220 protein-coding genes and 4 tRNA genes (2 of these 224 running past the window's edge) are annotated in these 220,298 nt (G+C 67.4%); 113 read left to right on the forward strand and 111 right to left on the reverse strand.

All coding sequences use genetic code 11. The features are described 5' to 3' along the window. On the forward strand, positions 1-27 hold the 3' end of the coding sequence (locus ACW171_RS03775; RefSeq protein WP_492095762.1) for a DUF3089 domain-containing protein. It extends 1,080 nt beyond the left edge of the window; 27 of the gene's 1,107 nt are visible here — the last part of the coding sequence; its start codon lies off the left edge, out of view; it ends in the stop codon at positions 25-27. Here the strand turns inward: ACW171_RS03775 and recG are convergent. Then, positions 24-2,114: an ATP-dependent DNA helicase RecG gene (gene recG / locus ACW171_RS03780; protein ID WP_492095763.1), complete on the reverse strand. Its 2,091-nt coding sequence runs from the start codon at positions 2,112-2,114 to the stop codon at positions 24-26. The genes ACW171_RS03775 and recG overlap by 4 nt on opposite strands. A 43-nt stretch (positions 2,115-2,157) precedes the next feature. Here recG and ACW171_RS03785 point away from each other — a divergent pair, with 43 nt between their 5' ends. From ACW171_RS03785 to ACW171_RS03795, 3 genes are read left to right on the forward strand one after another with little or no spacing between them, the layout of a single operon-like run. Then, positions 2,158-2,532: an FAD assembly factor SdhE gene (locus ACW171_RS03785; protein WP_492095764.1), complete on the forward strand. Its 375-nt coding sequence runs from the start codon at positions 2,158-2,160 to the stop codon at positions 2,530-2,532. After that, positions 2,532-5,978, forward strand: coding sequence for a transcription-repair coupling factor (gene mfd / locus ACW171_RS03790; RefSeq protein ID WP_492095765.1), 3,447 nt, complete (start codon positions 2,532-2,534; stop codon positions 5,976-5,978). Before ACW171_RS03785 ends, mfd begins: the two co-directional genes overlap by 1 nt. After that, complete coding sequence (locus tag ACW171_RS03795) at positions 5,975-6,466, forward strand: GNAT family N-acetyltransferase (RefSeq protein ID WP_492095766.1); 492 nt, start codon at positions 5,975-5,977, stop codon at positions 6,464-6,466. The genes mfd and ACW171_RS03795 overlap by 4 nt, the downstream gene beginning before the upstream one ends. Before the next feature lie 13 nt (positions 6,467-6,479). On the opposite strand, the gene ACW171_RS03800 is transcribed toward ACW171_RS03795, so the two are convergent. Next, on the reverse strand, positions 6,480-7,790 hold the full coding sequence (locus ACW171_RS03800) for a diguanylate cyclase domain-containing protein (RefSeq protein ID WP_492095767.1): 1,311 nt from the start codon (positions 7,788-7,790) through the stop codon (positions 6,480-6,482). Positions 7,791-8,008: 218 nt separating this feature from the next. On the opposite strand from ACW171_RS03800, the gene ACW171_RS03805 reads away from it, so the two are divergent. Beyond that, complete coding sequence (locus ACW171_RS03805) at positions 8,009-8,911, forward strand: YihY/virulence factor BrkB family protein (RefSeq protein WP_492095768.1); 903 nt, start codon at positions 8,009-8,011, stop codon at positions 8,909-8,911. Here ACW171_RS03805 and ACW171_RS03810 read toward each other — a convergent pair. Together ACW171_RS03810 and ACW171_RS03815 are read right to left on the reverse strand one after the other, a co-directional pair. Next, a complete protein-coding gene (locus tag ACW171_RS03810; RefSeq protein WP_492095769.1) occupies positions 8,877-9,113 on the reverse strand; it encodes a sulfurtransferase TusA family protein in 237 nt (78 codons plus the stop codon). The genes ACW171_RS03805 and ACW171_RS03810 overlap by 35 nt on opposite strands. Continuing rightward, entirely contained in the window at positions 9,110-9,604 is a 495-nt protein-coding gene (locus tag ACW171_RS03815; protein WP_492095770.1) for a CinA family protein, read from the reverse strand. The genes ACW171_RS03810 and ACW171_RS03815 overlap by 4 nt, the downstream gene beginning before the upstream one ends. An 88-nt stretch (positions 9,605-9,692) precedes the next feature. Between ACW171_RS03815 and ACW171_RS03820 the strand changes: the two genes are divergently transcribed. Then, entirely contained in the window at positions 9,693-11,987 is a 2,295-nt protein-coding gene (locus ACW171_RS03820; RefSeq protein ID WP_492095771.1) for a fused MFS/spermidine synthase, read from the forward strand. 14 nt (positions 11,988-12,001) lie between these two features. On the opposite strand, the gene ACW171_RS03825 is transcribed toward ACW171_RS03820, so the two are convergent. Further along, positions 12,002-13,150 carry a bifunctional 2-C-methyl-D-erythritol 4-phosphate cytidylyltransferase/2-C-methyl-D-erythritol 2,4-cyclodiphosphate synthase gene (locus ACW171_RS03825; RefSeq protein ID WP_492095772.1) on the reverse strand — a complete coding sequence of 383 codons (1,149 nt, stop codon included), beginning with the start codon at positions 13,148-13,150 and terminating at the stop codon, positions 12,002-12,004. A 64-nt stretch (positions 13,151-13,214) separates the two neighbouring features. Here ACW171_RS03825 and dusB point away from each other — a divergent pair, with 64 nt between their 5' ends. The 11 genes from dusB (at position 13,215) to ACW171_RS03880 (ending at position 27,609) form a co-directional block, all read left to right on the forward strand. Further along, entirely contained in the window at positions 13,215-14,276 is a 1,062-nt protein-coding gene (gene dusB, locus ACW171_RS03830; protein ID WP_492095773.1) for a tRNA dihydrouridine synthase DusB, read from the forward strand. Then, complete coding sequence (locus ACW171_RS03835) at positions 14,273-16,528, forward strand: sensor histidine kinase NtrY-like (RefSeq protein WP_492095774.1); 2,256 nt, start codon at positions 14,273-14,275, stop codon at positions 16,526-16,528. Before dusB ends, ACW171_RS03835 begins: the two co-directional genes overlap by 4 nt. A 12-nt stretch (positions 16,529-16,540) precedes the next feature. Then, on the forward strand, positions 16,541-17,947 hold the full coding sequence (gene ntrX, locus ACW171_RS03840; RefSeq protein WP_492095775.1) for a nitrogen assimilation response regulator NtrX: 1,407 nt from the start codon (positions 16,541-16,543) through the stop codon (positions 17,945-17,947). Further along, the gene (locus ACW171_RS03845) at positions 17,947-18,810 is read left to right on the forward strand and encodes a D-amino-acid transaminase (RefSeq protein WP_492095777.1); all 864 of its coding nucleotides are present in this window, start codon (positions 17,947-17,949) and stop codon (positions 18,808-18,810) included. The genes ntrX and ACW171_RS03845 overlap by 1 nt, the downstream gene beginning before the upstream one ends. A gap of 318 nt (positions 18,811-19,128) precedes the next feature. Next, positions 19,129-19,374 carry an RNA chaperone Hfq gene (gene hfq, locus ACW171_RS03850; protein ID WP_013269198.1) on the forward strand — a complete coding sequence of 82 codons (246 nt, stop codon included), beginning with the start codon at positions 19,129-19,131 and terminating at the stop codon, positions 19,372-19,374. Between the two features lie 199 nt (positions 19,375-19,573). Beyond that, entirely contained in the window at positions 19,574-20,890 is a 1,317-nt protein-coding gene (hflX, locus tag ACW171_RS03855; RefSeq protein ID WP_492095778.1) for a GTPase HflX, read from the forward strand. After that, positions 20,891-22,528 carry a Na+/H+ antiporter gene (locus ACW171_RS03860; protein WP_492095779.1) on the forward strand — a complete coding sequence of 546 codons (1,638 nt, stop codon included), beginning with the start codon at positions 20,891-20,893 and terminating at the stop codon, positions 22,526-22,528. Positions 22,529-22,621: 93 nt separating this feature from the next. Next, positions 22,622-24,124, forward strand: coding sequence for a DUF1800 domain-containing protein (locus tag ACW171_RS03865; RefSeq protein WP_492095780.1), 1,503 nt, complete (start codon positions 22,622-22,624; stop codon positions 24,122-24,124). Continuing rightward, positions 24,121-25,311 (forward strand): DUF1501 domain-containing protein, encoded by a 1,191-nt coding sequence (locus ACW171_RS03870; RefSeq protein ID WP_492095781.1) that lies wholly within the window; start codon positions 24,121-24,123, stop codon positions 25,309-25,311. Before ACW171_RS03865 ends, ACW171_RS03870 begins: the two co-directional genes overlap by 4 nt. A 118-nt stretch (positions 25,312-25,429) precedes the next feature. Beyond that, entirely contained in the window at positions 25,430-27,094 is a 1,665-nt protein-coding gene (locus ACW171_RS03875) for an FAD/NAD(P)-binding protein (protein ID WP_492095782.1), read from the forward strand. A gap of 11 nt (positions 27,095-27,105) precedes the next feature. Further along, entirely contained in the window at positions 27,106-27,609 is a 504-nt protein-coding gene (locus ACW171_RS03880) for a DUF1543 domain-containing protein (protein ID WP_492095783.1), read from the forward strand. Between the two features lie 214 nt (positions 27,610-27,823). On the opposite strand, the gene ACW171_RS03885 is transcribed toward ACW171_RS03880, so the two are convergent. The 3 genes from ACW171_RS03885 to ACW171_RS03895 are packed head-to-tail and all read right to left on the reverse strand — an operon-like array spanning position 27,824 to position 29,798. Further along, positions 27,824-29,020 (reverse strand): RNA polymerase sigma factor, encoded by a 1,197-nt coding sequence (locus ACW171_RS03885; protein ID WP_492095784.1) that lies wholly within the window; start codon positions 29,018-29,020, stop codon positions 27,824-27,826. After that, positions 29,020-29,388 carry a YciI family protein gene (locus ACW171_RS03890; RefSeq protein WP_492095785.1) on the reverse strand — a complete coding sequence of 123 codons (369 nt, stop codon included), beginning with the start codon at positions 29,386-29,388 and terminating at the stop codon, positions 29,020-29,022. The genes ACW171_RS03885 and ACW171_RS03890 overlap by 1 nt, the downstream gene beginning before the upstream one ends. Before the next feature lie 38 nt (positions 29,389-29,426). Next, the gene (locus ACW171_RS03895) at positions 29,427-29,798 is read right to left on the reverse strand and encodes a YciI family protein (protein WP_492095786.1); all 372 of its coding nucleotides are present in this window, start codon (positions 29,796-29,798) and stop codon (positions 29,427-29,429) included. A 266-nt stretch (positions 29,799-30,064) separates the two neighbouring features. Between ACW171_RS03895 and ACW171_RS03900 the strand changes: the two genes are divergently transcribed. Then, a complete protein-coding gene (locus tag ACW171_RS03900) occupies positions 30,065-30,613 on the forward strand; it encodes a hypothetical protein (RefSeq protein ID WP_492095787.1) in 549 nt (182 codons plus the stop codon). Between the two features lie 3 nt (positions 30,614-30,616). Here the strand turns inward: ACW171_RS03900 and ACW171_RS03905 are convergent, their stop codons facing one another. Genes ACW171_RS03905 through ACW171_RS03915 form a run of 3 tightly spaced genes read right to left on the reverse strand, consistent with a single transcriptional unit; the run spans position 30,617 to position 33,293 of the window. Further along, positions 30,617-31,165: a DUF1643 domain-containing protein gene (locus ACW171_RS03905; protein ID WP_492095788.1), complete on the reverse strand. Its 549-nt coding sequence runs from the start codon at positions 31,163-31,165 to the stop codon at positions 30,617-30,619. Next, a complete protein-coding gene (gene mazG / locus ACW171_RS03910; RefSeq protein ID WP_492095789.1) occupies positions 31,162-31,947 on the reverse strand; it encodes a nucleoside triphosphate pyrophosphohydrolase in 786 nt (261 codons plus the stop codon). Before mazG ends, ACW171_RS03905 begins: the two co-directional genes overlap by 4 nt. After that, positions 31,944-33,293, reverse strand: a complete 1,350-nt coding sequence (locus ACW171_RS03915; RefSeq protein ID WP_492095790.1) for an MFS transporter — start codon at positions 33,291-33,293, stop codon at positions 31,944-31,946. The genes mazG and ACW171_RS03915 overlap by 4 nt, the downstream gene beginning before the upstream one ends. 123 nt (positions 33,294-33,416) lie before the next feature. On the opposite strand from ACW171_RS03915, the gene ACW171_RS03920 reads away from it, so the two are divergent. The 4 genes from ACW171_RS03920 to ygiD all read left to right on the forward strand — a co-directional run bounded on the left by ACW171_RS03920 (position 33,417) and on the right by ygiD (position 36,160). Next, positions 33,417-34,268 (forward strand): D-alanyl-D-alanine carboxypeptidase family protein, encoded by an 852-nt coding sequence (locus ACW171_RS03920; RefSeq protein ID WP_492095791.1) that lies wholly within the window; start codon positions 33,417-33,419, stop codon positions 34,266-34,268. Further along, on the forward strand, positions 34,265-34,732 hold the full coding sequence (locus ACW171_RS03925) for a hypothetical protein (RefSeq protein ID WP_492095792.1): 468 nt from the start codon (positions 34,265-34,267) through the stop codon (positions 34,730-34,732). The genes ACW171_RS03920 and ACW171_RS03925 overlap by 4 nt, the downstream gene beginning before the upstream one ends. A 64-nt stretch (positions 34,733-34,796) precedes the next feature. Continuing rightward, on the forward strand, positions 34,797-35,399 hold the full coding sequence (gene wrbA / locus ACW171_RS03930; protein ID WP_492095793.1) for an NAD(P)H:quinone oxidoreductase: 603 nt from the start codon (positions 34,797-34,799) through the stop codon (positions 35,397-35,399). A 5-nt stretch (positions 35,400-35,404) separates the two neighbouring features. Further along, positions 35,405-36,160, forward strand: coding sequence for a 4,5-DOPA-extradiol-dioxygenase (gene ygiD / locus ACW171_RS03935; RefSeq protein WP_492095795.1), 756 nt, complete (start codon positions 35,405-35,407; stop codon positions 36,158-36,160). 310 nt (positions 36,161-36,470) lie between these two features. Here the strand turns inward: ygiD and ACW171_RS03940 are convergent, their stop codons facing one another. Beyond that, positions 36,471-38,027, reverse strand: coding sequence for an AMP-binding protein (locus ACW171_RS03940; RefSeq protein WP_492095796.1), 1,557 nt, complete (start codon positions 38,025-38,027; stop codon positions 36,471-36,473). A 302-nt stretch (positions 38,028-38,329) separates the two neighbouring features. Here ACW171_RS03940 and ACW171_RS03945 point away from each other — a divergent pair, with 302 nt between their 5' ends. The 19 genes from ACW171_RS03945 (at position 38,330) to ACW171_RS04035 (ending at position 53,263) form a co-directional block, all read left to right on the forward strand. Then, entirely contained in the window at positions 38,330-38,692 is a 363-nt protein-coding gene (locus tag ACW171_RS03945) for a hypothetical protein (protein ID WP_492095797.1), read from the forward strand. Positions 38,693-38,825: 133 nt separating this feature from the next. After that, the gene (gene lipA, locus ACW171_RS03950) at positions 38,826-39,788 is read left to right on the forward strand and encodes a lipoyl synthase (protein WP_492095798.1); all 963 of its coding nucleotides are present in this window, start codon (positions 38,826-38,828) and stop codon (positions 39,786-39,788) included. Between the two features lie 223 nt (positions 39,789-40,011). Beyond that, positions 40,012-40,467, forward strand: coding sequence for a type II toxin-antitoxin system RatA family toxin (locus ACW171_RS03955; RefSeq protein ID WP_492095799.1), 456 nt, complete (start codon positions 40,012-40,014; stop codon positions 40,465-40,467). After that, positions 40,464-41,576 carry an NAD(P)/FAD-dependent oxidoreductase gene (locus ACW171_RS03960; protein WP_492095800.1) on the forward strand — a complete coding sequence of 371 codons (1,113 nt, stop codon included), beginning with the start codon at positions 40,464-40,466 and terminating at the stop codon, positions 41,574-41,576. The genes ACW171_RS03955 and ACW171_RS03960 overlap by 4 nt, the downstream gene beginning before the upstream one ends. Next, a complete protein-coding gene (locus ACW171_RS03965) occupies positions 41,569-42,099 on the forward strand; it encodes a GNAT family N-acetyltransferase (protein WP_492095801.1) in 531 nt (176 codons plus the stop codon). The genes ACW171_RS03960 and ACW171_RS03965 overlap by 8 nt, the downstream gene beginning before the upstream one ends. A 50-nt stretch (positions 42,100-42,149) precedes the next feature. Further along, on the forward strand, positions 42,150-42,683 hold the full coding sequence (locus tag ACW171_RS03970) for a GNAT family N-acetyltransferase (protein WP_492095802.1): 534 nt from the start codon (positions 42,150-42,152) through the stop codon (positions 42,681-42,683). A gap of 120 nt (positions 42,684-42,803) precedes the next feature. Then, on the forward strand, positions 42,804-42,986 hold the full coding sequence (rpmF, locus tag ACW171_RS03975) for a 50S ribosomal protein L32 (protein ID WP_492095803.1): 183 nt from the start codon (positions 42,804-42,806) through the stop codon (positions 42,984-42,986). A gap of 122 nt (positions 42,987-43,108) precedes the next feature. Continuing rightward, complete coding sequence (locus tag ACW171_RS03980; RefSeq protein WP_492095804.1) at positions 43,109-43,729, forward strand: hypothetical protein; 621 nt, start codon at positions 43,109-43,111, stop codon at positions 43,727-43,729. 79 nt (positions 43,730-43,808) lie between these two features. Beyond that, entirely contained in the window at positions 43,809-45,086 is a 1,278-nt protein-coding gene (gene eno / locus ACW171_RS03985; RefSeq protein ID WP_492095805.1) for a phosphopyruvate hydratase, read from the forward strand. 147 nt (positions 45,087-45,233) lie between these two features. Beyond that, positions 45,234-45,551 carry an FtsB family cell division protein gene (locus ACW171_RS03990; RefSeq protein WP_492096582.1) on the forward strand — a complete coding sequence of 106 codons (318 nt, stop codon included), beginning with the start codon at positions 45,234-45,236 and terminating at the stop codon, positions 45,549-45,551. Between the two features lie 124 nt (positions 45,552-45,675). After that, the gene (gene pdhA / locus ACW171_RS03995; RefSeq protein ID WP_492095807.1) at positions 45,676-46,710 is read left to right on the forward strand and encodes a pyruvate dehydrogenase (acetyl-transferring) E1 component subunit alpha; all 1,035 of its coding nucleotides are present in this window, start codon (positions 45,676-45,678) and stop codon (positions 46,708-46,710) included. Beyond that, entirely contained in the window at positions 46,707-48,092 is a 1,386-nt protein-coding gene (locus ACW171_RS04000) for a pyruvate dehydrogenase complex E1 component subunit beta (protein ID WP_492095808.1), read from the forward strand. The genes pdhA and ACW171_RS04000 overlap by 4 nt, the downstream gene beginning before the upstream one ends. Beyond that, positions 48,089-48,385 carry a DUF5076 domain-containing protein gene (locus ACW171_RS04005; RefSeq protein WP_492095809.1) on the forward strand — a complete coding sequence of 99 codons (297 nt, stop codon included), beginning with the start codon at positions 48,089-48,091 and terminating at the stop codon, positions 48,383-48,385. Before ACW171_RS04000 ends, ACW171_RS04005 begins: the two co-directional genes overlap by 4 nt. After that, positions 48,382-48,690 carry a DUF5076 domain-containing protein gene (locus ACW171_RS04010; protein ID WP_492095810.1) on the forward strand — a complete coding sequence of 103 codons (309 nt, stop codon included), beginning with the start codon at positions 48,382-48,384 and terminating at the stop codon, positions 48,688-48,690. The genes ACW171_RS04005 and ACW171_RS04010 overlap by 4 nt, the downstream gene beginning before the upstream one ends. Further along, the gene (locus tag ACW171_RS04015) at positions 48,687-49,973 is read left to right on the forward strand and encodes a pyruvate dehydrogenase complex dihydrolipoamide acetyltransferase (RefSeq protein ID WP_492095811.1); all 1,287 of its coding nucleotides are present in this window, start codon (positions 48,687-48,689) and stop codon (positions 49,971-49,973) included. Before ACW171_RS04010 ends, ACW171_RS04015 begins: the two co-directional genes overlap by 4 nt. 4 nt (positions 49,974-49,977) lie before the next feature. Further along, positions 49,978-50,460 (forward strand): glutathione peroxidase, encoded by a 483-nt coding sequence (locus tag ACW171_RS04020; protein ID WP_492095812.1) that lies wholly within the window; start codon positions 49,978-49,980, stop codon positions 50,458-50,460. Positions 50,461-50,582: 122 nt separating this feature from the next. Further along, positions 50,583-51,398, forward strand: coding sequence for a DUF3667 domain-containing protein (locus tag ACW171_RS04025; protein WP_492096583.1), 816 nt, complete (start codon positions 50,583-50,585; stop codon positions 51,396-51,398). Positions 51,399-51,489: 91 nt separating this feature from the next. Then, complete coding sequence (lpdA, locus tag ACW171_RS04030; protein WP_492095813.1) at positions 51,490-52,893, forward strand: dihydrolipoyl dehydrogenase; 1,404 nt, start codon at positions 51,490-51,492, stop codon at positions 52,891-52,893. A gap of 1 nt (position 52,894) precedes the next feature. Further along, positions 52,895-53,263 carry a DUF1622 domain-containing protein gene (locus tag ACW171_RS04035; RefSeq protein ID WP_492095814.1) on the forward strand — a complete coding sequence of 123 codons (369 nt, stop codon included), beginning with the start codon at positions 52,895-52,897 and terminating at the stop codon, positions 53,261-53,263. A 2-nt stretch (positions 53,264-53,265) separates the two neighbouring features. Here the strand turns inward: ACW171_RS04035 and ACW171_RS04040 are convergent, their stop codons facing one another. Further along, positions 53,266-53,448: a DUF3606 domain-containing protein gene (locus ACW171_RS04040; RefSeq protein WP_013269402.1), complete on the reverse strand. Its 183-nt coding sequence runs from the start codon at positions 53,446-53,448 to the stop codon at positions 53,266-53,268. A gap of 152 nt (positions 53,449-53,600) precedes the next feature. Here ACW171_RS04040 and ACW171_RS04045 point away from each other — a divergent pair, with 152 nt between their 5' ends. Continuing rightward, on the forward strand, positions 53,601-54,305 hold the full coding sequence (locus ACW171_RS04045) for a hypothetical protein (protein ID WP_492095815.1): 705 nt from the start codon (positions 53,601-53,603) through the stop codon (positions 54,303-54,305). An 11-nt stretch (positions 54,306-54,316) separates the two neighbouring features. On the opposite strand, the gene ACW171_RS04050 is transcribed toward ACW171_RS04045, so the two are convergent. The 5 genes from ACW171_RS04050 to ACW171_RS04070 are packed head-to-tail and all read right to left on the reverse strand — an operon-like array spanning position 54,317 to position 58,406. Beyond that, a complete protein-coding gene (locus ACW171_RS04050) occupies positions 54,317-55,129 on the reverse strand; it encodes an MBL fold metallo-hydrolase (protein ID WP_492095816.1) in 813 nt (270 codons plus the stop codon). Next, on the reverse strand, positions 55,126-55,905 hold the full coding sequence (locus ACW171_RS04055; RefSeq protein ID WP_492095817.1) for a TatD family hydrolase: 780 nt from the start codon (positions 55,903-55,905) through the stop codon (positions 55,126-55,128). Before ACW171_RS04055 ends, ACW171_RS04050 begins: the two co-directional genes overlap by 4 nt. Next, complete coding sequence (locus tag ACW171_RS04060; RefSeq protein ID WP_492095818.1) at positions 55,905-56,885, reverse strand: DNA polymerase III subunit delta'; 981 nt, start codon at positions 56,883-56,885, stop codon at positions 55,905-55,907. The genes ACW171_RS04055 and ACW171_RS04060 overlap by 1 nt, the downstream gene beginning before the upstream one ends. Continuing rightward, entirely contained in the window at positions 56,882-57,508 is a 627-nt protein-coding gene (gene tmk / locus ACW171_RS04065; protein ID WP_492095819.1) for a dTMP kinase, read from the reverse strand. Before tmk ends, ACW171_RS04060 begins: the two co-directional genes overlap by 4 nt. Positions 57,509-57,557: 49 nt before the next feature. Further along, the gene (locus ACW171_RS04070; protein ID WP_492095820.1) at positions 57,558-58,406 is read right to left on the reverse strand and encodes a septal ring lytic transglycosylase RlpA family protein; all 849 of its coding nucleotides are present in this window, start codon (positions 58,404-58,406) and stop codon (positions 57,558-57,560) included. A 131-nt stretch (positions 58,407-58,537) separates the two neighbouring features. Here ACW171_RS04070 and ACW171_RS04075 point away from each other — a divergent pair. The 4 genes from ACW171_RS04075 (at position 58,538) to ACW171_RS04090 (ending at position 60,578) form a co-directional block, all read left to right on the forward strand. After that, a tRNA-Ser gene (locus tag ACW171_RS04075) sits at positions 58,538-58,627 on the forward strand. A 79-nt stretch (positions 58,628-58,706) separates the two neighbouring features. After that, complete coding sequence (locus ACW171_RS04080; RefSeq protein ID WP_492095821.1) at positions 58,707-59,015, forward strand: hypothetical protein; 309 nt, start codon at positions 58,707-58,709, stop codon at positions 59,013-59,015. 10 nt (positions 59,016-59,025) lie between these two features. Then, positions 59,026-59,520 (forward strand): hypothetical protein, encoded by a 495-nt coding sequence (locus ACW171_RS04085; RefSeq protein ID WP_492095822.1) that lies wholly within the window; start codon positions 59,026-59,028, stop codon positions 59,518-59,520. A gap of 44 nt (positions 59,521-59,564) precedes the next feature. Continuing rightward, positions 59,565-60,578 carry a DUF5677 domain-containing protein gene (locus tag ACW171_RS04090; RefSeq protein WP_492095823.1) on the forward strand — a complete coding sequence of 338 codons (1,014 nt, stop codon included), beginning with the start codon at positions 59,565-59,567 and terminating at the stop codon, positions 60,576-60,578. Between the two features lie 136 nt (positions 60,579-60,714). Here ACW171_RS04090 and pyrG read toward each other — a convergent pair whose 3' ends face one another. From pyrG to tpiA, 3 genes are all read right to left on the reverse strand, one after another. Next, positions 60,715-62,364: a CTP synthase gene (gene pyrG, locus ACW171_RS04095; RefSeq protein ID WP_492095824.1), complete on the reverse strand. Its 1,650-nt coding sequence runs from the start codon at positions 62,362-62,364 to the stop codon at positions 60,715-60,717. A gap of 140 nt (positions 62,365-62,504) precedes the next feature. After that, the gene (gene secG, locus ACW171_RS04100) at positions 62,505-62,918 is read right to left on the reverse strand and encodes a preprotein translocase subunit SecG (protein WP_492095825.1); all 414 of its coding nucleotides are present in this window, start codon (positions 62,916-62,918) and stop codon (positions 62,505-62,507) included. A gap of 146 nt (positions 62,919-63,064) precedes the next feature. After that, entirely contained in the window at positions 63,065-63,814 is a 750-nt protein-coding gene (gene tpiA, locus ACW171_RS04105) for a triose-phosphate isomerase (protein WP_492095826.1), read from the reverse strand. Positions 63,815-63,941: 127 nt separating this feature from the next. On the opposite strand from tpiA, the gene ACW171_RS04110 reads away from it, so the two are divergent. Together ACW171_RS04110 and trpE are read left to right on the forward strand one after the other, a co-directional pair. After that, entirely contained in the window at positions 63,942-65,876 is a 1,935-nt protein-coding gene (locus tag ACW171_RS04110; protein ID WP_492095827.1) for a peptidylprolyl isomerase, read from the forward strand. Continuing rightward, on the forward strand, positions 65,873-67,405 hold the full coding sequence (gene trpE, locus ACW171_RS04115) for an anthranilate synthase component I (RefSeq protein WP_492095828.1): 1,533 nt from the start codon (positions 65,873-65,875) through the stop codon (positions 67,403-67,405). The genes ACW171_RS04110 and trpE overlap by 4 nt, the downstream gene beginning before the upstream one ends. Here the strand turns inward: trpE and ACW171_RS04120 are convergent. Further along, positions 67,402-67,593, reverse strand: a complete 192-nt coding sequence (locus ACW171_RS04120; RefSeq protein ID WP_492095829.1) for a peptidoglycan-binding protein — start codon at positions 67,591-67,593, stop codon at positions 67,402-67,404. The two genes, trpE and ACW171_RS04120, sit on opposite strands and share 4 nt — an antisense overlap. A gap of 108 nt (positions 67,594-67,701) precedes the next feature. Here ACW171_RS04120 and ACW171_RS04125 point away from each other — a divergent pair, with 108 nt between their 5' ends. The 4 genes from ACW171_RS04125 to lexA all read left to right on the forward strand — a co-directional run bounded on the left by ACW171_RS04125 (position 67,702) and on the right by lexA (position 71,072). Continuing rightward, entirely contained in the window at positions 67,702-68,292 is a 591-nt protein-coding gene (locus ACW171_RS04125; protein ID WP_492095830.1) for an anthranilate synthase component II, read from the forward strand. Positions 68,293-68,296: 4 nt separating this feature from the next. Then, positions 68,297-69,337 carry an anthranilate phosphoribosyltransferase gene (trpD, locus tag ACW171_RS04130; RefSeq protein ID WP_492095831.1) on the forward strand — a complete coding sequence of 347 codons (1,041 nt, stop codon included), beginning with the start codon at positions 68,297-68,299 and terminating at the stop codon, positions 69,335-69,337. Continuing rightward, on the forward strand, positions 69,334-70,122 hold the full coding sequence (gene trpC / locus ACW171_RS04135; protein WP_492095833.1) for an indole-3-glycerol phosphate synthase TrpC: 789 nt from the start codon (positions 69,334-69,336) through the stop codon (positions 70,120-70,122). The genes trpD and trpC overlap by 4 nt, the downstream gene beginning before the upstream one ends. A 257-nt stretch (positions 70,123-70,379) precedes the next feature. Next, positions 70,380-71,072 (forward strand): transcriptional repressor LexA, encoded by a 693-nt coding sequence (gene lexA / locus ACW171_RS04140; RefSeq protein WP_492095834.1) that lies wholly within the window; start codon positions 70,380-70,382, stop codon positions 71,070-71,072. Between the two features lie 38 nt (positions 71,073-71,110). On the opposite strand, the gene ACW171_RS04145 is transcribed toward lexA, so the two are convergent. After that, positions 71,111-73,279 (reverse strand): ComEC/Rec2 family competence protein, encoded by a 2,169-nt coding sequence (locus tag ACW171_RS04145; protein ID WP_492095835.1) that lies wholly within the window; start codon positions 73,277-73,279, stop codon positions 71,111-71,113. Between ACW171_RS04145 and gltX (ACW171_RS04150) the strand changes: the two genes are divergently transcribed. From gltX (ACW171_RS04150) to lepB, 3 genes are all read left to right on the forward strand, one after another. Continuing rightward, on the forward strand, positions 73,278-74,696 hold the full coding sequence (gltX, locus tag ACW171_RS04150; protein ID WP_492095836.1) for a glutamate--tRNA ligase: 1,419 nt from the start codon (positions 73,278-73,280) through the stop codon (positions 74,694-74,696). The two genes, ACW171_RS04145 and gltX (ACW171_RS04150), sit on opposite strands and share 2 nt — an antisense overlap. Before the next feature lie 61 nt (positions 74,697-74,757). Then, on the forward strand, positions 74,758-76,059 hold the full coding sequence (gene gltA, locus ACW171_RS04155; RefSeq protein WP_492095837.1) for a citrate synthase: 1,302 nt from the start codon (positions 74,758-74,760) through the stop codon (positions 76,057-76,059). 124 nt (positions 76,060-76,183) lie between these two features. Beyond that, positions 76,184-76,960 carry a signal peptidase I gene (gene lepB / locus ACW171_RS04160; protein ID WP_492095838.1) on the forward strand — a complete coding sequence of 259 codons (777 nt, stop codon included), beginning with the start codon at positions 76,184-76,186 and terminating at the stop codon, positions 76,958-76,960. On the opposite strand, the gene ACW171_RS04165 is transcribed toward lepB, so the two are convergent. The 20 genes from ACW171_RS04165 to ACW171_RS04260 form a co-directional block, all read right to left on the reverse strand. After that, complete coding sequence (locus ACW171_RS04165; RefSeq protein WP_492095839.1) at positions 76,957-77,283, reverse strand: EF-hand domain-containing protein; 327 nt, start codon at positions 77,281-77,283, stop codon at positions 76,957-76,959. The two genes, lepB and ACW171_RS04165, sit on opposite strands and share 4 nt — an antisense overlap. A gap of 20 nt (positions 77,284-77,303) precedes the next feature. Further along, positions 77,304-78,488 (reverse strand): lipid-A-disaccharide synthase, encoded by a 1,185-nt coding sequence (gene lpxB / locus ACW171_RS04170; protein ID WP_492095840.1) that lies wholly within the window; start codon positions 78,486-78,488, stop codon positions 77,304-77,306. Continuing rightward, complete coding sequence (lpxI, locus tag ACW171_RS04175; protein ID WP_492095841.1) at positions 78,485-79,324, reverse strand: UDP-2,3-diacylglucosamine diphosphatase; 840 nt, start codon at positions 79,322-79,324, stop codon at positions 78,485-78,487. The genes lpxB and lpxI overlap by 4 nt, the downstream gene beginning before the upstream one ends. A gap of 106 nt (positions 79,325-79,430) precedes the next feature. After that, positions 79,431-80,216 carry an acyl-ACP--UDP-N-acetylglucosamine O-acyltransferase gene (lpxA, locus tag ACW171_RS04180; protein WP_492095842.1) on the reverse strand — a complete coding sequence of 262 codons (786 nt, stop codon included), beginning with the start codon at positions 80,214-80,216 and terminating at the stop codon, positions 79,431-79,433. Further along, on the reverse strand, positions 80,213-80,692 hold the full coding sequence (gene fabZ, locus ACW171_RS04185) for a 3-hydroxyacyl-ACP dehydratase FabZ (RefSeq protein ID WP_492095843.1): 480 nt from the start codon (positions 80,690-80,692) through the stop codon (positions 80,213-80,215). The genes lpxA and fabZ overlap by 4 nt, the downstream gene beginning before the upstream one ends. Continuing rightward, entirely contained in the window at positions 80,685-81,698 is a 1,014-nt protein-coding gene (gene lpxD, locus ACW171_RS04190) for a UDP-3-O-(3-hydroxymyristoyl)glucosamine N-acyltransferase (protein WP_492095844.1), read from the reverse strand. The genes fabZ and lpxD overlap by 8 nt, the downstream gene beginning before the upstream one ends. Positions 81,699-81,712: 14 nt before the next feature. Then, positions 81,713-82,291 carry an OmpH/Skp family outer membrane protein gene (locus ACW171_RS04195; RefSeq protein ID WP_492095845.1) on the reverse strand — a complete coding sequence of 193 codons (579 nt, stop codon included), beginning with the start codon at positions 82,289-82,291 and terminating at the stop codon, positions 81,713-81,715. A 30-nt stretch (positions 82,292-82,321) separates the two neighbouring features. Then, positions 82,322-84,751: an outer membrane protein assembly factor BamA gene (bamA, locus tag ACW171_RS04200; RefSeq protein ID WP_492095846.1), complete on the reverse strand. Its 2,430-nt coding sequence runs from the start codon at positions 84,749-84,751 to the stop codon at positions 82,322-82,324. 29 nt (positions 84,752-84,780) lie between these two features. After that, complete coding sequence (locus ACW171_RS04205; protein WP_492095847.1) at positions 84,781-85,998, reverse strand: M50 family metallopeptidase; 1,218 nt, start codon at positions 85,996-85,998, stop codon at positions 84,781-84,783. Between the two features lie 30 nt (positions 85,999-86,028). Further along, entirely contained in the window at positions 86,029-87,225 is a 1,197-nt protein-coding gene (gene dxr / locus ACW171_RS04210) for a 1-deoxy-D-xylulose-5-phosphate reductoisomerase (RefSeq protein ID WP_492095848.1), read from the reverse strand. Then, positions 87,222-88,040: a phosphatidate cytidylyltransferase gene (locus tag ACW171_RS04215; RefSeq protein ID WP_492095849.1), complete on the reverse strand. Its 819-nt coding sequence runs from the start codon at positions 88,038-88,040 to the stop codon at positions 87,222-87,224. Before ACW171_RS04215 ends, dxr begins: the two co-directional genes overlap by 4 nt. Further along, entirely contained in the window at positions 88,040-88,795 is a 756-nt protein-coding gene (gene uppS / locus ACW171_RS04220; RefSeq protein WP_492095850.1) for a polyprenyl diphosphate synthase, read from the reverse strand. Before uppS ends, ACW171_RS04215 begins: the two co-directional genes overlap by 1 nt. A gap of 35 nt (positions 88,796-88,830) precedes the next feature. Further along, positions 88,831-89,388 (reverse strand): ribosome recycling factor, encoded by a 558-nt coding sequence (frr, locus tag ACW171_RS04225; protein WP_492095851.1) that lies wholly within the window; start codon positions 89,386-89,388, stop codon positions 88,831-88,833. A 29-nt stretch (positions 89,389-89,417) separates the two neighbouring features. Beyond that, entirely contained in the window at positions 89,418-90,158 is a 741-nt protein-coding gene (pyrH, locus tag ACW171_RS04230) for a UMP kinase (RefSeq protein ID WP_492095852.1), read from the reverse strand. Positions 90,159-90,258: 100 nt separating this feature from the next. Further along, positions 90,259-91,203 (reverse strand): translation elongation factor Ts, encoded by a 945-nt coding sequence (gene tsf / locus ACW171_RS04235; protein ID WP_492095853.1) that lies wholly within the window; start codon positions 91,201-91,203, stop codon positions 90,259-90,261. Between the two features lie 100 nt (positions 91,204-91,303). Further along, on the reverse strand, positions 91,304-92,182 hold the full coding sequence (gene rpsB, locus ACW171_RS04240; RefSeq protein ID WP_492095854.1) for a 30S ribosomal protein S2: 879 nt from the start codon (positions 92,180-92,182) through the stop codon (positions 91,304-91,306). Positions 92,183-92,400: 218 nt separating this feature from the next. Then, positions 92,401-92,991 carry a DUF4142 domain-containing protein gene (locus ACW171_RS04245; RefSeq protein WP_492095855.1) on the reverse strand — a complete coding sequence of 197 codons (591 nt, stop codon included), beginning with the start codon at positions 92,989-92,991 and terminating at the stop codon, positions 92,401-92,403. Positions 92,992-93,093: 102 nt separating this feature from the next. Continuing rightward, entirely contained in the window at positions 93,094-94,569 is a 1,476-nt protein-coding gene (gene dacB / locus ACW171_RS04250) for a D-alanyl-D-alanine carboxypeptidase/D-alanyl-D-alanine endopeptidase (protein ID WP_492095856.1), read from the reverse strand. 101 nt (positions 94,570-94,670) lie between these two features. Further along, entirely contained in the window at positions 94,671-98,132 is a 3,462-nt protein-coding gene (gene dnaE / locus ACW171_RS04255; RefSeq protein WP_492095857.1) for a DNA polymerase III subunit alpha, read from the reverse strand. A gap of 26 nt (positions 98,133-98,158) precedes the next feature. After that, positions 98,159-98,248, reverse strand: coding sequence for a hypothetical protein (locus ACW171_RS04260; protein ID WP_492095858.1), 90 nt, complete (start codon positions 98,246-98,248; stop codon positions 98,159-98,161). Positions 98,249-98,372: 124 nt separating this feature from the next. On the opposite strand from ACW171_RS04260, the gene ACW171_RS04265 reads away from it, so the two are divergent. Then, on the forward strand, positions 98,373-99,452 hold the full coding sequence (locus ACW171_RS04265; RefSeq protein WP_492095859.1) for a pentapeptide repeat-containing protein: 1,080 nt from the start codon (positions 98,373-98,375) through the stop codon (positions 99,450-99,452). A gap of 68 nt (positions 99,453-99,520) precedes the next feature. Continuing rightward, entirely contained in the window at positions 99,521-99,637 is a 117-nt protein-coding gene (locus ACW171_RS04270) for a hypothetical protein (RefSeq protein WP_492095860.1), read from the forward strand. A 3-nt stretch (positions 99,638-99,640) separates the two neighbouring features. Here the strand turns inward: ACW171_RS04270 and ACW171_RS04275 are convergent, their stop codons facing one another. The 4 genes from ACW171_RS04275 to folK form a co-directional block, all read right to left on the reverse strand. Then, on the reverse strand, positions 99,641-101,824 hold the full coding sequence (locus ACW171_RS04275; protein ID WP_492095861.1) for a RelA/SpoT family protein: 2,184 nt from the start codon (positions 101,822-101,824) through the stop codon (positions 99,641-99,643). A gap of 116 nt (positions 101,825-101,940) precedes the next feature. Beyond that, entirely contained in the window at positions 101,941-102,300 is a 360-nt protein-coding gene (rpoZ, locus tag ACW171_RS04280) for a DNA-directed RNA polymerase subunit omega (protein ID WP_492095862.1), read from the reverse strand. A gap of 110 nt (positions 102,301-102,410) precedes the next feature. Continuing rightward, positions 102,411-102,830, reverse strand: a complete 420-nt coding sequence (locus ACW171_RS04285) for a cupin domain-containing protein (RefSeq protein ID WP_492095863.1) — start codon at positions 102,828-102,830, stop codon at positions 102,411-102,413. Positions 102,831-102,877: 47 nt separating this feature from the next. Then, positions 102,878-103,588 (reverse strand): 2-amino-4-hydroxy-6-hydroxymethyldihydropteridine diphosphokinase, encoded by a 711-nt coding sequence (gene folK, locus ACW171_RS04290; RefSeq protein ID WP_492095864.1) that lies wholly within the window; start codon positions 103,586-103,588, stop codon positions 102,878-102,880. Between folK and ACW171_RS04295 the strand changes: the two genes are divergently transcribed. Both ACW171_RS04295 and ACW171_RS04300 read left to right on the forward strand, forming a co-directional pair. Next, the gene (locus ACW171_RS04295; RefSeq protein ID WP_492096584.1) at positions 103,517-103,876 is read left to right on the forward strand and encodes a hypothetical protein; all 360 of its coding nucleotides are present in this window, start codon (positions 103,517-103,519) and stop codon (positions 103,874-103,876) included. The two genes, folK and ACW171_RS04295, sit on opposite strands and share 72 nt — an antisense overlap. Next, entirely contained in the window at positions 103,804-104,016 is a 213-nt protein-coding gene (locus ACW171_RS04300; protein WP_492095865.1) for a hypothetical protein, read from the forward strand. Before ACW171_RS04295 ends, ACW171_RS04300 begins: the two co-directional genes overlap by 73 nt. A 188-nt stretch (positions 104,017-104,204) precedes the next feature. Here ACW171_RS04300 and smpB read toward each other — a convergent pair whose 3' ends face one another. Continuing rightward, positions 104,205-104,708, reverse strand: a complete 504-nt coding sequence (smpB, locus tag ACW171_RS04305) for an SsrA-binding protein SmpB (RefSeq protein ID WP_492095866.1) — start codon at positions 104,706-104,708, stop codon at positions 104,205-104,207. Next, positions 104,709-105,599: a 4-hydroxy-tetrahydrodipicolinate synthase gene (gene dapA, locus ACW171_RS04310; protein WP_492095867.1), complete on the reverse strand. Its 891-nt coding sequence runs from the start codon at positions 105,597-105,599 to the stop codon at positions 104,709-104,711. 114 nt (positions 105,600-105,713) lie between these two features. Between dapA and ACW171_RS04315 the strand changes: the two genes are divergently transcribed. After that, positions 105,714-107,789, forward strand: coding sequence for a lytic transglycosylase domain-containing protein (locus ACW171_RS04315; RefSeq protein ID WP_492095868.1), 2,076 nt, complete (start codon positions 105,714-105,716; stop codon positions 107,787-107,789). 7 nt (positions 107,790-107,796) lie between these two features. Here ACW171_RS04315 and ACW171_RS04320 read toward each other — a convergent pair whose 3' ends face one another. Continuing rightward, positions 107,797-108,432, reverse strand: coding sequence for a TetR/AcrR family transcriptional regulator (locus ACW171_RS04320; RefSeq protein ID WP_492095869.1), 636 nt, complete (start codon positions 108,430-108,432; stop codon positions 107,797-107,799). Positions 108,433-108,553: 121 nt separating this feature from the next. On the opposite strand from ACW171_RS04320, the gene ACW171_RS04325 reads away from it, so the two are divergent. From ACW171_RS04325 to ACW171_RS04335, 3 genes are read left to right on the forward strand one after another with little or no spacing between them, the layout of a single operon-like run. After that, a complete protein-coding gene (locus ACW171_RS04325) occupies positions 108,554-109,969 on the forward strand; it encodes a glycosyltransferase family 2 protein (RefSeq protein WP_492095870.1) in 1,416 nt (471 codons plus the stop codon). 17 nt (positions 109,970-109,986) lie between these two features. Beyond that, positions 109,987-110,895, forward strand: coding sequence for an RsmD family RNA methyltransferase (locus tag ACW171_RS04330; RefSeq protein ID WP_492095871.1), 909 nt, complete (start codon positions 109,987-109,989; stop codon positions 110,893-110,895). Beyond that, positions 110,892-111,689 (forward strand): TrmH family RNA methyltransferase, encoded by a 798-nt coding sequence (locus ACW171_RS04335; protein WP_492095872.1) that lies wholly within the window; start codon positions 110,892-110,894, stop codon positions 111,687-111,689. The genes ACW171_RS04330 and ACW171_RS04335 overlap by 4 nt, the downstream gene beginning before the upstream one ends. Before the next feature lie 58 nt (positions 111,690-111,747). On the opposite strand, the gene ACW171_RS04340 is transcribed toward ACW171_RS04335, so the two are convergent. Continuing rightward, positions 111,748-113,049, reverse strand: coding sequence for an MFS transporter (locus ACW171_RS04340; RefSeq protein WP_492095873.1), 1,302 nt, complete (start codon positions 113,047-113,049; stop codon positions 111,748-111,750). Positions 113,050-113,110: 61 nt separating this feature from the next. Further along, positions 113,111-115,540 carry an ATP-dependent helicase HrpB gene (gene hrpB, locus ACW171_RS04345; protein ID WP_492095874.1) on the reverse strand — a complete coding sequence of 810 codons (2,430 nt, stop codon included), beginning with the start codon at positions 115,538-115,540 and terminating at the stop codon, positions 113,111-113,113. A 200-nt stretch (positions 115,541-115,740) separates the two neighbouring features. Between hrpB and ACW171_RS04350 the strand changes: the two genes are divergently transcribed. Continuing rightward, entirely contained in the window at positions 115,741-117,399 is a 1,659-nt protein-coding gene (locus ACW171_RS04350) for an amino acid permease (RefSeq protein ID WP_492095875.1), read from the forward strand. Between the two features lie 256 nt (positions 117,400-117,655). On the opposite strand, the gene ACW171_RS04355 is transcribed toward ACW171_RS04350, so the two are convergent. After that, positions 117,656-117,740 (reverse strand) — tRNA-Leu (locus ACW171_RS04355). 131 nt (positions 117,741-117,871) lie between these two features. Here ACW171_RS04355 and ACW171_RS04360 point away from each other — a divergent pair. The 3 genes from ACW171_RS04360 to ACW171_RS04370 all read left to right on the forward strand — a co-directional run bounded on the left by ACW171_RS04360 (position 117,872) and on the right by ACW171_RS04370 (position 120,361). Beyond that, on the forward strand, positions 117,872-118,438 hold the full coding sequence (locus tag ACW171_RS04360) for a manganese efflux pump MntP (protein WP_492095876.1): 567 nt from the start codon (positions 117,872-117,874) through the stop codon (positions 118,436-118,438). A gap of 73 nt (positions 118,439-118,511) precedes the next feature. After that, a complete protein-coding gene (locus ACW171_RS04365; protein ID WP_492095877.1) occupies positions 118,512-119,414 on the forward strand; it encodes a flagellar motor protein MotB in 903 nt (300 codons plus the stop codon). Between the two features lie 212 nt (positions 119,415-119,626). After that, the gene (locus ACW171_RS04370; RefSeq protein WP_492095878.1) at positions 119,627-120,361 is read left to right on the forward strand and encodes an arginyltransferase; all 735 of its coding nucleotides are present in this window, start codon (positions 119,627-119,629) and stop codon (positions 120,359-120,361) included. A 26-nt stretch (positions 120,362-120,387) separates the two neighbouring features. On the opposite strand, the gene ACW171_RS04375 is transcribed toward ACW171_RS04370, so the two are convergent. The 3 genes from ACW171_RS04375 to ACW171_RS04385 all read right to left on the reverse strand — a co-directional run bounded on the left by ACW171_RS04375 (position 120,388) and on the right by ACW171_RS04385 (position 123,475). Next, positions 120,388-121,413, reverse strand: coding sequence for a M48 family metallopeptidase (locus tag ACW171_RS04375; protein ID WP_492095879.1), 1,026 nt, complete (start codon positions 121,411-121,413; stop codon positions 120,388-120,390). A 6-nt stretch (positions 121,414-121,419) separates the two neighbouring features. Then, a complete protein-coding gene (locus tag ACW171_RS04380) occupies positions 121,420-121,989 on the reverse strand; it encodes a LemA family protein (RefSeq protein ID WP_492095880.1) in 570 nt (189 codons plus the stop codon). 97 nt (positions 121,990-122,086) lie between these two features. Continuing rightward, complete coding sequence (locus ACW171_RS04385; protein WP_492095881.1) at positions 122,087-123,475, reverse strand: alpha/beta hydrolase family protein; 1,389 nt, start codon at positions 123,473-123,475, stop codon at positions 122,087-122,089. Between the two features lie 142 nt (positions 123,476-123,617). Between ACW171_RS04385 and ACW171_RS04390 the strand changes: the two genes are divergently transcribed. From ACW171_RS04390 to ACW171_RS04400, 3 genes are all read left to right on the forward strand, one after another. Further along, positions 123,618-124,394 carry a LytTR family DNA-binding domain-containing protein gene (locus tag ACW171_RS04390; protein WP_492095882.1) on the forward strand — a complete coding sequence of 259 codons (777 nt, stop codon included), beginning with the start codon at positions 123,618-123,620 and terminating at the stop codon, positions 124,392-124,394. Between the two features lie 92 nt (positions 124,395-124,486). Further along, on the forward strand, positions 124,487-125,563 hold the full coding sequence (locus tag ACW171_RS04395) for a PA0069 family radical SAM protein (protein WP_492095883.1): 1,077 nt from the start codon (positions 124,487-124,489) through the stop codon (positions 125,561-125,563). Between the two features lie 425 nt (positions 125,564-125,988). Then, positions 125,989-127,134 (forward strand): DNA cytosine methyltransferase, encoded by a 1,146-nt coding sequence (locus ACW171_RS04400; RefSeq protein ID WP_492095884.1) that lies wholly within the window; start codon positions 125,989-125,991, stop codon positions 127,132-127,134. Here ACW171_RS04400 and ACW171_RS04405 read toward each other — a convergent pair. Further along, a complete protein-coding gene (locus ACW171_RS04405; RefSeq protein WP_492095885.1) occupies positions 127,131-128,375 on the reverse strand; it encodes a class I SAM-dependent RNA methyltransferase in 1,245 nt (414 codons plus the stop codon). The two genes, ACW171_RS04400 and ACW171_RS04405, sit on opposite strands and share 4 nt — an antisense overlap. Before the next feature lie 197 nt (positions 128,376-128,572). On the opposite strand from ACW171_RS04405, the gene ACW171_RS04410 reads away from it, so the two are divergent. After that, entirely contained in the window at positions 128,573-129,133 is a 561-nt protein-coding gene (locus ACW171_RS04410) for a glycine zipper 2TM domain-containing protein (protein WP_492095886.1), read from the forward strand. Positions 129,134-129,284: 151 nt separating this feature from the next. On the opposite strand, the gene ACW171_RS04415 is transcribed toward ACW171_RS04410, so the two are convergent. From ACW171_RS04415 to ACW171_RS04435, 5 genes are all read right to left on the reverse strand, one after another. Beyond that, complete coding sequence (locus ACW171_RS04415; RefSeq protein ID WP_492096585.1) at positions 129,285-130,013, reverse strand: TlyA family RNA methyltransferase; 729 nt, start codon at positions 130,011-130,013, stop codon at positions 129,285-129,287. Positions 130,014-130,026: 13 nt separating this feature from the next. Beyond that, positions 130,027-132,744, reverse strand: a complete 2,718-nt coding sequence (locus ACW171_RS04420; RefSeq protein WP_492095887.1) for a valine--tRNA ligase — start codon at positions 132,742-132,744, stop codon at positions 130,027-130,029. 77 nt (positions 132,745-132,821) lie between these two features. Then, complete coding sequence (locus tag ACW171_RS04425) at positions 132,822-133,430, reverse strand: DUF2497 domain-containing protein (RefSeq protein WP_492095888.1); 609 nt, start codon at positions 133,428-133,430, stop codon at positions 132,822-132,824. A gap of 174 nt (positions 133,431-133,604) precedes the next feature. Next, complete coding sequence (locus ACW171_RS04430; RefSeq protein ID WP_492095889.1) at positions 133,605-135,137, reverse strand: TolC family outer membrane protein; 1,533 nt, start codon at positions 135,135-135,137, stop codon at positions 133,605-133,607. Positions 135,138-135,266: 129 nt separating this feature from the next. Further along, complete coding sequence (locus ACW171_RS04435; RefSeq protein WP_492095890.1) at positions 135,267-135,896, reverse strand: protein-L-isoaspartate O-methyltransferase family protein; 630 nt, start codon at positions 135,894-135,896, stop codon at positions 135,267-135,269. A 156-nt stretch (positions 135,897-136,052) separates the two neighbouring features. Here ACW171_RS04435 and ACW171_RS04440 point away from each other — a divergent pair. Next, positions 136,053-136,126 (forward strand) — tRNA-Cys (locus ACW171_RS04440). 236 nt (positions 136,127-136,362) lie between these two features. Here the strand turns inward: ACW171_RS04440 and ACW171_RS04445 are convergent. Continuing rightward, positions 136,363-137,181, reverse strand: coding sequence for a TrmH family RNA methyltransferase (locus tag ACW171_RS04445; RefSeq protein WP_492095891.1), 819 nt, complete (start codon positions 137,179-137,181; stop codon positions 136,363-136,365). Between the two features lie 56 nt (positions 137,182-137,237). Here ACW171_RS04445 and ACW171_RS04450 point away from each other — a divergent pair. The 3 genes from ACW171_RS04450 (at position 137,238) to ACW171_RS04460 (ending at position 139,975) form a co-directional block, all read left to right on the forward strand. Beyond that, positions 137,238-137,312: transfer RNA gene (locus ACW171_RS04450), tRNA-Asn, on the forward strand. A 111-nt stretch (positions 137,313-137,423) separates the two neighbouring features. Next, positions 137,424-138,737: an Hsp70 family protein gene (locus ACW171_RS04455; protein ID WP_492095892.1), complete on the forward strand. Its 1,314-nt coding sequence runs from the start codon at positions 137,424-137,426 to the stop codon at positions 138,735-138,737. Between the two features lie 38 nt (positions 138,738-138,775). Continuing rightward, positions 138,776-139,975 carry a winged helix-turn-helix domain-containing protein gene (locus ACW171_RS04460; RefSeq protein WP_492095893.1) on the forward strand — a complete coding sequence of 400 codons (1,200 nt, stop codon included), beginning with the start codon at positions 138,776-138,778 and terminating at the stop codon, positions 139,973-139,975. 91 nt (positions 139,976-140,066) lie between these two features. Here the strand turns inward: ACW171_RS04460 and ACW171_RS04465 are convergent, their stop codons facing one another. Beyond that, positions 140,067-140,804: a carboxypeptidase-like regulatory domain-containing protein gene (locus ACW171_RS04465; protein WP_492095894.1), complete on the reverse strand. Its 738-nt coding sequence runs from the start codon at positions 140,802-140,804 to the stop codon at positions 140,067-140,069. Between the two features lie 87 nt (positions 140,805-140,891). On the opposite strand from ACW171_RS04465, the gene ACW171_RS04470 reads away from it, so the two are divergent. Continuing rightward, entirely contained in the window at positions 140,892-141,497 is a 606-nt protein-coding gene (locus ACW171_RS04470) for an LOG family protein (protein ID WP_492095895.1), read from the forward strand. 131 nt (positions 141,498-141,628) lie between these two features. Continuing rightward, complete coding sequence (locus ACW171_RS04475; protein WP_492095896.1) at positions 141,629-141,931, forward strand: DUF8200 family protein; 303 nt, start codon at positions 141,629-141,631, stop codon at positions 141,929-141,931. A gap of 60 nt (positions 141,932-141,991) precedes the next feature. Here ACW171_RS04475 and gltX (ACW171_RS04480) read toward each other — a convergent pair whose 3' ends face one another. Further along, positions 141,992-143,341 (reverse strand): glutamate--tRNA ligase, encoded by a 1,350-nt coding sequence (gene gltX, locus ACW171_RS04480; protein WP_492095897.1) that lies wholly within the window; start codon positions 143,339-143,341, stop codon positions 141,992-141,994. Between the two features lie 129 nt (positions 143,342-143,470). Between gltX (ACW171_RS04480) and alr the strand changes: the two genes are divergently transcribed. Continuing rightward, positions 143,471-144,514, forward strand: a complete 1,044-nt coding sequence (alr, locus tag ACW171_RS04485) for an alanine racemase (RefSeq protein WP_492095898.1) — start codon at positions 143,471-143,473, stop codon at positions 144,512-144,514. On the opposite strand, the gene ACW171_RS04490 is transcribed toward alr, so the two are convergent. Then, positions 144,505-145,167: a hypothetical protein gene (locus ACW171_RS04490; RefSeq protein WP_492095899.1), complete on the reverse strand. Its 663-nt coding sequence runs from the start codon at positions 145,165-145,167 to the stop codon at positions 144,505-144,507. The genes alr and ACW171_RS04490 overlap by 10 nt on opposite strands. Before the next feature lie 150 nt (positions 145,168-145,317). On the opposite strand from ACW171_RS04490, the gene radA reads away from it, so the two are divergent. Genes radA through ACW171_RS04515 form a run of 5 tightly spaced genes read left to right on the forward strand, consistent with a single transcriptional unit; the run spans position 145,318 to position 149,999 of the window. Further along, complete coding sequence (gene radA, locus ACW171_RS04495) at positions 145,318-146,685, forward strand: DNA repair protein RadA (protein WP_492095900.1); 1,368 nt, start codon at positions 145,318-145,320, stop codon at positions 146,683-146,685. 25 nt (positions 146,686-146,710) lie between these two features. Next, positions 146,711-147,307: a CvpA family protein gene (locus ACW171_RS04500; protein ID WP_492095901.1), complete on the forward strand. Its 597-nt coding sequence runs from the start codon at positions 146,711-146,713 to the stop codon at positions 147,305-147,307. 28 nt (positions 147,308-147,335) lie between these two features. Then, complete coding sequence (gene purF / locus ACW171_RS04505; RefSeq protein WP_492095902.1) at positions 147,336-148,850, forward strand: amidophosphoribosyltransferase; 1,515 nt, start codon at positions 147,336-147,338, stop codon at positions 148,848-148,850. Between the two features lie 6 nt (positions 148,851-148,856). Next, positions 148,857-149,204, forward strand: coding sequence for a VOC family protein (locus ACW171_RS04510; RefSeq protein WP_492095903.1), 348 nt, complete (start codon positions 148,857-148,859; stop codon positions 149,202-149,204). A gap of 39 nt (positions 149,205-149,243) precedes the next feature. Beyond that, complete coding sequence (locus tag ACW171_RS04515) at positions 149,244-149,999, forward strand: SDR family NAD(P)-dependent oxidoreductase (RefSeq protein WP_492095904.1); 756 nt, start codon at positions 149,244-149,246, stop codon at positions 149,997-149,999. A gap of 19 nt (positions 150,000-150,018) precedes the next feature. Here the strand turns inward: ACW171_RS04515 and ACW171_RS04520 are convergent, their stop codons facing one another. From ACW171_RS04520 to ACW171_RS04555, 8 genes are all read right to left on the reverse strand, one after another. Continuing rightward, positions 150,019-150,843, reverse strand: coding sequence for an alpha/beta fold hydrolase (locus tag ACW171_RS04520; protein WP_492095905.1), 825 nt, complete (start codon positions 150,841-150,843; stop codon positions 150,019-150,021). A 108-nt stretch (positions 150,844-150,951) separates the two neighbouring features. Next, positions 150,952-152,565 (reverse strand): ribosome biogenesis GTPase Der, encoded by a 1,614-nt coding sequence (gene der / locus ACW171_RS04525; protein WP_492095906.1) that lies wholly within the window; start codon positions 152,563-152,565, stop codon positions 150,952-150,954. 32 nt (positions 152,566-152,597) lie between these two features. Beyond that, positions 152,598-154,049: a PQQ-like beta-propeller repeat protein gene (locus ACW171_RS04530; RefSeq protein WP_492095907.1), complete on the reverse strand. Its 1,452-nt coding sequence runs from the start codon at positions 154,047-154,049 to the stop codon at positions 152,598-152,600. Between the two features lie 29 nt (positions 154,050-154,078). Continuing rightward, positions 154,079-154,849, reverse strand: coding sequence for a tetratricopeptide repeat protein (locus ACW171_RS04535; RefSeq protein WP_492095908.1), 771 nt, complete (start codon positions 154,847-154,849; stop codon positions 154,079-154,081). Between the two features lie 99 nt (positions 154,850-154,948). Then, positions 154,949-155,785 carry a 3-methyl-2-oxobutanoate hydroxymethyltransferase gene (gene panB / locus ACW171_RS04540; RefSeq protein ID WP_492095909.1) on the reverse strand — a complete coding sequence of 279 codons (837 nt, stop codon included), beginning with the start codon at positions 155,783-155,785 and terminating at the stop codon, positions 154,949-154,951. A gap of 60 nt (positions 155,786-155,845) precedes the next feature. Continuing rightward, entirely contained in the window at positions 155,846-156,265 is a 420-nt protein-coding gene (locus ACW171_RS04545) for a hypothetical protein (RefSeq protein WP_492095910.1), read from the reverse strand. Next, positions 156,255-156,818: an RNA polymerase sigma factor gene (locus ACW171_RS04550; RefSeq protein ID WP_492095911.1), complete on the reverse strand. Its 564-nt coding sequence runs from the start codon at positions 156,816-156,818 to the stop codon at positions 156,255-156,257. The genes ACW171_RS04545 and ACW171_RS04550 overlap by 11 nt, the downstream gene beginning before the upstream one ends. A 27-nt stretch (positions 156,819-156,845) precedes the next feature. Further along, positions 156,846-157,256 (reverse strand): DUF6249 domain-containing protein, encoded by a 411-nt coding sequence (locus tag ACW171_RS04555; RefSeq protein ID WP_492095912.1) that lies wholly within the window; start codon positions 157,254-157,256, stop codon positions 156,846-156,848. Between the two features lie 202 nt (positions 157,257-157,458). Here ACW171_RS04555 and ACW171_RS04560 point away from each other — a divergent pair, with 202 nt between their 5' ends. Together ACW171_RS04560 and ACW171_RS04565 are read left to right on the forward strand one after the other, a co-directional pair. Further along, on the forward strand, positions 157,459-158,010 hold the full coding sequence (locus ACW171_RS04560; RefSeq protein ID WP_492095913.1) for a hypothetical protein: 552 nt from the start codon (positions 157,459-157,461) through the stop codon (positions 158,008-158,010). Between the two features lie 71 nt (positions 158,011-158,081). After that, the gene (locus tag ACW171_RS04565; protein ID WP_492095914.1) at positions 158,082-158,321 is read left to right on the forward strand and encodes a hypothetical protein; all 240 of its coding nucleotides are present in this window, start codon (positions 158,082-158,084) and stop codon (positions 158,319-158,321) included. A gap of 368 nt (positions 158,322-158,689) precedes the next feature. On the opposite strand, the gene ACW171_RS04570 is transcribed toward ACW171_RS04565, so the two are convergent. Genes ACW171_RS04570 through crcB form a run of 6 tightly spaced genes read right to left on the reverse strand, consistent with a single transcriptional unit; the run spans position 158,690 to position 164,160 of the window. Further along, positions 158,690-159,040, reverse strand: coding sequence for an arsenate reductase (locus ACW171_RS04570; RefSeq protein ID WP_492095915.1), 351 nt, complete (start codon positions 159,038-159,040; stop codon positions 158,690-158,692). After that, positions 159,037-161,238 (reverse strand): DNA topoisomerase IV subunit A, encoded by a 2,202-nt coding sequence (gene parC, locus ACW171_RS04575; protein WP_492095916.1) that lies wholly within the window; start codon positions 161,236-161,238, stop codon positions 159,037-159,039. The genes ACW171_RS04570 and parC overlap by 4 nt, the downstream gene beginning before the upstream one ends. Before the next feature lie 45 nt (positions 161,239-161,283). Next, a complete protein-coding gene (locus ACW171_RS04580) occupies positions 161,284-162,048 on the reverse strand; it encodes an ATP12 family chaperone protein (RefSeq protein WP_492095917.1) in 765 nt (254 codons plus the stop codon). Further along, entirely contained in the window at positions 162,045-162,719 is a 675-nt protein-coding gene (locus ACW171_RS04585; RefSeq protein WP_492095918.1) for an HAD-IA family hydrolase, read from the reverse strand. The genes ACW171_RS04580 and ACW171_RS04585 overlap by 4 nt, the downstream gene beginning before the upstream one ends. Next, positions 162,716-163,768 carry an RluA family pseudouridine synthase gene (locus ACW171_RS04590; protein ID WP_492095919.1) on the reverse strand — a complete coding sequence of 351 codons (1,053 nt, stop codon included), beginning with the start codon at positions 163,766-163,768 and terminating at the stop codon, positions 162,716-162,718. The genes ACW171_RS04585 and ACW171_RS04590 overlap by 4 nt, the downstream gene beginning before the upstream one ends. After that, positions 163,765-164,160, reverse strand: a complete 396-nt coding sequence (gene crcB, locus ACW171_RS04595) for a fluoride efflux transporter CrcB (RefSeq protein WP_492095920.1) — start codon at positions 164,158-164,160, stop codon at positions 163,765-163,767. The genes ACW171_RS04590 and crcB overlap by 4 nt, the downstream gene beginning before the upstream one ends. Before the next feature lie 173 nt (positions 164,161-164,333). Here crcB and ACW171_RS04600 point away from each other — a divergent pair, with 173 nt between their 5' ends. Continuing rightward, positions 164,334-165,497, forward strand: a complete 1,164-nt coding sequence (locus ACW171_RS04600) for a hypothetical protein (protein WP_492095921.1) — start codon at positions 164,334-164,336, stop codon at positions 165,495-165,497. On the opposite strand, the gene ACW171_RS04605 is transcribed toward ACW171_RS04600, so the two are convergent. Beyond that, a complete protein-coding gene (locus tag ACW171_RS04605; protein WP_492095922.1) occupies positions 165,481-165,981 on the reverse strand; it encodes a CC0125/CC1285 family lipoprotein in 501 nt (166 codons plus the stop codon). The genes ACW171_RS04600 and ACW171_RS04605 overlap by 17 nt on opposite strands. Positions 165,982-166,112: 131 nt before the next feature. On the opposite strand from ACW171_RS04605, the gene ACW171_RS04610 reads away from it, so the two are divergent. From ACW171_RS04610 to ACW171_RS04620, 3 genes are all read left to right on the forward strand, one after another. Further along, positions 166,113-167,294: a thiolase family protein gene (locus ACW171_RS04610; RefSeq protein WP_492095923.1), complete on the forward strand. Its 1,182-nt coding sequence runs from the start codon at positions 166,113-166,115 to the stop codon at positions 167,292-167,294. After that, positions 167,294-168,277: an alpha/beta hydrolase gene (locus ACW171_RS04615; protein ID WP_492095924.1), complete on the forward strand. Its 984-nt coding sequence runs from the start codon at positions 167,294-167,296 to the stop codon at positions 168,275-168,277. Before ACW171_RS04610 ends, ACW171_RS04615 begins: the two co-directional genes overlap by 1 nt. Positions 168,278-168,471: 194 nt before the next feature. Next, entirely contained in the window at positions 168,472-168,813 is a 342-nt protein-coding gene (locus tag ACW171_RS04620; protein WP_492095925.1) for a VOC family protein, read from the forward strand. Here the strand turns inward: ACW171_RS04620 and ACW171_RS04625 are convergent. The 3 genes from ACW171_RS04625 to thiE form a co-directional block, all read right to left on the reverse strand. Continuing rightward, positions 168,810-169,724: a hypothetical protein gene (locus tag ACW171_RS04625; RefSeq protein WP_492095926.1), complete on the reverse strand. Its 915-nt coding sequence runs from the start codon at positions 169,722-169,724 to the stop codon at positions 168,810-168,812. The genes ACW171_RS04620 and ACW171_RS04625 overlap by 4 nt on opposite strands. A gap of 38 nt (positions 169,725-169,762) precedes the next feature. Next, positions 169,763-171,433 carry a sensor histidine kinase gene (locus ACW171_RS04630; protein ID WP_492095927.1) on the reverse strand — a complete coding sequence of 557 codons (1,671 nt, stop codon included), beginning with the start codon at positions 171,431-171,433 and terminating at the stop codon, positions 169,763-169,765. An 84-nt stretch (positions 171,434-171,517) separates the two neighbouring features. After that, positions 171,518-172,156, reverse strand: coding sequence for a thiamine phosphate synthase (gene thiE, locus ACW171_RS04635; RefSeq protein ID WP_492095928.1), 639 nt, complete (start codon positions 172,154-172,156; stop codon positions 171,518-171,520). Positions 172,157-172,269: 113 nt separating this feature from the next. Here thiE and ACW171_RS04640 point away from each other — a divergent pair, with 113 nt between their 5' ends. Both ACW171_RS04640 and bfr read left to right on the forward strand, forming a co-directional pair. Further along, entirely contained in the window at positions 172,270-172,455 is a 186-nt protein-coding gene (locus tag ACW171_RS04640; RefSeq protein ID WP_492095929.1) for a (2Fe-2S)-binding protein, read from the forward strand. Between the two features lie 146 nt (positions 172,456-172,601). Further along, the gene (bfr, locus tag ACW171_RS04645; protein ID WP_492096586.1) at positions 172,602-173,102 is read left to right on the forward strand and encodes a bacterioferritin; all 501 of its coding nucleotides are present in this window, start codon (positions 172,602-172,604) and stop codon (positions 173,100-173,102) included. 3 nt (positions 173,103-173,105) lie between these two features. Here the strand turns inward: bfr and ACW171_RS04650 are convergent, their stop codons facing one another. Together ACW171_RS04650 and ACW171_RS04655 are read right to left on the reverse strand one after the other, a co-directional pair. Then, positions 173,106-173,831: an ABC transporter permease gene (locus ACW171_RS04650; RefSeq protein WP_492095930.1), complete on the reverse strand. Its 726-nt coding sequence runs from the start codon at positions 173,829-173,831 to the stop codon at positions 173,106-173,108. Next, complete coding sequence (locus ACW171_RS04655) at positions 173,831-174,772, reverse strand: ABC transporter ATP-binding protein (RefSeq protein WP_492095931.1); 942 nt, start codon at positions 174,770-174,772, stop codon at positions 173,831-173,833. The genes ACW171_RS04650 and ACW171_RS04655 overlap by 1 nt, the downstream gene beginning before the upstream one ends. Before the next feature lie 71 nt (positions 174,773-174,843). On the opposite strand from ACW171_RS04655, the gene ACW171_RS04660 reads away from it, so the two are divergent. The 6 genes from ACW171_RS04660 to ACW171_RS04685 all read left to right on the forward strand — a co-directional run bounded on the left by ACW171_RS04660 (position 174,844) and on the right by ACW171_RS04685 (position 178,878). Further along, on the forward strand, positions 174,844-175,368 hold the full coding sequence (locus tag ACW171_RS04660; RefSeq protein WP_492095932.1) for a DUF2975 domain-containing protein: 525 nt from the start codon (positions 174,844-174,846) through the stop codon (positions 175,366-175,368). Beyond that, entirely contained in the window at positions 175,368-175,607 is a 240-nt protein-coding gene (locus ACW171_RS04665) for a helix-turn-helix domain-containing protein (protein WP_492095933.1), read from the forward strand. Before ACW171_RS04660 ends, ACW171_RS04665 begins: the two co-directional genes overlap by 1 nt. Positions 175,608-175,659: 52 nt before the next feature. Further along, on the forward strand, positions 175,660-176,214 hold the full coding sequence (locus ACW171_RS04670) for a tryptophan-rich sensory protein (RefSeq protein ID WP_492095934.1): 555 nt from the start codon (positions 175,660-175,662) through the stop codon (positions 176,212-176,214). A gap of 126 nt (positions 176,215-176,340) precedes the next feature. After that, the gene (efp, locus tag ACW171_RS04675) at positions 176,341-176,910 is read left to right on the forward strand and encodes an elongation factor P (protein ID WP_492095935.1); all 570 of its coding nucleotides are present in this window, start codon (positions 176,341-176,343) and stop codon (positions 176,908-176,910) included. Between the two features lie 108 nt (positions 176,911-177,018). Next, positions 177,019-177,825: an inositol monophosphatase family protein gene (locus tag ACW171_RS04680; RefSeq protein WP_492095936.1), complete on the forward strand. Its 807-nt coding sequence runs from the start codon at positions 177,019-177,021 to the stop codon at positions 177,823-177,825. A gap of 42 nt (positions 177,826-177,867) precedes the next feature. Then, positions 177,868-178,878 carry a glycerophosphodiester phosphodiesterase gene (locus ACW171_RS04685; RefSeq protein WP_492095937.1) on the forward strand — a complete coding sequence of 337 codons (1,011 nt, stop codon included), beginning with the start codon at positions 177,868-177,870 and terminating at the stop codon, positions 178,876-178,878. Here the strand turns inward: ACW171_RS04685 and ACW171_RS04690 are convergent. Further along, positions 178,875-179,237 (reverse strand): hypothetical protein, encoded by a 363-nt coding sequence (locus tag ACW171_RS04690; RefSeq protein ID WP_492095938.1) that lies wholly within the window; start codon positions 179,235-179,237, stop codon positions 178,875-178,877. The genes ACW171_RS04685 and ACW171_RS04690 overlap by 4 nt on opposite strands. Before the next feature lie 30 nt (positions 179,238-179,267). Beyond that, the gene (locus ACW171_RS04695; RefSeq protein WP_492095939.1) at positions 179,268-181,124 is read right to left on the reverse strand and encodes an ABC transporter transmembrane domain-containing protein; all 1,857 of its coding nucleotides are present in this window, start codon (positions 181,122-181,124) and stop codon (positions 179,268-179,270) included. 133 nt (positions 181,125-181,257) lie between these two features. Here ACW171_RS04695 and rpmE point away from each other — a divergent pair, with 133 nt between their 5' ends. Both rpmE and ACW171_RS04705 read left to right on the forward strand, forming a co-directional pair. After that, a complete protein-coding gene (rpmE, locus tag ACW171_RS04700; RefSeq protein ID WP_298161530.1) occupies positions 181,258-181,482 on the forward strand; it encodes a 50S ribosomal protein L31 in 225 nt (74 codons plus the stop codon). 161 nt (positions 181,483-181,643) lie between these two features. Next, on the forward strand, positions 181,644-183,209 hold the full coding sequence (locus ACW171_RS04705; protein WP_492095940.1) for a L,D-transpeptidase family protein: 1,566 nt from the start codon (positions 181,644-181,646) through the stop codon (positions 183,207-183,209). Positions 183,210-183,246: 37 nt separating this feature from the next. Here ACW171_RS04705 and rcdA read toward each other — a convergent pair whose 3' ends face one another. Further along, positions 183,247-183,756, reverse strand: coding sequence for a protease adaptor protein RcdA (gene rcdA / locus ACW171_RS04710; RefSeq protein WP_492095941.1), 510 nt, complete (start codon positions 183,754-183,756; stop codon positions 183,247-183,249). Positions 183,757-183,870: 114 nt separating this feature from the next. Beyond that, the gene (locus ACW171_RS04715) at positions 183,871-184,113 is read right to left on the reverse strand and encodes a DUF1192 domain-containing protein (RefSeq protein ID WP_492095942.1); all 243 of its coding nucleotides are present in this window, start codon (positions 184,111-184,113) and stop codon (positions 183,871-183,873) included. A gap of 40 nt (positions 184,114-184,153) precedes the next feature. Here ACW171_RS04715 and ACW171_RS04720 point away from each other — a divergent pair, with 40 nt between their 5' ends. Next, complete coding sequence (locus ACW171_RS04720) at positions 184,154-185,128, forward strand: NAD(P)H-quinone oxidoreductase (RefSeq protein ID WP_492096587.1); 975 nt, start codon at positions 184,154-184,156, stop codon at positions 185,126-185,128. 26 nt (positions 185,129-185,154) lie between these two features. Here ACW171_RS04720 and ACW171_RS04725 read toward each other — a convergent pair whose 3' ends face one another. Next, positions 185,155-185,841 carry a beta/gamma crystallin-related protein gene (locus ACW171_RS04725; protein WP_492095943.1) on the reverse strand — a complete coding sequence of 229 codons (687 nt, stop codon included), beginning with the start codon at positions 185,839-185,841 and terminating at the stop codon, positions 185,155-185,157. A 312-nt stretch (positions 185,842-186,153) separates the two neighbouring features. Between ACW171_RS04725 and ACW171_RS04730 the strand changes: the two genes are divergently transcribed. Then, positions 186,154-186,819 (forward strand): DUF1013 domain-containing protein, encoded by a 666-nt coding sequence (locus tag ACW171_RS04730; protein ID WP_492095944.1) that lies wholly within the window; start codon positions 186,154-186,156, stop codon positions 186,817-186,819. 248 nt (positions 186,820-187,067) lie between these two features. On the opposite strand, the gene ACW171_RS04735 is transcribed toward ACW171_RS04730, so the two are convergent. After that, positions 187,068-187,241, reverse strand: coding sequence for a YdcH family protein (locus ACW171_RS04735; protein WP_492095945.1), 174 nt, complete (start codon positions 187,239-187,241; stop codon positions 187,068-187,070). Positions 187,242-187,379: 138 nt separating this feature from the next. On the opposite strand from ACW171_RS04735, the gene ACW171_RS04740 reads away from it, so the two are divergent. From ACW171_RS04740 to ACW171_RS04750, 3 genes are read left to right on the forward strand one after another with little or no spacing between them, the layout of a single operon-like run. Further along, positions 187,380-187,982: a UbiX family flavin prenyltransferase gene (locus ACW171_RS04740; protein ID WP_492095946.1), complete on the forward strand. Its 603-nt coding sequence runs from the start codon at positions 187,380-187,382 to the stop codon at positions 187,980-187,982. Continuing rightward, positions 187,975-188,448 carry a TIGR02444 family protein gene (locus ACW171_RS04745; protein WP_492095947.1) on the forward strand — a complete coding sequence of 158 codons (474 nt, stop codon included), beginning with the start codon at positions 187,975-187,977 and terminating at the stop codon, positions 188,446-188,448. The genes ACW171_RS04740 and ACW171_RS04745 overlap by 8 nt, the downstream gene beginning before the upstream one ends. Before the next feature lie 38 nt (positions 188,449-188,486). Further along, positions 188,487-188,711 (forward strand): YdcH family protein, encoded by a 225-nt coding sequence (locus tag ACW171_RS04750; protein WP_492095948.1) that lies wholly within the window; start codon positions 188,487-188,489, stop codon positions 188,709-188,711. On the opposite strand, the gene ACW171_RS04755 is transcribed toward ACW171_RS04750, so the two are convergent. Then, positions 188,708-189,295 (reverse strand): GGDEF domain-containing protein, encoded by a 588-nt coding sequence (locus ACW171_RS04755; protein WP_492095949.1) that lies wholly within the window; start codon positions 189,293-189,295, stop codon positions 188,708-188,710. The genes ACW171_RS04750 and ACW171_RS04755 overlap by 4 nt on opposite strands. Before the next feature lie 122 nt (positions 189,296-189,417). On the opposite strand from ACW171_RS04755, the gene purE reads away from it, so the two are divergent. After that, positions 189,418-189,909 carry a 5-(carboxyamino)imidazole ribonucleotide mutase gene (gene purE, locus ACW171_RS04760; RefSeq protein ID WP_492095950.1) on the forward strand — a complete coding sequence of 164 codons (492 nt, stop codon included), beginning with the start codon at positions 189,418-189,420 and terminating at the stop codon, positions 189,907-189,909. Between the two features lie 5 nt (positions 189,910-189,914). Continuing rightward, positions 189,915-190,994, forward strand: a complete 1,080-nt coding sequence (locus ACW171_RS04765) for a 5-(carboxyamino)imidazole ribonucleotide synthase (RefSeq protein ID WP_492096588.1) — start codon at positions 189,915-189,917, stop codon at positions 190,992-190,994. A gap of 53 nt (positions 190,995-191,047) precedes the next feature. Here ACW171_RS04765 and ACW171_RS04770 read toward each other — a convergent pair whose 3' ends face one another. After that, positions 191,048-191,713, reverse strand: a complete 666-nt coding sequence (locus ACW171_RS04770; protein WP_492095951.1) for a COQ9 family protein — start codon at positions 191,711-191,713, stop codon at positions 191,048-191,050. Between the two features lie 185 nt (positions 191,714-191,898). Between ACW171_RS04770 and rpsU the strand changes: the two genes are divergently transcribed. Further along, positions 191,899-192,138 carry a 30S ribosomal protein S21 gene (gene rpsU, locus ACW171_RS04775; protein WP_492096589.1) on the forward strand — a complete coding sequence of 80 codons (240 nt, stop codon included), beginning with the start codon at positions 191,899-191,901 and terminating at the stop codon, positions 192,136-192,138. 273 nt (positions 192,139-192,411) lie between these two features. Here the strand turns inward: rpsU and ACW171_RS04780 are convergent, their stop codons facing one another. From ACW171_RS04780 to ACW171_RS04805, 6 genes are all read right to left on the reverse strand, one after another. Continuing rightward, a complete protein-coding gene (locus ACW171_RS04780) occupies positions 192,412-193,797 on the reverse strand; it encodes an ABC transporter permease (RefSeq protein WP_492095952.1) in 1,386 nt (461 codons plus the stop codon). Continuing rightward, positions 193,794-194,759: an ABC transporter ATP-binding protein gene (locus ACW171_RS04785; RefSeq protein WP_492096590.1), complete on the reverse strand. Its 966-nt coding sequence runs from the start codon at positions 194,757-194,759 to the stop codon at positions 193,794-193,796. The genes ACW171_RS04780 and ACW171_RS04785 overlap by 4 nt, the downstream gene beginning before the upstream one ends. Positions 194,760-194,840: 81 nt before the next feature. Then, entirely contained in the window at positions 194,841-195,461 is a 621-nt protein-coding gene (locus tag ACW171_RS04790) for a M23 family metallopeptidase (RefSeq protein ID WP_492095953.1), read from the reverse strand. Positions 195,462-195,674: 213 nt separating this feature from the next. Continuing rightward, positions 195,675-197,495 (reverse strand): autotransporter domain-containing protein, encoded by a 1,821-nt coding sequence (locus ACW171_RS04795; RefSeq protein ID WP_492095954.1) that lies wholly within the window; start codon positions 197,493-197,495, stop codon positions 195,675-195,677. 91 nt (positions 197,496-197,586) lie between these two features. Continuing rightward, a complete protein-coding gene (gene serA, locus ACW171_RS04800; protein WP_492095955.1) occupies positions 197,587-199,479 on the reverse strand; it encodes a phosphoglycerate dehydrogenase in 1,893 nt (630 codons plus the stop codon). Between the two features lie 48 nt (positions 199,480-199,527). Beyond that, on the reverse strand, positions 199,528-200,973 hold the full coding sequence (locus ACW171_RS04805) for an SDR family oxidoreductase (RefSeq protein WP_492095956.1): 1,446 nt from the start codon (positions 200,971-200,973) through the stop codon (positions 199,528-199,530). Positions 200,974-201,146: 173 nt separating this feature from the next. On the opposite strand from ACW171_RS04805, the gene ACW171_RS04810 reads away from it, so the two are divergent. Both ACW171_RS04810 and ACW171_RS04815 read left to right on the forward strand, forming a co-directional pair. Further along, positions 201,147-202,070 (forward strand): Hsp33 family molecular chaperone, encoded by a 924-nt coding sequence (locus tag ACW171_RS04810; protein ID WP_492095957.1) that lies wholly within the window; start codon positions 201,147-201,149, stop codon positions 202,068-202,070. A 988-nt stretch (positions 202,071-203,058) separates the two neighbouring features. After that, positions 203,059-203,940, forward strand: coding sequence for a bile acid:sodium symporter family protein (locus tag ACW171_RS04815; RefSeq protein ID WP_492095958.1), 882 nt, complete (start codon positions 203,059-203,061; stop codon positions 203,938-203,940). Here the strand turns inward: ACW171_RS04815 and phoB are convergent. From phoB to ACW171_RS04845, 6 genes are all read right to left on the reverse strand, one after another. Then, positions 203,916-204,605, reverse strand: coding sequence for a phosphate regulon transcriptional regulator PhoB (gene phoB, locus ACW171_RS04820; RefSeq protein ID WP_448795214.1), 690 nt, complete (start codon positions 204,603-204,605; stop codon positions 203,916-203,918). The two genes, ACW171_RS04815 and phoB, sit on opposite strands and share 25 nt — an antisense overlap. A gap of 12 nt (positions 204,606-204,617) precedes the next feature. Then, complete coding sequence (phoU, locus tag ACW171_RS04825; protein ID WP_492095959.1) at positions 204,618-205,355, reverse strand: phosphate signaling complex protein PhoU; 738 nt, start codon at positions 205,353-205,355, stop codon at positions 204,618-204,620. After that, on the reverse strand, positions 205,352-206,155 hold the full coding sequence (gene pstB, locus ACW171_RS04830) for a phosphate ABC transporter ATP-binding protein PstB (protein WP_492096591.1): 804 nt from the start codon (positions 206,153-206,155) through the stop codon (positions 205,352-205,354). Before pstB ends, phoU begins: the two co-directional genes overlap by 4 nt. A 160-nt stretch (positions 206,156-206,315) precedes the next feature. Then, positions 206,316-207,629 (reverse strand): phosphate ABC transporter permease PstA, encoded by a 1,314-nt coding sequence (gene pstA, locus ACW171_RS04835; RefSeq protein ID WP_492095960.1) that lies wholly within the window; start codon positions 207,627-207,629, stop codon positions 206,316-206,318. Continuing rightward, entirely contained in the window at positions 207,622-209,064 is a 1,443-nt protein-coding gene (pstC, locus tag ACW171_RS04840; RefSeq protein ID WP_492095961.1) for a phosphate ABC transporter permease subunit PstC, read from the reverse strand. Before pstC ends, pstA begins: the two co-directional genes overlap by 8 nt. A gap of 145 nt (positions 209,065-209,209) precedes the next feature. Beyond that, a complete protein-coding gene (locus ACW171_RS04845) occupies positions 209,210-210,517 on the reverse strand; it encodes a sensor histidine kinase (protein WP_492095962.1) in 1,308 nt (435 codons plus the stop codon). Positions 210,518-210,788: 271 nt separating this feature from the next. On the opposite strand from ACW171_RS04845, the gene ACW171_RS04850 reads away from it, so the two are divergent. Continuing rightward, positions 210,789-213,080, forward strand: coding sequence for an ATP-binding protein (locus tag ACW171_RS04850; RefSeq protein ID WP_492095963.1), 2,292 nt, complete (start codon positions 210,789-210,791; stop codon positions 213,078-213,080). 152 nt (positions 213,081-213,232) lie between these two features. Here the strand turns inward: ACW171_RS04850 and ACW171_RS04855 are convergent, their stop codons facing one another. Together ACW171_RS04855 and aceA are read right to left on the reverse strand one after the other, a co-directional pair. Then, positions 213,233-213,451: a hypothetical protein gene (locus tag ACW171_RS04855; protein WP_309627955.1), complete on the reverse strand. Its 219-nt coding sequence runs from the start codon at positions 213,449-213,451 to the stop codon at positions 213,233-213,235. A gap of 15 nt (positions 213,452-213,466) precedes the next feature. Beyond that, positions 213,467-214,747, reverse strand: coding sequence for an isocitrate lyase (aceA, locus tag ACW171_RS04860; protein ID WP_492095964.1), 1,281 nt, complete (start codon positions 214,745-214,747; stop codon positions 213,467-213,469). 292 nt (positions 214,748-215,039) lie between these two features. Here aceA and ACW171_RS04865 point away from each other — a divergent pair, with 292 nt between their 5' ends. Beyond that, positions 215,040-216,467, forward strand: coding sequence for a helix-turn-helix domain-containing protein (locus ACW171_RS04865; protein ID WP_492095965.1), 1,428 nt, complete (start codon positions 215,040-215,042; stop codon positions 216,465-216,467). Here ACW171_RS04865 and ACW171_RS04870 read toward each other — a convergent pair. Continuing rightward, positions 216,446-217,450, reverse strand: coding sequence for a helix-turn-helix transcriptional regulator (locus ACW171_RS04870; RefSeq protein WP_492095966.1), 1,005 nt, complete (start codon positions 217,448-217,450; stop codon positions 216,446-216,448). The genes ACW171_RS04865 and ACW171_RS04870 overlap by 22 nt on opposite strands. 90 nt (positions 217,451-217,540) lie before the next feature. Between ACW171_RS04870 and ACW171_RS04875 the strand changes: the two genes are divergently transcribed. Further along, the gene (locus ACW171_RS04875; RefSeq protein ID WP_492095967.1) at positions 217,541-217,783 is read left to right on the forward strand and encodes a hypothetical protein; all 243 of its coding nucleotides are present in this window, start codon (positions 217,541-217,543) and stop codon (positions 217,781-217,783) included. Positions 217,784-217,789: 6 nt separating this feature from the next. On the opposite strand, the gene ACW171_RS04880 is transcribed toward ACW171_RS04875, so the two are convergent. Beyond that, positions 217,790-218,209, reverse strand: a complete 420-nt coding sequence (locus tag ACW171_RS04880) for a DUF1801 domain-containing protein (protein WP_492095968.1) — start codon at positions 218,207-218,209, stop codon at positions 217,790-217,792. Positions 218,210-218,212: 3 nt separating this feature from the next. Continuing rightward, the gene (locus tag ACW171_RS04885; protein WP_492095969.1) at positions 218,213-219,322 is read right to left on the reverse strand and encodes an acyltransferase family protein; all 1,110 of its coding nucleotides are present in this window, start codon (positions 219,320-219,322) and stop codon (positions 218,213-218,215) included. Between the two features lie 295 nt (positions 219,323-219,617). Between ACW171_RS04885 and ACW171_RS04890 the strand changes: the two genes are divergently transcribed. Further along, positions 219,618-220,298: the 5' portion of a lytic murein transglycosylase gene (locus ACW171_RS04890; RefSeq protein ID WP_492095970.1), read on the forward strand. It continues 600 nt past the right edge of the window; only the first 681 of its 1,281 coding nucleotides appear in the window; the start codon lies at positions 219,618-219,620; the stop codon falls past the right edge of the window.

The following is a 220,298-nucleotide window of genomic DNA, read 5'->3' on the forward strand; positions in this document are numbered from 1 at the left end:
GTCTGGGAAGCGTCCAACGCCCCCTAATCCAACCCACCCCGGTCGGTCCGCCAGTCGAACAGCGCCTCCAGCACCTTGATCGCTTCCCCGCGCGGGCTGGTCAGGTCCGGATCCCGCCCCAGCACCAGCCGGGCGTCGTCCGCCGCCGCCAGAAGCAGCGACCGATGCCGGATCGGATCGGCGAATCGATAGGCCGGGAAGCCGCTCTGCTTGAGCCCCAGAGGATCACCCCCGCCGCGCAGGCGGAAATCCTCCTCGGCGATCTCGAACCCATCCTCGCTGCGCCGCAGGGTCTCCAGCCGCTCGCGCGCCGTGTCTCCGAGCCCGCCGTCCTGACCGCCGTACAGCAGGATGCAGGCGCTCGACTTGGCCCCGCGCCCGACCCGTCCGCGCAGCTGATGCAACTGGGCCAGGCCGAAACGGTCGGCATGTTCGATGACCATGATGGTCGCGTTCGGCACGTCGACCCCGACCTCCACGACCGTCGTCGCCACCAGCACCGACAGCCGCCCGTCGGCGAACTCGGCCATCACGGCCTCGCGCTGGGCGCCAGGCATCTGGCCGTGGGCGAGCCCCACCTCCAGGTTCAGGATCCGGGTCAGGTCGCGCGCCCGCTCCTCGGCGGCGGCCAGATCCAGAGCCTCCGACTCCGCCACCAGTGGACAGATCCAGTAGGCCTGGGCCCCGCTCTCGACCGCCGCCTTCAGCCGCTGCGCCACCTCGCCGATGCGCGCGAGCGGCAGCACGGCCGTGGAAATCGGCGTCCGCCCCGGCGGCTTCTCCATCAGCCGGCTGACCTCGAGTTCACCGTATTGGGTCAGCTCCAGCGTACGCGGGATCGGCGTCGCCGACATGGTCAGCAGGTGGACCCCGCCGGTGCGCGGAACGCCCTTGGCCTGCAGCCGCGCGCGTTCGTTGACCCCGAACCGGTGCTGTTCGTCGATCACCGCCAGCGCCAATTTGTCGAACCGGACCGCATCCTGGAACAGGGCATGGGTGCCGATCGCCACCTTGGCCTCGCCGGACGCCAGCGCCGCCAGCCGCTCGCGACGCTCGGCCGGCGTATCGCGCCCGGTCAGCAGGATCGTCCGCGCACCCGCCGCCTCAAGCATCGGTGTCAGCCGCTGATAGTGCTGGCGGGCCAGGATCTCCGTCGGGGCCATCAGGGCGGACTGGAACCCCGCGCTCGCCGCATCGGCCAGGGCCAGGGCCGCGACCGCCGTCTTGCCCGACCCCACGTCGCCCTGCAGCAGCCGGCCCATCTGTTCGCCCGACGCGAGGTCGCGCCGGATTTCGGCCAGCGCCTGAGCCTGCGCTCCGGTCAGGGTGAAGGGCAGGGCGGTCAGCAGGGCCTCCGACACCGCACCCGGCGCGATCAGCGGCGCCGGCGTGATCTGACGCGCGCGCTTTCGCCGGGCCAGGGCCAGCTGATGCGCGAACAGTTCGTCATAGGCCAGACGCTGGCGCGGCGCGGCGTCCGGCGACAGGTCCGCTTCGCCCGTCGGCGCATGCAGGGCCTCGATCGCCGCATGCCAGCCCGGCCAGCGCTGCTTCGCCAGCCAGGCCGCGTCCTGCCACTCGTCCAGTTCCGGCGCGGACGCCAGCGCGCCAAGCACGAGTTTGCGCACCACCCGCGACGTCAGGTTGGCCATCCCCGGATAGACGGGTTCGACGGCCGGGATTTCCTCGCCCTTGTCGAGCGCCACGATCCAGTCGGGATGCACGATCTGCACCTCGCCGTTAAACCGCTCGACCTTGCCGGACACCAGCCGCCGCTCGCCGCGCGGCAGCTGGCGATCGATGTGCTGGGGACTGCCGCCGAACCAGATCAGGTGAACGAAGCCGGTGTCGTCCGACGCCCTGACCTTCAGCGGCACGCCCGGTCGCCCCGGTGCGATCATCCGATCGACGATCACATCGAAGATGCCGACCTCGCCCTCGACCGCATCGGCAGCGTTGGTCCGTCGCCGCGTGATCACCCCGGCCGGCGACAGGAACAGCACGTCGCGCACCAGCGGCCCGGCCAGCTTGCGGATCAGGGGTTCCACCTTGGCCCCCACCCCCTTCAGGCTGGTGACCTCCGCGAACAGGGGAAAGAGAATCTGGGGCCGCATCGCTGATGACATTAGAGGCCGGACGGCGCTGGCGAAACGCGAGATGGATCGCTATTTCAACGCGACTGTTGAACGACTGAACCGGGCAAGGATTCTTGTGGCCGATAACAATGCGCGTGCCGAAACCGAACTTCGCCAGCAGCGGCTGGGCCGGATCACCTTCCGGGCCTGGCGGCGCGGCTTCCGCGAGGCCGATCTGGTGCTTGGGCCGTTCATGGAGCGCGAAGGCGCGAGCCTGAGCGACGCCGAACTGACCGAACTGGAGGCCCTGCTGGCCGAGGACAACGACCACGACCTCTACGCCTGGATCATCGAAACAAAGCCGACGCCGGCGGAGCACGACACCCTGCTGCTGACCAAACTCCGCGCCTTCATGCGCGCCCATGTCGCTGCCGCCGTCGCCGCGGGAGCCGGCTGATGGACGTGCGCGTGCAACGGACCGATCACGAACTGGGCGGCGCGCCCGAGGGGCTCGACGCCCTGGTCGTCGCCGACCGTTTGAAGGCTTCCGGCGGCGTCGGCGTCTTCGTGGCCCGGGATTATTCGCGCTCGACTGCCTTCGTCCAGGCGCTTCAGTTCTTCGCCAAGGACATTGAGGTCGTTGAGTTTCCGGCCTGGGATTGCCTGCCCTACGACCGTCTCAGCCCGACCTCGGGCGTGTCCGCAGAGCGAATGGCGGCCCTGACGGCCCTGGCCAAACGCGGGCTGGACGACCGCGCCCCCATGCTGGTCGTCACGACCGTCGCGGCCGCGATGCAGCGGACGCCGCCGCGCGAGGCCACCTTCGCCGCCAGTTTCGAAGCCCGCGTCGGTCGCGATCTGGATACCAAGGCGCTTGAGACCTATTTCACCACCAACGGCTACATGCGCGCCTCGACCGTCAACGAGCGCGGCGAATACGCCATCCGGGGCGGCGTCATCGACGTCTTCCCGCCGGGGTTCGAGGAGCCGGTCCGTCTCGACATGTTCGGGTCGGAGCTGGAATCGATCCGCACCTTCGACCCGGCGACCCAGCGTTCGACCGGCACGCGGACCGAGGTCTCGCTGTCGCCCGTGTCCGAGGCCCTGCTGGATGCCGAGACCATCAGCCGTTTCCGCACCGGCTATCTGAACCTGTTCGGCGCGCCCGGCGACGATCCCCTCTATGCGACGATCAGCGAGGGCGCACGGCGTCAGGGTATGGAGCACTGGATCCCACTGCTCTACGACCGGCTGGAGACTCTGTTCGACTACCTGCCTGACGACGCCTCGATCTTCCTCGACCATCAGGCCGAGGCGGCGCGTGCCGAGCGCTGGAACCTGACCCGGGACGCCTACGAGGCCCGCCAGGAAGCCTCCAAAGCCAAGGGCGGAGCTGCCAACCGGGCCCTTCCGCCGGATCGACTTTACCTGCCTGATGCCGATTGGAACTCGGCGCTGGCCGGCCGCGCGGTCCGCCGCCTGTCGCCGTTCTACGCGGCGGCCGAGGACGCAGGCGGCAATCTGGGCCGGACCTTCGGCGCCGAACGAGCCCAGGACAGCGTCAACCTTTTCGAGGCCGTCGCCGACCATGCGGCCAAGCTGAAGGCCTCCGGAAAGCGCGTCCTGTTCGCCTCCTGGAGCGAGGGCTCGTCCGACCGCCTCGGCGTCATGATGGCCGACCACGGGCTGCAGCATGTCGTCGCCGTGCGCGACTGGGCCGATGTGCAGGCGGCATCCAAGGACCTCTATCTGCGCGCCGTCTTGCCGGTGGAGCACGGCTTCACGACGGGCGACCTCGCCGTCATCTCCGAGACCGACATCCTCGGCGACCGTCTGGCGCGGCCGAAGAAGAAGCGCCGGGCGTCCAACTTCCTCGCCGAGGCCTCGGCCCTGACGACCGGCGACCTCGTCGTCCACCTCGATCACGGCATCGGCCGCTACGAGGGTCTGAAGACGCTGGACATCCAGGAGGCGCCGCACGACTGCCTCGAACTGTTGTATGCCGGTGAGAGCAAACTCTATCTACCTGTTGAAAACATTGACCTTCTGACCCGCTACGGCTCCGAGTCCGACGGCGTCCAGCTCGACCGCCTCGGCGGCGCCGCCTGGCAGGGCCGCAAGGCCAAGGCCAAGGCCCGCCTTCGCGACATGGCCGAGGGCCTCATCGCCCTTGCCGCCAAGCGCGCGCTGAGGGTCGGAGAGGCGGTCACCCCGCCCGCCGGCCTGTTCGACGAGTTCTGCGCCCGCTTCCCCTACGAGGAGACGGACGACCAGCTCAACGCCATCGGCGACGTGCTGGAGGACCTCGGCAAGGGCGTGCCGATGGATCGCCTGATCTGCGGCGACGTCGGCTTCGGCAAGACCGAGGTCGCCATCCGCGCCGCCTTCGTCGTCGCCATGTCGGGACAACAGGTCGCCATCGTCTGCCCGACGACCCTGCTGGCCCGCCAGCATTTCAAGACCTTCTCGGAGCGCTTCGCCGGCTGGCCGATCAAGGTCCGTCACCTGTCGCGCATGGTCACCGCCAAGGACGCGGCCGAGACGCGCGCAGGGCTCAAGGACGGCAGTTTCGAGATCGTCGTCGGCACCCACGCGGTGCTGGCTGAACAGGTCGGGTTCAAGGACCTGGGCCTCGTCATCGTCGACGAGGAGCAGCACTTCGGCGTCAAGCACAAGGAGAAGCTCAAGAGCCTTCGCGCCGACGTCCATCTGCTGACCCTGACCGCCACCCCGATCCCCCGGACGCTGCAGATGGCCCTGTCCGGCATCCGCGAGATGTCGATCATCGCCACCCCGCCGGTCGACCGCCTGGCCGTGCGGACCTATGTCGCGCCCTGGGATCCGGTCATGGTCCGCGAGGCCCTGCTGCGCGAGAAATACCGGGGCGGTCAGGCCTTCTACGTCTGCCCGCGCCTGTCGGACCTGCCGGACATCGAGGAATTCCTGCGGATCCAGGTGCCGGAGATCAAGTTTGTGGTCGGCCACGGCCAGATGAGCCCGACCCAGCTCGAAGACGTGATGAGCGCCTTCTATGACGGCTCCTACGACGTCCTGGTCTCGACCACGATCGTCGAAAGCGGCATCGACATTCCGACCGCCAACACCCTGATCGTGCACCGCGCCGACATGTTCGGCCTGGCCCAGCTGCACCAGATCCGAGGACGCATCGGCCGGTCCAAGGCGAGAGCCTTCGCCTATCTGACCGTCGATCCGAAGCGGCCGATGACCCTGTCGGCCGAGCGCCGTCTGCAGGTGCTGCAATCGCTCGACAACCTCGGCGCCGGTTTCCAGCTGGCCTCACACGATCTGGATCAGCGCGGCGGCGGCAACCTGCTGGGCGACGAGCAATCGGGCCATATCCGCGAAGTCGGTGTCGAACTGTATCAGCAGATGCTGGAAGACGCGGTCGCCGAACTGCGCCAGAACGGCGAAGGGGGCGTCGTCGATCGCGGCTGGTCACCGGCCATCAACGTCGGCGCCGCCGTTTTGATTCCAGAGGATTACATCTCGGACCTGAACGTCCGTCTCAGCCTCTATCGCCGCCTGTCCGACGCCGAGAACACCGAGAGCCGTGAGGCCCTTGCCGCCGAACTGATCGACCGGTTCGGTCCTCTGCCGGACGAGGCGAAACAACTGCTGCGCATCGTTGGCGTCAAGGCCAACTGCAAGACGGCCTGTATCGAGCGAATCGACATCGGACCCAAGGGCTGCGTCCTGACCCTGCGCGACAATACCTTCCCCAACCCCATGGGCTTGGTCGGTCTGATCCAGAAGAACCACGCGACGTGGAAGATCCGGCCGGATCAGAAGATCGTCGTGAAGGGCGACTGGCCGACGCCCGAGGACCGCCTGAAGGTGGCCGAGCGGATCACCGCCGATCTGGCGAGGGTCGCCAAGGCATGACGATAGAGGCCCGGTCGGCGACCGAGGCCGACTGGCCCGCCCTCTGGCCGATCGTCGAGGCCGTCGTGCGGGCAGGGGAGACCTATACCTATCCCCGCGACCTGACCGAGGCGGCGGCGAAGGCGATCTGGATGCAGACACCGCCCGGCGCCACCCTGGTCGCCGTCGACGGGGATCAGATTCTGGGCAGCGCCAAGATCACCCCGAACCAGATGGGCGGCGGCGCCCATGTCGCCAACGCCAGCTTCATGGTCGGAGCGACGGCGCAGGGTCGCGGCGTCGGTCGGCTGCTGGGCGAAACGGCTCTGGCCTGGGCGCGCTCGACCGGCTACCGCGCCATGCAGTTCAACGCGGTCGTGGAGACGAACACGGTCGCCGTCGCCCTCTGGCGCGCGCTCGGCTTCGAGATCGTTGGCACAGTGCCGGAAGCGTTCGATCATCCGACCCATGGCCTTGTCGGCCTGCACATCATGCACCGCCGACTCTAGGGCGGTTTGTCGATCAGGCGGGCTGCACCTGCATGTCGGCCGAGGCGCGCTCCAGCACCGCGGCGGCGCTTTCGCCCTGCATCAGCTCGGCGACCCCCACGCTGAAGTCGACCACGAAGGGCGTCCGGTCGGGACCGGCGTCGAAGGCGGTGCAGCCGATGACGGCGGCGATCCGCTCCACCGCCAGTCGCGCCTGCGGCCCCGGCGTGGCGGGCAGGGCGAGGGCGAAGACCTCGGGCGCCAGTCGCGCGGCCGTATCCTCGACCCGCACCAGGCGCGACACCATGGCCCCGATCTGGGGCATGGCGCGATCGAGCCACCCGCCCATCCGGGCGCGGGTCAGGGCGTCGCTGTCCGAGACCCGCAGGACGCAGACCGACAGCGGACGCCGCCTTGCCGAGGCGGCTTCGGCCACCCGGCCCAGATGGCTGGCGAACAGGTTCCGCGTGAACAGCCCGGTCGACGGATCCATGATCCCGGCCCCGCGCGCGCCTTCCAGCGCCTTGCGGATCGCCAGATGACGGCGGTGGGTCCGCGCCAGGGTCATCACCCGCCCTGCGGCCTCGGGCTCCGGCGTGTCGGCGGCGGCCACTTCCGAGAAGCCCCGGTTGTAGAGCTCGCTCAGATTGATCTCGCCCTCGGAGCGCAGATAGAGGGCCAGGGGGATGTGATAGAGGCGCGTGTTCCGCTTCATGCCGGACGCGATCGACAGGGCCGGCGCGTGGTCGGGCGCGCCCCACAGCACGGCCGCGTCGAACGCGCTCTCATGCAGATAGTCGAAGGCGGTATAGGGTGTCGGCGCGGCCACAACCTCGGCGCCGGCCGCCGTCAGGGTATTCGACAGGGCGATGAACCGGTGATCAGGCGCCCCGGCGATCAGGATTCGGATGGGGCTGGGATCCGACAGGCCCGGATCCAGAGTCGCGCCGTGCAGGGCGAAGGTCGCCTGTCGCAGGCGGAACTCTTCCTCGGCGATGGCGGCGCGGACCAGTTGTTCGATGCGCAGCGCGGCCTGGGCCGGATGCGGGACCTCCGTCGTCGTCAGGTCGAAGGTCTCGCTGGGCAGATCCGACGCCTTCGGACCCAGCGCGATCACCGGCAAACGCCGCGCCCCGGCCGCCAGCCGCAAGGCTTCGGGCAATGCGGAGATTTCGGGGTGGTCCGCGTCCAGGATCGCGGCTTCCAGCTTGAAGTCGGTCAGGGCGGCCACCGCGCCCGCGCCCGACCGGGCCGTCATCGTGCGCCAGCCGAGCTGATCCAGCCCACGGCACAGGGCGCCGATCCGCTCATCCGTCTCGGCGACGACCAGAACGCGTGGATCCAAACCTGAAATCTCTGAGCTCCCCCTGCGCGCCCGACCGGTCGCGGCTCCTGACGGGGAGCGGCTGGACCATACCGACGCGCCCCCCTGCGGCGCAACGGGGCTAATGCGCCGGATCGGGGAAAACGACCGCGTGAGCACAGCTTCCAAAGCGAACGTTTTCGGGTAGAGTCACCTGCTGGGCTACGGCGGGAACCGGCTTGATCGGACAGACTAACGAAATGGCGTCACCCGGCTTCTGGGTGCGGCTCTCGGGGCGGGCGTTCGCGCGCAGCTGGGGCCGGGACGTCATGCTCTACACCGGCGGGGTGTCCTTCTTCGCCCTGCTGGCGGTGTTCCCGGCGATCGCCATCCTGATCGGCTTCTACAAGGCTGTCCTGTCGATCGGCCAGGTGGGCGAGCAGGCGGCGGCCCTGGCCGACGTCATGCCGCACGCCGCCCGCGCCATCTTCCGCGCCGAGGTCGAGCGGCTGTCGAACGCCTCGGCCCGCGCGGTCTCCACCCAAAGCGCCTTCGCCCTGATCGTCGGCGCCTATGCCGCGCACCGTGGATTCAAGGCCTTGCTGGCGGGACTGAACCTGATCCATGACGAGACGGAGCCGCATGGCTTCTTCAAGTTCAACTTCCTGGCCTTCGTGGTCGCCGTCGTTGCGTTCGGCCTGTTCACCATCGTCTCCGGCGCGGTGGTCACCGCCCGCCTGCTCGAGCACGCCGAGCCGGTGACGGGGCAGGGCGGTCTGCCGCTGAACGGCTTCCTGCCCGCGGCCGGCCTCGCCCTGGGTCTGACGCTGCTCTATCGCTACGCCATGTCGCACCGCGATCCGGTGGCCTGGTTGCCGTCGATCGCAGGCGGCGCGGTGGCGACCGTCCTGTCGATGATCTCGTCCTGGCTCTGCGCCATCTATGTCGAACAGATCGCCCAGCTCGGCGCGACCTACGGCTCGGTCGGTGCCGTGGTGGTTCTGCTGATCTGGCTGTCTTGGAACGTCAACGCCATCTTCTACGGCGGTGCCTTCGCCACCGAGATGGAGATCGCCGCCCGTTCGAAAGGCGCGCCGGACGTCGCGCCGGAAGACAGCCCCTCGGTCGTCAACCTGTCTGAGCGGCGCGCGTCTCGACGGTGAGCGTCAGGACTCCGTCAGCCTCTTCGACAGACACAACCCGCCCGCCCAGTTCGCTCATCAGATAGGGCACATCGATCCGCGCCATCGGGTCGGTCGCCAGCAGCACCAGTCGCTGCCCCTCCAGCCCCTCGGCCGCCTTTCGCAGGCGCAGGCTCGGCACGGGACACCGATGCCCGCGCGCATCGACGACGATATCGCTCACCCCGCCTCGCAGGCCGTCAGCAACAGGCCGAGCGCCACCCGCACGCTCTCCAGCCGAACCTCTTCGCGCCCGAGAGCGCCGAACCGATGCGCCTCGTGGACCACGCCGTCCGGGCCCGCGCAGCCGAAATGAACCAGGCCCACCGGCTTGTCCGCCGATCCGCCGCCCGGTCCTGCGATCCCCGTGATGGAAACAGCCAGGTCCACCCCGGCCGTCACGCGAGCGCCCGCCGCCATCGCCCGCGCCACAGGCTCCGACACCGCGCCGTGCGCCTCGATCGTCTCAGGAGGCACGCCCAGCATCTCGGACTTGGCCGCATTGCTGTAGGTGACGAAGCCCCGATCGACGACGGCGGACGCCCCCGCCACGGCCGTGAGGGCCCCTGCCACCAGCCCGCCGGTGCAGCTCTCCGCCGTCGCCACGGTCCAGCCGCGACCCGTCGCCGCGGCCACCACTTCGGCCGCCATCCGTTCGATATCTTGGGGGAACATTGACCTTTCCGATCCAGAAGCGAGTCAGTCTAGGCTTTTCGCCTAGCACGCGTCGCGGCCTTTGGCGCGCGCTCAGGACGGGGATTTCATGACCGACGCGACCCTGCCGCAAGACGCCGGCGCTCCCACCGACGGCGCAGACCGCGTGGCGCGGACCCTTTTCGCCGTGGCCATCTTCACCTCGGCGGCCCTGGTCTTCGTGGTCCAGCCGATGGTGACCAAGCTGGTCCTGCCGATGCTGGGCGGATCGCCCTCGGTCTGGAACACGGCCATGGTCTTCTTCCAGACCGCGCTGCTCGCCGGCTACGGCTACGCCCACATTCTGCAGCGCCTGAAGTCGATGCGGGCCCAGATGGCCACCCACCTCGTCCTGCTGGCTGCCGCCGCCCTGTTCGTGCCCCTGAGCATCAATGGCGTGTTCGGCGACCCTAACCCCAGCGCGCCTATCGGCTGGTTGCTGGCCACCCTGGCCCTTTCGGTCGGCGCGCCCTTCGCCGTCCTGTCGGCCACCGCGCCCCTGCTTCAGGCCTGGTACGCCCGCGTCCGCGCAGGCCATGCCGACGGCCGGAACCCTTACGTCCTCTACGCTGCCTCCAACCTCGGCAGCTTCCTGGCCCTGATCGCCTATCCGATCCTGATCGAGCCGCTGATGACCCTGTCGGGCCAGCGCGCGACCTGGAGCGGGGGCTACGCGGCCTTCATGCTGATGATCGCGGCCCTGGCCTTCGTCGCCTGGCGTCGCGGTCAGATCGGCGCCGCCACGCCGGTCGCCAGCCTGGCGGTCAGCCCGCCCATCGCCTGGCGCGAGAAGGTCGTCCTGGTCCTCCTGGCCGCTGCGCCGTCCAGCCTGATGCTGGGCGTCACCACCCACCTGTCGACCGACGTCGCTTCGGCCCCCTTCCTGTGGGTCGTGCCGCTGGCCCTGTATCTGCTGACCTTCGTCATCGCCTTCCAGGACAAGCCGATCATCCCGCTGTCGATCACCCTGGTGATCTCGGGCGCCCTGACCCTGGCCTGCGTCGCCTTCACCGCCTTCAGGACCGGCAACTGGTTGATGATGTTCGGCCTGCACTTGGCCGCCTTCTTCTTCCTCGCCCTCATGTGCCACCAGCGTCTGGCCGGTCGTCGCCCGCCGCCGGATCGCCTGACGGAATTCTATCTCCTGATGTCGCTGGGCGGCGTCGTCGGCGGCGCCTTCACCGCCCTTCTGGCGCCGGTCCTGTTCGACGGCGTCTGGGAGTATCCGCTGGTCCTCGTCCTGGCCGGACTGGCCCGACCGTTCAACAAGGCGCCGATCCGGAACTCGGAGGTCTATCTGTTCGTCGGCGCCGTCTTGATCGCCGGCCTGCCGCCACTGCTGTCGGCGGTCTTCCAGGCCGATTGGGACTTCGCCTGGTGGTTCAGCAAGAACGTGTCCGAGAACATGCCGCGCCTGACCCAGATGATCCTGCTGGCGCCCATGATCGCGGCCTTCCTGCTGCGCGACCGCACCCCGGCCTATGTCATCATCGCCGCGGCCATCGCCCTGTCGACCGCCTACATCGCGCGCGGTTACGATGCCGCCTTCACCGACCGCAGCTTCTTCGGCGTGATGAAGATCGCCCCGGTCCAGGACCCGCGCCTCGGCGGTCAGGTCAACATCCTGATGCACGGCACGACCCTGCACGGAGCCCAGCCACGCGCGCGCGCCTTCGCCTGCCTGCCGACCATGTACTACGCGCCGGCGACACCGATCGGCCAGACGACGCAGGTGCTGCAGAACCGCCGTCCCGCCCTCAACATCGGCGTGGTGGGCCAGGGGTCGGGCGCCATGGCCGGCTACAAGCGCGCCGGCGATCAGATGACCTTCTTCGAGATCGATCCGATGGTCGATCAGCTGTCGCGTGATCCCCAGTGGTTCACCTATATCTCCGACTGCGCCGACGGCCCCGTCCGCACGGTTCTCGGCGACGCCCGTCTGACGATGGCGCGCGAGACCGCCGGGACCTATGACCTTCTCCTGATCGACGCCTTCTCCTCCGATGCCGTCCCGACCCATCTGCTGACGGTCGAGGCGATCGAGGGCTATCTGAAACTCCTGAAGCCCGACGGCGTGGTCATCCTCCACCTGTCGAACCGCAACCTCGACATCACCCTGCCGGCGGCGGCGGCGGCTCGGGCGCTGGGGGCGGCCAATCTGCACCAGGTCTATCAGGAATCACCCTCGGCCCCGGACATGGCCGAGGCTTCGACCGAGGCCCTGATCCTGTCGCCGACCGACGCGGGCCTGGCCGAGTTCCGGGCACAGCCGCAATGGGCGACCATCGGCGACAATGAGGTCCGGCCGTGGACCGACGACTATGTGAACCTGTTCGGGTCGTTGTGGCGGCACTTCCGCCGCTGACGCCAGCCGGTTGATCAGGCGGGTAATTCGATCGTCACGATGGCGGAGGCCGCCAGGCCTTCCTCCCGCCCGGTGAAGCCCATCCGCTCCATCGTCGTCGCCTTCACGCTGACGGCGTCGAGCGGCAGGTTCAGGATCTCGGCCAGCCGCTCGCGCATGGCCTGACGGTGCGGCTTCACCTTGGGCCGCTCGCAGATCAGGGTCACATCGACGTTGACCAGGCGCCCGCCGCGCGCCGTCAGCCGCTCGACCGCGTGGATCAGGAACTGGTCGGACGCCGCGCCCTTCCATTTCGGATCGGTCGGCGGGAAATGGTCGCCGATGTCGCCGTCGCCCATGGCGCCCAGCACCGCGTCGGTGAGGGAGTGCAGGCCCGCGTCGGCGTCCGAGTGACCGATCAGGGTTTGGTCATGCGGGATGGACACGCCGCACAGCCACACCTCTTCGCCGGGCCCCCAGCGATGCGCGTCGAAACCCTGGCCCACCCGCGTTTGAAGGGGGCGGGTCTGGTTGGCGATCAGGGCCTCGGCCATGGCGAAATCCTCGGGGAATGTCAGTTTCATCAGGCGCGGATCGCCGTCGACCAGCCGCACCAGGCCGCCGTCGTGCTCGACCACGGCCGCGTCGTCCGTCGCCGCCGAACCTTCGGGCCAGGCGGCATAGGCGGCGATCAGCCGATCCGCCCGGAACGCCTGAGGAGTCTGCGCCCGCCACAGGCCATCGCGATCCACCGTAGCGTCGATCCGATCCGACCCGCGTTTCAGCGTGTCGGAGACGGGCAGGGCGGCGATGGCCCCGTCCGCGCCGGGCAGGGCAGCCAGCAAGCGATGGATCACGTCGCCCGACACGAGCGGCCGCGCCGCATCATGCACCAGCACCGGCCGATCCGCCGCGCCGGTCAGGGCCGCCAGTCCCGCACGCACCGAATCCGCCCGTTCCGCACCGCCGACGACAGTCCGCCATCCGGTCAGTCCCGCCAGCGCCTCGGCGGCCCGGTCCAGACCGTCCGGCGCGACGACGACGACGACCTCTTCGGCGCCCGCCGTCAGCAAGGCCTCGACCGACCAGCGCACCACGGGCTTGCCGCCCAGCGTGCGCCACTGCTTGTCCCCACCGGCTCTCGAACCCGAGCCCGCCGCCACTACGATCGCTGCAAATGTCATTGCCGCCTTCTAAGCGCCGGTTTCGCGGTTGACGAGAGGCGGGGCTTCGCGTGTTGACGGACTTATGAGCACAGGGATTCAGATCGGCGACGTCGCCATACCCGGCCGGGTTCTGATGGCGCCCATGACGGGCATCACGGACCTGCCATTCCGGCTGCTCGCCAGTCGCCTGGGCGCCGCCTATGTCGCCACCGAGATGGTGGCCGCCGTCGAACTGGCCCGCGCCCGTCCCGACGTCGTCCGTCGTGCTGCCGTCGGCGATGGCCTGCCCCTGACGGTGATCCAGCTGGTCGGCCGCGACCCGGAGGCGATGGCCAAGGGCGCCGGCATGGCCGAGGCCGCCGGCGCCGACATCATCGACCTGAACTTCGGCTGCCCCGCCAAGGAGGTCACCGGCTCCGCCTCCGGCTCGGCCCTGATGCGCACCCCCGACCTCGCCGGCCGCATCATGGCCGCCACCGTCGCCGCCACCTCGCGCCCCGTCACGGTCAAGATGCGCCTCGGCTGGGACGACGACACCAAGAATGCGCCCGAGCTGGCCAAGCGAGCCGAAGACCTCGGCGTCAAGGCCGTCACCGTCCACGGCCGGACGCGGAAACAGTTCTACACCGGCATCGCCGATTGGGACGCCGTCGGGGCCGTGAAGGCCTCCGTTTCCATCCCCGTCATCGTCAACGGGGACATCATCAGCGCCGAACAGGCGAGGGCGGCCCTGGACCAGTCCGGCGCCGACGCCCTGATGCTGGGCCGCGGCGTCTATGGCCGCCCCTGGCTGGCCGCCCACCTGGACCGGGCGCTCCGCGACGGCACGGTTCTGGTCGAACCCGACCGCCAGGAGCGGTTCGACATCGTGGTCGAGCACATGCGGGCCTCGTGCGACTTCTACGGCGCCCCGCTGGGCCTGCGCATGTTCCGCAAACATCTCGGCTGGTACGTCGAACAGGCGCCCTGGCCCGCAGATCCCGACGCCCGCCGCGCGGCCAAGAGCCGGCTCTGTCGCCTCGAAGATCCCGCGCATGTGGCAGACGCCCTCTCCGAACTCTGGGAATTGCCGCCGGTCGCGCTGTATTTCAGCAACTCCGCTGTTGAAGTTTCGCCACAGGTGGTCGAAGCTTCCGGGATATGACGGACACGCCCGCCACGCTCCCGGACACGGAAGGCGTCTCCTCCTTCTGGGGACGTCTTGCGGCCGGTCGGGCGCGGGCCGCTTTCGGCGCCGCCTATGCCATCGCCTTCCTGATCACCGGCGCCGCCATCTGGCTCGTGGCCGTGGCGCCCGGCGCCAGCGCGGGCGACGATGCCCGATCGGCCGCCAGTCGCGCGGTCTTGTTCATACTGCTCGCCAATCTGATCCTGATCGGGGGCCTTGCGACCATCATCGGCTCGCGGGTGATGCGTCTGTCCCAGCGGAGGCGAGAGGATCCGGGCGCACGGCTGCACCTGCGGTTCGTCGCCCTGTTCTCGCTGGTCGCCGTGGTCCCGGCCGTTCTGATCGCCCTTGTGTTCGGGCTCCTGGTCAACCGGGGCGTCGATCAATGGTTCAGTCAGAACGTCCGTTCGGCGGTCAATAACGGGGCGTCGATCGGCCGGGCCTATGTCGCCGACGTCGGCGGCGGGCTTGAACGGGACCTCGGCACCATGACGACCGAGCTGGGCGGGGTACGCGACCTCTTCGACGATCGCATCCAGTTCTCGACGGCTCTGACCCAGATCGCAGACTTCTTCGGCTATCCGGCGGTCTATATCCTGAACGGGGACGGCGAGGTCCTGGCCCAGAGCGACCTGCCGAACGCTCCGGCCTATGTCGCCCCGCCGCGCGAAGAGTTCGAGAGGGCGGCCGAGGGACAGGACGTCCCCGTGACCGTGACCGAACATCCCGACACGGTGCGCGCCCTTTACCCCCTGGCGGACTATGGCGACGCCTACCTCTACGTCGTGCGGCCGCTGGCGCCGGGGCTCGTGGCCCAGATGAGGAACGGCGAGGAATCGATCCAGGGCTATCGCGTCGCCGAGGAAAGCCGCGCCCGCATTCAGGCCGCCTTCGCCCTCAGCTATCTGGAGACGGCGCTGCTGGTTCTGGTGGGCGCGGTCTGGCTCGCCATGTCGGCGGCCAGCGCCATCTCGGCCCCCATCGGTCGTCTCGTCCAGGCGGCGGATCAGGTTTCGGCCGGCGACCTTTCGGCCCGCGTCGACGGCACGGGCGCGCCCGGCGAGATCGCCACCCTCTCGGAGGCCTTCAACCGCATGACCGGCGACCTTCAGGCCCAGCAGGCGGCCCTGACGACCGCCAGCGAGGAGGCTCAGGACCGCAGCCGCTTCATCGAGACCGTCCTGTCGGGCGTCTCGGCCGGTGTCATCGGCCTGGACAGGCGCGGCCGGATTTCCGCCATCAATGACAGTGCCTTGCAGCTGCTTTCGATCTCCGAGGTCGAGGTCCGCGGCAAGGCCCTGGCCGATATCGCCCCCGAACTCGGCGACCTCGTCCGCCGCGTGGAGGCCCATATCGAGGAAGACATCGACGTCGCCCGCGAAGGCGAGACCCGGCGTCTGCGTGTCCGGATCGAGGGCGGGGTCGGCGGCGAGATGGTGCTGACCTTCGACGACATCACCCGCCTGGTCACCGCCCAGCGCAACGCCGCCTGGCGCGACGTCGCCCGCCGCATCGCCCACGAGATCAAGAACCCCCTGACCCCGATCCAGCTCTCGGCCGAACGTCTGAAGCGCAAGTTCCGCCCGGCCATCACCGAAGACCTCGAGATCTTCGACCGCTGCACCGACACCATCATCCGCCAGGTCGGCGACATCGGCCGCATGGTCGACGAGTTCTCGTCCTTCGCCCGCATGCCCGCGCCGCGCTTCACCAACGAGAACCCGGCCGAGCTGCTGCGTGAAGCCGTCTTCGCCCAGCGCGTCGCCGCTCCCGACCTGCTCGTCGAACTTGTCGAACCCCTGCCCAAGGCCAGGATGAAGGCCGACCGCCAGATGGTCGGTCAGGCCCTGATCAACATCCTCAAGAACGCCGGCGAAGCCGTGGCCGCTCGCCGCGCCGACACCAAGAGCGACGCCACCGCCATCATCGCCCGCCTTCAGATCGAGAACGACATTGCGACCTTCATCATCGAGGACGACGGCAAGGGTCTGCCCGTCCGCGACCGCGATCGCCTGACCGAGCCCTATGTCACCACGCGCGAGAAGGGCACGGGCCTCGGCCTCGCCATCGTTAAGCGCATCTGCGAAGACCACGGCGGCGAGCTGAAACTGTCGGATTCCGACAGCCTGCACGGCGCCAGGATTTGCCTGATCTTCCCCCTCAACCCCACCGGCAAGGCCGGGCGTGAAACGGAGCCTCGCGGCGCCGACGCCCCGGTCGCCGAATAGTAGCGAGGCGTCATGCGTTCTACCGGAGCCGATATCCTGGTCGTCGACGACGAGGCCGACATCCGCGACCTGGTCTCGGGCCTGCTCGAGGACGAGGGCCACGCCGTCCGCGTCGCCTCTAGCTCCGAAGAGGCCCTGGCCGGCATCCGCGCCAGAAAGCCCAGCCTGATCGTCCTCGACATCTGGATGCAGGGCGGGGGCATGGACGGGCTGGAGCTGCTCGACATCATCAAGACCCTCGACGCCGACCTGCCCGTCGTCATGATCTCGGGCCACGGCAATATCGAGACGGCCGTCAGCGCCCTGAAGCGCGGCGCCTACGACTTCATCGAAAAGCCGTTCAAGTCCGACCGCCTCGTCGTCGTCATCGAACGCGCCCTCGAGTCCGCCCAGCTCAAGCGCGAGAACCGTCGCCTGCGCGCCGTGGCCATGACGCCGACCGGCCTGATCGGCCGCTCGGCCGCCGCCCAGGTCCTGCGCACCACCATCGTCAAAGTCGCCCCGGCCAACAGCCGCGTCCTGATCTCGGGTCCTCCGGGCTCCGGCAAGGAGCTGGTCGCGCGCCAGATCCACGACGCCAGCCCGCGCGCCAAGTCCGAGTTCGTCGCCATCTCGGCCGCCGGCATGACCCCCGAACGTCTCGACCTCGAACTGTTCGGCGAAGAGGGCCACGACGGCCGTCCCCGCAAGATCGGCGTCTTCGAGCGCGCCCACAACGGCACCCTCTATCTGGACGACGTCGGCGACATGCCGCGCGAGAGCCAGAGCCGCATCCTGCGTGTCCTGGTCGAACAGCGCTTCCGTCGCGTCGGCGGCGAACAGGACGTCCAGGTCGACGTCCGCGTCGTCACCTCGACCTCGCGCGACCTGAAGATCGAGATCACGGAAGGGCGCTTCCGCGAGGATCTGTTCCACCGCCTGAACGTCGTGCCGATCCGCGTCCCGCCGCTGTCGGAGCGCCGCGAGGACATCGGCGAACTGGTCGAATATTTCATCGAGACCCTCAGCGTGTCGCAAGGGTTGCCGCGTCGCAAACTCGGTGACGACGCCATCGCCGTGCTCCAGGTCCACCCCTGGCCCGGCAACGTCCGCCAGCTCAGGAACAACGTAGAACGCCTGCTGATCCTCGCGACCGGCGACCTCAACGACCCGATCTCCGCCGACATGCTGCCTCAGGAGGTCGCCTCGACCGGCGGCGGAGGAATGGGCGCCGAACGCACCATCGCCCTGCCTCTGCGCGAGGCGCGCGAGGTGTTCGAGCGCGAATACCTGGCGGCCCAGATCATGCGGTTCGGCGGAAACATCTCGCGCACCGCCGCCTTCATCGGCATGGAAAGATCGGCCCTTCACCGCAAACTCAAGTCGCTAGGCGTGTCGCCTTCGCGCGGCGGTGAAGAGGACGAAGGGAGCATCGACTGATGTCGCGCGTCGCCTATGTGAACGGGGTCTATCAACGCCACTCGGAGGCGACGATCCATGTCGAGGATCGCGGCTTCCAGTTCGCCGACGGCGTCTACGAGGTCTGGTCGGTCTTCGACGGTCGGATGGCCGATTTCGAAGGCCACATGACCCGCCTTCACCGCAGCCTGAACGAGCTGCGCATCGACATCCCCATGTCGGTCGAATCCCTGACCCGCGTCCTCAAGGAGACGATCCGCAGGAACCGCGTCCGCGACGGCATCGTCTATCTGCAGGTCACGCGCGGCACCGCCCGCCGCGACCACCCGTTCCCCGCGCCCGGCACCCCGCCCAGCGTCATCGTCACATCGAAGTCGCTGAGCTCGAAGAAGTCCGACGCCCAGGCCGCCAAGGGCGTCGCAGTCGTCACCCATCCCGACATCCGCTGGGGCCGTTGCGACATCAAGACCGTGGGCCTCTTGCCCAACGTCCTCGCCAAACAGGCGGCCCGCGACAAGGGCGCCTACGAGGCCTGGATGGTCGATGAGATGGGTCTGGTCACCGAGGGCTCCTCGACCAACGCCTGGATCATCGACAAGTCCGGCAAGCTCCGCACCCGCGACACCCAGGCCAATATCCTGAAAGGGATCACCCGCACCGCCATCATGGCGATGATCGAGGAGGAGGGGATCGAACTCGACGAACGCCCCTTCAGCGTCGACGAGGCGAAGGAAGCGAAGGAAGCCTTCTTCACCGCCGCCGGCGCCTTCGTCATGCCCGCTGTCTCCATCGACGGTGTGAAGATCGGCGACGGCAAGCCCGGCCCTATCGCCACCCGCCTGCGCGCCCGCTATCTCGAAGAGGCCAAGCGCGACTCGGTCTGACCTTTCTCCGTGCACCCCGGCGAAGGCCGGGGTCCAGATCACAGATCTAAGCGGCTCGAATTGCTCGCTGTCTCGTTTGCTCAGATCATTGATTTCGCCATCTGGACCCCGGCCTTCGCCGGGGTGCACGGATAAAAGGGGCCAAGTCTCGCGCTCTCTGGTTGCGCGACCGCGAAATCCATAACCCGATGAAATCGGTTACCGCGCCTGTTGCGACGCGCTTGCACAGGGCGCTAAGGTGGTCAGGCCGGGCGTTCGATCCGGAGCCGCGATCTCCCCGACGCGGTGAAAACCAAGAAAGAACAGGACCAACCTGCCATGTCGCAAGACAAGCGTCAGAACCTTCAGGACACCTTCCTCAACTCCGTCCGCAAGACCAAGACCCCGCTGACCATCTTCCTCGTCAACGGCGTCAAGCTGCAGGGCATCGTGACCTGGTTCGACAACTTCTGTGTGCTGCTCCGTCGCGACGGCCAGTCCCAGCTCGTCTACAAACACGCCATCTCGACGATCATGCCGTCGGCGCCCGTGCAACTGTACGAACCCGAGGCCGACGAGGACTGAGGCTTCCCTCGCTCCCCCATCTCCGTGCACCCCGGCGAAGGCCGGGGTCCAGATGGCGAACGCGGACCGGGGCTGCGCCACTCGGTCTTGAATCCCTGACGCCCGGAACTCTGATCTGGACCCCGGCCTTCGCCGGGGTGCACGGTGAGGGGTGGGACCCTATATTGGCGATGAACCCACCCCGAACGACAGAGACCCTTTGAACACAAAGCTCATCGACCATTCCGTGCCGCTCATCCGCGCGGTCGTCATCCATCCCGACCTGGGCGAGCGCACCTCCCGACCCGCCGAGGAGCGGCTGGAGGAGGCCGCCGGCCTCGCCCGCGCGCTGGACCTCGACGTCCGCGCAGAGGAGATCGTGCGTCTGCGCAAGACCACGCCCGCGACCCTGTTCGGGGCCGGCAAGGTCGAGGAACTGGCCGCCCTGATCCGCGCCGCCGAGGCCGAGGCCGCCGTCATCGACTTCGACCTGACGCCGGTCCAGCAGCGCAATCTGGAAAAGGAATGGGACTGCAAGGTCATCGACCGCACCGGCCTGATCCTCGAGATCTTCGGCCGTCGCGCCCGCACCAAGGAAGGCCGTCTCCAGGTCGAACTGGCCCGGCTCGACTATGAGCGCTCGCGCCTCGTCCGCACCTGGACCCACCTGGAACGCCAGCGCGGCGGCACCGGCTCGACCGGCGGCCCCGGCGAGACCCAGATCGAGCTCGACCGCCGCCTGATCGCCGACCGCATCGTCAAGCTGAAGGGCGAGTTGGAGGAGGTGCGTCGCACGCGCGGCCTGCACCGCAAACAGCGCAAGAAGGCCCCGTTCCCGGCCGTCGCCCTGGTGGGCTACACCAACGCCGGCAAGTCGACGATCTTCAACCGGCTGACGGGTTCGGAGGTCCTGGCCAAGGACCTGCTGTTCGCCACCCTGGACACCACCCAGCGCACCATCCGCCTGCCTCAGGGCCGCCCCGCCATCATCGCCGACACCGTGGGCTTCATCTCCGACCTGCCGCACGAACTGGTCGAGAGCTTCCGTGCGACCCTGGAAGAGGTGGGCGAGGCAGACCTGATCCTGCACGTCCGCGACATCGCCTCGGCCGATAGCGCGGCTCAGGCCGGTGACGTCGAGGCGGTCCTGAAACAGATCGAACAACCCGCCAATCCTGACGGCACGATCCGGCCGCGCCGCATCCTCGAGGTCTGGAACAAGACCGACCTCCTCGACCCCGAGGTCCGCGAAGAGGTCGAGGGCCAGGCCGCCCGCTCCGGCAACGCCTCGGTCGCCGTCTCCGCCTGGACCGGGGAGGGGATCGAGACCCTGCGTCAGGCCATCACCGACCTGATCGACGACGACCCGGAAACGGACGTGGTGCTGCAACCGTCACAGGGCGACGCCCTGGCCTGGCTCTACGAGCACGGCCGCGTTACCGCCCGCGACACCGACGAGCAGGGCCGCACCCACCTGACCGTCCGCCTCGACGCCCAGGCCATGGGCCGTTTCGAACGACAGTTCGGCGGCGTCTGAATGGAGCTGATCGAGACCACCCTGCTGCTGCTTCTGGCCGTGGTGGTCTCGGGCTCCGTCGCGCGGATAACGCGCATCGCCCTGCCTCTGGTCCAGATCGGGCTGGGGGCCGCCATCGTCCTGGTCACCGGCCACACGGTGGATCTCGAACCGGACATCTTCTTCCTGCTCTTCCTGCCGCCGCTGCTGTTCCTCGACGGCTGGCGCATCCCCAAGGAGGACCTGTTCCGCGACCGGGCCGTGATCCTGGAACTGGCCCTGGGCCTCGTCGTCTTCACCATCCTGGGCCTCGGTTTCCTCATCTACTGGATGATCCCCGAGATGCCCCTGGCCGTGGCCTTCGCCCTGGCCGCCATCCTGTCGCCGACCGACCCGATCGCGGTCCAGGCCATCGCCGCCCGCGCGCCCATCCCCAAGCGACTGATGCACATCCTCGAGGGCGAAAGCCTGCTGAACGACGCCACCGGCCTGACCGGAATGCGCCTCGCCATCGCCGCCGCCTCGACTGGCGTCTTCGTCCTGTCGGAGGCCATCACCACCTTCGCCTGGCTCGCCCTCGCAGGCATCGCCACCGGGGTCGCCGTCACCTGGACCATCTCCAAGGCCAAATCCTGGGTCAGCCGCCGCTTCGGCGAGGACGTCGGCGCCCAGATCCTGGTCAGCCTCCTGATCCCCTTCGCCGCCTATCTGGCCGCCGAGGAGTTGCACGCCTCCGGCATCCTCGCCGCCGTCGCCGCCGGCGTGACCATGAGCTTCACCGAGCGCGACGGCTCCAAGGGCCAGTCCCTGGCCATGACCCGCGTCCGTCGCGCCGCCGTGTGGGACGCGGTCCAGTTCGCCGCCAACGGCCTGATCTTCGTCATCCTGGGCGAGCAGATGCCCTCCATCCTGGCCCGTGCGGCCGAGGTCGTCGCCGGCACCTCGCGGCCCGAGGTCTGGTGGCTGGCCGTCTATGTCTTCGCCATCGTCGCCGCCCTGGCCGTCCTGCGCTTCGCCTGGGTCTGGGCCTCGCTCAAACTGACCCTGTTCCGCAATCGCGACAGGGAGCCGCCGCGCCGGGTGGGCCTGCGCCTGATCGGCGTCATGTCCCTGGCCGGGGTGCGCGGCGCCATCACCCTGGCCGGCATCCTGACGGTTCCGTTCGTGCTGGCCGACGGCTCGCCCATGCCGGCGCGCAGCCTCGCCATCTTCCTCGCCGCCGGGGTCATCATCGTCTCCCTGGTCCTGGCCACCGTCGCCCTGCCGCGCCTGCTCAAGGGGATCGAGCTCCCACCCGAACCCTCGCATGAGCGTGAGGAGGATCACGGCCGCGTCGCCGCCGCCTCGGCCGCGCTCCGCGCCGTCGAGGACGCCGCCCACGCCATGGGGGAGGGCAAGCCCAACCCAGACCTCTACGCCGACGTCTCCAGCCGCCTGATGGTTCTCTATCGGCACCGTATCGAGACCCGCACCCGCACCGAGAACGACGACGTCGACGCCGCCCGCCTGGCCGATGATGTCGAACGACAGCTCCGCATGGCCGGCCTCAACGCCGAGCGCGAGGAACTGCGTCGGCTGGCCAGGGCCCGCGAGATCGACGAGGAAACCGCTCGCAAGCTGATCCGCGAAATCGACCTGCAGGAGTTGCGGTACGTCTGAGCGCCGTGGCCGCCTCGGCGGCGCCGCCTCCTGAAACGACGGAATCCCGGTCGCCTCGCGTGGAAGGTCTGAAACGCCGAAAGAGGACGGACCATGCCCCCTCCCGCCGCCGACCCGCGAATGACCGCCGCCATCGCCCTGACCCGGTTCGGCCTGGGCGCGCGGCCTGGCGAGATCGACACCGTCGCCGCCGACCCCACAGGCTGGCTCGCCGCACAGGTCCGTTCCGTGGGCGCTCCCAACCCGCCCGGTCCGTCCGCGACGACGACGGAACGGGTTCAGGCCTTCCTGGACTACCAGGGGGCGGCTCAGACCTCACGGCAGGCCGGGCAGACGCCCGCCATGGCCGATCCGGCGATGGCCTCGCAGACGCCGGACCAGCCTCGAGCCGACGTCGCCTTCGAGGCCCGCCGTCAGAGCCGCCGCGCCCTGGCGCAGGATACCAACCAGGCCTTTCTCGCCCGGACACAGCTGGGGGCGACGACCGACGCCGGCTTCGCCGAACGCTGGGCCCTGTTCTGGGCCAACGCCTTCACGGTTTCGGCGACCAAGTTCCAGTCCGCCGTCTTCATGGAAGAGTACGAGCGCGAGGCGATCCGCCCGAACGTCTTCGGCCGCTTCGAGGATCTCGCCGTGGCCGCCGAAACCCATCCGGCCATGCTGCTCTATCTCGATCAGGTCCAGTCGATCGGGCCGAACAGCCCGGCGGCCGAGCGCCGTCAGGCCGGGCTGAACGAGAACCTGGCCCGCGAAATCCTCGAACTGCACACCCTCGGCGCCGACGGCGGCTACACCCAGGCCGATGTGACCGAGTTCGCCCGCGCCCTGACCGGCTGGTCCATCCCCACACGTCGCGACGGCGCGGCGGCGGCGGGGAGGGCGGGCGCTCGCGGCGGGCGACGCGGGGCGGCCCGGACGGTCGCCGCCGAGCCGGGCGAGAACGGCTTCGTCTTCCGAGCCAATGTGCACGAGCCCGGCTCCCGCACGGTTCTGGGCCGCACCTATGCCGAGGCCGGCGCGGGCCAGGGCGAGGCCATCCTGCGCGATCTGGCCAACCGGCCGGAGACGGGACGGCGTCTGGCCCGCAACCTCGCGCGTCACTTCGTGTCCGACGATCCCCCGCCCGCCCTCGTCGATCGACTGGAGGCGGCCTGGACCCGGTCGCGCGGCGACCTGGCGGTCGTGGCCCGCGCCCTCATCACTGCGCCCGAGGCCTGGGACCCGCGACCGGCCAAGATCAAGACCCCCTACGAGTTCGTCGTCTCGTCCCACCGCGCCCTGGGAACCCAGCCTCAGCGACCCCAGCCCCTGCAGCAGGCGCTCATCCAGATGGGCCAGCCGGCCTTCAGCGCCCCGTCTCCCGAGGGTTGGCCCGACACGGCCGCCGACTGGGCCGGACCCGACGCCCTGGTGAAGCGCCTCAACTGGGCCAAGACCGTCGCCGACGCGGCCCAGGCGCGCGACCCCGACGCCGTCGCCGCCTCGGCCCTCGGCCCCCGACTGTCCGAGCGAAGCCAGACCGCCATCGCCCGCGCCGAAAGTCGCCCCGAGGCCCTGACCCTGTTCCTCATGTCGCCGGAGTTCCAGCGCCGATGACCCCCTCCATCCAGATCAGTCGCCGCCTCCTCATGGGCGGCCTCACCGCCGGCATCGGCCTCGCCTTCGCGGGGCGGGTCGCGGCCCAGGCAGCCGCAGGACGCCCCAAGCTGGTGATGATCGTCGCCCGCGGTGCCATGGACGGCCTGTCGGTCACCGTGCCCCATGGAGACGCCAACTACCGGGGCCTGCGCGGATCGCTGGCCATTCCCGCACCGGGCCAGGCCGATGGCGCGCTCGATCTCGGCGAGGGTTTCGGCCTCCATCCGGCCCTCACGACCCTCCACGCCCTGCACGGCGCCGGACAGATGCGGTTCGCGCCCGCCGTGGCCATTCCCGTGCGCGTGCGCTCGCATTTCGACGCCCAGGACGTGCTCGAAAACGGCGGCGAGGGCCTGAGGGCCCAGTCCGACGGCTGGCTCAACCGCGCGCTCGCGGCCGCCGGCGGCGAGAGCGGCCTGAAGGGTCTGTCGATCGGCGCCCAGACCCCGCTCATCCTGCGCGGCTCGGCCGAGACCTCCAGCTGGGCGCCGGGCGGACAGGTTCGGGGCGAGGACCGGATCGCCTCCCTGCTTCAGGACCTCTATGTCGACGACCCCATGCTGGGCCAGAGCCTGGCGAGGGGGCTGGAGACCGAGGCCCTGGCCGCCGCCATGACGGACGGAACCGGGCCGGTGCGCCGCAATGACGTGGCTGGTCTGGGCCAGGCCGTCGCCCGTCTGATGACCGGCGAACAGGGGGCGGACATCGTCGCCCTGTCCGTCGATGGCTGGGACACCCACGCGCGCCAGCTGGGTCAGATGCAGACGCGCCTGGACGGCCTGGACGCCCTGATCGGCGGCATCCAGACCGGCCTGGGCGCCGAGTGGGGCCGGACCATCCTGGTCGTCGCGACCGAGTTCGGCCGCACCGCCCGCGCCAACGGCACCCAGGGCACGGACCACGGCACGGCCTCGTCCCTGCTGCTGGCGGGCGGGGCGATGAAGCCGGGCGGACCGATCGGCGACTGGCCCACCCTGGCGGACAATCGCCTGTTCGAGGATCGCGACCTCGCGCCGACCCTGGATGTGCGCTCGGTGTTCAAGGGCGTCCTGCGCGACCACCTCGGCGTGGACCGCGCGGCCCTGGACACCCGCGTCTTCCCCGGCAGCGGCCAGGAGGCGCCGACCCTGACCGGGCTGGTCTAGCCCCGCCAGAAGCGCCCGCCAGAGTCGCCCTTCCGACGTTCAGGCCTCGAAACCCACTGACATCGCTGCAAAATCACCGGCCGGCGGCGCCTTTGTCCGCGCCATGCATTGTGGGGCCATGACACCGTCAATCGCTTTCGTCGGAGCTGGGCCGACAACCCTCTACGCCCTTCACGCCCTCCTGTCCGCAGGCCCCGTTCCGGCGCGGATCACCGTGTTCGAGGCGCGCGCCTCCGCGGGCTCCGGCAGCCCCTACAGCCCCGACTGGAACGACCGGGCCATGCTGTCGAACATCGCCAGCATCGAGATCCCGCCCCTGACCCAGACCCTGGCCGGCTGGCTGGACGAACGCTCGGACGCCGAGCTCGAGGCCCTGGACATCGACCGCGCCGCCCTCGATGAGCGCGCCTTCGTCCCCCGCATCGCTCTGGGCCGGTATTTCGAGAGCCAGTTCGCGACCATGGTCGACCAGGCCCGCGCCGCCGGCGTCGTTATCGAGATCAAGACCGGCTGTCGCGTCGTCGACGCCTCGAACCGCCCCGACGGCGTCGAGCTGACCTGGTCCTTCCCGCCCTCGCGTCGCACCACCACGGCGGTGTTCGACCATGTGGTCCTGGCCACGGGTCACCAGTGGCCATCGCGACAGGAGGTCCGCCCCGGCTATTTCCTCAGCCCCTGGCCCGCCTCCGCCCTCGCGGCCCTGCCGGCGACCGAGGTCGGCATCCGCGGCTCCTCGCTCACGGCCATCGACACCGCCGTCGCCCTGGCGGGATCGCACGGCGAGTTCGTCCGCCAGGACGGCCGGCTGGTCTATCAGGCCGCACCGTCTGCCGACGCCTTCCGCATCACCATGATGTCGCGCAAGGGCCTACTGCCCGAGGCCGATTTCTACTTCCCCCTGCCGCACGCCCCGCTTCAGATCTGCACGCCCGAGGCCGTCGCGGCCCTGGTTGACCAGAACCCCGCCGACCTTCTCGACGCCGTCTTCGATCTGTTCCGCCGGGAACTGACCACCCTCGACCCCGACTACGCGGCCGAGACCGGCCTGGCCGACGCGACGATCGAGGCGTTCGGCGAGGCCTATTTCGCCGAACGCGCCGCCGCCGACCCCTTCGTCTGGGCCGCCGCCAATCTGGAGGAGGCGAGGGCGAACCACGCCGCCCAGATCACCGTGGCCTGGCGCGACGCCATCCTGCGCATGCACGAGGTCGTCGCCGTCATCGTCCCCCATCTCGACGCCCAGCAGTTCGACCGCTTCAGCCGCGCCTTCAAGCCGGTCTTCGTCGATGTCTATGCCGGGGTGCCGCATGAATCGATCGAGCGCATGCTGGCCCTCCACGCCGCCGGCCGGCTGGAGGTCGTCGCGCTCGGCGACGACCATGCGGTCGACACCCACCGGCCAGAGGGCGGCGCCCTGGTCATGATCGGCCAGACCACCCGCCGCTTCCCCGTCTTCATCGAGGCGACCGGCCAGCGCGCCCTCAGCGCCCTGCAGTTCCCCTTCCTGTCCCTGCTGCAACAGGGCATCGTCCGGGACCAGGTCGCCAACGACGCGCCCGACGTCGTGCGCGGCATCGCCGTCGACGACCTGTTCCGCCCGGTCGACGCGCCCCTGCCCATGGACCGGCTCTTCTGTCTCAGCCTGCCCTTCCTCATGGGCCGCCATCCCTTCGCCCAGGGCATCACCAGTTCGCATGAGATGGGTGGGATCGTCGGGCGCCGACTGGCGTTTGTTCTCGATACCGCAAAGCCTGTATCCGATCGGGGCACGGCCGCGGCCTGACGCGAGGACGAATGAGACTGTTTGCGATCTACATCGGCGGCGAGCATCCGGGCGCCAATATCGAGGTGCACGACATGCGCTTCGTCGTCGCCCCCACGGTCGAGGCGACCTATCCCACCCTGCTTTCACAGTGGTGGGGCCGCGAGGGCAGCCTGCATGTCGATTGCTGGTCCGAGATCGCCCACGCCGACGGCTACGAGATCAGCCTCCGCCCCGAGCCGTTCGAAGGTGCGGAGCGGCTCTACTACGTCAACCTCGGCGGCTATGACGGCGTCAACTTCGCCGAACAGCACCGCAACGTCTTCGTCGTCGCCGACAGCCTCAAGGCCGCCAAGGCCCGCGCCATCCAGCGCGCCTCCGACTGGACCGACGCCCACCGCGACGAGATGTACGAGGCCGAACAGGCATTCGCCCTGGACGCCGCCGCCCAGGCCCAGCGCCTGCACATCCACCTGACGCCTAGCCTGATGACGGGCGACCCGGCGTTTACCTGTCACTATACGTCGATACAGTGAGGACGGCAGCTCGAGAGGGTCTGCTTTCCCCCTAAGGCAGGCCTGCGGCTGTCCGCTTCGGGTCGCGGATCCGAACGCCTGCTATCGGTTTCGGCGGCTATGTCCGTTACCGACCCTTAGGCGACGTCGGCGACGTCTGTTGTTTGGCATCGGCGGACGCTACCGGCGACTCCGGCGCCCACCACCAGACGCGCAAGAGCCGCGCTAGGTGGGCTCAAGCCCGCCGCGCCAGATAGGCGCGCACGGCGGGGTCGTCCGAGAGGCCGATCGCCAGCTCTAGCGCTGTGGCTGCGGCCTCCGTCTGCCCGACACGCTTCAAGAGATGCGACTTCACAGCCCAGTAGGGCTGATAGGTCTCCACACGGCCGGCCTCCAGGTCGAGCAGCTTCTCAAGACCAGCCTGCGGTCCGAAAGCCTCGCCATGGACCGCCGCCCGTGCGACCAGCACGCCGAGCGAAGGCTCCCGGCTAGCGAGCAGGTCGTAGAGCGCCACCAAGGCCTCAAGGTTGGTGCTCCCGGTGAAAGCGCGCTGCGCATGCACCGACTGGATCGCCGCCTCCGTCTGGAAGCGCCCATAGATCCTCACCTGAGCGGCGGTCGCCAGTTGCTCCTCGGCCTCCACGATCATTTCCCGCGACCAAAGGCTGACATCCTGTTCGGCCAGCGGCACGAAATCCCCGGTGGGCGACCGACGCGCCGACGAGCGCGCCTCGCAGTAGAGCATGAGCGCCAGCAAACCACGGGCCTCCGGAGCGTCGGGGGCCAGAGTGACGAGCAGTCGGCCAAGAAAGATCGCCTCCTCGGTCAGCCCTGTCCCGAGCCCCTCGTCCCACCCTGTCCCATAGGCGGCGTAGACCGCGGCCAACACGGCCTCCAGCCGTTCGGGCAAATCCTCCGGCTCCGGGGTTTCGAACCTCAGGCGCGCTTCTCTGATCTTGGTCTTGGCGCGCACCAGCCTCTGGGCCATCGCGGTCGGCGAGGTCACGAAGGCGGCGGCGATGCGCACGCTATCCAGGCCGAGCACGGTCTGCAGCATCAAGGGCGTGCGCGACGCCTCATCGATCGCAGGGTGAGCGCAGACGAAGAGCAGCTTCAGGCGCTCGTCAGGAAAGGCGCTCTCTGTCGGACTCATAGCCTCGTCCCGAATCAGCTGCAGGGTGGCGCTGGCGGCGTCGCGCACCCCGGCGTGACGGGCGACGCGCCCGGCCGAACGCCGCGCTACGGTGAGCAGCCACGCCTCGGGGCGCGCCGGCGGCCCCTGCCGTGGCCAGACCTCCATCGCCTGGCGAAAGGCCTCCGACAGGGCGTCCTCAGCGGCGGTGATGTCGCGCGTGCGCACGGCGACCAGGGCCAGCAGGCACCCGTAGGAGGCGCGCGCCGCTGCCTCCGCGGCATGGCGCGCGTCCTCCATCAGTCGGCCGGATTTCCGGGCGGCGGCATGACCGGGCGCACCTCGACGCTGGCGTAGCCTGCGGAGGGCGCACGCGCGCCCCATTCAAGAGCGGCGTCGAGATCGGCCGCCTCGATGATGAAATACCCGGCCAGCTGTTCCTTGGCGTCGGCGAAGGGGCCGTCCTGGACATGCCTGCGACCGTCGCGGACGCGCACGGTGGTCGCCGTCTGCGGCGGCTGCAGGCCATTGCCGCTGACGATGACCCCAGCCTGACCCATGGCGCCGATATAGGCGTTCCAGGCGCCCCAATAGGCGTCGGCCTTCTGCGGATCGGTTCGCTCGGCGAACTTGTCCTCGGTCTCGGTGAAGATGAGCATGTAGTGCATTGGGAAGAACCTTGAGTGTGAGGATAGGGAAAAAGGCGTCAGCGAGCCATGTTCGAAGCTACGAAAGACGCGCGCGCCTCCGCTGCGCCGCCGCGCCGTACAGATGGCGCCTGGGACGCCAGGGCGTCCGCCGCCTGCTGATCAGGCGCATCGATGATGAAATAGCCGCTCAGCTGGGGTTCGCTCGATCCTTGCGCCTTCGGTTGCAGCGGCGCGCCGCCACGGAGCGAGGCCTTAAGCACGTCGCTATACGCGGTCCAGGCCGCCCAATAGTCGCGACCGGCCGTATTGGTAGCCGTCCGCAGCGCCAGATCGGCGGGGGTCTCATAGACGAGTATCGTAAACGGCTCGGCCTTGGCGCCGCCGGACAGAGCGGCGACGGCGACGACGGCGAGAAGCATTCTCTTCATGGCTTTCTCCATTGCGGTGGGAAGATCCGCACCTGTCAGGATGAGCCGCGAGCGGGCCGCCGATAGACATTGCCCACGATTATTTTTCGCCAGGCACCGGTCGGCTGTACCGATCCCACAGTTCAACCTCGCGCATCCTGGCGCCAACGCTGAAGGTCTGCTTGTTGGCGAAACCGTAACGTCGCCTTCCCACCCTAACCGGACATGAAATTCAGCTAGGCGCTTGAACGTCCGCTTTTGACGCACCCGCATGCCAGCCTCCCGCCATGACCTCTTCCACGCAACTCGACCCCGCCAGCCTCGACGGTCTCGGCGGCGACTATTGGGATCATGCCCGGCGGGAGTATCTCGCGGGCGTGAAGGCGACGACCGTGTGCCAGCGGTACGGCATCTCGCTCAGTTCCTTCCGGGCGCACGCGCGGGCCGGGGGCTGGCGGCGCATGGACCAGGCCGGATGCGAGGCGCCGCCCGAGTTCGGCGAATACCATCCCGACGACAATGTCAGCTTCGCCGACCTGGCCGACGAGGCCTTTCTCAACATCCGCCGGGCCCTGGGCATGGGGCGGGCGTCCGAGGCCTCGACCTGGATGCGCGTCTACGACAGCCTCGCCGACCGCGCCCGCGCCGAGGTCATGGCCGAGCTGCCCGACATCACGCCGCCCCTGCTGGAGTCCAGACGCGAGCCGCTGAGACTGGTCGCGGCCGAAGATGCGAACATCAACGATTTAAATGCCATGCTGCAAAATTCCGACATCGTGTCTCAGGAATTGGACTCTCTGGACTCGGTGTCCCCGGAGTCCAATCCCGCCCCCTGAAAGCTAGGGTTCGTACCGCACCAGCGGCGTATCCCCGCGCAGATAAAGCGGGTGTTTCGGGCTCCCGTCGCCATTGGTCCCGAAGCACCACAGAGCCACCCCGTCCGCCCGCATCGCCTCGATCAGGGCCGCCCCCGCCGTCGCCAAGGCCCGGTTGAGCTTGCCGTGGCACAGCACCACCAGGTCCGCCCCCGCCGCCGCCCTGCGGATCGCCGGCAGGTTCTCGGGCGAAGACGCCTCCACCCCCGGCGCCAGCAGCATCTTCGGGTCCGTGGCCCGGTAGTCGCCGACGTTGGCCTTGACCATGGCCTCGAACCCCTCGCGCCGGGCGAAGGTCCATTCCCGCGCGCAGGTCGGGTCGTTGACGCTGGCGTCCGCCGTCGACGGGTTCATGCCCACGAACAGGATGTAGCGCTCGGGGAACTCCGGCCCCAGCCAGCGCCGCATCAGCCGCCGATATCGCCCGTCCTCGCTGAAGGTCGCGTCCCCGTTGACCCCCGGCATAAGCGACAGCCGGACCTTGCCGCCGGGGTCGTGCAGCCCCGCCGTCACTTGCGCTCCGCCACCTTGGCCGCGTCCCACAGGCCGTCCATCTCGGCCAGGTCCGACTGCTCCGGCGTCCGCCCGTCCTTGGCCAGTTCCGCCTCGATGAAGCCGAACCGCCGCACGAACTTGGCGTTGGCCCCGCGCAGCGCGTCCTCGGGCTCGACCCCCAGTTTCCGGGCCAGATTGGCCACCACGAACAGCAGGTCGCCCACCTCCTCGCGGGCCTTGTCCAGGTCCCCGGCGGCGATCTCGACCCGCAGCTCGGCGACCTCCTCATCCAGCTTGTCGAACACCTCGTCGGTCGAGGGCCAGTCGAACCCGACCCTCGCCGCCCGCTTCGTCAGCTTCGCCGCCCGGTGCAGGGCCGGCAGGCCCACAGGCACGTCGTCCAGCACCCCGTGCTGGGCTTTCGACGCCCGCTCCGCCGCCTTGATGTCCTCCCACCGCAGCTTCTGGGCCGGGCCGTCGGGCTGCGCCTGTTCCTCGCCGAAGACGTGGGGATGGCGTCGGATCAGCTTGTCCGACATGGCGTCGGCCACGTCGTCGAAGGCGAACAGCCCCTGTTCCTCGGCCATCCGGGCGTGGAAGACCACCTGGAACAGCAGGTCGCCAAGCTCGCCCTTCAGCTCGCCCATATCGCCCCGCTCGATGGCGTCGGCGACCTCATAGGCCTCCTCGATCGTATAGGGGGCGATGGTGGCGAAGGTCTGCTCCACGTCCCACGGACAGCCGCCGTTCGGGTCCCGCAGCCGGACCATGATCTCCTTCAGCCGGTCGACAGGGCTCATGCGTCCCGGGCCTCCAGCTGACGCCGGATCTCGTCGTGCCGCGCCGGGGTCAGGGGATAGTTCCTGAGGCATAGGGCCGCGCTGGCCAGCAAGAGGCCGGGCAGGGCGATGAACAGGATCTGGAGCATCAGCAGCGCGCTCTCGCTATTGCCTCCCACCGGCGGCACGGCCTGGAACCCGACCCACTGAAGGATCAGATAGGGGATCAGGGCCACGACGTGCCCGACCTTGGTCGTCGCCGACAGGATGGAGAACATCAGCCCCGTCCGGTCCACGCCGGTCTCCAGCCGCACCTCGTCTCCCACGTCCGCCATCATGGCCCTGAGCAGGAACAGACCCGCCGCATAGGGCAGCCCGGCGATGAACATGACGGCGGCCGTCAGGGCGAAACTGCCCCCCGGAACCAGGGTCGCCCCGATATAGAAGACCGCGAACACCAGACTGGCCACGGCCAGCGCCTTGTCCTTGCCGATCCGCGTCGCCAGCCAGGCCCAGAAGGGCGCGCCGACCAGTCCGGCCACGAAGTAGAGCAGCATGAACAGGCTGGCCTGGGTGTGGTCGTAGCCCTTGATCTGGCCGAAGAAGAAGAACAGCAGCGACCCAGTAATCCCCGGAGCCACGCCCAGAACCACGTCAACCAGCAGGAGCTTGCGCACCGCCGGACGCTTGAACAGTTCCAGATAGGCGCCCAGGCCTCCATGCGGCGCCGCGCCCGCGTTCACCGGCTCCGGCACGGCGACGAAGGCCAGGCCCATGGTCAGGGGCAGGGCGATCAGGATGGCCCACCCCATGATCCGCACGCCGTCGGCATAGTCGCCGATGCCCGTCTGGATCACAACCGTCGGCAGGATCAGGATCAGGATCACCCCGATGATGTTGAACACCTGCCACCAGCCGTAGACCCGGCTGCGCTGGTCGTATTCGGGGGCGAGCACGGCCGCCCAGCCCAACTGCCCCAAGGTCCCGATCGAAAAGCCGAGGTAGAGCACCAGCAGCCACGCGAACAGATAGATCGGCCCCGCGCCGGGCTGGACCACCACGAACATCATAAAGGCCGACAGCATCAGGATCGGCGTCGACAGGGCCATCCAGGGCCGATAGCGGCCGAACTTCGTCTTCGTCCGATCCATGGCCCAGCCGATGAAGGGATCGAAGGCGATGTCGATCAGACGCACCGCCATGAAGACGGTCGCCACCACGCCCAGCTCCAGCCCGACATGGGTGGCGTAGAACTCCGGCAGGGTGACCGGCAGGGCCACGCCGAACGCCGCCAGCGGCAGGCAGACCGCCGAGAAGGCGGCCAGGACGGCGTTGCTGCGCCGGGGCGACTTGGGGGCGTCGGACATACTGTGATCCAGCGGCGTCGCCTCGAGTCGGCGGACGGCGCACCATGCCCGTTTTTGTCGCGCCGGAAGAGGGGCCTTGCTTGCGCCGCAACGCTGAGGCTTCCTCTCCGGATGCGCATGGGGATGGCAGCAGGACTGATCGTGGCGGCGGCCCTCGCGTGGGGTGTGCCGAACATCGCCTCGGCGCAAGGGCGATGCGAGACCCAGCGCCAAGTGTGGGCCGATCAGGGCGTCGCCAACGCGATCACGCTCTACTCGCTCGAATGGACACCGTTCGGAGCGACCGAGATCGGCTGGGGCATCTATCTGCCGCTGCTGCAGAAGGAGCTCGGCACCGAGTGCGAGCCTGGGACGTCCGATTTTGCCGCGGCCCTTGCGGCGTTCCAGGTCCGTTATGCGCTGCCTGCCACCGGAGCCTTCGACCACGCGACCTTCGATGTTCTGAAGGGCGTCCTGCAGGAGCGGCGCCCTTTCGTCATGGCCAGGGTGCGTGACGAATGCCCTGAGCCGCCGCCCATCCGCGAACTCGGCTATCTCGAGGCGCCGGAGGAACATGCGGACCGCCTGACCCGGTTGCTGCGCCGAGATGTCCTGGACGCCTATCGCCGGATGGTCGCCGCAGCCCGGGCCGAGGTGCCCGAGGTTCGCAACGACCCGGAGCTACTGCAGATATTCTCGGGCTTCCGGGATCCGGAGGCGGATGCGGCCCGGTGCGCGGCGGAGAGGAACTGCGACGGCCTCCGGCGAGCCGTCTGTTCGCCGCACAGGACCGGGACTGCGGTGGACCTGTATGTCGGGCAGTTGCTGGGGATGGGGGTCGACTCGACCCATCCGGCGAGCCGCCAGCACATGACCCAGGGAGCGACCTATCGCTGGCTGGTGCGGAACGCCGGACGGTTCGGCTTCGTGCCCTATATCTACGAGCCGTGGCATTGGGAGTGGATCGGGGCGTCCGCTGGATACGGTACGCCGTGAGGGGGCTGACCGAAGGCGAGAAGCGGCTGGCCCGGGGCGAGTTCGGGCAGGCGCTGGACTTGGAGACCATCCGGTTGGCGCCGACGCCTTGGCCTTTCAATCGGGCCTTCGTGCCGGGGCGCTGGTTCGGATGGGATTGGGTGCTGTGGCCGGGCCGGAGCCTGCCGAAGGACTTCACCGTCGCGCCGGTCGGGCTTCAGGCCGTGCTGATCCATGAGCTGGTCCATGTCTGGCAAGCCCAGCAAGGCGTGAACCTGCTGGCAGGGAAGATCAGGGCAGGGGACGGGCCCTCGGCCTATGGATATCCCAAGGCGCCTTGCGGTTGGGATGAGCTGAACATCGAGCAGCAAGCCATGGCGGTGGAGCATCGGTTCAAGGCCGGGCGAGGGCTGCGGGTCCCGGAGACCGCCGCTCTGTATGGCGGCATCTGTCCCATTGGATCGAAATCCGTCCAGGGGGCTTGAACCCTCGGGGCCAATCGCTAAATCTGTCACTGCATTAGTTGCAAAACGAAGACAGGAGCGATCCATGACCAAGGTGCTGGTTCTCTATCACTCGACCTACGGCCACATCGAGCAGATGGCCGAGGCCGTCGCTGAAGGCGCAGCCTCCGTCGAAGGCGTGAGGGTCGACATCAGGCGGGTCGAGGAGACTGTGCCGGAGGAGCTGGCCATCCAGTCCCACTACAAGCTCGACCAGAAGGCTCCGCTCGCCCAGGTCAACGAGTTGGAGACCTACGACGCCATCATCGTGGGGGCCGGGACCCGGTTCGGCACGGCGGCGGCCCAGATGCGCAATTTCTGGGATCAGACCGGCGGCGTGTGGTTCCAGGGCAAGTTGGTCGGAAAGGTCGGCGGCGCATTTACCTCGTCAGCCAGCCAGCATGGCGGCAACGAAACGACGCTGATCGGCCTAATCCAGACCCTGATGCACCACGGCATGGTGGTTGCGGGCCTCCCCTATGCCTTCCAGGGACAGCTGACGCTTGAGGAAATCTCCGGCGGCTCGCCCTATGGCGCGACGACCATCACCGGCGGCGACGGGTCGCGTCAGCCCAGCGCCAACGAACTGGCCGGCGCGCGTCACCAGGGCGAATACATCGCCGGCCTGGCGAAGAAACTGAAGGCCTGAAGTCGATGCGCCAGCCCGCCGTCTTCTTCGGGCACGGCTCGCCGATGAACGCCCTGGGCGGTCGCTATGCGGACGCCTGGCGCGCGCTCGGCGAGGCCATCGGCAAGCCCGAGGGCGTCGTCATGGTCTCGGCCCACTGGGAGACGCGCGGTCTGGGCGTGACAGCACAGGCTCGGCCTGAAACCATCCATGATTTCGGTGACTTCGGCGCGGAACTGTACGCGATGCAGTATCCGGCGCCGGGGTCGCCCGAGCTGGCGCAGCGGGTGGCCGGTCTGGTCGGAGCGCAGCCCGTCGAGGCGTGGGGTCTGGATCACGGGACCTGGTCGGTGCTGGTTCACGTCTGGCCCGACGCGGATGTGCCGGTCGTGCAGCTGTCGCTGAACCGCGACCTGACGGCGCGTCAGCACTATGAGCTGGCCAGACGGCTGAAGCCCCTGCGCGAGGAGGGTTATGTCATCGCCGGCAGCGGGGACTTCGTCCACAATCTGCGGACCTGGAAACGCGACGGCGGCGACGCCTATCCGTGGGCGACCAGCTTCAACGAGGCAGTCAAGTCGGCGTTCGAACGCGGTGATCACGACGCCCTGATCGACTGGGTCGACCTGGCCGAGGACGCGCAGATGAGCGTGCCGACCGACGAACACTATCTGCCGCTGCTCTATGTCGCGGCCCAGGCCGAACCGGGGGAGCCGGTCGCCTTCTTCAACGACGTGATCGAAGGCGGGTCGATCTCGATGACGGGCGTGAGGATCGGGTAGTTATCTCCTCTACGTGTACCCCGGCGAAGGCCGGGGTACAGATGTCAAAGACAACCTTCCAACCGAAGGTCTTGGCGCCAAATCCCAGCCGACTGAGTTCGTGATCTGGACCCCGGCCTTCGCCGGGGGGCACGGTGAGAGGAGGGCTTTGTCCGGTCCGTCCGGACGAAAAACAGCGGACGAAACGGACGAAACGGACGAATCGTTTGCGTTGTGGCGGTTGTCAAAGACCCGATTAGGCAGATGATCACGGCCTCCCGCATCCGCAAGGGCGGTTGGAGAAAATATTCTTACATCGTCGGCTCGTTGCTCAGGCCGCCTCGGCCAGATCCACCAGCGCCTGGATTGCGACATAGTCCGTCTTGCCCGTGCCCAGCACCGGCAGTTCACGAACCCTGACGATCTTCTTCGGCACGGCCAACTCGGGCGCACCATGCTCGCGAGCCCATTCGGCGATCTTGCCGACGTCGGCGTCACTGCGTTCCGTCACCAGCACCAGTTTCTCGCCCTTCCGGCTGTCGGCGATGGAGATGACTGCGTGGCGTTGGTCGGGCCAGACAGCCTGAACCAGACCCTCGACGGCGCTTAGTGAGACCATCTCGCCGCCGATCTTGGCGAACCGCTTCACCCGGCCGAGGATGGCGATGTAGCCGTCTTCGTCCAGATCGACGATGTCGCCGGTGTCGTGCCACCCGCCTTCCAGAGGATCGATCTTCGTCGGGTCCTCGGGCGACATGTATCCGGCCATGACGTTGGGGCCGCGCAGGAACAGACGCTTGCCCTCGGTGATGCCCTCGACCGCCTCAAGCCGCGCCTCCATACCGGGCAACAGCTGGCCGACGGTGCCGGGACGGTTCCGGTCGGGGTGGTTGACGGCGACCACGGGGGCGGCCTCGGTCGCGCCATAGCCCTCCAGCAGCTTCACGCCGCCAAACTTGGTGTTGAACAGGTGATGGGTCTCGTCTCGGACCCGTTCGGCGCCGGCGACCACGAACTTGAGCGTGCGGAAGTCGTCGGGCGACGCCACACGCGCCCACTGATTGAGGAAGGTGTCGGTGGCGAACAGGATCGAGGTGTTCACCTCGGCCAGGAGCGCCACGATCTGTTTGCCGTGCAGGGGGGAGGGGTACTGGAAGGTCTTCAGCCCCTGCAACAGCGGCAGGATGACGCCGCCGGTCAGGCCGAAGCAGTGGAAGGTCGGCAGGGGGTTGAACATCACCCAGTCCGGGTCCAGCGGGATATGGGCGTTCACCTGACGCGCGTTGGCGACGAGGTTCTTCTGGCTCAGCAGCACGCCTTTTGGCGCGCCGAAACTGCCGGAGGTGAACAGGACGACTCCGGGGGAATCGGGCGTCGTCTTCGCGCGGAATCGCTTGGGCATCAGGCCGGCCGTCAGACCGAAAAGCTTGTCCTGAAGTCCGATGGTCTTTCGGACGTCGTCGAGCCAGACGATCTCGGCGACCGTCTCGAGCTGGGCGATCAATTCCTCAAGCTTGGCCTGTTCGACGAAGCGGCGGGCGCACAGTATCTTCTTCACGCCAGCGGCCTGGATCGCCGCCTTAAGATTCCGTTCGCCCGAGGTGAAGTTCAGCATCACCGGCACTCGGCCGAAAGCGTGCAGGCCGAAGAAGGTGACGACCACACCCATCGAAGACGGCAGCAGGATGCCGACGCGTTCGGCCGGCTGGGTCATCGCCGCGATCTTGCGCCCCAGAACGAAGGCGGCGCGGATCAGGCCGGTGTAGGTGAGGGGCTTGCGATCCTGGTCCTCCAGGATCTCCTTGTCGCCATATCTGGCGCGCGCCGCGATCAGGGCGTCGAACAGGGATTCTTCACCTGCCGATGGGTCGAGGCCGGGCCTAAGCAATACGCGTCTCCTCCGGGGGGCCTTATCGTCGCCCCCTCGCTGTCAGGCGCGCAAACTAGTTAAGCCCCGCCGCGATGAAAAGATGCGTTACGCTGCGTGAGGCTTGTCATGGCGGTCAAGGCGTCAGGCCTCGGCCTCGCGGGGTGTCGAGTCCGACGGCGTGGGCGGCTTCTGATTAGGAAATCTGCACTCAGAGGTGATGGTTTCTGACTGTCGTCGTGTGACGCATTGACGTCTGCCCGGCATTGCAAGCATGTCGCCTGAGGCTCGGCGATACCCGCTCGGCCGGGGGAGTACCGACTATGAAAATGATGATTGGCGCCGCTGTTTGCGCCCTGATGATGCTGTCCGCAGGCGCACCGGCCGTGGCCCAGGACGCCGATGGCGACAGCTACACCTTCACCATTACGAACAGCTCGGAATCGGCGATCATCACCTTCCATCTGGCGTCCGAGAGCGACTCCAGCTGGAGCGAAGACCTGATCCCGGACACGGTCATCGGTGCGGGCGAATCGCTCGACATGGAGTTCGCGGCCGATGCCGATGAATGCCGCTATGCGACCTCCGTCGTGATGGAAGACGGCAGCGAATACGCCGCCATCGTGGACTATTGCGACCTGACCGGCATCGATATCAGCGACGACCAAGGCCTGACCTACTATTGATTTCCATCCCCGGGGCCGGCGATGAGCCGACCCCGGGGTATCGGCCCGGCGGGCCGATACAGGCCGTGACTTGCCATCCGCGGGCGGAACGACGACATACCCTGTTCACGTCCCTGGAGCCCGGCCCGCCTCGATGGTCACCCTCATCGACACCCTGACGCGCAAACCGTCAGACCTGCGTCACCCGGAAAAGCAGAACCGGCCCGAGACGGCCGTGCTGCGCAAGCCCGACTGGCTGAGGGTCAAGGCCCCGGGATCTGGCCAGTACAACGCCACCAAGGACATCGTCCGCTCCAAGGGGCTGGTCACCGTCTGCGAGGAGGCGGCCTGTCCGAACATCGGCGAGTGCTGGAGCCAGAAGCACGCCACCCTGATGATCATGGGCGACACCTGCACGCGGGCCTGCGCCTTCTGCAACGTCAAGACGGGCCTGCCCCAGCCGCTGGATACGGAAGAGCCGGGCAAGGTCGGGCTGGCGGTGTCGCAGCTGGGCCTGAACCACGTCGTGATCACCTCGGTGGACCGGGACGACGTCTCGGACGGCGGGGCGGCTCATTTCGCCGAGGTGGTGCGCCAGATCCGTCTGCAGGCACCGAACACCACCATCGAGATCCTGACGCCCGACTTCCTGCGCAAGGACGGCGCGGCGGAGGTGATGATCGACGCCCAGCCGGACGTGTTCAACCACAACCTGGAAACCGTGCCGCGGCTCTATCTGAAGATCCGGCCCGGCGCCCGCTACTTCCACTCGTTGCGCCTGTTGCAGATGGTGAAGGAGCGCGACCCCAACCAGTTCACCAAGTCAGGCATCATGGTCGGCCTGGGCGAGACCAAAGAAGAGGTCATGCAGGTGATGGACGACATGCGCTCCGCCGGCGTCGACTTCATCACCATCGGCCAGTACCTGCAGCCGACGCGCAAGCACGCCGCCATCGACCGGTTCGTCACGCCTGAAGAGTTCAAGGCCTATGAGGCGATCGCCCGGGCCAAGGGCTTCCTGATGGTGTCGTCGAGCCCGCTAACGCGGTCTTCGCACCATGCGGGGGATGACTTCGCCCGGCTGAAGGCGGCGCGGGAAGCGCAGAACAAGCATTGAGTTCGGCCGTCATTGTCATCCCGGACGAAGCGAAGCGCAGATCCGGGACGGCGCAGAATTTGACTTTGGAAAAGCCCGGACAGCCTCTTATGGCTGAGCCGGGCTGCGGTCGGACTTTCGTCCGGATGACCGCTGGCGCGCTCTCCGGACGGAGAGTGGATCGACGCCGATCCGTCCCGGCTCTCCGCTTCGCTGCGGCCGGGATGACAAGGCCTCAGGTCTGATGGCCGTCCACCGCGTCACCCGCATCCTGCCCTATACGCCCGCCCAGCTCGCCGATCTGGTGGCGGACGTGGAGGCCTATCCACGGTTCGTGAAATGGGTGTCGTCGATGCGCGTCTGGAACCGGCGCGAGGAGGCGGCCGGGGTGTCGGTGCTGGATGCCGAGGCGGCGGTGGGATTCTCGTTCCTGAAGGAGCGGTTCTCGACCTGGGTGCGGCATGATCGTAACCTGCCGAGGGTCGAGGTCGGGCTGCTGCGCGGGCCGTTCCGGCATCTGAAGAACCGCTGGGACTTCCATGAGGTCCCCGAAGGGACGAGGCTGGAGTTCATGATCGACTTCGCCTTCAAGAGCCCGATCCTGAACGCCATGCTGAGCGCCAATTTCGAGCTGGCCGTCGGCAAGCTGATCGCCAGTTTTGAGGACGAGGCGGCGCGCCGTTACGGAAAGCCCGAATGACCGAATTCGACTTCGACGCCGTCGTGGTGGGGGCAGGGGCCGTGGGCCTGGCCTGCGGACGGGCGCTGTCGAAGCGAGGGCTGACGGTGCTGGTGCTCGAGAAGGAGCCGCACATCGGTCAGGGGGTATCGTCGCGGAATTCCGAGGTCATCCACGGCGGGCTCTACTATCCGACCGGGTCGCTGAAGGCCAAGTTCTGCGTCGAGGGTCGGCGGGCGCTGTACGCCTATCTGGATAGCCACAAGATCGATTACCGCAAATGCGGGAAACTGGTCGTGGCGACCAACGAGGACGAGGTCCCGCTGATCGAGACCATCTTCCAGCAGGCCACGACCAACGGCGTCGAGGGGTTGGAGCATCTCAGCGGCGAACAGGCACGGGCGATGGAGCCTGAGCTGAACGCCCACGCCGCCATCCTGTCGCCCGAGAGCGGCCTGTTCGCGAGCCACGACTATATGCTGGCCCTGGAGGGCGAGATCGAGGACGGCGGCGGGTCGGTCGTGGTCTCGACGCCGTTCGAACGGGCCGAGCCCCTGGCGGACGGCGGATTCCGGATCACGGCGGGCGGGGAGGGCGGGGCGACCCTGACCTGTCGCCTGCTGGTCACCGCGCCGGGGCTCGGCGCGCAGGCCGCCGCATCGCTGATCGAGGGTTTTCCCGCCGACCACATCCCCAAGGGCCATTTTGGCAAGGGCGTCTATTTCCGGCTGACCGGCAAGGCGCCGTTCGAACGGCTGATCTACCCGCCGCCGATCGCGGGGGCGTTGGGGACTCACTATCGCAAGGACCTGGGCGGGCAGGCCGTGTTCGGGCCGGATCTCGAATACGTCGAGACCGAGGACTATGGGGTCGATCCGGCGCGGGCCGAGGGGTTCGCGACCTACATCCGCCGCTTCTGGCCAGGCCTGCCTGAGGGCGCCCTGACGCCGGACTACGCGGGCATTCGGCCGAAGCTGCATGGGGCGGGCGAGCATCAGCCGGACTTCCAGCTCTATGGCCCCGAGATTCACGACATCGAGGGTCTGGTGACCCTGTTCGGCATCGAAAGTCCGGGTCTGACCAGCTCGCTGGCGATCGGGGAAGCGGTCGCGGAGAGACTGGGTGTCTGAGACCTTCCGCCCGGCGACGCTGGCCGATGTGGACCGGCTGCAGGCCTTCGTCCATGCCGCCTATCGGGGCGACAGCGCCCGGCGCGGCTGGACGCACGAGGCGGATCTGCTGGACGGGCAGCGGACCGACGTGGAGGCGTTACGGGCGATGCTCGACGATCCGGCCTACGTCATCCTGCTGGCCGAGCGCGACGGGGGGCTGGCGGGCTGCGTCTCGGTCAACGACAAGGGGGATGGGCTGACCTATCTGGGCATGCTGTCCGTCGATCCCGAGCTGCAGGGCGAGGGCCTGGGGCGCATGCTGATCGCGGCGGCCGAGGCCCTGGCTGTTGCGGAATTCGGCGCTCGCTCGATGGAGATGACGGTCATCGTCCAGCGCCGCGAGCTGATCGACTGGTATGTTCGCCGTGGCTACGCCGAGACCGGCGAGACCCGTCCGTTCCCGGCTGCGGACCCCCGATTCGGTCTGCCTCGACGGGACGATCTGGCCTTCACGGTTTTGGCGCGCGACCTGTCCGCCTGATCGTCAGCGGCGGCTGGCCTAGACGGGCGGGATCCGGCAAGGCTGGCGGCATGGAGATCATCACGCCCCGGCTGACGTTGCGCCACGCCCGGTCGGAGGATCTGGCGGCGATGCACGCGGTGCTGTCCGATCCGCGCGCCATGGAGTGGTGGTCCACGCCGCCCCACGACGCGATGGAACAGACCCGGGTCTGGCTGGACAGCATGATCGCCGGCAACGCCGAAGGTTCGGACGATTTCGTCATCGAGCGAGACGGACAGGTCATCGGCAAGGCGGGGTTCTTCAGGCTGCCGGACGTCGGCTACATCCTTCATCCCGACCACTGGGGCCTCGGGCTGGCGTCGGAGGCGGTCGGGGCGGCGGTGGCCCATGTGTTCGCGACGCGCGCTGTCGATGATCTGACCGCCGACGTCGATCCGGCGAATCAGGCCTCGATTCGGTTGCTGGAAAAGCTGGGCTTCGTGCGTACCGGCTTTGCGGAACGGACCTGGAATATCGGGGGGGAATGGAAGGACAGCGTCTTCTTCGGCCTGAACCGACAGGCCTGGACTGGGCGGACGGAGGCATCTGCGGTCAGGTCTTGAAGTCCCTCCAAGGTTCAGGCATAAGCCCGCGCTCGCTGGCGGCTCTCCCGAAGGGCCGCCGCTTCCTTTTTTGCGTCAGGCCCATCCGGGAACCGGCGCCGTATACGAGATGAGACGGACATGGCCGTTCCTAAGCGCAAAGTATCGCCCTCGCGTCGCAACATGCGCCGCTCGCACGACGCCCTGGGCGCCAACCCCTACACGGAAGACAAGGATACGGGCGAACTGCGTCGCTCGCACCACATCGACCTGAAGACGGGTACGTATCGCGGCCGTCAGGTTCTGACGCCGAAGGAAGACTAGTCTTCCGACTTGTCATCCCGGCCGCCGAGCCGGGACGACGAAACTGTGAAGTTTACGCCGCGCGGCTCAACCGCGCGGCGTTTTCGTGCGTTTATGGCGTTCCACATCGAGGAACGTCCAGAATGATCCGCACCCTTACCGCCACCGCAGCCGTCGCCCTGCTGCTCGCCGCCTGCGGTCAGCCCGAGGCGACGCCGCCCGCGACTGCCCCTGCAACGCCAGCACCGACCGCACCCGTGACGCCGGCTCCGGACGCCAATGCCCTGACGGCGGGCGGCTACGGCCCGCTGCGCATCGGCATGACGAAGGCCGAGGTGATCGCGGCCGTCGGCGACAAGTTCAATCCGAGCCTCGTAGGCGGCGCCGAACCGGAGGTCTGCGATCAATGGCGTCCAGCCCAGTCGCCGGAAGGCGTGATCGTGATGTTGGAGAACGGCCTCCTGACCCGCATATCGGTCTCTTCGCCCGCCACGCTGAAGACCGATCGCGGTTTCGGCGTCGGCGACACGGCCGCAGCCATCAAGGCCGCCTACGGCCCGCTGGCCGTATCCCAGCCGCACAAATATTCGGCCGCGCCCGCCGAGGACATCTTCGTCTGGACCACAGGCGCCCCGGCCACGGCCGGCGAATACGTCCAGGACGCGACCGCGCGCGGGATCCGCTACGAGATCGACGGGGAGGGCAGGGTCTCGATCATCCACATCGGCGGCCCGTCGATCCAGTTGGTCGAAGGCTGCTCGTAACCCAAGGCTAGGTTGGCGATTCGCAGGCGTCGGGCTAAACCCCGACGCCTGCTTTTCCTTTGACCGCCGAAGGCCTCCCATGACCGACATCGCCGACATCGTCGCCCGCCAGATTCTCGATAGCCGGGGCAACCCGACGGTCGAAGTCGATGTGATCCTGGATGACGGCTCGTTCGGCCGCGCCGCTGTGCCCTCAGGCGCCTCCACGGGCGCCCACGAGGCTGTCGAACTGCGGGACGGCGAGAAGGACCGCTGGGGCGGCAAGGGCGTCCAGAACGCGGTCGATGCCGTCAACGGCGAAATCTTCGACGCCCTGTCCGGCATGGACGCCGAGGACCAACGCCGCATCGACGAGGCCCTGATCACCCTCGACGGCACCGAGAACAAGGCTCGCCTGGGCGCCAACGCCATTCTCGGCGTATCGCTTGCGGTCGCCAAGGCCAGCGCCATCTCGGTGGGCCTGCCGCTGTTCCGCTATGTCGGCGGCATTTCGGCCCGCGTTCTGCCGACCCCGATGATGAACATCATCAACGGCGGCGCCCATGCCGACAATCCGATCGATATCCAGGAGTTCATGATCCTGCCGACCGGCGCCGAGAGCTTCTCCGAAGGCCTGCGCATGGGCTCGGAAATCTTCCATGCCCTGAAGAAGCAGTTGAAGGACGCCGGCCACAACACCAACGTCGGCGACGAGGGTGGCTTCGCCCCGAATCTGGCCTCGGCCGAGGAAGCCCTCAGCTTCATCACCAAGGCGGGCCAGGCGGCCGGTTACCTGGCGGGCGAGGACTTCCACCTGGCGCTCGACGTCGCCGCGACCGAGTTCTTCAAGGACGGTGCCTACAACATGGCCGGAGAGGGCAAGATCCTCGGCGCCGAGGGGATGGTCGGGTATCTGGCCGACCTGTGCGAGCGCTTCCCCATCGTCTCGATCGAGGATGGCTGCGCCGAGGACGACTTCGAAGGCTGGAAGCTGCTGACGGATGCGCTGGGTGAGCGGGTCCAGATCGTCGGCGACGACCTGTTCGTCACCAATCCGGCGCGTCTGGCGGCCGGCATCGGCGAAGGCCTGGCCAACTCCATCCTGATCAAGGTCAACCAGATCGGCACCCTGTCCGAGACCCTGGACGCCGTCGATATGGCCCACCGCGCGGGCTACACCGCCGTCATGAGCCACCGTTCGGGCGAGACCGAGGACTCGACCATCGCCGACCTGGCCGTCGCCACGAACTGCGGACAGATCAAGACCGGCTCTCTGGCCCGTTCGGACCGCACGGCCAAATACAACCAGTTGCTGCGCATCGAAGAAATGTTGGGCGATCAGGCGTCCTACTACGGCGACGGCATGCTGCTGAAATAGTCGCGGGGAGGGGCGGCCGTCGGCGACGTCCGCCCTATCCGTAGAACTACGTAATTCTACGGCAGAGCTAGGGTTTGTTAGGCATTTTCGGTCACACAGGATCAACTGTGTTCACGCTCAGAAGGAGCGTTCGTATTGCCCGAACGGATGAAACCCTACTCGCTGTCCGCGTTCCTTTTTCTGCTCGTCGTCTACCTGGGGGTCCAGGCCCTGACTGGCGAGCGGGGCCTGCTCAGCGGCGCTGAGCGCGATGCGCGCTTGGCCCAGCGTGAGGCACAGCTGACCACCTTGACCGAACAGCGCGCCGACCTCGAAGTCCGCGTCCGCTATCTGCGCACCGGCAGTCTGTCCCGCGACCTGCTCGAAGAGCGGGCCCGCGCGGTGCTCGGTTTCAGCGATCCGCGCGACTATGTGGTTCGCACCGCCGCCATCGCTCCGACCCCTGCGACCGCAAACCTCTCCTGAACTCTTGTTACAGCCCAGGTGGCGTGCTTTGCGTTTGGGGAACGAAGGCTGCTACAGCCGCTTTCCGTAACGACAAGAGGCCCTGACGGCGTGTTTCGCTGAGGGCTCCACCGGGAGATGCCGGATGGCGAGAGCCGCCCAGAAAACCACGGATTCCAAGGGGTCCGACAAAATTCCGAATACGCCGACCGCGTCCAAGGAAGACCTGCTTCGCTACTATCGTGAGATGGTCCTGATCCGCCGCTTCGAGGAGCGCGCGGGCCAGCTGTACGGCATGGGCCTGATCGGCGGCTTCTGCCACCTGTATATCGGCCAGGAAGCCGTGGCCGTCGGCGTTCAGGAGAGCGTCAAACAGGGCCACGACAAGATCATCACCGGCTATCGTGACCACGGTCACATGCTCGCCGCCGGCATGGACCCGAAAGAGGTCATGGCTGAGCTGACCGGACGCATCGGCGGCTCGTCCAAGGGCAAGGGCGGGTCGATGCACATGTTCGACGTCCCGACCGGCTTCTACGGCGGGCACGGCATCGTGGGCGCCCAGGTCGCGCTCGGCACCGGCCTGGCCTTCGCGGGCAAGTACCGCGGCGATGATTCGGTCGCCTTCGTCTATTTCGGCGACGGCGCCTCGAACCAGGGTCAGGTCTACGAGAGCTTCAACATGGCCCAGCTGTGGAAGCTGCCGGCCATCTACATCATCGAGAACAACCAGTACGCCATGGGCACGAGCATCGAACGCTCGTCGTCCACGACCGAGCTCTACATGCGGGGCGCCAGCTTCGGCATTCCGGGCGAGCAGGTCGACGGCATGGACGTGCTGGCGGTCAAGGACGCCGTGGCCCGCGCCGTGAAGCGCGCCCGTGAAGGCGGCGGTCCCTTCATCCTCGAGGTGAAGACCTATCGCTATCGCGGTCACTCGATGTCCGACCCGGCCAAATACCGGTCGAAGGACGAGGTCGACGAGGTCAAGAAGACCCGCGACCCGATCGACCACGTCAAGATGCTGCTCGAACAGGCCAAGGCCACCGAGGACGAGCTCAAGGCGATCGACGCCGAGATCAAACAGATCGTCGCCGAGGCGGTCCAGTTCGCCCAGGAAAGCCCAGAGCCCGACCCGTCCGAACTCTATACGGACGTCTATGTGGAGACCGCCCAGTGACCGACATTCTGATGCCGGCGCTGTCGCCCACGATGGAAGAGGGCAACCTGACCAAATGGCTGGTGAAGGCCGGCGACGTGGTCAAGGCGGGCGATGTGATCGCCGAGATCGAGACCGATAAGGCGACCATGGAGGTCGAGGCCGTCGATGAGGGCGAAATCGCCGAGATCCTGGTGGCCGAAGGCTCCGAGGGCGTGAAGGTCAATACACCAATCGCGCGCATGGCCGGTGAAGAGGGCGCCGCCGCTCCGGCTCCCAAGGCCGCGCCGGAAGCCGACAAGGCACAGGCCGATACGCCCAAGGCGACAGCAGAGGGCAAGACCGGCGATCCCGAAAAGGCTCCGCCTCAGTCCTCGACCCCCAAGGTCGAACTCCGCGATCCGGAAATCCCGGCCGACGTCAAGCTGGTCAAGACGACCGTGCGCGACGCCCTGCGCGACGCTATGGCCGAGGAAATGCGCCGCGACGAGAACGTCTTCCTGATCGGCGAAGAGGTGGCTCAATACCAGGGCGCCTACAAGGTCAGCCGCGAGCTGCTGCAAGAGTTCGGCGACCGCCGCGTGGTCGACACCCCGATCACCGAGCACGGCTTTGCCGGCCTCGGCGTCGGTGCCGCCATGTCGGGCCTGAAGCCGATCGTCGAGTTCATGACCTTCAACTTCGCCATGCAGGCGATCGACCACATCATCAACTCGGCGGCCAAGACCCTGTACATGTCGGGCGGTCAGATCCGCGCGCCCATCGTGTTCCGCGGTCCCAACGGCGCCGCCAGCCGCGTCGGTGCCCAGCATAGCCAGGACTATTCGGCCTGGTACGCCCAGGTGCCCGGCCTGAAGGTCGTCGCTCCCTACGATGCGGCCGACGCCAAGGGCCTGCTGAAATCGGCCATCCGCGACCCGAATCCCGTCGTCTTCCTCGAACACGAGATGATGTACGGCATCGAGTTCGACGTGCCCGAGGTCGAGGACTATTTGGTGCCGATCGGCAAGGCCAAGGTCCGCCGCGAAGGCACGGACGTGACCATCACGGCCCACGCCCGCATGGTCGGCTTCGCCCTCCAGGCCGCCGAACAGCTGGAGGCCGAAGGTATCTCGTGCGAGGTCGTCGATCTGCGGACCCTGCGGCCGCTCGACCATGAGACCATCGTCGCCAGCGTCAAGAAGACCAGCCGCCTGGTCTCGGCCGAGGAAGGCTGGGGTCCGATGGGCGTCGGCGCCGAGGTCGTGGCCCGGGTCATCGAGCACGCCTTCGACTATCTGGATGCGCCGCCGCTGCGCGTGCACCAGGAAGACGTGCCGCTGCCCTACGCCGCCAATCTGGAGGCGCTGTCGCTGCCGGGCGCGGACAAGATCGTCGCGGCCGTCAAGGCGGTGATGGCGTGACCCATCCCTACGCCCTGCCGGAGCCCGACGAGGTCGGCGCCGTGACCGATGGCACGGCGGTGGAGCTGACCCGCGTCTGGATCGGCCCGCAGGGTCCGGCGATCATCTGTCGTCCGGCCTTCGACGATCCCCGTGCGATGGGCGAGATGCTGGCCGAGCTCTGCTGGCACATGGCCTTCGCCTACGAAAAGACCGGCCAGTTTTCCAACGCCGAGGCCAAGGCCGCGCTGAAGGCCGGCTGGGATCAGGGCCACGCCAACGGCGAAACCGCGCTTAAGAAAGCTCAATCATGAGCAACGAGCCGTCCGAGTTCCAGCTGACCGTGCCGGACAGCGTCGCCTCCGATCCCGATGCGTTAGAGATGCTGCGCTTCTGGTGGTCGCGCGGGGAGCCCGTGATGGCCATCAAACCCGCTTTCGAAGACCCTCGGGCCTACGGAAGCATCCTGGCCATCGCGGCCCGGAACATCGCCCACGTCTATCATGCGGCCAAGGGGCTGGATGAGGACGAAACCTATCGTCAGGTGCTCTCGGGGCTGGACGCCGCTCTCGGCGGCCCTGGCTTCAAGACCATCGCCGAGACCAAGAGCGAAGCATGACCGACATCCTGATGCCCGCCCTGTCGCCCACCATGGAAGAGGGCGTCTTGGCCAAATGGCACGTCAAGGCCGGCGACGTCGTCAAGGCCGGCGACGTGATCGCCGAGATCGAGACCGACAAGGCCACGATGGAGGTCGAGGCGGTCGATGAAGGCACGATCACCGACATTCTCGTCCCAGAAGGCACCGAGGGCGTGAAGGTCAACACCCCGATCGCGCGTCTGGCCGAGGAGGGCGGCGCGGCCGCTCCCGCGCCGAAGGCTGCTGAACCGGCCAAGGCCGAGGCGCCCAAGGCGGCTCCCGCTGCTGCGCCCGCCGAGGCTTCGAAAGCGGCGCCGGCTGCGGCCGCTGCCGCGCCGGCCACGAAGTCCGGCGAACGCGTCTTCGCCTCGCCGTTGGCCCGTCGTCTGGCCAAGGACGCCGGCCTCGACCTCTCAAGCCTGAAGGGCACCGGCCCACACGGCCGGATAGTCAAGGCCGACGTGGAGGCCGCCGGCAAGGGCGGCGCCCGTCCTGCGACGGCGACCGCCTCCGCCACCGCCGGCATCGAGCCGCGCAAGGTCCAGTCCCTGGCCCAGATGGGCATTCCGGACGGCAGCTACGATCTGATCCCGCTGGACGGGATGAAGAAGGCCATCGCCCGGCGCATGGTCGATTCGATCCAGAACGTGCCGCACTTCCCGCTGTTCATCGACTGCGAGATCGACGCCCTGATGGCGGTCCGCGCCAAGGTCAATGCGCTCTTGGAGCCCAAGGGCATCAAGGTCTCGGTCAACGACTTCGTCATCAAGGCCTCGGCCCTGGCGCTGAAACTCGTGCCCGAAGCCAACGCCAGCTACTCGCCCGAAGGCATCGCCATGCACCACAACGCCGACGTGGCGATGGCGGTGGCGATCGACGGCGGCCTGATCACCCCGATCATCCGCAAGGCCGAGCTGAAGTCCCTGTCGCAGATCGCCGTCGAGGCCAAGGACCTGGCCAAGCGCGCTCGCGACCGCAAGCTGAAGCCCGAAGAGTTCCAGGGCGGCACCTTCTCGGTCTCCAACCTGGGCATGTTCGGTATCAAACAGTTCACCTCGATCATCAACGAGCCCCAGGGCGCGATCATGAGCGTGGGCGCGGGCGAACAGCGCGCGGTCGTCAAGAACGGCCAGCTGGCGGTCGCCACGGTGATGACGGTGACGCTGACCTGCGATCACCGCGTGGTGGACGGTGCGACGGGCGCCCGCTTCCTGCAGGCGTTCAAGCCGCTGATCGAAGATCCCGTGACGATGCTGGCCTGAGGCCATGACCGGCACGGTATACGACTTCACCGCGACCGGTATCGACGGGACCGAGATCCCGCTGGACCGGTTTCGCGGTCAGGCCCTACTGATCGTCAACACCGCGTCCAAATGCGGCTTCACCGGCCAGTACGCCGGGCTCGAGGCTCTTCATCGCCAGTACGCCGACCAGCCCTTCCAGGTGCTGGGCTTCCCGTGCAATCAGTTCGGGGCTCAGGAACCGGGCAGGGCGGCCGAGATCGCGGCCTTCTGCTCGTCGACCTACGACGTCAGCTTTCCGATGTTCGACAAGGTCGAGGTCAATGGCGCCAACCGGCACCCGCTGTACGACTGGCTGACGTCCCAGAAGCGCGGCTTCCTCGGCAGCCGCGACGTGAAGTGGAACTTCACCAAGTTCCTGACGGACCGTGAGGGCAGGGTGGTGGCCCGCTACGCCCCCCAGGTGGAGCCGGACGCGATCAGCAGCGAAATCGAGGCTCTGCTCTGAGCGGTGCCGGCCCGTCTGTCTGCACCGAGTGCGGCGCCGCGCTGCTCGGGCGCTTTTGCCACGCCTGTGGTCAGGACAGCCGCCCCCCCAGCCGGCGTTTCCGCGACCTGGCTGACGATCTGCTGGACAATGTCTTCTCCTTCACCGCCGCCGCGCCAAGGACGTTCAAGGACTTGATCCTACGGCCGGGCGCCATTCCGCGCGCCCATTTCGACGGCGACAGATCGCGCTATCTGTCGCCAGTGAAGCTGTACCTGACGGCCTCCCTCATATTCTTCCTGTTCCTGAGCCTCAGCGGCATCGCCCTGATGCAGTTGCAGGTGACCCGGACGGGCGAACCATGGGTGCGCATCACCAGCGAGGAGTGGCAGGCCGGCGGATTTGAGATTATGCCGATCTGGCTCGAACGTCCCCTGGACCAGCGTCCCGATCGGGCCGTCGTCGCCGCCTTCGACACGGCCTCGCGACAGCAGACGAACAGTGACGATGCCGATCGGGCCGTCATGGCAGGCATGCGATCGACAATCGAGGATCCGAGCGCACTGAACCAGCGGCTGGCGAACTGGATGCCGAGCGCGATCTGGGTGCTGATGCCGGTCTATGCGCTGTTGCTCTGGGGTCTATACGCGCGTCGGCATCTGCTAATCGAGCATCTGATCTTCGCCCTGTGGGGCCACAGCCTGATGTTCCTGATGCTCATCGCCGGCGGCGTTTGGAACCTGGGACTTACCGGCGGGGTCGGGGTCGCCTTCACCGGCTATCAGGTATGGCTGACCCGCGGCCTCAAGGGATTCTACGGCACGCGTTGGTCGACCGCGATCCTCCGCGGCGGCGCGCACAGCTTCGTCTATGTCCTGCTGATCTGGATTCCTCTGCTCATCGGTTTCTTCCTGTGGGAGCCGATCCGATTGGCCGGCTGGAGCCAGGTGCTGGAATGAACCGTTCACAGCGAGTTACGTCCCGTCCCCATCGCTTCCGAACGCGGGCATCCGCCGCTAGAACCCCATCTCAAGCAAACGGGAGGCTCATTTGGCCGACTTCGATCTCATCGTCATTGGTTCGGGCCCCGGAGGCTATGTCGCCGCGATCCGCGCCAGTCAGCTGGGCCAGAAGGTCGCCATCGTCGAGCGCGAGAACCTGGGCGGCATCTGCCTGAACTGGGGCTGTATCCCGACCAAGGCGCTGCTCAAATCCGGTGAGAAGTTCGAGAGCCTGAGCCATCTGAAGGAGTACGGCCTGTCCGCCTCCGGCGCGACCTTCGACTTCGACGCCATCATCCAGCGCTCGCGCGGCGTGGCGGCGACGATGAACAAGGGCGTCACCTTCCTGATGAAGAAGAACAAGATCGAGGTGATCGAGGGCTCGGCCAGGCTGGAGAAGGGCGCTGCGGCCCCCAAGGTCGTCATCGACCTGAAGGCCGGCGGATCGCGCACGGTCGAGGCCAAGGCGGTCATGCTGGCCGTCGGTGCCCGCGCCAAATCGATCCCGCAGATCGGCCTGGAACCCGACGGCGACAAGATCTGGGCCTACCGCGAGGCCATGGCCCCCAAAAAAATGCCTGCCTCGATCATCGTCATCGGATCGGGTGCCATCGGTATCGAATTCGGCAGCTTCTACAGGGCGCTAGGCGCTGAAGTTACCGTGGTGGAAGCGGTCGATCGCATCATGCCGGTCGAGGACGAAGAGGTCTCCAAAACGGCTCAGAAGGCCTTCGAAAAGCGCGGCATGAAGTTCCGCACCGGTTGCAAGGTCACCAAGGTGTCCAAGGGCGGGAAGGGGGTCCAGGTCGCGATCGAGGCCGGCGGCAAGGCCGAAGTGCTCGAGGCCGAGGTCTGCATCTCGGCGGTCGGCATCACCGCCAACACCGACGGCATCGGCCTGGAGGCGCTGGGCGTCAACATGGACCGCGGCCACATCACCATCGACGGCCACTGCGCCACGAACGTTAAGGGGCTCTACGCCATCGGCGACTGCGCCGGCGCGCCCTGGCTCGCTCACAAGGCCAGCCACGAAGGCATCCATGCCGCCGAATATATCGCCGGCTACAAGAGCCCCAACGTCCACTCGCCGATCGCCGGCTGCACCTATGCTCAGCCGCAGGTCGCCTCGGTCGGGATCACGGAGCAGGGCGCCCGCGAGGCCAACCGCGAGGTCAAGATCGGCCGCTTCCCGTTCCGGGTGAACGGCAAGGCCGTGGCCGCCGGCGACATCGAAGGCTTCGCCAAGGTCATCTTCGACGCCAAGACCGGCGCCCTGATCGGCGCCCACATGATCGGTCACGAGGTCACCGAGATGATCCAGGGCTATGTCACCGCCATCGCCATGGAAGCCACCGAGGAAGACATCCACGGCATCGTCTATCCGCACCCGACCATGTCGGAGGCCATGCACGAGGCGGCGCTGGACGCCTACGGCCGTGTGATCCACCTGTAGGATGAACCCGGACGGCGGGACGCTTCATACCTGGGCCGAGGTCGCCGCGCGCGGCCTTGAGTTCGTGGGCGTGGGCGCGATGTTGCTGGGACTGATCGCGGCGACCGTGCGGCTGGCATGGCGCTTCAAGGGAGGCGGCCTTGACGCCGCCTATGCGGAATATCGCGCCAACCTGGGACGCGCGATCCTGTTGGGCCTGGAGCTTCTGGTCGCCGCCGACATCATCTCGACGGTGACTTCGGAACTGACATTCCAAAGTGTCGGGCTGCTCGCCGCGATCGTTGCCATCCGGACCTTCCTCAGCTTTGCACTCGAAACCGAGATCGAAGGCCGCTGGCCTTGGCGTCGGTCAGACAGGCCCAAAGACTGAAGTCAGCGCTTCTTGCCGAGCTCGGCGGCGATGTCCTTGACCATTCGGCCGGCCTTGCGGTGGGCGGCGGTGATCTGGTCGCGGGTCACGCCCCAGCGCTTCATCCAGTATTCGACGGCCTGACGCTCAGACAGGTCCAGACGGTCCTTGTCGATGAAGCCGCGTTTGTCCTTGAGACCAGCCATGAGGGCGTTTCCTGTTCGCGCCTAAGATATATTATGCGAAATCGAGACTGTGCCGACTGGTGCGGTGGTGTCATCGTTTTGCGTCGGATTCCTTGATCGACATGTATCACGAATCCAAAGATGGTCGCCGCCAAGCTTTGCTTTAAGGTCTGATGAGCGCGCGCCACAGCCACCGTCCCTCCCCAGGGCATGGCGAGGCCGAGATTTTTACTCCTCCGAGACGCACGAGTACGCCCATGAATGTTTTAAAGCCTCTGCTACTCAGCGCCTGCATATCGATCGGAGCCACCGACGCCCTGGCTTCCGAGATTATCGCTATCAACTCAACTGATAAAGCAGCGCTTTTGGATGGGCATTGCGGAGACGATGAATGGGAAGCAGCGACAAAGATCGAACTGCCTGCGCAGGCTTCCATTCATCTTATGCACGATGAGCAATACTTCTATCTATGCGCCAAAGGTAAACCGGAAGACTACACGGTATTGGACCTTTATATAAAGCACTCAGAAACGGGCAATCTCCACCACTTCCACCTCTCCGCTCAAATGGGAGAACGAGTACGCACTGAAGCAGGATGGGGTGAGTCCGCGACATGGGAGCTCGATGGCTATGCTGGATTCTGGGTACCGTATTTCGGGCTGGAAGATCCCGAGAATAACAATGGTCCAATATTCGCCCGGGGCACACACAGGCAAATCCAAGTGTCCCGCACGAAGTTTGCCGGCAACGACTGGACCATGATGATTGGCGTCGGCGCCATCAGGCACGAAGGCGCAGGGGCGGAATTCCGCTATCCGGAAGCAGCAATAGATAGCGATGAATCGACGTGGGCCACGTTTTCAATGGCTGGGCAATAAGGACACAGAAGCTACGTATCTGACAGTGGCGCGGTGGCGCTCCAACCATCGAAACCGACTTCGACATTGGCCGGAAGAAGCGACGACAACGCATTGTAATCCAAATCGATGTGCAGGTTCGTCAGCACGGCGCGCTCCACGCCGCTGCGCGCGATCCATGCCAGCGTCCGGTCCACATGGCTGTGCGTCGGATGCAGCGTCCAGCGCAGCGCGTCGACGATCCAGAGTTTGCAGCCCGCGAGCGCCTCGAACGCCGCATCATCCAGCGCGTCGATGTCGCTGGAGTATGCGATCGATCCCATCCGGTAGCCGACCGACCGGATCGGTCCATGGCCCTGGTCGAAGGTCACGACCGGAACCGGACCGCCTGAGCCGTCGATCGACCAATGCGAGCCGTGCTCCGGGATCTCGTTGAGTTCGAGGATTGCCGGATAGCCCATCTGGCTTTCGAAGATGTACGGAAAGCGCGGCACGAGGGCCTCGCGCGTGGCGACGTCCATCCAGGCCGGAATCCGCCGACGGCCGCGAATGGCGAAGACGCGCAGGTCGTCGATACCGTGGGTCTGGTCGGCATGGTCGTGGGTGTAGAGGACGGCGTCCACCGACTTCACACCGGCTCTCAACATCTGCTCGCGCAGGTCTGGAGACGTGTCGATCAGCACCATTGTTTCGCCGTCCGGGCCGCGCCGCCGGACTAAGGCCGAGCAGCGGCTGCGGCGGTTCCTGGGCTCGGCCGGATCGCAAGCGCCCCAGTCGCCGTCGCCGCGCGGCACGCCGCCGGACGAGCCGCTGCCGAGGATGGTGATCTCCAGCTCGTCGGTCACGGTCGAGGGATCCTGTCGAACAGGCTGAAGAAGGCGTCCGTCGTCCTCGCCTCCGCCTCCTCCCGGCCCCAGCCGCGAATGTCGGCGAGAGCCTGGAGCACATGGGTCACATAGGCGGGTTCGTTGCGGCGCCCCCGATGCGGTATCGGGGCCAGATAGGGGCAGTCGGTCTCGACGATGATCCGATCGGCGGGCATGGCGCGGATGACCTGACGCACGTCCTCGGCCGCCTTGAAGGTGGCGATGCCGGAAACGGAGAACCACGCGCCCATTTCCGCAGCCTGTTCCGCCAGTTCCGCCCCGGATGTGTAGCAGTGCATGAGAAAACGAAACGGCGCATCGGCCTGCATTTCCCGCAGGATCGTCCCCATCTGATCGTCCGCTTCGCGGGTATGGACGACCAGCGGAAGGCCGGTCGCCTGGGCGGCCTTGATGTGGGTTCTGAAGACGTCGGCCTGGATGTCGCGCGGGCTGAGGTCATAGTGGAAGTCGAGGCCGCATTCACCGATTCCGACGACGCGCGGGCGCCCGGCCAGCGCGACCAGATCGTCCGCCGTCATGGCCGTGTGATCCTTGGCCTCGTGCGGATGGGCGCCGACCGTGCACCAGATGTCCGGGTGCGCCATGGCCAGGGCGTGGGTCGCCTCGAAGGTCGACAACTTGTCCGAGATTTCGACCATCATCTGCACGCCGACCTCGCGGGCGCGGGCGATGACGGCGTCGCGGTCCTCGTCGAACTGGACGGCATGCAGGTTCACATGACTGTCGATGATCATCAGCCGGCCATCCGTTTCACGCGCGCCAGATCGGCCAGGGCCCCGGCCAGCAGGTCACCCTTGTCGAGGTTGATGGCGGCGGCTCGTTCAGGTGCCTCGGTCAGTCGGGTCCAGAGATCGGCCCAGGCGCCCCCCTGCCCCGACTGCGCCAGCGATCGCGCCTTCACGGCGGCAGCCAGGCGGTCCAACAAGGCTTCGAACCGCGCCTGCCCCTCGGCGCCCCGGAACCCGTCGGCCAGCGACAGGGCCTCGGCGCGATCGACCGGGCCTTCGTCGACCCAGCGGCGCGCCAGCCGATCGAGCTCCAGATTGGCGGCCGTGGCCAGCGACAGCGCCGCGCCGGGCGATCCGCGCGCCATTCCGGCGATGCGGACGGCCTCGTCGCGGTCCAGCTCGGTCTGACGCGCCAGGAGGCCCGCGACCTCGGCCTCCGGCCAAGGCTGGAAGGTCAGGCGGCGGCAGCGCGAGCGGATCGTGGCCAGCAGACGGCCCGGTGCATGGGTCACCAAAAACAGGACGCCCCGCTCAGGCGGTTCCTCCAGAACCTTCAGCAAGGCATTGGCGGCATTGAGATTCAGGTCGTCCGCCGCATCGATGATGGCGACGCGATAGGCCGCGCGCGACGGGCTCTTGGAGAAGAACTCCGGCAGGTCGCGCGCCTGGTCGACTGAGATGGATTTCTTCGTCTTGCCGCCCTCGACCAGCCGCTCCAGCACCAGCAGGTCGGGATGGGACTGGGCCGTGATCAGCTGGCTGACGGGGTCTGAAGGCCGCGCGCCCAGCGGCCCGTGCGAAGGATCCGGAGCCGCGCCCAGAAGACGCCGCGCAGCGCGATAGGCGAAGGTCGCCTTGCCCAGCCCCTCGGGGCCGCAGACCATCCAGGCGTGGTGAAGCCGGCCGCGATCCAGCGCATCAACGAAGGCCATCTCGGCCGCCGGCGACGGGATCAGGTCGAACCGGTCGCGCGGATGCTCGCTCACGGCAGGATCGGCTCGATGGCCCGCCAGACCCGTTCGGAGACCGCGTCCAACTCGCCCGTGGCGTCGATGATCCGGCAGCGTTCCGTGTGCTGGGCGGCGACGGACAGAAACCCGTCGCGCAGGCAGCGATGGAACTCCAGCCCCTTGGATTCGAACCGCGTCTCCGCCGCGCCCCGCGCCAGAGCCCGCTCCAGACCCACCTCGACCGGCAGATCGAAGATCAGGGTCAGGTCCGGCTGGTCTTCGCCGACGACGGCGGCGTCGAGAGCTTCGATGAAGTCCGCCGGCGCACCGCCGCCCGCCCCCTGATAGGCGCGGCTGGAATCGGCGAACCGGTCGCAGACGATCCAGCGACCGGCCGCCAGCGCCGGGCGGATGGTCTTTTCCAGATGATCGCTGCGCGCGGCGAACATCAGCATCGTCTCGGTCATGGGCGACCAGCGACCGGCGTCACCGTTCAAGGCAATGTGGCGAATCTCTTCGGCGCCGGGCGAGCCGCCTGGCTCTCGTGTGTGCACGACGTCAACGCCGCGCGCCTGGAGGCGAGCGACGAGCCGGGCGGCCTGGGTGGACTTCCCCGTCCCCTCCCCGCCTTCGAATGTGATGAACTGTCCTCGGGTCACCGGCGCACAATGGCGACCCGAGCGGCCCGGGCCAAGGGCGCAAGGCCGCTTATCGCGCCGATATCAACAGGGCGCCGCCGAATCCATCGGCCACGACCGCCTGGCGCGCCCGCTCGGCCGCATTGGGGTCGTTCCACGGGCCCATCAGGACGCGGAACATGCTCTGGTCGCTCGCGGCCTGAACCCGGGCGGAGCGACCGATTCTACCGGCGGCGGCCTGGGCCAGCGGCTGATCGCGATAGGCCACGACCTCGATCCAGTATCTCTGCTCGGCGGCGACCGGCGGCGAAACGACCGGCGGGGCCACCGGAGGTCGGGGCGCGGCCTCGGCCATTTGCAGGACCGTTCCCCCGCCCAGACGCGGGGCCCGACCCAGGTAGCGGACCCGGACCTCACCCACGCCCCGATTCAGCATGTCGAGCGCCTCGGCCGCGCCGCGGGACAGGTCGATGATCCGGTCATCGACGAACGGCCCGCGATCGTTGACGCGCAGCACCACCCGGCGCCCGTTGGCGGTGTTCGTGACCTCGACCAGCCCCGGCAGCGGCAGGGTCTTGTGCGCGGCAGTCAGGGCATGCATGTCGAACCGCTCTCCGGTCGCAGTCGGGCGGCCGTTGAACTGGTCGCCGTACCAGGAGGCCAGGCCTACGACATCGTAGTTCGACTGCTCCTCCGGCTGATACCAGCGCCCCCGGATCTGATAGCGACGCATGGTGCCCGACACGATCGGCGCAGGATCGGTCACGACCGGCGCCGCCTCGGCCATGCGGCTTCCACCGCCCGGACGCGCCAGGCCTCCCGTCGCACCTGCACCCGCGCAGGCGGTCAGCAAGGCCGTAGCGGCCGCAACGACGGCGACACGAGAGGCGCGGCGGAGAAGATCGGACGAAATCGACATGACGAAATCATCGCCGAACCGATTTCCGTTTTGGTTAACGCGACATGCGCTGCTATGCCCCCTCTCCAGCCGGACAGGTGGCCGATCAGGCCGCCGCCATCCTGTCGTCAGCGACAGCAGCGGGTCGGCAGGGAAGTGTGGCCGAGTGGTTTAAGGCACTGGTCTTGAAAACCAGCGACGGTGAGAGCCGTCCGTGGGTTCGAATCCCACCGCTTCCGCCAATGGCTATGGCCCGGGCGGCTCGCGACTGACGCGAACCCGGTTATGCGTTAGGCTTGACCGAACAACGCGGAAGATTCGATGCCCCCGACGAACAGCCCGGCCCTGACCAAACAAGAGCAGTTCCTATGGGGCGTCCAGACGCTCTTGCTCCTCTATGCCAACCACCACGCCCATAATTCGGAAGTGCGCGATGATCCGCGTGCGGTTACGGCGATTTCGGCGGCGGGCAATTTCGTGACGGTGCATATGGCGCTAGTCGCATCAACCCGCATCCCGTCCGACATGGACGCCAGCGACGCCATTCATGCGTTTCACTTCGCCTACGTCCACAAGCCGACTGACGGTAGTTCGCCTGATATTCCGGCGTGGCTGACGAACCTCTCCTGAGGCCGAGCGATTGCGCGAGAGCGATCTTGAGGACTTCACCCAGTTCCTGGAAGAGTTTCAGGGTGAAACGGATCGCGGCGCGGCCTTAGTAGGCGCAGCGCTTATTGATCTTCGTTTAGCCGACACGCTGCGGGCTTTCATGGTTTCAGAGGCTGCGGCGAAAGACTTGCTGGACGGCGCAACCGCGCCGTTGGGAACGTTTTCGTCTCGCATCAAAGCGACCTTCGCCCTTGGCCTTATCGACAACTTCGAACGCGCCGAGTGCGATAGCATTCGCAGGGTCCGAAACGAGTTCGCCCATCGTACACACGGCGTGGGCTTCGATGACGCCAAGATCGCGGCCCTATGCGACCGCCTGAGGTCGGACTTGCCCGGCGGACCGGTGGCCCACGCCGGAGCCTACCGGTTCAAATTCATCAACGCTGTGATCCTCACGGTGATGCGTCTGACGTATCGGGCCGAGCGGGTTGCTGTGGACCGTCGGCGCACGGTGACGTGGCCGTGACCCGAAGCAAGAAGGCTCCGACGTCCAACGACGAACCGTGGACGATGGACGAACTGCAACGTGAGTTCGAACGGGTCGTCCGGGAGGCGCAGGAAGCCGGTAAAGAACTCACCGCAAAGCAAGTTGCCCGCATCGCCGAAAAGGCGACGAAAAGCGCAGGGCGCGCCTTCTATCGGACTTTGATCGACACTGCGCCGGACATGCTCGCGGATCGTAGGAGAGAGCGGGCGGGATTTGAACGCCGAAACTTCCAACGCTGGCGAAAAGCGTTCGACCTCATCGAAACGATCTGGGTGTCATGCGAGGAACTTGGTCGTACCTTCAATCAGCACCACCGCCCCGGGGCCGTGAGAGAAAAGGATTATGTCTTCGAGGCACTTACCCACCTTCACGCGAAGGCATTACTCGTTACGTCCGAAATCATCTGTTTGCTCAAGGGTGGCTTCGCAGACGGTGCGCTTACGCGGTGGCGCACCATTTACGAAACCAACGTGATTGCCGCGCTCATTCGGCAGGAAGGTCAAGAACTGGCGTTGCGGTATCTTGCACACTCGCGGGTTCAAGCTTGGAACGAAGCGCAGGACGAAACCGCTGAGTCCGATGAAGACGAGCAAGAACGGCAACGCCTGAAAGCGCAGGCCGAATTCGCAATCGCGAAGTTCGGCCCTGAAATAAACCGGCGAAACGGCTGGGCCTGCGCCATTACAGGTCAAAAGCACCCGACGTTCGATAAGCTGGCGGAGTTGGCGGGACGGACGGATGAGAAGTCGCTGTATCAACATGCCTCGCTGCACGTTCACGGAAATCATCGCGCCTTAGACGAGTTGCTAGGCATGTGTGAATCACAGGAAGAGGTCTTACTTGTTGGACCTAGCAACTCTGGAATGGTCGGGCCATTGACCCTTACGGCGATTAGCATCGTAGAATCGACGTCGTTGTTGTTGCGATCGAAACCGAACTTCGACCGGCTCGCATTCTTCAACACCCTCTGGCGCATGGCACAACGAATGAACAAGCTCGCCAGCGGGATCGAACGGCGGACATTCGAAGCAGCCTAAAGGCGAAAGGCCGCAATCAAGGCATAAGGCCACAGCCAGCATGCTTCCGCCGCGCCGTGAGGCATCCTGGGCGCCGCAGGGGACACCGTTCGCACGGCATCAACAACTTACTCAGCCTCAGCCAAGCCGCCGACCCTTAGACCAGTCGGCTCTGCACCACGGCCGCTTCGATGAAGCTCGCAAAGAGGGGATGCGGCTTGAACGGCCGGCTCTTCAGTTCGGGGTGGTACTGGACGCCGATGAACCAAGGGTGGTCATTGCGCTCGACGGTCTCCGGCAGGACGCCGTCGGGCGACAGGCCGGCGAAGACCAGACCCTTGTCCTCGATCGCTTCGCGATAGTTGATGTTGACCTCGTAGCGGTGGCGATGCCGCTCGCTGATGGCGGTCGTGCCGTAAATCTCGGCGATCTTCGATCCGGGCGCGAGGGTCGAATCATAGGCGCCCAGACGCATGGTGCCGCCGAGGTCCCCGCCCTGGGTGCGCAGGACCCGCTGGTTACCTTGAGTCCATTCAGTCATCAGGCCCACGACCGGCTCCTCGGTCGGGCCGAACTCGGTCGACGACGCCTTGGCATAGCCGGCCTGGTTCCGGGCCGCCTCGATCACGGCCATCTGCATGCCGAAACAGATACCGAAATAGGGGATGTTGCGCTCGCGGGCGAAACGGGCCGCCTCGATCTTGCCCTCGGCCCCGCGCTCGCCGAAGCCACCGGGGACCAGCACCGCGTGCGCGCCCTGAAGGCGTTGCTCGCAGGCGTCGCGGTCGCCCTCGAAGGTATCGGCCTCGACCCAGTCGATGTTGACCTTGACCTGGTTGGCCACGCCGCCGTGCTGCAGGGCCTCGATCAGGGATTTGTAGGCGTCCTTGAGGACCGTGTACTTGCCGACCACGGCGACGGTGACCTCGCCGTCGGGCTGCAGGCGGCGACGCACGATCTCGTTCCAGCTCGACATGTCCGGCTCGGGCGCGTCGGTGATGCCGAAGTGGGCCAGGACCTCTGCGTCCAGACCCTCGCGGTGATAGTCCAGCGGCACCGCATAGATGTCCTCGGAATCCATAGCCTGTATGACGCCGGACGGGCGGACGTTGCAGAACTGGCCGATCTTCCGCTTTTCCTCGTCGGGGATCGGAAACTCGCAGCGGCACAGCAGGATATCCGGCTGGATGCCGATGGAGCGCAGTTCCTTGACCGAGTGCTGGGTCGGCTTGGTCTTCATCTCGCCGGCGGTCTTGATGAAGGGCAGCAGGGTCAGGTGGACGAAACAGGATTGGCCGCGCGGCAGGTCCTGGCCCAGCTGGCGAATGGCCTCGAAGAAGGGCAGCCCCTCGATATCACCGACCGTGCCGCCGATCTCGACCAGGACGAAGTCGACGTCCTCGCCCTCGTCCGTCATGGCGGGCGTCAGGCAGAAGGATTTGATCTGGTCGGTGACGTGCGGGATCACCTGCACCGTCGCGCCCAGATAGTCGCCGCGACGCTCCTTCTCCAGGATGGTCGAATAGATGCGGCCGGTCGTGATGTTGTCCGACTTGGCCGCCGACACGCCGGTGAAACGCTCGTAGTGGCCCAGGTCGAGGTCGGTCTCGGCGCCGTCGTCGGTCACGAAGACCTCGCCGTGCTGATAGGGGCTCATCGTGCCCGGATCGACGTTCAAATAGGGGTCGAGCTTGCGCAGGCGGACCTTGTAGCCGCGCGCCTGAAGCAATGCGCCGAGAGCCGCCGACGCCAGCCCCTTGCCCAGCGAGGAAACCACGCCGCCCGTGATGAATACATATCTAGCCACGGGGGATCACCTTAGGCGCTGATTCGGCGCCGCCGAAGGGATCGAAGCGTGATCCCTTGTTGAAAACAAAACTCCGCCCCGGAGCAGGTCCGGAGCGGAGGGGATTGGGGCGGTAAAAGCGGCGGAGATCCGCCGTCACCTTATTGCTCCGGCGCGGGGGCCGGGGTGGCGCCGGCCGTGGGCAGGCTGGCTTCCAGGTCGTCGAGCGACGGCGCGGCAGGAGCGGCCGGCGTCGTTGGAGCGGGCGCGGTCGTCGCGCTGCCGGCCGGAGCCGTGTCGAGAGCGATCGAGCCGACGGCGGCCGCGTCCACGACCGATTGGTCGGCGCGTTCCATGTTTCCGACGATGGTCAGCGAGATGGCGCAGAGCACGAACAGGGCGCCGAGCCACCAGGTCACCGTGGTCAGGAGGTTGCCCGCGCCGCGTGCGGTCATGAAGCCCGAAGGCCCGCCGCCCATGCCCAGCGCGCCGCCTTCGGAGCGCTGCAGCAGGATCACCCCGGACAGGGCGATCGAGATGATGATCATGGCGACGAGAAGAATGGTCTGGAGCATGGGTGCTTACATGTGTGGCGGACGACCGCCGATTAAGCGGCGGCGTCTACCATCGAGGGAGGGATTAGGGAATAGGGAGTAGGGATCAGGGGCCAGCCCGTTCGCCTTGCTACTCCCTACTCCCCGATCCCTGATCCCTGTCGCCTTCAGGCGGCCCCAATGATGGCCAGGAAGTCGGCCGCCTTCAGCGACGCCCCGCCGACCAGGGCCCCGCCGACATTCTCCACCGCCAGAATGTCGCGTGCGTTCGCCGGATTGACCGAGCCGCCATACAGAATCGGCGCGGCCCGGCCGGCCTCGCCCAGCCGTTCGACCATGGCGTCGCGCGCGGCGGCGTGGATTTCTGCAATCTGATCCAGCGTCGGCGTCAGCCCGGTGCCGATGGCCCAGACCGGCTCGTAGGCCAGGGCCCAATCCTTGCCGGCCAGTTCGTCATGGAGAGAGCCGAGAATCTGGCCGCGCACGACCGAGGCCGCCTGACCCGCCTCGCGCTGGGCTAAAGTCTCGCCCACGCAGATGATCGGCGTCAGGCCCGCGCGAAGGGCGGCCCCGACCTTGTCCGAAACGATCGCGTCTGTCTCACCGCACATCTGACGACGCTCGGAATGGCCGACGATGACGAACTCGCAGCCGGCCTCGAACAGGAGTTCCGCAGAGATGGAGCCCGTGAAGGCGCCGCTGGGCTTGGCGTGGCAGTCCTGACCGCCGATGGCGATTGCCGCAGGCTCTCCGATCCGGCGCAGGCGTTCGATCAGTGTCGCAGGCGGGCAGACGGCCACGTCGACCCTGTAGGGGTCCGATTTCAGCTGCTCGGCCAAGGCTTCAAACTCGGCCAGGCCTCCGGCGTCGCCGTTCATCTTCCAATTGCCGACGATCATCTTCACGGATTGTTTCATGCGCCCTGTCTAGGCGCCGTCTGGCCTGCTGCCAAGTCCACGGCGCGTCGAGCGCTTGCGGGGTGGCGGCACCCTCCCCTATACGGCGCGGTGGCGCGCTTCGCCGTCCGACCGTCAGGCTCTCTCGATGATTTCCGTGTTCCGCGACTTCGCCAAGTCCAAGTGGGCCGTCGCCCTGTTCGTGCTGCTGATCCTCAGCTTCGCCGTAGTCGGTGGGTCGCAGACGGACGTGTTCAAGAGCCTGGGCGCCCAGCACGTCATCTCGGCCGGCGAGCGCTCAGTGGACGCCAATCAGTTCCGCACCGACTTCGAGCGTATCCGCGCCAATGCCTCCGAACAGGAAGGCCGTCCGCTCACCCTCGAGGACCTGGTCACCGCCAATCTTCACGTCCGCTACCTGGAGGCTCAGACCCAGCGCCTCGGCTTCCTGGAATGGGCGCGCCGCGTCGGCATCCGTCCGGACGAGTCGCTGATCATCAAGCGCATCCGCGAGATCCCCGCCTTCTTCAACCAGGTGACCGGCGCCTTCGATCAGGCCCAGTACGAACAGACCCTGGCGCAACAGAACTTCACCCCGGCCCAGCTGGAAGAAGAGTTCCGCGACGCCGCCGTGACCGAGCATTTCGGCAGCGCCGTTCAGGCCGGCATCCGTTCGCCGCGCATCTTCGGCGCCCTGGTCGCCGGCCGCGCACTGGAGCTGCGCGACGGCCGCTGGTTCACCGTGACCCAGGCCATGGCCGGCACGACCGGCGCTCCGACCGATGCCCAGCTGACCGCCTTCATGAGCGAGAACGCCGCCCAGCTGCGCCGCCCCGAGTTCCGCATCGCCTCGGTTGTCCTGTTCAACGACGCCGTCGGCGCCGCCCCGGCCCCGATCACCGAAGAGCGGATCGTCGAGCGTTTCAACTTCCGCAAGGACGGCCTGTCGACGCCGGAACGCCGCACCTTCACCACCCTGACCGTGGCGGATCGCGCCGCCGCCGACCGCATCGCCGCCGCCCTGCGCGCCGGTCAGTCGCCGGCCGCCGTCGCCGAGGCGAACCGTATCCAGCCTGCCGAATATGCCGCCCAGCCGCAAAGCGCCGTGGCGGACCCCGCCGTCGGAACCGCCGTCTTCGGTCTGACGACCGGCCAAGTCTCGGCTCCGATCCAGGGCCGCGTCGGCTTCACCGTCGCCAAGCTGGTCGCCGTCACCCCGGGCGCGCCCGCCACCCTGGAAGGCGTCCGTGAGGCCATCGTCACCGAGTTGCAGGATGAGGACGCCAAGGCGCGCGTCTTCAGCCGCGTCGAGGCCTACGAAAAGGCCCGGACCGACGGCAAGCCCCTGGCCGACGCCGTCCGTGAAATCGGCGCTCGTATCGTGCAACTGCCGCCCTTCACCCAGGACGGCCGCCTGCCCGACGGCCAGCCGATGAACGCGCCGCCGCAGATCCTGCAGAACGCCTACACCCTGACGAAGGGCGCCGAGTCCGACGTCATCGACGCCGGCCAGGGCCAGTATTTCGTCCTGCGCCTCGACGACATCCAGCCCGCTGCCCTGCCGACGCTGGCCGATATTCGCGAGCCCCTGGCCCAGCAGTGGACCCTGCGCGAGAACGCTCGCCGCCTGACTAACAAGGCCGAGGAGCTGGCCGCCCGCGTGCGCGGCGGCGAGGATATCGCGGTCGTCGCCCGTTCAGCCGGGGCTGAGCTGACCACCCGCACGGGCGTGCAGCAGAACGCTGAATCGCAAGGCTCCCTGGGCGACGGCGTCCTGGGCGGCCTGTTCGGCCAGGGTCGCGGTCAGGTCTTCACCGGCCCGGCCTCGGAAACGGCCTTCGTCGTCGGTCGCGTGGACGCGGTTCGCGCCCCCACCGCCGCCCTCGCAGCGCCCATCGCGGACCAGATCCGCCCGCGCATGGCTCAGGAGCTGGTCAACGGCGCCGGCGAGTCCTTGGTCGCGGCCGCGTCGCGCAAGGTGAAGGCCGAGAACGACCCGGCCCGCGCCGTCGAAGCCCTCGGCGTCACGCCGCCCGCCGCCGGTGCGACGACCCCGGCCGCGCCCGTCGCCCCCGCTCAATGAGCCAAGGCGGCGCGGAGCCCGATCGCGCGGCGCTGATCGTGGGGCTGACGCAGGGACGGCCCCAGGTCGTCGTGCGCCGGATCGTCGACGACCTGGAGACCCCGGTCTCCGCCTATCTCAAGGTGGGCTGGGGTCGCACCCATGCCTTCCTGCTGGAATCGGTCGAGGGCGGGGCGCTCAACGGCCGCTATTCGATTATTACCCTCGAGCCTGACGTGGTCTGGCGCTGCCGCGACGGCCTGGCCTCCATCGCGCGCGGCGCCGACGTCGCCGCCAAACGCTATGCGGCCCAGACGGGCGGCGCGCTGGACAGCCTGCGCGCCCTGATCGCCGAGACCCGGTTCGACCTGCCCGAAGGCCTGCCGCCCATGGCCGCCGGCCTGTTCGGCGTCTTCGGCTACGACATGGTCCGTCTGCTGGAACCGCTCGGCGCACCCAATCCTGATCCGCTCGACCTGCCCGACGCCGTCCTGACCCGCCCGTCAGTGGTGGCGGTCTTCGATTCGGTGAAGCACGAGATCGTCGTCATGGCCCCAGTCTGGCCCGGCGCATCGGACGCGACCGCGGCCATCGCCGCCGCCGAGGCCCGGCTGGACGACTTCGAGGTTCGCCTGCGTCGTCCGCTGGTCGCCCGTGGCGCGGCCGAGCCGACCACAGCCCTCGACTTCCGTTCGCCGGTCAATGCGGCCGGCTACGGCGACCTGGTCGCGGCGGCCAAGGGCTATATCGCCGCCGGCGACATCTTCCAGGTCGTGCTCAGCCACCGCTTCCGTGCGCCCTGGGCCGGCGATCCGTTCGCCTTCTACCGCTCGCTGCGCCGCCAGAATCCGTCGCCCTATCTGTATTTCCTCAACTTCGACGACTTCCAGCTGGCCGGTTCCAGTCCGGAAATCCTCGTCCGGCTGAAGGACGGCGGCGTGACCATCCGCCCGCTGGCCGGCACCCGCCCGCGCGGCGCGACGCCCGAGGCCGACAAGGCGCTCGAGGCAGAACTCCTGGCCGATCCGAAAGAGCGCGCCGAGCACCTGATGTTGCTGGACCTGGGCCGCAACGACGTCGGTCGCGTCGCCGCCCCAGGCACGGTCAAGGTGACCGAAAGCTTCGTCGTCGAACGCTACAGCCAGGTCATGCACATCGTCTCCAACGTCGAAGGCCGGGCCCACCCGGACATCGACGCCGTCGACGCCCTGCTCGCCGCCCTGCCCGCCGGCACCCTGTCCGGCGCGCCCAAGGTCCGGGCCATGGAGATCATCGACGAGCTGGAGACCGAAAAGCGCGGCGTCGGCTACGGCGGCGGCGTAGGCTATATCTCGGCTGGCGGAGAGGCGGACATCTGCATCGTCCTGCGCACCGCCATGTTCGCCGACGGCCAGGTCTTCATCCAAGCCGGCGCCGGCGTCGTCGCCGACAGTGATCCGGCCGCCGAGTTCGCCGAGACCGAGGCCAAGGCCCGCGCCCCCATGCGCGCCGCCGAGGACGCCTGGCGTTTCGAACTGGGCGCGCCGCTCAATACGGCCGGCGAAATCTAGAAGGTCTGGACGTCCGCGCTCGAATCTTCGATCGCCACGCCCGGCCCCAGGATCATCACCCCCGCCAGCAACACGGCCGCGCAGGCCGCGAGGCTCGCCGCCGCCAGCGTCCCCATGACGCCCGTCTTCGCTTCCGGCTCGCTCAACACCACACGGGCGGCGTCGATCTGGGTCTGGGTGTCGCGCATGGAATCGTCGGCTCCGGGGAAGCGTCGATTTCATTCCGCCAAGGTTAACGATCCGTGTTCAGCCGTGTCCGCTTGGCGCGGCGATCCACAGCCTCTAGAAGCGCAGCCATGATCCTCGTCGTCGATAACTACGACAGCTTTACCTACAACCTCGTCCACTACCTCGCGGAGCTGGGTGCGCAGACTCATGTCATCCGCAACGACGACCTGACGGCCGAGGAGGCCTGGGCGCTGAAGCCGGAAGCCGTCCTTCTGTCACCCGGTCCCTGCGCCCCCGATCAGGCGGGCATCTGCCTGCCCCTGATCGACACCGCGCCGCTGGACATGCCGATCCTGGGCGTCTGCCTGGGCCATCAGGCGATCGGCCAGGCCATGGGCGGCCACGTCATCCGCGCCAAGGCTTTGATGCACGGCAAGACCTCGCCGATCCTGCACGAGGGCAAGGGCATGTTCGCCGGCCTGCCGTCGCCCTTCACTGCGACCCGCTATCACTCCCTGGCGGTCCAGCGCGAAACCCTGCCCAACACGCTTCAGGTTACTGCCTGGACCGAGGACGGCGAGATCATGGGCTTCCAGCACCACGAGCGGCCGATCCACGGGGTTCAGTTCCACCCGGAGTCGATAGCCACCGAACACGGCCACGAGATGCTGGCCAACTTCCTCGATCAGGCGGGCGTCAAACGTCTGGCGATGGTCTGAGCCCATGTCCGAGGGTGGTTTCAAGCCGCTGCTGGCCAAGCTGGTCGACGGCCGCACGCTGACGTCGGAAGAAGCCGGCGACTTCTTCGCCGCCTGTCTGCGCGGCGAGCCGACCCCGGCCCAGGTCGCCGCCGCCGTCACCGCCCTGCGCATCCGCGGCGAGACCGTTGACGAGATCGCCGCCTTCGCCCAGGCCATGCGCGACGCGGCCACGACGCTGGACCACCCCTACGACGTCATCGACACCTGTGGGACGGGCGGCGACGGGGCGCATACGTTCAACATCTCGACGGCCGCTGCGCTCGTGCTCGCGGGCGCCGGCCTGAAGGTGGCCAAGCACGGAAACCGCGCCATGAGCTCGAAATCCGGATCGTCCGACGTCCTCGGCGTGCTCGGCGTCGACCTGACGGCGGGTCTGGCCCAGCAGCGTCAGGCTCTGGACGAGGCCGGCATCGCCTTCCTTTTCGCGCCCGCCTACCACGGCGCCATGCGTCACGTCGGACCGGTCCGCGCAGAGATCGGTTTCCGCACCGTGTTCAACCTACTGGGCCCGCTTTCCAACCCGGCGGGCGCCAGGCGCCAGGTCATGGGCGTCTATGATCCGCGCCTGCTGGAGCCGCTGGCCGAGGTTCTCGGCCGCCTCGGTGCCGTCCGCGCCTGGACCGTCCACGGCCAGGGCCTCGACGAACTGACCACCACGGGCCCGACCGACGTCGCGGAATGGAAGGACGGCACCGTTCGCCGCTTCGAGATCACGCCCGAAGACGCCGGCCTGCCCCGCGCCGACATCGAATCCCTGCGCGGCGGCGACGCCGAGACCAACGCTGCGGCCCTGACCGCTCTGCTGGCGGGCCAGACCGGCCCATATCGGGACGTCGTCCTGCTGAACGCCGCCGCCGCCCTCGTCGTCGCGGACAAGGCTTCGGACCTCAAATCCGGCGTCGCCCTCTCCGCCGCCGCCATCGACGACGGCAAGGCGGCCGAGGCGCTGGCCGGTCTCGCCCGCATCACCTCTACCCCTCAGCCCCTCGAAGACCCCGCATGACCGACGTCCTCAACCAGATCGCCGCTTACAAGCGCGTGGACGTCGCCGCCCGCAAGGCCGCGCAGTCGCAAGACCAGATCGAATCGCTCGCCATGATCGCCGGCATGCCGCGCGGTTTCCGCAGCGCCCTCGAACGCCGTGCCGCGCCCGGCCGCCCGGCCCTGATCGCCGAGATCAAGAAGGCGAGCCCTTCAAAGGGCCTCATCCGCCCCGACTTCGACCCGCCGGCCCTGGCCCGCGCCTACGAGGCCGGTGGCGCCGCCTGCCTGTCCATCCTGACCGACGGCCCCAGCTTCCAGGGCGCCGACGACTATCTGGTTCAGGCCCGCGCGGCCGTCGCCCTTCCCTGTTTGCGCAAGGACTTCCTCGTTGATCCCTGGCAGGTGGCCGAGAGCCGGGCCCTTGGCGCCGACTGTATCCTCATCATTCTGGCGATGATCGACGACGTCCTGGCCGACGAACTCCTGTCCGAGGCCCGCCGCTTCGGAATGGACGCCCTGATCGAGACCCACGACGAAGACGAAATGGCCCGCGCCGCCGACCTCGGCGGCGATCTGGTCGGAATCAACAACCGCTCGCTGCGGACCTTCGACGTCGATCTCGACGCCACGGCCCGCCTCGCGCCGCGTTCGCCCGTGGGTTCGTTGCTGGTGGCCGAGAGCGGAATCTTCAGCCCGACGGATGTCGCGGAAGTCGCTTTAGCAGGCGCCGCCGCCATCCTCGTCGGAGAGAGCCTGATGCGGCAGGATGACGTCACGGCCGCCACCGAGACCCTGCTCGCCTGATCTCTGCGGCCTTCGCGCGATTGGCTAGCGCACGGCGCTCGATTTCGCGGTGTTGGCGGTTTAGCCCCCGAAACTTTTGCAGTCGGACTTCTATCGAAAGCCGGATTCGCAAGCGTGCATTGACCGCAATCTGACGGGCTCAGAACGGCGGTCGGTACGCCGCCTATGGGCCGCGTCGCCGTTAAGTTGACATTAGGCAAGAACACTTACAGAACATCGACAACGGTTCACGACTTGTTCTGAAGGCGATTCCCACCATGCTGACGCGCAAGCAGCACGAACTCCTGATGTTCATCCACGAACGGATCAAGGAGACCGGTGTCTCCCCCTCGTTCGACGAGATGAAGGAGGCGCTGGATCTGGCGTCCAAGTCGGGCATCCACCGCCTGATCACGGCGCTCGAGGAACGCGGCTTCATCCGCCGCCTCGCCCACCGCGCCCGCGCGCTCGAGGTGGTGAAGCTGCCCGAACAGGCGACGACCGGCCCCGTGCGCGGCCGTTCCGGCTTTACCCCTGCGGTTATCGAGGGCGGCGGTCGTAGCGCTCCGTCCGAGCCCGCAAACGACACCCGCGAACTGACCCTGGTCGGCAAGATCGCCGCCGGCGTGCCCATCGCTGCCCTACAGGGCGACAACGGCCGCTATCAGGTGCCTGAGTCCATGCTGGGTGCCGGCGAGCACTATATGCTCGAGATCGAGGGCGACTCGATGATCGAGGCCGGCATCCTCAACGGCGACCTGGTGGTCATCAAACGCGTCGACACCGCCTCCTCGGGCGAGATCGTCGTGGCTCTTGTGGAAGGTGAAGAGGCGACCCTCAAGCGCCTGCGCAAGAAGGGTAATTCCATCGCCCTCGAGCCCGCCAACCGCAACTACGAGACCCGTATCTTCGGCCCCGACCAGGTCGAGGTCCAGGGCAAGCTGGTCGGCCTCATCCGCCAGTATCACTGATCCCGGATCAAGTCCGGGATGACAAGGTTCGACCCTTGTCATCCCGGAACGTCGAAGACGTATCCGGGACGGCTCCAAGGCCGGTCGCCCCGCACGTCGGCGGCCCAGACCGCGCGCCAGCCCTGAGCGGTGCGCCACAACTCGACCGAGCCACCACGCTGATAGTCGAGCCCATCCAGCACCAACCGACCCTGGCAGGCTGACGGCAAGGTCGGCAGGATGGCGCGGACGCTGACCAGAGGCGCTGACGCACACAGCGCGGCGAGTTGCTCGGCGTCAGGCGCGGCTTTTCCCCACCACAAGGCCAAGGGGCCGGACGCGGCTTCGGCCGGGGCGCAGCTCGATCGCGCACAGACCCAGCCCTCCTCCGGCCGAGGCTCCAGCAAAAGCCCCCGCCGCCGCGACCACAGGTCCGCCGCGAACTGCCGCACGCCCGGCCGCACCACGACGGCCTTACCCGCCTCGCTGAAGGCCGCGTTCGTGCCCCCATCACCAATCCAGGCCGTCGGCGTTGGCGCGCGCGGCCAGATCAAGACCGCGCAGGCGAACGGCAGCCCCAGCCACCGCAGCCGGCCCGTCCAAAGGCACATGAACAGGACGCCCAGAAACGCGATGGGCAGCACATAGTCCGGCGCACTGGCGATCGTCTTCACCGCCCCCGGCAGGCCGGCCGTCCAGTGCCCGACCGCCAGCATCAGATCGACGCCCTTCCCCGCCACCCACAGGAACGGCCCGCCGAGGCCGACCGGCTCCAGCAGCGCCCCCAGCGCTAGCGCCGGCATCATCAGGAAGTCCGCGATCGGCGACGTCGTCAGATTGGCGACCAGGCCATACATGGCCGCGCGATTGAAATGCTGGATCGCGAACGGCCCGGTCGCCGCTCCCGCCACCAGACTGGCCGTCACCGCCACAGTCAGCCAATGCCTGACCGACTGAACGGCCGCTATGGGCCAGGGCACGGACAGCTCCCGCGTCCTCGGCGGCCACGCCTCCGACAGGGCCACCAGCGCCGCCGTCGCCGCGAACGACATCTGGAACCCCGGCGTCACGATCGCCTCGGGTTGGATCACCAGGACGATCATCGCCGCCACCGCCAGCGCATGCATGGTGATCGCCGGCCGATCCAGCAGGATCGCCGCGAACGCCACCGACGCCGTAACCGCCGCCCGCTGCGCCGGTGCCGGCGCGCCCGACAGCACCAGATAGCTCCACACGGCGAGCAGTCCGACAGCTGCGGCCACCTTCTTGCCGGACACCCTCAACGCCAGCCATGGCCAAGCCGCCACCGCCAGCCGCACCAGGAAGAAGGCGAACCCGCCGACGATGGCCATGTGCAGGCCCGAGATCGACAGGATGTGCGCCAGCCCGGAATCCCGCATGGCATCGAGGTCCTCACGCGTGATCCAGGTCTCGTGCCCCGTGGTCATGGCCGCCGCGACCCCGCCCGTCCGCTCACCCAACCGGTCCACGATGCGCTGAGCCAAGGCGAACCGCGCCCCGTTGACCGCCATGTCCAGCCGCAGTCTCCATGGGGGCGGCGCGAGATATGCGGTTCGCGTCTCCCCGAGCGCGAACGCCGTCCCGCCCAAACCCTGAAAATAGGCGTTGCGCCCGAAGTCGTAGGCGCCCGGACTGGCCGGCGGCGGAGGCGGATTGAGGATCGCGAACAGCCGGATCGCCTCCCCCGGCCTCGGTGGCTCGCCCCGCACCGTGGCCCGCAGCCGGATCGGCGTGGCCTCAGGCTCAAGGCCTCGAATCCGTACCGGGGCGATCACGATCCGGTGTCCGCGATCGCCGGGACTGTCGACGTCCAGGACCCAGGCTTCGACCACGGTCGGCTCGGCCAGAGCTGGGGCGATCGGCGCCGCGACCCGGTCGGTCCGCAATTTCGCCCCCGCCAGCCCCAGGAATAGACAGGCGACCAGCATCAGCGGCAGGGTCACCGTCCGGCCGCGCCCCCGCATCCGCGCACCCAGCCACAACCCCGTCGCCAGCAGGGCCGCTAGCACCAGCGGCCACAAGGCCGGCTCCGATCTCAGGGCGAAATAGATCGCGGCACCGCCCCCGAAGGCCACCGGCGCCCACAGCCGCCAGCGCAGGGTCTGCCCCCGCACCTGATCCCACGCCCATTCACGAAGCTGCGCCGCCGGGGTGGGCTTTGCCGCGTCGGGGGGTATAAGGGCGGCCCGTTCGGACCCCTCCCCCATGCCATCAGCTTCATCCCCCCAGGTCGTCACCCGTTTCGCCCCCTCGCCCACCGGCTACCTCCACATAGGAGGTGCGAGAACAGCGTTGTTCAACTACCTTTACGCGAAAGGTCGCGGCGGGAAGTTCCTCGTGCGTATCGAGGACACCGACCGCGAGCGCTCGACCGACGACGCGGTCAAGGCGATCTTCGACGGCCTGAGCTGGCTCGAACTGTTCGCCGACGAGGAGCCCGTCTTCCAGCACGCCCAGGCCGATCGCCATCGCGAGGTCGTGGACCAGCTTCTGGAACTCGGCGCCGCCTACCGCGACTTCACCTCGGCCGAGGAAACCGGCCGTCTGCGCGACGAAGCCAAGGCCGAACGCCGCACGTTCGAATCGCCCTGGCGCGACCGCCAGCCGACCGTCGACGACCTGTCCCAACCGCACGTCGTCCGCTTCCGCCGCCCCCTGCCGGGCCGGGTCATTGTGGCCGACGCCGTTCAGGGCGAGGTCAGCTGGGACGCCAACGATCTCGACGATCTGGTCCTGCTCCGTTCCGACGGCGCGCCGACTTACAACCTCGCCGTCGTTGTCGACGACCACGACATGGGCGTGACCCACGTCATTCGCGGCGACGACCACCTGAACAACGCCGCGCGCCAGGCGCTTATCTATGACGCGCTCGGCTGGACCCGGCCGGTCTTCGCCCACATCCCGCTTATCCACGGCCCCGACGGCGCCAAGCTGTCGAAGCGCCACGGTGCTCAGGCGGTCCATGAATATGCCGAAATGGGTTATCTGCCCGAGGCGATGCGCAACTATCTGGCCCGTCTCGGCTGGGCCCACGGTGACGACGAGTTGTTCGGCGACGAACAGGCGCGGGAATGGTTTGACCTCGACGGCGTCGGCAAGGCGCCCGCCCGGCTCGACTTCGACAAGCTGGCCCACGTCAATTCGCACTGGCTGCGTCTGACCGCCGACGAGCGTCTGGCCGGCATGACCCTCGACGCTCACCTGGCCAAGGGCGCGGCTCTGAACGAAGGCGACGAAGTCAAACTCCAGCGCGCCATGCCGTTCGTGAAGGACCGCGCCAAGACCCTGCTGGAACTGGCGGACCAGACGGCTTTCGTGCTGAAAGCCCGTCCGCTCGAACTCGATGAAAAGGCCCGCGCACTGCTGTCCGGCGAAACTGCCGACCGGATCGCCCGCGTCCGCGCGCGCCTGAACCTGTTCGAAAGCTGGGACGTCTTTGCCCTCGAGGCGGAACTGAAAGCCTTCGCCGAGGATGAGGGCGTGGGTTTCGGCAAGATCGGCCCGCCCATGCGCGCGGCCCTGACCGGCGGTGCCGCATCGCCCGATATCGCCCGCACCTTGTCGGCATTGGGGCGAGAAGAAGCGCTCGGGCGCTTGGATGATGCGCTGCAACACACTAAGTGATCGTGCGTAACCCTAAAGGTCTCGCTGTCGGGCGGGCCATAATAGAACGAAAAGGGCGCCTATGACCAAAGCTACCAAACCCGCCGCCACGGCGACCCTGACCTACGGCGATACGTCCGTCGAACTGCCGGTACTGTCGGGCTCGACGGGTCCGGACGTCATCGACATCCGCAAACTCTACGCCGCGACTGACGCCTTCACCTTTGACCCGGGCTTCACCTCGACGGCGGCCTGCGAGAGCGCCCTGACCTTCATCGACGGCGATGAAGGCGTCCTGCTGCACCGCGGCTACCCGATCGACCAGCTGGCATCGCAATCGAACTTCATCGAGGTCTGCCACCTCCTGCTGCACGGCGAACTTCCGACCGCGGCCGAGTACGAGGCGTTCGAAAACTCGATCACCATGCACACCATGCTGCATTCGCAGTTCGATCGATTCTTCGAGGGCTTCCGTCGCGACGCTCACCCGATGGCCATCATGGTCGGGACCGTCGGCGCCCTGTCCGCCTTCTATCACGACAGCCTGGACATCCATGACCCGGTCCAGCGCAATATCTCGGCCATCCGCCTGATCGCCAAGATGCCGACCATCGCGGCCCGCGCGTACAAATACCACATCGGCCAGCCATTCGTTTCGCCGCGCAACGACCTGTCATACGCCGAGAACTTCCTGCGCATGTGCTTCGCCGTCCCGGCCGAGGACTATGTGGTCGATCCGGCCCTGGTCCGCGCCATGGACCGCATCTTCACCCTGCATGCCGACCACGAGCAGAACGCCTCGACATCGACGGTCCGTCTGGCCGGTTCGTCGGGCGCCAATCCGTTCGCCTGTATCGCCGCCGGTATCGCCTGCCTGTGGGGTCCGTCGCACGGCGGCGCCAACGAAGAGGCGCTGACCATGCTGAAAGAGATCGGCACCCCGGACAAGATCCCCGAGTTCATCCAGGGCGTGAAGGATCGCAAGTACAAGCTGATGGGCTTCGGCCACCGCGTGTACAAGAACTACGATCCCCGCGCGAAGGTCATGCAGCAGTCGGCCTACGAAGTTCTGGCCGCCACCGGCCGCGAAAACGACCCGCTCTTCCTGGTCGCCAAGGAGCTGGAGAAGGTCGCCCTCAGCGACGAGTACTTCACCTCGCGCAAGCTGTTCCCGAACGTGGACTTCTATTCGGGCATCACCCTGTCGGCGATGGGATTCCCGACCTCGATGTTCACCGTCCTGTTCGCTCTGGCCCGCACCGTCGGCTGGATCGCCCAGTGGCAGGAAATGATGGCCGACCCGTCGCAGAAGATCGGTCGCCCGCGCCAGCTCTATACCGGCCCGACCCAACGCGATTACGTGCCGATCCAGTCGCGCGGCTGATCGGTTCGCACAGATGGAACGCCGGGGCCCGCGCCCCGGCGTTTTTCTTTGTCCGGACACGATCGGCGGCTGTCCGGACAGGTCTTCGCTGGCGGGTGACGCAGACCGAGGCTGAGATGTCGCCATGACCCAGACCTCAGAAACCCTCCTCCCCGAAGCCGTACCGGCGCCGTCCAGGCGCGCCGAAGTCCTCGACTTGGCCCGTACGATCGGGGCCGCCCTCGGAGCCGCCCTCCTGATCCAGACCGTGGCCTTCCAGCCCTTCACCATCCCGTCGGCCTCCATGGAGCCGGGTCTGGTGGTCGGCGACTATCTGGTGGTCTCCAAGTTCGCCTACGGCTGGAGCCGCGCCTCCCTGCCGTTCGATCCGCCGCTGCCGTCGGGGCGTCTGTTCGAGCGCCTGCCCGAGCGCGGTGACGTCGTCGTCTTCCGCCGCCCCAGCGACCCGCAGGAAACCTGGATCAAACGTGTCATCGGCCTCCCCGGGGACCGGATCGAGGTCGTGAATGGGACGGTCATCGTCAACGGCGCCGCCCTGCCCCAGCGCGCCCTCGGCCCTGGCCTAGACCTGGATCAACCCGCCCGCCCGGTCGAACGGATGGAGGAGCGTCAGGCGAACGGTCGCGCCTATGTCACCTTCGACGGCGGTCGGGGGCTAGGCGGTGACGACCGCCCGGCCCAGGTCGTGCCCGACGGCCAGTTGTTCGTCATGGGCGACAACCGCGACAACTCGCTAGACAGCCGCTGGTCGCCAGACGTCGGCGTGGGTCTGCTGCCGGTCACCAACCTTGTGGGACGGGCCGAGATCGTCGCCGCCTCCTGGCGACCCGGCGCGGCGCTGTGGAAGCCGTGGACCTGGTTCAGCCTTCGGCCCGGACGCCTGCTGCGGACGATCGACTAACGGGCTTCGAACTCGGCGAAGGTCACCACGCCGTCCCGATTCGCATCCATCTGCTCGAAGGCCGCGCGCGAGCCCGGCAGGGCCTGGGCGATCGACGGCGCCGCCGCCGCCCCGATGACGAGGCCCACGACAGCCGCGGCCACCGCCTGCCAGGCCTTCGACGACCGAGGCGTCTTCGGCGCCCCGGTCTCGATCAGCCGCCGGACCACCTCGCTCGCGGTGACGCCCTCGACGCGGCAGCGGTCCATGAAGGCCAGCTTGGCGGCGTGCGGCAGCCGGATTTCCAGAGTCTCGCTCTTTTTCGGCGGTCGGGGCGTGGGCATGCGACGATCATCCATCGGGATCAGCGCCCCGACCCTAGCCTTGACGCCGCCTTCGAACCAGAGCCGCCCGCGATGACGCTCAGCACCGCCTCGGCGGCCAGGCTCGATGGATCCTCGCCGCCTCGCCCCATCAGATCCAGCGCCGCCGTCTGGCGCGCGCTCAAGGCCTCACGCGCCGCCGGGTCGTCCAGCAGGTGCCCGACCTCGGCCACGACCTTTTCGGGCGTCGCGTCGGTCTGGATCAGTTCGCGGGCGATCTCCTCGTCAGCCGCATGGTTGAACAGGGTCGCATACTTGCCCGTGAAGAAGGGCTTCATGATCGCATAGCTCAAGGGTGCGAACCGATAGCCGATGACCATGGGCGCCCCCGCCAAGGCCAGTTCGGTCGAGACCGTCCCGCTGGTCGCCAGGGCCACGGTCGCGGCCTTCATCGCCGCATACTTGTCAGCCTCCGACACCAGATGGGACCGGAACGGCCAGGCCGCGACCCGCGCCGTGACATCCTCAGCCACCGTGCCCGCGACCGCGACCACGACTTCCAGTTCAGGCCGTTCGGCCTTCAGCTGTCGGATCGCCGCCTCATAGACGGGTGTCATCAGCCGGATCTCGCTCGGCCGGCTTCCCGGCATGACGAGCAACAGAGGCGCATCGGCCGGGATGTGTCGCGCGGCGCGGAAGGCGACGGGATCGGCGTCGTTCATGTCGACATGCAGGGCCTGCGACCCCACCACGGTGGTCGCCAGCCCTTCGCGCTCGAACCATGGCGCGTCGAAGGCGTAGAGGGCCAGCAGGTGATCGACCGCCCCCGCCAGCGTCTTCGCCCGCCCCGGCCGCGACGCCCAGACCTGAGGTCCGACGTACTTGATCAGCGGTACGCCCGGCAGAACCTCGCGCAGCGCCTTGGCTACCCGGATCGTGAAACCCCAGCTGTCGATCAGGACGACCGCGTCCGGCTTTGCCCGAACCGCCAGGGCCACGGTGTCGGCGACCCGAGCCTTGACCCGGCCATAGGCCCGAAGCCCCTCGAGCCACCCGAGAATAGACAATTCGGCAATGTCGAACGGGCTGTGCACTCCCGCGACGGCCATCTTCGGTCCGCCCACGCCCACGAACTCGGCATCCGGGCGTCGCGTGCGCAGCGCCTTGGCCAGACTGGCGCCGAGGGCATCGCCCGACGCCTCGGCCGCCACCAGCATGATCTTCATCGGCGGTCCTCGCCCCAGACGAACAGACCCAGCCGGTCCGCCGCTTCGATGATCGCGGCCCGGTCGATCAAGATCAGATGACCCGAGATCCCGCCCACGCCCGCCAGCCCCGCCGCCGCCGCGTTCTCCACGGTCCGCGCCCCGATGACCGGCATGTCCACCCTCAGGTCCTGGATGGGCTTCGGCGCCTTGCCGAGCGCGCCCTTCAGCGCACCAGGGCTTCCCCGCAGGTCCGCCGGCAGGCCCGCGACACGGCTAAGCATAGCGTCCGTGCCTTCCTGCGCCTCGACCGCCAGGACCAGGCCGTCGCAGACGACCGCGCCCTGGCCGATATCCAGTTCACCTGCCTTTTCCGCGACATGTAGCGCTTTTCTAAGATCGAGAAGTTGCTCCGCCGTCGGCGCGACGCGGCCCAGCGCGCCGACCGTCAGGGTCTCGCCGCCGAGGATGTCATCGGCACCCTCGATGGCATAGCCCTCGGCCTCGAAGACCGAGAGTATCTTTCTCAGCAGGGCGTCGTCCCCCTTGGTCGCCGCCGCGATGATCCCCGGCAACACCAGCGCGCCCTTAAGATCAGGCTTCAAAGCCTTGAAATCGGGTCGGTTCACGGTTCCGGCAAAACAGACCGCGGTGCAGCCTTCCGCCTTCAGCGCGGCCAGTACCTTGCCGATCTCGGCCATGCCCGCGTCGATGCCCGGGTATCTCACCAGATGGGGGTCGGCGAAGCTGGTCAGGCGGACGACGAAGACCGGCCGCCCCTCGACCTCGCACCGCGCCGCGATGGCCAGCGGCAGGGCCCCTCCGCCCGCGATCAGGCCGAGCTTGCCGCCGCTCACCCTGCGACTCCGAGGCCTGAAACCAGGATTGGCGAACTTGGTCGAGTTGACCATGCGGCGGCCCGGATGGGTCCCGGTTCTTGGTCGGTTTGACGAGCGGTTCCCGTCATTCGCCGGGCAGGCAAAGAGGCCGTTTGCCGTCCTCTCGGATGAAGGCGACGATCTCCATGATCTCGGGCAGATCGGCATAGTCGCGCTCGACGCCGTCGAGGCGGTCGGCGAAGACGCCCTGACCTTCGAACAGATCCCGGAAGGCCGCCAGCAAACGCCGCACGGCATCCTTGCCGTACCCCTTCCGCTTCAGACCGATCAGGTTCAGCCCGTGCAACTGCGCGTGATTGCCCCAGGCCGATCCATAGGGAATCACATCGCGCGTCACGGCCGCCAGACCGCCGACGATGGCGCCCTGACCCACCCGGCCGTTCTGGTGCACGGCGCAGAGGCCGCCGAGAAAGACCTTGTCTCCGATCCGGGCATGGCCGCCCAGGGTCGCGCTGTTCGCCATCACGACGTTATCGCCCACGACCGCATCGTGACCCACATGGGCGCCCGTCATGAAGAGGCCGTTGGCGCCGACGCGCGTCACCCCCGCGCCCTGCGGCGTGCCCCGGTTGAAGGTCGAATGCTCGCGGATCGAATTGTCCGCGCCGATCTCCAGCCGAACGGTCTCGCCCTTGTAGCCATTGTGCTGTGGATCGCCGCCGATGACGGCGAAGGGATGGATGACCGTGCGCGCGCCTACGCTCGTATCCTGCTGAACCACCACATGGCTGATCAGGGTCACGCCTTCGGCCAGAACGACGCCGGGCCCGACCGTGGACCAGGGCCCGATCACGACGCCGTCGCCGATCACGGCGTCGGGGTGGACCAGGGCGGTCGGATGAATGCTCACGAGGCGGGCTGATCGACGGTGACCACCATCGCCATGAACTCGGCTTCGGCGGCCAGCTTGCCGTCGATGAAGGTCTCACCCCGGAACTTGTAGGCGTCTCCCCGCTTGCGCGTGACGATGACGTCCATACGCAGTTGGTCGCCCGGCCGCGCGGGCTTCCTGAAGCGCACGCCGTCGATGGACATGAACATGATGACCTTGTCCGCCACCGCCACGTCCATGGTCTTGGACATCAGAAGCGCCCCCGTCTGGGCCATGGCCTCGACAATCAGGACGCCCGGCATCACCGGATCGATGGGGAAGTGGCCGGGGAAGAAGGGCTCGTTGTGGGTGACGTTCTTGATGCCCGTGATCGAGGTTCCCGGCACGAAGGCCTCGGCCTTGTCCACCAGCAGGAAGGGGTAGCGGTGGGGCAGCCGGCGCATCACCTCGGCATAGTCGATCGTCACTTCAGGCCCAGTCGCCGCCTCAGTCATCCGTCCGTTTCCCTTTTCTGGACGCCTGTTTGGACACCCAGACGGTCTCGCGCAAGAACTGACGGATCGGTTTGGCCGGATAGCCGGACCAGGTTTCGCCCGCCGGAATGTCCGCCAGCACCCCTGCCCCCGCCGCGACCCGCGCGCCGACGCCGATCTTCAGATGGTCGCCGATCCCGGCCTTGCCGCCGAACATGACGCCGTCGCCGACGACGACCGACCCCGAAATCCCTGTCTGGCCCGCGATCAGGCAGTTGCGTCCGATGACGCAGTTGTGGGCGATCATGACCAGATTATCGATCTTCGTATGCTCGCCGATGACCGTGTCGTCGAACGCGCCGCGGTCGATACAGGTATTGGCGCCGACGGTGACATTGTCCTGAACGATCACCCGGCCCAGCTGAGGCACATCGACCGCGCCGGTCGCGCCGCCGGCCGCGCCGAAGCCGGCTTCGCCCAGGCGTGCGCCGGCATAGATCTTCACCCGGTCGCCGATCAGGGCGAATCGGATGCTGACGTTGGGACCGATGTCGCAGTCGCGGCCGATCTGAACCCCGGGACCGATGACGGTATTGGCTCCGATCCGCGTCCCGCGCCCGATGCGCGCGCCCTGGCCCAGGACAACGCCGGGCTCGATGGCTACAGTATCGTCCTCGCAGGCGTCTGCCACAGCCGTTCCGACCAGGCCCACGGGCAGGTGGAGTGCCACAGCGGCCGCAGCCCAGGCGGCTTGCGGCGTGCGGGAAACGATCACCACCGCGCCCGCCGGAGCGGCATCCACAGCCTCCCTCGGCACGATGAGGCAGCCGGCCGACGTCGCCTTGAGCGCCTCGAGGAACTTCCGGTCGCCTAGGAAGGCGATCGCCTGTGCATCCGCCGTCGCCAGAGGGGCGACACGGGTGAACCGGGTCTCCGAAGTGCGAACGACCTCGCCGCCCGTCAGGGCTGCGAGGTCGCCGACGCTGAGCGGGCTCAGCGTGTCGAAGAAACGGGCGTCGGGCGCCATGCCCTGCGCCGCCCTTATTGAGCCGCTTGAGCCGGGACCGGCAGGCGGTTGAAAGTCAGGGTCGGCAGCTGGCTGTTCAGGCGCTGGATGACCACGTCGGTCACGTCCATGGCCGGGTTCAAGATGAAGACGCTTTCACGGTCGATCAGGATGCCGCAGCCGCGCTCTTGATAGACGGCGACCAGGATCGGCTCGACCGCGGCCGAGATCAGACGGCGCTGTTCCGACAGGGTGTAGCGCAGCTCGTCCTGACGGGTCTGCTCCAGGGTCTGGGCCTCGGTGATGCGCGCCTGCAGGGCCGTACGGCGCGAGCCGTCGGCGTCAGCGGCCTGACCGCCCTGTTGCAGGGCCGTAATCTCGCTCTGGATCGTGGTCGCGTACGGGGCCAGTTCGCCCTGCACTTCGGTCGCCAGCTGTTCCATGCGAGCCTGAACGGCCTGACCGGCGGTCGAGGTCGCCAGCAGTCGCTGGTTGAAATAGACGCAGACGCCAGGGATCGCGGGGCCGGGGTTTTGCGGGCCCTGGCTCTGGGCCACGGCGGTGGAGGCGACGAGCGAGGCCAAGGCGAAAGCGCCGATAGCGAGGATTTTCATAGGTAACCTTTTTGAGCCGAATGGCCCGGCTTAGAACTGGGTGGAGGTCGAGAAGCGGAAGGTTTCGGTGCGGTCGTACTCTTCGTTGCTCAGGATCTGGCTGAAATCGAAGCGGATCGGGCCCATCGGCGACCTCCAGTGCACGCTGAGGCCCGCAGACGCGCGAAGTGACAGGTCGTCCACGATCGAGGTGTCGGGCAGCCCATTGGTTCCGAGCGTGTAGCGGTCGTCCAGAACCCCCAGGGTGCCGACGTCGGCGAACAGGGAGGTCTTGATGCCGTACTGGGCGGGCAGACCATTCGGTACCGTCAGTTCGACACTGCCGACGGCGTAAAAGTTGCCGCCCAAGGCGTCGTTGGTCGCCAGATCGCGCGGACCCATGCCGGCGTTCTCGAAGCCGCGGAAGCTGTTGCCGCCCTTGAAGAAGCGGTCGTTGATGCGGATCGCGTCGCCGCTCCAGCCTGTGACATAGCCGGTAGAACCCGAAACGCTGACGATCCAGCTGGGGGTGATGCCGTAGTAGACGCTCGCATCCGCTTCGGTCTTCACATAGTTCACGTCGCCGCCGATGCCCGCGAAGTCCTGACGCAGCGAACCAGTCCAGCCGCGCGTGGCGCGAACCGGGTCGTTCCTGCGATCGATCAGCAGGGTGTAGCCGACCGAAGAGTTCAGCGACGCGCCGACCTGTTCGCACAGGGCCGACGAACCGACGCCTCCGACGCTGCAATAGCCTGTCGGCACCAGGATTTCGTCGTCCTTGATGAAGTAGCGCATCTGCAGACGGCTGTAGCCGTTGATCGGGAAGCCCAGACGCACGCCCGCCCCGGTCGAGCGGTAATCGAACGAGGATTCTTCCTGGAAGTCGTAGCGCGAGTGGAAGACGTCGAAGCCGGCGCCGATGTCACGGCCCAGGAAGCGAGGCTCGGTGAAGCGGAAGTCGATCTGCTGACGCAGCGAGCCCCACTCGACGCGGGCGACCACGTTCTGTCCGCGACCGCGGAAGTTACGCTCCGAAATGCCCAGGTTGACGACGAAGCTGTCGACCGAGCTGAAGCCCGCGCCGACGGACAGTTCGCCGGTCGGTTGCTCCTCGACCGTCACATTGACGACCGAGCGATCCGGGGCGGCGCCCCGCGCCTCGTCGATCGTGACTTCCTTGAAGAAGCCCAAAGCCCGCAGGTTGTTGCGCGACCGTTCCAGCAGGGTGCGGTTGAAGGCGTCGCCCTCGGTCACCATCAGCTCGCGACGGATGACCGGGTCGATCGTGCGGGTGTTGCCGATGATGTTGATGCGGTCGACGTAGACGCGCTGGCCTTCCGACACGTTGAACGTCACGTCGATCGTGTCGGTCTCGGGGTTCGGGCGATAGGTCGGGTTGATATCGACGAAGGCGTAGCCGGCCGATCCCGCAGCGAAGGTCAGGGCGTCGACGGAGCTCTCGATCTTGTCGCTCTCGTAGAGTTGGCCCGTGCGGATCGGCAGCAGCAGCTCCAGGAAGTCCGCGTTCAGGCGGTCGTTCTCGGTGACGACCTGGATGTCGCCGAAGTTGTAGCGATCCCCTTCTTCGACCGTCAGGGTCATGGCGAAGGCGCTGTCGTCCGGCGCCAGCTCGGCCACGGCCGAGGTGATCCGGAAATCGTAATAGCCGCGGTTCGTATAGAATTTCCGCAGCTGTTCGCGGTCGTAATCCAGACGGCCGGGGTCGTAGTTGTCGTTCTTGGTGAACAGGCGCCACCACTGCGTCTGCTTGGTCACCATGACCTCGCGCAGTTCGCTGTCCGAATAGGCGCTGTTGCCGAGGAAGGTGATGGACTGGACGCCCGTCTCGGGGCCTTCGTCGATTTCGAAGATCACATCGACGCGGTTCTGCTCGAGCTGGACCAGCTTGGGCGTCACGTTGGCGGAGATGCGGCCCGACAGGCGATAGAGCTCGATGATCTTGCCCACGTCCTCCTGGACGCGGGCGCGGGTATAGATGCCACGCGGCGCGATCGTGACTTCCTCGCGCAGCTTGTCTTCGCTGATCGCGCCGTTCCCCTCGAACACCACCTGGTTGATGATGGGGTTCTCGACGATGCGGACGACCAGGTCGCCGTTGGGCTGCAGGCCGATCTGGACGTCGGCGAACAGCTGGGTGCGCGTCAGGGTGCGGATCGCGACGTCCAGGATGACAGGGTCGATCGTATCGCCCGGCTGGATCGGCAGATAGGACAGGACCGTGGTCTGGTCGATCCGCTGGTTGCCCTGAACCAGGATGCGGTTGACCACGCCGGACTCGGGAGCCGGAGCCTGAGCGGCCGGCTCCGCGATCTGGCCGGGCTGGATCGCCGGGGCAGGCGCGGTCTGGGCCAGGGCCGGGGTCCCTGCGACGAGCGCCAGCAGGCTGGCCGTGGCCGCGCAGGTCCTGCGCAGGTTGCGGTCACCCGTATTCGTAGCGGCGCGGAGGTCGTTCAGGATCATGCGGGAAACCATCGGGGGCTGGCGTCGGCTCAACTGACGAGCCCGCCGAGGAATTGGAACAGGTTCAACTTCTGCAGGTCGTTCCAGGTGGCGAACAACATCAAACCCGCCAGCAAAGCAAGACCGACCCGGTACCCCGCCTCCTGAACAGCCGCGGCAACGGGTTTCTTCGCCACAGCCTCGTAGGCGTAGAAAACCAGATGTCCGCCGTCCAGAACCGGGATGGGCAACAGGTTTAGAAAGCCGATTCCGATCGAAAGTATGGCGGCGAAGCTCGTCAGCGTCAGAAGCAGGTTCAGGACCGTCGCCATCGGGTCGGGATTCGCAGCCACCGCCGCATTGGTCAGTGCGCCGGACGCCTTGGCGATGCCCAGCGGCCCGCTGAGCTGATCGCCCGATTCCCGGCCGGTGAAGATACGGCCTAGATAGGTCAGGGTCGTCCCCAGGATATCGCCCGTCTCCTGAACGCCCCGCCCGACGGCCTGGATCGGGTTGTAACGGACATGCCGGCTTTCGGCGGCCGTCGAGGCCAGACCCAGTCCGATCCGCCCCACGCTCACGCGCCCGGCGATGGGATCGGTTTCCTCGCGCCGGACGGGGGTGGCGATCAGATCGATCTCGGCCCCTGCCCGCTCCACCGTGAAGCGCACGGGATCGCCGGCCGAGAGGCTGACCTTGCGGGTCACCTCCCCGGCGTCGGCGATGACACGGCCGTCGATCGCGGTGATCAGGTCGCCCGGCTGGAAACCGGCGGCGGCGGCGGGCGATCCCGCGCCGACCTCGGCGACGCGCGCGGGCCGCAGCTCGACCCCAACCAGGGAAAACAGCAGGGTGAAGATGAAGATCGCCAGGATGAAGTTCGCCACCGGCCCGGCGACGACGATCAGCATCCGCTGCCACACTGGCTTGAAGTGGAAATAGTCGCGCTCGGCACCCACGCCGTCGCGGGCGATGATCTCGGACTTCAGCGTGTCCAGTCCCCGGCTGTCGGGCACGCTCGAGGCGTCCATGTCGCCGGAGAATTTGACGTACCCGCCCAGCGGCATCCAGCCGAAGCGCCATTCGATGCCGTGCTTGTCCGTCCGGCTGAAGATCGCCTTGCCGAAGCCGATGGCGAACCGATCGACCTTCACGCCGAAGGCGCGGGCGACCCAGAAGTGGCCCAGTTCATGGATGGTGACGATGACCGTCAGCACCAAAAGGAACGGCACGATATAGATCAGGGCCTGTCCCAGCGCGTTCAGCATGCCGTCTCCATTCCCACCCAGCCGAATGGCTCAGGCGGCGAGCGCCAGATTTCCGACGATTTCGATCGCGACCCGGCGGGCGCGCGCATCGAGCGCGAGCGCCCCCGCGCAGGCATCGTCGAAATCGGCATCCGCCCCCGTCCTCGTCATCCGGTCAAGGGTTTCGGCGACGACTGCGGCAATATTGAGAAAGGCCAGACGCCGGTCAAGGAAGGCCAGGGCGGCGACCTCGTTGGCGGCGTTGAAGATGGTCGGCGCCCCCCTGCCCGCCTCCAGCGCCTCACGGGCCAGTTTCAGCGAAGGGAAGCGCTCTTCATCCGGCGCCTCAAAGGTCAGACGCCCCATGGCCGCGAGGTCCAGTTTCGGCGCCGGCCACCCCATCCGGTCCGGCCAGGCCAGGGCGCAGGCGATCGGTGTCTTCATGTCCGGCGGCCCCATCTGGGCCAGGGTCGAGCCGTCGATGAACTCCACCAGGCTGTGAATGATCGATTCGGGATGGACCACGACATCGATCTTCGAGGCCGGCATGCCGAACAGATAGGCCGCCTCGATCATCTCCAGGCCCTTGTTGGCCATCGTGGCGCTGTCGACCGAGATCTTGGCACCCATGCTCCAGTTCGGGTGGGCCACGGCCTGTTCCGGCGTAATGGCGGCCATGTCGGCCCGCGTCGTCTGTCGGAACGGCCCGCCCGAGGCCGTCAGGATCAGGCGCGACACCTGTTCCGGGGCCTCTGCCGGAAAGACCTGGAAGATCGCGGAATGCTCGGAGTCCACTGGAATCAAGCGCCCGCCGGAGGCCGTCACCCGCTCGATCAGCGCCCGACCGCAACAGACGAGGCTTTCCTTGTTGGCCAGGGCCAGGGTCGCACCCGTCGCTGCGGCGGCCCAGGCCGATTTCAGCCCCGCTGCGCCGACGATCGCCGCCATCACGAGATCAACGGGCCGCGTCGCCGCCTCGACGATCGCAGCCTCTCCGGCCGCCGTCTCGATGCCGGTTCCCGCCAGCGCCGCTCGCAGCGCTTCCAGCCTGTTCGGATCCGCCGTCACGGCCACGGCCGGACGCCAGCGCCGCGCCTGTTCGGCCAGCGTCTCGATATTCTGTCCGCCGGTCAGAGCCACGACCTCGAAGGCGCCTGTCCCGGCCGCCTCGGCCTGCTCCATCAGGTCCAGGGTCGAACGGCCCACCGACCCGGTGGACCCGAGCACTGTCACGCGACGCCGGATCAAGTGCCGATGCCGAAATAATGCGACAGGGTCCGTCCGACCGCGACGATCACGATGGCGAACATCAGACCATCCACCCGATCCATCAGCCCGCCGTGACCGGGAATCAGATTTCCTGCGTCCTTCACCCCGAACCGACGCTTCAACGCCGATTCCCACAGGTCCCCGGCCATGGTGGCGAGGGCGGCCGCGAAGCCGAGCAAGGCGCTCCATTCGATCGAGCGGATGCCCGCTTCAGGCAAGGCGGCCATGGCGGCGCCGGCTACGGTGCCGGCAATCAAGCCGCCGATGAAACCGGACCAGGTCTTGTTGGGCGAATAGCGCGGCCACAACTTGGGTCCGCCCACTGCGCTGCCGACCAGGAAGGCGACGATGTCAGAGGCCCAGGCGACCACGAAGGCCAGGGTGACCCAATAGAAGCCGACCGCCGTATTCCCGTCCCGCAGCCAGATCAGCAACAGGGCGGGCCAGCCCAGATAAAGGACGCCATAGGCCGCATCCACGCCGGACTGCCCGCGCATCTTCGCGAACAGGCCCGCCGCCGCTCCGCCGAAGACCAGCACGACGAGGCTGAACGACAGGGCTTCGATCGGATTGGACAAAAGCGTTGCGACGAGCGCGAGCGCCACCGCGGCCGCGATGGCCTTCCAGTCCTTCGGGGCGCTCATCTTGGCCCATTCCATGGACAGGACCACGCAGGCGATCAGCAGGACGCCCAGAATCCAAGGGCCGCCGAACCACACCGCCAGCAAGGCCACCGGCGCCAGCACCAAGGCCGAGGCGGCGCGCAGCCCCATGTCGCGCACCTTGAACCCCATCAGCCGGCCGCGAGCGCCGGCTCGACCGCGATCGCTCCGAAACGCCGGTCCCGCTGCTGGTACTGACGCACGGCGTCAGCCAGGGCCTCTTGCCCATAATCGGGCCACAGCACGTTCTGATAGACCAGCTCGGCATAGGCCGCCTCCCACAGGAGGAAGTTTGACAGCCGCTGCTCGCCCGAGGTCCGCACGATCAGATCGACCGGCGGCCCGCCCGCCGTCGACAGTCCCAGCCCCAGCGCCGCCTCATCCAGGGGCCCGGTCGCCTGACCGGCCAGCAACTGATCGACATAGGCTTGGGCGGCGTCGACGATGTCGGCCCGGCCGCCGTAGTTGAACGCGACCTGCAGCAGGAACCGCGTGTTGTGGGCGGTCGATCGCTCGGCCCGCTCCACGATGGCTGCAATATCGGCTGGCAAGCCTGTGCGGCGACCCAACACCCGGACACGGACGCCGTTCTTCTCGAGCCGGTTCAGGTCGCTCGCCACATAGGAGCGAACCAGACCCATCAGGTCCGACACTTCCTCAGCCGGACGCCGCCAGTTCTCGGTCGAAAATCCGAACACCGTCAGGCATTCAATGCCGAAGTCCGGCGCCGCCTGGACGGTGCGCTTCAACGCCTGGACGCCCTCGCGATGACCCATGGCCCGGGGCAGACCGCGAGCCTGAGCCCAGCGACCGTTGCCGTCCATGATCAGCGCGACGTGCCGGGGACCCGCTTCGGGGGCCGGCGCGACGCCAGGGGAGGCCGTCATCCGCTATCCGTTCTGCCGAGGTTCGAGGAGGACCCTCAAACCTGCATGATCTCAACTTCCTTGGTCTTCAAGGTCTCGTCGATGCGCTTGATGGCCGCGTCCGTGTCCTTCTGGACCTCGGTTTCCATCTTCTTCTGTTCGTCCTGGCTGATGTCGCCCGCCTTCTCGGCCTTCTTCAGGTCCTCGTTGGCGTCGCGGCGCACGTTGCGGACCGAGATCTTCTGCTGCTCGGCATATTTGCCGGCCAGCTTGGCCAGCTCCTTGCGGCGCTCCTCCGTCAGGGGCGGAACGGGGATGCGCAGGGTCTGCCCGTCGACGATCGGGTTCAGGCCCAGGCCGGCGGCGCGGATCGCCTTCTCGACCGGTCCGACCATGCTCTTGTCCCAGACGCTGACCGAAATCATGCGCGGCTCGGGGACGCTGATGGCGGCCACGGCGTTCAGCGGCGACGACGAGCCATAGGCCTGGACCTGCACGGGATCCAGCAGGCCGGCGTTGGCGCGGCCGGTCCGCAGCCCCTGGAATTCTTCCTTCAGCGAGGACACGGACTTGTCCATGCGGTCGCGATAGGTCTTCAGATCAGGCTTGGCCATCGGGGTCTCCTCGTTCTTCTAGTCTTGTCTCAGGCTTTTGACGGATCGTCACTGATGACAGTGAAGGTTCCCTTGCCTTTCAGCACCTTGCGCAGCGAATCTTCCTCGCGGATCGAGAAAACCACGATCGGAATCTTCGATTCGCGCATCAGGGCGATGGCGGCGGCGTCCATGACCTTCAGGTTCTGCGACAGCACGTCCTGATAGGTCAGGTGGTCGTAGCGGGTCGCGGATTTGTCCTTCTTGGGATCGGCGGAATAGACGCCGTCCACGGAGGTTCCCTTCAGCAGGGCGTCGCAGCCCATCTCGGCGGCGCGCAGGGCCGCAGCCGTATCGGTGGTGAAATAGGGGTTGCCGGTGCCGGCGGCGAAAATCACCACCCTGCCCTTTTCCATGTGACGCACGGCGCGACGACGGATGTAGGGCTCGGCGATCGCGGCCATCGGGATGGCGCTCTGGACCCGCGTATCGACGCCGATCTTCTCCAGCGCGTTCTGCATGGCCAGTGCGTTCATGACGGTGGCCAGCATGCCCATGTAATCGGCGCTGGCCCGCTCCATGTCCGCAGCCGCCGTCGACAGTCCGCGGAAGATGTTGCCGCCGCCGATGACCAGACAGACCTCGGTGCCGCCCTTGACCACGCGGGCGATGGCGGCTGCGACGGTATCGACCGTCGCCATGTCGATGCCATAGCCCTGATCCCCCATCAGGACCTCGCCCGACACCTTGAGCAGCACCTTCTTGTATTTCGGGGCGCTGTCGGCGGGCATGGGTGTCTCTTTTGGCAGGGGAATCGGCGGCCCCTTATAGACGAAGGGCGCGTCCGGCTTCAAAGCCGAACGCGCCCCAATAGTCACGCAGTGATTGCGCTTAAGCTTGCGGAGCCATCATCGAGGCGACTTCCGACGCGAAGTCCGGAGCCTCGACCTTTTCCACGCCCTCGCCCAGAGCCAGACGGACGAAGCCGGCCAGATGCAGACCCGGCGCGCCCAGTTCCTTGCCCGTGTCGGCGACCAGTTGTTCGATGGTCACGTCGGGGTTCATGACGAACGGCTGCTTGGTCAGCACCACGTCCTTCTGGAACTTGTTGATCTGGCCTTCCACGATCTTGGCGATCATGTTTTCCGGCTTGCCTTCTTCCTTGGCCTTCTCGGTCAGGACCTGGCGTTCCTTCTCGATGGCCGCGGGGTCCAGGTCGTCCGTGTTCAGCGACAGCGGCGCGGTCGCGGCGACGTGCATGGCGATCTTGCGGCCCAGTTCGCGCAGGGCGACCTTGTCGCCGCCGCCGTGCAGGGCGACCAGCACGCCGATGCGGCCGAGGCCCGGAGCCACGGCGTTATGGACGTAGGAGGCGACGACGCCTTCATCGACCGACAGGCGGGCCGCGCGACGCAGTTGCATGTTCTCGCCGATGGTCGCGATCATGTTGGTGACCTCGTCCTGGATCGTCTTGCCGCTTTCCAGCTCTGCGCCATGCAGGGCCTCGACGGTATGGTGCTCCAGTCCCTTCTCGGCGAAGGCCTTGGCGGCGTTCTGGAACAGCTCGTTGCGGGCGACGAAGTCGGTTTCCGAGTTGAACTCGATGGCGGCGCCGATTTCGCCCTTGCCGTCTTCCTTCGAAGCCACGGCCACCAGGCCTTCGGCGGCGACGCGGTCGGCCTTCTTGGCGGCCTTGGACAGGCCCTTGGCGCGCAGCCAGTCAATGGCGGCGTTGATGTCGCCGTCGGTCTCTTGCAGGGCCTTCTTGCAGTCCATCATGCCGACGCCGGACTTGGCGCGGAGTTCCATAACGAGTGCGGCGGTGATCTCGGCCATTTCTGGTCTCCTGAGGTCTTGAATGCGTGAGCGGCCGGGCTTGGATTAGCCCGGCCGCATGTCAGTTTTGCGGACGGTCCGGTTCGCCGGACCGAACCGATCAGGCGTTGGCAGGCTCTTCGGCAGCCAGCTCTTCCGAGGCGGTTTCTTCGCCCGAAGCAGCCAGCATTTCCTCGGCGACAGCCTCGGCGCCCGCGGGGGCGGCGTCAGCGGCGACCGGAGCCGAAGCTTCGGCCAGCATCGGCTCGACCGGGTTCTCCGAAGCACCCAGATCGACGCCCGAGTTCGAAGCGCCGGCGGCCAGGCCGTCCAGGACGGCGTCGGCGATCAGGTCGCAGTAGGTCTGGATCGCACGCGCGGCGTCGTCGTTGCCCGGGATCGGGTAGGTGATGCCGTCCGGATCCGAGTTGGTGTCCAGGATCGCGATGATCGGGATGTTCAGCTTGCGCGCTTCGAGGATCGCGATCGCTTCCTTGTTGGTGTCGATCACGAACATGATGTCCGGGATCGAACCCATGTCCTTGATGCCGCCCAGCGACAGCTCGAGCTTGTCGCGCTCGCGCTCCAGGGTCAGCAGCTCCTTCTTGACCCGGCCTTCGCCGCCGCGCTCCAGCAGGCCTTCCAGCTCACGCAGGCGGGCGATGGAGCCCGACACGGTGCGCCAGTTGGTCAGGGTGCCGCCGAGCCAGCGGTTGTTCATGTAGTACTGGGCGCAGCGCTTGGCGGCCTCGGCGACCGGCTCAGCCGCCTGGCGCTTGGTGCCGACGAACAGGACGCGACCGCCCTTGGCGGCGACTTCGCGCACGGCCACCAGAGCCTGGTGGAACAGCGGCATGGTCTGCGACAGGTCGATGATGTGGATGTTCGAGCGCGAGCCGAAGATGTAGCGCTCCATCTTCGGGTTCCACCGGTGCGTCTGGTGGCCGAAGTGGGCGCCTGCTTCGAGCAGGGTGCGCATGGAGAAGTCAGGCAGAGCCATCTTTGGAAGTCCTTTTTCCGATTATTCCGCCGCAGACGGTGAAAGGATCAGATGATCCCTCGGAACGGAGCGCTTCAGGATGTCTCCCCGAAACGCGCCACGCCTGCGTGTGAAGTGGCCGGGCATATAGGCGGGAAGAGCCGCGAAGGCAAGCGAAGCCTCGGATGCGAGAAGGGCGGCCGAGAGCCGCTCTCCATTTCCGTGGTCTGTGCTATGGCCTAGACCGCGTCGAGCAGTTGCTCGGCACGGTCGCGGTGGGCGGTCACCTTGGGAATGATCTCCATGGCCAGCGCCGCGAGTTGAGGCGCGTCGCTCTTGTCCTTGAAGCCGTTCAGCAAGGTCAGGGCCTCGTTGTGGGCTGCGACCTGCTGGGTCAGCCAGACGCGATCGAAGTCCGCCGGTGCCGCCGCATTCAGATTGTCGATCAGTCCCTGACGACGTTCGTCCAGCGCTGTGGGCAGGGTGGTCTGTGCCGCCTCGACGGGGGCGATGGTCTTCAGCTTGCTGGTCGAGGCGGTGTGATCGGTGGTGATCATCGCCGCCAGTTCCTTGACCCCGGCGGCCTGACCTTTGGTCGCGGCGATGCGCGCGGCCTCCAGTTCGTACATGTCCGAGGTGGCCAGGGCGGTGACGAAGCCGTCGGTCGTATTGGCTCCAATCGTGGCGGCCGACGTCTGGCCCACGGGCCCCGAGACGGCGTCCTGGGTCGCGTTGACGGCGGCTGCGGCGTCATCGGCCGGGTCTTCGGACTGGCTGCAGGCACCGAGCAAAGCCAGCGACGCGGCGCCGGCGAGAAGGATACGGGTCATCGAACAAACTCCTCCAGAGGTTCGGTGCCGAAACACCACATCCGGCCGCTGCGTTCCTGTGTCCGCTAACCGACGAAAGCCCTCTCTGGCTCGCGAACGGCCTCAGTTCTCCGCCGCCAGGGCCACCAGCATGCGGTCCATGACGTCGGTCGCCGATCCCACTCTCGAGGGTCGGTCGTTGGCGTAGACCGCGAACACCAGCGTCCGACCGCTGGCCGCCGTCAGGAAGCCGGCAAGCGCGTTGACCCCGTTCAGACTGCCGGTCTTGGCGAAGATACGGCCCTCCAGCGGCGTGCCGACGAAGCGCCGGGCCAGCGTCCCATCCCGCCCGCCGACCGGCAGGATCGAGCGCCAGGCCTCGCTCCACGGCTGGCTCATCGTCCACCGCAGGAAGGTCGTCGTCGCACGCGGACTGACGCGACTGTAGACCGACATGCCCGAACCGTCGTGCAGGTCGAATGCCGCGCGCGGGACGCCCGCCTCCGCCAGTTCCGCCTCGATCAGGGCGAGCCCGTCGGCGCGCGATCCGCCGCCCTCCAGCAACCCTAAACGCCGCAGCATCAGCTCCGCGTGCAGGTTCTGACTGTTCTTGCCGATGCGCTGGAGGCTGAGATCGAGAGGCCGGCGGGCCAGCCGCGCGATCTCGACGCCCTCCTCCGCCGCCCGTTCGGCCGGACCGATCCTCACGGCCGGATCATCAGACGCGGCCAGCGGCCGATGCCGCGCCCGGACATCGCCCTCGACCGTCACGCCGCGCTGTTGCAGCAGCCGCCGAAACCTCAAGGCCGCCGTCTCGGCCGGATCATCGATGCCGACCCGCAGGGTGACCGCCGCCGACCCGGCGGCCATCCGGCCATAGAGGCGAACCAGGTTCGACCCCGGCTGTCGTTCCAGCCTCAAGCCGCCCTCGTCCTCCGCGGCCGTGATCGCCTCGTTCTCGAGAACCAGCAGGTCGTCCCCCGCCCGCCAGGTCGCCCGCGCCGGCTGGCCGACGGCCTCCCCCGGCTCAGCCTCCAGCAGGACGACATTGTCGTTCACCGTCAGGGCCGAGACCGCCGTGCCGAACGACGTCTGCAGATCCTCCCAGCTCCAGCCCGGGCCCCAGCGCTCGTCGGGATAAAGTCGGTCATCCCCGATGACGTCGTCGACGCGCCCGGTCCGCGCTGCCACGGCGTCGGCCAGTTCGGACAGACAGGTCTCCACGCATGTCGGACCGTCCCCCAGCATCGGATCGCCCGCCCCGACCAGCACGACATCCGGCGCCCCTTCACCGTCCGTCTCCAGCCTGACCGAGGTCGCGTCCGCGCCGGACGCATCGAGGCCGTCCAGGCGCGCGAAGGCGGACGCGGTGACGAAGATCTTGGTGTTCGACGCCGGAATGAAACGATCGTCCGCCCGGATCTCCGCCACCGTCTCGCCCTCGGCCGTCACCGCCGACAGCCCCCACCGAATTCCGCCCAGCCCCGCGTCCGCCAGTATCGAAACCGCCGTCGGCGCCTCCGGGCCCAAGCCTGCCGACGCGCAGGCGCTCAAGGACAGGGCCGCCGCGACCAGCAAGCCGCGAAGGATCGCCGTCACTCCATCACCATCGACAGGTCCGTATCCAACTCAAAGGCGATGGCCCCGCAGTGGCAGTTTCCGGCATGGGTTTCGACGTCAGCCATTGGTCCCTCCGAAGATCAGGCGTCTTCCAGCATCAGGACGCCCGGCGCCGTCTTCAACGCGCCCCGTAACGCCCCATCCAGCCGATACCGGCCGGGCAAGCGCACCTCGACCTCGCGCCGTCCGTCCAGCGAGGCGATCAGGGTGATCTCACCGCCCTTGCCCTGTGATTTCGCCCGCTCAAGCCTGGCCTGGATGGCGGACGGATCAGCCGATCGCGCCGAGACGTGGACCCGCAAGCCAATCAGGGCGTCATCCACCAGCGCCTCCAGTTTGGAGACCCCGTCGCCGAAGAAGCGCACCTCGCCGTCCGAGGACTTGGCCCGGACCTTCACCATCAAGGCGGCCCCGACCTCCAGCATCTCGCGCGACGCCCGAAGCTGTTCGGGTGGGAACAGGCATTCGAACTCGCCGGTCGGATCGGAGAAGGTGACGAAGGCGAATTTCTCGCCGGACTTCTGGCTGGCCCGCTCCTGACGACGGCGCACGACGCCGGCCATCATGAAGGCGTCGTGCCCCTGTTCGGCGCGCTGCACCGCCTCGGCCACGAAGGTCACGCGCTTCCTTCGCAGCGCGCCCTCCATGTCCTCCAGCGGGTGGCCGGACAGATAGAACCCCACGGCCGACAGCTCCTGATCCAGCCGCTCCGGCCCGACCCAGGGTTCCATCGTCTTCAGGCGCGGCCGCGACGCCCCGGCCTGATCGGCGCCGAACAGGGATTCCTGCGACGAGTTCCGGTCCGCTGCCACGCTCTGGCAGTAGGCCATCAGCACGTCCGCCTGTTCGAATAGCTGACGCCGGTTCGGATGGATGGTGTCGAAGGCGCCGGCCTTGGCCAGGCCTTCCAGCGCCCGCTTGTTGACCGCGCGCGGGTCGACCCGCTCGAGGAAGTCGAAGATGTCGGCGAACCGCCCGCCGGTCTCGCGCACCTCGACGACGTGCTTCATCGCCTCCAGGCCCACGTTGCGGATGGCGCCGAGCGCATAAAGGACGGCGCCCTTGCCGTCGTCGCTCCAGGCCACGTCGAAGTCGGCGAACGAGGCGTTGACGTCGGGCGCCCGCACCGGCACCTCGAACTTCCTGGCGTCCTGATAGAAGACCGCCAGCTTGTCGGTGTTCGACAGATCGAGCGACATCGAGGCGGCGAAGAACTCGACCGGGTGGTTCGCCTTCAGCCAGCCGGTCTGATACGAAATCAGCGCATAGGCGGCCGCGTGCGACTTGTTGAAGCCGTAGCCCGCGAACTTGGCCACCAGTTCGAAGATGCCGTCCGACTGCTGTTCCGGCACGGACTTTTCGGAGGCGCCCTTGATGAAGCGCGCCTTCTGGATGTCCATCTCCTCCTTCTTCTTCTTGCCCATGGCGCGTCGAAGAAGGTCGGCCTCGCCGAGGCTGTAGCCGGCCAGGACCTGGGCGATCTTCATCACCTGTTCCTGGTAGATGATGACCCCGTAGGTCTCGGTCAGTACGTCCTTGAGCGAGGGGTGAAGGTAATCGACCTCGGCCCGGCCGAATTTCCGGTCGATATAGGTGTCGATCATCTCCATCGGCCCAGGCCGATAGAGGGAGATCAGTGCGGTGATCTCCTCGATGGAGCCGCACCGCATCTTGCGCAGGGTGTCACGCATCCCTTGCGATTCCAGCTGGAACACCCCGACCGTCTGGCCCGAGGCCATGAGCTCATAGGTCGACTTGTCGTCCAGCGGCAGGAGGTTGAAGTCCAGCGCCGCGCCGCGCCGTGACAGGTATCCGTGCGCCCGGTCCAGCACCGTCAGGGTCTTGAGGCCCAGGAAGTCGAACTTCACCAACCCCGCAGGCTCGACCCATTTCATGTTGAACTGGGTCGCCGGGATGTCCGACCGCGGGTCCTGATACAGGGGCGTCAGTTCGACCAGGGGCCGGTCGCCGATGACGATACCGGCAGCGTGGGTCGAGGCGTTGCGATAGAGGCCTTCCAGCTCCAGCGCCGTGGCCAGAAGGTTCGCGACCGACTTATCGGCGTCGCGCGCCTCCTTCAAGCGTGGCTCGATCTCGATGGCCTGGGCGAGCGTCGTCGGATTGGCCGGGTTGTTCGGCACCATCTTGCAGAGCCGGTCCACCTGACCCAGCGGCATCTGCAGCACCCGGCCGACGTCGCGCAGCACGGCCCGCGCTTGAAGCGTGCCGAAGGTGATGATCTGGGCGACGCGATCCTTGCCGTAATGCTCCTGCACATAGGTGATCACCTCCTCGCGCCGCTCCTGGCAGAAGTCGATGTCGAAGTCGGGCATGGAGACCCGTTCGGGGTTCAGGAACCGCTCGAACAGCAGGCCGAACCGCAAGGGATCCAGATCGGTGATGGTCAGGGCCCAGGCGACCAGCGACCCCGCGCCCGACCCCCGGCCCGGCCCCACGGGAATCCCGTGCGACTTCGCCCACTTGATGAAGTCCGCCACGATCAGGAAGTAACCGGGGAAGCCCATCTGGGTGATGATCCCGACCTCCCACTCCAGACGCGCCCAGTAGTCCTCTTCCGGCGCGGCGGGTGTCACCTGTTTCAGACGCGCCTTCAGACCCTCGCGGGCCTGATGCATCAGTTCGTCGGGCTCGGTGCGGCCGTCGCCTGTGTCGAAGCGCGGCAGGATCGGCGGGTGGGTCTTGACCAGGAAGGCGCAGCGTCGCGCGATCTCGATCGTGGTGTCGCAGGCCTCCGGCAGGTCGGCGAACAGGGTCCGCATCTCCGCCGCCGACTTGAAGAAATGCTCCGGAGGGATCCGGCGGCGGTCCTCCTGGCCGGTGAAGGCGCCGTCGGCGATGCACAGCAGGGCGTCGTGCGATTTCGCCTGGCTCTGTTTGGCGTAGTGAACATCGTTGGTCGCGACCAGAGGCACGTCGTTCGCATAGGCCCATTCGACCAGGCCACGCTCCCCCGCCGCCTCGTCCGCCAGCCCGTGGCGTTGCAGTTCGACATAGAAGCGATCGCCGAACACCGCGGCCATGCTCGCGAGCGCCGCGGCCCCTTCGCCCGCCTTGTTCTGCACGAACAGCGGATCGACCGGGCCGTCCGGGCCGCCGGACAGCAGGATGAGCCCCTCGGACAGTTCCGCGACCCGGCTCCAGGCCACGTTCGGATCTTCGTCCCCCGCCAGCAGATAGGCTTCGGACGACAGGGCGCAGAGGTTTCGCCACCCCTTCTCGCTCTGACAGATCAGGACGACGGTCGGGGTCTTGGCCCAGCGCTCGCCGCGCTTTCCGCCGATCCCGGTGACCGGCAGCGCACAGGCGATCAATGGTTGAACGCCGACGCTCTTCGACGCCTCGGAAAACTCCAGCGCCCCGAACAGGTTGACCCGATCCGCCACAGCGACCGCCGGCATGCCCGCATCGGCCGCCAGCCTGCCCACCCTGCCCGCCTTGATAGCGCCTTCCAGCAGCGAATAGGCCGAGCGCACCCTCAGATGGACGAAACCGGTCTCTGCGGGCGTATCGGTGATGGCCATATCCTCGAGGACAGGCCGGAGGCGACTCATCTCGCCAGCAGGGCGACCTGCCACACCATCCAGACAAAGCCGCCGCAGGATGCAAGCGACAGCGTTTCGCGGAAGACCTTGGACATGTGCTTATCCCCAGATGGATCGTTCTGGGTATGTTCTATGTTGGCTTTTTGTTCTCGTCAAGCTAGGAATCTAGCCAGGCTCCGCTACGTTGACGGCCCTGAACCAACTTCCGGAAACAGTTCGATGGCCGACACAGAGGATATGCTTCGACTCCGGTCGGGGACAAAGGATCTAGCGGCCTGCGATTTTCGCGACGCCGATCTCTCACAGCTTGACCTATCCGGGGCTGATTTGAGCGGCTGTCATCTCGAACGCGCTAAGCTAATCGGCACTAACTTGGCGGGCGCAAAGATGGGAAGGGTGCATCCCGCCCAAGCAGACTTCGCCTCGGCGAACTTGGCCGGAGCACAGTTGGGCCGTTCGTTTGTCAGGGTGAATTTCTCGAACGCCAACCTGCGCGGTGCCAAGTTTGAGGGTATTCTAGTTCAGACAAATTTTGACGAAGCAGACCTTCGAGAAGCCGACTTCACCGGCTGCACTATCAATGAAGGCTGCACGTTCATTGGATCAAAGGTCGATTCGACCACCAAATTTGATCAAGTCAAAACGCTCCGTGGCATAGCACGACTACCGGTGTTTCGTGACTACGAATTTGATCCTACCGGGCTCAAGCGGAGAGCGTCGGCTGCAACTGAGAACACTCCTCCGAACGGTGAGATAGATGACGCTAACCCACCTGGCGTAGTTGATTTGGAGATCAAAGCATCGCCAGAGCCCGACGAACCGCGCCTCAGGGCTCGCTCTTTGGTAGTAGAGCGTCCAGCCCAAGCGAAGGCTCTGTTAGTTGGTTTAACCGGACAGATCGTCGCGGAAATTGACACGTTAGCTACCCATATTCCTAATGACCCTGCGGCGCTCGATGCGCACAACAACTACCTTGAGTTCTTGCGTTATATTGTCCGCCAGCTCGACCAGGTTTCGCTCACGTTAGACCACGCACTAGAAGCAAGCCCCGACGAAGCAAGGCGGCATACTGAGGAGGCATCTGCCGTCCTAAATGAACTCGGGACAACGCTGGGTGATTGGGTCAAGGAGCGCGGGGCCGCAACTGTGAAATTCGGAATCGACGTCGGTAGTCTAGGGTTAGGGGCGTTATTCTTGGCGACCTGCGGCGTCGAGGCCGCCACAGCATTCCCGGTGTTGGCTTTTCTTATGTGCGGAAAGGAGATCGGTTCGGTATTCGGAAAATCGGCTGAAAAATGACGGGCTAACTGCTCTGCATGGTGTAGTGATCACCTAGGTGCCAGCGTGTCACCACAGGAGTACCGGACATGGCCAAGGGTCAAGTGAAGTCGAACAAGGAAATCCGCAAACCCAAGGCCGAGAAGCCCAAGCCGGCGGTCTCCGTCGGAACCTCGCCCTTCACCCAGCCGCCGGGCAAGAAATAGCCGTCAGCCGCGCGAGCGCTCGACCGTATCGACGTTCGGGTTCGCTCGCAGCGCGGCGATGATGCTGGTGGCGTGCTTGGCGTCGGCCACCTCGACGTCCAGGTCCACGTCGAAGAAGTCGGACTGCCGGTGCGCCATCCTGAGGTTCAGGATATTTCCGCCGGCCTCGCCGATCACCGTGGCGACCTGGCCGAGCACGCCCGGCGCGTTCTGGATCGTGGCGCGCAGGCGGGCCGTGCCGACCGCTCCCTGCTCGGCCTGCGGAGTCCACTGCAGGTCCTGCCAGACACTGTCGTCGTCGGCGAAATCGGCCAGCTTCTGACAGTCGATGACGTGGACGGTCAGCCCCTTCTCGGGCTCCAGGATGCCGACGATCCGGTCGCCGGGCACAGGTGTGCAACAGGCGCCGAAATGAATGCTGACACCCGGCGTCAAGCCGCTGCCGCGCACGAACAGCCGCGCCTGGGCGTCGCCGATCTTCTTGCGGTCGGTCCCGGCCGTCAGGGTTCCCTTCAGCGACGGGAACAGGGTCTCGACCACCTTGTTGGCCGTGATCCGCCCGCGCCCGATGGCGTCGAACAGCTCTTCCTCGTTCGGAACGGCGAGCGTCTCCAGCACGGCCGTCAACTTGACGTCGCCTAGCGCCTTGCCGGCCCGCGACAGCGCCTGTTCCAACGTGGTCTTGCCCAGCTTCTGGAACTCGTCCCGCTCCGAGGAGCGGATATGGCGGCGGATCGCCGAGCGCGCCCGGCCGGTCACCGTCAGGCTGCGCCAGTCGGCCGGCGCCTCGCGCTTCTTGCCCCTGATGATCTCGACCACGTCGCCGTTCGACAGGGCCGTCCGCATCGGCTTCAGCTCGCCGTTGATCTTGACCCCCACGGCCGTATCCCCGACCTCGGTATGGACGGCATAGGCGAAGTCCAGCGCCATCCCCCCGCGCGGCAGGCTGATCAGCGTTCCCTTGGGCGTGAAGACGAAGACCTGATCCAGGTACATCTCGAGCTTGGCGTGCTCGACCCAGTCCTCGCCCCCCTCCCCGTGCTCGATCACCTGGACCAGGTGACGCAGGTTCAGCAGCGGATCGCGACCGCCGTCCTTGGCCATCGCCTCCCGGTCCAGACCATAGGAGTGGTTCTTGTAGGCCCAGTGCGCCGCCACCCCGTCCTCGGCGATCCGGTCCATGACCTCGGTCCGGATCTGCATCTCCAGACGCAGGCCGCCGGAGCCCACGACCGTCGTGTGCAGCGAGCGATAGTTGTTCGACTTGGGCGTGGAGATGAAGTCCTTGAACCGCTCCGGCACCATGGGCCAGGAGCGGTGGATCACGCCGAGTGCGCGGTAACAATCGTCCTCGGCCTCGACCAGCACGCGGAAGCCGTAGATGTCCGACAGGGACGAAAACCCCACCGACTTGCGTTGCAGCTTGCGCCAGATCGAATAGGGCGTCTTCTGGCGGCCATAGACGCGCGCCGCGATACCGGCCTCGGACAGCACCTGCTGGATCTCGGCCGAGACGACGTCGGTCGCCTGCCCGTGTTCCAGCTTCAGCGCCTCCAACCGCCGCTCGATGGCGGTCCGGGCCGTAGGGTTCAGATGCTCGAACGCCAGCTCTTCCAGCTCGGAAGCGATGGAGTGGATGCCGATCGACCGACCCAGCGGGGCATAGACCTCCAGCGTCTCGCGGCTGATCCGCTCGCGCTTCTCGGGCTTGACGTATTTCAACGTCCGCATGTTGTGCAGACGGTCCGCCAGCTTGACCAGCAGGACCCGCACGTCGCGGCTGATGGCCAGGATGAATTTGCGCAGGTTCTCGGCCTGGCGCGTGTGCTCGGCCTGAAGCTCGAGGCGCGACAGCTTGGTCACCCCCTCGACGAGGACCGCGACCTCCTCTCCGAACATGCGGGCGATGTCGTCGCGGGTCGCCGAGGTGTCCTCGACCACGTCGTGCAGCAGGGCCGTCACGATGGTCGCGGTGTCGAGCTTGTAGTCGGTCAGTATGCCCGCGACCTGGATCGGGTGGGCGAAATAGGGATCGCCCGAGGCCCGCAACTGCGAGCCGTGCATCTTCATCGCATAGACATAGGCCTTGTTCAGCATGGCCTCGTCGGCGACGGGGTCATAGGCCTTGACCGCCTCGATCAGCTCGAACTGACGCAGGACCGGAATGCGTTTCGCCGCCGGCTGCATCCCGATCGAAGGGTGCGCAGCCGACGGCGAAGCGGTGTCATTGGCAATGTCGTACGCCGGCGGGGTCGTACCGGACCGCGCCGGGAGGATGGTGATACCGTTGGCGGGTTCCGCCGTCAGTAGCGTTCCTCCTGGCCGCCGTCCCGGTCGCTTTGCAGCGCGCGGATCAGTTCGGCCTCTGCCATGTTCATGTGCTGCGGCTCGGCCAGCAGCGCCACGACTTCGGCCTCGTCTTCGGCTTCGGTGCGCTCGTCGACGCGCTGCAGGGCGACCACGACGGTCTCCAGCAGTTCGGCGGGCACGACGGTGTCTTCCGCGATCTCGCGCAGGGCGACGACCGGGTTCTTGTCGTTGTCGCGATCGAGCGTCAGGGCGGCGCCGTTGGCGATCGCGCGGGCGCGGTTACCGGCCAGCAGTACCAGACCGAAACGGTTCGGCACCTTCTCGATGCAGTCTTCGACAGTGACGCGAGCCATAGGAATCCTTCGGGGGCGGCGGGAGAACCGCGCCAAATACAGGTATGCGCTTATTTGTGCAACGCCGCAGGTTTAAGCAAGGAGCGCGGCGGTTTTGGGGCCTCGGCCGTTCAGGGCACGCGCCGGCTCGTCGGATAGGCGATGATCAGCACCAGGTCCTCGTCCCCGACCTGGGTGATGCCGACGTTGCCGCCGTCATACAGATAGGCCGTGTCCCCCGCCGTCATCCGGGTCGTGACCCCGTCCGTGGTGACGTCGCCCTCGCCGCTGACGACGTGATAGACCTCGTCGTGGGCGATCAGATGCAGTCCGATCGACGATCCCGGATGCATGACCCGTTTCCTGAACTCCATCGACCGGTTCGGCGCGACGTCGGAGATTCGATAGGCCGTGCTCATCCCCGTGCCGTTGTGCGGCGGAAGCTGCCGCACCATCGTATCGGCTTCACGGATCACCAGTCCCACACCGGCCGGCGGTGAAGCCGGCGTCGCTTGCAGCGTCACGGCGGTGATCAGGGCGGTGATCAGCATGAAATCTCTCCCGGTGTCGTTTCAGCGATCAACTCACGCGCGCCCGGTCAGCGCAAGGGACTCGCGTCGCGTCCGACGGTCGCTGTCTCTGTCATGGCCGCAGCCGACGCGCCGCTTTGCGGATGCCGCCACTCCGGCGCGATCTCGGCCAGAGGCCCCATGACGAACAGACGGTCCGCCGCGCGGGGATGCGGCAGAATCAGACCCGCACAATCCCCCTGCTCGCGCCCATAGGCGATCAGGTCCAGATCCAGCGTCCGCGGTGCGTTGGCCGCCGACCGCCGCCTCGCGAAGGCCTCTTCGATCCGCCCCAGCGCCGCCATCAGCGCATGCGGATCATGCGCCGTCCGCACCACGGCCACGCCGTTCAGGAAGGGCGGATCGCTCGGGTCGGGCCAGGCCTGCGACGCCCACCACGACGACCGCGCCACGACGTCGATCCCCTCGCACCGAAACCGCGCCAGGGCCGCCTCCAACGCCTCACGGCACGACTCCCACACCCCCTTGTCATTGCAGCCCAGCGCGACGATGACGGCGGCATCCAGTTCTAGGTCCTCGTCGATAGTGACGCTGACCGCCTTTGGGCTTGGGACCATTTCCGAGGACGCGATTTCCATAGACTCTATCCGAACGAGCGCCTGGCCCTCTTCATCGACGGGGCGAATCTGTATTCGGCGACCAAGGCCCTGAATGCGGACATCGACTTCAAGAAGATGGTCGATGCCTTCCGGGAAAAAGCCGTCCTGGTTCGCGCCCATTATTGCACGGCGGTGACCGAGGGCGAAGACTTCTCTCCGATCCGCACCCTGATCCGCCACGCCATCGCTACGGACCTTCGCCGCCGAGGATCGCTGACGCCGATCAGGCGACTGTTGTTCGCTCGACACACCGAATCGGCGAGTATTCTCGGTGCCACGTCCGCCGGGAACACGGCGGCTCTCCTTCCGTTCTGCCGGTCGGAGGGAGTTGTTCGATGTCCAGGAAAACCCAGAAGGCCGAGTTCTTCACGCGGGGCGAGCGCAGCGTCGCCGGCCTGGCTATTCTGACGGCGGTCGTCCTGACTCTGTCAGCGCAGGTCGTCGAGTCGATGACGCGACCTTCCTTGGGGCGTTACGACACGTCTCTCGCCGCCACCCCGATCGCCGACGTCATCGAGGCCGAACCCATGGGCCACGGACCCGCCTGACCCCGTGCGATACGAATTTATTCCCGAGTAAGACTTGCGGCGGTCACTTGTCGGCGCCATCTGGCCGTTCAGGATCTTTGACAAGTCTGGTGGATGTCCAGCCGAGACGGCGCTGGTCTGTAGACTCTGTCGACTCGCTTTTTTAGAGTCGCGCGACGCGGGCCGGCCCGAACCAAGCCCGCCGAAACCTAGCCCTTGTCACGCATCAGGCGCGCCTTGTCCCGCGCCCAATCGCGATCGGCCGAGGCCTCGCGCTTGTCGTGCAGCTTCTTGCCCTTGGCCAGGGCGATCTCCAGCTTCGCCTTGCCGTCGTCGTTCAGATAGAGCTTGATCGGAATGATCGTCTGGCCGTCCTTCTGGACCGCCCCGATCAGGCGATCGATCTGCTTCCTGTGCAGCAACAGCTTCCGAGGCCGGCGCGGTTCGTGGTTGAACCGGTTGGCCTGGGCGTAGGGCGGGATGTCGGCGTTGATCAGCACGATCTCGCGCCCCTCCACCGCCGCATAGCTCTCGGCGATATTGGCCCGCCCCATCCGGAGGGCCTTGATCTCGGTCCCCAGCAGCATGATCCCGGCCTCGAGATTGTCCTCGAGGAAGTAGTCGAACCGAGCACGCCGGTTCTCGGCGATCAGCTTGGCCTTGGTGATCGGCGTCTTGACCGTGGCCGCAGCCTTTTCCTTGGTGGTGGCCATCTACAGTCCCGCCGCCGCCATCGCCGCGTCGATGGCCGGCTTGGCCTCCTCGCACGTCGGAACCAGCGGCAGGCGCATCTCCTCGCTGCACAGACCCAGCTTCGCCAGGGCGTATTTGGCCGGGGCCGGCGAGGCGTCCAGGAACAGGGCCTTGTGCAGGCCGATCAGCCGGTCCTGCCACGATCGCGCGGTCGCGAAATCACCGGCGGCCACGGCATTGTACAGGGCCACCATTGCCTCGGGCGCGACGTTCGCCGTCACTGAGATCAGGCCCACCCCGCCGTGGGCCGCATAGCCGATGAAGCTGTGGTCATCGCCCGAGATCAGGTCAAACTGAGTGTCGCCCGACACCAGGTTGGAATGCATCCAACTGGCCCGGCTCATGTCGCCGGTCGCATCCTTGATGCCGACGATGTTCGGATGCTTCGCCAGCCGCGCCACGCTCTCGTTCGACAGATCCACGCCGGTCCTGCTGGGCACGTTGTAGAGGAGCTGGGGCAACTGCACCGCCTCGGCCACCGCCTCGAAATGGGCGATCAGACCGGCCTGGGACGGGCGATTGTAATAGGGAGTGACGACCAGGGCCCCGTCGGCGCCGCAGGCCTTGCCGTGGGCCGCCAGATGGATCGACTCATAGGTCGCGGGCGAGCCGGCTCCGGCGATGACCTTGATGCGACCGGCCGCGACACGAACGCACAGGGCGGTGACCCGCTCGTGCTCCTCGATGGTCAGCCCACCGCCCTCTCCGGTCGTGCCCACGGCGACGACGCCATGGATGCCGGCGGCAACCTGGCGCTCGACCAGGCGTTCCAGCGCGGCCTCGTCCACGTTTCCGTCACGAAGAGGTGTGATCAGGGCGGTGATCACGCCCTTGAACAAGGGGGCGGTCATTGAAACAAGAATACCTTGCGTGGGGGATGGGCGACGGTCGCCTGAAACGAGACGCAAGAGGGTAGGTTGCCGGGCTCGAACCCGCAACCGGGTTGAATGGGGATAGGACACTTCATGATCGCGACAAGCCTCGCGGCCGTACTGGCCGTCCTCGCACCGTTTCCACAGACGGCCGACCTGAACCGCCAGCCGACCCCCTATGTCACCGCTCAGGGTGGACCTCAGACTGCTGGCCAGAGCGGCGGCTATCAGGCCCGCGTCCTCAGCGACGCCGACACCGCCTCCTTCGGCCAGGGCCTTGCCGCGGCCCGCGCCCGCGACGTCATCGGCACCCAGGCCGCCATTTCCCGGATCGGCGACCCGACCGCTCGCAAGCTGGTCGAATGGGCGCTGGTGGACACCTCCGCCGCCCAGTTGTCCTACGCCGAACTGGCCAATGACGTTCAGTCGCTACGCGCCTGGCCCCGTGCCGAATCGCGCATCGCCGCTGGCGAACAGGCGCTCGAGCGCGCCGGCATGGGCGCCGACGCCACGATCGCCTTCTTCGGTTCGAACCGCCCGACGACCGTCCAGGGCGCCATCGTTCTGGCCGAGGCGCTCGACCAGCGCGGCCGCTCCGACGAGGCCCGTCTGCTGATCCAGGAGTGGTGGCAGACCCAGTCCTTCGACGAGGCCAACCAGTCCCGCATCCTCAGCCGCTGGGGTTCCAGCCTGACCCAGCGCGATCACGACGCGCGCCTGAACATGCTGCTCAGCGGCCCGCACGGCCCCGCGACCCGGGCCATGCTCGACCTGGCCTCGCCCGAGCGCCGCGCGACCGCCAGCGCTGCCATGAGCCTGCGCAGCGCCTATTCCCCGGACGCCGTCGTCGCCAGCCTGTCGCCGTCCCAGGCCATGGACCCGGCCGTGGTGCTGGAGCGCGTCCGCATCCTGCGCGCCGCCAACCGCCAGACCGAAGGCTTCGCCATCCTCTCCGCTCTGCCGCCCGCGCCCCTGCACAGCGACGGCCAGAACACCCTGTGGTCCGAGCGCCGCAACTATTTCCTCGACGCGCTAGAGCGCCGCGAATGGCGCGCCGCCTACGACTCCATGGCCGGCCACGGCTTCCCCTCGGGCGAGCGCAAGGTCGACGCCGAGTTCTTCGCCGGCTGGGTCGCCCTGACCAAGCTGGGCGATCCCGCCCGCGCCGCCGAACACTTCGAAATCCTTCGTCAGACGTCCTCGACCCCCATCACCCAGGGCCGCGCCCTCTACTGGCTGGGCCGTGCCGCCGAGGCCCGGGGCGACCGCGCCGCCGCCCAGAATTTCTACCAGGGCGGTGCGCGTCACATCCAGACCTTCTACGGCCAGCTTGCCGCCGAAAAGGCGGGCATCACGACCCTAACCCTGCCCGGTGAGCCGGTCCCCGGCCAGAACGACATCGCCTCGTTCGAAGCCAACGAGGTCGTCCGCGCCGCCCGCATCCTGGGCGAGACCGGGGAGATGAGCCTCTACCGCGTCTTCGCCTATCACCTCGACGACACCCTGCCGGGGATCAACGACCTCGCGCTCCTGATGGACATGACGCGCGGCTATGGCGACGGCTTCGGGGCCATGATGGTCGGTCGCGCCGCCAGTCAGCGGGGCTACCTCCTGCCCGAGCGCCAGTATCCGATCCGCATCCCGCCAGAGGTTGCCGGGGCCGCTCCCCTGCCCTTCACCCTGGCCATCACGCGCCAGGAATCCAGCTTCGACCCGCGCGCCCGCTCCGGCGCCGATGCGCGGGGCATGATGCAGTTCCTGCCCTCGACCGCCTCGGGCGTCGCCCGTCGCCTTGGCATGCCCTATTCGGCCGAGCGTCTGTGGGACGCGGACTACAACATGACCCTGGGCAGCTATCACCTCGGCGAACTGATGAGCCAGTTCCGCGGCTCGATGCTGCTGACCACCGTCGGTTACAACGCCGGTCCCGCGCGCGGCCCACAGTGGGTGGCTCGGTGTGGCGATCCGCGTGGCGGCGTCGCGGGGGGCGGGGTGGACCCGATCGACTTCATCGAGTGCGCGCCTTTCACCGAGACGCGCAACTACATGATGCGGGTGATGGAAAACATGGCGGTCTACAAGGCCCGCCTGAACGGCGGCTCCGCCCCCCTGACCACATCGGCCGACATCGCCCGCGGCGCCGGCGGCCCTCAGCCCTATCAGCCCTGATCGGCGATCAGGGCTTCAGCAGGCCGGTGAACAGGGCGTCCAGCATCGTCGCGGTCAGGACACGCCGATCGACCCATTCGAAATAAGGCTTGGTGATCATCAGCGAGACGATCCCGTGCGATCCGGCCCACAGCGTCTGGGCCGAAGCCTTGGCCTCACCCCGCAACCGTCCGGCGGCGGCCGCCCGTTCGACGATCGCCTCAAACGCATTGAAGAGCTCGCCGCCCAGCATCTGGGCCGCGCTCTCGGCACCGTCCCGCGCCTCCACAGGGCGGGTCAGATAGGTCAGCCGATAAGCGTTCGGGTTCTCGAAGCCGAAATCGACATAGGCCTCCATCAACCGGCGCAACACCACCTCGGGCGCGCCGCCCTCGGCGACCACCGTCTCGTTGGCCGCCTGCAGCCGCGCGAACGCCAGCCGGCAGATCTCGTGCAGGATTTCGCTCTTCTCGGAGAAGTGCATGTAGAGGGCCGTGGACGACAGCCCGACCTCGTCCGCGATCCGCCGGATGGTCGCGCCCTCGTAGCCGACCTCGACGAAGATCCGCTCGGCGGCGGACAGAATCTCCGCGCGGCGCGCGTGACCTTCACCCTTGGGTTTGCGGGTCGAACGTGTTGAGGACGTTGCGGATTCAGCTGACACGCTGAGCTCCCTGAAGGCGATCCGGCGTACCAACGGGGTCCGCCTCGAGCCTGCATAGCCGCATTGTCCGGACGGCGCCAACCGCTTGCCTGACGCACAACCTCAGGCTAGGTCGGTAACCATGACGCGTATTCGGGGCGGCGCACACGGTCAGAGGGACGGCTACCCTTACTGGGCGGATCGGCGCACGCCCGGTCTCGGCCAGATGTCGATCGCGATCCTGGCCGCCGCTCTTCTGGGCTCGGGCGTCTGGGCCGTCCCCGAGGCGACCGGCGTCATCCTCGTGCTGGGGTTCCAACTGCTCTTTACCCTGGCCGCGAGCTGGCGCGCGCTGCTGGTCCTGGCCAGCCGGAGGGCCGATCCCGATCCGCCGCCCGCGCCCGAGTTGCCGCGCTACACCGTCATGGCCGCCCTTCTGGACGAGGCGGAGATCCTGCCACAGCTGGTCGCCCGACTGGATGCCCTCGACTATCCGCGAGACCGGCTGGAAGGCCTTCTGTTGCTCGAGGCTCACGACGCTGCCACCCGGACGGCCGCCGCCGAATGCGCACTCCCTGCCTGGCTCACCGTTCTCGTCGTGCCGCCCGGCGGGCCGCGCACCAAGCCCTCCGCCCTCAACGCCGGTCTCGCTGTCGCCTCGGGCGTCCTGCTCACCGTCTATGACGCGGAGGATGATCCGGATCCGCTCCAGCTCAGGGAGGCGGCCGCTCGCTTCGCCGCCGACAGGTCCGGCCGTCTCGCGACCCTTCAGGCGCCTTTGCGCATCCGGCCACCGGCCCAGTCGGCCAGTCCGTTTCTCGATCGTCAGTTCGCCGTCGAGTACGCGGCCCTTTTCGAAGTCACCCTGCCTGCCATGGCCCGGCTCGGCTTTCCCTTCCCGCTCGGCGGCACCAGCAACCACTTCAGCGTTGCGTCCCTGCGCGCCGTCGGCGGCTGGGACGCCCACAATGTCACCGAGGACGCCGACCTGGGCTTCCGGCTCTGGCGCTCTGGCTACCGACTCGGCACCCTGCACCGCCCGACCTACGAGACCCCGCCCGGCGACATGGTCGACTGGCTCCCGCAGCGGACCCGCTGGCTGAAAGGCTTCATGCAGACTTGGGGTGTCCACACGCGCACCCTCTCAGGTCTCGGCTGGCGAGGCGTGGTGGCCCTGCTCCTGACGTTGGGTCTGTCGCTCGCAGCCGCCTGCGCCCACGCTCTTTCTCTCGCCTGGGTCATCGCCACAATCAGCCTGTCCGTGGCTGCAGGCTTGACGCCGCATTCCCAGATTTTCGCCTTCATCGTCCTCGCGGTCGGCGTCGTTGCCGCCTGGATCAACGGCGCGATTGGCGCTCGCCGGGCGGGCGTGCCCTACGGCGTCGGTGACATGCTGATGGCCCCCGCCTACTGGTCCCTGCTGACACTGGCCTTCTTCCATGCCCTGTGGCGGCTCGTGACCGAGCCCTTCGCCTGGGACAAGACCCGCCACCGCCGCGATCCGGCCGTCGACGTCGCCGCCCTCGCCGAGGTCGAAGCTGGACGCGAGGCCGCCTGACGGATTAAGGCCAGCCGATGCCGCCCGTCCTCTCAACCCTCCCCGAAACCCTCGTCACGCGGGGTTGGTCCGACTACGCCCTGCTGGACAGCGGCGACGGTCGGAAGCTGGAACGCTACGGCCCTTACACGGTGGTGCGCCCCGAGCCCCAGTGCTTCTGGAAGCCGCGCGACCCTGACGCCTTCGCCCGCGCCACCGCGACCTTCGACCCTCAGCAGGAGGAAGAAGACGCCGGCCGCTGGCGCTTCGACGAACACGGCGCCATCGACGCCTTCCCGCTGGCCTGGCGCGATGTGAAGTTCGTGGGCCGCTTCACCCCGTTCCGTCATCTCGCCTTCTTCCCCGAACAGGCCGCCAACTGGGAGTGGCTGGACGCGCGCATCCGCAACCTCCAGCGCCCGAAAGTCCTGAACCTGTTCGGCTACACCGGCGTCGCCTCGCTCGCGGCGGCTGCGGCCGGTGCCGAGGTCACCCACGTCGACGCCTCCAAGAAGTCCGTCGCCTACGCCCGCGAAAACGCCGAACTCTCCGGCATGTCCGACAAGCCGATCCGCTGGATCGTCGAGGACGCCCGTAAATATGTCGCCCGGGAGGTCCGGCGGGGCGCCAAATACCAGGGCATCATTCTCGACCCGCCGAAATACGGACGCGGCCCGACCGGAGAAGTCTGGCGCCTGTTCGAGGACATGCCGGGCCTGCTTGCCGACTGCGCCGCCCTGCTGGCCGACGACGCCGACTTCCTGCTGCTGAATGCCTACGCCGCCCGCATCTCCGGCCTGTCCCTGGCGCACCAGATGCGCGAGGCCACGGCCGACCGGGGCGGCCGCATCGACTGGGGCGAACTGGCCCTGTCCGAAGCCCCGTCCGAGCGTTGGCCCGACGCCCGCGCCATCGGCCTCAGCTTCTTCGCCCGGTGGTCGAAGTGACCGAACGCCTCATCACATCCCTGACCAACGACACGGTCAAGGCCGTCCGCGCCCTCCACATGCGCAAGGAGCGCGAGGCGACCGGCGAGTTCCTGGCGGAAGGTCTGAAGTTCATCGGCGAAGCCCTCGATCAGGGCCGTGCGCCGAAAATCCTTCTCGTCGGCATGGAGGCCCGCCCCCATCCCCTTCTCGAGCGCGCCAAGGCCGAGACCCTGAAGGCGGGCGGCGAGATCGTCGTCGTCACCCACCCGATCCTCGAGAAGATCAGCCGCCGCGAGAACCCGCAGACGGTGCTGGGCGTCTTCGACCAGGCCTACACGCCCCTGTCTGCCATCCAGCCTCACAGCGCCCCGGCCTGGGTCGCGCTGGAGCAGGTCCGCGATCCCGGCAATCTCGGCACCATCATCCGCACGGCCGACGCGGCCGGCTGCGGCGGGGTCATCCTGATCGGCGACTGTGTCGATCCCTTCTCGACCGAGGCCGTGCGCGCCACCATGGGCTCGGTCTTCGCCGTGGCCATCGCCCGCTGCACGGCGGAGGCCTTCCTGGCCTGGCGCGAGACCTGGCCCGGCAGCGTGGTCGGCACCCGCTTGGACGCCACGGTCGATCACCGCCGCGCGGCCTATGCCAAGCCCAGCCTGATCCTGATGGGCAACGAACAGGCCGGCCTGACCGACGCCCTGGCCGCCGCCTGCGACGTCAACGTCAAGATCCCGATGCGCGGTCGGGCCGACAGCCTGAACCTGGCCATTGCTACGGGCGTCATGGTCTATGCGGTGACGGACGACATCTGAGGCGCGTTCGCCAGCGAAGTGGTCGCCGGTTCGCGGCAAAGAATGCGACCCACCAAGATCAGGTCGCGCCTTCGCCTTCCTCGTTCTTCAGCCGCGTCATGGCCCACAGCGCCAGCGTCGTCAGCACCGCCGCTCCGGTCAGGTACAGGCCCACCGCGCCCAGCCCGTAGGTTTTGCCCAGCTTGGTCGCCACATAGGGCGCCAGCGACGCGCCCAGGATGCCCGCCACGTTGAACGCCATCGACGCCCCCGTATAGCGCACCGCCGCCGGGAAGGGCCGCGCCATGGCCGCGCTCAACGGCCCATAGGTGCAGCCCATCAGGGCGAAGCCGAGCGCGAAATAGATCAGCAATCCCGTCAGCCCCGCGCCGAACAGCGGCCCGATCAGGAAACCGAACAGGCCGATCCCGATCGACGCCAGCATCAGGATGCGCAGCTGCCCCCATCGGTCCGCCGCCAGCGCCGCGACCGGGATCATGGCCCCGAAGAACAGCACGCCGACCAACTGGATCGGCAGGATGTCGGCCCGCGCCAGACCCAGCTCCGTCGTCGCCCACGACAGCCCCCACACCGTCAGCAGATAGAAGATCACGAAGGTCGTCATCCCGCCGACGGCGCCCAGCACCAGCGCGCCCTTGTACTGGGCGAACAGGGTCAGGATCGGCGCCCGCACCCGCTCGGCCTTGGCAACGACCTTCTGGAACTCCGGCGTTTCGTGGATCTTCAGGCGCACCCAAAGCCCCACGAAGACCAGGACCGCGCTGGCCACGAACGGGATCCGCCAGCCCCAGGCCAGGAAATCCGCCTCGGCCATGAAGGTCGTCAGCAGGATGAAGGACACGGTCGACAGGATGAAACCGATCGGCGCGCCCAGCTGCGGGAACATGCCGAACCAGGCCTTGCGTCCCGGCGGCGCGTTCTCGGTCGCCAGCAGCACCGCTCCGCCCCATTCCCCGCCCAGCCCGAACCCCTGACCGAACCGGCACAGGGCCAGCAGCAGGGGCGCGATCACCCCCGCCTGCGCGTGCGTCGGCAACAGGCCGATGGCGATGGTCGACAGCCCCATGGTCATCAGGGCCGCGACCAGCGTCGCCTTCCGCCCGACCCGGTCGCCGAAATGACCGAACACGACGGCGCCGACGGGCCGCGCGAAGAAGGCGATGGCGAAGGTCACGAACGAGCTAAGCTGGGCCGCCGCCGGATCTGTGCCGGGGAAGAAAAGCTTCGGGAACACCAGCACCGCCGCCGTGGCGTAGATATAGAAGTCGAAGAACTCGATCGTCGTGCCGATCAAGCTCGCGAACAGGACACGGCGCGTCGAGGCCGGGCTGGGCGCGATCAGCAAGGTCGGTTCGGTCAACGGCGTTTCCCCTATCGTCGTCCCATCGATGCGGCCTCGACCCTCGACAGGTCAAGCACCGTCACGTCCCGCGCGGCTTCACCCGGTTGGTCGGCGGCGCCTCGGCCGGGTTCTCCGGCCAGGGATGTCTCGGATAGCGGCCCCGCATCTCGGAACGCACATCCTTCCACGAGCCCCGCCAGAAGCCGGGCAGATCCTTGGTCATCTGGATCGGCCGTCGCGCCGGCGACAGTAATGCCAGCGTCAGCGGCACACGCCCGCCGCCCACGGCCGGATGGGTCGTCACCCCGAACAGCTCCTGCACCCGGATGTCCACGCGCGGCCCGCCCTCGGCTGCGTAGTCGATCCCCGCGGATCCCAGCGGCGTCGTCAGCCGCGCCGGCGCCAGCTCATCCATGGCGCGGCGCCGATCCCACGGAACCAGCGCCTCCAGCCCCTGCGCCAAGGCCTCGTCCTTGATCTGCGACAGGGCCTGCACATTCTCCAGCAGCGGCCACAGCCAGTCCTCACGGGCCGCCAGCAAGGCCGCATCCGAAACGTCAGGCCAGGCCACATCCAACCCGTGCAGGAAGGCCAGCCGCGCCCGCATCGCGCCAGCCCGCTCGCCCCACGTCAGCCCGCTCAGACCCTCCGCCTCGGCCTCGGCCTGCAGCGCCTTCGTGATCGTCGCCCGGTCCGGCGCTCCAGTGATCTTCTCGTCGTAGACGATAGCCCCGACCCGCCGGATACGACGCACCACCATCCGCCCCGAGGGTTCGCGCACCAGCCGATCCTCGGTCGTCAAACGCCGCTCCAGCCCTGCGGGGTCGAGCGGCGCAGCCAGCCGGATGCGATCCTTGGCGTCCCCGCCGCCCAGATCCGCCACCGCCAGCCACCCCTCCCGCGCCAGCCCGTCCGTCGCGTCGAGAAACGCCCCGCGCCCCGACGCCAGCAGGACCTCGCCCGGCTTCCCCCGCGCCTTGGCCACGCGCTCCGGGAAAGCCTCCGCCAGCAGTTCACCGACCTCGACATCGGACCCGCCGGATCCGCCGCCGGCCGCCTTCGCCCAGCGCTCGACCAGTTTCCGCGCATCCTGCGCCCGCTGCGACCGATCCCGCTCGAACCCCTTCAGCCGATCCCTCATATCCACATCGTTCCCGCCCAGCCCCGGCTCGCTCAGCACCGCCGCGATCCGCGCACCCAGCATCGCCTCGCCCGCATCCGACGCCTTCGCGACGAGATGCGCGAGCCTCGGCGCCAGCGGGATTCGCGTCAGCCGCCGCCCATGCTCCGACAGCCCGCCCGCCTCATACAGAGCTCCCAGCCGCGTCAACACCGCCCGCGCCTCGGCCAGCGCCCCGGCCGGCGGCGCATCCAGCAGCGCAAGCCCCTCGGTCGTCTTGGCCCCCCACCTCGCCAGGTCCAGCGCCAACCCGGTCAGGTCGGCCTCCAGCATTTCGGGCCGCTGATGCGGGACCAGACCGCGCGACGCCTCCTCGTCCCACAGCCGGTAGCAGACCCCCGGCTCCGTCCGCCCAGCCCGCCCGCGCCTCTGTTCCGCCGACGACCGGCTGACCCGCACCGTCGCCAGCCGCGTCAGACCGCTGGATGGCTCGAAACGGGGCACGCGCGACAGACCGCAGTCCACCACCACCCTCACGCCCTGAATGGTTAGACTGGTCTCGGCGACCGAGGTCGCCAGCACCACCTTGCGTCGCCCCGCCGGGGCCGGCTCGATCGCTCTGTCCTGAGTGTCCTTGTCCAGAGCCCCGTACAAGGCCACCACGTCGACGGAGACATCGCGCAGCCGCTCATTGATCTTCTGAACCGTCCTGTGGATTTCGCCCTGCCCCGGCAGGAAGGCCAGCACCGACCCGGCCTGGTCCGCCAGCGCCGTCAGCACGGCCCGTGCCGTCGCATCCTCGATCCGCTCGATCGGATTGCGCCCGATGTAGAGTGTCTCCACCGGAAACGCCCGGCCCTGCGCCTCTATGACCGGAGCGCCGTCCAACAGCCGGGACACCCCCGCGATATCGAGCGTCGCCGACATCACCACCAGCTTCAGGTCGTCCCGCAGAACCGCCTGGCTGTCCCGAGCCAGGGCCAGCCCCAGGTCGGCGTCCAGGCTCCGCTCGTGAAACTCGTCGAACAGGACGGCGCCGACGCCCTCCAGCCCGGGATCGTCCAGGATCATCCGCGTAAAGACGCCCTCGGTGATCACCTCGATCCGCGTCCTCGGCCCGATCCGGCTCTGTAGCCGCGTCCGATAGCCCACGGTGTCGCCGGATTTCTCGCCCAGCGTCTGCGCCATTCGCTCGGCCGCCGCCCGCGCAGCCAGTCGTCGCGGCTCCAGCAACAGGATCTTGCCGTCGCCCAGCCACTCGGCATCCAGCAACGCCAGCGGCACGACCGTCGTCTTGCCCGCTCCCGGCGGGGCGGCCAGCACGACCGCCGGGTGCGCGGCGACGGCGGCCTTCAGCTCTTCGAGGACGGCGTGGATGGGCAGGATCATCCCGGCTGCACTAGCGCGGCCAGGCGCGACGACCAAGGAATCTGCGGTCGGAGCGCCACGGGCGGGGTCACGAAAGCGTTGCGAGGCCTTCACGGATCGGAAACCGCGTTGCGCCTGAGGTGATCCGTCGCTAGCGTCCGGCCCCGGAAGGCGGCCCCGGGGAGGGTTCGCCGTGTATTCGTATCGAGGGGGCGCGACGTATGTCCGCAGATGGCCTTAGGCCCAAGGGGAACCGACTGTTCCTCAAAAAATCCGTAGCTCAGATTCAGAAGGAAGCGTCCAAGAGCGAGCTCAAGCGCACGCTCGGCAAATGGAACCTGATGAGCCTGGGTATCGGGGCCATCATCGGCGCCGGCATCTTCGTCCTGACGGGCCAGGTGGCCGCGGCCAACGCCGGCCCGGCCATCATGCTGTCCTTCGTCGTCGCCGGCATCGCCTGCGGCCTGGCGGGTCTCTGCTACGCGGAACTGGCCTCGACCATGCCGGTTTCCGGCTCGGCCTACACCTACGCCTACGGCACGCTCGGCGAGGTCTTCGCCTGGATCATGGGCTGGCTTCTGGTGCTGGAATACGGCGTCGCGGCTTCGACCGTCGCGGTCGGCTGGTCCGGCTATGTCGTCTCGATCCTCAGCGATTTCGGCGTCAGCCAGCAGATCTTCCCCACCATCGCCTACGCCGGTGGCGAGGGCCCGCAATGGGCGACCCCGCTGGTGCAACTGGTTCAGGATGCGGGAACGACCGCCTTCCCGATGACCGGCACCTTCAACCTGGTCGCCGCCATCGGCATCGCCGCCGTCTGCGGCCTGCTGGTCCTGGGCGTCTCCGAATCGGCCAACATCAACAACGCCATCGTGGTCATCAAGATCATCGTCCTGCTGACGTTCATCGCGGTCGGCATCGGCTATGTGAACCCTGACAATTGGGTGCCCTTCATCCCCGAACCGACCGGCGTGGCCGGACAGTTCGGCGTCGGCGGCATCTTCCGGGGCGCGGCGATCATCTTCTTCGCCTACGTCGGCTTCGAGGCTGTCTCGACCGCCGCCGCCGAAGCCAAGAACCCGTCCAAGGACGTGCCCTTCGGCATCCTGGGCGCCCTGTTCGTCTGTACCCTGATCTACATGGCCGTCGCCGCCGTCATGACCGGCGTGGTTCCCTATCTCGACCTGGCCAGCCCGGCGCCGGTGGCTGTCGCCATCGACCGCATGAGCCTGGACTGGGCCAACACGCCCATCATCCTCGCAAGCGGAGAGCCGCTGAACCTGATCAGCTTCATGATCAAGATCGGCGCCATCACCGGCCTCAGCTCCGTCATGCTGGTGCTCTGCTACGGCCAGACGCGGATCTTCTACACCATGGCCCGCGACGGCCTGCTGCCGCGCGCCTTCGCCGTCATCCATCCGAAATTCCGCACGCCCTGGATCGGCACCATCCTGCTGGGCCTGTTGATCGCCATCGCGGCGGCCTTCCTGCCGATCTCGATCCTGGGCGACCTGGTTTCCCTGGGTACGGCCACGGCCTTCTCGATCGTGTGCCTCAGCGTGATCTTCCTGCGCATCAAGCACCCGGAAATGCCGCGTCCGTTCAAGGTCCCGGGCGGCATCGTCACCGCCGTCCTGGGCATCCTGGCCTGCCTCTTCCTGGCCAGCCAGAACCTGATCCCGATGTTCCAGCATGCGGCCGAGGACAATCCCCTGCCCCTGATGCTGCTGGGCGGCTACGCCGTCGTCGGCGCCATCATCTACGCCGCCTACGGCTTCTGGAACTCCAAGCTCGCCAAGGGCATCGACATCACCGAGGACACCACCATGTCGTCCCCGGCCGAAGCCCTGGGCTCCGGCGTCGACAACCAGAAAGACTGATCCCGCCTCACAGTGGAATTGAGAAAGGCCCGGGAGCGATCCCGGGCCTTTTTCTTTGGACTGAAACAATGAGCCGCCGCGCGGCGAGCGATAGCGCGCAAACCTGCGCTCAAGCAGTGAGCGACCGCGTCGCGAGCGATAGCACCCAAACCTGCGCTCAAGCAGTGAGCGACCGCGTCGCGAGCGATAGCGCCGGAAACATGCGCTCAAGCAGCGAGCGCCCGCGGCGCGAGCGGTAGCGCGCTACAAAAAATATTGGTGCGGATGAGAGGACTCGAACCTCCACATCTTTCGATGCCAGAACCTAAATCTGGTGCGTCTACCAGTTTCGCCACATCCGCGTGGCGGCGTGTCTAGGGCCAGTCCGCGACCGAAACAACCGCCCGCGTGCGGACGATGTCGGTTCAGTCTGGGCTAACAGGCGCCGCGTCCCCTAGCAGGACCGCCTCCCCGCTCTCCGTAGGCCGATCCCATGACCCCTGGCGCCATCGCCGTCCTGTCGCTCAGCATGTCGACCGACGCCTTCGCCGCGGCGGTGGGGCGTGGCGCGGCGCATCGCCCGTCCTGGCGATCGGCGGTCAAGGCGGGCGCCGTCTTCGGCCTCATAGAGGCGGTCACTCCCCTGATCGGCTGGGGCCTCGGGCTCCTCGCGGCCGGCTTCGTGGAACAGATCGACCACTGGATCGCCTTCGTCCTCCTGACCGTCGTCGGCGGCAAAATGATCTGGGAAGCCTGCCAGACGACGGAGAACGACGCTGTCCGGGTCCGCTCCGGCCCCTGGCCCCTCATCGCCACCGCCGTGGGCACCAGTATCGACGCCGCCGCCGTCGGCGTGGGCCTCGCCCTCCTGGGGGCCAATATCTGGATCATCGCCCTGTCGGTCGGCCTGACGACCTTCGCCCTGACCACGATCGGCATGCTGATCGGCCGCCGCCTCGGCGCTCGGTTCGGCAAGGTCGCCGAGCTGGTCGGCGGCGTCGCCTTGATCGGCCTGGGCACGATGATCCTGCTCGAACATCTCGGGTTTATGGCCGTCTGAATCGCCGGCTAAAGGTCGCATTAACCTTGTTCACCCAGGTTCGGGCTGAGTTTCAGAAAGCCCGTCCGAGTCGATGAACGCCAGCGACCGCCCCATCATCATCAAGAAGGTCAAGAAGGTGGTCGGCGGCGGCCACCACGGCGGCGCGTGGAAAGTCGCCTACGCCGACTTCGTGACCGCGATGATGGCCTTCTTCCTTCTGATGTGGCTGATCAACACGACCGATCCGGAACAGAAGAAGGGCATCGCGGAGTATTTCGCCCCCGCCAGCGTCAGCCAGACCACCTCCGGCTCCGGCGGCATCCTGGGCGGAACCTCGCTCGGCGAGGACGGCTCCAAGAGCGCGGGCTCCATGTCGGTCTTTGAACAACAGGCGCCTGAGGCGCCCATGGACGCTCCCGAGGAGGCCGGGTCCAGCGCCAACCTCGCCGCCGCCTCCGAAGAGGAACTGCGCGAGGAGATCGCCGCCCGCGAGGCCGCCGAGTTCGCCTCCGCCGCCGAATCCCTGCGCCAGGCCATGCAACGCCTGCCGGAACTGGCCGAACTGTCGAAACAGCTGATCATTGACCAGACGCCCGAGGGCCTGCGCATACAGCTGGTCGATCAGGAAGGCCGCTCGATGTTCGACCAGAACTCGGCCCGCCCCAACGCTCGCGCGCAGGTCCTGCTGCGCGCCATCTCCGGCGTGATCAACCGCCTGCCCAATCGCATTTCCATCTCGGGCCACACCTCGGCTGTCGCCGGGTCTGGCCGCGCCTCGACGCCCTCTGACTGGCCCTTGTCCGCCAGCCGGGCCGACGCCTCTCGCGCCATCCTCCAGGCGGCCGGCGTCGATGCCGACCGCGTCTATTCCGTCGCCGGAAAGGCGGGCTCCGATCCTCTGTACCCCGACGATCCGTCCCTGGCCGGCAACCGCCGCATCGCCATCGTGTTGCTGCGAGAGGCCCCCGTCCTGCCCATGGACACCAGCCTGTGACAGCCCAGCCTGATCCGCTGAGGAGGGATTGCTTCGCAATCCCGTCGATGCGGTGAATCAGGCTGCAGAGAAGGGGGAGAGCGTCCTTCACGCTCTCGTCCCGTTCACGGACGGCGCGAACGCTCTTGCGGTGCAACACGGAATGTCGGCAAATCGTTGGATGACAGCGGCATCGCCATACGCCGGACGAAATCGGATGCGGACCTAGCGTCGTGACCCAGCACGTCCCGACACGCCAGCTTCGCTTCTTCATGACGGCGGTCGCGCCCTGCCCCTACCTGCCCGGCATGATCGAGCGGAAGGTGTTCGCGAACCTCCCCTTCAGCGACGGCGCCCACGTCAACGACGAGCTGACCCACGCGGGCTTTCGCCGCAGCCAGAACATCGCCTACCGACCCGCCTGCGAGGGCTGTGACGCCTGCGTCTCCGTCCGCCTTCTGGCGCCCGAGTTCGAGTTCTCGCGCAGCCAGCGAAAGGTCCTGGCCCGCAACGACGACCTGTCGCGCGATCTCGTCGAGGCCGAGGCCACGCAAGAGCAGTTCGCTCTGCTGAAACGCTACCTCGCCCACCGTCACCCCGGCGGCGGCATGACCGACATGACCTGGGGCGACTACATGGCCATGGTCGAGGACACGGCCGTCCGCACCCACCTGATCGAGTACCGCCTGCCCACGACCGACGAAGGCCCCGGCGATCTGGTCGCGGTGACCCTGGCCGATCTGCTGAGCGACGGCCTGTCGATGGTCTACAGCTTCTTCGACCCGGATCTGGTCAAGCGGTCGCTCGGCGTCTTCGCGATCCTGGATCATGTGCGCCAGGCTCAGGCCGTCTGTCTGCCCTACCTCTACCTCGGCTACTGGGTCGAGGGCTCGCCCAAGATGGACTACAAGGCCCGCTTCCGCCCGATGGAGGTCCTCAAACCGCTCGGCTGGACGCGCATCGACTAGGCTTCCCTCTCCCACCGGGAGAGGGTTCAGGAAATCGGAACCGCCGTTCCTGTCGGCAACCCAGTCTCCAGCCGGTCCGGATCCCACACCCCCGGATCCCGCCCACCGCCGAACTTGATCAGGGCCGCGATCCGCTTGTCGATCGACGGGTGGGTGGCGAACAGGGCGTCGGTGAACCCGGCCCGCTCGTTGTCCAGGAACATGCCCTGCACATCGTCCGGCGCCTCCAGCTTCGAGCGCCCCGACACCTTCCGCAACGCCGAGATCATCGAATCCGGGTTCTTGGTCAGCTCGACCGCCCCTGCGTCCGCCACATACTCCCGCGTCCGCGACAGCATCAGCCGGATGACGATGGCGAACAGATAGCCCACCGCCGCGACAGCAAATCCGATCAGGATCAGCGGCAGGGCGTTCTTGTTGTCCTTGCCGCTGCCGCCGCGGACATAGAACATTCCCCGCAGCACCAGCTGACAGATCACGCTGATGATCCCGGCGAAGATCGAGGCGATGATCATCGTCCGCACGTCCTTGTTGATGACATGGGTCAGTTCGTGCGCCAGCACCGCCTCCATCTCGTCCCGGTCGAGCGCGGCGATCAGCCCCCGGGTGACCGAGACGCTGTAATGCCCCTCGCGGATTCCCGAGGCGAAGGCGTTCAGACTGTCGGTCTCGATGATCCGCAAAGTCGGCGTCCGCAGCCCCCGCGAGATCGCCAGGTTCTCCAGCAGATTATAGAGCTCCGGCGCGTCCTGCCGCTCGACCTTCCGCGCGCCGGTCATGGCGTCGACCATCGCCTGATTGCCGAACCAGGCGATGACGAACCAGATCAGGGCCACGACGACCGCCAGCGGGATCGTCCCGGCCAGCATCCCCACCGCATAACCGATGTCGTCGCCCAGCGTCCCGCCCGAGTTGGGCAGGAAGCCGAACCCCATCAGCACCAGCTCCAGACCGAACAGCACCACGGTCAGCATGACCGGAAACCCGATCAGCAGCAGGGTCGAGCGGGTATTGTTCGCCCAGATGTGGGTCTGGAGACCGACAGCGCCCATGAAGACCTAGAACTTCACCGACGGCGGGGCGGCGGTCATCGCGGCGCGATCGGCCGCGTCCACCTGGAAGAATGGCTTTTCGGTTCCGAAGCCGAACAGGCCGGCGAACAGCACGGTCGGAAACTGAGCTCGCACCGCGTTGAACTCGGCCACGGCGTTGTTGAAGAAGCGCCTGGCGGCCGCCAGCTTGTTCTCGATGTCCGACAGCTCGCGCTGCAGCTCCAGGAAGTTGGTGTTGGCCTTCAGGTCCGGATAGGCCTCGGCCACGGCGAACAGCTTACCCAGGGCCCCGGTCAGCATGTTGTCGGCCGTCACCTTGTCATCGACGGTCGTGGCCCCGGCGGCGGCGGCCCGCGCCTGGGTCACGGCGTTCAGGGTCGCCTGCTCGTGGGTCGCATAGCCCTTCACCGTCTCGACCAGGTTCGGGATCAGGTCGTTCCGCTGCTTCAGCTGGACGTCGATGTCGGCGAACGACTGGTCCGCCTTCTGATCCAGCGCGACCAGCCTGTTGTAGCTGCCCATGACCACGAAGATCAGGATGACGACGATAACGCCGATGACGATGAGAGTGATCATTGCGATGGGTCCCCTGCGGTGACGCCGATTATCGCGCGAAGGGCGAACGCCGGATAGTGAAATCGGCGACAGCCGAACGCCGTCGCCGCTCTCACCGTCAGCGCGCCGAAGTGACCGTCTCCGCCGATCTCGCCTGCGCCAGGACTCGGCCTTCGCCATACGTCCCGCTCAATCGACCTGTCCGCGCCCAATCCAGGATCGCCTGATAGTAGCCGGGCGCGTAGCCGAGCGAGGTGCGCCGGCCGTCCGCGCCGGTGTCATATCGGACGATGCCGTGGTCGGTGTGCGGATACTCCAGCAGGGTGATCGGTCGTCCCTGGCCGGACAGGTCGATCAACCGCCGGCGTGTCGCCTCGGGCGGGGCCCCGGTGTCGTCCTCCGCCTGGATCCACAGCATGGGCGTCTCCAGGCGGCTCAGCACGGGCAGCGGATCGTAATCCCATGACGGTCCCTTATCGAGCTGCGGCGCCATGGCCGTGATCTGCTCGTCCGGCGCGTTCAGCAGCAGGCCGGTGAACTCACCGCGGATGTCGGCGAACCACGGTTCGGCGCCGTACCGGGCGCGAACGGCATGCAGTCCATCGAAGCCGATCGCGCCTTTCGAGGCGACGAAGGCGCCGGTCACATCGGTGATCTCGCGCGCCCGGTCCAGCACGTCGGGCCCCCACCCCTTAGCTGTGAGGTCCTGCATCACCTGATCGCTATCCTCGGACAGCACGCCATAGGCCAGGCCGAAACCGACGATGACGAAATCGACGGGCGTCAGGCTGGCGGCCAGGGGCGCGATCCAGCCGCCCTGGCTTGCGCCGTGCAGACCCACGCGACCCGCTCGCGCGCCCGCCATCCGCCGCGCCACCACCACGGCCGCCGCCGCATCGTCGGCCAGGATGTGGAAGTCCTGGGTATAGCGGCCCTCCGATCCGCCGGACCCACGCTTGGCGTAGACGAAGACGCCGACACCCGAGGCCGGCGCGAACCGCTGAAACGCGTTGAAGTCGAGCGCATTGGCGCCTTCGGAGCCGTGCACCTCGACCATCACGGGCACGGGGCCGTCGCCCGGCGGCAGGATCAGCCGGCCGTTCAAGCGCGTACCGCCGTGGCCGATAAAGGTCGTCTCCTGCGTATCCAGCGCGACCTTGGCGCCCGCCTGACCGTCAAAGGCGATCCGGCCCTCGTCACACGACCCGAGTTGAGGTTGCGGGCCCTCGACGCGGCTCGTCCAGCCCAGGGTGCTGACCCAATGCCCTTCCGCGTCCAGGACCATCTTCGAGCTCGACCCGTCGAGCAGACGCCACCGCAGCCCGCGATCGACCAGCGGGGCGACATCGACCCAGCGGCCGTCGCCGAGACGATACAGTCCGACGTGACAGGCCACGGCGGGATCGCCGCGCGCATCGACGTCGGCGCCCGGCATCTGGGCCGAGGCTGGACAGGCAGTGATGGAGGCGGCGACAGCCAGGGCTGCGAGAAGGCGAGAGTGCGACACATCTATTCCGATCGACGGTGGGGCGGCGCCGACGCGGGACGGACGCGTCGTGGCCGGTTTCGACGAACGCCATTGCCGCCCCGCCAGCGGCTCGCTAGGCCCTGCTTCGTGAACGGCGCCGGGGCTGCGCGAACGGGACGAGATGGATCACAAGACGGGAAGACTCATCGAGACGACGACCGCCCGGCGCTGGGCGATCGACGTCGCGATCCTGGTCGCGATCGGTCTGCTCATGGGGTTTCTGGGGCCGTTCGATTCGGAGCGCGCACCCGTCTTGGGGCGATATCTCTACTGGGTGATCTGCATCGTGGGGGTCGGTCTGATCGGCATCGGCGCGGATACGGTACTGAGCCGATCCATGCCGCTGATGTGGCGGCGGGTCACGGCGGTTTCGGTGATCACGACCCCACCCGGCACTCTGCTGGTCCTGACGACCCAGCATCTGCTCGTCGGCCAGCCGTTCACCTGGCCCGACTATATCGACCTGCTCTGGCAGGTCTGGCCGATATTGGCGTCGGTCATGGTCGTCCGGGCCCTGGTCTGGCGACGCGCCCCCGCCCGGATCGAGACGCGCACCATCATCGCTCCGCCGCTGCCTGAGGCCGAGGCCGAGTTCCGTCGACGTCTTTCGGCCAAACGACGCGGCGCGCGGCTGATCGCCATCGAGGCTCACGACCACTACCTGAAGGTCCACACGGACGCCGGGGAGGAGCTGGTCAGCCTCCGTTTCGCCGACGCCCTCGATGAACTGGCGCGCGCCCACGGTTGGCGGGTTCATCGCTCCTGGTGGGTCGCGGCCGAGGCGGTCGAGGGCGTGCGCTGGTGGCGCGGCGGAGGTGAACTACGCCTTGTCGGCGGCCTCACGGCTCCGGTCAGCCGGACCTATCGGCCCATGCTGAAAGAAGCAGGCTGGTTCTAGCGGCTCCCCAACCCGCTCCGGCAGGCCCGCGTCGGTGACGCCTCGTTCTTTTGTTCTTGCTTTGTTCCCTGCCGAGACTTAGCCTCCTCCTCATGTCTCCCGCTCCCCAGCCGAAGAAAGGACGCGGCGCCCGCACCAACGCTTCCGGTCGGTTCGAACCCGTCGTGCACGAGGATTTCGACGACGGCTGGACGGCTGAGGATCAGACGCCGGCTCCGCTCCGGACCACCCTGACGCCCGAACACGCCCGCAAGATCATCACCACCAACACCAGTCCAGACATCGGCTTCGACCGCTCGATCAATCCCTACAAAGGCTGCGAACATGGCTGCATCTACTGCTACGCCCGTCCATCCCATGCCTACATGGGCCTATCCCCGGGCCTGGATTTCGAGAGCCGGCTCTTCTTCAAGCCAGAAGGGCCACGTCTCCTGGAACAGGAGCTCGCGGCCCGCAAATACGTCTGCAAACGTATCCACATAGGCGGCAATACCGATCCGTATCAGCCGGTCGAGCGCACGCAGAAGATCACGCGCGGCCTTCTCGAAGTGCTCCAGCGTTTCAACCAGCCCTTCTCCATCATCACCAAGTCGAATCTGATCACCCGCGATGTGGATATCCTGGGCCCGATGGGCCGCGACGGTCTGGCCAGCGCCTTCGTCTCGATCACGACGCTGGACCGCGACCTCGCCCGCACCATGGAGCCGCGCGCCGCGACGCCCGCCCGTCGTCTCGATGCGGTGAAGCGTCTGGCCGATGCGGGCGTGCCCGTCGGCATCGGTTTCGCCCCCGTCATCCCCGGGCTCAACGACCATGAGCTGGAGGCCGTGCTCGAGGCGGGCGCCAAGGCCGGGGCGACCACGGCCATGTACGTCACCCTGCGCCTGCCGCTCGAGATCAAGGACCTATTCAAGGAGTGGCTGGCCGAGGCCCGCCCCGACCGCGCCGCCCGCGTCATGTCCCTGGTGCGCCAGACGCGCGGCGGCAAGGACTACGACGCCGACTGGTCCCAGCGCATGAAGGGCACCGGTCCCGTCGCCGACCTGATCTCCGCGAGGTTCAAGGCGGCGGTCAAACGTTACGGCCTCGACGGGCCGAGGCACGATCTCGACGTGACAAAGTTCAGGGTTCCGGCGGATGCGCGGGCGCAGTTGGATCTATTCGGGTAGAGGCGCATCGCGCTTCCCTTTCTTTTCGTCATCCTCCGGCAAGGCGCGTCTTCGCGACGCAGACCGGGGGACGCAGCGGCGCCGAAGGCGATCTCTTCAAGAACGATGTCGGAAGCAGGTGTAGGCGGGGCAGGTTCGCGCTCTCGCGCGCCGCTGCGTCCCCCGGTCTCGCTGCGCTCGCCGGAGGATGACGGAAGATGGGGCTGCAGCCGGGCCGTGCAACACAGCGCCGAAATGGACTCTCAGCTAGCAGGGCTTAAGCAGCAGCTCAGGAAGCGCTCACAAACATCTGCCTAAAAAGACTTTCTTAGAATTAGACTCTGTGGACTCGGTTTTTCGGAGTCCAATCTCCAGATGGACCCGACTCACCCGCACCGGCACCCTGACTGGATGCCCGATTCCCTTCCGCCCCGAGCCTGACTGCCATGCCCGGCTTCTACGAGTTCTTCGCCGGCGGCGGTATGGTCCGAGCGGGCCTCGGTCCCGGCTGGGCCTGCCTGTTCGCCAACGACTTCGACGCCCGCAAGGGTCTGACCTATCAGGCCAACTGGGGCACGGGCGGTGAGCTGACCGTCGGCGACATCCGGGCCCTCGGTGCCTCCGCCCTCCCCGGCCATGCCGACCTCGTCTGGGGCAGTTTTCCCTGTCAGGATCTGTCTCTCGCCGGCCACGGCGCGGGCCTGGCCGGAGAGCGCTCCGGGACCTTCTACGCCTTCTGGGACCTCGTTCGCGGCCTCGCCGCCGAGGGCCGCGCGCCCCGCCTTGTCGCCGTGGAAAACGTCTGCGGCGCCCTGACTTCGCGCGGCGGCGCCGACTTCGAAGCCATGGCCCGCACCTTCGCCGATGCCGGCTACCGCTTCGGGGTCCTTGTCATCAACGCCGATCGGTTCGTGCCCCAGTCCCGCCCCCGCCTGTTCGTCGTCGGTCTCAATGCCGATGCCGAGCTTCCCGCAGGCCTCACCTCGCCCGAGCCCCTCCTTCCCTTTCACACCCCGGCCGTGATCCGCGCCGTCGACCGCCTGCCCGACGACCTGCGCGCCAAGGCTCTGTGGTGGAACCTGCCCGCGCCGACCCACCGCACTCAGGTTTTCGCAGACCTGATCGAGGACCAGCCCGACAGCGTCGCCTGGCACACGCCCGCCGAGACCGACCGCCTCCTGTCGATGATGTCCCCGCTCAACCGCGCCAAGGTCGAGGCCGCACAGCGTGCCGGTCGCCGGATGGTCGGCGGCGTCTACCGCCGCACCCGCACCGACCCAGCCGGCCAGAAGGCCCAGCGCGCCGAGGTCCGTTTCGACGACGTCGCGGGCTGCCTGCGCACGCCCTCGGGAGGCTCCAGCCGCCAGACCATCCTGGTCGTCGACGGCCCCCGCATTCGCTCCCGCCTTATCTCGGCTCGCGAGACCGCCCGCCTAATGGGCCTTCCGGACAGCTACATCCTGCCGCGCGGCTATTCGAACGCTTATCACCTGACCGGCGACGGCGTCGTCGTCCCCGTCGCCCGCCACCTGGCCCGATACCTGTTCGAGCCGCTCGTGGGCTCAGCGACCGCCGCCCGCGTCGCGGCTTAGCGCCGGAACACGCCCACGAGCTCGACGTGGGCGGACCACAGGAACTGGTCCACCGGCGTGACCGTCTCCAGCCGGAAGCCGGCGTCGATCAGCACCCGCGCATCCCGCGCGAAGGTCTGCGGATTACACGACACCCCCACCACGACCGAGGCCTTCGTGTCCTTGATCTGGGCCGTCTGATCGATGGCTCCGGCCCGGGGCGGATCGAACACGATCGCCTCGCAGCCCTTGAGGTCGTAGGGCGACAGCGGCCGCCGGAACAGGTCGCGCGCCTCCGCCGTGATCTGCTTCATCCCCCTGGCCGAGCCGATCCCCTGTTTCAGCGCCGCAATCCCCGCCGCCGAGGCGTCCGCCGCGATCACGCTCGCCACCGTCGCCAACGGGAAGGTGAAGGTCCCAGTCCCGCAGAACAGGTCCGCCACCTTCCTGGCCCCCTTCACCGCCGCCACCGCCCGCTGCACCATCGCTGCCTCCGCCTCGGGCACCGCCTGCAGGAAGCCGCCCGCAGGCAGAGGCACGGTCGCCGGCCCGAACATCACTCGAGGCTGACGCGCCATCATCAGGGTCTCGCCGGCCATGCTGAGCCGGGCGATATCCGCCTCCCGCGCCGCCCGGATCGCCTGCATCTGCCGGTCCGCCGACAGCCCGCCGGACTTCCGCTCGACGCCGGTCACATCCACGTCCAGCCCGTCCAGCGTCCAGGTTACATGCAGGGTCGGCGCCGACTTGGGATGCTCCAGAAACGCCGCCGCCACCCTGGCCAGGGCCGGAAACGCCGCGACCAGCCGGGGATCCGCCACCGGACAGCTCGACACCTCCACCAGCCGCCAGGATTTCCGCGCCTTGAACCCCAGCACGACCCGGCCGTCCTCCAGCCGCCGCGCATGCAGGGCCAGACGTCGGCGTGTGCCCGGCGGCACAGCCACCGTCGCCTCGACCTCGGTCTCGATCCGCTCGCGCGCCAAGGTCGACACCACCAGATCCCGCTTCCAGTCCAGATAGGGGCCGCTCGCCCAGTGCTGCAGCGAACAACCGCCGCAATCGCCATACTGGGGCGACACCGGCGCGATCCGGTCCGGACTGGCGTCGAGGATCTCGGGCATCTCCATCCGCCCGTCGACGACCTCGCCCCGCACGGTCTCTCCCGGCAGGGTCAGGGGCGCGAACACGGGCCCGGCGGGCGTCTGGGCCACGCCGTCTCCCTGGCCGGCCACATGGGCGATCGTCAGCGTCATGGTCATCGGCGGCTTCTAGGGCCTGATCCGGAAAAGTGTGAGCGGTTTTCCGATCAGATCAGGCCCAATCAAAAGCGTTCGGTGCCATTCCGAAACCTGAACGAAGATGAACGCCCCGCTCAAAACGCGTTCAGGTTGGAAGGCCCATACATCGTCCCAACAAGACGCCGGACCACCCCGGCGCCGAACAGGGGTTCTCTCAAATGACCGCCTTCGTGAAGTCCGCCATCGCCGCCGCCACCCTGGCCGCCGCTGCGACCCTCGTCCCCGCCGCCGCCTCGGCTCAGTCCTATGGCTACGGCAACGGCTACAACCAGAGCCAGGGCTACAGCCAGCCCTACGGATACAACGACCGCTATCAGGACCGTTGCCAGACCTACAGCCAGGGCCGGACCGGAGCGGGTGCCCTGATCGGCGGTGGCATCGGCGCGGTCGCCGGCTCCCAGATCGCCGCTCGCGGCAACCGGACCGAAGGCTCGATCATCGGCGGAGTGCTCGGCGCTCTCGTGGGCTCCCAGGTCGGTCGCGCCTCGAACGACAACTGCCGCTCGGACACTCGCTATACGCAGGGACAGACCTACTACAGCTCGAACGATCGCTATGACGATCGAGCCTATTCGTCGAACCGCTACGACGACCGTGGCTACCGCGACGACTATCGCCGCGACGACCGTCGAAACGACAGCCGCTACGACAACGGCTACCAGGTCAGCCCCGACGGCCACTACTATTTCGATCCCCGCCGCGGCTGGTTGCCGCGCTGAGATCAACCGGATCGCGGCCCTGATTAGTTTTCAGCCCCCCTGTCGATCGGGGTCGTGACGGAGCCGCCGGTGGAGCAATCCGCCGGCGGTTTTCTATGTTGGAAGGGTCGCTACCGCTCGGCTCGCGGAACCTCGCTGCTTCAGCGACTGGCTAGTGGGAAGGACGCGCCCAGAGCAGGAATTCGATATTGCCGTCGCCGCCCGTGATGGGGCTTTCAGCGGTGGCCTGCACCGACCACCCCACGCTCTCCAGCCATTCGGAGACGCGCCGCACGGCCTCGGCGTGAGCTTTCGGATCCTTGACGATGCCCTTCTTGCCGGCGTCCGTGGGTCCCTCGCCTTCGAACTGAGGTTTGATCAGGGCGAGCAGGTCGGTGTCTTCGCCTGCCAAGGCCAGGGCCGCCGGAAGCACCTTGGCCAGGCCGATGAACGAGGCGTCGCAGACGATCAGGCCGGGCGTCTCCGGGATCAGATCGGCATCCAGCGTCCGGGCGTCAGTCTTTTCAAGGTTCACGACCCGCGGATCCGCCGAAATCTTCGGATGCATCTGCCCCTGACCCACGTCGACGGCGAAGACCTTCGCCGCGCCGCGCGACAGACAGACCTCGGTGAAGCCGCCGGTCGAAGCGCCCACGTCCAGCACGACCTTCCCCTCGACCGTCACGGGCCACAGGGTCAGGGCGTGATCCAGCTTCAGGGCCGCGCGACCGACCCAGCCGTGCGGCTCGACCACGCTCACGACGGCGTCCTCGCTGACGCCCTGGGACGCCGCGCGGGCGGGCTGGCCGTCGACGGTGACGCCGCCGGCCTCGATCGCCGCCTTGGCCCGCGACCGGCTTTCGACCAGACCTTGCTGGACCATCAGGTGGTCCAGCCGCATACGGGGTCCGAAGTCAGCCAAGGTCGGCCAGCCTGACCAGCGCCGCTTCCAGCCGCGCCTTGCCCGCCTCGGCCTCCGCCAGCTTGGCGCGCTGCTCGTCGATCACGGCCGGAGCCGCGCGTTCGACGAAGTTGGGGTTCCCCAGCTTCTTCATCACATGGCCGACGTCGCTCTCGAAGGCGGCGATTTCCTTGGTCAGGCGCGCCCTTTCGGCGGTCAGGTCGATGATCCCCGCCAGCGACAGGGCCGCCGCCGATCCGCCGGACACGAAGGTCACAGCCCCGGCCGGAGCCGCATCGGAGGTCGCCACATCCGACACCCGGGCCAGCGTCAGGATCACGTCGCGATGGCGCGTCGCCCGGTCCGATGTCGCCGCATCCGGCGCCACGAAGGTCAGCGGCGGCTTGGCGCCCGGCGGCACGTTCATCTCGGCGCGCAGGCCGCGCACCTCGCCGACCAGATCGACCAGCCAGCCGATCTCGGCCTCGGCCTCCGCATCGATGAAGGCGTCCGGCAGCACGGGCCACGCGGCGCCGATCAGCGTCGGCTCGATCCGGGCTGCGCCCTCCTTGCCGAGCTCGGCCCACAGTTCCTCGGTGATGAAAGGCATGACCGGGTGCAGCAGCTTCAGCGTCTGGTCCAGGGTCCAGGCTGTCATCGCCCGCGTCTCGGCCTTGGCGGCTTCGTCGGCGCCGTTGAACACCGGCTTGGCCAGCTCCAGGTACCAGTCGCAGAAGACGTTCCAGACGAACTTGTACAGCGCCGAGGCGGCGTCGTCGAAACGCCCGCCCTCGATGGCTTCCGACACGGCCCGCTCGGTCTTGGTCAACTCGCCGCGAACCCAGCGGTTGATCGTCTGTTCGACGCTCGCCGGATCAAAGCCCTCCACACGCCGCGCCTCGTTCATCTCGGAGAAGCGCGCCGCGTTCCACAGTTTGGTGCCGAAGTTCCGGTATCCCTCGATCCGCTGCTTCGACAGCTTGATGTCGCGCGTGCCCGACAGGATGGCCATGGTGAAGCGCAGGGGATCGGCGCCCAGCTCGTCGATGATCACCAGGGGATCAATGACGTTCCCCTTGGACTTGCTCATCTTCTGGCCCTTCTCGTCGCGGACCAGGCCATTGATGATGACCCGTTTGAACGGGACCTCATCCATGAAGTGCAGGCCCATCATCATCATCCGGGCGACCCAGAAGAAGATGATGTCCGCCGCCGTGACCAGGTCGCTGGTCGGATAGAACCGCTCCAGATCCTCCGTCTTCTCCGGCCATCCCATGGTCGAGAACGGCCACAGGGCCGAGGAGAACCAGGTGTCGAGGACGTCCTCGTCCTGGGTCAGAGCCTTGCCTCCCGCCTGAGCGACGGCTTCGGCTTCCGTTTCGGCGACGTAGATATTGCCGTCGGCGTCGTACCAGGCCGGGATGCGGTGCCCCCACCAGAGCTGGCGCGAAATGCACCAGGGCTCGATGTTCCGCAGCCACTCGAAATAGATCTTCTCGTACGACTTCGGTTCGAACACCATGTCGCCGGTCTCGACGGCCTTTAGCGCCGGCTGAGCCAGGGTGTGGGCGTCGACGTACCACTGATCCGTCAGCCACGGCTCGATGACCACGCCGGAGCGGTCGCCGTGAGGCACGACGTGGCGGGTCTTCTCGATCTCACGCAGCCAGCCGGCCTCTTCCGCCAGGGCCACGATGGCCTTGCGGGCGGCGAACCGGTCCATGCCGTCGTATTCGGCCGGGATGTCGGGCGTGTCGGCCGTCGTGATCCGGGCGAAGGCGTCCAGCACGTTCAGCGCCTCGAGCCCCGCCCGCTTTCCGACTTGGAAGTCGTTGAAGTCGTGCGCCGGCGTGATCTTGACCGCGCCCGAACCCTTTGTCGGATCGGCATAGTCGTCGGCGACGATCGGGATACGGCGGCCCGTGATCGGCAGGATCACCGACTTGCCGACCAACCCCTTGTAGCGCTCGTCGTCCGGATGCACGGCCACGCCGGTGTCGCCCAGCATGGTCTCCGGCCGGGTCGTCGCCACGACGATGAAGTCGCGCGTCTCGAACTCCGTGGCCACACCCTCGTCGTCGAAGGCGACCGGGTATTCGAACGTGACGCCGTCGGCCAGCGGATAGGCGAAATGCCAGTAGGCGCCCTCGACCTCGCGCTGCTCGACCTCGAGGTCCGAGATGGCCGTCTGGAACTGCGGATCCCAGTTCACCAGGCGCTTGTCGCGATAGATCAGTCCGTCCTTGTGCAGTTGGACGAAGACCTTGCGGACGGCGGCGTTCAGACCCTCGTCCAGGGTGAACCGCTCGCGCGACCAGTCGCAGGACGCGCCCAGACGGCGCAGCTGTTGGACGATGGTCCCGCCGCTCTCGGCCTTCCACTCCCAGATCTTCTCGACGAAGGCCTCGCGGCCCATCTCGCGGCGACCGACATTGCCCGCGGCCGCCAGCTGGCGCTCGACCACCATCTGGGTGGCGATACCGGCATGGTCCGTGCCCGGCAGCCACAGCACCGACTTGCCGCGCATCCGGTGATAGCGGGCCAGGATGTCCTGCAGGGTGTTGTTCAGCGCATGGCCGATGTGCAGCGACCCCGTCACGTTCGGCGGCGGAATGACGATCGAATAGGCCTCGGCCGCGCCATCCGTCTTGGGCGCGAAAGCGCCGGACGCCTCCCACTGGGCATAGATCCGGTCTTCGGCGGCCTTGGGATCGAAAGTCTTCTCAAGCATGGGAGGGTCTCGGAAACAGAAAGGGGCGGCCCATCGGAGCCGCCCCTGTTGGTCATAGTCGCCGGTGGCGAGCGGGGCTAGCCCGCGCTGCGGGAGATGCGTTCGACTTCCTTCTTTACCGCCGCCTCGACGATGCCGGGCAGGTTGGCGTCGAGCCAGTCTTTCAGCATCGGACGCAGCAGGCTGCGGGCCAGATCGTCGATGGTCGGGCCGACGCCGCCGGTCGGGACCGGCTCGGGCTGGCGGAAGGCGGCTGTCAGGCCTGCGAAGGCTGAGGCCGAGGCAGCCGCAGCCGTCTCACCGACGATCGCATCCTCGACGACGGGCGCCGGCGCAGCGGGCTCCGGCTCGGCGAAGGCGGTCGGAAAGGGGTCGGGCTCCGGGTCTGCGGGGGCGGTGACGTCGAGGTCGCCGATGGTCTGGGCGGCCGGGGCCTCGTAGCGATCGGTCAGGTCGAGGATTTCTTCTTCTTCCTCCTCCTGCGGGGCGGGCTCGGGTTCCTGCATCGACGGCGTCGCATCCATCAGAGCGGGCGACGGTTCCGGCGCGGGTTCGGGCTCAGGCTCGGGGGCCGGCGCAGGCGCAGGCGCAGCCTCGGCCACCGGGGCGTCATCTTCGGAGATGATCCGGCGAATGGACGCCAGGATCTCTTCCATCGTCGGTTCTTGGGCGGTGGTGTCGGTCATGATCGGGCCTTCGAAGAACCTGCACCGGCCCTGTTAAGCCTGTGCGTGACGAACAAAGTGGATTGGGGCCGACGGTTCGCCCTGCCCCACTTCATTTCGTCGCATCAACGCCCGTGGGAATCAACGGGCGTTTTTCGCGTGTCGGGCTAAAGCGCCATGTGCGCCCGTCGGACCTTACTGGCCCGACGGCGCCGTGCGCACGATCTCGCCGTCCAGCTGGGTGTCGATCGGCGCGTTCTCGGTCTCGTTGGCCGGGATGATCGGCGGCGCGACGACACGGTCCAGCGTCTCGATCAGACCGTCCCACGGCAAACCGCCACGATTGCGCACGCGCTCGGCGTTTGCCGCCGCATCGTAAACCTCGATACCGGGAACCAGGGCCTCGCCGTTGAGCCGCCCCATGGACGTCAGAAGCGACGCCTGGGCGACGTAGAGATTGCGCTTGGCGACCGCCAGATTGATCTCGGCATTACGCAGTTCCAGCTCGCCGTTCAGCACGTCGAGGGTGGTCCGCAGACCCACCTGCTGCTCCTGACGCACACCCTCGGCGGCGACGCGCGCGGCGCTGACACCGGCCACGCCCGCATCCAGTTGCGAGCGATTCGACACCACCTGGGCAAAGGCGCTCGACACGCCCTGAAGGACGGAGCGCTTCTGGCGATCGATCTCGATCTTGGCGGCATTGGCCTGTTCCAACGCCTGGGCGACGCGCGAGCTGTTCAGGCCGCCGGTGAACAGCGGCACCGACAGGCTGACGCCGGCCTGGAAGGCGTCCGTCCGGTTCGACAGATCGAAACCGTCGAGAGCCGTCGTAGAGCCATAGGACCCGGTAAGGCCCACGGACGGCAGATAGGCGGATCGGGCCTGGGCATGCTGGGCTTCCGCCTGACGCAGGGCGTACTCGGCCGCAAGCAGGCTCGGGTTCTCGGCCAACCCGGCGTCCAGAGCCGCGTCGAAATCGGCGGGCACGCCCGGCAGGACCGGAGGTTCTTCGAGGTTGGTCGGCGCCTGACCGATCACCGCAGCATAGGTCGCGCGCGAGACTGAAAGTTGGGCCTGAGCGCCGGCCAGGTCGGCTTCCGACTGCGCCAGACGCGCCTCGGACTGGGAAACGTCTGTCCGGGTGATCTCGCCGACCTCGAAACGGGCATTCGATTCGTCGAGTTGACGGCGCAGCACGCCAAGGTTCGCCTCGCGGATCCGCAGGATTTCAACGTCGCGCTGAACATCCACATAGGCCTGGATCACCGCGCCCAGGACCTGCTGCTCGGTGCTGCGCAGGGTTTCGCGACCACTCAGGACCGCGGCCTCTGCCGCGTCGATTCCGCGTGCCAGACGACCGCCGGAATATAGGGTCTGCTCGACGCTGATGCTGGCTCCGACCGAGTCCGTTTCGGAGATGTTTTCTGAAGCCGGGATGTCGGGGATGCCGTCGCCAGTGACATCAATGCCGGCCGTATCGGGCCCGTCGGTCCGCCTATAGGAGGCCGACCCACCCGCCGAAAGCGTCGGCCGCAGCCCGGCGCGCGCCTGCGGCACAGCTTCGTCGAGCGCGCGCTGCTGGGCCCGCTGCGCCTGCAGCGTGGGATTGGTGCGGTAGGCCAGGGCAATGGCTTCCTGCAGCGTCTCCGCCCAGGCCGGTGCGGCCAGACCCGCCGTGACGGCGATCAAGGCGACGGAAGCGAGCGCGCGCGAACGTTTGAACATGAGTGTATCCCGATGAGCGTCGCGAACGGCGCCAGTATCCTATGCAGGCCTAGTGCGTGACCGGCCACAGCTACGCCAGTTAAGTTTTTTTCACGCGACCGCCAGTGAACTCCGTCGCGATCGCGGCAATCAGAGGGCGAATACGGCTGCCGGCGTCATTTCAGCCAGCACCGGCGGGGCGGCGTCGAACAACTCGCGACGCGACACGCCCTCGCGACCTTTTACGTAGAGCACCGCCCGGCCGTTCGGGCCGGGCCGCTCGACCACGGCCAGACGACCACCGACGCGCAGCGCCGCCAGCCAGGCCGCCGGGCGCACCGACACGGCGCCTTCAGAGACGATCATGTCCCAGTCACTTCCCGCAGGCTGGGTCAGCGGCGCGGCGACCACATCAACGCCGGCATCCGCCAGCGCGGGCCCGACGACGTCCAGCACCGCCTGCTCGGCTTCCTGGGCGGTCACCGAGACCTTCATCGCGGCCAGGACCGCAGCCGCATAGGGAGCGGCGATGGCCAGCGCCCTCTCGCCTTCGCGCGCGTCCAGCGCCTGAATCAGTTTGGAGACTTCGCGGGCCTGCATCAGGCGGCGACCGGCGGCGATCTCGACCTCGACCTCGCCATAGGCGGCGAAGGCCTGGTCCGGGGCGCAGAAGCGCTCACGCGGCACGGCCACCAGGGCGGCCTGAAGGGTGCGGTCGGTGACGTCGTTCACCCGAACCTGGGAGTCCACCATGACCTTGCGAGCGGCGGCGTAATCCATGTGTCGCGAAATCCCTGAAGCCTGTCGGCCGAAGCGGCCGAAAATCTGGCGCGCTTATAGGTCCGTGCGTCGCATGCGACAATCCGCGTTGCAGCGGTTGAGACGATCTGATAGCGAACGCCCCTCGCGATCTGAGGGCCTTTCAAAAAGCCCTATGGCCTGATGGCGGAGTGGTGACGCAGAGGACTGCAAATCCTTGCACCCGGGTTCGATTCCCGGTCAGGCCTCCATCGCGATCTCGTTGAGATCTCGGATGGTTTCTCAGATCGGCGCGGTCATCCAGCCGATCGCGCCGGCACCGCCGACAGCCGCCGCGACCACGCCGATCGCCACGGCGATCCGCACATTGCGGCTCATGAATCCAAGAATACCAGCCATATCATCCTCCCCAGGACCTCCATAGCGTCACGAAAACCGCCGTTCATCAAGGTGCACGATACGTTAACGCGCTGAAATCACGCGGCTGTCAGCGAATCGACACACCGGTGACCTGGTAGAGGGCCAGCGCGCTCGTCACCGCGACGTTGAGAGAGTCGAATCCCCCCGCCATGGGAATCCCGACCGTTCTCAGTCGCGACATAACCTCGGATGGCAGCCCCGGCCCTTCGGATCCGACCAGCACGGCCTTTCGTCCCCCAGCTGTCAGCGCGCTCAAGGGCTCTATCGCGCCGGGCGACAGGGCGACGACCTCGAATCGTTCGGCCTGCAGCGCCACGATCATGGCCTCGAGCGAAGTCGACTGGGCGCTCGGCGTCCTCAGCACGGCTCCGACCGAGACTCGGATGGCCTTGCGATAGAAGGGATCGCAGCACCGCTCGTCCCTCAGCACCGCCGCCGCTCCGAACGCTGCGGCGTTCCGGAACAGCCCTCCCATATTGTCGTGATTGCCGATCCCGGCGCAGGCGAGGACCACACAGTCCTCCGGCAGTCCCGCCAGCAGGTCCTCGACGCTCGGCGCGACGGGCTTCTCGCCCAGGGCCAGAAGGCCGCGATGCAGGGGAAAGCCGGCGATCGCATCCATGACCGCCTGCGACGCCGCATAGACAGGCGTGTCCGCCCCCGCCGCCGCGATCAAGGGCTGCTGAGCCTCCACACGATTCGCCGCGATCAGCAGCGAACGCGCCCGACAGAGCGATTCTGCCGCCAGAAGGGTGCGGATAACCACCTCGCCCTCCGCGACGAACAGGCCTTCACGCCCCGTCAGGTCGCGTTCGCGAATGTCGCGAAACGCCGCCACGCGGGCATCTTCGGGGTCATCGATAAACTGAACGCTGTTGGCTGACATTTCCCGTTGCACAATCAAGAAGGCCGCTGCTATAGGCCCGCCTCCCGAGCAGCTGTTCCGCGGTAGCTCAGTGGTAGAGCAGCCGACTGTTAATCGGCTGGTCGTAGGTTCGAATCCTACCCGCGGAGCCACTCGGCGCTTTAGCCCGAAAATAGAGAAGCGCCATCGCCTTTCGGCGACAGGCGCCCCGGCGATCAGAAATCACCAGCGCCGTCCCGGTCGCTTTCCGAGGCCTCGCGCTCATGACTTCGCGCCCCGTGACGATCGGCATCGACTTCGGCACCACGAATACGGTCGTCGCCCTGACCACAGGCGACGGCGATGCGACGGTGGTGCGCTTCGATACGCCGGCCGGCGATCTGGCCACCTTCCGTTCCACTCTCAGCTTCCAGCTTCATCCGGGCGAAGACAGCCGGACGCCGGAACGCGTCGTCGAGGCCGGTCCATGGGCCATCGAGGCCTATGTCGAGGATCCGCTCGACACCCGCTTCATCCAGTCGTTCAAGACTTTCGCCGCCAGCGCCGCCTTCACCGAGACGGTGATCGACAATCGTCGCTACAGATTCGAAGACCTTCTGGCCGCCTTCCTGCTGCGCGTCCGTCACCATGCCGGTCCGGCGCTGGATGACCTGCCGCCGCGTGTGGTCGTCGGCCGTCCCGTCACCTTCGCGGGCGGATCACCGAATGCCGATCTGGCGCTGGAGCGATACGAGATCGCCTTCCAGAGGCTGGGTTTCACCGACATTCGCTATGCCTTCGAACCGGTCGGCGCCGCCTTCTTCTTCGCCCGCACCCTGACTGAGCCCGCCAATGTCCTGGTCGCCGACTTCGGCGGCGGCACCAGCGACTTCTCCATCGTCCGCTTCGAGCCGTCTCCCGAGGGGCTGCGGTCCACCCCGCTGGCCAGGTCCGGCGTCGGCATCGCGGGCGACGCTTTCGACTATCGAATCATCGACCAGCTGGTGTCGCCCGAACTGGGCAAGGGCGGAACCTACCGCAACATGGGCAAGGTCCTGCCGATCCCCCAGCGCTACTACGCCGCCTTCGCGCGTTGGGATCAGCTCGCCCTGCTGCGCGCCTCGCGCGACATGAAGGATATCCGCTCCCTCGCCCGCACCGCCGATGAACCTGACAAGCTGGCTCGTCTGATCGAGGTGCTGGACGACAACCACGGCTACGGCCTCTACCAGGCTATCTCGCGCCTGAAGATGGACCTTTCGCAGGACGAGGCGGCGACATTTTGCTTCGTCGCCGGGTCCATCCGGATCGAGGCGGAGGTCACGCGGGCGGAGTTCCAGGGCTGGATCGCGCCTGAACTCGCCGCCATCGAGGCCGCCGTCGACGAAGCGATCACGGCCTCCGGCCTCTCCGCCAGCCAGATCGACCGCGTTTTCCTGACCGGCGGCACCTCTTTCGTTCCGGCGGTGCGCGACATCTTCCATCGGCGATTTGACCCGGCGAAGATCGAGACCGGCGGCGAGTTCGAATCCATCGCCTCTGGCCTGGCCCTGATCGGGCGAGAAACGGACCTCGATCTCTGGAGCGAGCGCCGCTGAGGCGACAACCGCCCGACTGCCGGATACGGTCGCTGCAGATGACCGAACAGATCTCGCCCGCCCTGGCCCGCCGCATGGCCCTCGCCGCCCAGGGCTTCGGCAAGCCTCACCACGCGACCGTCGGTGCCCGTCAGTTGCGCGACACGTCACGGCGTCTGGGCGTCATCCAGATCGACAGCGTCAACGTCGTCAGCCGCACCCATTACCTGCCCGCCTTCTCCCGCCTCGGCGACTATCCGCGCGACCTGCTGGAGACCGAGGCCTGGGGCAGGACGCCGTCCTTCTTCGAGTACTGGGGCCACGAAGCGTCTCTCCTGCCCATCGAGACCCAGCCGATGATGCGCTGGCGGATGGAACGGGCGCGGGACGGGCATGGCATCTGGACCGGCATCAACCGCTTCGGCCGCGAGCGCCGCGACTATATCGACGAGGTTCTCGCCGAGATCGAACGACGCGGCCCGGTGACGGGCGCCGACTTCGCCACAGGTCCGCGCGGCAAGCCCGGCTGGTGGGAATGGTCCGACGGCAAGCGGGCGTTGGAATGGCTGTTCTGGGCCGGACTGATCACGACCAGGACCCGCCGCAACTTCGAGCGGGTCTACGATCTGACCGAACGGGTCATCCCCCAAGCGATTCTGGACCTGCCGACCCCGACGGAGGCGGAGGCCCACCGCCACCTGATCCGCATCGCCGCCTCAGCCATGGGCGTGGCCACTGCCGCCGATCTGCGCGACTATTTCCGTCTTCCGGTGGAGGGCTTCAAGGATCGCATCGCCGAACTGGTCGAAGACGGCGTTTTGACCCCGGCGACCGTCCCCGGTTGGCGCAACATGGCCTATGTCGCGCCGGACGCCCGGCGTCCGCGCAAGATCCAGGGCGCTGCCCTCCTCTCCCCCTTCGACAATCTGATCTGGTTCCGGGACCGGACCGAGCGGTTGTTCGACGTCCGCATCCGCCTGGAGATCTACACACCGGCCCATAAGCGCACTCACGGCTACTATGTCCTGCCCTTCCTCGAAGACGAGGCCATCACCGCCCGCGTCGACCTGAAGGCCGATCGTCAGGCCGGACGGCTTCTGGTCCAGGCGGCCTGGCGCGAGCCTCGGGCGACGCCTGAAACCGCCTCAAGACTGGCGGCGGAACTGACGCGAATGGCCGGCTGGCTCGGGTTGGGCGGCGTCGAGGTCAAGGAGCGCGGCGACCTCGCTGAGGACCTGACTGACGCCATGCCCGGCTGAGATCGAAGAAAAGCCCGACGCACGCGCCGGGCTGAAAAGGTTTGGTGGTGGGTGTCCTCCAAGAGAACACCCCATGGCTGGGCTGAATTGGTTAACGATCCACTATCGCCCGATCGGGGAACCAGGTCGACTGCCGACCCCCGCCCGGGCCCGACCAGCCGATCCGCCACCCTGCCCCCGCGCGCTCAAGCGTATCCGGCTGCGCGGTGCCGCCCGGCGCAGGCGCATAGGAGACGTCTGCGACACGTATCGGCGTGGTCCCGTCGCCCAATCCGGCCAGTCGCCAGCGCCCGGCCTCATCCGCCGTCACGCGTCGCTCCACCCCGCCTTCGATGACCACCTCCGCTCCCGGTGCGGCTCGCCCGGATACAAGGGCCGCCCGTCCGTCCGTGTCCACCGCGTCCAGACCGTAACCGCCGTCGAGCCTCTTCGTCGGCGCCCCGACGGCCAGCAGGGCGATCGGTGCCTGGGGGTCCGCCCCGATCAACAGGCGATAGGGTGCCGGAAAGCCTTCCTGACCGACCCGCGCCTCCACCACGAACAGGGTATCTCTCGCCGGACGCGGCACCCGGAGTTCGAACACGCCCTGGGCGTCGGCACCGACGGCATAGGCCAGATCGCCGGCCCCGCTGACCACGACGCGACCCAGCGGGGAGGCATGTCCGCGCACGATCAACTCACGCCCGCTCGAAGCGACCGCGTCGATCTCGGGCGACATGACCCAGCCCGTCTCCGGCGCTGTGTCCGCCTCCGGCTGCGCCTGTTCCCCACAGCCGGCGACGAACAGCGCGGCCACTGCGGCGAGGCTCGATGCGATCCTTCGTTTCATCCTGTTCGCCGGGTCTGTAGGAGTGTTCGCCCAGATAGACCGGCGCGTTCGGCCTGTCTTCAATCTTGCGTCTCGTCCCGAGGGTTCATGTCCGCCTCCACTCCCACGATCGCGCCGTTCGACGGCCAGTCCGTCTGCCTGTTCTGCGGTTCTTCCGACGCGGCAGACCCCATCTATACCGCCGCCGCAGCCGCATTCGGCGCGGCGACGGCTAAGGCGGGCTGGCGGCTGGTCTATGGTGGCGGCGGCGTGGGCCTGATGGGTGCCTCGGCGCGTGCGGCTCACGAGGCGGGCGGTCGGGTCGTCGGCATCATGCCGGCCTTCCTGCGCAGCCGTGAACGCCTGTTCGACGAGGTCGAGACCATCGTCGTCACCTCGATGCATGAGCGCAAACAGCTGATGTACGACCAATCGGACGCCTTCGTGGTCGCTCCGGGCGGCATCGGCACCCTGGAGGAGGTCGTCGAACTTCTGTCGTGGAAGCGGCTCGACCTGCACGGCAAGCCGGTGATCTTCCTCAACATCAACGGCTTCTGGGAGACCTTCTTCGCCCTGATGCGCCAGAGCGTGGAAAGCGGCTTCACCCCGGCGTCCTTCCTTCAGGCCTGGACCGTCTGCGACACGGTCGAGGAGGCGATCGACACCCTGCGACACGCTGACGCCTCGCCGGCCTTGAAACATGATCAGCGATAAGTGATCATTGGCAAGTCGACGCCCGCAGTCCGTCCGCTTTAAAAACGCGGATTGACAGTTTTTAATAACAACCCACTATGCCGGTGTTGACGCTGGACCGTGTCGGTCCGTTCCCTGCACCGGAGTTTCCCATGCGCGCCGTCCTCCCCCTGCTCGCCCTTTGCGCCGCCTTCGCCACAGCCCCTGCCGTGGCCCAGACGCCTGCCCAGACCCGCCTGGTTCTCGCCGACGCCTCGCGCGCCCCGGCTCGCGCCACCATCATCGACGGTGCCAACTGGCGCTGCGAAGGTGCGACCTGCACCGCCACGGGCGGCGCGAACCAACCCGCCCCGCGGGCATGCCGCCGCGTGGCCGCCCGTCTCGGCCAGATCACCGAGTTCTCGTGGCGCGGCACGGCCCTGACGGCCGAAGAACTGGCCGCCTGCAACGCCTGATCGGCGCACACTGGAAATAAAAAAGGGGCGGCTCGACGAGCCGCCCCTTTGTTTTTCTGTCTAGGCCACTTCGCCCTTCAGCCGCTTCTCGATCCTCTCGCGGCCGATCAGCGGCACGATGGTCGCCATGTCCGGCCCATGCGGTTGGCCCGTCAGGATATGGCGGAGCGGCATAAACAGGGCCTTGCCCTTGGCGCCTGTGCTTTCCTTGACCGCATTGGTCCAGGCCGACCACGCGCCCGCATCGATCGCCTCAGGCAGTACGGCCAGGGCCGCCGCTGCGAAGGCCGGGTCCTCGATCACTGGCGTCACCGGCCCCCGCACCATCCGCGTCAGTTCGACCACGTCGGCGAACTTGGTCAGGTTGCCTCTCAATGCCTCCCAGACTGTCTCGCCCAGATCGCAATCCAGAGCCGACAGTCGGTCCTTGGCCGTCGCATAAGGCATGACGTGAAGGGCCTGGGAATTCAGCCGGTCCAGATCCTCGGTGTCGTAGCGCGCCGGCGAACGCCCCATCTTGTCGAAGCTGAACCCGTCGCCCAGGGCCTGAACGCTGTCGGCCACCTCCAGCGCATCGGAGGTGCCGATCCGGCCCAGATGGCTGGTGATGGCGATGGGCTCGTAGCCATGGTCCCGCATCTCGGCGACCGACAGTGACCCCAGACGCTTGGACAAGGCCGCCCCGTCGGCCCCGACCAGCAGCGGCATGTGGGCGAAGGTCGGCAGTTCGGAGCCCAGGCCCGCAGCGATCAGCGCCTCGAATATCTCGATCTGGGCGCCGGTGTTGGTGGTGTGATCCTCGCCCCGGATGACGTGGGTGATGCCCATGTCGATGTCGTCGACGACCGACGGCAGGGTGTAGAGATAGAGACCGTCCTCGCGGATCAGCACCGGATCCGACATCGAGGCCGTATCGACCTCGCAGTGACCGCGCGACAGGTCCTCCCAGGACACCCGCTTTCCGTCCAGCTTGAAGCGCCAGTGCGGCTTGCGTCCCTCGGCCTCGAACGCCGCCTTCTCTTGGTCCGTCAGCGCCAAAGCCGCGCGGTCGTAGATCGGCGGGAGGCCGCGAGACAGCTGCACCTTTCGGCGGCGATCGAGCTCTTCGGAAGTGTCATAGGCCGGATACAGACGACCGGCGGCCTTCAGGCGCTCGGCGGCGTCATCATAGCGGTCGAACCGCTTTGACTGGTTGTATCGCTCATCCCACGGCATCCCTAGCCAGGTCAGGTCGTCCTCGATCCCCTGTTCGAATTCGGACGTCGACCGCGCCAGGTCAGTGTCGTCGATACGCAGGACGAAGCTGCCTCCCCGTCCCTTGGCGAACATCCAGTTGACCAGAGCGGTACGGACATTGCCGACATGCAGCTTGCCGGTGGGTGACGGGGCGAAACGGACCTTGACGGACATAGGAGGGCAGACCTTGAAAGCGAGGCGCGTAGGTCGGTCACGCACGCCCCCAAGTCAAGGACGGCCCCCATCGACATCGCAGGTCGCTTTTCGGCTTTTCCGGCAACGATCTTGCGGCATAAGGCCACGATGACCGCGCCCGCCTCCCTGACCGTCGACCTGAACGCCCTTTCGCACAACTTCCATGCGCTTGAAGGCTTGACCGGCGTGCCCGTGCATCCGGTTGTGAAGGCCAATGCCTATGGCCTCGGCGCCGTACCGGTCGCCAAACGCCTGTTGTCCGAGGGAGCTCGCACTTTCTTTGTCGCCCGGCTGAACGAGGGCGTCGCCCTGCGTGAGGCCATTGGCGCTGAGCCCACGATCTATGTCCTGGACGGCTGCGTCGGCGAAGCGGCGCAGACGCTGAAGGCCGCCGACCTCCGCCCCATCCTCAACCACGCCGATCAGATCGCCGCATGGAAGGCAGCCGACGGCCGCGCCTGTGGACTTCAGATCGACACCGGCATGAACCGCCTCGGCTTCCGTCCCGAGGACGCGCCCGAGCCGTTCGACGGCCTCGAACTGGTCATGAGCCATCTCGCCTGCGCCGACGCTCCCGCTGAGCCGATGAACCGCCGCCAGCGGGACGCCTTCGCTGCTGCATCATCGCGCTATCCGGACGCCCTCAAGTCCTTCGCCAACTCCGGCGGCTGTTTCCTGGGCCCCGACTATACTTTCGACGCCGTGCGCCCGGGGATCTGCCTGTACGGCGGCGGCCCGGAAGGACGACCCGATCCTCGCCTGAGAGCCGTCGCGACCCTGACCGCCGAAATCCTGCAGATTCGAGACGTGCCGGTCGGCGAGACCGTCGGCTATTCGCGGGGCTTCCTCGCCGACACGCCGCGCCGCATCGCCACCTGCGGCGCAGGCTACGCCGACGGCCTCCTCCGCAGCATGAGCCCGAACGGTCAGGTCTGGGTCGCCGGCGCCCTGCGGCCACTGCTGGGCCGGGTGTCGATGGACGTCATCGCCGTGGACATCACCGGCGCCGATGTCTCTCTCGACGACGACGTCGAGTTGTTCGGCGCGAACCGCCCCGTCGATGACGCCGCCACGGCCGCCGGGACGATCAGCTACGAGTTGCTAACCTCCATCGGCAACCGCTTCGAGCGCACCTACCTCGGTCAGGCCTGAGGGGCGACCGGCTCCAGGGGCGAGGTCGGATCCGCGATCGACTCCGTGCCTGACCAGGTCGCACTGACGACGAAGGGCGCGCCCGGCGCGTCCTGCACCGCATAGGTCGAGCTGACCATGGCGAAATGATCCCCGGCCCAGCGCCAGCGGATCGTCGCTTCGCTGGCCTCGACCGCCTCCTGGCCGTCGGCCGCCGGATGGGCTGGCGACTTGTAGACCGACACCAGTTGCGACGTCGCCGCGTCCCACGTCAACGGAGCCGAGTGCGTGCCTTCCCAGGTGTAGTCGGGCTCATAGCCGTCGCCGTTGTAGATCAGCAGCGGCTGGTATTTCAGCACCCCGTCCGCCCCCTGGACATGCAGCGTCTGCGTCACGGTCTGTTCCGCATCGGGCTGGCAATCCATGATGACCGCGAACACGCCGCCGCCCAGATCTACGGCATGGCTCAGCATGGGCCTGGGCACCCCGGGCGCATCCGCCCCGCATCTCTCCAGGACGGAGATGGCCGCGATGCGATCGACGGCTGCGGCAGCGCCGGCGGGCATCGCATTAGCGGCCTCGGCCGGGGCCTTGGTTTCGGCCGGTTGCTCGCAACCCGCCAGCGCGAGCGCGAGCGCGAGCGCGGCGAGAGCAGCGACGGAAATGGTCTTCATGTCTTCCCCCTCTATTGGCGGACAACGAACGGCGTTTCTGCCCCATGAGCAAGTTGCCATTCCTGACAGCACCGACCCTACGTCTGAAACGGTCGCACCCCTCCAACCACCCCCTGCCCACCGCTCCGCGCTTCCTGTAAGCCGTCACCCATGGCCAGAGACGGTGCGATCTATGTTTGTCAGTCCTGCGGGGGCGTCCACGGGAAATGGTCGGGTCAGTGCGGCTCCTGCGGCCAGTGGAACACCATCGTCGAGGAAGGCCGCTCGGCCTCGCCCCCCGGTGCCCTGAAACCCGCCACGACCGCCAAGGCGCGCGGCCTGCAGTTCGAATCCCTGCTGTCCGAGACGCCCGAGCCGCCCCGCATCGTCACCGGCGTGACCGAGTTCGACCGCGTCTGCGGCGGCGGCGTCGTGCCCGGCTCGGCCATTCTGCTCAGCGGCGATCCCGGCGTCGGCAAGTCGACCCTGCTACTTGATGTCGCCGGTCGTGCCGCCCTGTCCGGCGCCCGCGTCGCCTATATTTCCGGCGAGGAGGCCATCGAACAGATCCGCGCCCGCGCCAAGCGGATGGGCCTGTCCGAGGCCCCCGTCCAACTCGCCTCCGCCACGGCGCTGCGCGACATCCTCGGCACGTTGAAGCGCGAGAAGTTCGACATCGTCATCGTCGATTCGATCCAGACTCTGTGGTCCGACGCCCACGAGGCCGGCCCCGGCTCGGTGACCCAGGTCCGCGCCTGCGCCGGCGAACTTGTCCGCCTCGCCAAGGCCGGCGGTCCCGCCGTCGTCCTCGTCGGCCACGTCACCAAGGATGGCCAGGTCGCCGGCCCGCGCGTCGTCGAGCACATGGTCGATGCGGTCCTGAGCTTCGAGGGCGAGCGCGGCTATCCGTTCCGCATCCTGCGCGCCGGCAAGAACCGCTTCGGCGCCACCGACGAGATCGGCGTCTTCGAGATGGGGGACGCGGGCCTTCGTGAAGTCTCCAACCCCTCCGCCCTCTTCCTCGGCGAGGGCAAGGACCGCGCGCCCGGCGCCGCCGTCTTCGCCGGCATCGAGGGTTCCCGCCCCGTCCTGGTCGAGATCCAGGCCCTGGTCTCCAAGTCCGCCTACGGCACCCCGCGCCGCGCCGTCATCGGCTGGGAGACTGGCCGCCTCGCCATGATCCTGGCTGTACTGGAGGCCCGCTGCGGGTTCGGCTTCGGGGATCAGGACGTTTATCTGAACGTCGCCGGGGGCCTGCGCATCAACGAGCCCGCCGCCGACCTCGCCGCCGCCGCCGCCCTGATTTCCTCAGCGACCGGCGTGCCCCTGCCCCAGGGCTGTATCGTCTTCGGCGAGATCAGCCTGTCGGGCGAGGTCCGCGCCGTCGGCCGCGCCGAGGCCCGCCTGCGCGAAGCCCAGAAGCTCGGCTTCGACCAGGCCCTGTCGCCACCCCTCACCGTCAAGGGCGGCGGCGTTTTGGTCACAGGGGTCAGCCGATTGACCGAAGCCGTCGAACGAATCTCACAGAACAGGTATTGAGGTCCGTGGTCCGCACGGAAACCGAATGACCGGCTTCGACGCCTTCGCCATTGTCGTGATCCTCGCCTCAGCCGCCGCCGGCTGGGTTCGCGGGGGCACACGCGAGATCATCACCCTTCTCAGCTTCGTTCTGGCCGCCTTTCTGGCCCTGGTCGCCCTGCCCCTGACCGCGCCCTTGGGGCGGATGCTGATCGACCCCGACTGGGCAGGTTCGATCTTCGCCGCCATCATCAGCTTCCTGGTGGTCTATTTCGGCATCCGCATCTTCGGCTCGGTTCTGTCCAAGCGCGCTCAGGCCCATCCCACGCTCGGGACCATCGACCGTTTCGTCGGCATCCTCGTCGGCGCGGGCCGTTCGCTGGTGCTGCTGGGCGCGATCCACCTGGTCATCGTCGCTGCCATGCCGGGCGAGCGCACACCGTCCTGGCTCTCGGAGGCGACTCTGCGTCCGCTCAGCGCCGGCGCCGCCCGCGCCATCCAGATCATCCTGCCCGGCATAGGTCGCGGAGCCGACGCCATCAGCCCCGTCGTCGATTCGTCCGTTCGCAGAGGCTTTTCGAACGATCAAGCCTTGCCCTCGCCCCAAACCGGCCCTAACTCGCGCCCGTCCGCCGCCCAGTAGAATTTCGCCTGTCATCGGAGCCCCCACGATGCGCAGCTTGCCTCACGACATCTCCGCTCCGGTCGTCCACCGCGAGCATCACCGCGACGCGGACGACGACCGTCCGCGCCTGGAATGTGGCGTCTGCGGCGTCTGGGGCGCGGACAAGGACGAAGCTTCGGGCATCGTCGCCCTCGGCCTCCACGCTCTCCAGCATCGCGGCCAGGAAGCCTGCGGCATCGCCTCGGTCAACACCGAGCGTTTCCACACCGAACGCCACATGGGCCATGTGGGCGAGGCCTTCGGCGGCACGGACCTGGCCAAACGCATGCCCGGCCCGGCGGCCGTGGGCCATACCCGCTATTCCACCGCCGGCGGCAGCTTCCTGCGCAACATCCAGCCGATGTTTGCCGACCTGGACCAGGGCGGCATCGCCATCGCCCACAACGGCAACCTGACCAACTTCCACTACCTGCGGAACCAGCTGGTCGGCGAGGGCTCGATCTTCCAGTCCACCTCGGACTCCGAAGTCATCCTCCATCTGATCGCCCGCAGCCGTAAGGCCAAGATCGTCGACCGCTTCATCGACGCCCTCGCCCGCATCGAAGGCGGCTATGCCCTGGTCGCCCAGACCCGCACCAAGATGATCGGGGCCCGCGACCCGCTGGGTATCCGCCCGCTGGTGCTGGGCAAGCTCGGCGACGCCTGGGTCATGGCGTCCGAGACCTGCGCGCTCGACACCATCGGCGCGACCTTCGTGCGCGACGTCGAACATGGCGAGGTCATCGTCATCGACCATGAGGGCCTGCGGTCGATGAAGCCGTTCCAGACCCGGGCCGCCCGCCCCTGCCTGTTCGAATACGTCTACTTCTCCCGCCCCGACAGCGTCGTGAATGGCCGTTCGGTCTATGGCGTCCGCAAACGCATGGGCGAGGGCCTGGCCCGCGAGTTCCCGATCGAGGCCGACGTCGTCGTGCCCGTGCCCGACTCCGGCGTCCCCGCCGCCCTCGGCTATGCCCAGGCCAGCGGCATCCCCTACGAGATGGGCATCATTCGCAGCCACTATCTGGGACGCACCTTCATCCAGCCCAGCCAGGGCGCCCGCCAGAAGGGCGTGGCCATGAAGCACAGCCCCAACCGATCGGTGATCGAGGGCAAGCGCGTCGTCCTGATCGACGATTCCATCGTGCGCGGCACCACCTCGGTGAAACTGGTCCGCGCCGTCCGCGACGCCGGTGCGACCGAGGTCCACCTGCGTTCGGCCTCGCCGCCGATTCTGTGGCCCGACTTCTACGGCATCGATATGCCGGAGCGGGACCAGCTGATCGCCGCCAACAAGACCATGGAAGAGATGCGCCAGATGCTGGAGGTCGACTCGCTCGGCTTCCTGTCCGTCGACGGTCTCTACAAGGCGATGGGCGAGACCGGCCGCAACGACGCTGCGCCCCAGTTCACCGACCACTATTTCACCGGCGACTATCCGACCCGCCTCGTGGACCGCGAGATCGAGGAAGGCGGCCGCGACGCGGTCACCCGGCAACTTTCCCTGCTGGTCAGCGCTTAAGCTTCCATGACGACGAACCTCGGCTACTTCACCCTCGACACGGTCGATATCGCCAAGGCCAAGGCCTTCTACGGTGCCCTGTTCGGCTGGACCTTCGACGAGGAGGCATCGAAGTCGACCTACGCCCACGTCGCCGACAGCAATCCGCCGTTCGGCTTCACCAAGGTCGAACGCGCCCGCAGCCACGCCCACCTCTATTTCCGGGTCGAGGACATCGCCGCGACCTGTGCGCGGGTCAACGAACTCGGCGGCAAGGCGGCCATCCCCGCCGAAAGCCCCACCGGCCTCTCCTGCGCCGTCTGCGACGACCAGGGCGTGAGCTTCAGCCTCTGGCAGGCGGCGGAAGGCTACTAGGCGGCTTTCGCCATCGGGGTCGTCGCGCTATCAGGCGCGATGACTTCCGACCTCCCTCTCAATGATCGCATCGCCCTCGTCGTCGGGGCCTCGCGCGGCATCGGTTACGAGGCCGCCCTGGCCCTGGCCAAGGCCGGCGCCCACGTCGTCGCCGCCGCCCGCACCCAGGGCGCTCTCGAAGCGCTGGACGACGAGATCTATGCCGCGACGGGCAAGCACGCGACCTTGGTTCCGTTCGACCTGATCGACGGCGGCGGCATCGATCGTCTGGGCGGCGCCATCTTCAGCCGCTTCGGCAAGCTGGATATCTGGGTCAACGCCGCCGCCACCTTGGGCGCGCAAGGCCTGACGCCCGTCAGCCACATCGATCCGCGCGGCTTCGCCAAGATCGAGAAGACCAACTTCACCGGGACCTACCGCCTGATCCGCTCGCTGGAGCCGCTGCTGCGGGCTTCCGACGCGGGCCGCATCATCCACCTGACCACCAGCCTGGCGCGGGAGCCCAAGGCCTTCTGGGGTCTCTACGCCGCGACCAAGGCGGGCGCCGAGGCCCTGATGCTCTCCTGGGCCGACGAGATCGAGAACACATCCGTCCGCCTCAGCGTCCTCGACCCCGGCCGCATGCGCACCCAGATGCGCGCCCAGGCCTTCCCGGGCGAAGATCCGGAAACCCTGCCCCACCCGTCGGACATCGGCCCGCTGGTCGTGGAACTCGCGCGCAGCGACCTCACGCCGCCGCAGCGCGTCTCGTTCAAGGAATGGCAGGGGAATCTCCCCGCCGTCGCCCTGATCTAGGGCGCCGCCGGGTTCGGTCTCAGCCCTCGATGAAGGCCAGCAGCTCGGCGTTGACCTGATCGGCGTGGGTCGTGGCCATGCCGTGCGGCAGGCCGGGCAGCACCTTCAGCACCCCCTTGGGCAGCAGGGGCGCCGACAGCATCGCCGAGTCTGCGATTGGCACGATCTGGTCGTCGTCGCCGTGCAGGACCAGCACCGGGATATCGATCGACTTCAGATCCTCGGTGAAATCCGTTTCCGAGAAGGCCTTGATGCAGTCGTAATGGGCCTTGGTCCCGCCCATCATCCCCTGACGCCACCAGTTGTCGATCACGCCCTGATCGACCTTCGCGCCCGGCCGGTTGAAGCCGTAGAAGGGCCCGGCCGGCACATCGACGTAGAATTGCGCTCGATTGGCGGCCAGCGCCGCACGGAAGCCGTCGAACACCTCGATCGGCAGACCGCCCGGATTGGCGTCGGACTTGACCATGACCGGCGGCACCGCGCCCATCAGCACGGCCTTGGACACGCGGCTGGTACCATGACGACCCAGGAAGCGCGCCACCTCGCCGCCGCCGGTCGAGTGACCGATCATGATGGCGTCCTTCAGGTCCAGCGCCTCGAACAGCACCTTCAGGTCGTCGGCATAGGTGTCCATCTCGTTGCCGGTCGCCGTCTGGGTCGAACGGCCGTGGCCGCGCCGGTCATGCGCAATGACGCGGAACCCCTTGTGCAGGAAGAACAGCATCTGGGTGTCCCAGTCGTCGGCGGACAGCGGCCAGCCGTGGGAGAAGACGATCGGCCGCCCCGTACCCCAATCCTTGTAAAAGATTTCGACGTTCTCGGCGGTGGTGATCATCGGCATGGGGAGGCTCCTGACAAGGGGAAGCGTGACCATATCACCGTTAGCGCGACATTGGCCTGACCAATCGCGTCACCTTTGGTTTCAACGCGAACTCGGGCCGACGGAGGCCTACTTCTTCGGCGCGTGCTTCTGCCCGGTTCGAACGCGTCCGGACCGCGACACCTGCCTCGCCCCGCCGCGAGCGCCCTTCTGGATCGCAACGGACGAACCTGCCTTCTTCGACGCACTCGACTTCACCGCCCCGATGACGCGCGGCTTGGCGACGCGGGTCTTCTTCTGCTCCAGCGCCTTGCCGGGCAGACGGCTTTCCTCTTCCGACTTCTTGCGGACGGCCCGGGGCGCGGTCTTGGCGTCGCCCTTGTAGCGTTCGGGCCCCGACTTGGCGCCGCCGGTCGCATACGGGTTTTCGGACCCGCCCTTGACCGTCAGCCGGATCGGCACGCCGGGCAGATCGAAGCTCTCGCGAATGGAGTTGGTCAGGTAGCGGATGTAATGCTCGGGCAGGTTTCCGCCACGGCTGGCGAACAGCACGAAGGTCGGCGGACGGGCCTTGGTCTGGGCCATGTATTTGGTCTTGATCCGCTTGCCGTCGACGGCGGGCGGCGGGTGTCTCTGGGTCGCCATCGACAGCCAGTCGTTCAGGTCCTTGGTCTTGACCTTCACCGACCAGGTCGCGTGCGCCTTCAGCACCGCTGGCATCAGCCGCTCCACGCCGCGGCCCGAGTGCGCGGACAGGGCGACGAACTCGGATCCCTTGAGCTGGGGCAGCTTGTTCTCCGCGAGGCTCTTCAACTCGGCCATCTTGGCCTGCGGCTGGTCTTCGAGGTCCCATTTGGCCGCGACATAGACCAACGCCCGGCCCTCGCGCTCGACCAGATCGGCCAGCTGCAGGTCCTGCACGTCGAACGCGTTGTCCTTGTCCATGACCAGAACGACGACTTCGGCGAAGGTGATGGCGCGAATGGTGTCGGCGACCGACAGCTTCTCCAGTTTCTCCTGCACCCGCGCCTTGCGACGCATCCCGGCGGTGTCCACCAGGCGGATGTTCTGGCCTTCGTATTCCCAATCGACCGAGATGCTATCGCGCGTGATCCCCGCCTCCGGGCCGGTCAGCATCCGGTCCTCGCCAATCAGACGGTTGATCAGCGTCGACTTGCCGGCGTTCGGGCGGCCGATGATGGCGATGCGGATCGGCTTGTCGGGCTCGTCGATCTCTTCGATGAAGATGTCGGCGCTGGCGGTCACCAGGGCAGCGTACAGGTCCGCCATCCCCTCGCCGTGCTCGGCCGAGATCGCGACCGGCTCGCCGAAGCCCAGCGAATAGGCCTCGCCCACCCCGCCACCGCTCTCACGGCTCTCGGACTTGTTGGCCAGCAGAATGACCGGCTTGGACTGATGACGCAGGCGTTCCGCGAAGATTTCGTCCAGCGACGTCACGCCTTCGCGGGCGTCCATCATGAACAGGATGACGTCGCCGTCTTCGATCGCCAGCTCGGTCTGCTCACGCATCCGGCTTTCGAGGCTGTCGTCGGTGACGTCCTCATAGCCCGCCGTATCGATCAGCGTCAGGTCCATGTCACCCAGATTGCCGTCGGCATAGCGACGGTCGCGGGTCACGCCCGGGCGATCGTCGACGAGCGCCAAACGCTTGCCGACAAGGCGGTTGAACAGTGTCGACTTGCCCACATTGGGGCGGCCGACGATGGCGAGCTTCAGTGCCATGTCGGCCTTCTAGCGTAATTCGCGGCGTTTGGTCAGCGGATGCTGACCAGTTCACCGTCATTGGTCAGGACGTAGAGCGCGCCGTTGTAGGCGGCCGGAGCGATATAGGCGGGTGCGCCGAGACGCAGGGTCTGTTGCAGGGCGCCCGTCTTCGGATCGAAGGCCACGGCCTCGCCGTCCGAGTTGACCAGAACCAGTCGGTTCGAGGCCAGGATCGGACCCGACCATTCCGGCCGCACGGTGCGATCCCAGAAGCCCAGGAAGCCGCCCTCCTGACGCACGCGACCCTCGTTCAGGTCGCGGGTCCAGTAGACAGCGCCGCTATCGCGGTTCACCAGGGTCAGTTCGCCCGCCTTCGACACGACATAGACGACGTCACCGGCCGGCAGGGGCGCGTTCACGCCGGCGACCGGCAGGGACCACTTGGGCTGGCCGGTGCGAATGTCCATGGCCTGCATCACGCCCGAGTGGCTGACGGCGTAGACGAAACCGCGCGAGATGACCGGACGACCCGCGATGTCGCGAATCTCCGACAGGGCGCTGGTGCGGCTGGTGCGCGACAGGACCTGGTTCCAGACCGGTTGGCCGTTGGTGGCGCGCAGGGCGACCACTTCACCGGACGAGAAGGGCGCGATGACCGTGTCGCCGCTGACCGACGGGCTCGACGCGCGCAGGACGCGGGCCGGCTCGACGATGCCGCGATACGACCAGTCCTGCAGCCCCGTCGCGGTGTTGAAAGCGATGATCTGATTGTCCACGTCGATGACGAAGACGCGGTTGCCCGCCACCGTCGGAGCGCCATGGATCGGGACTTCGACCGGCTGGGTCCAGACGACCGCGCCTGTGTTGGCGTCGAGCGCCGTCATGGTGCGATAGCCCGAGGCTACGAAAACCTTACCGCCGCTGACGGCCACGCCGCCGCCGAAACCGCCGCTCAGCGAGCCGCCGCCTTCGGAGACAAAGGCAATCGGCAGGCCGAAGGCGGACACGCCGCCCGAGGCTTCACGACCGGTCGGCTTGACGTCGACCTTCCAGACCACGGCGCCCGATCCGGCGTCCACGGCCGTGACGGTCGATTCGCCGTCCATGACGAAGACCTTGCCGGCGTCGGCGACGACCGGGGCCATGACCTGACGATCACGGGCCGAACCTTCGCCGATGCGACGACGCCAGCCGATGGTGAACTCGGGCGCAGCGATCACATGCTCGATCGAGGCCTCGGCGTTGCCGCCCGGCATCGGCCAGGCTGTCGCGGCCACCGGCCCCGGCAGGAAGAAGTCGCGACCCGCCAGACCGGCCGCAGGGGCCAGCTGCTGTTCGAACGACAGGATCGAGATGCGCTGCCCCTCGCTGGCCGTGGCCTGCGGCTCGTCGTCCTGCCCCAGGCCGAACGGAAGGATCCGCCGGGCCGAGGCGCAGGACGTCAGCGAGGCGGCCAGCCCCAGCACGATGGCGGTCTTCAGCACGCGCGTTGCGGTCGTCATCCGAGCTCCGGTCGTCATCAGGCGGGTATTCACTGTTGGGCGGCCCCAGCCTGAGCTTGGGCAGCCTGGGCGAGTTGTTCGGGGCTCGGGGCGGGCGGGGCCGCCGGTGGCGTGACCGATTGGGCCGCGACGATGGCCGGCAGGCCGCCGGCGACGCCGGTGTCGATCATGCCGATGGCGGCCTGGGCGCGCTGACGGATCGAATCGGGCACGTCCTGACCCAGGGTCAGCAGCACCAGGACCTCGCGCGCCTCGGCCGGCTTGTTAAACTGCAGGCGGGCCATGCCCAGAGCTTCCTGCGCGAAAGGCACCAGCGGGCGGCCTTCCTTGGTTAGGGGCTCCAGCTTGGCCTCCAGGTCTTCCAGCGTCGCGCCGTTGTCCATCATCAGCAGGACCGACTTGTAGACGGCCGTGTCGTGCAGGATCGGATCGCCCGAGGCCTTGGCGGCGTCGTCGAGCAGCCGGATCGCGTCGGGAATGCGGTTCGCGGCCACGGCGAGGCCGGCCCGCTGTTGCAGGGCCATGGCCTTGTAGGCGCCGTTGCCCTTGTCGCCGGCCTCGGTGAAGGCGGTCTCCGCCCCGGCCGAGTTGCCGTTCTGAAGGGCTTCGAGACCGCGCTGATAGGCGATCGAACCCGCATGGGCCTGGCTGGTCTGGAAGCTCTGCCAGCCCCACCACGCCAGGGCGGCGATCAGCGCGACCAGCAGGATTCCGCCCGCGATGGGCAACCAGTTGCGCGCCAGGCGCTTGAGGCGTTCGGAGCGGATCTCCTCCTCGACCTCTTCGAAGACATCAGTCACTAGCGGAGCCGCCCCAAGAAAAACGCTGAAAAGCCAATCGGCGCGGACCCTAGAGGGTCGCCATCGCCCTCGCAACGCCTGTTGAAGACAAGACGGGGACTACGGCAGAGCCGGCTTTTTGGAGAAGTAGGTCTCGACTTCGGCAGGAAAACGGCGGGCCTTCACATCGGCCGCATAGGTTTCGACCGCACGGTCGATCTCACCGCGCAGGTCGGCGTACTTCCGCACGAATTTCGGCGTCCAGTCGAACAGCCCAAGCATGTCCGGCGTCACCAGCACCTGACCGTCGCACGCCGCCGAGGCGCCGATGCCGATCGTCGGCTTGGAGATCGCCTCGGTGATCTCGCGCGCCAGCCCCTCGGCCGTCCCTTCGATCACCACCGCAAAGGCGCCGGCATCCGCCGTATCGTGGGCCGATTGCAGGATCCGCGCGTGTTCCGCCGCCTCGCGCCCCTTGGCCTTGAAAGAGCCGTCGATGTTGATCGACTGGGGCAAGAGGCCGACATGCCCCATCACCGGCACGCCCCGCCTGACCAGATATTCGATGGTGGCCGGGACTTCCGGCCCGCTTTCGACCTTCACGGCCTGGGCCCCAGTCTCCTTCAGGATCCGCACGGCATTGGCATAGGCCTGCTCCACCCCGGCCTCATAGCTGCCGAACGGCATGTCGATGACCACCAGGGCCCGCTTAGAACCCCGCATCACCGCCTGCCCGTGCAGGATCATCATCTCCATGGTGACCCCGACGGTGGAGGTCATGCCGTGCACCGCCATCCCCAGGCTGTCTCCGACCAGAAGCACGTCGCAGTGCGCATCCATGATCTCGGCCATTGGGGCGTCATAGGCGGTCAGCATGACGATCGGCTCGCCGCCCTTGCGACCGGTGATCTCCGGCACCGTGATCCGCTTCACGGTTTCCTGTTTCTGGCTCGACATGTCAGCTCCGCTTGTGGCGGCGGAGAGATAGGCGTCCCCATCCCTCCCGTCGACCCGGGATCAGACGTCTTGCGACAGCCTCACCACCCCGGCGGCGGCCAGGGCGATCAGGGCGCCGGCGGCGATCCAGAACATCTGCATCCCCCCCATCGACCCCAGGCTGACGTCCGCCAGACCGAGTTGCGACAGGCCCGAACCCACCGCAGTCTGGACATTGACGCTCGCCGCCTCGAACCCCTGCCCGATCACCCGCCCGGCGACGGGCGCCTGGCTGTCGGACAGGCGCAGGTTCAGGTTCATCGATTCCTTCACCGCGATCACCCCGCCGACCAGACCAGCGACGGTCAGGGCCAGGGTGCGAACCCGGCTGGAGGAATGCAGCTTGGTCTCGACCTCCGCCGCGAACAGGCTCGCATCGGCCATCTGGGGCGAGCGGGCGAACAGCCGCTCGATCATCGGATCGAATTCATCAGCCGACATGGGTCGACCTCCCCGGCTGCCCGACATCCGGCGAAAGCCGGGCGCGGAGTTTATCCAGACCACGTTTGACATGAGACTTCACCGTTCCAAGCGGCAGATTCATGGCCGTGGCGATCTCGGGATGAGACAGCCCCGCGCCATGGCACAGGGACACGCAAAGGCGTTCGGTTTCGCTGAGCGACTTCAACGCCTCGTCCAGATCGACCAGCCCCGCCTGATCCCGCGCCGGGGCGATGTCGTCCTCTCCCGGTTCGATCTCGGCGACATAGCGGGCGTCCCTGGCCTTGCGCTTGAGATACAGGCGCGCGGCGATCCGCTTGACCCAGGCGGCGAAGGTGCCCTCGCCTCTGAACTCGGCGCATTTCTCGAACGCCTGCAGGAAGGCGTCCTGCGCGACATCGTCGGCTTCGGAGCCTTGCGCGCCCATGCGTCGCAGCAGGGATCGCACGGCAGAGCCGTGGCGGCGGACCAGTTCGCCGAACTCTCGACGTCCGCCCGCCGCCGCAAGGGCGGCGAGCTCGACATCGTGTTGGTCCATCAGGGCCTTTGGCATGACAGTTCCCCCTGTCTGTACCCGGGCTCAGTCCTTGTTCTTGTTGAAGAAGCTCAGAACGATGAAGGCCAGACCGATGGTGATCGGGATTGCGGACAGACCCAGCAGGCTGCCGTCGAAGTTGGGGCCGTCGCTCCAGTCGTCGCCGAAGCTGCGCATCTCGTTGATGATGCTGAACCCCGCCATGCCGATACCGACGGCCAGCCAGATGATGCCCCGGCGGATGTCCCGGGTCCGCGACGGGATGTTCTTGGTCGCCTCGGTGCTCAGGGCCTCGATGACCTCGGGCGGCAGGGGCTGGCCCTTGTCGATGGCGGCGCGGACGGTCGCCTGCATCTCGCGACGCTCGCGGCTCTTGAAGTAGGTCGGGCCGACGATGATGGCGGTGATGGTGCCGAAGACGGCGAAGATGGCGAAGATTCCAACGAACTCTTCCATGGGATGTCCCCTCTTTTCGATGATGACCGGAGCCTGATGCCCGGGCCTTCTGATCACAAGAGGCGGCGGCGGCGCCCAACGGATGCGATCACCGACGTGAAATCTTCGTAAGGTGAAGCCTGACGACGTCTGATCTGCCGGCGCCGGACCCTGGCGGGCGTCTCTGCCGTACCCTAGCGTTCCTGCATCCACGGAGATCGCCATGACCGTCCGCCTTGTCGCCCTTGCCGTCTGCGTCCTCCTCGCCGCCGGATGCTCGCCCCGAACCGACGCGATCGACGAAAGCGGGACCGAGGTCGTGCCGCCCGATACCGGACCACAGCCCCTGACGGCCGAGCACATCGCCAATCTGATCGCCGCCGACGGCGCCCAGCATACGGTTCTGGTCCTGACCGGCCCCGCCGATCCGACCGGGTTCGACAAGGTGCTGCAGGGTATCGCGACCGGCGCCCCCGAATGGCTGGCCCTGGTCCCCGCCATCCAGCCCGCGACCGACGGCATGTATGCCGAAGGGCTCCAGGACGCCCTCGCCACCGCCCTGACCCTCAATGCGCCCGGCGTCCTCGCCTTGATGCCGGCGAATGCTGCTCCGGTGTTCGTCTGCACCGCCACGACGCCGCCCGACGCCCGCACGATCGCGTCCCGGGCCGCCCTTCAGGCCGTCGAAGATCCAGCGCTCCAGGCCCGCAAGGCGCGTTGCCTCGCCTACATGGATGCGGACGAGGCTCAGTTGGCGGCGCTCGAAGCCGAGTAGGTCGCCTGTATGGGTGGATGCAAGGTCGCGGAGAAAATGCCATCTAGACCGAAACCAACAGGAGTTCCGCCATGAGCCACGTCACCTATCGGATCGTCGAACACGACGGCGGCTGGGCCTACAAGGTCGGCGACACCTTCTCCGAGACCTTCCCGGATCATGACGCCGCCAAGGCCGCCGCCGTCCGCGCCAGCCGCGAACAGCGCGTCGCCGACCAGACCGCCATGATCGAATACGCCGACTCGACCGGCGCCTGGGTCACCGAACGCGCCGACGGCCACGACCGCCCCGAGACGGACGTCGAGGGGTAAACCTCACTATCTCCCGCTCATCCCCGCGAAAGCGGGGACCCAGTTCTGTGGGCGCTCGGTCGCGGCCCACATTTCACTGACATCAATCCCACGCACCGTGCCCCGCGAAAGCACTGGGTCCCCGCTTTCGCGGGGATGAGCGGAATCGGGGCGTTGAGGATTTATTTCCTACTTATGCCTTGCACCAGCGACCTTGTCGCGCCATCTGCACAGGACGGTCTTTGACACGTCCAACATCCCGTCCACTCGCCGGACCAACTTCATCGGCGCATCCGCCGTCCGCCTCTGATTCTATTGGCATTTTCCGACCTTCGTCCGTTTTGTCCGTTTTGTCAGGGTGTTTTCAGCGGACAAATCTGGACAGAACTTCAGCTCGGGAACGCCGGCTCATAGATCTCCGGCTTGAACCCGACGATCGTCCGGTCGCCGAGGTCCAGCACCGGCCGTTTGATCATCGACGGCTGGGCCAGCATCAGGCCGATGGCCTTTTCCGCGTCCAGCCCCTCCTTGTCCGCCGCATCCAGCGCCCGGAACGTCGTCCCCGCGCGGTTCAGCACGATCTCCCACCCGTGCTCGGCGACCCAGCCTTCCAGCGTGGCCCGGTCGATCCCCGACTTCTTGTAGTCATGGAAGGTGAAGGCGCGCCCGTGCTGATCCAGCCAGACCCGCGCCTTCTTGACCGTATCGCAGTTGGGGATGCCGTAGAGGGTGGGGATCACCGGAACTTCCTCAAACCGCGCGGTCCCATCCGCCCCGCTCCGGCGCGCTTGCCGAGCCAGTCCTTCCAGTCCGGCCAGTTCCGGCGACGTCCGCCGCCATCAACCCACTCGGGGCCCGCCTCGCCGATGAAGACGGCGATGTCGGTCAGTCCGCCCTGCTTGAAAGACTGCAGCTTCACGCCCTTCCCGCGGCCCATCTCGGGCAGTTCCTCGGCCTTGAAGATCAGGGTCTTCAGGTTCTCGCCGATGGTCACGACATGGTCGCCCGTGACCCGGATCGCAGCCAGCAGGTCACCGTTCAGCACCTGTTTCCCGCCCCGCTTCTGGGCCAGCAGTTCGTCCTCGGGCGCGATGAAGCCATATCCGGCCTTGGAGGCCATCAGCAGTTTCGAGCCCGGCTGATGCGCCAGCACCGCGATGATGGCCGCGCTCTCCTCCAGCTCGATCATCAGCCGCAGAGGCTCGCCGTGGCCGCGCCCGGAGGCCAGCTTGTCGGCCCCGACCGTGAACACCCGCCCGTCCGACGCCGCCACCAGCAGCTTGTCGGTCGTGAACCCGGGCACGAGGAAGCCGAGCGAATCGCCCTCCTTGAACTTCAGCTCCGACGGATCCTCGACCTTGCCCTTAACCGCGCGGATCCAGCCGCGCTCGGACAGGATCACCGTGATGGCTTCCTTCGGAATGAAGGCCTCGGCGGGCGTAAAGGCCGATGCGTCCACGGCTTCCGCGATCGTCGTCCGGCGCGGCGAGACCATGGCCTTGCGCGTCGCCTGAAGCTCCTGTCCGATCTTCTTCCACTGTTTGGCGGGCGAGGAGGTCAGCGCCTGCAGGTTCGCAAGTTCCTCGGCCAACGCCTTGTATTCGTTCTCGATCGCCATCTCCTCGATCCGCGCGAGCTGACGCAGACGGGTGTCGAGGATGTAGTCCGCCTGCATCTCCGACAGGCCGAACCGGGCGATCAGCACGGCCTTGGGCGTTTCCTCCTCGCGGACGATCCGAATGACCTCGTCCAGGTTCAGGAAGACGATCCTGAGCCCTTCCAACAGGTGCAGCCGCTTCTCGACCCGCTCGATCCGCCATTGCGAGCGCCGGTTCAGCACCTCGCGCCGATGATCCAGGAAGGCCTGCAGACAGGCTTTCAGCCCCATGACCCGAGGCGTACCGGTCGCATCCAGCACGTTCATGTTGACCGGGAAACGGATCTCCAGGTCCGACAGCCGGAACAGGCTCTCCATCAGGCTGTCGGCGTCGATGTTGCGGCTCTTGGGCTCGATGACGACGCGAATGTCCTCGGCCGACTCGTCGCGGACGTCGCCCAGCAGCGGTGCCTTCTTCTGCTCGATCAGCTCGGCCAGGGCCTCGATCAGCTTGCCCTTCTGGACCTGATATGGAACCTCGGTGATGACGATCTGGTAGCCGCCCCGCTCCAGCGGCTCCCGCTCCCAGCGCGCCCGCAGACGCACCCCGCCCCGCCCCGTCTCATAGGCCTCAAGGATCGAGGCATGCCCCTCGACCGCCACCCCGCCCGTGGGAAAATCCGGCCCCGGAACGATCTCGGCCAGCTCGCCCGTCGTCGCCTCGGGCTTCTCGAGCAGCAGCAGACAGGCGTCGATCAGTTCGCCGACGTTGTGCGGCGGGATCGAGGTCGCCATGCCCACGGCGATCCCCGACGACCCATTGGCCAGCAGGTTCGGGAACCCCGCCGGCAGAACGATCGGCTCCTCATCCTGATCGTCATAGGTGGGCCGGAAGTCCACGGAATCCTGGTCGATTCCGTCCATCAGCAGCACGGCCGCCGCCGTCAGCTTGCACTCGGTGTAGCGCATGGCCGCGGCGTTATCGCCGTCGATATTGCCGAAGTTCCCCTGCCCGTCGACCAGGGGATACCGCTGGGCGAAGTCCTGGGCCAGGCGGACCAGGGCGTCATAGATCGAGGCGTCGCCGTGCGGGTGATAGGTACCCATGACCTCGCCGACGACCTTGGCGCATTTCCGCGCCGCCGCCTGCGGGTTCAGCCGCATCTGGTGCATGGCGAACATGATCCGCCGGTGCACCGGCTTGAACCCGTCGCGCACGTCCGGCAGGGCCCGGTTGGTGATCGTCGACAGGGCGTAGGCGAGGTAACGCCGCGACAGAGCGTCGCTCATCGGCTCGTCGATGATACGGCCGCCTTCGGGCGGAGGGGTGTGGATGGTCATGGGCGGTCGAATCACTCAGGCGAAGGCCGAAGTCTAGCGGCTTCCTCAGTCGAGGGCGCGGAACCAGCGGTCGATCAGCACGGCCTCGGCCCGGCGTGCGGCCGTCCGCTCCTCTGCCTCGGCGTCCACGCCCCACTGACGTTCCTGGAAGGCCTCGTCGATCCGACTGATCTCGAAGGCCTCCTCCCCGGAAAGCGCCCTGCGATGCACCGCCAGCCCCAGGATCGCGCTGCCCAGCAGAGGCACCGCCATGGCCAGGGCCGTCAGCCGGAAGTCGTCGAGCTCCAGCGCCAGCTCCCGCACCGTGGCGATGCTCTCCGGCGATTGTTCGACATGAATGATGCCCGAGGTTTGCTGGACGACGACGCCCAGCTCGCGCTCCGCCCATTCCCGCCACGGGGACCAGGCCTTCGCCTGTTCGGCCACCAGCGGCGTCGGGTGTTCGGCGAGGTAGCAGAGCAGATCCGACCCGACATAGGCCGCGATCTCCTCGGCCACAGGCTCGCGCGTGACGGCGACCCGGTCGATGGCCGTGGCCGCGATCCGCGTCGCCGGCATGGTTCCGGGGTCGAGGAACTCCCCCTGCGCCGCCCATTCGTCGGCGACCATGCGCGCGGCGGCCTCGGTCGGCATCAGGAAGCGATTATGAGCCGGCGTCTTGGGCGCGCGCCCGTCCAGCAGCACGACCCAGCCGCCTGCGTCTTCGGCCGAGACAGACGCCTCCGTCCAGAAGCGCTTCAGACGCTCCTCGGATTCCCGGAACCCCTTGCGGGCGGCGACCATCGGGTCCAGCGGCGGGATGTGGCTCATGCGAAGGCTCGTGCGGCAAAGCGGTGAAGTGCGGCTTCGAGGTCGTCGAAGTCCGTAGCGACGTGAGTGGCCCCGGCGGCGATCTGTTCCTCCGGCGTATGGAAGCCCCAGGCCACGCCTTGCGGCAGGACCCCGGCCGCTACCGCCATGGAGATGTCGTGCGCCGTGTCGCCGATCATGACGGTCGAGGCCGCATCCGCCCCACACGCCGTCATCGCCGCATGCAGCATCGCCGGATCCGGCTTCCCCGGCCCGTCCTCGGCGCAGTGGGACGACACGAAGATCTCCGCCCACCCCGCCCGCGCCAGGTTCCGCGCCACGCCCCGCCGGTTCTGACCCGTCGCCAGCGACAGCCGCCAGCCGTCCTTGTGCAGACGACGCAGGGTCTCCAACGCGCCGGGGTACAACGGCTCCTCGTGACCCGAGGCGTACAGCCGGTTGAAGCTGGCCCGGAAGCCTTCGGTGAAGCGCTCCAGCTCTGCCAGCGTCAGGCCCGGCTCGAGCACCGCCAGCGCATGCGGCAGGCTCAGCCCCACGATCTGGCGCACCCGGTCATATTCAGGATCGGGCAGGCCCAGGTCCCGCGCGGCATCCGTCGCCGCCTGCAGGATGGAGGCGCGACTGTCGACAAGGGTCCCGTCGATATCGAAGACTGCGAGAGGTCGGCTCATCGCTGGCGCTTCACGCCCTCGAACGGATCGTAGTCCGCCTCGCCCTCGTCGAAGCCGAAATGCTGGAAGCCGGCGCGCAGCTCGGCGCTGATCGGTGCCTCGACGATCAGTTTCCCCCCCGCCGGATGATCGAGTTCGATCCGCCGTGCGTGGAGTTGCAGCTTCAGCGGGCCGCTGAGCTCCGTCGATTTGTCGTCGCCGTATTTCGGATCGCCCAGAATGGGATGGCCGATCGCCTTCATGTGCGCGCGCAACTGGTGCGTCCGCCCGGTGAAGGGCCGCAGCGCCATCCAGGACGCCCGCTGGCCCGCGTGGCTGATCAGGGCGAAGGCGGTCTCGGCCGGCTCCGCGCCGTTCTCCTTCGGCTCGGCCGGGCGCATAATCTCGTAGTCGTTGATGCCCGACTTCTTCAGATGCAGGTCGATCTGGCCCGCGTTCGGCTTAGGCATGCCCATGACGATCGCCCAATAGGTCTTCTTGGCCTGACGCCGCGCAAAGGCACCCGCCAGCCGCTTGGCCGCCTCCGGCCCCTTGCCCAGCAACAGGACGCCCGAGGTGTCGCGGTCGAGACGGTGCACCAGACGCGGCCGGTCCATCCCCTCGCCCCAGGCCGAGAGCAACCGGTCGACGTGGCGCGTCGTCTTGGTTCCGCCCTGCACCGCCAGGCCCCAGGGCTTGTTCAGGGCGATGACCAGATCGTCCTCGTAGATGACCATCGACTTGGCGAAGGCGATGTCGGCGGGCGTCAGGGCCATATGCTCGCCGGGCGCGCGGACGATGGGCTCGGGGATCGGCGGCACGCGCACGGCGGCCCCGGCGGTCAGGCGGCCTTCGGGCTTGATGCGGGCACCGTCGACGCGGATCTGGCCGCCGCGCGCCATCTTCTGCACCTGGATGTTCGACAGGTGCGGCCAGCGCCGGCGGAACCAGCGGTCCAGCCGGATGCCGTCCTCGGCCTCGGCGACATAGAGAATCTGGGCCTCGCGGGCGCCGACGGGCCCCTTGGGCGCGGGCGCTTCGGGTGCGGTCTCGTTGGGGTCGTAGCTCACAGCACGTCTCCGAATGCGCGGCGGGCCAGCATCAGTCCGGCCATCAGGGCCGCGACGGCCAACACCACTGACAGCAGGACATAGGCGCCCGCCAGACCGTAGTCTCGTCGTTCGATCATCAGCACCGTCTCCAGCGAGAAGGCCGAAAAGGTGGTGAAGCCGCCGAGCAGGCCGACCGCTGCGAAGACGCGCACCGTCTCCTGCCCCGCGCCGACCTTCAGGCCCATCCAGCCGACCAGCAAACCCATGGCCAGGCCGCCGACGACATTGACCGTCAGCGTGCCCCAAGGCCAGATCGAGGCGGGAAACAGGCGCGCGGCGCCCAGTCCCACGCCGTAGCGCGCCATGGAGCCAAGCGCTCCGCCAAGGGCGACCAGCAGAAATCTTGTCATGATCGGGGCCTTATAGCGCGCCGCGCGCCTGCGTCACCTGACCGAAACTTCACTTGCCGCGCGACAGGGTTAACGGCGATACCCAAGCTTCGCGTTGTGAGAGAACCCCGTCGGTCCGGCGGCGGGTTCTGACATACTGCCGGGCTGACTTCCCTGAGGTTCGACCGACCGCCATGTCGCATGACGATCAAACGCCCCACGCCGGGCCCAATCTGACGATCCCGGTTTCGTCCGCCGCCCCGCCTCCGGGCGCGGCCGACATTCCCGATCGCCCCGTCCCCGCCGCAACTCCCCCGGCCCAGCCCCAGCCCACGGTCTCGGACGACGGCATCCTGAGGCCGATCCAGGAGAGCGACTATTTCACCATGGATCCGGAGGCCATCCGGATCATCTCGGCCAATATCGACCAGTATTTCAATCAGGCATTGGATATCTTCCCGTTCTGGGAGACCGAGAACAAGCCGGACCGCTTCCACGTCCTGTTCAACCGCCAGATCGAGGAACGCTTCCCCGCCGACGCCGACATTCGGGGCCGTATACACGGCTACGGCCGGCGAGTGTTCAACGCCCTGCGGGTGCATGTCATCACAAAGCGGCTGACCCAGCTCGCGGCCCTGGTGGGGTTTGCGACCATGGCGATCCTTGGGCCTGGCCTGTTCGCTGAATGGACCGGGGGGCAGCCACAAGGGCTGGGGCTCGCGGTCTTGGGCATGCTGATCACGGCCGGCCTTTTCTACGGCGTCTCGGCGATCCTGTTCGTCCAGTATCGGTTCCGTCTGGAGAACGATTCCTACGAACTGTCGCGCGAAGTCGTTCAGAGGACGCGCGAACTCCAGAATCTGTTCACCAACGCCCGCGCCCTATCGGATCAGGCCGAGACCCAGTTTCAGATGGACGGCAAGGGATGGGGCCAGCGCGCCCAGTTCCTGACCCGGCTGGTTCTCTGGATCGGTTCGCGCATGGAATACCTGGAGAAATTCGCCCAGATGGAGCTCTGGCGGGTGCGTCGCGAACGGTACTGGATGCGCTGGGTCGGGCGTATCACCACGCCCTTCGTGCTGCTGGTCTGGCTGGCCGTCTTCGCCTTCTGGCCGGCCCCCGCCGCGAACGAGGCCGGGTTCCGGGTACTACAGTTGATCGCCGTGGCTCTGGCCGTGCTGGTGTCCTGGCTGTCCTACTACCGCTGGCAGACGCCGACGGCTGCCGTGAAGGACAAGCTGGGCGTCGACGGGTGGGTCCGCTACGCCTCGCTGGACGTCGACAACACGATCGGCGATCAGGTTCGGCGCGACAAAGAACGCCTCGTCGAATACCGCGCCCTCACTCGCGGCCGCTGAGCGCGTAACGAACCTCTCGCGCCTCATAGGCCTCGCCCCGATCGGGACGAGCGCCTCGGCCCAGTCGGACTTCGAGCACGGTGGAGGTCGGAGACGGACCCTGGAAGTTCAGACCCACACCGACCCCGACGCCGGATGAGGAATAGCTACGGCCGCCGTAGCGGGTCGATCCGCCGCCGTAGCCGACCGAGACGCTCGGACGGAACCCGCCCGCGCTGTCCGGACGGCCATCGACATAGCGCTGGGTGACCTCGAACCAATCGTAGCCCTGGTCAATCGTCAGATCGGCGGCGCGCAGCAGGGCCATGTCCGCGACCGGGCCGGGAGCGCCCACGCCGTTGTAGGTCACGCGGTAGCGATCGCTCTCGATCCGTTGTTCCGAATAGCCCTGCCCGTTCGGTCCACGCTGGGGGCCATAGGGGGCGAGACTGGCGCAGGCACCGAGGCTGAGGGCTGCGGCGGCGATGACGAGGGTGCGGATCATGGGTCGTCCTTTCGTCGGTTAAGCGCTGTGGGCGTCCAAGGCGTTCCCTCAGGGAGAACGACGGCGGGCTCCCCTCGCAATCCGCCTTGCCCAGCGCTACATCCGCTCAACGTCATCGTGAGAGCCATCCCATGTCCGATCCCGTCGTCATCGTCGCCTTCGCCCGCACGCCCATGGGCGGCTTCCAGGGGGCGTTCAACGGCGTGAAGGCGACCGAGCTGGGCGCTACGGCCGTCAAGGCGGCGGTCGAGCGGTCGGGCGTCTCGCCGGACAAGATCGAGCAGATCTACATGGGCTGCGTCCTGCCCGCCGGGCTCGGCCAGGCCCCGGCGCGTCAGGCGGCCATCGGCGCCGGCCTCGGCCAGCATGTCGAGGCGACGACCGTGAACAAGATGTGCGGCTCGGGCCTTCAGGCCGTGATGATGGCCTCCGACAGCCTCGCGGCGGGCAGCGCCGACATCATCGTGGCGGGCGGCATGGAGTCGATGACCGGCGCTCCCTACCTGATGAACAAGCACCGCGGCGGCGCGCGCATCGGCCACGATGTCATCGTCGACAGCATGTACATGGACGGGCTGGAGGACGCCTATACGCCCGGCAAGCTGATGGGGAATTTCGCCGAGGACTCGGCCCAGACCTATCAGTTCACGCGCGAGCAGCAGGACGCCTACGCTCTGGAAAGCCTCAGCCGCGCCCGCGCCGCCATCGCGAATGGATCCTTCGCCGCCGAGATCACCCCGGTCGAAGTCACCGGGCGCAAGGGGACCGTCACGGTCACCGAGGACGAACAGCCCGGCAAGGCCATGCCGGAGAAGATCCCGACGCTGAAGCCCGCCTTCTCCAAGGACGGCACCATCACCGCCGCCAACGCCTCGTCGATCTCGGACGGCGCCGCCTCCCTGGTCATGACGCGTGAAAGCGTCGCCAAGGCGCTGAACCTGCCGATCGTCGCACGCATCGTCTCCCACGCCGCCCACGCCCATGAGCCCGGCCTCTTCACCACCGCGCCGGTCCCGGCGATGCGGAAGGCGCTGAAGAAGGCCGGCTGGTCCGTCGAGGACGTCGACCTTTGGGAGATCAACGAAGCCTTCGCCGTCGTCCCCATGATCGCCATGCAGGAGATGGGCATCGACCACGCCAGGCTGAACGTGAACGGAGGCGCGACGGCGCTCGGTCACCCCATCGGCGCGTCGGGCGCGCGGGTGCTGACGACTCTTATCTCGGCGCTGCAGAACCGGGGCAAATCCAAGGGGATGGCGTCCCTGTGCATCGGCGGTGGCGAGGCCGTGGCGCTCGCGGTCGAGCTGGTCTGATGACCGATCTGAGCCGTCGTTCCCTTCTCGGCGCGGCGGCTGTGACCGCCGCCTCCACCGGCGTTTCAGGAACCGCCATAGCCCAGACTGTCGCCCCCGCCGACCCGACCGAGGTCGTGCATCTGTGGCCCAAGGGCGCGCCCGGCGGCGAGAACGTCACCGTCACCCCGATCGTACCCGAGCGCTCGACGGATCCGGCCTTCCATGACCGCTTCGCCCAGTACACGACCGACCCGATTCTGACCGTCATGCGGCCCGAGCGGCCCAATGGCGCGGCGCTGCTACTGATTCCCGGCGGAGGCTACCGCTGGGCCGTGCTGGACAAGGAGGGTTTCGACGTCGCCCGGGTCTTCGCGGCGGCCGGCGTGACCTGTTTCATCCTGCGCTATCGCCTGCCCGCCGACGGCTGGACCGCAGGGCCGAACGCGCCCTTGCAGGACGCCCAGCGCGCGCTGCGCCTGATCCGCGCTCACGCTTACGACTACGGCGTCGACCCGGCCCGGATCGCCAGCCTGGGCGCATCGGCAGGCGGTCACCTCGCCGGCCTGCTCGCCGCGCGGTCGGACGCGACCTATGAACCTGTCGACGCGGCCGACGAGGCCTCGCACCGGCCCGACCTGAACATCCTGCTCTATCCCGTCGCGACCCTGGCCGACCCCTTCGCCCACAAGGGATCGCGCGAGCACCTGCTCGGCCTCTCCCCCACGCCTGAACAGATCAGCGCGTGGTCGCTCGACAGGATGGACTGGACCGGCGTAGGCCCCACCGTTCTGATCCATGCCCTCGACGACGCCAGCGTGCCGCCCGAGAACAGCCTGCAACTGCTGACCGCCCTTCGTGCCGCAGCTGTGGTGTCGGAGGCCCATCTGTTCCAGGAAGGCGGCCACGGCTTCGGCATCCGTCTGATCGCGGGAAAACCTGCCGCCGTGTGGCCGGAACTGGTCTTGGCCTTTGGCCGCCGCAACGGCTGGCTTACCGCTTAACCGCGCGATCCACAGGCTTCGACGGCGTCTGCGAGGGACGCGACTTCGCCTCCCGCATCAGGCGGACAAGGACTTGAGGGCCTGTCGACAGAACGATCACGAGCGCACCTGCGTTTGATAGTCGTTCGCAAGATTGCTTGGTCTTTCGCGCCGTGGCAAGCCGGTTTGCGGCGGCTTTTGACTGGATCACGACAATGCGAAGCGACGGAAAACTCGACTATCTCGAGCTGCCCTCTACCGGCCTGCCCGAGACCAAAGCCTTCTATGAGGCCGCGTTCGACTGGACCTTCCAGGATTATGGCCCCACCTATGCGGCCTTCGACCAGGGCCTGGACGGCGGCTTCGACGCCGACACGGACGACCGGCCGAAAGCTCCCCTCCCCGTCCTCTATGCGCACGACCTCCCTGCCATGCTGGCCAAGGTCGAGGCGGCCGGCGGGACCGTCCTCAAGCCGATCTTCGACTTCCCCGGCGGCCGGCGTTTTCACTTCCGCGACCCATCCGGCAACGAACTGGCGGTCTGGTCCGAAGCTTAGCGTGGGTCGATCGACTGGCCGATCTGTTCGGCCAAGGCTCGGTCGGCGCCTTCCACGCTTGTGATCCACACATGGATCTCGGCCGGCGCGGTCGTGCGGGTGAACAGGTGCTCCAGCGCGACGCGGCGGCCGTCTTCGGTGGCGACGACTGAGGCGCGGCCGGTCGTCTCGACCATCTGGCCAGAGTAGATCGGGAACTGCGACGCCGGCCCGGCATAGACCATGACCAGAGGCTGCTGGCCGCGCCGGATCGTCCAGATGTTGAAGTTCGGCCCCGGACGACCGGTCGTGACTGTGAGCCCGGCGGGCAGGTCGACGGTGAACGGCAGGGCGCGGATCGCCGGCGCGTCCAGCACGGTCATGGCGGCCACAGGCGGCTCGGCGATCACAGGTCTCGGGGCGGCGGCGACCGGGGCCGGCGTCGTCGGGCGCGGCGCAGGCGTCGGACTCGCCCTTACAGGCGTCGTCGCAGGCGCGGCCATGGTCGGCGCTGGAATAGTCGTCCGGGGCGCCGCAGCCGGCGCGGGCGTGGTCGTGCGCGGCGTGACGCTGGTGGGCGCGGGCGTAGCCGGACGCGGCGCGGCTGTCACAGGCGCCGCGGTCAAGGGAGGCGGTGTCGCCAGAGGCTGGGTCCGGGGTGGGTTGGCGACGGCGGGCGGCGTGATCGGGGCAGTCCTCGGCGGGGTCGCCACCGGAGCCGACGGGATCGGTGCCGTTCGGGCAGGAGAAGGCGCAATGAAGCCTGGCGGCATCGTCCTTGTCGGGGCCACGGTCGCCGGTTCACGGGGCGGAGCCGCAACGGCACCTGCGGGCGGCGCCGCGTTCAGGCTGCGGGTCAGGGCGCTGCCCGTGGAGGGCGCGGCCTGGGTTTGGGCGATCACGGCAGCGGCGAGAATAAGTAGGTGCGACATGTCGGGAACATCGCCTTTCGGTCCTCCGACGGCAAGCGTCAGGCGGCGTGCAGTTCGATCCAGAAGACGGCGCCCTCGCCCGCGACCGAGTCCACCCCGATCGATCCGCCCTGCAGTTCGACCAGACGCTTGGCCAGGGCCAGACCTATCCCGTGGCCCTCCACAGCGGAGCGTTCCAGCCCCAGTCGGTTGAACGGTTCGAACAATTGGGCCTGCTTCTCAGGCGAAAGGCCGGGGCCTTTGTCGATCACCTCGATGCGGACGCCGTCATGCACACGCCTCGCGCGGAAGGTGACCTCGCCGCCGCCCGCTCCATATTTCACGGCGTTGGTCGCCAGGTTATCGATAACCTGGGCCAGACGCTGCGAATCGGCCAGGGCCACCAGACCGTCACCCTCGCAGATGACTTTCAGAGAAAGCATCCGGGCTTCCGGACGCATGGCCGTGGCGCGTCGGATGTCTTCGAGGATGCCCGGGATGTCGGTGGGCCGCATCTCCACCTTCACCGCGCCTGATTCGGCACGTGCGACGTCCAGAAGGTCGTGGGACAGGGCCTCGACCTGGCGCGCGGTCTTGACCAGCATCGCCGCCATCTCGGCCTGCGTCTCGGTGACCGGGCCCAGCTGGCCGCTGGCCCACAGGTCGCCGATGCCGATGACCCCGCCGATGGGGCTCTTGATCTCATGGGCGACATTGGCGAGCAGGCGCGACTTGGCGGCCGAGGCCTTCTCGGCGCGGAGTTGTCCCGCCTTGGCGCGCGCCGACAGCCGATCGCGTTCCTCCAGCAAGGAGGCGACCAGCAGGATGGGCAGATAACCGAACAGGATGGTCAGTTGCAGCAGCATGGCCCGCTCGGCCCGGTCGCCGATCACCAGATGCCAGGGGCCTACCCCCATCATCATCGAGGAGAGCGACATGACCGAAATCACCACCAGGGCCGCCGTCACGCCCAGGACCTTCAGTCGCACGGCGATGATGATCAGCAGGGGCACCATGACGAAACCCAGCGGCATGGCGACAAGCCAGTAGGTGATGATGCAGACGGCGAAGATCAGGCCGAACAGCAGGACGGTCTCGACCGCTCGCCACGGATTGAACATTGCACGCACGGCTCGCATGTCGAGCGACAGGACAAAGGGGCTGATCACAGCCAGTCCCAGAGCATGCCCGAACCACCAGGTCTGGAAGGTCTCCAGGAAGGGCGACCCGCGCAGCGTGAACTGCAGGACGGCGATAAACAGACCGGCCAGCGCCGGCGCCACCACGGCGACGCACAGTATGAAGCGGCAGGCCCCCTCCACGCTGGCCAGGTTCAGCGTCGGGGCGAAGCGTCGAGCCAGCAGCACCGCCAGCACGATTTCGATCATGTTGGCCAGGGTGAAGATGGCCGACATCATCGGCGTGTTCCCGGCCAGGAACTGTCCCGCCAGAATGCCCAGCGCCATCAGGGCACCAAAACTGAGATCGTAGCCGAAGCCACGACCGCTCCTCAGCCACATGGCGGCGGCCAGGCCGTTCGCCGCCCAAAGGGCCGCGATCATGTCGGAGGTCCTCGCCGTGGTGATGGCGGCGAAGGCCAGGATCATCACACCCAGAACCGTCAGCATGGGTGCCAGGGGCTGCGCGAACAGTCCAGCCGCCGTCGAGGTGCGGATCGCGCGACCAGGCGTGCCGGGTCCCTCCAGGACCTCCGCATCGGTCGCGGTCATCGCGCGGCTTTGGAACATGTGGAGCGACTCAGGTCAGGGAAACTGACGCCAGCTCTAATCCCAGCTTCCTAATATCCCCTGAAGTCAGGCTTGGCCGTCCAGAACCCGTGAAAACCGGCGAACCGCCTCGGCCGGACCGGCCGGATGGTTCCAGACACCGGCGCTGACGGCCAGGAAATCGGCGCCCGCCGCGACCAAGGGCGCCGCGTTGTCGATGGTGATCCCGCCGATGGCCACGGACGGGACTTCCATGACCTCCTGCCAGATCGTCAGGATCTCGGGCTCTGGCCGATGCTCGGTCTGTTTGGTGTCGGTCGGATAGAAGGCGCCGAAGGCGACGTAGTCGGCCCCGGCTTCCGCAGCCTCCATGCCCAGATGACGGCTGTCGTGACAGGTTGCGCCGATCATGGCGGTCTTGCCCATGATCCGCCGGGCCGAGGCCACCGACGCATCCGTCTGTCCGACATGCACGCCGTCGCATCCCAGGGCTGAGGCCAAATCGGGCCTATCGTTTAGGATCACGGCCACGCCACGCCCTTGCGCGATCGGCGCCAGTCGCCTCACCGCCGCCGTGATGGTTGCATCGTCGGCGGGCTTGAGGCGTATCTGAAGTGCGGCGACCGGCCCTGCGTCCAGCGCGCCCTCCAACTGGGCGGCAAACGCGTCCAGATCGTCGATGACCGGAGGCGTGATCAGATAGAGTTGGCAGGTGGCATCGGACATGGGCGGGAGGTGCGACGCCCCGACGCTGACGTCAACCTTGCGAACGCGTTGCAATCGCCCAGATCCCTGCTATAGCGAACCAATCGCATCTAGCGTTTCGGGGCGGCCAAGCTTTGTACGTGTGTAACTGTAACGGTCTGAGGAAGCGCGACGTCGCGTTCGCGATCGAAGCCGGCGCGACGCGCCCGCGCGAGGTTTTCCAGCGCAATCAATGCGAAGCGCAGTGCGCGAAATGCGTCTGCGAAATGCGCCGGATGATCTCCGACAGCCGCGAAAACTTCGCACTCGCAGCCGAGTAGGACTGCGCGGCTGCGGGCCAAAATCATTCGCAATATCAATGTCGTGATAAGCGCTCGCAAATGATCGCGAGCGGTGTTCTTGTGCTATGCCTTGGTTCAACAGACCCCGCCGGGTCTTCGGCATAAGCAAACAGGACACCATGGCCATGAAGGGCGACCCCGCGATCATCCGCACGCTGAACGCAGTGCTCACCAACGAGCTGACGGCGGTGAATCAATACTTCCTGCATGCCCGCATGTTCGAGAGCTGGGGCCTTAGCCACCTCGGCAACGTGATCTACGAAGAATCGATCGGCGAGATGAAGCACGCCGACATGCTGATCAAACGCATTCTCTTCCTGGATGGTCTTCCGAACCTGCAGGATCTGCACAAGCTTAAGGTCGGCGAGGATCCGATCGAATGCCTGGGCGCCGACCTGCAGTTGGAACTCGACAGCCGCGCCACCACTTCGGCGGCCGTGACCCAGTGCGAGGAGGCGCGCGACTATGTCAGCCGCGACCTGCTGATGCGCATCCTCGCCGACACCGAGGAGCACATCGACTTCCTCGAGAACCAGCACAGCCTGATCAACCTGATGGGCGCACAGAACTATCTGCAGTCGGCGATGAAAGAGATCGTCACCGACAAGGCCGCCACCGGTAATTGATATCTACAGCACCTCGCGGCGGCTCAGATGGGCCGTCGCGAGGGCGAGGACCAGCAGTCCAAGGCCACAGCCCAGCCCCAGCGCCGTATTCACGCGCCAGGCCTCGGTCGCCAGCATGTTGACCGGCATCTGCCAGGGGAAGAATACCCCCTGCTTCGCCGAGGTCGCCACGACCGAGAAGAAGGTCCCGCCGATCCCGACCACCAGGGCCGGTACGAAGCTGGCGAACCTCAGGGCGATCCACAGCTGGATGGCGATCATGAGGATGGCGGACAGGAAGACCTTGCCCATCGTGGCGGCGTACCGCGCCAGCTCGAACGGCTCTGCCGGCGTCAACTCCGGCTTGATCGCCGTCGCCAGCATCACCGCAGCCCAGGTCATGGCGAGGGTCAACACACTCATGATCGCGACGACGGCCAACACCATCACGGCCTTGGCCGCATAGAGCCGCCAGCGCGGCAGAGGCAGGCTGCGCAGATGGTCCCACGACCTGGGGCCGTGCTCCATGTGGGCGACGAGCGCCGTGAGGGCGGTCACGCTCATCGGCAGCATAAAATAGGCCCAGATGCCGATGGCGCTCAGCATCCACATCTCCCAGGGCTGAGGCTTATCCCCGCGCAGCACCATGAAGAAGGCGAAGACGGCGATCAGCGACGGGGCGGCGATGGCCAGTACGGCAGCCAGCGACCGGTTCAGCTTGCGGAGTTCGACGGACAGGACGGCGAGCATCAGACGGTCTCCGAGATGCGGGTTTGAGCGGTGCCGTCCGAGACGGAGCGATAGATGCCTTCCAGCGAGCGGGCGCGGGGCGCGATGGCGAAGACCTCGACCCCGGCCTCGACCAGGGCGCGGTTGAGGCCCGCCGTCGCCGCGTCGGGGTCGTCACCCGGCCTGAGGCGCGCGGCCCATCCTTCGGCATCCTGGACCAAGGTCAGGTCGCGGCTGCGCAGCACCTCGACGGCCCTGCCCTCGTCGCCGACGCGCAGGCCAATTTCGGGCGCCAGTTCGGCCTTCAGTCGCGCCAGCTCGCCTTCGAGCACCAGCCGTCCTTCGTTGACGATGCCGATATGGGTTGCGGTCTGCTCGATCTCGCCCAGAAGGTGGCTCGACAAAAGCACCGTCGCTCCCGTGCGTTCGGGCAGGCTCTTCAGGAAGCGACGCATGTCGGCGATGCCGTCGGGGTCCAGCCCGTTGGTCGGTTCGTCCAGGATCAGCACAGGCGGCGCGCCCAGCATGGCCCGCGCAAGGCCCAGCCGCTGACGCATGCCCAGCGAATAGTCCGAGACCCGGCGAGACCCATTCCCAGTCATGTCGACGACCTCCAGCACCCGGTCGATCTCCGTCGTCGGGAGGCCCAGCAGCACCCGCGTCAGGTCCAGGTTCTCCCGCCCCGTCAGATTGCCGTAGAAGCCGTGCGCCTCCAGCAGGGCTCCGACCTTTCGCGCTGCGCCGATCCGGTCGCGGGCCACATCGACGCCGCAGATTCGCGCCTTACCGGCCGTCGGCTTCAGCAGGCCCAGCAGCATCTTCAGGGTCGTGGTCTTGCCCGCCCCGTTCCGCCCGAGGAAGCCGTAAACCGCCCGTTCGGGCACCATCATCGACACGGCGTCCACGGCCAGATGCCGTCCGAACCGCCGCGTCAGGCCTTCGGTCTCGATCGCCGCCGTCATCCGCTAGCCCCTCGGTTCGTTTAAGTCAGATATAAAGTTGCGAAGGTCGCGCCTTTAAGTCAAGATTAAAGATGAGACAGGAAATCAGCGACGCCATGACCACCCAGGACCTCACCCGTTTCCGCCACATGTGCGGCCAGTTCCGCTGGTTGGCGGTGTTCATGGTGGTCAGCGTCGGGGCGATTCTGGCCCTGAGCTATCTGGTCGCACCGCTGGCGCTGGGATTGCGCGGGACACTGCCAAACTACGGCATGAGTCTCCTCACCGGTCTGATCATGGCGTCGCCGTCGATCTGCTACCTGTTCGGCGTCTGGTCGATCGGCCGCGTGCTCGGCCAGATCGCCAAAGGCCGTTTGATCCAGCCCGCCCTCGCCGACGGCCTTCGCCGCGTCGGCCTGGCCCTGGGTGTCGGCGGACTTCTGGCGGTCTTCGCAGTCAGCAACCTGATGCGCCTGATCGGCGAGACCCGGGGCGGCTATCTGAACTTCGACGTCGCCTCCATGACCCTCGGCATGATCGGCGGAGCCCTGTTCCTGCTCGGCCGCGTCGTCGATCAGGCCGATCGCATCCAGGCCGAGCTGGATGAAATGATCTGATGCCCGTCCGCGTCACCCTGGACCGGCTGATCGTCGCGCGCGGCATCAAGGCGCGCGACCTGGCCGCCGAGGTCGGCCTCAGCGAGACCCAGTTGTCCCTGTTCCGCTCCGGCAAGGTGAAAGGCATCCGTTTCTCGACCCTTGCCCGGATCTGCGCCGCCCTGAACTGCCGGCCCGGCGACCTGCTCGACTACGATCACGACCCGGCCGACCTCGCCGCGCCCGACGACGAGACCTGAGCCGGAACCCCTCTGCTCCCTGACCATTTCGCTGGGGCTTGGAGACGCCCCAATGACCGATATCGACGACACCATCGACGACGTGCGCGAAGCCGCCGCCGAATTCCTCAACGCCGGCGAGCGCAGCGCGGGCCACGTCGCGCTTGGCGTGGCGGTGACCATAGGCTTCGCTCTTCTCGCCAGCGGCCTGGCCACCGGCGCCATCAAACCGCCCCGTCGCACGGCCTCCCAGGTGAGAGACGGCGCAGCCCCCGTGGCGGAGCGCCCGCGCGGCGCCTTCAGCCTGGTGCTGCCGGCCGTCTTCTCGGCCACGACCCTGTCAGCAGTGCGCGTCTGGAACGCCCCGTCGAACAGGACGCGCACCAGCGCCATGATCCTGTGGGCCGGCGCCCAGGCGATCAACGCGGCCTGGATCGCGCTCCGTCCCGCCAGCCGGGGTATGCAGATCGCCGCAGCCATGACCTCTGCCGGCCTCGCCGCTGCCTTCGCCCACGAGGCGCGCAAGCTCGACACAACCGCCGGCAAGATGGCCTCCCCCGTCGGCGGGGGCGTCAGGATGGCCAACTTCATCGACCGCAAGGCGAGTGAACAGCCCACCGTGCATTAAGCGCTCGGCCGCGCCCGTGCCCTGGACCTCACATCGCCCTCAGCTTGCCCTGGCTCGCCGCTTCCTCTAGGGATCGCGCCCGATTTCGCGCGCCGTACCGGCTGCGCCCCAACCTCTGTGATTCCCATGGCGAAAATCAACGGCAACACCATCAAGCCGGGCATGGTCCTGCAACACAACAACGGCCTGTGGGTCGTGACCAAGGCCAGCCACGTCAAGCCCGGCAAGGGCGGCGCCTTCGCCAACGTCGAGGCCAAGAACCTCGAAACCGGCAACAAGCTGAACGAACGCTTCCGCTCGGAAGACAAGGTCGAGCGCGTCACGCTCGAGCAGAAGGACTTCTCCTACCTATATGAACAGGGCGACGCCCTAGTCTTCATGGACGACGCCACCTACGAGCAGATCGAACTGCAGAAGACCTGGGTCGGTGAGGATTCGATCCCCTATCTGCAGGACGGCATGAAGGTCATCATCGAGATGCACGAGGACCGTCCCATCGGTCTGTCGCTGCCCGACCAGGTCACCGTCACCGTCGCCGAAACCGAGCCGACGGTTAAGGGCCAGACCGCCTCCTCGTCCTACAAGCCCGCCATCGCCGACAACGGCGTGCGCATCATGATCCCGCCCTACATGTCGGCAGGTGAACGCATCATCGTCGACACTTCGACCGGCGAATACGTCCGCCGCGCTGAATAGGGCGAAGGCAATAGGCAGTAGGCAGTAGGCAGTAGAAGGTTCGATCGAGCCGCCTGTCTGGCCTCTTCCCTATTGCCTACTGCCTATTGCCTACTGCCTAGGAATCCCATGGCCCTGTCCTCCGCCCTCGTTTCCGTCATGATCGACGCGGTCCGCAAGACCGCCCGCCCGATGCTGCGCGACTTCGGTGAAGTCGCCCACCTGCAGGTCTCGCGCAAAGGTCCCGGCGACTTCGTGACCGCCGCCGACGTCAAGGCCGAGGACACCCTTTACGAACTACTGATGAAGGCCCGTCCCGGCTACGGTTTCCTGGGCGAGGAACGCGGCATGATCGAGGGGACCGACAAGTCCCACACCTGGATCGTCGATCCGATCGACGGCACGACCAACTTCATGCACGCCATGCCCCACTTCGCCATCACCGTGGGCCTGCAGCGCTATGCGCCGGACGGCTCCTCCGAGATCGTCGCGGGCGTCACCTACAACCCGATCGCCAACGAACTGTTCTGGGCCGAGAAGGGCAAGGGCTGCTACCTGAACGACACGCGGATCCGCGTAGCCGGCCGCCGCGACCTGTCCGAAAGCCTGATCTCGACCGGCCTGCCCTTCATCGGCAAATCGGGCCACGCCCAGTCGATCAAGGACATCCACGCCATCGGCCAGCGCACGGCCGGCATCCGCCGCCTGGGCGCCGCGTCGCTGGACTTCGCCTGGGTCGCCTGCGGTCGCTACGACGCCTTCTTCGAGCGAAACCTGAAGCCCTGGGACGTCGCGGCGGGCATCCTGTTCGTCACCGAGGCCGGCGGCCTTGTCACCACGATCGAGGCCGACGGCGACCCCAAGACCGGCGTCACCGTCCTGGCCGCCAACCCCGAGCTGCACCCGCAGCTGCGCAAGGTGCTGCAGGCGGCGTAAGGGCTTCACAGGGGCGTCACGCCCCACCCCTAGCAGTGAGGCATGATCCGCATCATCCTCGCCGCCCTGCTCCTCGCCAGCCCGGTCTTCGCTCAATACATGCCTCACCCGCTCGTCATCGCCCATCGCGGCGCCTCAGGCGAGCGGCCGGAACACACGCGCGCGGCCTATGAGCTGGCCATAGAACAGGGTGCCGACTTCATCGAGCCAGATCTGGTCATGTCGAAAGACGGCCATCTGATCGTTCGCCACGAAAACGAAATCGGCGGCACGACGAACGTCGCAGACCACCCCGAGTTCGCGGACCGACGCGCGACGAAGACCATCGACGGCGTTTCGACCACCGGCTGGTTCACCGAGGACTTCACCCTGGCCGAACTGCGCAGCCTGAAGGCACGCGAACGGCTCGCCGCCCTGCGTCCCGGCAACACCGCCTGGGACGAAGAGACGATCCTGACCTTCCAGGAGGTCATCGACATCGCCCGCGACGCCACCGCCCGCACCGGCCGCGTCATCGGGGTCGCGCCGGAGCTGAAGCACCCGACCTACTTCGAGCAAGCGGGTCTGCCGATGATCGCGCCCTTCGTCGAAGTCCTGCGCGCCAACGACCTGGCCGCCGCCGACAGCCCCATCGTCGTTCAGTGTTTCGAGGTCGGCCCTCTCCGCGCGCTGAACGGCCTGATCGACAGCCCCCTGGCCCAGCTGATGTCACCCTCCGGCGGCCCGGCCGATCAGACCAACACCCTTTACGCCTCCATGGTCACGCCCGAGGGCCTGGCTGAGCTAGCCACCTACGCCGACTGGGCCGCCGTCGAGACCGCCATGGTCATTCCGCGCACGCCCGCCGGAAAAGCCGGAACGCCGACCGCCCTTGTCGCCGATGCCCATGCAGCCGGTCTGAAGGTCGTCGTCTGGACCTTCCGCGCCGAAGACATCTTCGTCCCCGTCGACTATCGCGGCGACCTGCCCGGCTGGATCCGGCGCTTCTATGATCTGGACGTCGACGCCGTGTTCAGCGACTTCCCCGGCGTGGCGGTCACAGCGCGCCGCTAGCGCCCCGCGATCAACTGAACGCGGATCGTCTCGCCGGTCACGGCCTTCGCTGTCCACGACGCGCCGATACCGCCACGCACGATCGGGGTGCAGAACGAGCCCGGCAGGGGCAGCGGCCGGCGCTGACTGAAGCAGACCTGTCCGTCTCGGACCCGCCAGACCCCGCTGCTGAGCCCGCCTCGTCGGCCCCTCCCCTCGAACCGCCCACCCGGTTGCAGCCACATCCGCGCCGTCCGCCCGTCTGGATAGGTCGACAGCAGGGTGTTTCCGAACGCTGACTCAAGGTCGGCGACGCCCGGCTGGGCCTGAGCCGGCTGGGCCTGAGACAGGGCGGCGGCGAAAATCAGGGTACTGAGCATTCCAACAGAATGCCTCGCGGCCCAAACGGATCAACCCTCGCGGAACTGCAGCTCCGCGAGGCGCGCATAGAGGCCGCCCTTGGCGACCAATTCGTGGTGGGTGCCCTCCTCGACCGCGACGCCGTCCTCCATGACCACGATCCTGTCGGCACGCAGCACGGTGGCCAGCCGGTGGGCGATGACGAGCGTCGTGCGTCCCTCCATCGCCTGATCCAGCGCCGCCTGCACCAGACGCTCGTTCTCGGCATCCAGCGCCGAGGTCGCCTCATCGAGCAACAGGATCGGCGCGTCGCGCACCAGGGCGCGCGCGATGGCCAGCCGCTGCCGTTGTCCGCCCGACAGGCTCTTGCCGCGCTCGCCCAGCGGCGTCGCGAATCCTTCCGGCAGGGCCTCGATGAAGGCCAGGGCCTGCGCCTCCTCCGCCGCGCGGCGGACGTCTTCCTCAGAGGCGTCCTCGCGACCGAACCGGATGTTTTCCAACGCCGAACCCGAGAACAGCGGCGCCTCCTGGGACACCCAGGCGAAGCGATCGCGCACCTCGACCGGATCGGCGGCGCGCACATCCACGCCGTCGACGCTGACAGCCCCCTCCTGAGGGTCGTAGAAACGCAGCAACAGGCGGAAGACTGTCGACTTGCCCGCCCCCGACGGACCCACCAGCGCGACCGTCTCGCCCGGCCGCACGGTCAGGTCGAAACCCTTCAACGCCGGCAGGTCGGGCCGGCCCGGATAGGCGAACCGCACCCCCGCCATGGCGACGCGACCCTCGGCCGGGCTCGGCAAGGCCGTGACCGATGCGGGCGCTGCGATGGACGGCAGGGCCTTCATCAGTTCGTCGATCCGTTCCATGGCGCCCGAAGCCTTCTGGACGTCGCCCCAGCTCTCACCGAGCGCGCCGACGGCCCCGGCCGTGAACACCGACAGCAGCACGAACTGCAACAGGGCTCCCGGCGTCATCGCGCCCCGCACCACGTCCTGCGCGCCGAGCCACAGCACCAGGGTCACCCCGCCGAAGATCACCACGATGACCACGGCCGTCATCCAGGCCCGCGCCCGCATCCGCACGATGGAGACGCCGAACGCCTCCTCCACCACCGCGCCGAACCGTTCGACCGCGCTGCCGACCCGTCCGAAAGCCTGCACCGTCTCGATGGCGTCCACGCTCTCGCCGGCGAAGCCGACCGCGTTGGCGAACCGGTCCTGGGACCGCACCGTCAGCTTCCTGACCGACCGCCCGAACAGGAAGATCGGGGCGATCAGCACCGGCGCGGTCAGCAGCACCAGCGCCGTCAACTTGGGACTGACGATGAACAACAGGATCACCCCGCCGATCAGGGTCAGGAAGTTCCTCAGCGCGAACGAGACGGAGGTGGTCAGCAGGGTCTCCACCAGGGCGATGTCCGTCGTCAGCCGGCTTAGCACCTCGCCGGTCCGCATCCTGGCGAAGAAGGACGGGTCCAGCGTCAGGATACGATCGAACAGCGACTTGCGCAGATCCGCGATCATCCGCTCGCCGGTCTTGGTGACGTAAAAATAGCGGACCGCCGTGGCGACCCCCAGAATCACCGCGTTCAGCCCGAGGAACAGGAACCAGCGATTGATGTCGGCGCCGCCGTTCTCAAATCCGTGGTCGATCGCGCCCCGCGCCGTCGCCGTCAGGGCCAGGGAGGCCGCCGTCGAGCCCAGTAGCCAGAACCCCGCGATGAGGGCGTTCAGCCGGTGCTGCATCAGATAGGGCCACAGCCGCAGCAGGGGCCGGACGTCCTTGCGCTTCTCGCGCCGCTCGCCCGCGTCGCCCATCTGTTCGGCGAGGATCGCGCCGGCGCCGGGACGACCGGCAGCCTCCGCTGTCGATGAGGCGTCATAGGTGGGCGGAGAGGCTGTCATGCGGGGCTCTTGCCCCGGAACGGCCTGCGGTGTAAACGCCGCCGCTCACTCCCGCCGGAGCTTCCGGCGGGATTCTCATTTTCGCGCACAGACGGTCGGCATCGTCACCGCGCACAGAGACCGGAACACGACCATGAAGGCCGATACCCACCCCGACTACCACTTCATCACCGTCACCCTGACGAATGGCGACACGTACCAGACGCGTTCGACCTACGGCAAAGAGGGCGACACGCTGAACCTGGACATCGACCCTTCGACGCACCCGGCCTGGACCGGCGGCAACCAGCAGATGCTGGACCGCGGCGGTCGCGTTTCGCGCTTCAACAACAAGTTCGGCGGCTTCATCAAGAAGTAAGCGGCCCAACCGCCACAGGCGGTGCGACAAAGTCGTCACGAAGAGCGCCGGTCCCTCGACCGGCGCTTTTTGTTTGTCCGGAACACCGATAACATGGGCTCGTTCGATACCCGGGCGTGGACACGGGGTTCCACCAGGTGTCGGACCAAGGCAAGACGACCATGAATCGACGCGAACTCACTCTCGGCGCCGCCGTTTCGGCCTTCGCCGGCTCGGCTGTGGCTCAGACCTATCCGTCACAGACCACCGTCGCCGCGCCACCCAGCCAATACCACGCCGCCTTCATGGCCCAGCTTTCCCGCCTCCCTGCGGCCCTTCAGCCCGACGTGCGCGCCTTCTACGAGCTGAACGGCTGGCGTCCGGTCTGGAACGCCGCACGCTTGCGCGCCCTGACACAGGCCTCGGCCCGGGCCGAGCGTCACGGCCTTCCGGCCTCCGACTTCTTCGACTTCATGGGCCTGGCCGCCGATCCCGATACGGCGGACATGCGAACCACCGCCGCCGCTCTCGCCTACGGCCGCGTCCTCGCCGAGGGCCGCGTCCGCCCCGAGACGGTCGAAGAACTGTGGGAAATGGACAAGAACCGGGTCGATCTTCCGGTCGGCCTGAACGACGCCCTGGTCCAGAACAAGATCGTCGAATGGTTCGAGGGCCTGGCCCCGACCGATATCGGCTACAACAACCTGTCCGCCGGCTATATCCGCTACCGTCGCATCGCCTCTCAAGGCGGCTGGCCGCGCTTCGTCGTTCGCGCCGGCACGATCGAGCCGGGGACCAGCGACAATCGCGTGCCTGCCATGATCGCGCGCCTCGTGGCCGAAGGCGACATGTCCGCCGCCGACGGCGCCCGCCTGACGGCAGAGGGTCTCGTCTATGGGCCGGAGCTTCAGGCCGCCATGCGCGGCTTCCAGGCCCGTCACGGTCTGGCCGCCGACGGTCGCATCGGTGCCAGCACCCAGGCCTCGCTCGGAGCCTCTGCCGACGACCGCGCCCGTCAGATTGCCCTGAACCTGGAACGCCGCCGCTGGCTGAAACGCGACCTCAATCCCGAGCGGATCGAGGTCAACACCGCCGCCGCCATCATGGTTTACTGGAAGGACGGCCGTCCGGTTCACTCGAACCGCGTCGTCGTCGGCTCTCCCGCCAACGAGACGCCCAGCCTGGAGAAGCCCTTCGCCTCGGTCGTGGCCAATCCGCCGTGGTACGTGCCGGCCGGCATCGCGCGCCGCGAGATCCTGCCGCGCGGCCCCGGCTATCTGGCCAGCCAGAACATGTACATTTCGAACGGCACGGTCATCCAGCGCGCCGGCCCGACGGCCGCGCTGGGTTATGTGAAGTTCGAGTTGCGGGACAGCTACGCCATCTTCCTGCACGACACACCGTCCAAGGCCGCCTTCAATCTGTCGATGCGCCAGCGTTCGCACGGCTGCGTCCGCGTCCAGGGCGCGGTGGAGTTCGCCCGCATCCTGCTGACGCCTGATCCGGTCCTGCTGGGCCAGTTCGACGACGCCCAGGCCAGCCGCGAGACCAAGCGCATCCAGACGGGCCGCGAGATCACCGTGCGCCTGCTCTACTGGACCGCCTTCGTCGACGGCCAGGGCCGCGTCGCCTTCCGCGAGGACGTCTATCGCCGCGACAGCCGCCTGGCCGAGGCCCTGGGCATCGCCGTGGACCTTCCCGCAGTCGTCGCCGACGGCCGCACCGACGCCAACGACGTCGGGCCTTAAAATTCCTTCCCTTCTCCCCTTGCGGGAGAAGGAAAACCTAAACCCGGAACGCCGCTTCCAGCATCCCCAACTGGCTCAGCACCGGATTCGCGTCCGGTTCGGGGGCCGCATCCAGGTACATCCGCCTGTCCAGATACAGCACACGGTCGTGCAGCTTCTCGGCGCGCACCAGGTACTCGACCAGGGCGATCGGCATCTCGGGATGGCTGGGTTCGCCCTCGATCTTGCGTTCGTTGAGGCGATAGCGCGGTTCGCAAGCGGCCTCCGGCGTCATGTCGCCTTCGCGCACCGCGCGCTGGACCAGCAGCCACGACGCCACCTGCATCAGTCGCGTCGTCAGCTTCATGCTTTCGGCCGCATAGGCCAGGGCGGCCGAACGCGACAGCAGCTTGGAGTCCCGGCGACCGTCGCCGTCCAGATAGGCGGCGGTCTCCTCGACCAGATCCATGCCTTCCTGGAAGGTCCGCTCGAACAGTTCGGAGCGCGCGAAATCCCGGATCTCTCCGGCGCGTGCCCCCTTACCCGGCGCTGCATTCTCGTCGGCCATCAACTCAACCATGGTCATCGGGGTACGATAGGCTCACTCCAACGGCCCGAAAAGCGACCGCGCCTCTTTCGGCTGCAATCGGCATGCCACGGAAAGCGATCTCACGGAACCGCATCAGCGCCCGAAGTTGAACAGGGCGTCGGCGGCGGACTTCTTGGCCGCCTTGCCGGAGATGGCGGCCTTGGACCGCGCGATCTCGGCTTCCAGCGCCGCAATGCGCTCGCCGAGCTCATCGACCGAATACAGGTCCAGATCCTCACGACCCAGGCCCGCGATGGCTGCTCCGCGCTGCGGGCGGGGCTCAAGATCCTCGAACGTCATCGTCGCCTCCTTGGCCAGAACCCCGAAGAGCCCCATTTACGCGCCTGGACACGGACGAATGCAAGGTTTGCCGACAATGCGGGTGATCGAGATCGAAGGCGGCTCCGGCCCGGCGGACGCCCTGAGGCTGGCCGACCGACCGGATCCCCAGGCTGGGCCGGGCGAAATCCGCATTCGCGTCCGGGCCGCCGGCGTCAACCGACCCGACCTGTTGCAGCGGAACGGCGGCTATCCCCCTCCCCCTGGCGCATCCGATATCCTGGGTCTGGAGATCGCGGGAGAGGTGGATCAGGCCGGCGAAGGCGTCACGCGCTGGAGCGCTGGCGACCGTGTCTGCGCCCTTCTGGGGGGCGGCGGCTACGCCGAGTTCGCCGTCGTCGACGCCCGCCACGCCCTGCCCATCCCTGAAGGCCTCGACCTTGTCCAGGCCGCCGTCCTGCCCGAGACGGTCTTCACCGTCTTCGCCAACGTCTTCGAGGCCGGCGGTCTGAAGTCCGGCGAGACCCTGCTGGTCCACGGCGCCACCTCCGGCATCGGCGTCACCGCCATCCAGATGGCCAAGGCCGCCGGCGCCCGCGTCATCGCCACCTCACGCGGCGCGGCCAAGGCGGAGGCCGCCCTCGCCCTGGGGGCCGACATCAGCCTGGACGCCTCTGCCGGAGACCTCGGCGAGGCCATCAAGGCGGCCGGCGGCGCCGACGTCATCCTCGACATGGTCGGGGCCGCCTATGCCGATCTGAACCAGACCGCGCTGAAGCCCGGCGGCCGCTGGGTCGTGATCGCCACCCTCACCGGCGCCCTGGCCGAGGTGGATCTGCTGAAGCTGATGATGAAACAGGCGACCCTGACCGGATCGACCCTGCGCCGTCGCCCGGCCGACGAAAAGGCGCGTCTGGCCGCCGCCGTCGAGGCGACCGTCTGGCCATGGGTGGCCTCCGGTGCGGTCCGTCCCTCGGTCGAGGCCACCTTCCCCCTGGCCGAAACGAAACTCGCCCACCTCCGGCTGGAGGCGGGCGAGCATGTCGGCAAGATCGTGCTGACGGTGGACTAAGCGCCGAGCCTAGGCCCGGCGAGATCCTACCAGCCGCCGCCGCGACGGGCCGGACGCATCGACGAGATCCGGTCGTTGATATTGGTGTTGTTGAGGTTCCGGGTGCTGGAATAGATCACCTGGCACTCGCCTCGGAAGTAGGCGTCGGTGCAGAACTCCCAAGGGCCGCCGTTGATTTCGATCGAGCTGATCTGATCGTTGAGCCCTGAGCGGCCCAGGTTGGGGACCTCGTTGCGGAACGCTTCCGACTGGCCGCGGTAGTTGCTGTCGGAATAGACGGTGACGCCGTTGCGGCCGTTGTTGTTGCCCCAGCCGCCGCCGTTGTTGCCGCCGTTGTTGCCACCGCCCCAACCACCGCCGTTGTTGCCTCCGTTGTTACCGCCACCCCAGCCGCCGCCATTGTTGCCGCCGTTATTGCCGCCGCCGTTGTTCTCGAACTGGCCGCGAACATTGTGGCAGACGAGCAGGCCGTTATCGTTGCCGATATCGCTCGACGAGCACGGACCCAGTTCGATCGAGGTCGAACGGGTGCGACCCCGCGTGTCGCGGCAGTCGGCATAGAGCCGGCCCTGGTTCACATAGGCCCCGCTGCAGCTGTCGACATAACTGCCACGCGGCGCGCCACGCTGCTGCGCCTCCGCCGGCTGCGGCGTCGCGGTGAACCCGGCTGCGGCCAGAACGGCTGCGGCGGCGAAGAAAGAAAGCGTCTTCATGGTCAATCCTCCAAATACCCTGGTCGCTGAACGCGCCCGAAGCCCCAGTGTTCAACACCCAGCATGAACCGGACCTGTATGGCGACGCTTGCCTTGGTTTAACCTGGCGCCCGCAGCCGCATCGGTCCCGAGATCGTGAGTATGCCAGACCGTACAGCCTACGGCCACGCTTGGGTTTCGCCGGTAATCATGACGTTTTCTTTTGCGTCGAAACGGCCTATACCGACAACATCAGCGCCCGGCCGAAAGGTCGGGCGCCGTCGTATCCAGAGCCCGAGACCGCCGGGCCCCTCATTATCCGGGACTACGCCCATGACCGACATCCTCATGCCAAAGGCCACTGCGGTCTGGCTGGTGGACAACACCTCCCTGACGTTCGAACAGATCGCCGACTTCTGCGGTCTGCACCCGCTGGAAGTGCGCGGCATCGCCGACGGCGACGTCGCCCGCGACATTCGTGGCGTCGATCCGATCACGGGCGGCCAGCTTGACCGCGCCGAACTCGACAAGGCCCAGGACAACGCCGACTACCGCATGAAGGCGATCGTCAGCCGTCACGCGGAACTGATGAAGTCCAACAAGCCGGCGCCGAAATACACGCCGGTCTCGCGCCGTCAGGACCGCCCGGACGCCATCATGTGGTTCGTCAAGAACCACCCTGAGGTCACCGACGCCCAGATCGCCAAGCTTCTCGGCACCACCAAATCGACCATCGACAGCGTGCGCAACCGCACCCACTGGAACAGCCCCCAGATCAAGCCGGTCGACCCGGTGACCCTGGGTCTCGTCGGTCAGCTGGTTCTGGACGAACTGGTCTCCAAGGCCGCCGAAAAGAAGAACCGCGACGACGCGAAAAAGGGCGGCGCCGCCCTCCAGCCCATCGAGGCCGAACCCGCCGAGCCGGAGTTCGTCCCCGAAGAACGCGAACGCCGCACTGCGGAGCCGACCGCCGCCTCGGTGTTCGGCACGGGCGACTGATTACTGACCCTCTCCCCCTGCGGGAGAGGGAGATCACGCACGGCGGCGAAGCCGTCGTTCTTGCGTGATCGGGTGAGGGGTCGCACCAGCCTTAACGGTGAGGTCAGCGAAACCCCTCACCCTTTCGGCCAAGGCGCATCGCTGCGCTCTGCGAGCCTCAAGCCCTCTCCCGCAAGGGGAGAGGGACCGCACAGAAAAACGGCCCCGGGATCGCTCCCGGGGCCGTTCGTTCGTTTCGGAGACCCGGGCTATCCGGCCCTGGCCTCCAGACTGGTGATTTCCTCCTTGAGCCGGAGCTTCCTTCGCTTCAGCTCCCTGACCTGCAGCGGATCCGTAGCCGGTCGCCCCACCTCCTGCCGGATGGTCTCATCCAGCTGACGGTGACGATTTCCCAGTTCGCGGATACGAGCTTCGATGGTCATGGCTTGCGCCTCCATGTCTAAGGGACCACACAGTGAGCGCCTGGATTTGCCGCCTGTGAAATCACGGTTCGGTGACGTCAACAGAACGTAAAATTTCTCCGGGCACGGTGCAGCCTGACCCCCAACTTGGACCATGATGTGAACGGAGCCGTACGGAACCCGCCGAGCCGCCTGGTGGTCGGAATCTCGGGCGCATCGGGCGTCATCTACGGCGTCCGGGTCCTGGACGCGCTGAAGGACCTGGGCGTCGAGAGCCATCTGGTCGTCACCCGCGCCGCCCTGCTCACATTGTCGCAGGAGACGGATTTCAGCGCCGACGACCTGACCGGCCGGGCCTCGGTGGTCCACAAGCTCAACGACGTCGGCGCCTCGATCGCCTCGGGCTCTTTTAAGTCGCTGGGGATGGTCGTCGCCCCCTGTTCGGTCCGTACCATGAGCGAGATCGCCACCGGCGTGACCTCGACCCTGCTGACCCGCGCCGCCGATGTCGTACTCAAGGAACGCCGCCCCCTGGTCCTCATGGTGCGCGAGACCCCGTTCCACCTCGGCCACCTGCGCACCATGACCGCCCTGGCGGAAATGGGCGCCACCATCGCCCCGCCCCTGCCCGCCTTCTATGCGAAGCCTGCCTCGATCGCGGAAATGGTCGACCAATCCGTGGGCCGCGCGCTCGACCTGTTCGGTCTGGACTGGGCGCCGGTGAAGCGCTGGGACGGCCTCAAGGGCCCCGGCGATGCCTGACACACCGTTCTGGGACTGGGCCCTGAAGGCCTATGCCGCGCCCGGCGTGTCGGAGGCCTGCCTCCAGCTTCAGGACGGGACCGGCCAGAACGTGCCCCTGCTGCTCTGGTCCGCCTGGACCGCCGCCACCGGCCGACCGCTCGACGAAGACGCCATCGAAGGCGCCTGCGACTGCGCCCGCGCCTGGGACGAGACGGCGGTGACGCCGCTCCGGACGCTGCGCCGCACGCTGAAGGGCGTGAACCCCGACATCGACGATGCCGCCCGCGAGGCCCTGCGCGACCAGGTAAAGGCCGTCGAACTGGCCGCCGAGCGTCATCTGATGTCCGGTCTCGAGGCCCTCGCCCCCGCACCCGTGACCGGCCCCCGCCCGGCCATCGACGCCCTCGTCGCCGTCGCCCGGATATGGACCCGCGTCGTGCCGCGCCCGGCGCTCATGACCCTCGCCGAACGCCTTCCGACCTGACGCGGCCTCGGTTATAAGCCGGCTTGCACGGGGCGCACATGAACGACGACCAACCCTTCCTGACCGACGACGAGATCGCCCTGCATGCAGAGGTCAAGCTGCTGCGTCTCGAACACGCCGACCTCGACGCCTCCATCGAGGCCCTGACCCACATGCCGATCCCGGATCAGCTCCTGATCGCCCGCCTCAAGCGCAAGAAACTGTCGCTGCGCGACGAGATCGTGAAGATCGAAAGCCGCATCCTGCCGGACATCATCGCCTAGAGCGACGAACGCCCCCGCTTCCTGACCCACATCGCCGCATCCGCCTCGGCCAGCCAGGTCTCGACGTCCGCCTGACCGGTGAAGGCTCTCACGCCGAACGATCCGTCCAGCACCGCCGATTCGCCGTCATAGGTGAACGCAGCCTCCCCCAGCGCCGCCTTCAGCCCCGCCGCCTTCTCGCGGCCGGCCTCCATGTCGGCATTCAACAGCAGCACCGCGAACTCGTCGCCGCCGAGCCGTCCCACGGCGTCGGTCGCCCGCACATTCTCCAGCAGCAGTTCCGCCACCCGCACCAGGGCCGCATCCCCTGCGGCGTGCCCCAGGGTGTCGTTGACCGCCTTGAACCCGTCGAGATCCAGATACAGCAGCACCGCCGGCACCTTGTAGCGGGTGCAATAGGCCATGGTCCGCGTCATCGCCGCCACGAAGCCCCGCCGGTTCAACAGAGGCGTCAGGACGTCATGCTCGGCCGCCGCCTCGGCCGCCTCGGCGCGCAGGCGCAGGGCCTCGACCTCGGCGCGCAGCCGGGCAATTTCGGCCACCAGATCGGCGGCTGGATCTTCGATGTTCGGCGCGTCGGTCACGTCGAGAAGGGGCTCCGGGCGCGACTCAATGCGAGCGCCGTTCGGCTACAGGCTAACGCCCTTGGTTGCGGGCGCAACGCGCGTGCTGTAACCGGCCGCTTTCCTCGCTGGAGCCCCGACGCATGGCGACGACGACCCCCCCGGTGGCGATCATCATGGGCAGCCGCTCGGACTGGCCCACCATGAAGCACGCGGCCGACATGCTCGACCGTCTGGGCGTCGCCTGGGATGCGCGCGTGGTCTCCGCGCATCGCACGCCCCAACGCCTGGTCGAGTTCTCGACCGGCGCCAAGGAAGCCGGCTTCAAGGTCATCATCGCCGGGGCCGGCGGGGCCGCCCACCTGCCCGGCATGGCCGCTTCCATGACGCCGTTGCCGGTGCTGGGCGTCCCGGTCCAGTCCAAGGCGCTCAAGGGCCTCGATAGCCTGCTGTCCATCGTCCAGATGCCCGGCGGCGTCCCCGTCGCCACCCTGGCCATCGGCGAGGCCGGGGCCAAGAACGCCGGCATTCTCGCCGCGCAGATCCTGGCCTTGGCCGACGAAGCCCTGGCCGTTCGCCTCGACGCCTTCCGCGAGGCCCAGACCGCGTCCGTCCTCGAAACGGTCGAAGATTGAGCGCCCTGCCCGCCCCTCTCCCGCCCGGATCGACCATCGGCATCCTCGGCGGCGGCCAGCTCGGCCGGATGCTGTCTCAGGCTGCGTCCCGCCTCGGCTTCGACGTCGTGATCCTCGACCCGGAAGAGAACAGCCCCGCCGGTCGCGTCTCGCGCGGCCAGATCGTCGCCGCCTATGACGACCCGACGGCGCTGGGCGTCTTCGGCCGCGTCTGCGACGTCGTCACCTTCGAGTTCGAGAACGTGCCCGCCGCCTCGGTGGAACTGTTGGCAGAGGCCGGCGCCCTCGTCGCCCCCGGCCCCACCGCCCTGGCCGTGGCTCAGGACCGGGTGGATGAAAAGACCTTCCTCAACGCCGTCGGCGCCACCACGGTCGATTTCGTCGCCGTCGACAGCCTCGACGACCTCAAGGACGCCGTCGACCGGCTCGGAACACCCGCCCTGCTGAAGACCCGTCGTGACGGCTACGACGGCAAGGGTCAGGTCTGGATCAAATCGCCGAAAGAGGCGGAGGCCGCCCTGGCCGAACTCGGCGGTCGCCCCGCCATCCTGGAAGCCCGCGCCGCCTTCACCCGCGAGCTGTCGATCATCGCCGCCCGCGGCCGCGACGGCGCCGTCGCCGTCTATCCGTTGGGCGAGAACAACCATTCCGGCGGCGTCCTGCGCACCACCCTGGCCCCGGCCGAGATCGACGCCGGCACAGAGGCGCGTGCTCGCGAGATCGCCGCCGCCGTGCTGGAAGGCCTCGCCTACGTCGGCGTCGTGGGCATCGAGCTGTTCGACCTCGGCAACGGCGAGTTGCTGGTCAACGAGATCGCCCCCCGCGTCCACAACACCGGGCACTGGACCCAGGACGGCTGCGTCTGCGACCAGTTCGAGCAGCACATCCGCGCCATCGCCGGCTGGCCGCTGGGCCCCACCCAGGCTCACGCCCAGGTCGAGATGACCAACCTCCTCGGCGACGAGGTCGAGCAGTGGTCGAAACTGGCCGCTAAGCCCGACCAGCGCCTGCACCTCTACGGCAAGGCCGAGGCCCGCCCGGGCCGCAAGATGGCGCATGTGAACAGGGTGCGGCCGCTGGCCTGATTTCTTCCGTCATCCCCCGGTCTTCGCGTCGCTGCGTAGGAGGATGAGGAAAGTCACGCTCGCGTCGGATACCGCAGCCGACTCAGCACGTCCGTGACCTTGCGGATCGGGGCGTCGAAGTCCTTGCCCGCCTTCCACTTCTCGAAGGCCATGACGTTCTCGATCCGCGCCGCCACGAAGGCGTCCGAGGCCTGTTTGCCGTTGAACAGCCGCAACGTCATCGCCGGGATCAGGATGCCCGACAGGATCGTCCGCTTGGAATAGTGGTTCCAGTCGGTCGCCGTATCCCCGGCCCAGCGCCACAGACCGTCTGCGGTCGCCCAGGTCAGCGACAGGACCAGGTCGGTATTGGTCGGCAGGGCCATGAAGCCCGCCAGCCGCTTCTCGGCCTCCGCATGGGCCGCCGCCACCTCCAGCCGGGTCGTCACGGCGATCGCGATTCGCGCGCGGATCTTCAGTGGAGCCGGATTTCCGAGCGCCGCCAGCGCCTGGGCATCGTTCCTGCACCACAACAGCGCCGCCAGATCCCGGGCGCCGTTCGGCAGCAACAGCTCCTGATCGCCCTCGCTAAGCCCCTGCGCGGCGCAGGCCTCGCGCACCAGCCGCGCGTTCCAGCCCAGGCGCGGAGCCAGCTCCAGCGCCGAATCGAGCACCGACTGTTCCATGCGATCGGCCCAGTCGCCTTCGGGGAGGTTCGAAAGATGCGGAATTTCGGTCATGGGGCCATGATACGCCCGTCGTGGCGGGATCGCGAGCGTGTCAGAACGTCCGCGACGATCTGGACAGGACGGGAGGCTTGGTGTATCCGCACGCCTTCGCTCGCCGGGCTGTCGCCTGCGGGATCCGATATTATTTGTCTGCCCGCCTCTACAGGACGCGGCGGGCGGCCAAAGGAGAGTTCAACCTGGTACAGATTTTCGTTCGCGATAATAACGTCGATCAAGCGCTCAAAGCCCTCAAGAAGAAGATGCAACGCGAAGGCAGCTTCCGTGAAATGAAGCGCCACGTGCACTACGAGAAGCCCTCGGAGAAGCGCGCCCGCCAGAAGGCCGAGGCCGTTCGTCGCGCCCGCAAACTGGCCCGCAAGCGCATGCAGCGCGAAGGCCTGCTGCCGCCTCCGAAGCCCCGCGTCCCGCGCACGTAAGGCGCGACGTCAGGTCCAGAATTTCAAAGGCCGCCCCGGACAACCGGGGCGGCCTTTTCGTTGTCCCTCTCCCGGTGGGAGAGGGCTTGAGCGTCCAGGAGCGCTAGCGATTGGAAACGCGAAAGGGTGAGGGGTTGGCCTGTCCGTTGGCGTAAGCCGTCGCACGGCCACGGCTTCGCCGACTTCGACGCCGGCCCCTCACCCTTTCGGCTGAAGACGCATCGCTAAGCTCTGCGAGCCTCAAACCCTCTCCCGCAGGGAGAGGGACCAATCTTACCGCCCCCCGCCGCTTATCGCCGACGCGAAGCTCTTCCAGCTCAGCTTCACATCCGACAACGCGCCCGCGCGGAAGGCCCGTCCGGCCAGCCACACCATCAGCAGCGCTACCGCGAACATCCCCGCCATCGTGCCGATGATCTCGATCAGCGGCGGCCCCGACGGCGCCCGCGCGCTCATCAGGAAGGGGGTGAAGAAGGGCACCCAGGACAGGAACTTCACCGCCGGCGCATCGGGGTTCACCAGCGCCATCTGGACGACCAGCAGGGGCACGACCAGCACCATCATGATCGGCCCCATCAGGGTCTGGGCGTCACGCGGCGTCTCGCAGAAGGCCCCGATGGCCGCGAACAGCACCGCGTACATCAGGTAGCCACCGACGATGTAGCCGATGAAGTAGAAGATCAGTCCGTCCCTCATCAGCACCTCGGCCACGTCCGCCGCCGTCGAGGGCGCCGCCGTGATCAGGCCGAACGTCCCGATTCCACCCCAGACGACCAGCACCGACAGGGTCAGCATCGCCACCCCCAGCACCTTGCCCGTCAGTATCTCCGTCGCCGAGGCCGACGACAGCAGGACCTCCAGGATCTTGTTCGACTTCTCCTCCATCACGCTGTTCAGCAGGATCGAGGCGCCCGTCAAAACCAGCGACCACAGGACGAAGCTGAAGGCCAGGCCGATGATACCCGGCAAGCGGTCCTTGAACGACACCTCTCCCCCACTGGCCGAGCGCGGCGAGAAGGCGGTGATCTCAGGTCTGAAGGCGTCCACGCGCTCCACAACGGCCGCGTCGATCCCGGCTTCGCGCAGGACCGTGTCGCGGTTCTCGTCCCGCAACGCGCGCCGCACGAAGTCCTCGACCGTGTCGTCAGTCGCTCGCGCGGCCCAGACGCGGGCGGCGGGGCCCTCCGGCGTCCGCGTCAGGAAGACGATGGCGTCCAGTCGCTGATCCTCCGGCGTTTCGTCGGTCAGATAGCGGCGCACGACCGCATCCTGAGCCGCGCCGGGCGTTGCGGCCGCCAGGTCGGCGGGGGTGTCGGCGAACCGCATGCGCTCGCGGCTCATGGAAGCGATGGCGCTCTGAGCCGCGCCCGGAGGCGCTCCTGAGGAGGCGGCGGCCTTCTCGGCGGCCTCTCGCATACGCTCGGCCTGTCGTTCGCCGTCGGCGGCCAGCAGCCCCTTCACCGCGTCGGCCAGGCCTGCGGCCTCTGGCCCCTCCTCGATCAGGACGACTTCGCGCACGGGATCGGCCCCCCGCATCAACAGCGGCAAGGCCCCGCCGAGAACGGCGAACAGCGGAAACGCCAACAAGGACAGCCAGAACCCGACCGTCTTGGCATAGGCCATGAACTCGCGTTGGGCGATCAGAAGGATGCGGTTCATTGGCTCACCTCCGAACCGGTGACAGGACGGGCGACGCTCTGGTCCTGATCCGGGTGATCTCCGGTCAGATCGATGAAGGCGTCATGCAGGGTCGGCTCCTTCAGCTCGAAGCGACGCACGTCGAGACCCGAGACGAAGGCGGTCTTCAGCGCCTCCTGACCCCCTGCCCCGCTGGCCAGGGCACCCTTCAGCACCCGCACCCCGCCCTGATCGGACACCACCTCAACCCCGGTGACACCCGGCAGGGCCGCAACGGCCTCGGCCGTGATCTCGCCTTCCAGTTCCAGGAACCGGCGCGAGGTCGCCCGCGCCTCGGCCACCGTGCCGTCGAAGGCTTTACGGCCCCGCGCCATCAGGACCACCTGATCGCACAGCCGCTCGGCGTGTTGCATGACGTGGGTGGAGAACAGGACGGTCGCCCCATCGGCGGCCAGGCCCCGGATCACGGCTTCAAGCCCTTGCTGGTTGACCGGATCGAGACCGCTGAACGGTTCGTCCAGGATCACGAACTCCGGCCGGTGCACGACCGAGGCGATCAGCTGGACCTTCTGGGCCATCCCCTTGGAAAGCTCCTTCATCTTCTTTTTCTGGGAGGCGCCCAGGCCCTGGGCGATCAGCATCTCGCGCGCGCGGCGCTTGCCTTCGCCGGTCGGCAGGCCCTTCAGCGAGCCGAAGAAGGCGATCGCCTCCACCGGGGTCATCTTCTTGTAGAGGCCGCGCTCCTCGGGGAGAAAGCCGATCCGGTCGCGGACCTTGCGCCCATCGGACGCGCCGAGGATGTCGATCGTGCCCGCCGAGGCCGCCTGAAGGCCCAGGATCATGCGGATCGTCGAGGTCTTGCCGGCACCGTTCGGGCCGAGGAAGCCGCAGATCGCCCCCTTCTGAACCTGAAAACTCAGGTCCTTCACGGCCTGAAAATCACCGTAGCGCTTGCTCACGCCTTCGAGCGTCAAGGCCGCCATATTCATCCCCCAGCCAATTCCAGCCTAAGGGGTAGCAAAGGACGCTTTACATGCAAACAGTATTCGGTCGATGACGAACGATCAGCCGACGGCGGGTTCGCTCACCACCACCTGGAAGGTCTCACCCATGACCCGCGCGGGGTTGACCTGGGCCCCGCCGCGACGGACCTCGAAATGCAGGTGCGGGCCGGTCGAATAACCGGTCGATCCGACCAGGCCGATCCGCTCGCCCGCCAGGACCCGGTCGCCCGACGCCACGTCGATGCGGCTCAGGTGGGCGTACATGGTCGTCATTCCGTTCGGGTGGCGCAGCTCGATGAAGTTGCCGTAGCCCGAGGGCTGGTGACCGATGCGCACGACCTCGCCCTCCGCCGACGAATAGACACTGGTCCCCCTCGGCGCCGCGATATCCACGCCCTTGTGCATCCGCACGCCCGGCTCACCGCCCAGGCGGCGCATCCCGAACCGGGAGTTGATGGCGAAACCGCGCACGGGCTCCTCGAAGGTCATCGGCCGGGTCAGAGGTCCGGCGGGGGCCGCAACAGCCGTGACCGGCGGCAGCTCCGGCAGGGCGAAGGTCTCGATGTCGATTTCCCGATCCGCAGGCGCCATGGCCATGGCCAGGACGGCGACGCCGATCAGGGCGCCGGTCTGGCCGGAATGGATCACAAAGGCACGGGCGGTCGGAAAGAGTCGGCGCATGACGTCGTCAGCTCAGGTGGCGCTTTTCGAGAAGCGGTGGAAGCCTGCGAGCGCGGATCAGAGACCGGCGCGCTGCGGCGAACCGGGGTATTAACGATTGCTGGGGCGACTTTGGGGCGCGCGGGGCGACAGGGCGTCGCACCCCGGGAACCAGACAGACGAAAGCGCGCCGGCCGCCGGCCGACGCGCTTCTTCTAGTATCGGACCTTCGCCTCAGAGAGGCAGGGTGAAGGTGATGCCACCCGTGTGACTGTCGCCGTGATCGCCGAAGCGGCCGCGATAGCCGACCTCGACCTCGATCGGGCCCAGATCGCCCGACACCCCGGCGGCGGCCAGGACCGAACCGCCGAACGGATCGTCGTATTCGCGCGCCAGGACCTGGGCCGGGTTGCCCGCGATGCCGACCCGGACCGCGTCGGAGCTGTCGTCCAGGCTGTCGCGATAACCGCCCTCGGCGAAGAGGCCGAAGCCACCCATATCGGCCTCAGCGCGCAGGACGGCCTCGGCCGAAATGCCCTTCACCGAGCGATCGCGATACGCATAGGAGGCCGCGATGCCCTGTTCGTTGTAGCCGTCCACCGTGGCGTCGGCATAGGTGACCGCCACGCGCGGCGAGAAGGCGATCCCGCCGGCATCGAACCACATCCCGGCCTGGGCGCGCGCACCCGTCGAGTAGCCGCGCGTCTCGCCTGTCATGGTGATCGCCGCCAGAGAGCTGACGCGTTCGATGTCGTTGAAGTCATCGCTGGCCACGCCGGCCGCCGCGTTCAGGAACAGATTGCCAGAACGCCAGCCGCCGTAGACGTCCAGCGACAGGCTGCGCAGTTCGAAGCTGGAAGGCCCCGCCACGACGTCCGCGTTGCGGAAAGCGCCGGCCATGCCGAACCGCAGGGTCTCGGTGCCGGATTCGAGCATGATCTGCCCGCCCACGCTGTCGAACTTGCCCTGGGAGGCGAAGCCGCGCTGGTCGAAGCCGCCGGTGTCATAAAGGCCGCCGACCGAAATCGAGGTGCCGGCTTCCCAGGCTGCATGACCCGACAGGCGGGCCGTGGCGCCGTCCAGTGCATCCTCGCGATACCGATAGGCGGTCTCGCCCTGGATCGTCGATTCGGCCGCGCGGTTGGCGTAGTACAGGTAGTCCGCCGACAGGGCCGCGATCAGCCGGTGACCGGCGGACGTCGGGTGAACGCCGTCGAAATACAGATAGCTGTCGGGATTGGCGCACAGGGTCGCGCCGACCAGGCAGGACTGGCTGGCGTTGGTCAGGCCGAACCGTCCCGGATTCGACGCCAGGGCGTCCGACACCTTGGCCAGATCGAACAGGATGATGTTCGTGCCGGGCCGTGCCGCCGCCGTCGTGATCAGCGCCGTCTGCAACTGACTGTTGAAGCTCGAGCCGGAGTTGTCGGCCAGGGGCGCCAGAGGCGTGGGCGAGAACTGGGGCGTGATGCCCAGACGCGGCAGGTTGGTCACCATGATCGTGCCTGCGCCACGCGTCGCGATGTCGTTGACGATGAAGTTGATGTCCGACACCGCGGCCGAGACGACCGGCGCCATATAGCCGGTGGGGTTGGTCTGGCTGGCCGGCGGCAGCACCGCAAAGGCGCCCAAGGCCTGGAAGATGTTATTCGCGCCGCCAAGGACGCTGACCAGATCCCCCGATCCGAACGCCCCGCCGCGCCCGACATAGGTCGTCAGCTGCTGACGCATGCCCGGCGGAAAGGCGACGGCGTTGTCTGTGCGCGAGCCGCCGTAGGCGAAGTTGATACTGCCGGTGACAGGTCCGTTGAAGTTGGCGGCGGCGAAGCCGAGCCGTTCGGTAAAGACCGGACCGTTCGAGAACCGGCCCTGGAAATACGGCGGCGACGGCGGCTGGGTCCGGCCCGAGGCCAGATACAGGTTGCCGTTGTCGGTCAGCGAATCGCCGAACACGACCAGCCGGTTGTAGCTCTGAGCCGAAACAGAGCCGGCAGTGGCGCAGGCTGCGGCGAGCGTCAGCGCAGCCAGAGCTGCACCGCGAAGATAGCGTGACATGGTTTTCCTCCCTCGGCCGTCGATTTCGCGACCGTTGGACGACAGTCTGCGCCCGTTTCACGCGAGCGCAAGATGCCGCCGGGGAAGCCTTCTAATGCAGCAGGCGGAACCGAAGCGTTCCGGCCACACTCTTGAGCACCCTGAGCGCCTGCGGATCATAATCGCGATCGACGTCCATGATGACGTAGCCGGTGTTTTCGTCCGTCTTCAGATGCTGGCCGAGGATGTTCAGGCCGGCCGCCGACAGCTCCCTGTTCAGCTCGGCCAGAACGCCCGGCTGGTTCCTGTGGATGTGCAGGATCCGGTGCCCGCCCGAGACCTCGGTCAGCTGCACGTTCGGCAGGTTGACGCAGAAGGTGGTGTCGCCCCGGTTCAGATAGCCCAGCAGCCGCTCGGCCGCGAACTCGGCGATGGCTTCCTGAGCCTCCTCGGTCGAGCCGCCGATGTGCGGCGTCAGGATGACGTTCTTCAACCCCATCAGCGGGCTGTCGAACGGATCGGCGTTTGTGCGCGGCTCTTCGGGGAAGACGTCCAGCGCCGCGCCACCGACGCGCCCGCCCTGAATGGCCTGGGCCAGGTCGCCGATATTGACCACATGGCCGCGCGACAGGTTCAGGAACAGGGTTCCCGGCCGCATCATCTGGAACTGGGCCGCGCCGATCAGGTTGGTGTTCTCGCGCCGCCCGTCGACGTGCAGACTGACCACGTCCGCCTCGGCCAGAAGCGCATCCAGCGACCGCATCCGCTTGGCGTTGCCCAGCGCCAGCCGCTCCGACAGGTCATGGAAGATAACCCGCATCCCCAGCGCCTCGGCCAGCACCGACAGCTGTGAGCCGATAGCCCCATACCCGACGATACCCAGGGTCTTGCCCCGCAGCTCGCGCGACCCGTCCGCCGACTTGTTCCATTTGCCGACGTGCATGGCGGCGGACTTGTCCACCACGTCGCGCATCAGGGTGATGGTCAGGCCGATGGCCAGCTCCACCACGCTGCGGGTGTTCGAATAGGGGGCGTTGAAAACTGCGACCCCCTTGGCGGCACAGGCGTCCAGATCGATCTGGTTGGTGCCGATGCAGAAGGCCGCCACCGCCAGCAACCGATCCGCCGCCTCCATCACCCGTTCGGTCACATTGGTCTTGGAGCGAATGCCCAGCACATGCACGCCCTTGATTTTCTCGATCAGGTCGTCCTCGTCCAGCGCCCCCTTCATCGTCTCGACGGAGTAGCCCGCCTCCTCCAGCCGTTCGACGGCGGCAGGATGGATGTTCTCGAGCAGCAGCATCTTGATGCGGCTCCTCGGATAGGACCAGCGCCCGGCCAGACCCTCGGCGTGCAGCAGTTCGTCGATGGACTTCGCTTCGCCGTCGGCGACGGCCACGACCTTGTCGCGCCGGGCGATCTCGGTGAAGGCGTAGAACCGGTCCGCCGCCCCGGCCAGCTTGACCTCTGCGTCGTTCCAGCCGTCCCCGACCATGACCACTGGCCCCTTGAGGCCCAGGGCCTTAATCACCTTCGGCTTGCCGTTTTCTTCCGACAGCGGATTGGTCGCATCGACGCCCGTCACCCGGCCATCGGCGTCGTAGATCAGGTCGTTGCAGAACACCCGATCCGGCGACACGCCAAGCCGCTCGGCGACGGGTGCGATCACGTCGCGGAAGCCGCCCGACAGGATGATGATGCTGGCCGCGTTCTCGTTGAAGAAACGAAGATTGCGCCGCACCGACGGCGTCCCCTCGTCGAGGATCCGATCCGCCAGCGTCTGAACATGAGCCCTGGTCAGCGGCAGCAAGGCCAGCCGCGCCCGCAGCGCCTCGCCGAAATCCAGCTCTCCGGCCATGGCCCGGTCTGTCAGGGACGCGATCTCGGCTCGCACAGATACGGCATCGACATGCCCCTCCAGCGCGATATCGGCCAGGGCTTCGAGGGTTTCGATGCGCACAAGCGTCGAATCGAAGTCGAAAATAAGCGTCGGGGAGGCGGTCATGCCTCCCTTTCGCTCAGCTTCGCAGACGCAGCAACGGGTTTGTGGGCCTTACAGCCCCGTCAAACGACGCACCCGGCTGTCGGGACGCTGGCTTTCCAGAGCCGCCGCGCCGATGGCCGCCGCGATGGTCGCCACGGCCAGCAGTGCCCCGCCTTCACGCGCGTGATCCTTGGCGTAACGACCCGCGTCTCCCGCATAGCGGCGCGCCGACCGACCCGTCTCCTCGGCATAGTGGCGAGCCTCACGGGCGTATTTGCGACGCTGCTTGTCGGACACAGCGCGTTGCCCGCGCTTCAACAGCTTCTTGGCTTGATGGCGCGCATCGTCGCCCAGATCGCCGGCACGATCGGCAACCTCTTCGGCCCGCTCGGTCAGGCCGCGCGAGATGTCGTCGAACCGGTGACGCAGGGCTTCGGCGTCGATCCAGCCGCGCGGATCGAACCGGTCGCGGATTTCCTCGAACCGACGCGGCCCCGTCCGCTGCGTCAGCAGATAGGTGACCAGGGCGGCTGTTGCGACGAGCGCCAATGAGCCGGCCGTGACGCCGGGATGTTTGCGAACTTCGGCCAGGGCGCTGAACTGTCGAACCATGGGATAATGAACCTCTTCGTGGAGGCCGTCGTCGGTCGGGTCATACAGCCCGTCGTCATACGGCTCATAGGCGGAACCCCTGTCCCGCATCGCAACAGGAGCGAACCGCGCGAAAATCGGTTCCGCCAAGCCTGGCAGCAGATTGTAGAAAGACGAGATGACGCGCCCGCCTCCGCCGACCGTGATCTCGCGCACGCCGTGGGTCGCGCACCACAGGACGGTGTCTGCCACCACATGGGTCGCATAGACCGGCTGGGGGTTCTGCACCGCATAGCCGGTCAGGTTGCGAGCGTGCTTCCGATAGGGCGTATCCACCGCCGCCGGCTTGACCAGGCTGATCGCCACCGGCGCCTTCTCGCGCATCAGCTCCATGCGGAAGGCGTTGGTGAACCCCTTCACGGCGTGTTTTGACGCCGAATAGACCCCCTGCACCGGCATCGGCGCGTCTCCCAGCACCGAACCGACATTGACGATGGTCCCACCGCCCGGCTGGCCCCTCAGATATTCCGCCGCCACCAGCGACCCGTTCACCGTGCCCCAGTAGTTGGTCTCGAACAGCCGATGCTGGTCCTCGAGCGTCGTCTCACGGATGGGACCATAGATCGAAGTCCCGGCATTGTTGACCCAGGTGTCGAACCCGCCGAACAGCCGTCGGCACTTGTCCGCCGCCACGGCCAGGGCCTCGTAATCGGCGACGTCGGCGACCGCATAGGCGACCCGCGCCCCCTCCTGCTGCAACTCCTCGACCAGGGCCTTCAGGTCGCTCTCGCCCCGCGCGATCAGGAAGACACAGGCCCCCGCCCGGGCCGCCCGGCGTGCGGTGGCCAGACCGATGCCGGACGTGGCGCCAGTAATCACGATGGCCTGCTGGTCCAGCGGCTTCAGGTTCGGCTTGGCGGGCATGGGCGTAAGCTTTCCTCGGTGTCGGCTTCTGGAACGGGCGGACCGTCAGGCCGGTTGCCCAAAGAGATAGCATGCGGCGACGCTTGCGCGAGCCTCAGGTCGCCGCCCTTACAATGCCGCGCCGGCGCACTATCTTGCACGGCTCTCCACAGTTCGCCCGTAAGGACCCCGCCGTGACCGATCACGCGCCCGCCGCCACGCCGACCGACAACCTCGCCGCCGCCTTCCAGATCGAGGGCTGGCCCGTGCGCGGCCGTCTCGTCCGCCTGGGCGACGCCATCGACAAGATCCTGTCCGCCCACGCCTATCCGGAGCCGGTCGCCGCGCTTCTGGGTGAGGCCTGCGCGCTCGCCGCCCTGGTCGGTTCGGCCCTGAAGTTCGAAGGCCGGCTGATCGTCCAGGCCCAGGGCGATGGTCCCGTCCGCTATGTCGTCGCCGACTACGACACCGACGGCCATCTGCGCGGCTATTGCCGTTTCGACGAGGACGAGGTCGCGGCCGTCTCCTCCGGCTTCGCGCGCCCCGGCGCCAAGACCCTGCTGGGCCAGGGCGTCTTCGTCATGACCTTGGATCGCGGCCCGGACTTCGAGCGCACGCAAGGCATCACCCCGATCGAGGGCGAAAGCCTGTCGCTGGCTGCGGAACACTATTTCGTCCAGTCCGAACAGCTTCCGACCAAGGTCCATCTGGCCGTCGGCTCCGTCACCAACGAAGCCGGCACGACCTGGCGCGCGGGCGGTGCCTTGATTCAGTTGATCGCCGGCGACGACGCGCGCGGTTCGACCGAAGAGGTCTGGGACCGCACCCGCGCCCTGTTCCAGACTCTCGGCGACGACGAGCTGATCGACCCGACCGTGACGCCCGAAATCCTGCTCTTCCGCCTGTTCCACGAGGACGGCGTGCGGCTGGAGGACGCCCGCGCCCTCAAGGCCCAGTGCCGCTGCTCCGCCGACCGCATCGGCGCCGTCCTGGCCTCCTTCGGCCCGGAGGAACGCGCCGACATGGTCGAAGACGACGGCAAGATCCACGTCACCTGCGAATACTGCGCCACCGTCTACAAGCTCGAGCCGGACGCCGTCGAAACCGCCGCAGGCTGAAACACCCCTCTCCCACCTGCGGTTAGGTGACCTCTCCCCCTTGCGGGAGAGGGAGGCCGCGCACGGCGGCGAAGCCGTCGTCCTGGCGCGGGCGGGTGAGGGGTCACGCTGACGTGTCCAGTGAGCCTCGGCAGCCCTCAGTCCAACCGTCGGCACGACCCCTCATCCGTCAGCCTTCGGCTGCCACCTTCTCCCGCATGGGGAGAAGGGAAGCTCTGGAGTTGGCAAAGGATCGCCGGATTCCCCCAACGATATCAACACCCCGAACTTTTAAAAGCCCTCCGAACCGGCGCCCCCTCGAACATCCCTTATGATGGAGCCATCCCGTCGTCGGGGAAGGCGTCCTGGGCCCAGGACCCGGACGTGCGGCGGGACCGATCGTAGCGGGGTTGTTCGAGGGGCGTGAAACCTCGGAGCCCGGCGGGCCTGAGCCTGCCGCCCGTCGCGGGCCTATCGCCTAAGGGTCCAAAGGACCCGGGATTCGTGGCCGGTCTCCGCCAAGGCGGAGATGCAGGCCCCCCCGGGGTGTCCGTAAACCCGCTGGGTGACGCTCGCGGACCCGGTCGGGGACGGAGCCTTCGGCGCGAGCCGAAAACTACATTCAAGCGGTCCCCGTAACGCGAAAGCAGGGGGCCACCTCGGTTCCGGGCGACCGCCCAGGCTCCGTCGACTTCCCCACACCCGTTCGCAGCGGAAGGACGATGAGGCGTGCCCAGTCTTCTCCCTCCCCCGCGGGGAGGGTGGCCGAGCGAAGCGAGGTCGGGTGGGGACGGCAAGGCAAAATCCCCCCAGGCCCGCATCCGCATCACCCCGCCGCCCTCACCCGGTCGCTACGCGACCACCTCCTCGGATCGCATGCGATCCTTCGTCGACCCCCAAGTGGGAGGGAAAAGATTCGCTACGGACCCCTACAGCCCGCCCCTTGGCGCCCCTGCCCGCGCCATGACACCCTGCATTCAAACGCGACACAGCGTCGGAGGACACGCCCATGGGCTCTGCCATTACCGTCATCGGCCTGCCGATCGCGCTCGGGATCATCATGTTCGGCCTGGGGCTCAGCCTCACGCCCGGAGACTTCGTCCGCATCGGACGCCGGCCCAAGGCGGTGACCATCGCCCTCGCCTGCCAGCTGATCCTCCTGCCCCTGGTCTGTTTCGGCCTGGTCCTGGCCTTCCGGCTCCCGCCCGTCCTGGCGGTCGGGATGATGCTGCTGGCCGCCTCGCCGGGCGGCACCACGGCCAACCTCTACAGCCACCTGTTCCGGGGCGACGTGGCCCTGAACATCAGCCTGACCGCCATCAACTCGGTCGTCGCCGTCATCACCCTGCCGATCGTGGTCAACCTGTCTCTGGCCTGGTTCGACCCGGACGGCGGCCAGGTCGGGCTGCAGCTTCAGAAGACCATCGAGGTCTTCCTGATCGTCCTCGGCCCCGTCGCCCTCGGCATGCTGGTGCGAAGGCTGAAGCCCGCTTTCGCAGCGGCCATGGACAAGCCTGTCCGCATCGCCTCGGTCGTCATCCTGACCCTGGTCATCATCGGCGCCGTCGCCGCCCAGATCGACATCCTGGTCGCGAACTTCGCCGCCATCGCCGGCGTGGTGATCACCTTCTGCGTCATCAGCCTGGGGATCGGCTTCCTCGTCCCGCGCCTGCTGAAGGTCGATCGCCCCCAGTCGATCGCCAGCGCCTTCGAGGTCGGGCTCCACAACGCCACCCTGGCCATCGTCATCGCCCAGTCGGTGTTGCGAAACCCGGACATGTCGATGCCGGCCGCCGTCTACGGCGTCCTGATGTTCCCGCTGGCGGCCGCCTTCGGCGTGCTGATCACGCGCGGATCAGAGAAGGCTCAGCCTTCCAGATCCAGCGAATAACCGGCCGAGCGCACGGTCCGGATCGGATTGGCGCTGTCGTCGACGTTCAGCGCCTTCCTCAGGCGGCCGACGTGAACGTCCACGGTACGGGCCTCGACATAGACGTCCGACCCCCAGACGGCGTCCAGCAGTTGTTCGCGGCTGAACACCCGACCCGGATGGCGCATGAAATGATCCAGCAGGCGGAACTCGGTCGGGCCCAGATGGACCTCCTTGCCCGAGCGCTTCACCCGGTGGGCGACGCGGTCGATGACGATGTCGCCGTGGCCCACCCGGTCATCGGCCAGACCGGGCCGGATACGGCGCAGGACGGCCCGGATGCGGGCGATCAGCTCGGTCATCGAGAAGGGCTTGGTCAGATAGTCGTCGGCGCCGGTGTCCAGGCCGCGCACGCGATCCGATTCCTCACCCCGCGCCGTCAGCATGATGACCGGCAGGTTGCGGGTCTCGGGACGGCCACGCAGGCGACGGCAAACTTCGATGCCCGACACCTTGGGCAGCATCCAGTCCAGCAGGACCAGGTCGGGCTGGCGCTCGTCGATCTGAACCAGACCTTCCTCGCCATCGGCGGCGACGACGACGTCGTAGCCCTCCTTTTCGAGGTTGTACTGAAGCAGGGTCGCCAGGGCGTCCTCGTCTTCCATCACCAGGATATAGGGCTGCACTCAGTCTCTCCGTCAGTCCGTCGTCGGCGTGGGCATGTGCCCCGAATCCGCATCCCATTCGCCCGGCGTCGGCGTCCAGCGCGGACGCTCGCCGGTCATCTCGTCGCCGGTGATCTCGTAGTGGATGACCTCGGCGATGTTGGTCGCGTGGTCGCCGATCCGTTCCAGATTCTTGGCCATGAACAGCAGATGGGTGCAGGCGCTGATCGTGCGCGGATCACCCATCATGTAGGTCAGCAGTTCGCGGAACAGGGCGTTGTAATGCTCGTCGACCTCGTCGTCCGAAGCCCAGACCGCCATGGCCCGGTCGATCTCGGAGGCCGTGTAGGCGTCCAGCACGTCGCGCAGCCGCATCGACACCAGCTTGCCCATCCGCTCGATCGAGCGGGTCAAGGGCTGCATCGGCTCGGTCTCGGCCAGAGACAGCGCCCGCTTGGCGATGTTCTTGGCCAGGTCGCCGGTCCGCTCCAGATCGACCGACAGCTTCATCGCCGCCAGGGTCTTGCGCAGGTCCGACGCCACCGGCTGACGCAGGGCGATCAGGCGGATGGCCTTCTTTTCGATGTCGCGATGCATCGCGTCGACCTTGGCGTCGCGCTCGACCACCGCCCGGGCCAGGGCGATATCGCGCCGCGCGACCGACTCGACCGCGTCCGCCACCTGGGCCTCGGCGAGACCGCCCATGCGGGCGACCTCGGCGGTCAGCTGGTTCAGTTCGTCGCCGTAGGCCTTGACCGTGTGCTGGTTCAACCGAAGCGTCCCGTGATGTAGTCCAGCGTGCGCCGCTCGCGGGGATTCGTGAAGATTTCCTCGGTGTTCCCGTGCTCGATCAGACGCCCCATGTGGAAGAAGGCCGTCCGTTGCGAAACGCGCGCCGCCTGGGCCATCGAGTGGGTGACGATGACGATGCAGTACTGCTCGCGCAGTTCGTCGATCAGTTCCTCGATCTTCGCCGTCGCGATCGGGTCCAGCGCCGAGCAGGGCTCATCCATCAGGATGACTTCGGGGCGCACGGCAATGGCGCGGGCGATGACGAGACGCTGCTGCTGGCCGCCCGACAGGCCGGTACCCGCCGAGTGCAGACGGTCGGCGACCTCGTCCCAAAGGCCCGCCTTCTTCAGCGAGCTTTCGACGATGGCGTCCAGTTCCGCTTTCGACGTGGTCAGGCCGTGAATCTTGGGACCGTAGGCGACGTTCTCGTAGATCGTCTTCGGGAACGGGTTCGGCTTCTGGAACACCATCCCGACCTGGGCCCGCAGCAGGACTGGGTCGACCGAGCGAGCGTTGATGTCCTGATCGTCCATCAGGATACTGCCGGTCACGCTGCACCCCTGGATGGTGTCGTTCATCCGATTCATCGTGCGCAGGAAGGTCGACTTCCCACAGCCCGACGGACCGATGAAGGCGGTGACCGTCTTGTCCGGAATGTCGAGCGAGACGTCGTACAGAGCCTGCTTGTCGCCGTAGAAGACCGACACGTCGCGAGCGGCGATCTTGGTCGGACCGACGGGACCCGCCGGAGACTTAACCGGCGGCACGCGGTTGCCCATGGCACCGGCCGTCTCGGGCTGGGGCGTCAGGATGGATTCGTCGCGCCGCTCGTCTTCGGCCTTGGCGCCCGGCAGAACCTGACCGCCCATCATCGGGGTGTCGGACGGGCTGCCGCCCTCGTTGCCGTCGGGGCTGCGGAAGAAGGGAAATTTCATAAGACTACCACCGACGTTCGAAGCGACGACGCAGAAGGATCGCGGCGGCGTTCATGACGATCATGAAGGCGAGGAGGACCAGGATGGCCGCAGCCGTCCGCTCGTGGAAGGCGCGCTCGGAAGCGTTCTCCCAGATATAGACCAGGGACGGCAGGGCGCCGGCCGGCTCGTCGATTGCGCCAGGAATGCCCGGCACGAAGCTGACCATGCCGATCAGCAGAAGCGGCGCGGTCTCACCCAGCGCGTGGGCCATCGAGATGATGGTGCCGGTCATCACGCCCGGCATGGCCAACGGCAGGACGTGATGGAAGACCGTCTGGGTGCGGCTGGCACCCATGGCGAGGGCGGCCTCGCGGATCGACGGCGGCACGGCCTTCAAGGCCGACCGCGTGGCGATGATGATCGTCGGCAGAGCCATCAGGGCCAGCACCAGACCCCCGACCAGCGGCGATGAACGCGGCAGATGCATCCAGTTGATGAACAGGGCCACGCCCAAGAGGCCGTAGACGATCGACGGCACGGCCGCGAGGTTGTTGATGTTGACCTCGATCAGGTCGGTGATCCGCCCCTTCTTGGAGAACTCTTCCAGATAGACGGCCGCACCGACGCCCAACGGGATGGCAATGCAGGCGGTGACAAGCAGCATCAGAGCCGAACCGACCACGGCACCGAGCACGCCCGCCAGTTCCGGCTCGGTCGAGTCGCCGTTGGTGAACAGCTGGGTGTTCGGGGTCGCCGACACCTGGCCACCGCGCTTCAGCTCATCCAGCCAGGCCATCTGCTCGTCGCTAACTCGGCGCTGCTCGGAGGCTGTCTCGCGGGTGACTTCGCCCTTGTAATAGAGGTCCGCCTCGTCCGAGACGGGGGCGGTAATCTCGACCGTCTGGCCGATAAGCGACGGATTCTCGCGGATCATGTCGGCGGCACGGAACTTCAGCTCCGACGAGATCAGCGACCGATATGCCGTGGCCTTGGCGCCCTGTTCATCGTCGGCGACGCCCAGACGTGCCAGCTGTTGCTGGGCGACCATCTGCTGGAAGTTCGTGCCCTGCGGATAGGCGCGGTCGATCCGGGCCGGGTCCATATAGACCTGCACGGTCATCTGGTTGGCGTAGAAGGCGGTGTGCCCCTGATCGATGATGCGGCCGAGCAGCAGCACCAAAAAGCCGATGGCCACCGCGACGGCGAGCACGCCGTACAGCTTGAAACGCATCTCGCGGGCATAGCGAGCCTTCAGACCCTTCTGCAGCCGGGCGGCGCGTGCGGGATCCTCGGCGGCCAGACGGGCCCACATCTTGTCGGCGCCGGTGTCAGTCATACTGTTCCCGATAGGTCTGGACGATCCGCTGGGCGACGATGTTCAGCAGCAGGGTCACGAGGAAAAGGGTCAGACCGAGGCCGAAGGCGGCCAGGGTCTTGGGACTGTCGAACTCCTGGTCGCCGGTCAGCAGGGTGACGATCTGGACGGTGACGGTCGTCACGGTGTCGAGCGGGTTGAGCGTCAGGTTGGCTGCAAGGCCTGCGGCCATCGTGACGATCATGGTCTCGCCGATGGCGCGAGACATAGCCAGCAACAGGGCGCCGGCGATGCCCGGCAGGGCGGCCGGTAGAAGTACCCGCTTCACCGTCTCGGACTTGGTGGCGCCCATGGCGTAGGAGCCGTCGCGCAGCGACTGGGGCACCGCATTGATGATGTCGTCCGACAACGAGGACACGAACGGGATCAGCATGATCCCCATGACGGCGCCGGCCACCAGGGCCATCTGGTTCTGGACCAGCATCAGATATTGCCCCACGCCGTCGAGCGGCCCGCCGACCAGCATTGCGCCAATGCCGTTGAAGAACTCGCGGAAGGCAGGACCGACCGTCAGCGCGGCGAAGAAACCGTAGACGACGGTCGGCACACCGGCGAGAATCTCAAGCACAGGCTTGACGATGCCGCGCGACAGGGCGCTGGCGTATTCCGACAGATAGATGGCCGAGAAAAGTCCCACAGGCGCCGCCACGACCATGGCGATCAGCATGATCAGGAACGTCCCGGCGAACAGCGGCACGGCCCCGAAGGCGCCGGATGAACCGACCTGATCGGCGCGAATGGCGATCTGCGGGCTCCACTGGGTCCCGAACAGAAACTCGGTGACCGGCACGAACTGGAAGAAACGCAGCGCGTCCCACAGCAGGGAAAAGACGATGCCGACCGTCGTCAGGATGGCTACGGCCGAACAGGCGAATAGAACGCCGCCGATCCAGCCCTCGACCCGGTTACGGGCACGAAGTGTCGGCCGAATCTGGCTGAAGGCGAACAGGCCGCCCATCACTGCGGCCAGGATCGCGGCGACGATTCCGCCCCAGATCAGGGTCTGTTGCAGACGGGCGGAACGCGCGGCCTCCTGCGGCAGGGCCTGGCCGAGCGCGCCGGGCCAGGTCTGGAAGGCGGCCTGGCCGCCGCCGACGCGACGGGCGTCGTTCAGGTAGGCCTCGAACCGGATCGGCTCAAGCGCCCGGGCTTCCGCCGGCGCTCCCGCCGAAAGGAGGTGGTGGGCCACCGGCGCGGAGAAGACACCCATCAGAATGGTCACGACGAGAGCGGGCACGGCCACCCAGATCATGGCGTAGTAGCCGTGCTGCTGCGGCCGGGAGTGCGCCTTGTCAGCCCCGGCCAGGGCGGAGGCGCGACGCTGCGCCTGACCGCGCCCGGCCAGATAGGCGAGCACGGCGAACACCGCGACGAGTGGAACGACTAGCCAGATCATCAGGCCCCGGGGCGCACGCTAAGAATCAGAGCGTGCGCGGAAGTCCGGCCCGTCTCGGCGCGATAACTGCCCTCGGATGGTCAGCGGATTAGGACGGTTCCATGACAGTTCTGCAACGCCGTAGACGACCGGCGTTTTCGCGGCCTCATGCGGGCCCGGACCGCCCTGCTGAACCCGTGTCCAGCGGCAAGTAGACGCTGAACAAGGAGCCGTCGCCGGGCGCGCTTTCGACCGTCAGGCCACCCCGGTGCCTGTTGACGATGTGTTTAACGATCGCCAGCCCCAGGCCGGTGCCAGGCCGTTCGCCGCTCTTCTGACCCTCGACCCGGTAGAATCTCTCGGTCAGCCGCGGCAAATGCTCGCGCGCCATTCCGGGCCCATAGTCCCGCACCGAGACCAGAACGTAGCGCGCACCCGCTTCGCGATCCGGCGTCAAAAGCGACAGCCTCGTCGCGCCAGGCATTCGCGCTCCCGCCGCCGCCTCGACGTCCAGTCCATATCGAACCGTCAGATCGACCGTGCCGCCCACGGGAGAATATTTGATAGCGTTGTCGGTCAGATTCTGGATCACCTGGACGATCTCGTCCCGGTCACCGATGATCCGCACGTCGCCCGGCTGGACGTCCAGCAAGACGGTGACACCCTTCTCCTGCGACAGGACGCTGATCGCATCGACCACGTCGGATGCCGCGCGCGGCAGGTCCACCTTGCCCGACGGCGGGATATGTTCGTTCAGCTCGATCCGACTGAGCGACAACAGGTCCGCGACCAGCCGCCCCATCCGTTCGGCCTGGGCCGCCATGATGTCGAGGAACTTGTCACGGGCCTTGGGGTCGTCTTTGGCGTGACCTTTCAACGTCTCGATGAAACCGCTGAGTGAGGCCAGCGGCGTCCGTAGTTCGTGGCTGGCGTTAGCCAGGAAGTCCACGCGCATCAGCTCCATCCGGCGCACGTCGGTTTCGTCCCGCAGGCCCAGCAAAGCCATATTGGAGCCCCCCGGGGACGGCAGCGGCCGCACCCAGGCCTTCCAGTGGCGGGTACGAGCACCGGCCGCATTGTAGTCGCTGGTCCGGCTCACCCCTCCGAACAAAGCCTCATCCACCGCCTCGAGCACATTGGGGTCGCGCATCGCGGAAACCAGAAGGGCCCCTTCCCGCTGGATGCGCAACAGATCCCGCGCGGCCCGGTTGGCCAAAACGATGCGGCGTCCGGCGATGTCGTCCGCCTCGCCGCCGCTGACGATCATTACGGGGTCGTCCAGAGCCTCGAAGACGCTGTCCAGCAACCCGGCATCCTCGGGTGCCGAGAGGCTGGCGCTGGCCACATCCAGCGATGCGTCGCTGCGCGAGACCTGGCGCCGCTTAAGACCCAGCATCGTCACCACAGTCATGACGGCCGCGCCGCCGAGAAGCCACGCCGCCGCGTCGGGCCGCACGGAGGCCAGGATCAGCATGATTATGACGCCGACGCCGCCGGTCGCCCCGTTTGTCCAGAGCCTGGAAGACGGCAGGGGCGCTACCGGTGATGGGGATTCATCGAACGGCATGGTGTCGGCGCCCCCTTCTGACAGACGGACGGGCCGTTCAGTCGTCTCGCCTTTTCCTAGAACGGGATGCCCCGAAAAGGCGAGCAGAATCCGGAGACGCCCGACGGCGCCCCGGCATAGGCCTGTTTTTTTACTTCTCCCGGTCAAGCTGATCGCGAATGTCGGGAAAGACACACGTTTGAGCTGGATACTGAACTGCCTGGTGGTCGAGCATGACTGGCGGCTTACGCTGCTGGCGGCCGCTGTCTGCGTGGTCAGTCTCGCCACCTGCATCACTCTTATCGGGATGGCGCGTCAGAACGGCCCGCGGACGAAGGTCGTCTACGGTGCTGCTGCGGGCCTGGTCGGAGGCCTCGGCGTGTGGGCGACGCACTTCCTGGCCATGCTTGGCTACCGTTCCAGCGCCATGATCCAGTACGCGGCAGGCGAAACCCTGTTGTCGTTGGGCATCGTCATCGCCGGGATGGTGTTGGGCGTCGCGGTCGCCCTGAACGGCGGCTCGAGATTGACGCGCAGCCTGGTGGCCTTGCTGGCCGCATCCAGCGTCGCAGCGATGCACTTCATCGGCATGTCCGCCATGCATATCGAGGGCGGTGCGATGGCCTGGGATGTCCCGTTCGTCCTCGGCGCAGTCGGCGTCAGCATGGCCTTTGCTCTCTGCACCGCGGTCTGGGTGAAGCGCGACGGTTGGTGGCGCATCCCCGGCAACACGACCTTTGCGGTTCTCAGTGTCGTCAGCCTGCATTTCGGCGGCATGTCGGCCATGGAGATCGTACCCGATCCTTCCTCCGTCCTTTCGGCCACTCTGATCTCCGAGTCGGGTTTGCTGGTCTGGGTCGTCGGCGGCGCCACCGTCGTGGTGATGATCGCCGCCTTCGTGACGATCGTCGGCCTCTGGGGCCGCACCGCAGCGCTCGGCCATCTGCGCGAAGCCATTGACGCCATGCCGGATGGACTAGGCTTCTACGACGCCGAGGATCGCCTTCTGATCTGGAATGCCCGCTATGCCGAGGTGAACCCAGAGGTTGCGTCGGCCTTGGCCGTCGGTGTTCGCTTTCGCGACATGCTCCAACTGGGCCTCGATCAGGGACTTTACGAAGACGCCATCGGTCGCGAACAGGAGTGGATGAAAGAGAGGCTCGTAGTCCGCAGTCGATCATCGAACAGCACCGAGCAGCACATCGCCGGAAACCGCTGGCTGCGGGTCGAGGACCGTCGTACATCGAACGGCGGCATCGTCACCGTCGTCAACGATATCACGGACTTGAAGCGTGATGCTGTCTCGCTGGCTGAGGCCAAGGAGGCCGCCGAACAGGCGAACCGGGCGAAGTCCGAGTTCCTGGCCAACATGAGCCATGAAATCCGGACGCCCCTGAACGGAGTGATCGGCCTGACGCAGGCCTTGGCGCGGACGCCGCTTGCCAGCGACCAGCGCGAGATGCTGGACCTGATCCAGTCTTCGGGACACACGCTACAGACGCTGCTCAGCGACATTCTGGATCTGGCGCGGGTCGAGTCCGGCCGGCTGGAAATCGCCGATGAGGCCTTTGACCTCGCGCGGGCGGTCAATGATGCGGCCCAGCTCTATCGCGAACCCGCCAGCGACAAGGGCCTGCAGTTCTTCGTCGAGATCGAGCCGGAGGCGGCCGTCTGGGTGCGCGGCGACGTGGTGCGGTTGAAGCAGGTTCTGACAAACCTGGTGTCGAACGCGGTCAAGTTCACCACCACCGGCTTCGTCAGCCTGACCGCCTGCGTCGGCAAGGATCGCACAGGCGCAGCGATCATGCGCTTCACGGTCGAAGACACTGGCGTGGGCTTCGACGCCGCCGCCAAGGCGCGCCTGTTCACCCGTTTCGAACAGGCTGACGGCACCATCACGCGTCGCTTCGGCGGCACCGGCCTGGGCCTCGCCATCTGCCGGCAACTGGCAGACCTCATGGGCGGCGAATTGGATTGCGAAAGCGAGCCAGGCGGCGGTTCCGCCTTTATTCTGACCCTGCCCCTTATTTTGGCCGAGGCCCCCGCCGTTCCGGTCGCGGCCACGGCCCAGGACGAAGACCAGTCCACTGACCGCATGCGCGTCCTCGTCGCAGATGATCACCCGACCAATCGCAAGGTCGTTGAGCTGATCCTGTCACAGGCTCCGATCGACCTGGTCCAGGCCGAAAATGGGGCCGAGGCCCTGGAAGCCTGCCGCGCCCAGGCCTTCGACATGATCCTGATGGACATGCAGATGCCGGTGATGGATGGGCTGACGGCCGTCCGCGAGATTCGCCGGCACGAGGCCGCCACTGGACAAGCTCGTGCGCCGATCGTCATGCTGACGGCCAACGCCCTGCCCGACCATGTCGCCCAGGCCAAGGCCGCCGGCGCAGATCGCCACCTGGCCAAGCCTTTCGACGCAGCCGATTTGCTGTCGGTCGTCGCCGAACTCGGCGGTGAGAATCAGCAAAAAGCCGCGGCGGCGTGAACTGCAAAAGTTCGGCGACGTGAACCGCCGAGAGCGCAGAAATTCGCGGTTCGCCCCCCGCCGACCAAGCCAATAACGCTAAAGGCTCCGGCGACCTCGCGGACGCAGGAGCCTCTTAGGATCCCGACCTGGGGCAGGACTGCGTAGTGGACCTATTCGTAGCCGTGGGCGGCTTCGTTGATCACCTGCGACGGCATCTGGCTGAAGTCGACCGTGGTCGGCGCCGAGGCGACGGCCAGCTTGGTCTGATAGGTCTTGATCACGTGTTCGAGGCGGCGGCGCACCTCACGTTCGGCCTCAGAGCCGGAGTCCAGCGCCAGGGGTGCCAGGCAGAAGTCGATGATGGCCTGGGGGCGGCTCAGCGGTTCCATATGCGTCTCTCCTGATTATTCGGCCGCGACGAACTGCGCGGTCTCGGTGGATTCCTTCATGGCGGTCGTGGAGGACTGCCCGTTGGAAATGACGGTGGCGACCTGGTCGAAGTAGCCTGTGCCGACCTCGCGCTGGTGGCGGGTGGCGGTGTAGCCGCTGGCCTCGTTCGAGAACTCGCGCTGCTGCAGCTCGGAATAGGCCGCCATGCCGCGGTCGCGGTAGCCGGAGGCCAGCTCGAACATGCCGTTGTTCAGGCTGTGGAAGCCGGCCAGGGTCACGAATTGGAACTTGTAGCCCATGGCACCCAGTTCGCGCTGGAACTTGGCGATGGTGGCCTTGTCCAGCTTGGCTTCCCAGTTGAACGACGGCGAGCAGTTGTAGGCCATCAGCTTGCCCGGATGCTGCTTCTGGACGGCTTCCGCGAACTTCTTCGCATCGTCCAGATCGGGATGAGAGGTCTCCCACCACAGGAGGTCGGCAATGTTGGCGTAGGACAGGCCCCGCGCGATGCAGTGGTCCAGGCCCGTGCCTTCCTTCAGGCGGAAGAAACCCTCGGGCGTGCGGTTATCGCGGTCGATGAAGGGCTGGTCGCGCTCATCGACATCGGATGTGATCAACTGGGCGCTCTCGGCGTCGGTGCGGGCGACGGTGATGGTCGGCGTGCCCATGACGTCGGCGGCCAGGCGGGCAGCGACCAGGTTGCGCTCATGCGCCTGGGTCGGGATCAGGACCTTGCCGCCCAGGTGGCCGCACTTCTTCTCCGAGGCCAGCTGGTCCTCGAAGTGGACGCCTGCGGCGCCCGCCTCGATGAAGGCCTTCATGATCTCGAACGAATTCAGCGGCCCGCCGAAGCCGGCCTCGGCGTCGGCCACGATCGGCGCGAACCAGTCGCGCTTGGCACCACCTTCGGCGTGCTCGATCTGGTCGGCGCGCTGCAGTGTGCGGTTGATGCGGCGGCACAGTTCCGGCGCGGCATTGGCCGGGTACAGCGACTGGTCCGGATACATGGCGCCGGCCGTGTTGGCGTCGGCGGCGACCTGCCAGCCCGACAGATAGATGGCCTTCAGACCCGCGCGGACCATCTGCATGGCCTGGTTGCCGGTGACGGCGCCCAGGGCGTTGATGAAGGGCTCGGTGTGCAGGAGCTCCCACAGGCGGTTGGCGCCGCGCTCCGCCAGGGTGTGGGTGATCGGCACGGAGCCGCGCAGCTTAAGGACATCCTGGGGCGTGTAGGGGCGCTCGATGCCGTCGAAGCGGCCTTTGGGCGAAGGGACGAGATCGGCGAAGGTGGTCATGGCGCTCTGCTGTGTCTGTCAACGCGAACGTCGCGTCGGTCAGGACAGAGAACACGCCGCTGTCATTTCTGATACAGATCGAGGCCGAAGGTTCGTGTCATGTTGTCATGTTGTGACTTTGACTTTTGTGACACATCGTGACAACTCTCCTCTATCACCGTGCACCCCGGCGAAGGCCGGGGTCCAGAAGCGGGACGGGCGGCGGGACTAGACACCTCGGCACGCCGCTTTCGCCGACGGAGTCCGTGATCTGGACCCCGGCCTTCGCCGGGGTGCACGGAGGGAGAGATTGATGGACGCCTCGGCCGATCGCAAACTGTTCCTCGGCGCCCGGCTGAAGCGGCTGCGGCGCGACCGGGGGCTGACCCAGACGGCCATGGCCGGCGACCTCGGCGTCTCCCCCAGCTATCTGAACCATATCGAGCGCAATCAGCGACCGGTCTCGGCCCAGCTGCTGCTACGTCTGGCGGAGGCCTACGACGTCGATCTGCGTCAGCTAGGCCAGTCGGGCGCGGCCGGAGAGGCGGAACTGGCCGAGGCCCTCGCCGACCCCCTGTTCCAGGGCCTCGATGTCCCCCGCCACGAACTGCTGCAACTGACCGACGAGGCCCCCGCCGCCGCCGAGGCCCTGCTCCGTCTCTATCGCGCCTTCGCCGAGCAGCGGGATCGCGCTCGCGCCGCCCTGATCGACGGGGGCGAGACCAGCGAAGGCCCCTCCCCCGCCGACTGGGTGCGCGACCACATCCAGGCGCGCGCCAACTACTTCCCCGAACTCGACACCTTGGGCGAGGCCCTGCATGCCGCCCTCGACCCCAACCAGACCGGCGACGGGTTCGAGGCCTTGGCCCGCGCCCGCCTGCAGGCCCGCCACAACCTGTCGGTTCGCGTCATGCCGGCCGAGGTCATGGTCGAATGGACCCGCCGGTTCGATCCGCACCGGCGTCGCCTGCTGCTGTCCGAGACGCTGGATCCGTCGTCGCGCGCCTTCGCCATCGCCTATCAACTGGCCCTGTCCGAGCATGAGGCCGAGCTGACCGCGCTCGCCGACGCCGCCCGCCCGCCGGATGACACGACGCGCGCCCTGCTCAAGGTGTCCCTGACCAACACCCTCGCCGCCGCCATCCTGATGCCCTACGCCGCCTTCCAGCGGACAGCCGAGGCGACCGGCTATGATATCGCCCGGCTGCAGACGCGGTTCGGCGCCTCCTTCGAACAGGTCGCCCACCGGCTGACGACCCTGTCGCGCCCTACTGCACGCGGCGTGCCTTTCTTCCTCATACGGGTGGACCAGGCGGGCAATGTCTCGAAGCGCTATGCCTCGGGGGCCTTCCCCTTCGCCCGCTTCGGCGGAGCCTGCCCGCGCTGGCGGCTGCATTCCGCCTTCCGCACGCCCGGCCGCCTGGTCACCCAGATCATCGAAACACCCGACGGGAACCGCTGGTTCACCCTGGCCCGCACCGTCGATCGTCAGGGCCACGACGGCTACGGGGAGCATCACGACCTCGCCATCGGTCTGGGCTGCGAACTGAAGGATGCTCACCGGCTGATGTACGCGCGCGGCCTCGACCTGATGGCCCCGGAGGTCACCCCCATCGGTCCCGCCTGCCGCCTGTGCCACCGCCACCCCTGCGCCGAACGCGCCGCTCCGCCGGTCGACCGGCCCTTGCGTGTCGACGACTGGTCGAAGTCGGTCAGCCCCTATCCGTTCGCGGCCGAATAAGGCGTCGCCTCCAGTGCCCTCTGCGCCGCCGCAAGCTCCCCGGCCATGACCGCCTTCAGTCGCTGGGGCGCGACGATCTTGACCTGCTGACCCCAGGTGAACAGGTGCCAGGCCAGTTCGCGCATACCCGAGGCGCGGAAGCGCACGACGACGCTGCCGTCCGCCTGATCCTCCAGCGACTGGGTGGGGTGCCAGCGCCAGCCGCGCGCCTCGGCCGCGCCTGAGGGCGAGACGTGCAGGACCACATCCTCGATCTCATCCTGATAGATGCCGAACGACTGGCTGGCGAAAACCGAAAGGTCGAAGTCCGCAGGCGGTGGGGCGAAGCCATCCTGGGCCTCCACCGCGCTCATGCGATCGAGACGGAAGGTCTGGATGCGGCCGCTCTCCCGGTCCGCCGCGACGAGATAGTTGGCGCGGCCGAACATGACGCCGCAGGGCGCGACGGAACGCCGTCGCGCCTCCGCACCGGGTCGGGAATAGGTAAAGCCGAGGGGGGCCTGGGCCAGGATCGCCGCACGGATGGTCGCCAGCATGGCCTCGTCGGCGGAAGGGCGCGGCCCGGCCTGTACGGCGATGGTCTCGGCCCGCACGAGTGCCTCAAGATCGGGGGCCAGCCGGTTCAGCGTGGTCGAGCGCATCGCCGACTTGAGTTTGCGTTCCAGCCCCTCCAGAGCCGCCGCCCGGCTCGGCTCGCCCGAGGCCCGCAGCCCCTGCGCCGCCTTGGAGAGTTCCAGCAACTCGGTCGCCGTCGGAGCCTGTTCAAAGGCCGACAAGCCGCCCCGAATGCGCCAGCGCTTGCTCGGCGGATCCGAGACCTCCTCCACCGAGGGAAACAGCAGGATCACGGCGTCGCGCATCCGCTCGGCCGTGCGTCGGCCGACGCCGGTCTCCTGCGCCATCTCGTCCAGCGTCAGCCCCTCGGCCGAGGCCGCCATGCGACGCGCCAGCTCGATGACCATGACTGCCTTGTCGTGCCGCAAGCGAATGGCTCCCGAAGATACGTCCGAAACTGACGTAACCCTGTCCTATCTTATCCTCAACAGCAACCGCTTCGAGACCGGAGACACCCCATGGCCCGCGCTTTCGCTCCCCAGTTCACGCCCTCGGCCCAGATCAACGCCGCCCGCTACATGATCGTCCCCTGCGAAGCCGAAGGCTGCAGCGACTTGGCCGTGATCTGGGATCGACTGGAGGAACAGGTGGTCGACGTCATCGATGCCCGGGCGAGCGCCCGCTACTCGGACGAGGACGCCCTGTGGGACGAGGCCCGCGCCACCGACGCCCGATATGACGACTTCCGCATGGCCGCTTAGGCCTGTTCAGTCCGGGTAGCGTTCCCGCGTGGTCTTGATGGTCCACCGCGCCATCTCGGCCACGACGTCGATGTCCACATCGGACAAGCGGTTCACGTAGACGCAGCTCTGTCCGCTCTTGTGCTTGCCCAGCCGGCTGAGAAAGTCGGCGCGCTCGTCGTGATAGGCCGTCATGTAGAGGACGGTGTTCGCCTTGCGGGGAGAGAAGCCGACCAACGGAGCGTCGCCCTCATGGCCGCTGTCGTAACGGTAGTGATACCGGCCGAACCCGATGATCGAGGGTCCCCACATCACAGGGGGCTCGCCGGAGATTTCGGTCAGCAGCTCGATCAGGGTTCGCGCATCTTCGCGCCGACCGGGATGCTCGACCGCTGCGACGAAGTCGTCGACCGACATCGTCGAGGGCTTCGTCTTGGTTTCCGCCATCGATCAGTCCTCCCGCTTCACGGACGTCCAGCGATCGATCAGCCGTTGCGCCGGCTTCTCGACCCCATGATGGGCGAGAATGGCCAGGACGAGGATGAGGCCGAACATCGCGAGCACGAAAAGATCATTGATCCAGACCGAGCCGAAGTCGATGCGCCGTCCTCCCGGCAGCAGGTCCAGCTTTCGAGCGACGATCATCATCACCGTCAGCACGAACATGTGCACCATGTAGATGGCGAACGACCAACGCCCCATGGTCACCAGGGCGGGATGGTCGAGCAGCCGCGACAGCGCGCCGTCTTCGCCGGCGAAGGCCCAGACCACCCCGACGAAGAACAGGGTGATGGCCACCGTGATCGGCCCCGTCGCCCAGCCGATGAAGACACAGGTCGCGACGACCGCCGCAATCTCCAGCGCGGTCGCCCAGCCGCCCTTCAGTTGGGGGATGCTCAGCCACAGGCCCTGGAGCAGGCACCCCAGGAAGAAACCATAGACGGCGCGGGGCACGGCGTAGTCGTAGGTCGTGTTCATCCAGCGCCGGGCGTACATCAGCACCAGCACCGCTCCGACGACCGCCAGGATCGCGCCGATCCAGCGGAACCGCCGGGGCGCGACCAGCACCAGTCCGGCGAAGATGAGATAGCAGGCCACCTCGGCGCTCAGCGTCCAGGCCGGGCCGTTCCAGGTCAGGGAGGGCAGGATATGCCAGGACTGGATCAGGAACAGGTTGGCCCAGATCGCCTCGACGGATCGGTCGCGCGTAAACGGCGTGGCCATGTCGATGCCGAACCACAGCCGCGCCAGTTCCAGTCCCATGAAGGCCCCGAGCATCAGGACGTGCAGCGGCCAGACCCTGCCCAGGCGCCGGATCATGAACCGTCCGCCGTCCTTCGCCGTCTTCAGCCGTCCGGCATAGGCGTGGGCGATGACGAAGCCGGACAGGACGAAGAAATAATCGACGAACAGATAGCCGTGCTGGACCAGACCCCAGTCCCGCCAGTGGCTGGCCACCGGCATGTGGAACATCACGACAAGAACGGCGCAGACGCCGCGCAGGGAATCGAGCGCCTCGAAACGGCGCGGAGCGGAGCGGGATGATGCCGGAGTGTTCACGCGGTCGTGATACGCCCAGCCCTGGGCGGCGGCCAGCCCTCGGGCGCGATCTCGAAAGTCTTGGAGGCCTGGCCTCCGAGTTGAACGGAGGGTCTACGGGTTTGCACGCCCGTTGCGTCGCCCCTCCGCCACCAGGCCGTGTCGAGAGCGAGGACAGAATGTCGCAGATTCCTTAAGACGACGGAATCGGACACGGTTGATGTCGCGTTCACCCTTTTGCCGCAACGCACCGCCATACTCGTGCGCTAAGCTCAGGGTCTTGATCGGGCCAGAACTCCAGGGAAACCTTCGCCTCATGCGCCTCGACTATCGTCTCGTCCTGATCGCCGCCGTCTCGGCCTGCGCGCCGATGCTGCCCGAGGCACCGCCCCTGGTTCCGATGGCCGCCGCGCCCAGCCAGCCCGCACCGACGCCGAGGCCGGTGCAGCCCGCTCCCGCGCCGCCTGCGTCGTCTGCGGAGCAGTACGCCACGGCAGAGGCCTGGAAACAGGGCTTCCTGGCCCGTCACGGCGGCGCGCGGCGCGCGCTCTACGAACAGCAGCTGGCCGGCTTCACCCCCGATCCCGACGTCGTCCGTCTGGACAGCAGCCAGCCCGAGTTCAGCCGCCCGGCCGGCGCCTATATCGCCAACGCCGCCTCGGCCGCCCGGATCGCCGAAGCCAGACGCCGGATCGACGCCGCGCCGTGGAGCGTGACCCAGAGGTTCGGCGTGCCGGCCGAGATCCTGGTCTCCATCTGGGGCAATGAATCCAGCTTCGGCCAGGTCCAGGGCAACAAGGATGTGATCCGATCGCTGGCCACCCTCGCCTTCGACGGGCGCCGTCGCGACTGGGCCGAGGGCCAGCTGAAGAACGCGCTCGACATCGTCATCGACGGTCGCCGCGACCGGTCGGGCCTGCTCGGCAGCTGGGCCGGAGCCATGGGCCAGACTCAGTTCATGCCCGACAACTACCTGCGTCTGGGCGTCGACCAGAAC

It is taken from the genome of Brevundimonas sp. FV1ye28 (assembly GCF_058681135.1).

What these genes read in the sequence shown, in the direction of transcription:
- ntrX (WP_492095775.1), top strand. Translation starts at nt 16,541, where the DNA reads ATGCGTTCTACCGGAGCCGATATCCTGGTCGTCGACGACGAGGCCGAC.
- ACW171_RS03915 (WP_492095790.1), bottom strand. Translation starts at nt 33,293, where the DNA reads ATGTCCGACGCCCCCAAGTCGCCCCGGCGCAGCAACGCCGTCCTGGCC.
- ACW171_RS04795 (WP_492095954.1), bottom strand. Translation starts at nt 197,495, where the DNA reads ATGTCACGCTATCTTCGCGGTGCAGCTCTGGCTGCGCTGACGCTCGCC.
- ACW171_RS04110 (WP_492095827.1), top strand. Translation starts at nt 63,942, where the DNA reads ATGATTTCCGTGTTCCGCGACTTCGCCAAGTCCAAGTGGGCCGTCGCC.
- ACW171_RS04680 (WP_492095936.1), top strand. Translation starts at nt 177,019, where the DNA reads ATGGCCCTGTCCTCCGCCCTCGTTTCCGTCATGATCGACGCGGTCCGC.
- ACW171_RS04145 (WP_492095835.1), bottom strand. Translation starts at nt 73,279, where the DNA reads ATGGGGGAGGGGTCCGAACGGGCCGCCCTTATACCCCCCGACGCGGCA.
- folK (WP_492095864.1), bottom strand. Translation starts at nt 103,588, where the DNA reads ATGGGCGCGAACCAGGACGGCTTTTTCCCGGAAGGCATCGACCATCTT.
- ACW171_RS04565 (WP_492095914.1), top strand. Translation starts at nt 158,082, where the DNA reads ATGAGCCACGTCACCTATCGGATCGTCGAACACGACGGCGGCTGGGCC.
- frr (WP_492095851.1), bottom strand. Translation starts at nt 89,388, where the DNA reads ATGGCCAAGCCTGATCTGAAGACCTATCGCGACCGCATGGACAAGTCC.
- secG (WP_492095825.1), bottom strand. Translation starts at nt 62,918, where the DNA reads ATGCTCCAGACCATTCTTCTCGTCGCCATGATCATCATCTCGATCGCC.
- ACW171_RS04650 (WP_492095930.1), bottom strand. Translation starts at nt 173,831, where the DNA reads ATGCTCGCCGTCCTGTCCGTCGAACTCCGCAAGCTGAACCGGTCGCTG.
- ACW171_RS03900 (WP_492095787.1), top strand. Translation starts at nt 30,065, where the DNA reads ATGACCTCTTCCACGCAACTCGACCCCGCCAGCCTCGACGGTCTCGGC.
- ACW171_RS04360 (WP_492095876.1), top strand. Translation starts at nt 117,872, where the DNA reads ATGACCCCTGGCGCCATCGCCGTCCTGTCGCTCAGCATGTCGACCGAC.
- ACW171_RS04500 (WP_492095901.1), top strand. Translation starts at nt 146,711, where the DNA reads ATGACCGGCTTCGACGCCTTCGCCATTGTCGTGATCCTCGCCTCAGCC.
- ACW171_RS03815 (WP_492095770.1), bottom strand. Translation starts at nt 9,604, where the DNA reads ATGTTCCCCCAAGATATCGAACGGATGGCGGCCGAAGTGGTGGCCGCG.
- ACW171_RS04455 (WP_492095892.1), top strand. Translation starts at nt 137,424, where the DNA reads ATGACTTCGCGCCCCGTGACGATCGGCATCGACTTCGGCACCACGAAT.
- ACW171_RS04120 (WP_492095829.1), bottom strand. Translation starts at nt 67,593, where the DNA reads ATGCGCGACACCCAGACCCAGATCGACGCCGCCCGTGTGGTGTTGAGC.
- ACW171_RS03885 (WP_492095784.1), bottom strand. Translation starts at nt 29,020, where the DNA reads ATGGAGGACGCGCGCCATGCCGCGGAGGCAGCGGCGCGCGCCTCCTAC.
- ACW171_RS04690 (WP_492095938.1), bottom strand. Translation starts at nt 179,237, where the DNA reads ATGCTCAGTACCCTGATTTTCGCCGCCGCCCTGTCTCAGGCCCAGCCG.
- ACW171_RS04325 (WP_492095870.1), top strand. Translation starts at nt 108,554, where the DNA reads ATGACGCGTATTCGGGGCGGCGCACACGGTCAGAGGGACGGCTACCCT.
- ACW171_RS04605 (WP_492095922.1), bottom strand. Translation starts at nt 165,981, where the DNA reads ATGATCCGCACCCTCGTCATCGCCGCCGCAGCCCTCAGCCTCGGTGCC.
- mazG (WP_492095789.1), bottom strand. Translation starts at nt 31,947, where the DNA reads ATGAGCCCTGTCGACCGGCTGAAGGAGATCATGGTCCGGCTGCGGGAC.
- dapA (WP_492095867.1), bottom strand. Translation starts at nt 105,599, where the DNA reads ATGACCGCCCCCTTGTTCAAGGGCGTGATCACCGCCCTGATCACACCT.
- ACW171_RS04430 (WP_492095889.1), bottom strand. Translation starts at nt 135,137, where the DNA reads ATGTTCAAACGTTCGCGCGCGCTCGCTTCCGTCGCCTTGATCGCCGTC.
- ACW171_RS04785 (WP_492096590.1), bottom strand. Translation starts at nt 194,759, where the DNA reads ATGGCGGCCTTGACGCTCGAAGGCGTGAGCAAGCGCTACGGTGATTTT.
- ACW171_RS04745 (WP_492095947.1), top strand. Translation starts at nt 187,975, where the DNA reads ATGCCTGACACACCGTTCTGGGACTGGGCCCTGAAGGCCTATGCCGCG.
- lipA (WP_492095798.1), top strand. Translation starts at nt 38,826, where the DNA reads ATGGTCACCCTCATCGACACCCTGACGCGCAAACCGTCAGACCTGCGT.
- crcB (WP_492095920.1), bottom strand. Translation starts at nt 164,160, where the DNA reads ATGACAAGATTTCTGCTGGTCGCCCTTGGCGGAGCGCTTGGCTCCATG.
- ACW171_RS04055 (WP_492095817.1), bottom strand. Translation starts at nt 55,905, where the DNA reads ATGATCATCGACAGTCATGTGAACCTGCATGCCGTCCAGTTCGACGAG.
- aceA (WP_492095964.1), bottom strand. Translation starts at nt 214,747, where the DNA reads ATGACCACCTTCGCCGATCTCGTCCCTTCGCCCAAAGGCCGCTTCGAC.
- ACW171_RS04670 (WP_492095934.1), top strand. Translation starts at nt 175,660, where the DNA reads ATGACCGATATCGACGACACCATCGACGACGTGCGCGAAGCCGCCGCC.
- ACW171_RS04125 (WP_492095830.1), top strand. Translation starts at nt 67,702, where the DNA reads ATGATCCTCGTCGTCGATAACTACGACAGCTTTACCTACAACCTCGTC.
- ACW171_RS04610 (WP_492095923.1), top strand. Translation starts at nt 166,113, where the DNA reads ATGTCCGATCCCGTCGTCATCGTCGCCTTCGCCCGCACGCCCATGGGC.
- ACW171_RS04445 (WP_492095891.1), bottom strand. Translation starts at nt 137,181, where the DNA reads ATGTCAGCCAACAGCGTTCAGTTTATCGATGACCCCGAAGATGCCCGC.
- ACW171_RS03875 (WP_492095782.1), top strand. Translation starts at nt 25,430, where the DNA reads ATGACACCGTCAATCGCTTTCGTCGGAGCTGGGCCGACAACCCTCTAC.
- ACW171_RS03890 (WP_492095785.1), bottom strand. Translation starts at nt 29,388, where the DNA reads ATGCACTACATGCTCATCTTCACCGAGACCGAGGACAAGTTCGCCGAG.
- ACW171_RS04285 (WP_492095863.1), bottom strand. Translation starts at nt 102,830, where the DNA reads ATGCTGATCACCGCCCTGATCACCGCCGTGACGCTGCAAGCGACGCCG.
- rpsB (WP_492095854.1), bottom strand. Translation starts at nt 92,182, where the DNA reads ATGGCTCTGCCTGACTTCTCCATGCGCACCCTGCTCGAAGCAGGCGCC.
- ACW171_RS04865 (WP_492095965.1), top strand. Translation starts at nt 215,040, where the DNA reads ATGGACGCCTCGGCCGATCGCAAACTGTTCCTCGGCGCCCGGCTGAAG.
- ACW171_RS03955 (WP_492095799.1), top strand. Translation starts at nt 40,012, where the DNA reads ATGGCCGTCCACCGCGTCACCCGCATCCTGCCCTATACGCCCGCCCAG.
- bamA (WP_492095846.1), bottom strand. Translation starts at nt 84,751, where the DNA reads ATGATCCTGAACGACCTCCGCGCCGCTACGAATACGGGTGACCGCAAC.
- ACW171_RS04215 (WP_492095849.1), bottom strand. Translation starts at nt 88,040, where the DNA reads ATGGGGTTCAAGGTGCGCGACATGGGGCTGCGCGCCGCCTCGGCCTTG.
- ACW171_RS04410 (WP_492095886.1), top strand. Translation starts at nt 128,573, where the DNA reads ATGACCGCCTTCGTGAAGTCCGCCATCGCCGCCGCCACCCTGGCCGCC.
- ACW171_RS04735 (WP_492095945.1), bottom strand. Translation starts at nt 187,241, where the DNA reads ATGACCATCGAAGCTCGTATCCGCGAACTGGGAAATCGTCACCGTCAG.
- ACW171_RS04780 (WP_492095952.1), bottom strand. Translation starts at nt 193,797, where the DNA reads ATGAACCGCATCCTTCTGATCGCCCAACGCGAGTTCATGGCCTATGCC.
- rpmF (WP_492095803.1), top strand. Translation starts at nt 42,804, where the DNA reads ATGGCCGTTCCTAAGCGCAAAGTATCGCCCTCGCGTCGCAACATGCGC.
- ACW171_RS04010 (WP_492095810.1), top strand. Translation starts at nt 48,382, where the DNA reads ATGAGCAACGAGCCGTCCGAGTTCCAGCTGACCGTGCCGGACAGCGTC.
- mfd (WP_492095765.1), top strand. Translation starts at nt 2,532, where the DNA reads ATGGACGTGCGCGTGCAACGGACCGATCACGAACTGGGCGGCGCGCCC.
- trpC (WP_492095833.1), top strand. Translation starts at nt 69,334, where the DNA reads ATGACCGACGTCCTCAACCAGATCGCCGCTTACAAGCGCGTGGACGTC.
- ACW171_RS04855 (WP_309627955.1), bottom strand. Translation starts at nt 213,451, where the DNA reads ATGGAACCGCTGAGCCGCCCCCAGGCCATCATCGACTTCTGCCTGGCA.
- ACW171_RS04715 (WP_492095942.1), bottom strand. Translation starts at nt 184,113, where the DNA reads ATGGGGCTCTTCGGGGTTCTGGCCAAGGAGGCGACGATGACGTTCGAG.
- ACW171_RS04720 (WP_492096587.1), top strand. Translation starts at nt 184,154, where the DNA reads ATGCGGGTGATCGAGATCGAAGGCGGCTCCGGCCCGGCGGACGCCCTG.
- ACW171_RS04585 (WP_492095918.1), bottom strand. Translation starts at nt 162,719, where the DNA reads ATGAGCCGACCTCTCGCAGTCTTCGATATCGACGGGACCCTTGTCGAC.
- fabZ (WP_492095843.1), bottom strand. Translation starts at nt 80,692, where the DNA reads ATGACTGAGGCGGCGACTGGGCCTGAAGTGACGATCGACTATGCCGAG.
- ACW171_RS04425 (WP_492095888.1), bottom strand. Translation starts at nt 133,430, where the DNA reads ATGACCGACACCACCGCCCAAGAACCGACGATGGAAGAGATCCTGGCG.
- ACW171_RS04260 (WP_492095858.1), bottom strand. Translation starts at nt 98,248, where the DNA reads ATGTCCAAGGTCTTCCGCGAAACGCTGTCGCTTGCATCCTGCGGCGGC.
- wrbA (WP_492095793.1), top strand. Translation starts at nt 34,797, where the DNA reads ATGACCAAGGTGCTGGTTCTCTATCACTCGACCTACGGCCACATCGAG.
- parC (WP_492095916.1), bottom strand. Translation starts at nt 161,238, where the DNA reads ATGACCATCCACACCCCTCCGCCCGAAGGCGGCCGTATCATCGACGAG.
- rpmE (WP_298161530.1), top strand. Translation starts at nt 181,258, where the DNA reads ATGAAGGCCGATACCCACCCCGACTACCACTTCATCACCGTCACCCTG.
- ACW171_RS03820 (WP_492095771.1), top strand. Translation starts at nt 9,693, where the DNA reads ATGACCGACGCGACCCTGCCGCAAGACGCCGGCGCTCCCACCGACGGC.
- pstC (WP_492095961.1), bottom strand. Translation starts at nt 209,064, where the DNA reads ATGATCTGGCTAGTCGTTCCACTCGTCGCGGTGTTCGCCGTGCTCGCC.
- hrpB (WP_492095874.1), bottom strand. Translation starts at nt 115,540, where the DNA reads ATGATCCTGCCCATCCACGCCGTCCTCGAAGAGCTGAAGGCCGCCGTC.
- purE (WP_492095950.1), top strand. Translation starts at nt 189,418, where the DNA reads ATGGCGACGACGACCCCCCCGGTGGCGATCATCATGGGCAGCCGCTCG.
- ACW171_RS04080 (WP_492095821.1), top strand. Translation starts at nt 58,707, where the DNA reads ATGCCCCCGACGAACAGCCCGGCCCTGACCAAACAAGAGCAGTTCCTA.
- ACW171_RS04165 (WP_492095839.1), bottom strand. Translation starts at nt 77,283, where the DNA reads ATGCCCACGCCCCGACCGCCGAAAAAGAGCGAGACTCTGGAAATCCGG.
- pyrH (WP_492095852.1), bottom strand. Translation starts at nt 90,158, where the DNA reads ATGCCCGCCGACAGCGCCCCGAAATACAAGAAGGTGCTGCTCAAGGTG.
- ACW171_RS04515 (WP_492095904.1), top strand. Translation starts at nt 149,244, where the DNA reads ATGACTTCCGACCTCCCTCTCAATGATCGCATCGCCCTCGTCGTCGGG.
- pdhA (WP_492095807.1), top strand. Translation starts at nt 45,676, where the DNA reads ATGGCGAGAGCCGCCCAGAAAACCACGGATTCCAAGGGGTCCGACAAA.
- pstB (WP_492096591.1), bottom strand. Translation starts at nt 206,155, where the DNA reads ATGGGCAACCGCGTGCCGCCGGTTAAGTCTCCGGCGGGTCCCGTCGGT.
- ACW171_RS04490 (WP_492095899.1), bottom strand. Translation starts at nt 145,167, where the DNA reads ATGAAGACCATTTCCGTCGCTGCTCTCGCCGCGCTCGCGCTCGCGCTC.
- eno (WP_492095805.1), top strand. Translation starts at nt 43,809, where the DNA reads ATGACCGACATCGCCGACATCGTCGCCCGCCAGATTCTCGATAGCCGG.
- ACW171_RS04390 (WP_492095882.1), top strand. Translation starts at nt 123,618, where the DNA reads ATGGATCACAAGACGGGAAGACTCATCGAGACGACGACCGCCCGGCGC.
- ACW171_RS03785 (WP_492095764.1), top strand. Translation starts at nt 2,158, where the DNA reads ATGGATCGCTATTTCAACGCGACTGTTGAACGACTGAACCGGGCAAGG.
- ACW171_RS04400 (WP_492095884.1), top strand. Translation starts at nt 125,989, where the DNA reads ATGCCCGGCTTCTACGAGTTCTTCGCCGGCGGCGGTATGGTCCGAGCG.
- ACW171_RS04615 (WP_492095924.1), top strand. Translation starts at nt 167,294, where the DNA reads ATGACCGATCTGAGCCGTCGTTCCCTTCTCGGCGCGGCGGCTGTGACC.
- ACW171_RS03960 (WP_492095800.1), top strand. Translation starts at nt 40,464, where the DNA reads ATGACCGAATTCGACTTCGACGCCGTCGTGGTGGGGGCAGGGGCCGTG.
- ACW171_RS03945 (WP_492095797.1), top strand. Translation starts at nt 38,330, where the DNA reads ATGAAAATGATGATTGGCGCCGCTGTTTGCGCCCTGATGATGCTGTCC.
- ACW171_RS04420 (WP_492095887.1), bottom strand. Translation starts at nt 132,744, where the DNA reads ATGCTTGAGAAGACTTTCGATCCCAAGGCCGCCGAAGACCGGATCTAT.
- ACW171_RS04035 (WP_492095814.1), top strand. Translation starts at nt 52,895, where the DNA reads ATGAACCCGGACGGCGGGACGCTTCATACCTGGGCCGAGGTCGCCGCG.
- ACW171_RS04460 (WP_492095893.1), top strand. Translation starts at nt 138,776, where the DNA reads ATGACCGAACAGATCTCGCCCGCCCTGGCCCGCCGCATGGCCCTCGCC.
- ACW171_RS04550 (WP_492095911.1), bottom strand. Translation starts at nt 156,818, where the DNA reads ATGCCAAAGGCCCTGATGGACCAACACGATGTCGAGCTCGCCGCCCTT.
- panB (WP_492095909.1), bottom strand. Translation starts at nt 155,785, where the DNA reads ATGTCGAGCCAGAAACAGGAAACCGTGAAGCGGATCACGGTGCCGGAG.
- ACW171_RS04600 (WP_492095921.1), top strand. Translation starts at nt 164,334, where the DNA reads ATGTCGCATGACGATCAAACGCCCCACGCCGGGCCCAATCTGACGATC.
- ACW171_RS04015 (WP_492095811.1), top strand. Translation starts at nt 48,687, where the DNA reads ATGACCGACATCCTGATGCCCGCCCTGTCGCCCACCATGGAAGAGGGC.
- ACW171_RS04375 (WP_492095879.1), bottom strand. Translation starts at nt 121,413, where the DNA reads ATGGGCGCTGTCGGTCTCCAGACCCACATCTGGGCGAACAATACCCGC.
- ACW171_RS04435 (WP_492095890.1), bottom strand. Translation starts at nt 135,896, where the DNA reads ATGGATTACGCCGCCGCTCGCAAGGTCATGGTGGACTCCCAGGTTCGG.
- ACW171_RS04380 (WP_492095880.1), bottom strand. Translation starts at nt 121,989, where the DNA reads ATGATCACTCTCATCGTCATCGGCGTTATCGTCGTCATCCTGATCTTC.
- ACW171_RS03805 (WP_492095768.1), top strand. Translation starts at nt 8,009, where the DNA reads ATGGCGTCACCCGGCTTCTGGGTGCGGCTCTCGGGGCGGGCGTTCGCG.
- ACW171_RS04040 (WP_013269402.1), bottom strand. Translation starts at nt 53,448, where the DNA reads ATGGCTGGTCTCAAGGACAAACGCGGCTTCATCGACAAGGACCGTCTG.
- ACW171_RS04560 (WP_492095913.1), top strand. Translation starts at nt 157,459, where the DNA reads ATGACCGTCCGCCTTGTCGCCCTTGCCGTCTGCGTCCTCCTCGCCGCC.
- ACW171_RS04090 (WP_492095823.1), top strand. Translation starts at nt 59,565, where the DNA reads ATGGACGAACTGCAACGTGAGTTCGAACGGGTCGTCCGGGAGGCGCAG.
- ACW171_RS04725 (WP_492095943.1), bottom strand. Translation starts at nt 185,841, where the DNA reads ATGAAGACGCTTTCTTTCTTCGCCGCCGCAGCCGTTCTGGCCGCAGCC.
- lepB (WP_492095838.1), top strand. Translation starts at nt 76,184, where the DNA reads ATGACCCAGACCTCAGAAACCCTCCTCCCCGAAGCCGTACCGGCGCCG.
- ACW171_RS04545 (WP_492095910.1), bottom strand. Translation starts at nt 156,265, where the DNA reads ATGTCGGCTGATGAATTCGATCCGATGATCGAGCGGCTGTTCGCCCGC.
- ACW171_RS04815 (WP_492095958.1), top strand. Translation starts at nt 203,059, where the DNA reads ATGGGCTCTGCCATTACCGTCATCGGCCTGCCGATCGCGCTCGGGATC.
- gltX (WP_492095897.1), bottom strand. Translation starts at nt 143,341, where the DNA reads ATGTCCGTCAAGGTCCGTTTCGCCCCGTCACCCACCGGCAAGCTGCAT.
- ACW171_RS04625 (WP_492095926.1), bottom strand. Translation starts at nt 169,724, where the DNA reads ATGTCGCACCTACTTATTCTCGCCGCTGCCGTGATCGCCCAAACCCAG.
- ACW171_RS04510 (WP_492095903.1), top strand. Translation starts at nt 148,857, where the DNA reads ATGACGACGAACCTCGGCTACTTCACCCTCGACACGGTCGATATCGCC.
- lexA (WP_492095834.1), top strand. Translation starts at nt 70,380, where the DNA reads ATGCTGACGCGCAAGCAGCACGAACTCCTGATGTTCATCCACGAACGG.
- der (WP_492095906.1), bottom strand. Translation starts at nt 152,565, where the DNA reads ATGGCACTGAAGCTCGCCATCGTCGGCCGCCCCAATGTGGGCAAGTCG.
- efp (WP_492095935.1), top strand. Translation starts at nt 176,341, where the DNA reads ATGGCGAAAATCAACGGCAACACCATCAAGCCGGGCATGGTCCTGCAA.
- ACW171_RS04790 (WP_492095953.1), bottom strand. Translation starts at nt 195,461, where the DNA reads ATGCGCCGACTCTTTCCGACCGCCCGTGCCTTTGTGATCCATTCCGGC.
- ACW171_RS03865 (WP_492095780.1), top strand. Translation starts at nt 22,622, where the DNA reads ATGCCCCCTCCCGCCGCCGACCCGCGAATGACCGCCGCCATCGCCCTG.
- ACW171_RS04685 (WP_492095937.1), top strand. Translation starts at nt 177,868, where the DNA reads ATGATCCGCATCATCCTCGCCGCCCTGCTCCTCGCCAGCCCGGTCTTC.
- ACW171_RS04265 (WP_492095859.1), top strand. Translation starts at nt 98,373, where the DNA reads ATGGCCGACACAGAGGATATGCTTCGACTCCGGTCGGGGACAAAGGAT.
- ACW171_RS04730 (WP_492095944.1), top strand. Translation starts at nt 186,154, where the DNA reads ATGACCGACATCCTCATGCCAAAGGCCACTGCGGTCTGGCTGGTGGAC.
- lpxB (WP_492095840.1), bottom strand. Translation starts at nt 78,488, where the DNA reads ATGAAGATCATGCTGGTGGCGGCCGAGGCGTCGGGCGATGCCCTCGGC.
- thiE (WP_492095928.1), bottom strand. Translation starts at nt 172,156, where the DNA reads ATGTCCGATGCCACCTGCCAACTCTATCTGATCACGCCTCCGGTCATC.
- rpoZ (WP_492095862.1), bottom strand. Translation starts at nt 102,300, where the DNA reads ATGGCTCGCGTCACTGTCGAAGACTGCATCGAGAAGGTGCCGAACCGT.
- ACW171_RS03795 (WP_492095766.1), top strand. Translation starts at nt 5,975, where the DNA reads ATGACGATAGAGGCCCGGTCGGCGACCGAGGCCGACTGGCCCGCCCTC.
- ACW171_RS04845 (WP_492095962.1), bottom strand. Translation starts at nt 210,517, where the DNA reads ATGCTGATCCTGGCCTCCGTGCGGCCCGACGCGGCGGCGTGGCTTCTC.
- ACW171_RS03990 (WP_492096582.1), top strand. Translation starts at nt 45,234, where the DNA reads ATGAAACCCTACTCGCTGTCCGCGTTCCTTTTTCTGCTCGTCGTCTAC.
- ACW171_RS04350 (WP_492095875.1), top strand. Translation starts at nt 115,741, where the DNA reads ATGTCCGCAGATGGCCTTAGGCCCAAGGGGAACCGACTGTTCCTCAAA.
- ACW171_RS04695 (WP_492095939.1), bottom strand. Translation starts at nt 181,124, where the DNA reads ATGACAGCCTCTCCGCCCACCTATGACGCCTCATCGACAGCGGAGGCT.
- ACW171_RS04205 (WP_492095847.1), bottom strand. Translation starts at nt 85,998, where the DNA reads ATGCTGAACGCGCTGGGACAGGCCCTGATCTATATCGTGCCGTTCCTT.
- ACW171_RS04070 (WP_492095820.1), bottom strand. Translation starts at nt 58,406, where the DNA reads ATGTCGATTTCGTCCGATCTTCTCCGCCGCGCCTCTCGTGTCGCCGTC.
- ACW171_RS04630 (WP_492095927.1), bottom strand. Translation starts at nt 171,433, where the DNA reads ATGACCGCGACCGATGCGGAGGTCCTGGAGGGACCCGGCACGCCTGGT.
- gltX (WP_492095836.1), top strand. Translation starts at nt 73,278, where the DNA reads ATGCCATCAGCTTCATCCCCCCAGGTCGTCACCCGTTTCGCCCCCTCG.
- serA (WP_492095955.1), bottom strand. Translation starts at nt 199,479, where the DNA reads ATGACCGCCTCCCCGACGCTTATTTTCGACTTCGATTCGACGCTTGTG.
- rcdA (WP_492095941.1), bottom strand. Translation starts at nt 183,756, where the DNA reads ATGGCCGACGAGAATGCAGCGCCGGGTAAGGGGGCACGCGCCGGAGAG.
- ACW171_RS04750 (WP_492095948.1), top strand. Translation starts at nt 188,487, where the DNA reads ATGAACGACGACCAACCCTTCCTGACCGACGACGAGATCGCCCTGCAT.
- ACW171_RS04705 (WP_492095940.1), top strand. Translation starts at nt 181,644, where the DNA reads ATGAATCGACGCGAACTCACTCTCGGCGCCGCCGTTTCGGCCTTCGCC.
- recG (WP_492095763.1), bottom strand. Translation starts at nt 2,114, where the DNA reads ATGCGGCCCCAGATTCTCTTTCCCCTGTTCGCGGAGGTCACCAGCCTG.
- alr (WP_492095898.1), top strand. Translation starts at nt 143,471, where the DNA reads ATGACCGCGCCCGCCTCCCTGACCGTCGACCTGAACGCCCTTTCGCAC.
- lpxD (WP_492095844.1), bottom strand. Translation starts at nt 81,698, where the DNA reads ATGGCGCCCGACGCCCGTTTCTTCGACACGCTGAGCCCGCTCAGCGTC.
- hfq (WP_013269198.1), top strand. Translation starts at nt 19,129, where the DNA reads ATGTCGCAAGACAAGCGTCAGAACCTTCAGGACACCTTCCTCAACTCC.
- ACW171_RS04770 (WP_492095951.1), bottom strand. Translation starts at nt 191,713, where the DNA reads ATGACCGAAATTCCGCATCTTTCGAACCTCCCCGAAGGCGACTGGGCC.
- ACW171_RS04880 (WP_492095968.1), bottom strand. Translation starts at nt 218,209, where the DNA reads ATGGCGGAAACCAAGACGAAGCCCTCGACGATGTCGGTCGACGACTTC.
- radA (WP_492095900.1), top strand. Translation starts at nt 145,318, where the DNA reads ATGGCCAGAGACGGTGCGATCTATGTTTGTCAGTCCTGCGGGGGCGTC.
- ACW171_RS04465 (WP_492095894.1), bottom strand. Translation starts at nt 140,804, where the DNA reads ATGAAACGAAGGATCGCATCGAGCCTCGCCGCAGTGGCCGCGCTGTTC.
- trpE (WP_492095828.1), top strand. Translation starts at nt 65,873, where the DNA reads ATGAGCCAAGGCGGCGCGGAGCCCGATCGCGCGGCGCTGATCGTGGGG.
- gltA (WP_492095837.1), top strand. Translation starts at nt 74,758, where the DNA reads ATGACCAAAGCTACCAAACCCGCCGCCACGGCGACCCTGACCTACGGC.
- ACW171_RS03880 (WP_492095783.1), top strand. Translation starts at nt 27,106, where the DNA reads ATGAGACTGTTTGCGATCTACATCGGCGGCGAGCATCCGGGCGCCAAT.
- ACW171_RS04875 (WP_492095967.1), top strand. Translation starts at nt 217,541, where the DNA reads ATGGCCCGCGCTTTCGCTCCCCAGTTCACGCCCTCGGCCCAGATCAAC.
- ACW171_RS04245 (WP_492095855.1), bottom strand. Translation starts at nt 92,991, where the DNA reads ATGACCCGTATCCTTCTCGCCGGCGCCGCGTCGCTGGCTTTGCTCGGT.
- ACW171_RS04395 (WP_492095883.1), top strand. Translation starts at nt 124,487, where the DNA reads ATGTCTCCCGCTCCCCAGCCGAAGAAAGGACGCGGCGCCCGCACCAAC.
- ACW171_RS04580 (WP_492095917.1), bottom strand. Translation starts at nt 162,048, where the DNA reads ATGAGCCACATCCCGCCGCTGGACCCGATGGTCGCCGCCCGCAAGGGG.
- ACW171_RS04270 (WP_492095860.1), top strand. Translation starts at nt 99,521, where the DNA reads ATGGCCAAGGGTCAAGTGAAGTCGAACAAGGAAATCCGCAAACCCAAG.
- tsf (WP_492095853.1), bottom strand. Translation starts at nt 91,203, where the DNA reads ATGGCCGAGATCACCGCCGCACTCGTTATGGAACTCCGCGCCAAGTCC.
- ACW171_RS04315 (WP_492095868.1), top strand. Translation starts at nt 105,714, where the DNA reads ATGATCGCGACAAGCCTCGCGGCCGTACTGGCCGTCCTCGCACCGTTT.
- ACW171_RS04365 (WP_492095877.1), top strand. Translation starts at nt 118,512, where the DNA reads ATGAACGCCAGCGACCGCCCCATCATCATCAAGAAGGTCAAGAAGGTG.
- smpB (WP_492095866.1), bottom strand. Translation starts at nt 104,708, where the DNA reads ATGGCCACCACCAAGGAAAAGGCTGCGGCCACGGTCAAGACGCCGATC.
- ACW171_RS03835 (WP_492095774.1), top strand. Translation starts at nt 14,273, where the DNA reads ATGACGGACACGCCCGCCACGCTCCCGGACACGGAAGGCGTCTCCTCC.
- ACW171_RS04555 (WP_492095912.1), bottom strand. Translation starts at nt 157,256, where the DNA reads ATGGAAGAGTTCGTTGGAATCTTCGCCATCTTCGCCGTCTTCGGCACC.
- ACW171_RS03825 (WP_492095772.1), bottom strand. Translation starts at nt 13,150, where the DNA reads ATGACATTTGCAGCGATCGTAGTGGCGGCGGGCTCGGGTTCGAGAGCC.
- trpD (WP_492095831.1), top strand. Translation starts at nt 68,297, where the DNA reads ATGTCCGAGGGTGGTTTCAAGCCGCTGCTGGCCAAGCTGGTCGACGGC.
- ACW171_RS04660 (WP_492095932.1), top strand. Translation starts at nt 174,844, where the DNA reads ATGAGACAGGAAATCAGCGACGCCATGACCACCCAGGACCTCACCCGT.
- ACW171_RS03895 (WP_492095786.1), bottom strand. Translation starts at nt 29,798, where the DNA reads ATGAAGAGAATGCTTCTCGCCGTCGTCGCCGTCGCCGCTCTGTCCGGC.
- bfr (WP_492096586.1), top strand. Translation starts at nt 172,602, where the DNA reads ATGAAGGGCGACCCCGCGATCATCCGCACGCTGAACGCAGTGCTCACC.
- ACW171_RS04330 (WP_492095871.1), top strand. Translation starts at nt 109,987, where the DNA reads ATGCCGCCCGTCCTCTCAACCCTCCCCGAAACCCTCGTCACGCGGGGT.
- ACW171_RS03980 (WP_492095804.1), top strand. Translation starts at nt 43,109, where the DNA reads ATGATCCGCACCCTTACCGCCACCGCAGCCGTCGCCCTGCTGCTCGCC.
- ACW171_RS04275 (WP_492095861.1), bottom strand. Translation starts at nt 101,824, where the DNA reads ATGCAGCCGGCGGCGAAACGCATTCCGGTCCTGCGTCAGTTCGAGCTG.
- ACW171_RS03970 (WP_492095802.1), top strand. Translation starts at nt 42,150, where the DNA reads ATGGAGATCATCACGCCCCGGCTGACGTTGCGCCACGCCCGGTCGGAG.
- ACW171_RS03920 (WP_492095791.1), top strand. Translation starts at nt 33,417, where the DNA reads ATGGCAGCAGGACTGATCGTGGCGGCGGCCCTCGCGTGGGGTGTGCCG.
- ACW171_RS03870 (WP_492095781.1), top strand. Translation starts at nt 24,121, where the DNA reads ATGACCCCCTCCATCCAGATCAGTCGCCGCCTCCTCATGGGCGGCCTC.
- ACW171_RS04405 (WP_492095885.1), bottom strand. Translation starts at nt 128,375, where the DNA reads ATGACCATGACGCTGACGATCGCCCATGTGGCCGGCCAGGGAGACGGC.
- ACW171_RS04470 (WP_492095895.1), top strand. Translation starts at nt 140,892, where the DNA reads ATGTCCGCCTCCACTCCCACGATCGCGCCGTTCGACGGCCAGTCCGTC.
- pstA (WP_492095960.1), bottom strand. Translation starts at nt 207,629, where the DNA reads ATGACTGACACCGGCGCCGACAAGATGTGGGCCCGTCTGGCCGCCGAG.
- ACW171_RS04415 (WP_492096585.1), bottom strand. Translation starts at nt 130,013, where the DNA reads ATGCGGCTGGACCACCTGATGGTCCAGCAAGGTCTGGTCGAAAGCCGG.
- ACW171_RS04620 (WP_492095925.1), top strand. Translation starts at nt 168,472, where the DNA reads ATGCGAAGCGACGGAAAACTCGACTATCTCGAGCTGCCCTCTACCGGC.
- uppS (WP_492095850.1), bottom strand. Translation starts at nt 88,795, where the DNA reads ATGACGGCCTCCCCTGGCGTCGCGCCGGCCCCCGAAGCGGGTCCCCGG.
- ACW171_RS04655 (WP_492095931.1), bottom strand. Translation starts at nt 174,772, where the DNA reads ATGACGGCGGCGATCGAGACCGAAGGCCTGACGCGGCGGTTCGGACGG.
- tpiA (WP_492095826.1), bottom strand. Translation starts at nt 63,814, where the DNA reads ATGAAACAATCCGTGAAGATGATCGTCGGCAATTGGAAGATGAACGGC.
- dnaE (WP_492095857.1), bottom strand. Translation starts at nt 98,132, where the DNA reads ATGGCCATCACCGATACGCCCGCAGAGACCGGTTTCGTCCATCTGAGG.
- ACW171_RS04020 (WP_492095812.1), top strand. Translation starts at nt 49,978, where the DNA reads ATGACCGGCACGGTATACGACTTCACCGCGACCGGTATCGACGGGACC.
- ACW171_RS04045 (WP_492095815.1), top strand. Translation starts at nt 53,601, where the DNA reads ATGAGCGCGCGCCACAGCCACCGTCCCTCCCCAGGGCATGGCGAGGCC.
- ACW171_RS04520 (WP_492095905.1), bottom strand. Translation starts at nt 150,843, where the DNA reads ATGCCGATGATCACCACCGCCGAGAACGTCGAAATCTTTTACAAGGAT.
- purF (WP_492095902.1), top strand. Translation starts at nt 147,336, where the DNA reads ATGCGCAGCTTGCCTCACGACATCTCCGCTCCGGTCGTCCACCGCGAG.
- ACW171_RS04195 (WP_492095845.1), bottom strand. Translation starts at nt 82,291, where the DNA reads ATGAAAATCCTCGCTATCGGCGCTTTCGCCTTGGCCTCGCTCGTCGCC.
- ACW171_RS03845 (WP_492095777.1), top strand. Translation starts at nt 17,947, where the DNA reads ATGTCGCGCGTCGCCTATGTGAACGGGGTCTATCAACGCCACTCGGAG.
- ACW171_RS04665 (WP_492095933.1), top strand. Translation starts at nt 175,368, where the DNA reads ATGCCCGTCCGCGTCACCCTGGACCGGCTGATCGTCGCGCGCGGCATC.
- ACW171_RS04475 (WP_492095896.1), top strand. Translation starts at nt 141,629, where the DNA reads ATGCGCGCCGTCCTCCCCCTGCTCGCCCTTTGCGCCGCCTTCGCCACA.
- ACW171_RS04805 (WP_492095956.1), bottom strand. Translation starts at nt 200,973, where the DNA reads ATGCCCGCCAAGCCGAACCTGAAGCCGCTGGACCAGCAGGCCATCGTG.
- dusB (WP_492095773.1), top strand. Translation starts at nt 13,215, where the DNA reads ATGAGCACAGGGATTCAGATCGGCGACGTCGCCATACCCGGCCGGGTT.
- ACW171_RS03860 (WP_492095779.1), top strand. Translation starts at nt 20,891, where the DNA reads ATGGAGCTGATCGAGACCACCCTGCTGCTGCTTCTGGCCGTGGTGGTC.
- ACW171_RS04530 (WP_492095907.1), bottom strand. Translation starts at nt 154,049, where the DNA reads ATGACGACCGCAACGCGCGTGCTGAAGACCGCCATCGTGCTGGGGCTG.
- ACW171_RS04300 (WP_492095865.1), top strand. Translation starts at nt 103,804, where the DNA reads ATGTCCAGGAAAACCCAGAAGGCCGAGTTCTTCACGCGGGGCGAGCGC.
- ygiD (WP_492095795.1), top strand. Translation starts at nt 35,405, where the DNA reads ATGCGCCAGCCCGCCGTCTTCTTCGGGCACGGCTCGCCGATGAACGCC.